This is a genomic window from Arthrobacter sp. P4_F11 (assembly GCF_056401395.1).
This window is the reverse complement of record NZ_JBFUJK010000002.1, coordinates 1-227,765: the sequence shown is the minus strand read 5'-3', so window position 1 is coordinate 227,765 and position 227,765 is coordinate 1. Positions and strand designations below refer to the sequence as shown.

General features: G+C 67.8%; 194 protein-coding genes, 5 tRNA genes and 1 riboswitch. Of the genes, 103 read left to right on the top strand and 96 right to left on the bottom strand.

The window, feature by feature from the left end:
- Positions 1 to 116: 116 nt before the first annotated feature.
- The 4 genes from AC1DRO_RS04035 (at position 117) to AC1DRO_RS04020 (ending at position 4,882) form a co-directional block, all read left to right on the top strand.
- Entirely contained in the window at positions 117 to 1,640 is a 1,524-nt protein-coding gene (locus AC1DRO_RS04035; protein ID WP_476949923.1) for a M23 family metallopeptidase, read from the top strand.
- A gap of 137 nt (positions 1,641 to 1,777) precedes the next feature.
- Positions 1,778 to 2,263 carry a glutathione peroxidase gene (locus tag AC1DRO_RS04030; RefSeq protein ID WP_476949922.1) on the top strand — a complete coding sequence of 162 codons (486 nt, stop codon included), beginning with the start codon at positions 1,778 to 1,780 and terminating at the stop codon, positions 2,261 to 2,263.
- 222 nt (positions 2,264 to 2,485) lie between these two features.
- Positions 2,486 to 3,697: a formaldehyde dehydrogenase, glutathione-independent gene (fdhA, locus tag AC1DRO_RS04025; protein ID WP_476949921.1), complete on the top strand. Its 1,212-nt coding sequence runs from the start codon at positions 2,486 to 2,488 to the stop codon at positions 3,695 to 3,697.
- Positions 3,698 to 3,940: 243 nt separating this feature from the next.
- Complete coding sequence (locus tag AC1DRO_RS04020) at positions 3,941 to 4,882, top strand: phosphodiesterase (protein WP_476949920.1); 942 nt, start codon at positions 3,941 to 3,943, stop codon at positions 4,880 to 4,882.
- 43 nt (positions 4,883 to 4,925) lie between these two features.
- Here the strand turns inward: AC1DRO_RS04020 and AC1DRO_RS04015 are convergent, their stop codons facing one another.
- Together AC1DRO_RS04015 and AC1DRO_RS04010 are read right to left on the bottom strand one after the other, a co-directional pair.
- The gene (locus AC1DRO_RS04015; protein WP_476949919.1) at positions 4,926 to 6,464 is read right to left on the bottom strand and encodes a stealth family protein; all 1,539 of its coding nucleotides are present in this window, start codon (positions 6,462 to 6,464) and stop codon (positions 4,926 to 4,928) included.
- Between the two features lie 202 nt (positions 6,465 to 6,666).
- Positions 6,667 to 7,581: a Cof-type HAD-IIB family hydrolase gene (locus AC1DRO_RS04010; RefSeq protein WP_476949918.1), complete on the bottom strand. Its 915-nt coding sequence runs from the start codon at positions 7,579 to 7,581 to the stop codon at positions 6,667 to 6,669.
- A gap of 195 nt (positions 7,582 to 7,776) precedes the next feature.
- Here AC1DRO_RS04010 and AC1DRO_RS04005 point away from each other — a divergent pair, with 195 nt between their 5' ends.
- Together AC1DRO_RS04005 and AC1DRO_RS04000 are read left to right on the top strand one after the other, a co-directional pair.
- Entirely contained in the window at positions 7,777 to 8,076 is a 300-nt protein-coding gene (locus AC1DRO_RS04005) for a type II toxin-antitoxin system VapB family antitoxin (protein WP_026266597.1), read from the top strand.
- Entirely contained in the window at positions 8,069 to 8,746 is a 678-nt protein-coding gene (locus AC1DRO_RS04000) for a LytR C-terminal domain-containing protein (protein WP_476949917.1), read from the top strand. Before AC1DRO_RS04005 ends, AC1DRO_RS04000 begins: the two co-directional genes overlap by 8 nt.
- A 33-nt stretch (positions 8,747 to 8,779) precedes the next feature.
- Here the strand turns inward: AC1DRO_RS04000 and AC1DRO_RS03995 are convergent, their stop codons facing one another.
- Entirely contained in the window at positions 8,780 to 9,418 is a 639-nt protein-coding gene (locus tag AC1DRO_RS03995) for a TetR/AcrR family transcriptional regulator (RefSeq protein ID WP_476949916.1), read from the bottom strand.
- Between the two features lie 170 nt (positions 9,419 to 9,588).
- Between AC1DRO_RS03995 and AC1DRO_RS03990 the strand changes: the two genes are divergently transcribed.
- The 3 genes from AC1DRO_RS03990 (at position 9,589) to AC1DRO_RS03980 (ending at position 12,567) form a co-directional block, all read left to right on the top strand.
- A complete protein-coding gene (locus tag AC1DRO_RS03990; RefSeq protein ID WP_476949915.1) occupies positions 9,589 to 10,557 on the top strand; it encodes a helix-turn-helix transcriptional regulator in 969 nt (322 codons plus the stop codon).
- The gene (locus AC1DRO_RS03985; protein WP_476949914.1) at positions 10,550 to 11,413 is read left to right on the top strand and encodes an SDR family oxidoreductase; all 864 of its coding nucleotides are present in this window, start codon (positions 10,550 to 10,552) and stop codon (positions 11,411 to 11,413) included. The genes AC1DRO_RS03990 and AC1DRO_RS03985 overlap by 8 nt, the downstream gene beginning before the upstream one ends.
- A 173-nt stretch (positions 11,414 to 11,586) precedes the next feature.
- The gene (locus AC1DRO_RS03980) at positions 11,587 to 12,567 is read left to right on the top strand and encodes an aldo/keto reductase (RefSeq protein WP_028278019.1); all 981 of its coding nucleotides are present in this window, start codon (positions 11,587 to 11,589) and stop codon (positions 12,565 to 12,567) included.
- A 57-nt stretch (positions 12,568 to 12,624) separates the two neighbouring features.
- Here AC1DRO_RS03980 and AC1DRO_RS03975 read toward each other — a convergent pair whose 3' ends face one another.
- Positions 12,625 to 13,875, bottom strand: coding sequence for an MFS transporter (locus AC1DRO_RS03975; protein WP_476949913.1), 1,251 nt, complete (start codon positions 13,873 to 13,875; stop codon positions 12,625 to 12,627).
- 74 nt (positions 13,876 to 13,949) lie between these two features.
- Between AC1DRO_RS03975 and AC1DRO_RS03970 the strand changes: the two genes are divergently transcribed.
- On the top strand, positions 13,950 to 14,492 hold the full coding sequence (locus tag AC1DRO_RS03970; RefSeq protein WP_476949912.1) for an ArsR/SmtB family transcription factor: 543 nt from the start codon (positions 13,950 to 13,952) through the stop codon (positions 14,490 to 14,492).
- Between the two features lie 51 nt (positions 14,493 to 14,543).
- On the opposite strand, the gene AC1DRO_RS03965 is transcribed toward AC1DRO_RS03970, so the two are convergent.
- From AC1DRO_RS03965 to AC1DRO_RS03935, 7 genes are all read right to left on the bottom strand, one after another.
- On the bottom strand, positions 14,544 to 15,866 hold the full coding sequence (locus AC1DRO_RS03965; protein WP_476949911.1) for a nicotinate phosphoribosyltransferase: 1,323 nt from the start codon (positions 15,864 to 15,866) through the stop codon (positions 14,544 to 14,546).
- A gap of 130 nt (positions 15,867 to 15,996) precedes the next feature.
- Entirely contained in the window at positions 15,997 to 16,734 is a 738-nt protein-coding gene (locus tag AC1DRO_RS03960) for a DsbA family oxidoreductase (RefSeq protein WP_476949910.1), read from the bottom strand.
- Between the two features lie 107 nt (positions 16,735 to 16,841).
- Positions 16,842 to 17,378 (bottom strand): N-acetyltransferase family protein, encoded by a 537-nt coding sequence (locus AC1DRO_RS03955; RefSeq protein WP_476949909.1) that lies wholly within the window; start codon positions 17,376 to 17,378, stop codon positions 16,842 to 16,844.
- 241 nt (positions 17,379 to 17,619) lie between these two features.
- Positions 17,620 to 18,615 carry a sugar phosphate isomerase/epimerase family protein gene (locus tag AC1DRO_RS03950; RefSeq protein WP_476949908.1) on the bottom strand — a complete coding sequence of 332 codons (996 nt, stop codon included), beginning with the start codon at positions 18,613 to 18,615 and terminating at the stop codon, positions 17,620 to 17,622.
- Between the two features lies 1 nt (position 18,616).
- Entirely contained in the window at positions 18,617 to 19,810 is a 1,194-nt protein-coding gene (locus AC1DRO_RS03945; RefSeq protein WP_476949907.1) for a Gfo/Idh/MocA family protein, read from the bottom strand.
- 9 nt (positions 19,811 to 19,819) lie between these two features.
- Positions 19,820 to 20,962 carry a Gfo/Idh/MocA family protein gene (locus tag AC1DRO_RS03940; RefSeq protein WP_476949906.1) on the bottom strand — a complete coding sequence of 381 codons (1,143 nt, stop codon included), beginning with the start codon at positions 20,960 to 20,962 and terminating at the stop codon, positions 19,820 to 19,822.
- Entirely contained in the window at positions 20,959 to 21,714 is a 756-nt protein-coding gene (locus tag AC1DRO_RS03935) for a sugar phosphate isomerase/epimerase family protein (protein WP_476949905.1), read from the bottom strand. The genes AC1DRO_RS03940 and AC1DRO_RS03935 overlap by 4 nt, the downstream gene beginning before the upstream one ends.
- A gap of 256 nt (positions 21,715 to 21,970) precedes the next feature.
- On the opposite strand from AC1DRO_RS03935, the gene AC1DRO_RS03930 reads away from it, so the two are divergent.
- On the top strand, positions 21,971 to 23,182 hold the full coding sequence (locus tag AC1DRO_RS03930; RefSeq protein WP_476949904.1) for an ROK family protein: 1,212 nt from the start codon (positions 21,971 to 21,973) through the stop codon (positions 23,180 to 23,182).
- Positions 23,183 to 23,388: 206 nt separating this feature from the next.
- Positions 23,389 to 24,534: an MFS transporter gene (locus tag AC1DRO_RS03925; protein WP_476949993.1), complete on the top strand. Its 1,146-nt coding sequence runs from the start codon at positions 23,389 to 23,391 to the stop codon at positions 24,532 to 24,534.
- A 219-nt stretch (positions 24,535 to 24,753) separates the two neighbouring features.
- Here the strand turns inward: AC1DRO_RS03925 and aceB are convergent, their stop codons facing one another.
- Positions 24,754 to 26,418 (bottom strand): malate synthase A, encoded by a 1,665-nt coding sequence (gene aceB, locus AC1DRO_RS03920; RefSeq protein WP_476949903.1) that lies wholly within the window; start codon positions 26,416 to 26,418, stop codon positions 24,754 to 24,756.
- 216 nt (positions 26,419 to 26,634) lie between these two features.
- The gene (gene aceA, locus AC1DRO_RS03915; RefSeq protein WP_476949902.1) at positions 26,635 to 27,966 is read right to left on the bottom strand and encodes an isocitrate lyase; all 1,332 of its coding nucleotides are present in this window, start codon (positions 27,964 to 27,966) and stop codon (positions 26,635 to 26,637) included.
- A gap of 143 nt (positions 27,967 to 28,109) precedes the next feature.
- Between aceA and AC1DRO_RS03910 the strand changes: the two genes are divergently transcribed.
- From AC1DRO_RS03910 to AC1DRO_RS03900, 3 genes are all read left to right on the top strand, one after another.
- Positions 28,110 to 29,621, top strand: a complete 1,512-nt coding sequence (locus AC1DRO_RS03910) for a helix-turn-helix domain-containing protein (RefSeq protein ID WP_476949901.1) — start codon at positions 28,110 to 28,112, stop codon at positions 29,619 to 29,621.
- A gap of 237 nt (positions 29,622 to 29,858) precedes the next feature.
- Positions 29,859 to 31,607: a pyruvate dehydrogenase gene (locus AC1DRO_RS03905; RefSeq protein WP_476949900.1), complete on the top strand. Its 1,749-nt coding sequence runs from the start codon at positions 29,859 to 29,861 to the stop codon at positions 31,605 to 31,607.
- 107 nt (positions 31,608 to 31,714) lie between these two features.
- On the top strand, positions 31,715 to 32,986 hold the full coding sequence (locus tag AC1DRO_RS03900) for a serpin family protein (protein ID WP_476949899.1): 1,272 nt from the start codon (positions 31,715 to 31,717) through the stop codon (positions 32,984 to 32,986).
- Positions 32,987 to 33,077: 91 nt separating this feature from the next.
- Here the strand turns inward: AC1DRO_RS03900 and AC1DRO_RS03895 are convergent, their stop codons facing one another.
- Complete coding sequence (locus AC1DRO_RS03895) at positions 33,078 to 33,440, bottom strand: iron chaperone (protein WP_476857834.1); 363 nt, start codon at positions 33,438 to 33,440, stop codon at positions 33,078 to 33,080.
- 31 nt (positions 33,441 to 33,471) lie between these two features.
- Positions 33,472 to 34,368: a hydroxymethylpyrimidine/phosphomethylpyrimidine kinase gene (locus AC1DRO_RS03890; RefSeq protein ID WP_476857835.1), complete on the bottom strand. Its 897-nt coding sequence runs from the start codon at positions 34,366 to 34,368 to the stop codon at positions 33,472 to 33,474.
- Between the two features lie 157 nt (positions 34,369 to 34,525).
- Here AC1DRO_RS03890 and AC1DRO_RS03885 point away from each other — a divergent pair, with 157 nt between their 5' ends.
- Positions 34,526 to 35,977: an MFS transporter gene (locus tag AC1DRO_RS03885; protein WP_476949898.1), complete on the top strand. Its 1,452-nt coding sequence runs from the start codon at positions 34,526 to 34,528 to the stop codon at positions 35,975 to 35,977.
- Between the two features lie 138 nt (positions 35,978 to 36,115).
- On the opposite strand, the gene AC1DRO_RS03880 is transcribed toward AC1DRO_RS03885, so the two are convergent.
- Positions 36,116 to 36,898 (bottom strand): ABC transporter permease, encoded by a 783-nt coding sequence (locus AC1DRO_RS03880; RefSeq protein ID WP_476949897.1) that lies wholly within the window; start codon positions 36,896 to 36,898, stop codon positions 36,116 to 36,118.
- Positions 36,898 to 37,722 (bottom strand): ABC transporter ATP-binding protein, encoded by an 825-nt coding sequence (locus AC1DRO_RS03875; protein WP_476949896.1) that lies wholly within the window; start codon positions 37,720 to 37,722, stop codon positions 36,898 to 36,900. The genes AC1DRO_RS03880 and AC1DRO_RS03875 overlap by 1 nt, the downstream gene beginning before the upstream one ends.
- Positions 37,723 to 37,937: 215 nt before the next feature.
- Here AC1DRO_RS03875 and AC1DRO_RS03870 point away from each other — a divergent pair, with 215 nt between their 5' ends.
- Positions 37,938 to 38,633 (top strand): queuosine precursor transporter, encoded by a 696-nt coding sequence (locus tag AC1DRO_RS03870; RefSeq protein ID WP_476949895.1) that lies wholly within the window; start codon positions 37,938 to 37,940, stop codon positions 38,631 to 38,633.
- Between the two features lie 192 nt (positions 38,634 to 38,825).
- On the opposite strand, the gene AC1DRO_RS03865 is transcribed toward AC1DRO_RS03870, so the two are convergent.
- Positions 38,826 to 39,767, bottom strand: a complete 942-nt coding sequence (locus tag AC1DRO_RS03865; RefSeq protein ID WP_476949894.1) for a type IV toxin-antitoxin system AbiEi family antitoxin domain-containing protein — start codon at positions 39,765 to 39,767, stop codon at positions 38,826 to 38,828.
- Positions 39,768 to 39,960: 193 nt separating this feature from the next.
- Complete coding sequence (locus AC1DRO_RS03860) at positions 39,961 to 40,974, bottom strand: LacI family DNA-binding transcriptional regulator (RefSeq protein WP_476949893.1); 1,014 nt, start codon at positions 40,972 to 40,974, stop codon at positions 39,961 to 39,963.
- A gap of 153 nt (positions 40,975 to 41,127) precedes the next feature.
- On the opposite strand from AC1DRO_RS03860, the gene AC1DRO_RS03855 reads away from it, so the two are divergent.
- Both AC1DRO_RS03855 and AC1DRO_RS03850 read left to right on the top strand, forming a co-directional pair.
- The gene (locus tag AC1DRO_RS03855; RefSeq protein ID WP_476949892.1) at positions 41,128 to 42,306 is read left to right on the top strand and encodes a Gfo/Idh/MocA family protein; all 1,179 of its coding nucleotides are present in this window, start codon (positions 41,128 to 41,130) and stop codon (positions 42,304 to 42,306) included.
- On the top strand, positions 42,303 to 43,322 hold the full coding sequence (locus AC1DRO_RS03850) for a sugar phosphate isomerase/epimerase family protein (RefSeq protein WP_476949891.1): 1,020 nt from the start codon (positions 42,303 to 42,305) through the stop codon (positions 43,320 to 43,322). Before AC1DRO_RS03855 ends, AC1DRO_RS03850 begins: the two co-directional genes overlap by 4 nt.
- A 145-nt stretch (positions 43,323 to 43,467) precedes the next feature.
- Here AC1DRO_RS03850 and tgt read toward each other — a convergent pair whose 3' ends face one another.
- The 5 genes from tgt to AC1DRO_RS03825 form a co-directional block, all read right to left on the bottom strand.
- Positions 43,468 to 44,766, bottom strand: coding sequence for a tRNA guanosine(34) transglycosylase Tgt (gene tgt, locus AC1DRO_RS03845; protein ID WP_476949890.1), 1,299 nt, complete (start codon positions 44,764 to 44,766; stop codon positions 43,468 to 43,470).
- Between the two features lie 33 nt (positions 44,767 to 44,799).
- Positions 44,800 to 45,525 carry an SRPBCC family protein gene (locus AC1DRO_RS03840; protein ID WP_476949889.1) on the bottom strand — a complete coding sequence of 242 codons (726 nt, stop codon included), beginning with the start codon at positions 45,523 to 45,525 and terminating at the stop codon, positions 44,800 to 44,802.
- A 52-nt stretch (positions 45,526 to 45,577) separates the two neighbouring features.
- Positions 45,578 to 46,693, bottom strand: coding sequence for a DUF6707 family protein (locus AC1DRO_RS03835; RefSeq protein WP_476949888.1), 1,116 nt, complete (start codon positions 46,691 to 46,693; stop codon positions 45,578 to 45,580).
- 120 nt (positions 46,694 to 46,813) lie between these two features.
- Entirely contained in the window at positions 46,814 to 47,353 is a 540-nt protein-coding gene (locus tag AC1DRO_RS03830) for an NUDIX hydrolase family protein (protein WP_079551800.1), read from the bottom strand.
- Positions 47,354 to 47,388: 35 nt separating this feature from the next.
- Positions 47,389 to 48,582: a PucR family transcriptional regulator gene (locus AC1DRO_RS03825; RefSeq protein ID WP_476949887.1), complete on the bottom strand. Its 1,194-nt coding sequence runs from the start codon at positions 48,580 to 48,582 to the stop codon at positions 47,389 to 47,391.
- Positions 48,583 to 48,735: 153 nt separating this feature from the next.
- On the opposite strand from AC1DRO_RS03825, the gene AC1DRO_RS03820 reads away from it, so the two are divergent.
- Genes AC1DRO_RS03820 through AC1DRO_RS03800 form a run of 5 tightly spaced genes read left to right on the top strand, consistent with a single transcriptional unit; the run spans position 48,736 to position 56,181 of the window.
- Positions 48,736 to 50,073, top strand: coding sequence for an MFS transporter (locus tag AC1DRO_RS03820; RefSeq protein WP_476857846.1), 1,338 nt, complete (start codon positions 48,736 to 48,738; stop codon positions 50,071 to 50,073).
- On the top strand, positions 50,070 to 51,695 hold the full coding sequence (locus tag AC1DRO_RS03815) for a thiamine pyrophosphate-dependent enzyme (RefSeq protein WP_476949886.1): 1,626 nt from the start codon (positions 50,070 to 50,072) through the stop codon (positions 51,693 to 51,695). Before AC1DRO_RS03820 ends, AC1DRO_RS03815 begins: the two co-directional genes overlap by 4 nt.
- Before the next feature lie 12 nt (positions 51,696 to 51,707).
- Positions 51,708 to 53,135 carry a gamma-aminobutyraldehyde dehydrogenase gene (locus AC1DRO_RS03810; RefSeq protein WP_476949885.1) on the top strand — a complete coding sequence of 476 codons (1,428 nt, stop codon included), beginning with the start codon at positions 51,708 to 51,710 and terminating at the stop codon, positions 53,133 to 53,135.
- A gap of 19 nt (positions 53,136 to 53,154) precedes the next feature.
- Positions 53,155 to 54,909: an amidohydrolase gene (locus tag AC1DRO_RS03805; protein WP_476949884.1), complete on the top strand. Its 1,755-nt coding sequence runs from the start codon at positions 53,155 to 53,157 to the stop codon at positions 54,907 to 54,909.
- A 9-nt stretch (positions 54,910 to 54,918) separates the two neighbouring features.
- Entirely contained in the window at positions 54,919 to 56,181 is a 1,263-nt protein-coding gene (locus tag AC1DRO_RS03800; RefSeq protein ID WP_476949883.1) for a M20 family metallo-hydrolase, read from the top strand.
- Positions 56,182 to 56,258: 77 nt separating this feature from the next.
- On the opposite strand, the gene AC1DRO_RS03795 is transcribed toward AC1DRO_RS03800, so the two are convergent.
- Positions 56,259 to 57,035 (bottom strand): VOC family protein, encoded by a 777-nt coding sequence (locus AC1DRO_RS03795; protein WP_476949882.1) that lies wholly within the window; start codon positions 57,033 to 57,035, stop codon positions 56,259 to 56,261.
- 92 nt (positions 57,036 to 57,127) lie between these two features.
- On the opposite strand from AC1DRO_RS03795, the gene AC1DRO_RS03790 reads away from it, so the two are divergent.
- Both AC1DRO_RS03790 and AC1DRO_RS03785 read left to right on the top strand, forming a co-directional pair.
- A complete protein-coding gene (locus tag AC1DRO_RS03790) occupies positions 57,128 to 57,727 on the top strand; it encodes a YdeI/OmpD-associated family protein (protein WP_476949881.1) in 600 nt (199 codons plus the stop codon).
- Between the two features lie 79 nt (positions 57,728 to 57,806).
- Entirely contained in the window at positions 57,807 to 58,589 is a 783-nt protein-coding gene (locus AC1DRO_RS03785) for a phosphatase PAP2 family protein (RefSeq protein WP_476949880.1), read from the top strand.
- Here the strand turns inward: AC1DRO_RS03785 and AC1DRO_RS03780 are convergent.
- From AC1DRO_RS03780 to AC1DRO_RS03755, 6 genes are all read right to left on the bottom strand, one after another.
- Positions 58,542 to 60,494, bottom strand: a complete 1,953-nt coding sequence (locus AC1DRO_RS03780) for a glycogen debranching N-terminal domain-containing protein (protein WP_476949879.1) — start codon at positions 60,492 to 60,494, stop codon at positions 58,542 to 58,544. The genes AC1DRO_RS03785 and AC1DRO_RS03780 overlap by 48 nt on opposite strands.
- 9 nt (positions 60,495 to 60,503) lie before the next feature.
- The gene (locus AC1DRO_RS03775; RefSeq protein ID WP_476949878.1) at positions 60,504 to 60,824 is read right to left on the bottom strand and encodes a hypothetical protein; all 321 of its coding nucleotides are present in this window, start codon (positions 60,822 to 60,824) and stop codon (positions 60,504 to 60,506) included.
- Positions 60,821 to 61,900, bottom strand: a complete 1,080-nt coding sequence (locus AC1DRO_RS03770) for a tartrate dehydrogenase (RefSeq protein WP_476949877.1) — start codon at positions 61,898 to 61,900, stop codon at positions 60,821 to 60,823. Before AC1DRO_RS03770 ends, AC1DRO_RS03775 begins: the two co-directional genes overlap by 4 nt.
- 35 nt (positions 61,901 to 61,935) lie before the next feature.
- Positions 61,936 to 62,883 carry a phosphoglycerate dehydrogenase gene (locus AC1DRO_RS03765; protein WP_476949876.1) on the bottom strand — a complete coding sequence of 316 codons (948 nt, stop codon included), beginning with the start codon at positions 62,881 to 62,883 and terminating at the stop codon, positions 61,936 to 61,938.
- Between the two features lie 118 nt (positions 62,884 to 63,001).
- Positions 63,002 to 64,378: a cation:dicarboxylate symporter family transporter gene (locus tag AC1DRO_RS03760; protein ID WP_243181511.1), complete on the bottom strand. Its 1,377-nt coding sequence runs from the start codon at positions 64,376 to 64,378 to the stop codon at positions 63,002 to 63,004.
- Between the two features lie 93 nt (positions 64,379 to 64,471).
- On the bottom strand, positions 64,472 to 65,638 hold the full coding sequence (locus AC1DRO_RS03755) for a mandelate racemase/muconate lactonizing enzyme family protein (RefSeq protein ID WP_476949875.1): 1,167 nt from the start codon (positions 65,636 to 65,638) through the stop codon (positions 64,472 to 64,474).
- A 237-nt stretch (positions 65,639 to 65,875) separates the two neighbouring features.
- Here AC1DRO_RS03755 and AC1DRO_RS03750 point away from each other — a divergent pair, with 237 nt between their 5' ends.
- Positions 65,876 to 66,577, top strand: coding sequence for a GntR family transcriptional regulator (locus AC1DRO_RS03750; protein ID WP_243181513.1), 702 nt, complete (start codon positions 65,876 to 65,878; stop codon positions 66,575 to 66,577).
- A gap of 84 nt (positions 66,578 to 66,661) precedes the next feature.
- Here the strand turns inward: AC1DRO_RS03750 and AC1DRO_RS03745 are convergent, their stop codons facing one another.
- From AC1DRO_RS03745 to AC1DRO_RS03720, 6 genes are all read right to left on the bottom strand, one after another.
- Complete coding sequence (locus tag AC1DRO_RS03745; protein ID WP_476949874.1) at positions 66,662 to 66,943, bottom strand: DNA gyrase subunit A; 282 nt, start codon at positions 66,941 to 66,943, stop codon at positions 66,662 to 66,664.
- Between the two features lie 162 nt (positions 66,944 to 67,105).
- Positions 67,106 to 68,245 carry an aminopeptidase P family protein gene (locus AC1DRO_RS03740; RefSeq protein ID WP_476949873.1) on the bottom strand — a complete coding sequence of 380 codons (1,140 nt, stop codon included), beginning with the start codon at positions 68,243 to 68,245 and terminating at the stop codon, positions 67,106 to 67,108.
- 130 nt (positions 68,246 to 68,375) lie between these two features.
- Positions 68,376 to 69,560, bottom strand: coding sequence for an ABC transporter ATP-binding protein (locus AC1DRO_RS03735; protein WP_028278067.1), 1,185 nt, complete (start codon positions 69,558 to 69,560; stop codon positions 68,376 to 68,378).
- Positions 69,557 to 71,056 (bottom strand): ABC transporter permease, encoded by a 1,500-nt coding sequence (locus tag AC1DRO_RS03730; RefSeq protein ID WP_476949872.1) that lies wholly within the window; start codon positions 71,054 to 71,056, stop codon positions 69,557 to 69,559. Before AC1DRO_RS03730 ends, AC1DRO_RS03735 begins: the two co-directional genes overlap by 4 nt.
- 110 nt (positions 71,057 to 71,166) lie before the next feature.
- The gene (locus tag AC1DRO_RS03725) at positions 71,167 to 72,222 is read right to left on the bottom strand and encodes an iron ABC transporter substrate-binding protein (protein WP_476949871.1); all 1,056 of its coding nucleotides are present in this window, start codon (positions 72,220 to 72,222) and stop codon (positions 71,167 to 71,169) included.
- A gap of 180 nt (positions 72,223 to 72,402) precedes the next feature.
- Complete coding sequence (locus tag AC1DRO_RS03720) at positions 72,403 to 73,593, bottom strand: glycoside hydrolase family 76 protein (RefSeq protein ID WP_476949870.1); 1,191 nt, start codon at positions 73,591 to 73,593, stop codon at positions 72,403 to 72,405.
- Between the two features lie 193 nt (positions 73,594 to 73,786).
- On the opposite strand from AC1DRO_RS03720, the gene AC1DRO_RS03715 reads away from it, so the two are divergent.
- Positions 73,787 to 74,629, top strand: a complete 843-nt coding sequence (locus AC1DRO_RS03715; protein ID WP_476949869.1) for an SDR family NAD(P)-dependent oxidoreductase — start codon at positions 73,787 to 73,789, stop codon at positions 74,627 to 74,629.
- 11 nt (positions 74,630 to 74,640) lie between these two features.
- A complete protein-coding gene (locus tag AC1DRO_RS03710; protein WP_476949992.1) occupies positions 74,641 to 75,867 on the top strand; it encodes an acyl-CoA dehydrogenase family protein in 1,227 nt (408 codons plus the stop codon).
- A gap of 36 nt (positions 75,868 to 75,903) precedes the next feature.
- Here AC1DRO_RS03710 and AC1DRO_RS03705 read toward each other — a convergent pair whose 3' ends face one another.
- The 4 genes from AC1DRO_RS03705 to AC1DRO_RS03690 form a co-directional block, all read right to left on the bottom strand.
- A complete protein-coding gene (locus tag AC1DRO_RS03705; protein ID WP_476946059.1) occupies positions 75,904 to 76,782 on the bottom strand; it encodes a DUF1684 domain-containing protein in 879 nt (292 codons plus the stop codon).
- Between the two features lie 19 nt (positions 76,783 to 76,801).
- A complete protein-coding gene (locus AC1DRO_RS03700; RefSeq protein WP_476949868.1) occupies positions 76,802 to 77,422 on the bottom strand; it encodes a TetR/AcrR family transcriptional regulator in 621 nt (206 codons plus the stop codon).
- A gap of 100 nt (positions 77,423 to 77,522) precedes the next feature.
- Positions 77,523 to 78,116, bottom strand: a complete 594-nt coding sequence (locus AC1DRO_RS03695) for a TetR/AcrR family transcriptional regulator (protein WP_476949867.1) — start codon at positions 78,114 to 78,116, stop codon at positions 77,523 to 77,525.
- Positions 78,113 to 79,129 (bottom strand): aldo/keto reductase, encoded by a 1,017-nt coding sequence (locus tag AC1DRO_RS03690; RefSeq protein ID WP_476949866.1) that lies wholly within the window; start codon positions 79,127 to 79,129, stop codon positions 78,113 to 78,115. Before AC1DRO_RS03690 ends, AC1DRO_RS03695 begins: the two co-directional genes overlap by 4 nt.
- A gap of 165 nt (positions 79,130 to 79,294) precedes the next feature.
- Here AC1DRO_RS03690 and AC1DRO_RS03685 point away from each other — a divergent pair, with 165 nt between their 5' ends.
- From AC1DRO_RS03685 to AC1DRO_RS03675, 3 genes are all read left to right on the top strand, one after another.
- Positions 79,295 to 79,975, top strand: coding sequence for an NADPH-dependent F420 reductase (locus tag AC1DRO_RS03685; RefSeq protein WP_476949865.1), 681 nt, complete (start codon positions 79,295 to 79,297; stop codon positions 79,973 to 79,975).
- A gap of 250 nt (positions 79,976 to 80,225) precedes the next feature.
- The gene (ppc, locus tag AC1DRO_RS03680; RefSeq protein WP_476949864.1) at positions 80,226 to 83,039 is read left to right on the top strand and encodes a phosphoenolpyruvate carboxylase; all 2,814 of its coding nucleotides are present in this window, start codon (positions 80,226 to 80,228) and stop codon (positions 83,037 to 83,039) included.
- 156 nt (positions 83,040 to 83,195) lie between these two features.
- Positions 83,196 to 83,501 carry a hypothetical protein gene (locus AC1DRO_RS03675; protein ID WP_223914453.1) on the top strand — a complete coding sequence of 102 codons (306 nt, stop codon included), beginning with the start codon at positions 83,196 to 83,198 and terminating at the stop codon, positions 83,499 to 83,501.
- Here AC1DRO_RS03675 and AC1DRO_RS03670 read toward each other — a convergent pair.
- Together AC1DRO_RS03670 and AC1DRO_RS03665 are read right to left on the bottom strand one after the other, a co-directional pair.
- Positions 83,498 to 84,133 (bottom strand): DedA family protein, encoded by a 636-nt coding sequence (locus AC1DRO_RS03670; RefSeq protein WP_476949863.1) that lies wholly within the window; start codon positions 84,131 to 84,133, stop codon positions 83,498 to 83,500. The two genes, AC1DRO_RS03675 and AC1DRO_RS03670, sit on opposite strands and share 4 nt — an antisense overlap.
- A gap of 27 nt (positions 84,134 to 84,160) precedes the next feature.
- Positions 84,161 to 85,111, bottom strand: a complete 951-nt coding sequence (locus AC1DRO_RS03665; RefSeq protein ID WP_476949991.1) for an RluA family pseudouridine synthase — start codon at positions 85,109 to 85,111, stop codon at positions 84,161 to 84,163.
- Positions 85,112 to 85,740: 629 nt separating this feature from the next.
- Between AC1DRO_RS03665 and AC1DRO_RS03660 the strand changes: the two genes are divergently transcribed.
- Positions 85,741 to 86,472 carry a helix-turn-helix domain-containing protein gene (locus tag AC1DRO_RS03660; protein WP_476949862.1) on the top strand — a complete coding sequence of 244 codons (732 nt, stop codon included), beginning with the start codon at positions 85,741 to 85,743 and terminating at the stop codon, positions 86,470 to 86,472.
- Positions 86,465 to 87,157: an SRPBCC family protein gene (locus AC1DRO_RS03655; RefSeq protein ID WP_476949861.1), complete on the top strand. Its 693-nt coding sequence runs from the start codon at positions 86,465 to 86,467 to the stop codon at positions 87,155 to 87,157. The genes AC1DRO_RS03660 and AC1DRO_RS03655 overlap by 8 nt, the downstream gene beginning before the upstream one ends.
- A 161-nt stretch (positions 87,158 to 87,318) precedes the next feature.
- On the opposite strand, the gene yczR is transcribed toward AC1DRO_RS03655, so the two are convergent.
- Positions 87,319 to 88,899: a MocR-like transcription factor YczR gene (gene yczR / locus AC1DRO_RS03650; protein ID WP_476949860.1), complete on the bottom strand. Its 1,581-nt coding sequence runs from the start codon at positions 88,897 to 88,899 to the stop codon at positions 87,319 to 87,321.
- Positions 88,900 to 88,960: 61 nt separating this feature from the next.
- Between yczR and yczE the strand changes: the two genes are divergently transcribed.
- Positions 88,961 to 89,671 carry a membrane protein YczE gene (gene yczE / locus AC1DRO_RS03645; protein WP_476949859.1) on the top strand — a complete coding sequence of 237 codons (711 nt, stop codon included), beginning with the start codon at positions 88,961 to 88,963 and terminating at the stop codon, positions 89,669 to 89,671.
- A gap of 43 nt (positions 89,672 to 89,714) precedes the next feature.
- Here yczE and AC1DRO_RS03640 read toward each other — a convergent pair whose 3' ends face one another.
- The 7 genes from AC1DRO_RS03640 to AC1DRO_RS03610 form a co-directional block, all read right to left on the bottom strand.
- Positions 89,715 to 90,581 carry a DNA-formamidopyrimidine glycosylase family protein gene (locus AC1DRO_RS03640; protein WP_476949858.1) on the bottom strand — a complete coding sequence of 289 codons (867 nt, stop codon included), beginning with the start codon at positions 90,579 to 90,581 and terminating at the stop codon, positions 89,715 to 89,717.
- Entirely contained in the window at positions 90,574 to 95,784 is a 5,211-nt protein-coding gene (locus tag AC1DRO_RS03635) for an Lhr family helicase (protein ID WP_476949857.1), read from the bottom strand. The genes AC1DRO_RS03640 and AC1DRO_RS03635 overlap by 8 nt, the downstream gene beginning before the upstream one ends.
- A gap of 155 nt (positions 95,785 to 95,939) precedes the next feature.
- Positions 95,940 to 96,557 carry a DUF4232 domain-containing protein gene (locus AC1DRO_RS03630; RefSeq protein ID WP_476949856.1) on the bottom strand — a complete coding sequence of 206 codons (618 nt, stop codon included), beginning with the start codon at positions 96,555 to 96,557 and terminating at the stop codon, positions 95,940 to 95,942.
- Between the two features lie 157 nt (positions 96,558 to 96,714).
- On the bottom strand, positions 96,715 to 96,849 hold the full coding sequence (locus AC1DRO_RS03625; protein ID WP_476949855.1) for a hypothetical protein: 135 nt from the start codon (positions 96,847 to 96,849) through the stop codon (positions 96,715 to 96,717).
- The gene (locus AC1DRO_RS03620) at positions 96,836 to 97,081 is read right to left on the bottom strand and encodes a hypothetical protein (RefSeq protein WP_476949854.1); all 246 of its coding nucleotides are present in this window, start codon (positions 97,079 to 97,081) and stop codon (positions 96,836 to 96,838) included. The genes AC1DRO_RS03625 and AC1DRO_RS03620 overlap by 14 nt, the downstream gene beginning before the upstream one ends.
- A gap of 201 nt (positions 97,082 to 97,282) precedes the next feature.
- On the bottom strand, positions 97,283 to 97,840 hold the full coding sequence (locus AC1DRO_RS03615) for an SRPBCC family protein (protein WP_476949853.1): 558 nt from the start codon (positions 97,838 to 97,840) through the stop codon (positions 97,283 to 97,285).
- Between the two features lie 12 nt (positions 97,841 to 97,852).
- Entirely contained in the window at positions 97,853 to 98,863 is a 1,011-nt protein-coding gene (locus AC1DRO_RS03610; protein ID WP_476949852.1) for a LacI family DNA-binding transcriptional regulator, read from the bottom strand.
- 259 nt (positions 98,864 to 99,122) lie between these two features.
- Here AC1DRO_RS03610 and AC1DRO_RS03605 point away from each other — a divergent pair, with 259 nt between their 5' ends.
- From AC1DRO_RS03605 to AC1DRO_RS03540, 14 genes are all read left to right on the top strand, one after another.
- Positions 99,123 to 100,667 (top strand): sugar ABC transporter ATP-binding protein, encoded by a 1,545-nt coding sequence (locus AC1DRO_RS03605; RefSeq protein ID WP_476949851.1) that lies wholly within the window; start codon positions 99,123 to 99,125, stop codon positions 100,665 to 100,667.
- On the top strand, positions 100,664 to 101,710 hold the full coding sequence (locus AC1DRO_RS03600; protein WP_476857786.1) for an ABC transporter permease: 1,047 nt from the start codon (positions 100,664 to 100,666) through the stop codon (positions 101,708 to 101,710). Before AC1DRO_RS03605 ends, AC1DRO_RS03600 begins: the two co-directional genes overlap by 4 nt.
- Complete coding sequence (locus AC1DRO_RS03595; protein WP_476860444.1) at positions 101,703 to 102,785, top strand: ABC transporter permease; 1,083 nt, start codon at positions 101,703 to 101,705, stop codon at positions 102,783 to 102,785. Before AC1DRO_RS03600 ends, AC1DRO_RS03595 begins: the two co-directional genes overlap by 8 nt.
- Positions 102,786 to 102,859: 74 nt before the next feature.
- Entirely contained in the window at positions 102,860 to 103,927 is a 1,068-nt protein-coding gene (gene rhaS / locus AC1DRO_RS03590; RefSeq protein WP_476949850.1) for a rhamnose ABC transporter substrate-binding protein, read from the top strand.
- A 192-nt stretch (positions 103,928 to 104,119) separates the two neighbouring features.
- Positions 104,120 to 105,568: an arabinose isomerase gene (locus tag AC1DRO_RS03585; protein WP_476949849.1), complete on the top strand. Its 1,449-nt coding sequence runs from the start codon at positions 104,120 to 104,122 to the stop codon at positions 105,566 to 105,568.
- Positions 105,565 to 105,948, top strand: a complete 384-nt coding sequence (locus AC1DRO_RS03580; RefSeq protein WP_476949848.1) for an L-rhamnose mutarotase — start codon at positions 105,565 to 105,567, stop codon at positions 105,946 to 105,948. Before AC1DRO_RS03585 ends, AC1DRO_RS03580 begins: the two co-directional genes overlap by 4 nt.
- The gene (gene rhaI, locus AC1DRO_RS03575) at positions 105,945 to 107,123 is read left to right on the top strand and encodes an L-rhamnose isomerase (RefSeq protein WP_476949847.1); all 1,179 of its coding nucleotides are present in this window, start codon (positions 105,945 to 105,947) and stop codon (positions 107,121 to 107,123) included. The genes AC1DRO_RS03580 and rhaI overlap by 4 nt, the downstream gene beginning before the upstream one ends.
- Before the next feature lie 3 nt (positions 107,124 to 107,126).
- Complete coding sequence (locus AC1DRO_RS03570; RefSeq protein WP_476949846.1) at positions 107,127 to 109,163, top strand: bifunctional aldolase/short-chain dehydrogenase; 2,037 nt, start codon at positions 107,127 to 107,129, stop codon at positions 109,161 to 109,163.
- An 11-nt stretch (positions 109,164 to 109,174) separates the two neighbouring features.
- Positions 109,175 to 110,752: a rhamnulokinase gene (locus AC1DRO_RS03565; protein ID WP_476949845.1), complete on the top strand. Its 1,578-nt coding sequence runs from the start codon at positions 109,175 to 109,177 to the stop codon at positions 110,750 to 110,752.
- Entirely contained in the window at positions 110,749 to 111,552 is an 804-nt protein-coding gene (locus AC1DRO_RS03560) for a (Fe-S)-binding protein (protein ID WP_476949844.1), read from the top strand. Before AC1DRO_RS03565 ends, AC1DRO_RS03560 begins: the two co-directional genes overlap by 4 nt.
- Positions 111,549 to 113,129 (top strand): LutB/LldF family L-lactate oxidation iron-sulfur protein, encoded by a 1,581-nt coding sequence (locus AC1DRO_RS03555; protein WP_476949843.1) that lies wholly within the window; start codon positions 111,549 to 111,551, stop codon positions 113,127 to 113,129. Before AC1DRO_RS03560 ends, AC1DRO_RS03555 begins: the two co-directional genes overlap by 4 nt.
- Entirely contained in the window at positions 113,126 to 113,767 is a 642-nt protein-coding gene (locus tag AC1DRO_RS03550; RefSeq protein WP_476949842.1) for a LutC/YkgG family protein, read from the top strand. Before AC1DRO_RS03555 ends, AC1DRO_RS03550 begins: the two co-directional genes overlap by 4 nt.
- 144 nt (positions 113,768 to 113,911) lie before the next feature.
- On the top strand, positions 113,912 to 114,190 hold the full coding sequence (locus AC1DRO_RS03545) for a hypothetical protein (protein ID WP_476949841.1): 279 nt from the start codon (positions 113,912 to 113,914) through the stop codon (positions 114,188 to 114,190).
- Positions 114,191 to 114,318: 128 nt separating this feature from the next.
- Positions 114,319 to 114,504: a hypothetical protein gene (locus AC1DRO_RS03540; RefSeq protein ID WP_476949840.1), complete on the top strand. Its 186-nt coding sequence runs from the start codon at positions 114,319 to 114,321 to the stop codon at positions 114,502 to 114,504.
- Positions 114,505 to 114,537: 33 nt separating this feature from the next.
- Here AC1DRO_RS03540 and AC1DRO_RS03535 read toward each other — a convergent pair whose 3' ends face one another.
- Positions 114,538 to 114,906 carry a hypothetical protein gene (locus AC1DRO_RS03535; protein ID WP_476949839.1) on the bottom strand — a complete coding sequence of 123 codons (369 nt, stop codon included), beginning with the start codon at positions 114,904 to 114,906 and terminating at the stop codon, positions 114,538 to 114,540.
- A gap of 131 nt (positions 114,907 to 115,037) precedes the next feature.
- Here AC1DRO_RS03535 and AC1DRO_RS03530 point away from each other — a divergent pair, with 131 nt between their 5' ends.
- Positions 115,038 to 115,814 (top strand): type 1 glutamine amidotransferase domain-containing protein, encoded by a 777-nt coding sequence (locus AC1DRO_RS03530; protein ID WP_476850637.1) that lies wholly within the window; start codon positions 115,038 to 115,040, stop codon positions 115,812 to 115,814.
- Positions 115,815 to 115,900: 86 nt separating this feature from the next.
- Here the strand turns inward: AC1DRO_RS03530 and AC1DRO_RS03525 are convergent, their stop codons facing one another.
- Positions 115,901 to 116,338: a hypothetical protein gene (locus AC1DRO_RS03525; RefSeq protein ID WP_243182171.1), complete on the bottom strand. Its 438-nt coding sequence runs from the start codon at positions 116,336 to 116,338 to the stop codon at positions 115,901 to 115,903.
- 493 nt (positions 116,339 to 116,831) lie between these two features.
- Complete coding sequence (locus tag AC1DRO_RS03520) at positions 116,832 to 117,083, bottom strand: hypothetical protein (RefSeq protein WP_090582464.1); 252 nt, start codon at positions 117,081 to 117,083, stop codon at positions 116,832 to 116,834.
- Positions 117,084 to 117,807: 724 nt separating this feature from the next.
- Here AC1DRO_RS03520 and AC1DRO_RS03515 point away from each other — a divergent pair.
- Both AC1DRO_RS03515 and AC1DRO_RS03510 read left to right on the top strand, forming a co-directional pair.
- A complete protein-coding gene (locus AC1DRO_RS03515; RefSeq protein WP_476949838.1) occupies positions 117,808 to 118,305 on the top strand; it encodes a Helicase associated domain protein in 498 nt (165 codons plus the stop codon).
- A 969-nt stretch (positions 118,306 to 119,274) separates the two neighbouring features.
- Positions 119,275 to 120,495: a hypothetical protein gene (locus AC1DRO_RS03510; protein WP_476949837.1), complete on the top strand. Its 1,221-nt coding sequence runs from the start codon at positions 119,275 to 119,277 to the stop codon at positions 120,493 to 120,495.
- 789 nt (positions 120,496 to 121,284) lie between these two features.
- On the opposite strand, the gene AC1DRO_RS03505 is transcribed toward AC1DRO_RS03510, so the two are convergent.
- Both AC1DRO_RS03505 and AC1DRO_RS03500 read right to left on the bottom strand, forming a co-directional pair.
- Positions 121,285 to 122,013, bottom strand: a complete 729-nt coding sequence (locus tag AC1DRO_RS03505; protein ID WP_476949836.1) for a glycosyl hydrolase family 28-related protein — start codon at positions 122,011 to 122,013, stop codon at positions 121,285 to 121,287.
- Between the two features lie 84 nt (positions 122,014 to 122,097).
- Positions 122,098 to 122,184: transfer RNA gene (locus tag AC1DRO_RS03500), tRNA-Ser, on the bottom strand.
- Between the two features lie 127 nt (positions 122,185 to 122,311).
- On the opposite strand from AC1DRO_RS03500, the gene AC1DRO_RS03495 reads away from it, so the two are divergent.
- From AC1DRO_RS03495 to AC1DRO_RS03480, 4 genes are read left to right on the top strand one after another with little or no spacing between them, the layout of a single operon-like run.
- A complete protein-coding gene (locus tag AC1DRO_RS03495; protein WP_476949835.1) occupies positions 122,312 to 123,373 on the top strand; it encodes a zinc-dependent alcohol dehydrogenase in 1,062 nt (353 codons plus the stop codon).
- 3 nt (positions 123,374 to 123,376) lie between these two features.
- Positions 123,377 to 123,775: a 6-pyruvoyl trahydropterin synthase family protein gene (locus tag AC1DRO_RS03490; RefSeq protein WP_243182173.1), complete on the top strand. Its 399-nt coding sequence runs from the start codon at positions 123,377 to 123,379 to the stop codon at positions 123,773 to 123,775.
- A gap of 9 nt (positions 123,776 to 123,784) precedes the next feature.
- Positions 123,785 to 125,023: a glycosyltransferase gene (locus AC1DRO_RS03485; protein ID WP_476949834.1), complete on the top strand. Its 1,239-nt coding sequence runs from the start codon at positions 123,785 to 123,787 to the stop codon at positions 125,021 to 125,023.
- A gap of 35 nt (positions 125,024 to 125,058) precedes the next feature.
- Positions 125,059 to 126,387, top strand: a complete 1,329-nt coding sequence (locus AC1DRO_RS03480) for a DNA glycosylase AlkZ-like family protein (protein ID WP_476949833.1) — start codon at positions 125,059 to 125,061, stop codon at positions 126,385 to 126,387.
- A gap of 10 nt (positions 126,388 to 126,397) precedes the next feature.
- Here the strand turns inward: AC1DRO_RS03480 and AC1DRO_RS03475 are convergent, their stop codons facing one another.
- Positions 126,398 to 126,898 (bottom strand): nucleoside deaminase, encoded by a 501-nt coding sequence (locus tag AC1DRO_RS03475; protein WP_028277768.1) that lies wholly within the window; start codon positions 126,896 to 126,898, stop codon positions 126,398 to 126,400.
- 90 nt (positions 126,899 to 126,988) lie between these two features.
- On the opposite strand from AC1DRO_RS03475, the gene AC1DRO_RS03470 reads away from it, so the two are divergent.
- The 4 genes from AC1DRO_RS03470 (at position 126,989) to AC1DRO_RS03455 (ending at position 129,688) form a co-directional block, all read left to right on the top strand.
- Positions 126,989 to 127,855 carry a phosphatase PAP2 family protein gene (locus AC1DRO_RS03470; RefSeq protein WP_476949832.1) on the top strand — a complete coding sequence of 289 codons (867 nt, stop codon included), beginning with the start codon at positions 126,989 to 126,991 and terminating at the stop codon, positions 127,853 to 127,855.
- 12 nt (positions 127,856 to 127,867) lie between these two features.
- Positions 127,868 to 128,503, top strand: a complete 636-nt coding sequence (gene upp / locus AC1DRO_RS03465; RefSeq protein WP_018774274.1) for a uracil phosphoribosyltransferase — start codon at positions 127,868 to 127,870, stop codon at positions 128,501 to 128,503.
- A gap of 71 nt (positions 128,504 to 128,574) precedes the next feature.
- Entirely contained in the window at positions 128,575 to 128,952 is a 378-nt protein-coding gene (locus tag AC1DRO_RS03460) for a glyoxalase superfamily protein (RefSeq protein ID WP_026266579.1), read from the top strand.
- A 55-nt stretch (positions 128,953 to 129,007) separates the two neighbouring features.
- Complete coding sequence (locus AC1DRO_RS03455) at positions 129,008 to 129,688, top strand: HAD-IA family hydrolase (protein WP_476949831.1); 681 nt, start codon at positions 129,008 to 129,010, stop codon at positions 129,686 to 129,688.
- A gap of 54 nt (positions 129,689 to 129,742) precedes the next feature.
- On the opposite strand, the gene AC1DRO_RS03450 is transcribed toward AC1DRO_RS03455, so the two are convergent.
- From AC1DRO_RS03450 to AC1DRO_RS03425, 6 genes are all read right to left on the bottom strand, one after another.
- Positions 129,743 to 131,812, bottom strand: coding sequence for an ArnT family glycosyltransferase (locus AC1DRO_RS03450; RefSeq protein WP_476949830.1), 2,070 nt, complete (start codon positions 131,810 to 131,812; stop codon positions 129,743 to 129,745).
- 6 nt (positions 131,813 to 131,818) lie between these two features.
- A complete protein-coding gene (locus AC1DRO_RS03445) occupies positions 131,819 to 133,879 on the bottom strand; it encodes a glycosyltransferase family 39 protein (protein ID WP_476949829.1) in 2,061 nt (686 codons plus the stop codon).
- A complete protein-coding gene (locus tag AC1DRO_RS03440; protein WP_476949828.1) occupies positions 133,876 to 135,306 on the bottom strand; it encodes a bifunctional glycosyltransferase family 2/GtrA family protein in 1,431 nt (476 codons plus the stop codon). Before AC1DRO_RS03440 ends, AC1DRO_RS03445 begins: the two co-directional genes overlap by 4 nt.
- Before the next feature lie 159 nt (positions 135,307 to 135,465).
- On the bottom strand, positions 135,466 to 136,305 hold the full coding sequence (locus tag AC1DRO_RS03435; RefSeq protein WP_476949827.1) for an aggregation-promoting factor C-terminal-like domain-containing protein: 840 nt from the start codon (positions 136,303 to 136,305) through the stop codon (positions 135,466 to 135,468).
- Positions 136,305 to 136,464, bottom strand: a riboswitch (cyclic di-AMP (ydaO/yuaA leader). It overlaps the preceding gene by 1 nt.
- 184 nt (positions 136,465 to 136,648) lie before the next feature.
- On the bottom strand, positions 136,649 to 138,259 hold the full coding sequence (locus tag AC1DRO_RS03430; RefSeq protein ID WP_476949990.1) for a sensor histidine kinase: 1,611 nt from the start codon (positions 138,257 to 138,259) through the stop codon (positions 136,649 to 136,651).
- Positions 138,260 to 138,280: 21 nt separating this feature from the next.
- Entirely contained in the window at positions 138,281 to 139,021 is a 741-nt protein-coding gene (locus AC1DRO_RS03425; RefSeq protein ID WP_476949826.1) for a response regulator transcription factor, read from the bottom strand.
- 242 nt (positions 139,022 to 139,263) lie between these two features.
- Here AC1DRO_RS03425 and AC1DRO_RS03420 point away from each other — a divergent pair, with 242 nt between their 5' ends.
- The 5 genes from AC1DRO_RS03420 (at position 139,264) to AC1DRO_RS03400 (ending at position 143,395) form a co-directional block, all read left to right on the top strand.
- Positions 139,264 to 140,235 (top strand): hypothetical protein, encoded by a 972-nt coding sequence (locus AC1DRO_RS03420; RefSeq protein WP_476949825.1) that lies wholly within the window; start codon positions 139,264 to 139,266, stop codon positions 140,233 to 140,235.
- 547 nt (positions 140,236 to 140,782) lie between these two features.
- On the top strand, positions 140,783 to 141,646 hold the full coding sequence (locus AC1DRO_RS03415) for a winged helix-turn-helix domain-containing protein (protein ID WP_243181814.1): 864 nt from the start codon (positions 140,783 to 140,785) through the stop codon (positions 141,644 to 141,646).
- Positions 141,647 to 141,871: 225 nt separating this feature from the next.
- Positions 141,872 to 142,075 (top strand): dodecin family protein, encoded by a 204-nt coding sequence (locus AC1DRO_RS03410; RefSeq protein ID WP_018774263.1) that lies wholly within the window; start codon positions 141,872 to 141,874, stop codon positions 142,073 to 142,075.
- Between the two features lie 55 nt (positions 142,076 to 142,130).
- Complete coding sequence (locus tag AC1DRO_RS03405) at positions 142,131 to 142,658, top strand: SixA phosphatase family protein (RefSeq protein ID WP_018774262.1); 528 nt, start codon at positions 142,131 to 142,133, stop codon at positions 142,656 to 142,658.
- 137 nt (positions 142,659 to 142,795) lie between these two features.
- Positions 142,796 to 143,395 carry a hypothetical protein gene (locus AC1DRO_RS03400; protein WP_476949824.1) on the top strand — a complete coding sequence of 200 codons (600 nt, stop codon included), beginning with the start codon at positions 142,796 to 142,798 and terminating at the stop codon, positions 143,393 to 143,395.
- Positions 143,396 to 143,486: 91 nt separating this feature from the next.
- Here AC1DRO_RS03400 and AC1DRO_RS03395 read toward each other — a convergent pair whose 3' ends face one another.
- The 5 genes from AC1DRO_RS03395 to AC1DRO_RS03375 form a co-directional block, all read right to left on the bottom strand.
- Complete coding sequence (locus AC1DRO_RS03395; RefSeq protein WP_476949823.1) at positions 143,487 to 144,167, bottom strand: hypothetical protein; 681 nt, start codon at positions 144,165 to 144,167, stop codon at positions 143,487 to 143,489.
- Between the two features lie 8 nt (positions 144,168 to 144,175).
- Positions 144,176 to 144,811 (bottom strand): TetR/AcrR family transcriptional regulator, encoded by a 636-nt coding sequence (locus AC1DRO_RS03390; protein WP_476949822.1) that lies wholly within the window; start codon positions 144,809 to 144,811, stop codon positions 144,176 to 144,178.
- Positions 144,808 to 146,844: a YhgE/Pip family protein gene (locus AC1DRO_RS03385; RefSeq protein WP_476949821.1), complete on the bottom strand. Its 2,037-nt coding sequence runs from the start codon at positions 146,842 to 146,844 to the stop codon at positions 144,808 to 144,810. Before AC1DRO_RS03385 ends, AC1DRO_RS03390 begins: the two co-directional genes overlap by 4 nt.
- Positions 146,841 to 147,599: an ABC transporter ATP-binding protein gene (locus tag AC1DRO_RS03380; RefSeq protein ID WP_476949820.1), complete on the bottom strand. Its 759-nt coding sequence runs from the start codon at positions 147,597 to 147,599 to the stop codon at positions 146,841 to 146,843. The genes AC1DRO_RS03385 and AC1DRO_RS03380 overlap by 4 nt, the downstream gene beginning before the upstream one ends.
- A gap of 87 nt (positions 147,600 to 147,686) precedes the next feature.
- Complete coding sequence (locus AC1DRO_RS03375; protein WP_476949819.1) at positions 147,687 to 149,210, bottom strand: dihydrolipoyl dehydrogenase family protein; 1,524 nt, start codon at positions 149,208 to 149,210, stop codon at positions 147,687 to 147,689.
- A 165-nt stretch (positions 149,211 to 149,375) separates the two neighbouring features.
- Here AC1DRO_RS03375 and AC1DRO_RS03370 point away from each other — a divergent pair, with 165 nt between their 5' ends.
- The gene (locus tag AC1DRO_RS03370; RefSeq protein WP_028275178.1) at positions 149,376 to 150,104 is read left to right on the top strand and encodes a FadR/GntR family transcriptional regulator; all 729 of its coding nucleotides are present in this window, start codon (positions 149,376 to 149,378) and stop codon (positions 150,102 to 150,104) included.
- Positions 150,105 to 150,252: 148 nt separating this feature from the next.
- Here AC1DRO_RS03370 and AC1DRO_RS03365 read toward each other — a convergent pair.
- Positions 150,253 to 150,326, bottom strand: a tRNA-Arg gene (locus AC1DRO_RS03365).
- A 277-nt stretch (positions 150,327 to 150,603) separates the two neighbouring features.
- On the opposite strand from AC1DRO_RS03365, the gene AC1DRO_RS03360 reads away from it, so the two are divergent.
- The gene (locus AC1DRO_RS03360) at positions 150,604 to 152,439 is read left to right on the top strand and encodes a phosphoenolpyruvate carboxykinase (GTP) (protein WP_476949818.1); all 1,836 of its coding nucleotides are present in this window, start codon (positions 150,604 to 150,606) and stop codon (positions 152,437 to 152,439) included.
- Positions 152,440 to 152,697: 258 nt separating this feature from the next.
- Entirely contained in the window at positions 152,698 to 154,095 is a 1,398-nt protein-coding gene (locus AC1DRO_RS03355; RefSeq protein WP_476949817.1) for an FAD-binding oxidoreductase, read from the top strand.
- Positions 154,096 to 154,184: 89 nt separating this feature from the next.
- On the opposite strand, the gene AC1DRO_RS03350 is transcribed toward AC1DRO_RS03355, so the two are convergent.
- From AC1DRO_RS03350 to AC1DRO_RS03335, 4 genes are all read right to left on the bottom strand, one after another.
- Complete coding sequence (locus AC1DRO_RS03350) at positions 154,185 to 155,345, bottom strand: globin domain-containing protein (protein WP_476949816.1); 1,161 nt, start codon at positions 155,343 to 155,345, stop codon at positions 154,185 to 154,187.
- Positions 155,346 to 155,592: 247 nt separating this feature from the next.
- On the bottom strand, positions 155,593 to 156,042 hold the full coding sequence (locus AC1DRO_RS03345) for an RrF2 family transcriptional regulator (protein WP_476949815.1): 450 nt from the start codon (positions 156,040 to 156,042) through the stop codon (positions 155,593 to 155,595).
- A 20-nt stretch (positions 156,043 to 156,062) separates the two neighbouring features.
- Positions 156,063 to 156,548 carry a hypothetical protein gene (locus tag AC1DRO_RS03340; RefSeq protein ID WP_028278122.1) on the bottom strand — a complete coding sequence of 162 codons (486 nt, stop codon included), beginning with the start codon at positions 156,546 to 156,548 and terminating at the stop codon, positions 156,063 to 156,065.
- A gap of 2 nt (positions 156,549 to 156,550) precedes the next feature.
- Positions 156,551 to 157,969: a phosphomannomutase/phosphoglucomutase gene (locus AC1DRO_RS03335; protein ID WP_476949814.1), complete on the bottom strand. Its 1,419-nt coding sequence runs from the start codon at positions 157,967 to 157,969 to the stop codon at positions 156,551 to 156,553.
- Positions 157,970 to 158,093: 124 nt separating this feature from the next.
- Between AC1DRO_RS03335 and AC1DRO_RS03330 the strand changes: the two genes are divergently transcribed.
- On the top strand, positions 158,094 to 160,274 hold the full coding sequence (locus AC1DRO_RS03330) for a RecQ family ATP-dependent DNA helicase (protein ID WP_476949813.1): 2,181 nt from the start codon (positions 158,094 to 158,096) through the stop codon (positions 160,272 to 160,274).
- Here AC1DRO_RS03330 and AC1DRO_RS03325 read toward each other — a convergent pair.
- The 4 genes from AC1DRO_RS03325 to AC1DRO_RS03310 form a co-directional block, all read right to left on the bottom strand.
- A complete protein-coding gene (locus tag AC1DRO_RS03325; RefSeq protein ID WP_476949812.1) occupies positions 160,219 to 161,688 on the bottom strand; it encodes an MFS transporter in 1,470 nt (489 codons plus the stop codon). The genes AC1DRO_RS03330 and AC1DRO_RS03325 overlap by 56 nt on opposite strands.
- A gap of 73 nt (positions 161,689 to 161,761) precedes the next feature.
- On the bottom strand, positions 161,762 to 163,393 hold the full coding sequence (locus AC1DRO_RS03320) for a phytoene desaturase family protein (protein WP_476949811.1): 1,632 nt from the start codon (positions 163,391 to 163,393) through the stop codon (positions 161,762 to 161,764).
- 173 nt (positions 163,394 to 163,566) lie between these two features.
- Positions 163,567 to 163,654 (bottom strand) — tRNA-Ser (locus AC1DRO_RS03315).
- Positions 163,655 to 163,800: 146 nt separating this feature from the next.
- Positions 163,801 to 166,089, bottom strand: a complete 2,289-nt coding sequence (locus tag AC1DRO_RS03310) for a prolyl oligopeptidase family serine peptidase (protein WP_476949810.1) — start codon at positions 166,087 to 166,089, stop codon at positions 163,801 to 163,803.
- Positions 166,090 to 166,173: 84 nt separating this feature from the next.
- On the opposite strand from AC1DRO_RS03310, the gene AC1DRO_RS03305 reads away from it, so the two are divergent.
- The gene (locus AC1DRO_RS03305) at positions 166,174 to 168,402 is read left to right on the top strand and encodes an FAD/NAD(P)-binding protein (protein WP_476949809.1); all 2,229 of its coding nucleotides are present in this window, start codon (positions 166,174 to 166,176) and stop codon (positions 168,400 to 168,402) included.
- Positions 168,403 to 168,641: 239 nt separating this feature from the next.
- Here AC1DRO_RS03305 and AC1DRO_RS03300 read toward each other — a convergent pair whose 3' ends face one another.
- From AC1DRO_RS03300 to AC1DRO_RS03290, 3 genes are all read right to left on the bottom strand, one after another.
- Entirely contained in the window at positions 168,642 to 173,207 is a 4,566-nt protein-coding gene (locus AC1DRO_RS03300) for an ExeM/NucH family extracellular endonuclease (RefSeq protein ID WP_476949808.1), read from the bottom strand.
- 374 nt (positions 173,208 to 173,581) lie between these two features.
- On the bottom strand, positions 173,582 to 174,385 hold the full coding sequence (locus AC1DRO_RS03295) for a VOC family protein (RefSeq protein WP_230009777.1): 804 nt from the start codon (positions 174,383 to 174,385) through the stop codon (positions 173,582 to 173,584).
- 125 nt (positions 174,386 to 174,510) lie between these two features.
- Entirely contained in the window at positions 174,511 to 175,770 is a 1,260-nt protein-coding gene (locus tag AC1DRO_RS03290; RefSeq protein WP_476949807.1) for an MFS transporter, read from the bottom strand.
- A 232-nt stretch (positions 175,771 to 176,002) separates the two neighbouring features.
- Here AC1DRO_RS03290 and AC1DRO_RS03285 point away from each other — a divergent pair, with 232 nt between their 5' ends.
- Positions 176,003 to 176,890 carry a helix-turn-helix transcriptional regulator gene (locus AC1DRO_RS03285; RefSeq protein WP_476949806.1) on the top strand — a complete coding sequence of 296 codons (888 nt, stop codon included), beginning with the start codon at positions 176,003 to 176,005 and terminating at the stop codon, positions 176,888 to 176,890.
- Positions 176,891 to 177,122: 232 nt separating this feature from the next.
- Here the strand turns inward: AC1DRO_RS03285 and AC1DRO_RS03280 are convergent.
- Positions 177,123 to 177,210: transfer RNA gene (locus AC1DRO_RS03280), tRNA-Ser, on the bottom strand.
- Positions 177,211 to 177,373: 163 nt separating this feature from the next.
- Between AC1DRO_RS03280 and AC1DRO_RS03275 the strand changes: the two genes are divergently transcribed.
- The 7 genes from AC1DRO_RS03275 to AC1DRO_RS03245 all read left to right on the top strand — a co-directional run bounded on the left by AC1DRO_RS03275 (position 177,374) and on the right by AC1DRO_RS03245 (position 184,063).
- Complete coding sequence (locus tag AC1DRO_RS03275; RefSeq protein WP_476949805.1) at positions 177,374 to 178,357, top strand: NAD(P)H-quinone oxidoreductase; 984 nt, start codon at positions 177,374 to 177,376, stop codon at positions 178,355 to 178,357.
- A 178-nt stretch (positions 178,358 to 178,535) separates the two neighbouring features.
- Positions 178,536 to 179,072, top strand: coding sequence for a PadR family transcriptional regulator (locus AC1DRO_RS03270; RefSeq protein WP_476949804.1), 537 nt, complete (start codon positions 178,536 to 178,538; stop codon positions 179,070 to 179,072).
- A gap of 134 nt (positions 179,073 to 179,206) precedes the next feature.
- Positions 179,207 to 181,546: a carbon starvation CstA family protein gene (locus AC1DRO_RS03265; RefSeq protein WP_476949803.1), complete on the top strand. Its 2,340-nt coding sequence runs from the start codon at positions 179,207 to 179,209 to the stop codon at positions 181,544 to 181,546.
- A 13-nt stretch (positions 181,547 to 181,559) separates the two neighbouring features.
- Complete coding sequence (locus tag AC1DRO_RS03260) at positions 181,560 to 181,751, top strand: YbdD/YjiX family protein (protein ID WP_476949802.1); 192 nt, start codon at positions 181,560 to 181,562, stop codon at positions 181,749 to 181,751.
- A gap of 160 nt (positions 181,752 to 181,911) precedes the next feature.
- Positions 181,912 to 182,589 (top strand): bacterial proteasome activator family protein, encoded by a 678-nt coding sequence (locus AC1DRO_RS03255; protein WP_476949801.1) that lies wholly within the window; start codon positions 181,912 to 181,914, stop codon positions 182,587 to 182,589.
- A 7-nt stretch (positions 182,590 to 182,596) separates the two neighbouring features.
- A complete protein-coding gene (locus tag AC1DRO_RS03250; protein ID WP_476949989.1) occupies positions 182,597 to 183,064 on the top strand; it encodes a hypothetical protein in 468 nt (155 codons plus the stop codon).
- A gap of 153 nt (positions 183,065 to 183,217) precedes the next feature.
- Positions 183,218 to 184,063: an aldo/keto reductase gene (locus tag AC1DRO_RS03245; RefSeq protein WP_476949800.1), complete on the top strand. Its 846-nt coding sequence runs from the start codon at positions 183,218 to 183,220 to the stop codon at positions 184,061 to 184,063.
- A 219-nt stretch (positions 184,064 to 184,282) separates the two neighbouring features.
- Here the strand turns inward: AC1DRO_RS03245 and AC1DRO_RS03240 are convergent, their stop codons facing one another.
- Entirely contained in the window at positions 184,283 to 184,540 is a 258-nt protein-coding gene (locus AC1DRO_RS03240) for a hypothetical protein (protein WP_279294440.1), read from the bottom strand.
- A gap of 36 nt (positions 184,541 to 184,576) precedes the next feature.
- Entirely contained in the window at positions 184,577 to 185,614 is a 1,038-nt protein-coding gene (locus tag AC1DRO_RS03235) for a hypothetical protein (protein ID WP_476949799.1), read from the bottom strand.
- A gap of 86 nt (positions 185,615 to 185,700) precedes the next feature.
- On the opposite strand from AC1DRO_RS03235, the gene AC1DRO_RS03230 reads away from it, so the two are divergent.
- The gene (locus tag AC1DRO_RS03230; RefSeq protein ID WP_243181844.1) at positions 185,701 to 186,174 is read left to right on the top strand and encodes a DUF2231 domain-containing protein; all 474 of its coding nucleotides are present in this window, start codon (positions 185,701 to 185,703) and stop codon (positions 186,172 to 186,174) included.
- Here the strand turns inward: AC1DRO_RS03230 and AC1DRO_RS03225 are convergent.
- On the bottom strand, positions 186,171 to 187,487 hold the full coding sequence (locus AC1DRO_RS03225; protein WP_476949798.1) for an MFS transporter: 1,317 nt from the start codon (positions 187,485 to 187,487) through the stop codon (positions 186,171 to 186,173). The genes AC1DRO_RS03230 and AC1DRO_RS03225 overlap by 4 nt on opposite strands.
- A 214-nt stretch (positions 187,488 to 187,701) precedes the next feature.
- Here AC1DRO_RS03225 and AC1DRO_RS03220 point away from each other — a divergent pair, with 214 nt between their 5' ends.
- The 7 genes from AC1DRO_RS03220 (at position 187,702) to AC1DRO_RS03190 (ending at position 192,011) form a co-directional block, all read left to right on the top strand.
- Positions 187,702 to 188,148 carry a cellulase family glycosylhydrolase gene (locus tag AC1DRO_RS03220; RefSeq protein ID WP_476949797.1) on the top strand — a complete coding sequence of 149 codons (447 nt, stop codon included), beginning with the start codon at positions 187,702 to 187,704 and terminating at the stop codon, positions 188,146 to 188,148.
- Entirely contained in the window at positions 188,114 to 189,058 is a 945-nt protein-coding gene (locus AC1DRO_RS03215; RefSeq protein WP_476949796.1) for a cellulase family glycosylhydrolase, read from the top strand. Before AC1DRO_RS03220 ends, AC1DRO_RS03215 begins: the two co-directional genes overlap by 35 nt.
- A gap of 246 nt (positions 189,059 to 189,304) precedes the next feature.
- Positions 189,305 to 189,673 (top strand): hypothetical protein, encoded by a 369-nt coding sequence (locus tag AC1DRO_RS03210; RefSeq protein WP_476949795.1) that lies wholly within the window; start codon positions 189,305 to 189,307, stop codon positions 189,671 to 189,673.
- A 285-nt stretch (positions 189,674 to 189,958) separates the two neighbouring features.
- Positions 189,959 to 190,699: an HNH endonuclease family protein gene (locus AC1DRO_RS03205; protein WP_476931289.1), complete on the top strand. Its 741-nt coding sequence runs from the start codon at positions 189,959 to 189,961 to the stop codon at positions 190,697 to 190,699.
- 232 nt (positions 190,700 to 190,931) lie between these two features.
- Entirely contained in the window at positions 190,932 to 191,108 is a 177-nt protein-coding gene (locus AC1DRO_RS03200) for a hypothetical protein (protein ID WP_476949794.1), read from the top strand.
- Positions 191,109 to 191,149: 41 nt separating this feature from the next.
- On the top strand, positions 191,150 to 191,713 hold the full coding sequence (locus AC1DRO_RS03195) for a DUF805 domain-containing protein (protein WP_476949793.1): 564 nt from the start codon (positions 191,150 to 191,152) through the stop codon (positions 191,711 to 191,713).
- A 130-nt stretch (positions 191,714 to 191,843) separates the two neighbouring features.
- Positions 191,844 to 192,011, top strand: coding sequence for a hypothetical protein (locus tag AC1DRO_RS03190; protein ID WP_476949792.1), 168 nt, complete (start codon positions 191,844 to 191,846; stop codon positions 192,009 to 192,011).
- 87 nt (positions 192,012 to 192,098) lie between these two features.
- Here AC1DRO_RS03190 and AC1DRO_RS03185 read toward each other — a convergent pair whose 3' ends face one another.
- Positions 192,099 to 194,450, bottom strand: coding sequence for a PxKF domain-containing protein (locus AC1DRO_RS03185; protein WP_476949791.1), 2,352 nt, complete (start codon positions 194,448 to 194,450; stop codon positions 192,099 to 192,101).
- A gap of 169 nt (positions 194,451 to 194,619) precedes the next feature.
- Positions 194,620 to 195,072 carry a hypothetical protein gene (locus AC1DRO_RS03180; RefSeq protein ID WP_476949790.1) on the bottom strand — a complete coding sequence of 151 codons (453 nt, stop codon included), beginning with the start codon at positions 195,070 to 195,072 and terminating at the stop codon, positions 194,620 to 194,622.
- Between the two features lie 489 nt (positions 195,073 to 195,561).
- Between AC1DRO_RS03180 and AC1DRO_RS03175 the strand changes: the two genes are divergently transcribed.
- Positions 195,562 to 195,714 carry a hypothetical protein gene (locus tag AC1DRO_RS03175; protein WP_476949789.1) on the top strand — a complete coding sequence of 51 codons (153 nt, stop codon included), beginning with the start codon at positions 195,562 to 195,564 and terminating at the stop codon, positions 195,712 to 195,714.
- Positions 195,715 to 195,810: 96 nt separating this feature from the next.
- On the opposite strand, the gene AC1DRO_RS03170 is transcribed toward AC1DRO_RS03175, so the two are convergent.
- From AC1DRO_RS03170 to tmk, 5 genes are all read right to left on the bottom strand, one after another.
- Positions 195,811 to 196,704: a helix-turn-helix transcriptional regulator gene (locus AC1DRO_RS03170; RefSeq protein ID WP_476949788.1), complete on the bottom strand. Its 894-nt coding sequence runs from the start codon at positions 196,702 to 196,704 to the stop codon at positions 195,811 to 195,813.
- Positions 196,705 to 196,779: 75 nt separating this feature from the next.
- Positions 196,780 to 196,852 (bottom strand) — tRNA-Thr (locus tag AC1DRO_RS03165).
- Positions 196,853 to 196,966: 114 nt separating this feature from the next.
- A complete protein-coding gene (locus AC1DRO_RS03160) occupies positions 196,967 to 198,550 on the bottom strand; it encodes an alpha/beta hydrolase (protein ID WP_476949787.1) in 1,584 nt (527 codons plus the stop codon).
- Positions 198,551 to 198,610: 60 nt separating this feature from the next.
- Entirely contained in the window at positions 198,611 to 199,753 is a 1,143-nt protein-coding gene (locus AC1DRO_RS03155; protein WP_243181851.1) for a DNA polymerase III subunit delta', read from the bottom strand.
- Entirely contained in the window at positions 199,750 to 200,406 is a 657-nt protein-coding gene (tmk, locus tag AC1DRO_RS03150) for a dTMP kinase (RefSeq protein ID WP_028276354.1), read from the bottom strand. The genes AC1DRO_RS03155 and tmk overlap by 4 nt, the downstream gene beginning before the upstream one ends.
- A 134-nt stretch (positions 200,407 to 200,540) precedes the next feature.
- On the opposite strand from tmk, the gene AC1DRO_RS03145 reads away from it, so the two are divergent.
- Together AC1DRO_RS03145 and AC1DRO_RS03140 are read left to right on the top strand one after the other, a co-directional pair.
- Complete coding sequence (locus tag AC1DRO_RS03145; protein ID WP_476949786.1) at positions 200,541 to 201,737, top strand: trans-sulfuration enzyme family protein; 1,197 nt, start codon at positions 200,541 to 200,543, stop codon at positions 201,735 to 201,737.
- 9 nt (positions 201,738 to 201,746) lie between these two features.
- Positions 201,747 to 202,106 (top strand): DUF2516 family protein, encoded by a 360-nt coding sequence (locus AC1DRO_RS03140; RefSeq protein WP_028276353.1) that lies wholly within the window; start codon positions 201,747 to 201,749, stop codon positions 202,104 to 202,106.
- A 13-nt stretch (positions 202,107 to 202,119) separates the two neighbouring features.
- Here the strand turns inward: AC1DRO_RS03140 and AC1DRO_RS03135 are convergent, their stop codons facing one another.
- A complete protein-coding gene (locus AC1DRO_RS03135; protein WP_476949785.1) occupies positions 202,120 to 202,968 on the bottom strand; it encodes a class I SAM-dependent methyltransferase in 849 nt (282 codons plus the stop codon).
- A gap of 178 nt (positions 202,969 to 203,146) precedes the next feature.
- On the opposite strand from AC1DRO_RS03135, the gene AC1DRO_RS03130 reads away from it, so the two are divergent.
- The gene (locus tag AC1DRO_RS03130) at positions 203,147 to 203,893 is read left to right on the top strand and encodes a phosphoglyceromutase (protein ID WP_476949784.1); all 747 of its coding nucleotides are present in this window, start codon (positions 203,147 to 203,149) and stop codon (positions 203,891 to 203,893) included.
- Positions 203,894 to 204,059: 166 nt separating this feature from the next.
- Here the strand turns inward: AC1DRO_RS03130 and phoU are convergent, their stop codons facing one another.
- Positions 204,060 to 204,722, bottom strand: a complete 663-nt coding sequence (phoU, locus tag AC1DRO_RS03125; RefSeq protein WP_079552056.1) for a phosphate signaling complex protein PhoU — start codon at positions 204,720 to 204,722, stop codon at positions 204,060 to 204,062.
- 207 nt (positions 204,723 to 204,929) lie between these two features.
- Between phoU and AC1DRO_RS03120 the strand changes: the two genes are divergently transcribed.
- Positions 204,930 to 206,162 carry a sensor histidine kinase gene (locus AC1DRO_RS03120; RefSeq protein ID WP_223915308.1) on the top strand — a complete coding sequence of 411 codons (1,233 nt, stop codon included), beginning with the start codon at positions 204,930 to 204,932 and terminating at the stop codon, positions 206,160 to 206,162.
- Positions 206,159 to 206,839 carry a response regulator transcription factor gene (locus AC1DRO_RS03115; protein ID WP_028276348.1) on the top strand — a complete coding sequence of 227 codons (681 nt, stop codon included), beginning with the start codon at positions 206,159 to 206,161 and terminating at the stop codon, positions 206,837 to 206,839. Before AC1DRO_RS03120 ends, AC1DRO_RS03115 begins: the two co-directional genes overlap by 4 nt.
- A gap of 150 nt (positions 206,840 to 206,989) precedes the next feature.
- On the opposite strand, the gene AC1DRO_RS03110 is transcribed toward AC1DRO_RS03115, so the two are convergent.
- Complete coding sequence (locus tag AC1DRO_RS03110; RefSeq protein WP_459385949.1) at positions 206,990 to 207,559, bottom strand: hypothetical protein; 570 nt, start codon at positions 207,557 to 207,559, stop codon at positions 206,990 to 206,992.
- Between the two features lie 326 nt (positions 207,560 to 207,885).
- Here AC1DRO_RS03110 and AC1DRO_RS03105 point away from each other — a divergent pair, with 326 nt between their 5' ends.
- The 6 genes from AC1DRO_RS03105 (at position 207,886) to rlmB (ending at position 213,155) form a co-directional block, all read left to right on the top strand.
- On the top strand, positions 207,886 to 208,368 hold the full coding sequence (locus tag AC1DRO_RS03105) for a CarD family transcriptional regulator (RefSeq protein ID WP_026266570.1): 483 nt from the start codon (positions 207,886 to 207,888) through the stop codon (positions 208,366 to 208,368).
- Between the two features lie 196 nt (positions 208,369 to 208,564).
- Positions 208,565 to 209,431 carry an IspD/TarI family cytidylyltransferase gene (locus AC1DRO_RS03100; RefSeq protein WP_476949783.1) on the top strand — a complete coding sequence of 289 codons (867 nt, stop codon included), beginning with the start codon at positions 208,565 to 208,567 and terminating at the stop codon, positions 209,429 to 209,431.
- Positions 209,428 to 209,946 (top strand): 2-C-methyl-D-erythritol 2,4-cyclodiphosphate synthase, encoded by a 519-nt coding sequence (gene ispF / locus AC1DRO_RS03095; RefSeq protein ID WP_476949782.1) that lies wholly within the window; start codon positions 209,428 to 209,430, stop codon positions 209,944 to 209,946. Before AC1DRO_RS03100 ends, ispF begins: the two co-directional genes overlap by 4 nt.
- A gap of 148 nt (positions 209,947 to 210,094) precedes the next feature.
- Positions 210,095 to 210,454: a hypothetical protein gene (locus tag AC1DRO_RS03090; RefSeq protein WP_079552067.1), complete on the top strand. Its 360-nt coding sequence runs from the start codon at positions 210,095 to 210,097 to the stop codon at positions 210,452 to 210,454.
- 116 nt (positions 210,455 to 210,570) lie between these two features.
- Positions 210,571 to 212,019, top strand: a complete 1,449-nt coding sequence (cysS, locus tag AC1DRO_RS03085; RefSeq protein WP_476949781.1) for a cysteine--tRNA ligase — start codon at positions 210,571 to 210,573, stop codon at positions 212,017 to 212,019.
- A 134-nt stretch (positions 212,020 to 212,153) separates the two neighbouring features.
- Positions 212,154 to 213,155, top strand: coding sequence for a 23S rRNA (guanosine(2251)-2'-O)-methyltransferase RlmB (gene rlmB / locus AC1DRO_RS03080; RefSeq protein ID WP_476949780.1), 1,002 nt, complete (start codon positions 212,154 to 212,156; stop codon positions 213,153 to 213,155).
- Between the two features lie 321 nt (positions 213,156 to 213,476).
- Here rlmB and AC1DRO_RS03075 read toward each other — a convergent pair whose 3' ends face one another.
- On the bottom strand, positions 213,477 to 214,280 hold the full coding sequence (locus AC1DRO_RS03075; RefSeq protein ID WP_476949779.1) for a carbon-nitrogen hydrolase family protein: 804 nt from the start codon (positions 214,278 to 214,280) through the stop codon (positions 213,477 to 213,479).
- A 115-nt stretch (positions 214,281 to 214,395) separates the two neighbouring features.
- Here AC1DRO_RS03075 and glgX point away from each other — a divergent pair, with 115 nt between their 5' ends.
- Both glgX and AC1DRO_RS03065 read left to right on the top strand, forming a co-directional pair.
- A complete protein-coding gene (gene glgX / locus AC1DRO_RS03070) occupies positions 214,396 to 216,510 on the top strand; it encodes a glycogen debranching protein GlgX (protein WP_476949778.1) in 2,115 nt (704 codons plus the stop codon).
- A 22-nt stretch (positions 216,511 to 216,532) separates the two neighbouring features.
- Positions 216,533 to 216,889 (top strand): barstar family protein, encoded by a 357-nt coding sequence (locus AC1DRO_RS03065; RefSeq protein ID WP_079552073.1) that lies wholly within the window; start codon positions 216,533 to 216,535, stop codon positions 216,887 to 216,889.
- A gap of 44 nt (positions 216,890 to 216,933) precedes the next feature.
- Here the strand turns inward: AC1DRO_RS03065 and glgP are convergent, their stop codons facing one another.
- The gene (glgP, locus tag AC1DRO_RS03060) at positions 216,934 to 219,552 is read right to left on the bottom strand and encodes an alpha-glucan family phosphorylase (RefSeq protein ID WP_476949777.1); all 2,619 of its coding nucleotides are present in this window, start codon (positions 219,550 to 219,552) and stop codon (positions 216,934 to 216,936) included.
- Positions 219,553 to 219,703: 151 nt separating this feature from the next.
- Here glgP and AC1DRO_RS03055 point away from each other — a divergent pair, with 151 nt between their 5' ends.
- The 3 genes from AC1DRO_RS03055 to AC1DRO_RS03045 are packed head-to-tail and all read left to right on the top strand — an operon-like array spanning position 219,704 to position 227,305.
- Positions 219,704 to 221,776 (top strand): alpha-1,4-glucan--maltose-1-phosphate maltosyltransferase, encoded by a 2,073-nt coding sequence (locus AC1DRO_RS03055; protein WP_476949776.1) that lies wholly within the window; start codon positions 219,704 to 219,706, stop codon positions 221,774 to 221,776.
- Between the two features lie 5 nt (positions 221,777 to 221,781).
- Positions 221,782 to 223,578: a maltose alpha-D-glucosyltransferase gene (gene treS, locus AC1DRO_RS03050; RefSeq protein WP_476949775.1), complete on the top strand. Its 1,797-nt coding sequence runs from the start codon at positions 221,782 to 221,784 to the stop codon at positions 223,576 to 223,578.
- Position 223,579: 1 nt separating this feature from the next.
- Positions 223,580 to 227,305, top strand: a complete 3,726-nt coding sequence (locus AC1DRO_RS03045; protein WP_476949774.1) for a 1,4-alpha-glucan branching enzyme — start codon at positions 223,580 to 223,582, stop codon at positions 227,303 to 227,305.
- Positions 227,306 to 227,765 lie beyond the last annotated feature (460 nt).

The following is a 227,765-nucleotide window of genomic DNA, read 5'->3' as shown; positions in this document are numbered from 1 at the left end:
AGTCCGTGAAGATTGGGGTCTGGCGGACATATTGCGGGAGTCATTTCGTGGGAAAACACTGGGGAAACTCATCGAATGAGCAGTCAGCGAGGGCACGGACCATTGCCGTGCGCTGCGTGTCCGGAGGTCTGTGCCTGTCCCTGGCCGTGCTGGCATTCGGCGGCTTTCAGGGCCTGAGCGCCTTTGCGACCTACGGCGCGCCCACCGCCGTCCCGACGGCCGCCATGCCTGCCTCCGGCGACGTGGGACCGGAAGCCCTGGACCCGCTGGCCCATTCCGCCGCGACCGCGCCCGCGGGGACTCCCGGCACCGGCGCTGTCACCGCCGACGCCCAGGCGCTCGTGGCCTTCAGCCGGAGCACGGTGGACACCGCCACCCGGGCAGGGGTGCGTGGAGAGCTCAATGTGGCCTCGGCGTCCCTGCGCCGGCCCGCGGCGGGCTTCCTCATGGCCCCGCTGGAATCACTGGTGCCTTCCTCCCCGTTCGGGCTGCGCACCAGCCCCCTGACAGGATTCGCGGGCGAATTCCACTGGGGCCAGGACTTCGCGGCCCCCTGCGGCACCCGGGTCTACTCCGCCGACGCCGGTGTGGTGCGGGCCGTCGGGTGGCACCCGTGGGGCGGCGGAAACCGGGTGGAAATCGACCACGGCAACGGTCTCATCACCACGTACAACCATCTGGAGGCGATCGCGGTCAAGAAGGGCGACTCCGTGCGGGTGGGGGAAATTATTGCCCGGGTAGGTACCACCGGATCCTCTACGGGCTGCCATCTTCACTTCGAGACCATCCTCAACGGCTCCCACACTGATCCGCGCGATTGGACATTTCTCCCCATCAAGCAGGTGGATCAACTCGGCCCGATCGACATGACCAGTTACGCACCCGACGCCGGTAAGGCAACCAATGCGGGGATTGGCTGGGCGATTCCTGTCCGGGAGGACCTGACCCATGTGGTGGCCGGCGGCGTTCAGGAGCAGCCTGCCGCGGTGGCCGCCAAGCCGTCGGCGAGTGCCTCACCTGCGGCTACTGAAGCCGCCGCCGACAAACCGTCCCCAACGCCTTCCGCCACCTCTAAGCCGTCGCCCACGGGCACTGCCTCCGCGACCCCGACGCCGACCGGCACTGCCTCCGCGACCCCGACAGCCACGGGCACTGCCTCCGCGACCCCGACAGCCACGGGCACTGCCTCCGCGACCCCGACGCCGACCGGCACTGCCTCCGCGACCCCGACACCCACGGGCACTGCCTCCGCGACGCCGACGCCGACCGGCACTGCCACGACGACCACACCTGACGCGCCCACCCCGCGGCCGTCGGCAACGGCGACCCCGACCCCGTCGGCGACCGCCACCCCAACGCCGGCGCCAACCCAGACGGGAACAGCCTCCGCCAAGCCATCAGCACCGTTATCGGTCCCGCCGCCGGTGGCACCGCCGTCCTCCGCGCCTGCGTCAGCCTCCGCAACCGCGACGGAGGCTGCCGCCAAGACGGCCACCCCGGTGCCGGCCCCGCTCACTGTGGAGCCGGACCCGGTCACCGCGCCGGCCGATACGCCGAAGCCACGGGCGGTCACGCAGTCGGCCACCACGGCAGTGACAACAAAACCCTCAGCGACGCCCTCTGCGACGCCCGGCGGCTAGCCCCCGCCGCGCCGCAGGGCATTGTTCCGGCGTCATGTCCGGGGGTACACCCATACCCGCGGGCCCCGGTGCCGAATAATGGAGTGACCAGTTCAGATTCCCTGCTCCGGACCATCGACATCGCAAGGACGCGCCCCATGACAGCTCTGCACTCCATTCCCCTGACCCTCATCGACGGGACCGAGACCGATTTTGGCCGATTCAAGGGCGACGTGGTTCTGGTGGTCAACGTGGCATCCCAGTGCGGTTTCACGCCCCAGTACGCTGGACTCGAGGCGCTGCACAACAAGTTCCGGGGCCAGGGCTTCCAGGTCCTCGGCGTCCCCTGCAACCAGTTCGCCGGGCAGGAGCCCGGCGGCGACGCCGAGATCGCCGAGTTCTGCCAGCGCAATTTCGGGGTGACCTTCCCGCTGACAGTCAAGGCCAACGTCCGGGGAAAGAACCAGCACCCGCTCTACGCCGAGCTCACCAAATTCAAGACGGGAATCCTGCCCGGCCTGGTGAAGTGGAACTTCGAGAAGTTCCTCGTGAACCGCGACGGCGAGGTCATCGCCCGCTTTGCGCCCACCGTTGAGCCTGACGCGCCGGAGATCATCGAGGCTGTTCAGTCCGCACTGGGCTAAACCGGCCCGCCCGGCTTTCCGATCCCGCAGCCTCTACCCCTAAGCATGCCTACGGCCTAGACTGACCGAACCCTCCAGCATTCCGGGAACACCCGGCGCAGTCTTCCCTGACGGCCGCCGTGCGGCAGTGCGGCCGCGGTGTCCCTGCGGAGGGCGCATCAAGAAACTTCGTCAATCACAGCAGGGCTTCCGTCTGGGGTCCGTGAACGCAGGAGGAATGAGATGACAGGGAACAAAGCCGTTGCCTACAAGGGGCCGGGAAAAGTCGAACTGATCGACATCGACTACCCCACCTTCGAACTCAAGGACGGTCCGGGGGTCAACCCCGCCAACGTGGGCCGGCAGGTGCGCCACGGCGTAATCCTCAAAACCGTGGCCACCAACATCTGCGGCTCGGACCAGCACATGGTCCGCGGGCGCACCACGGCCCCCACTGACCTGGTGCTCGGGCACGAGATCACCGGAGAAGTGGTGGAAGTGGGTCCGGATGTTGAATTCATCAAAGTGGGGGACATCTGTTCTGTCCCGTTCAATATCGCCTGCGGGCGCTGCCGGAACTGCAAGGAACGCAAGACGGGCATCTGCCTCAACGTCAACCCCGACCGCCCGGGCAGCGCCTACGGCTACGTGGATATGGGCGGCTGGGTAGGCGGCCAGGCCAACTACGTCCTGGTGCCGTATGCCGATTGGAACCTGTTGAAGTTCCCGGACAAAGATCAGGCCCTCGAAAAGATGCTGGACCTGACGATGCTCTCGGACATCTTCCCGACCGGATTCCATGGTGCGGTCACCGCAGGCGTCGGCGTCGGGTCCACCGTCTACGTGGCGGGCGCAGGGCCCGTGGGCCTGGCCGCGGCGACCAGTGCCCAGCTCCTGGGTGCCGCCGTCGTGATTGTGGGCGACATGAACGCGGACCGCCTGGCGCAGGCGCGGAGCTTCGGCTGCGAGACCATCGACCTGAGTAAGGGCGGCCCGGCCGAGCAGATTGAGCAACTCCTGGGCGTCCCGGAAGTCGACTGCGGCGTGGATGCCGTGGGATTTGAGGCCAAGGGGCACGGGGCCGGAGCCCACGAGGCCCCCGCCACCGTCCTGAACTCGCTGATGGAGGTAACAGCCGCCGGCGGTGCCCTGGGCATCCCCGGGCTCTACGTCACCGGGGACCCGGGCGGCGTGGACGAGGCCGCGAAGAAAGGTTCGCTCTCGCTCAGCCTCGGAACGGGCTGGGCAAAGTCACTCAGCTTCACCACGGGACAGTGTCCGGTCATGAAATACAACCGGCAGCTGATGATGGCCATCCTGCATGACAGGGTGCATATCGCCAAGAACGTCAACGCGAAGGCGATTACCCTGGAGGACGCGCCGAAGGGCTACGCGGAATTCGACGCCGGCGCGGCGACGAAGTTCGTGCTTAACCCGAACGGCTACCTGAGCTAGCGGAAACCGTGAACCCGGCGGCACTGTCCGTCCCGCCCCGAAGCCCCGGGGTTTCGGGAGTGCCGCCGGGCGTCCCCGCCCCGTATATGCCGGAAAGGGCATGTGAGGGCACGCCACCTGTTAACGCCAATTTTTCCAATATGCCTGTCCCAGTCTTTACATTGTTTGCCCAATCTCTGGTTGGATAGTTCTTACTGAGAGGGACCCTGGAAGCACCGCTTCCACCCAACCAAGAAGGCAGCAATGGAGCGCATCGAGGCCGAACACCCCCGGCCACGTCATTTCCTACTTCACCTGAGCGACCCCCACCTGCTGGGGGGTCCGCAACCCTTGCACGGCGTCGTGGACAGCGAAGCCCTGCTCAGGCAACTCTTCGAAGAGGTCCACGCCTCCGGAGCCCGCCCCGAAGCCGTAATCTTCACGGGCGACCTGGCTGACCGGGGCGAACCCGAGGCGTATGCCAAGCTCCGCGCCATCGTTGATCCGGCGTGCGAGGCCCTGGGGGCCGAGGTCATCTGGGCGATGGGCAACCACGACAACCGGGCCAATTTCCGGGCCGGTCTCCTGGACCAGGACGACAATGACGCGCCCGTGGACCACAGCTACTTCGTCAACGGGCTGCGCATCATCACTTTGGACACCTCCGTGCCCGGCTTCCACCATGGTGAATTGAGCCACGACCAGCTGGACTGGCTCGCTGCTGAACTGGCCACCCCGGCCCCGGACGGGACCATCCTTGCCCTGCACCACCCGCCGGTACCGTCCGTGCTGGACCTTGCCGTGCTCGTGGAGCTCCGGGGCCAGCCGGCGCTTGCCGGCGTCCTGCGCAACTCCGATGTCCGCGCCATCCTGGGCGGCCACCTGCACTACTCGACCACCGCAACGTTCGCGGGCATCCCTGTGTCCGTGGCTTCAGCCACCTGCTACACGCAGGATCTGAACGTTCCGGTCGGCGGCACCCGAGGCCGCGACGGAGGGCAGGCGTTCAACCTGGTCCACGTCTACGAACACACGATCGTGCACTCCGTGGTGCTGCTCGGCGACACCCCTGCGGTGGGGGAGCTGGTCTCTCCGGAGGAAGCCCAGCGCCGGCTCGCGGCCGCAGGGATCCATGTCCCTGAGAAGGCCAAGCTCGAGGCCCCGTCCCGGACGTCGGCGAACCGCAGGTACACCACCCTGAACTGATTCACTCCCCGGCCGACGCGGCGCCCGTTTTGGTCACGGTCCGTTACTTCTCCCAGGGCGCCTTGATGGGGTAGTACTTCTCCAGGAAGTCCGTGACCAGTTCGGCCCGCTCTTCCGCCGGGACCTCGGGGAAGCTGCCGTCGTTGAGGCAGAAGAAGTCCATGTTCCGCTTGGCCAGGAGCTTGGGCAGGTAATTCAGGCCGGCCCGCGCCGTGGTGTCCACATATCTCACCTTGGCAGCTGTCTGGGTTACGGCCCGGCCCGTGAGCAGCGCGTAGTAGTGGTAGAACGAGTTGGTCACGGAGATGTTGTCCGCTGCCCGGAAGGTACTCGCGGCGGTCTTGGCAAACTCGGCCGGGAACTCCTGCTCCATCTGCTCGACCACGCTGCGCCGCAACGGGGCCGCCGTGTGCTCCAGGTGCCGGGTGGTGATGCGGCCGAAGCGGTTCCAGAGCAGCTTGCGGTTCACTCGGGCGGCGTTCTCAAAGCCGCTGCGTTCGGCGTCGTTGTCGCCCAGGCCGATCCGGGTTTCGGCCTCGATGAACTTCGTGATGCCGCCCGGAGTGAAGAACATGTCCGGGCCCAAGGCGCGGCCGAAGAACATGTCGTCGTTCGAATACAGGAAGTGCTCGGAGAGCCCCTCGATGTGGTGCAGCTGACACTCCACGGCCTGCGAATTGTGAGTGGGCAGAACCGACGTGTCGGCGAAAAACTCTTCGCTCCGGACGATCGTCACACTCGGGTGGTCGGCCAGCCATGACGGCGCGGGGGAGTCCGTGGCGATGAAGATCCGGCGGATCCACGGCGCAAACATGTACACCGAGCGAAGGGCGTACTTGAGCTCATCGATCTGGCGGAAGCGGGCCTCGTGGTCATCGCCCTCGCCCACCACCACGCCGGCCATGCGGGCGCGGCGGGCAGCGATGTACTCGGGGGAGCTGCCGTCAACCCATGAGAAGACCAGGTCGACGTCGAAGCTGATGTCGCTGGCGTGGTCCGCGAACATGTTCTCGATGGTGGGCCACGTGTGGCCGTAGCGTTCCACCGTGCCGCGCACTGCATCCTGGGCCAGCATGGTGCGGCGCGTCAGGGAGTTCTCGATCGGCAGGATCAGCTGATCGCCTTCGAAGCTCCACAGCTCCAGCTGGACGCCGGCGGAAGCCCCGAATTCAAAACCGCCCTCGGGTTCGACCCTGGGCCGGTAAAGCCGGAAGATCCGGGCCTGGCGGTTCGGCGACAGCTCGCCGTCGGCCACCAGCACGGACGACTTCTTCTTTGCGTCCACGCTCATGGAATACATCGGATCGTCGCGGCACGCCTCCACGAGGGCGTCGCGGAGTTCCTTGCGATCCTTCCAGTCGACGGCGACCACAGGGCGATGGTTGTTGCCGCGGACCAGCAGGTAGCCGATACCGGCGCCGGCCAGGACGGAACGCAGGAACATCAGGTCCTCGACCATGGCCTGGTACGGCGTGCGGTTTTCGTTGATCAGCGCGTAGCGGCCGCGGTGGCGGACAACATCGGAGCGGGTCCGGAATCTGGCGACTGCGGCCGCCGACGTGACCTCGGCGTGGGCGTCCACAGATGCCTGGCTGCCATAGTAAATCTCGTCTTGGATCGCTGCTTCGGTAATGTCTGAGCTCCCGCTTCTTTGAGTGCGTTGGTGTCTACTTGCATGATAACGCGGGCCTCAAAATTGCCGCGGAAAACCGGCCGCCGCGCGGCGTGCGTGACGACGAAATGTGACCGACCGTAACGGTGGAACGTAACGGCGGAGCGGGGCCTCAGCCGGTGACGACGGCCAGCCAGTGGTGCAGGAAGGCGGCACCGGCGTCGTCGTGGATCACGTCCTCGCCGAGCCCCAGATCGGCGGCGGTGAGAACCTCGTAAGGTTTGACGGGGATGCCGTCCGCGGGCCGGACGTCGACGTGCTTCACGGTGTGGTCGTTGTGGTGCAGCCAGTCGGCCATGGCGTAGTCCGTGCGGGAATCGCCCACCGTGCGCCACGCCTGCGGCGTGATCCCCTGCGCGGCCAGGAACTCCACGGCCCGGCTCGCGCCCAGGTCCTTGCCCAGCCGGACCGATTCGATATCGGTGGAGATGATGGTCGGATCGACGCGGAAGTCGACCTGGTCATCCGAATCGGGGACGTGGTGGTCCAGCCGCACCACACCGAGCCCGTGCCGGGCCATGATGCCCATGGCGTCGGCGTCGAAGAGTTCCTGCTCGGCCCGGTAGTCGGGGTTGGGGACGGCAATGTGCTGCTCCACGGAGACCATGGCCCGCTTGGTTTCGTCGTAGAACATGTGGGCGGAGTAGTCCTCGGCCACCAGGCGGCGCACGTCATCGCCGAAGGCCTGCGGAATGGCGAGCTCGTGGTCCACGTGGACCGGGCCGGGGCCCTCCGCCGTGTAGCTGAACCAGACGGCGCCCTTCTCGCAAATGGCGTGGATGAGGGTGCCGGCGGGCATCCCGGCGGCGATCATCGGTTCCATGACCTGCTCGCGGATGAACGCGTCCGACCGGCCGGTGTTGAAGATGACCGGCACGCCGGCGGCGGCCAGGGCCACCAGGTCGGCGATGATGCCGGGCTGCACCTCGCGGGTGACCGGGCTCGCGACCGGACCGTCGACGTCGAGCAGCAGCGCCAGCACGGGGGCCGACGACGACGGAACAGGGGCAGTCTCGGGTGAAGTCATACGGCCATTCTGTCAGCCGCACGGGACGTTTGGGTGAACCGCCCAGCAGATCGACGGCCCTGCGCTGGATGTGACAGGCGGCAGGCGCTGGTCGTGTCAACGCGTCGTGTGACAAATGGTTACCGTTTGGCCACAACCTCACGCCGCCGGGGGACATTCGTTCCTTCGGGCGTCGAAGTTCCCTAGGCTGGCAAGGTGATATTCAAAGCTGTGGGCGAGGGCCGCCCGTACCCCGACCATGGTTACACCACGCCCAAGGACTGGGCGGCCCTGCCCCCGCGTCCTGTCCGGCTTGATGAGCTGGTGACCACGAAGCGCACACTGGATCTTGAAGCCCTGCTGGCCGAGGACTCCACGTTTTTCGGCGACCTCTTTCCGCACGTCGTGGAATACCGCGGCGTCCTCTACCTTGAAGACGGCCTGCACCGGGCAGTCCGCACCGCGCTGCACCAGCGCACCGCAATTCATGCGCGGGTCCTCGTGATAAATGGCTAGGAAGCCGCCAGACGTCAGAGTCCTGCACGGGCACCGCGTCATCAGTGGCTCCGAGCTGAGGGCCACGTTCGTGGAGCAGGACGATACGGCAAAGAACCCCCACCGGCTGCGGCGCAGGATCCTGCACGGCGTTGTCCTGATGATGCTTGTCGGCCTCATCGTGGCCGCGATCGTGGTGGCCCTCGCCATCATGAACGGCCAGATCAAGATCCCCGGGGCGGAGCGGAGCAGGGCGGCAGTGTCGGTGTGCCCGGCGGCCACCTACGACTACGCGCCGCCGCAGAAGGTCCACGTCAACATCTACAACTCCACGAGCCGGCCGGGCTTGGCCCGGAGCGTGGCCGACCAGCTCGCCGCCCGGAAGTTCCTGGTGGGTACCGTGGGGAACACGACGTCGAGCTACCGCGGCGTGGCGCTGGTGGTCTCCGGTGCCGCGGGCCAGTCGGCCGCCTTCAGCGTCCAGCGCCACGTGCCCGGCTCGGACTATGTCCAGGACGGCCGCGCGGACGCGAGCGTGGACGTGATCATTACCAGCGACTTCAAGGAACTGGCCAAGCCGGAACTCGTGGACCAGACGCCGGGCCAGCTCAGCTGCCCCCGCGAGAACCGGCGCATCGTGGATGAGGCCACGTTGCCCGCCGTACCCACGGCGACGCCCGGCACGGGCTAAAGGCACAGCTTTCCGGCCTTCCCGGCGCGGGGCCTAGCGGATGGTGCGGACCGGCCGGCCGGCGTCGTCAAACCTGGCCCCGGCCCCTAGCTGGACAAACCGCACCGTCCGGGCGAGCCGTGCCTCGGCCTCGGCGTCCTGGCCCGCCCCGTCGCCCCGCGCAGCGCTTGAGGAGAGCGTGCCGTGGATGAGCTGGGCCAGTTGGGCAATGTCCGACTCGGGCAGGTACCCCTGGGCCATGCCGTCGCGCAGGATGCCCCGCAGGAGCACGCTGAGCTCACCCACGTGGTCGGCCAGTTTGGCGAACGACGACGGCGAGAGCACCGCCCCCATGGCCGGGCCCGGCGGCAGGTGGCGCCGGCTCAGGTCCTCCACCTGGGCGCGGACGTAGACAGCCAGGCGCTCCACCGGGTTCTCCAGTGCATCGAGGGATTCGCGCAGATCGAGCAGGAACCGCTCGGTCTCATCCAAGGCGTAGGCGATGAGGAGCTCTTCGATGTCCGCGTAGTAGTTGTAGACGGCGGTCCGGCCGATCTGGGCATGGCGCGCGACGTCCGTCATGGTCAGGCCGGGGAGCCCGTGGGTGAAGAGGAGTTCCCCGAACGCGGTCAGGATGCGGCGCTGGGTCTCGGCACGTTGGGCGGCGTTGCTCGCGGCCGAAATCCTAGGCATACGCACACTTTAGCGCGATCTGTCACCAAAGCAGCCGGGCAGCGGACTGTGACACGGCCGGGCTATGAACATCGACCGGTTCTGAGGGGCCACACCTGGATCCGCCGCCTCAAGTGGGGGTGTCTGATAGACACTGCCACCGCCCGTCCGGCCTGCGTAGCGTGGTGGATGTGGACAGAAAAGACGAAATCCGAGACTTCCTGATCTCGCGCCGGGCGAAGATCACCCCGGATCGGGCCGGCCTCCCCGACTATGGCGAGCTGCGCCGCGTGCCGGGGCTGCGTCGGGAGGAAGTGGCCCAGCTCGCCGGGGTAAGCACGGACTATTACACGCGGCTGGAACGCGGCAGCATCCGCGGCGTCTCGGACTCGGTCCTCGACGCTGTGGCCTCCGCCCTTCAGCTGGATGAGGCAGAGCGGACGCATCTGATGGACTTGGCCACGACGGCCAACACGCCGTCCTCCCGGCGGCCGGCGCGCCGGCCACCGCAGCAGAGGGTCCGTCCCGGGGTAATGCGTTTGCTGGACGGGATGACCGGAGCTGTCGCCCTGGTGCAGAACGGACGCTCGGACGTGCTGGCCGCCAACCCCTTGGGGCGCGCGCTGTACGGACCGGTGTTCGAGTCCACAGCAGCCGCTGGTCCGGAGGATCCGGGCCAGCTGCCGAACCAGGCACGATACCTCTTCCTCGATGCGAGCGCCGGGGACTTCTACCCCGATTGGTCCGCAATCGCCGCCACCACGGTAGCGATGCTCCGATCGGAAGCGGGACGGAATCCCCATGACCGCGCTTTGAACGAACTGGTCGGCGAGCTGACCACACGCAGCGGGCACTTCGCCGCATTGTGGGCCGGCCATGACGTGCGGATCCACACCACGGGAACCAAGCGCTTCCACCATCCGGTCGCAGGCGACGTGTCGCTGCAGTTCGAGACGCTCGACCTTCCCGGCGATGAGGGACAAACCCTGTACACCTTCACTGCAGAGCCGGGGTCCGCATCCGAAAACGCGCTGGCGTTCCTTGCCAGCTGGGCGGCATCGCCCCCCGCGAAAACCACAACCGGCGACCCTTCCATCCCGGATCTGCGCTCCCACGCGCGGCCCGGAACACTTAACCCAGGAAAGACAGAACATGACTGAGCAAAACGAGGCCAAGACCGGGCAGAAAGTCTGGTTCATCACCGGGGCAGGCCGCGGTATGGGCATTGACATCGCCAAGGCCGCCCTGGCCGCCGGCCACGCAGTCGTTGCCACCGGCCGCAACCCCGGCAAGGTCGCCCGGGCCGTCGGCGAGAACGACAACCTGCTGGCCGTAAAACTCGACGTCACCAACCCCGCCGACGCCACCGCCGCCATCGCCGCCGCCGTGGACCGGTTCGGCCGGATCGACGTGCTGGTAAACAATGCCGGCAACTTCTACGCCGGGTTCTTCGAGGAGATCAGCCCGGAGGACTTCCGGGCCCAGATCGAAACCACCATGTTCGGACCCATAAACGTCACCCGCGCGGCCCTGCCCGTCCTGCGGGCCCAGCGCTCGGGCCTGCTGGTCACAATCTCCTCGACCGCCGGCATCGCCGGCGGGGAGTTCCTTTCCGCATATGCCGCCTCGAAGTTCGGTGTCGAGGGCTGGGCCGAATCCCTGGCCCCCGAAGTCGCCCCGTTCGGCATCCGCACCATGATCGTTGAGCCGGGATTCTTCCGCACCGAGCTCCTTACCCCGGAATCCACCAGCTACGCGGCATCCACTATCGGGGACTATTCCGAGCGGACCGAGCAGACAGTCACCGCGTGGAAAGGCATGAACGGACTTCAGGGCGGGGACCCGGCCAAGCTCGCCGTCGCCCTCATCCAACTGGCGGAGCTGGATGAACCTCCGCTGCGCTTCGCCGCCGGAGCGGACGCCGTTGCAGTCTTTGAGGCCCGGGCCAAGGAACTCCAGGTCCAGGCCGACGCCCACCGCGAGCTCCCCAGCAACCTGGCCCACGACGACGCCTGACACAGACGCCTGACACCGACGCAAACTGACGACGTCGGGAGCCTCCCGCCGTCGTCCACCCAGTCTCGACATACCCGCTGGACGCCAACGGCTACCGGCTGCCCAAACCCTCGCCACGCTGTGGGTCATGCCCACATTCCAGGCCGGGGAACCACACCCAAAGGAAATACACCATGAAGAACGCACGCCTCGGAAGCCTGGAAGTCTCCCGCATCGGACTCGGCGCCATGACCATGGCCGGCACCTACACCAGCGAGGGCGCCCTGGATAACGCGGAGTCGATCCGGACGATCCACCGCGCCCTTGACCTCGGGGTCACCCACATCGACACCGCGGAGATCTACGGGCCGTTCCTGAGCGAGGAGATCGTCGGCCAAGCCGTCAAGGGACGCCGCGATCAGGTCAGGATTGCAACGAAGTTCGGCCTGGTCTCCCATTCCGGGGGCGGCCCCGGCGTGGTCGACAGCAGCGCGGCGAACGTGAAGGCCGCCGTCGAGGGCTCCCTCAAGCGCCTGGGCACCGACCACATCGACCTGTACTACCAGCACCGGATCGACCGGAACACCCCGATCGAGGAGACGGCCGGCGCGGTTGCTGACCTGATCACCGAGGGCAAGGTGCTGCACTTCGGGCTGTCCGAGGCCTCCCCGGAGACCATCCGCCGGGCACACGCCGTGCAGCCGGTCTCGGCATTGCAGACGGAGTACTCGCTGTGGACCCGGGACGTGGAGGCGGAGATCCTGCCGCTGCTGCGCGGCCTCGGAATTGGGTTCGTTCCGTATTCGCCGCTCGGACACGGGCTGCTGACGGGCCAGATCCGCTCCGTCGATGACTTCGCCGACGACGACTGGCGCAAGACCAACCCCCGGTTCACGGGTGGGAACTTCCGCCGCAACCTCGCGATCGTCGACGAGGTGAAGGCCATCGGCGCCGAGATCGGTGCGACCCCCGCGCAGACCGCCCTCGCGTGGCTGCTGACCCGCGGGATCGACATCGCCCCGATCCCCGGCACCCGCCGGGTCTCCCGGGTCGAGGAAAACACCGCGGCCGACGGGATCGCACTCACCCGTGACCAGCTGGAGCGGCTGAACGCGCTCCGGCCCGCCGCGGGGGAACGCCACGACGAGGCCAACATGGCCTCGATCGACAGCTGACAGCCACCAGCACCATACAAGGGGCGCGGATGCCCGATCCGCGCCCCTGGCAGCAACTTAGGATTCGACGTCGGCCGCGGCCATTGCCTTGTTCGTGAGGACGGGCATCATCCCCAGTAGCGCGAGCGTCAGCACTCCCATGATGCCGAACATGACCTGCAGGCCCAGCCATTGGGCCAGCAGACCGCCGGCTGCTGCACCAAGCGGCATGGTGCCCCACGCCAGCAGGCGGTAGGCGCTGTTGACTCTGCCCAGCAAGCGGTTGGGCGTAATGCGCTGGCGCAGGGATACGGTGATGACATTCCAAAGCACGATCAGCATGCCGCCCACAAAGAAGATTGGGCCAAGAACATAGGGGTTGTCGGTCAGGGCGGGCGCGCCCACGAACAGCGCGGCCCCGAAGATCGTCAGCATCAGAGACGTCGACCGGCCGAGCCTGGCCTCCAGCCGCTCGGACATGAACGAGCCAACGAAGGCGCCGAGAGCGGAGGTGGTCAAAAGCAGGCCGAACCCCACTTCGGACAGCCCCATCTGTGAAGCCGGGCCCACGGCAAACAGCACCAAGACCGCGAAGGCCGCGCTGGATGCGAAGTTGAACACCCCGGTCATCACCGCGAGTGTGCGCAGGATCTTCTGGTTCCAGAGGAACCGCAGCCCCTCAGCAATGTCGAATCTCAGTGTCGTCTTCTGCTCACGTTCTGTGCGAAAAGCCCCCGGGACCAGGAGCAGGCCGCCGACGGCCGCAAGCCACAGGGCCGCCGGCACGGCAACGCCCGCAACCAGGCCCATGGCCACCAGCAGCCCGCCCAGCGGGGGACCGATGAACTGGTTGGTGGTGAGCTCGACGGCGTAGAGCCGGCCGTTGGCGCCCGAGAGCTGATCCCTGTGCACCAGCTGGGGCATGATCGACTGCGCGGAGGTGTCGTAGAGCGTCTCAGCCACGCCCACCATCAGTGCGACAACGTACAGAGCCCAAATGGAGCCCACATCCAGCAAAACGACGGCGACCAGCAGGGCCGGCAGCACCGCCCGGCTGAGGTTGGCCCACAATATGAGCTTGCGTCGGTCCAGCCGGTCGGCCAGCGCGCCGGCAGTGAGGGCGAAGAGGAGCCAGGGAAGCGTCGCTGCGACGCTCAGTCCGGCAACCAGGGTGGGTGACTGGGTGAACTGAATGGCCAGCAGCGGCAGCGCGATCTTGAAGACGCCGTCCGCGAGGTTGGAGAGCCCGGAGGAGGTCCACAGCTTCCAGTAGGACGCACCCAGCGGCGCACGATGCCGTTCCTTCACCTGCGCGGCGTGACTAGTCATAGGTGGACCATTCCACAGTGATTGAGAAAATTCAAGGTGATTGAATCCAGTACATCGGATTGTAGGATTGGGACATGACGGACGCAGAGCAGCCGAGCGCGGACCAAAAAAGACCAGTCGCGAGCGCCCGGGAAATTAAGGCATTGGCCCATCCGCTGCGCCTGAGGATCCTGCGCCTGTGCGGGCTCCACGAACTGACCAACAAACAGCTCGCCGACCGGCTGGGCCAGGATCCGGGAACGGTGCTTTATCACGTGCGGCAGTTGCTCTCAACGGGGTTCCTTGAACCCGCCGGGGTCCGCACGGGCGAGAGTGGCGCGCTGGAGAAGCCGTATCGTTCCACGGGGCGGTCCTGGAAGCTGGACACCGCACTGAGTGAAGCCGGTCCCGCCGGTCCGCTGGCCCCGCTCGAGGCGTTCCGGGAAGAGCTGACAGAAGCAGGACCGGAAGCGCTCGCCAGCCTCTCACGCTTCGTTCTGCACCTCTCCGAGGAAGATGCTGAGGACCTCACCACCCGCATCCACGCTGTGCTGAGTGAATACACCGACAGCGACCGGCAGCGCTTGGACCAGCCCGCCTACGGCGGCATCTTTGTCCTGCACCGGACGTCAGACTAGGTCGCCGTCCTCCCAGAACGGACTTTGGGTCTTGCGTCGCCTTAGCGGGCTTTATTCGTAGATAGTGGGGATGGCCGGCTCGCCGGGCTGCAGCCTGTCCACCACCCGGGGCAGCTCCGCCATGGAAGCCGTGTGCCGGTCCCGGGCCCGCCCCACCGCGTCCGGGCCGGTCCAGCCGGGCTGGATTTCGCCGTCTTTCATGAACTGCTGCAGGAGGGGGCGTCCGTTTCTTCCGGCGCCCGGTGGGTGGTCCACACCGAGGACCTCGTGGGTGGCGGTGCCGCGGTCGTCGAGGCGGCGCACGGCGAATTTGCGCCCGCCCATGTTGATCTTGTCCTTCGAGGTCTTCGCCACGGCAGCCAGCTCACCGGAGTCACCAGCCCGGCTCACCAGCTTGTAGACCATCCCGGCCGTTGGCGCCCCGGATCCGGTTACCAGGGACGTGCCGATGCCATAGGAATCGGCCGGGGCGGAGCGGAGCGCGGCGACGGCGAATTCGTCCAGGTCCGAGGTCACCACGATCCTGGTGTGCACGTTGCCGAGGCTGTCCAGGAGTTCGCGGACCCACCGTGCCTGGGCCACGAGGTCTCCGGAGTCCAGCCGGATGGCCCCAAGTTTGTCTCCGGCGAGGTCGACGGCGGTGCGGACGGCCGCTTCGACGTCGTACGTGTCCACGAGCAGCGTGGTGCCGGACCCGAGCGAGGCAAGCTGCGCCGCGAAGGCGTCGCGCTCGGAGTCGTGGAGCAGGGTGAAGGAGTGGGCCGCGGTGCCGATGGTCCGCAGGCCGTAACGCCGCCCGGCGGCCAGGTTGGACGTGCCGGAAAAGCCGGCGATGACAGCAGCGCGGGCCGCCGCGGCGGCCGCTTCCTCGTGCGTGCGGCGGGAGCCCATCTCAATGCAGGGCCTGCCGCCGGCGGCGCTGGTCATCCGGGATGCGGCCGAGGCGATGGCGCTGTCATGGTTCAGCACTGACAGGACGTAGGTCTCCAGGACGCAGGCCTCGGCGAACGTCGATTCGACGATCAGGACGGGGGAGTGCGGGAAGTAGGCCTCGCCCTCCGGATAGCCCCAGATGTCGCCGGAGAACCGGAAGGCGGCCAGGTGCTCCAGGGTGTCCTTGTGGACCACGCCGGTGGCGGCCAGGAAGGCGAGGTCGTCCTCGTCGAAGCGGAAGTTCGCGATTCCCTCGAGGAGCCGGCCGGTGCCGGCCACGATGCCGTACCGGCGCCCGGCCGGCAGTCCGCGGGCGAAGGCCTGGAAGACAGACCGGCGGTGCGCGGCCCCGGAGTGGAGGGCCGCCTGGAACATGGTCAGCTCATAGTGGTCGGTAAACAGCGAGGTCCGGGGTCCGTCCGGTCCGGCCGAAGTGTCCATGATCCACTCTAGGCCGGGCCGCCCGAAGCCGCAGGATGCCGCCAGGTCCGGGAGGTCGCCGGAAACGCCCCGAACCGCCGGAAACTTCCGGCGAGTCCGGGAGTTTCCGGCGACTTCGACGATGCCGGGCTCAGACGGGGCAGCCGTCCGGGCCGCAGGCGCCGGATTCCGCGGCACTTCCTGCGCCTGTGGCGTCCGCAGCCTCCGCGCCGGCGCCCACCATGACCAGCGGGTGGCTGTCCTGCCACGCCTGCTCGAGGGCGGCGGTGAAGGTTTCGGCGGGCTGGGCGCCGGAGAGTCCGAACTTCCGGTCAATCACGAAGAACGGGACACCGCTGATGCCCAGGGCGCGGGCCTCGGTGAAGTCGCTGCGGACGGCGTCCGCGTAGGTGTCCGTGCTGAACAGTTCGGCCAGGTCGCCGGCGTCGAGTCCGAGGTCAAGGCCCAGAGCGGTCAGGTACTCCTGGCTGCCGATGTCTTTGCCGTGCTCGAAGTGGTCGCTGAGCAGGCGTTCCTTCGCAGCGTCCTGCTGGCCGCGGGCGGCGGCGAGGTGGATCAGCCGGTGGGCCGTGAAACTGTTGGCGACCACGACGGCGTCGAACCGGTAGTTCAGCCCTTCGCCCTTGGCCTGAGCCGCAACGTGCTCGAACATCTGCGATACCTGCGCCGGAGCCATGCCCTTGCGCGTGCTGAGGTAGTCCAGCTCAGTGCCGTCGTAGTGCTCCGGGAGCGTGGGGTCCAGCTGGTAGCTGCGCCACTGCACCTCCACGGAATCGCGGTGCGGGAAGGCCGCGAGGGCGGTTTCGAAACGGCGTTTGCCGATGTAGCACCAGGGGCAGGCGACGTCGGACCAGATCTCAATCTTCATGCCCGCAACAACCGCGCCACCGCCGGGTCCATTCCCCGGCGGCCTGTCGGCTTCGTCACGGGCGGGTCAGGGTCCTCCCGGCTGAGGGCCGGCCGGCGCTCGCGGCCTCACGGCGCAACCGGGCGCTCCATCACGAAGTCGTGTTCCACGGTGGTGCCCAGCTGGAAGGACTTGGTGCCGACCTTGCGGAAGCCGGACTTCTCGTAGAACCGGATGGCCCGGGCGTTCTGGCTGTTCACGCCGAGCCAGAGCCCGCGGGCGCCGGCTGCCGCGGCCGCGCCGATGCTGGCGTGCATCAGTTCGGCCGCGGCGCCGAGTCCGTGGTGGTCCGGGTGGACGTAGCACTTGCTCAGTTCGGTGCACGGCAGCTCGCTCAGGACCGCGGCCACCTCCGGATCCCCGGTGGGGCGGGCCACCAGCAGGCTGTAGCCGCGGAGGTCGCCGTCGGCGTCGATCACTAGCACCGTGACCGCCGGATCCGCCAGATAGGCCCGGAAACTGGCCTCGCTCAGCGTCTTGGCCACGTGCGCCGCGATGTCCTCCGGCCGGGACTCCGGCGGGCACGCCAGCGGGAAGGCGACGGCCGCAAGCGCCGCCAGCCTCCCGGCGTCGTCCGCGGTTGCTGTCCGGAGTATGTGGGTCATAGCTAAACCCTAGCCCCCGCCCCGGAACTGGCTATCCGGCATGGCAAGGCTCCTGACTGTGACAGCTGCGGACTGTGAGGATTCGGCCTTGTTTCCGCTACGGAATCGGGCCAGAGCCACGAAACCGGTCCGGTGCAGCGGGGATCCACGGTGCGCCGGACCGGTTTCGTCGCAGGTGTCCGGAAACATAGCGGACCTGCCGGTGCCGCCTGCCGGTGCCGGGTCCTTAACGTTGAACTGGCTACTGCTTGAACGCGGCGTCGAAGGAGGTGCTCGAGGCCGGGAAGTCGAACTTTTTGAGGGCGGCGAGGGCTTCAGGGGCGCCGTGGAGCCGGTCCATGCCCGCGTCCTCCCATTCGATCGAGATGGGGCCGTCGTAGCCGATCGCGGTCAGGGCGCGGAAGGACGATTCCCAGGGCACGTCCCCGCGGCCTGCGGAGACGAAGTCCCAGCCGCGGCGCGGGTCCCCCCAGGGCAGGTGCGAGCCCAGAACGGTGTTCCGGCCGGTGGGCCGCAGCTTCGTGTCCTTGCAGTCCACGTGGTAGATCCGGTCCTTGAAGTCCCAGATGAAGGAGACCGGGTCGATGCCCTGCCACATGAAGTGGGACGGGTCCCAGTTCAGGCCGAAAGCCTCGCGGTGCCCGATCGCCTCGAGGGTGCGGACCGTGGTCCAGTAGTCGTAGGCGATCTCGGAGGGGTGGACCTCGTGCGCGAAGCGGACACCGTTTTCGTCGAAGACGTCCAGGATGGGGTTCCAGCGGTCCGCGAAGTCCTGGTAGCCGGCCTCGATGACCTTCTCCGGCACGGGCGGGAACATCGCGACGTACTGCCAGATCGAGGATCCGGTGAACCCGACCACGGTGTCGACGCCGAGGGCCTTGGCTAGCCGGGCGGTGTGCTGCATTTCCTCGGCCGCGCGTTGGCGGACGCCTTCGGGGTCGCCGTCGCCCCAGACTCTGGCCCCGACGATCGCCTCGTGCCGGAAGTCGATCGGGTCATCGCACACGGCCTGGCCCTTGAGGTGGTTGGAGATGGCCCAAACCTTGAGGTTGTACTTCTGAAGCACGGCGAGTTTGGACTCGACGTAGCCGGGCTCGTCCCAGCGCCAGGCGTCCAGGTGGTCGCCGGACACGGCGATTTCCAGGCCGTCGTAGCCCCAGCCGGAGGCCAGGCGCGCGACTTCCTCGAAGGGCAGGTCGGCCCACTGGCCGGTGAACAGGGTGTACGGGCGGGGCATGTCAGGCTCCTTCGGTAGTCGTCTGCGTGGTCGGTGCGAACGGGGTGAGCTGGATGAGCGAGCTTCTGGCCGCGGCGCTTTTCTCCACGGCTGTGAGGATCCGTTGGACGGCCAAGCCGTCCTCGAACGACGGCGACGGCGGGGTTCCGCTGCCCACCGCGACGAGGAAGTCGCGGATCTCGTGCGTGAATGTGTGTTCCCAGCCGATCACGTGGCCCTGCGGCCACCATGCTTCAAGGTACGGGTGCTCGGGTTCGTTGACGAGGATCCGGCGGAAGCCCTGTTCGCGGACCGGCAGTGTGGCGTCCAGGAAGCCGAGCTCGTTCAGGTCCTCCAGATCGAAGAGCAGGGCTCCCTTGTCGCCATAGATCTCCAGCGTGAGCGAGTTTTTCCGCCCGGTGGCCACCCGGGAGACCTCCACCGAGGCGATGGCCCCGGAGGCGAGGGTCAGCGTGGCCCAGGCGGCGTCGTCGACCGTCACGTCCTCGAGCCCGACGGCGCCCGGGCGCCGCGGGATGAAGGTGTGCAGCCGGCCGGAGACCTCGGTGACCGGCTCGCCCAGGAGGAACAGCACCTGGTCGATCGCGTGGCTGGCGATGTCGCCCAGCGCCCCGGATCCGGCGGTGTCCTTGTTCAGCCGCCACGTCATGGGCGACTCCGGGTCCACGAGCCAGTCCTGCAGGTAGGCGGCGCGGACGTGCCGGACCGTGCCGAGGCGGCCCTCGACGATCAGTTCCCGGGCCAGCGCCAGGGCCGGGACCCGGCGGTAGTTGAAGCCGATCATGGACTGCACGCCTTCCTCCCGCGCGGTCCGGGCCGCCTCCGCCATGGCCTCGGCCTCGGCGAGGGTGTTGGCCAGCGGCTTCTCGATCAGGACGTGCTTGCCGGCGGCCAGCGCGGCGATGGCGATTTCCGCGTGCATGAAGCCCGGCGCGCAGATATCGACGATGTGGATGTCATCCCGGGCGATCACTGCGCGCCAGTCCGTGGCGGACGCGGCCCAGCCATACTTTGCGGCCGCCTCGGCGACCCCGTCCCGGTCGCGGCCGACCAGGACGCGTCGTTCGAACGCCGGGACGTCGAAGTAGCTGGCAACATTCCGCCAGGCGTTCGAGTGGGCCTTGCCCATGAACGCGTACCCGATCATGGCCACTCCCAAGGGTGCGGGGCCGGGGGTGGTTTCGTGGGGATTCATTGCTGGTCCCTAGAGTGTGGAAGCGGTGGGGTCCCAGTCCTCGGGGAGGGCTGCGGAGGTGGGGGCGGAGCTTTCCACATCGATGAACGTGCCGGAATCGACCGACTCGGAGATCGAGACCATGGTGTCCAGGACGTGGTAGGCGAGATTGCCGGTGGCGCGGTGCGGGACGCCGGCGCGGATGGAGCGGGCCATGTCCAGCACGCCCATGCCGCGGCCCTGGCTGGGGCCGGTGGCCGGAATAACGGTCCATTCCTCGTCGCCGGCGCGCCAAAGCCTGATGTCGCCGTCGAAGTAGTTTGGATCGGGCATCGAGATGGTGGCCTCGGTCCCGGTGATCTCCACGAAGCCCATCCGCAGCCGCGGGGACTCGAAGCTGAACACGCTGTGGGAGGACGCGCCGGACTCGAACTGGGCCATGGCGGAGACGTGGGTGGGGACCTCGACCGTGAATTCCTCACCGGCCTTGGGCCCGGAACCGATGACCCGGACCTCCTTGGCCTTGGAACCGGTCGCGGCCACGCGGCGCACGGAGCCGAACGTCTGCACCAGGGCCGTGAGGTAGTACGGGCCCATGTCGAACAGCGGCCCGGCGCCGTGCTGGAAGAGGAACGCGGGGTTGGGGTGCCACGATTCCGGCCCGGGCGTCTGGAACGTGGTCATGGCCGTCAGCGGGGTGCCGATGTCGCCGCGTTCGATCAGCCGCCGGGCAGTCTGCAGCCCGGCGCCCAGGAACGTGTCCGGGGCGCAGCCCAGCCGCAGCCCCGCGGCGTCGGCCAATTTCAGCAGGCCCAGGCCGGAGTCGCGGTCCAGCGAGAACGGCTTTTCCGTCCAGACGTGTTTGCCGGCATTGACGGCTGCCGTGGCCACTTCCACGTGCGCGGCCGGGATGGTCAGGTTGACGATGATTTCGACGTCGGGGTGGTCCAGGGCGGCGTCCACCCCGCCCCACTCCGGGATGCCGTATTCCTTGGCCCGCGCCTCGGCCGCCTCTTCGAAGAGATCGGCGATCACGTGGACCTTAAGGTCGGGGAAGACGGTCAGGTTGTCCAGGTACTGCTTGCTGATGTTGCCGGCGCCGATGACGGCGACGCCCACCGGGCCGCGGCCGGTGGCACGGTTCGCTGCTACACGGTTCGCTGCGGCGCTCATGCGTTCACGCCCTGCGCGCCGGCGGAACCGCTTTGCAGGTAGCCCAGGCTCTGGGCGATGCCGTCGAAGATGTCGCCGGAGTAGTCGTCAAATTCCACGACGCCGACTTCCAGGGACTCCGCCGCGGCGATGACGTCCCACACGGCGATCTTGCCCTGCCCGGCCGGCTGCTGCGCCTTGGTGTCCGTGGAGACGGGGCCGTCCTTGATGTGGATAAACTTCACCCGGTCGCCGAGGCGCTGCAGAAGCGCGACGGGGTCCTGGCCGCCGACGGCTGCCCAGTAGGTGTCCACTTCCAGGACGAGTTCCGGGTCCAGGAGTCCCTCGAAGTACTCCAGGGCGGTCTGGCCCTCGATGCTGGACTCCAGCTCCCAGGCGTGGTTGTGGTAGCCGACGCGGATGCCGTACCCGGCGCCCTTCTTGGCGGCGGCGTTGAGCTTCGCTGCGGTGGCCTGGATGTCCTCGGCGGACTGCCAGTGCTCGGCCGGGAGGTAGGGATCGATCACCGTGGTGATGCCGAGTTCCTTGGCCGCGGCGAAGATTTCGTCCTGGTCCTGGCTCAGCAGCGGGGCGTGGCCGGACGGCGCGGTCAGGCCGTTCTCCTTCAGGGCCGCGCCGAGCTCGGCGGCCGTGGCGACGAAGTTGTAGGGCTCAACCTGGGTGAAACCGAGCTGGGCGACCTTTTTGATGGTGCCGGGCAGGTCTTCCTGGAGGGCGTTGCGGAGGGTGTAGAGCTGGATTGAGTAGGACACGGGATTCCTTTGCACGAGTTCGGCTTCGAAGGTGTGAGGGGCAGCCCTGACGGCGGGAAGGGGCGTCCATTCCGTTTGATTCTGTGCGAAGTAGGACTGCAACGCCCAGGGGCAGCGAGGTGATTTGTCTGGAGCGGAGGAACACGATGGCTCTAAACTAGGGAGACTTTTGCCGGGCGTCAAGCAAAAGTTGGAAACTACGTGTCAATCTTTGTGAAGCGTGACATGCAGAAGATCTTCGTGCTATCACTTACTCATGAGTACGCCCACCGGCACCGAGCCCGCAACCCCCGAGGCCGGCGTCAGCCTGTCCCGCGCCGGAGACCTCTTCCAGCTCCTGCGCGACGGCAAGGCCCGGACCCGCGCCGAGCTGGCCCTGACCACAGGGCTCGCCCGGTCCACTGTCGCTTCCCGCATCGACGCGCTGATGATCTCCGGGCTCGTCGGCCCCGCCGGGGAGGCGAGCTCCAGCGGCGGCCGCCCGCCGTCGCGCTTTGCCTTCAACCCGGCCGCCCGCGTCGTCCTGGCGGTGGATGTCGGGGCTACGCACGTGATCATCGCCGTCACGGACCTCAGCGGGCAGGTGCTCGCGGAGCGCCGGCTGGCGCAGGATGTCGCCGACGGCCCGGTTGTTGTCCTGGACCGTGTGATCGATGAAGGGCTGCGGCTGCTCGGCGAGGCCGGCCGGGGCGCCGCGGATCTGGCCGGCGCCGGGATCGGGCTCCCGGGGCCCGTGGAACACGCCACCGGCATGCCTGTGAAGCCGCCGATCATGCCCGGCTGGGACGGGTTCGACGTCGTCCGCCATGTCCAGCGGTCCCTTCCGGTGCCGGTCCTGGTGGACAACGACGTGAACATCATGGCGCTGGGGGAGCGCACGGCGCACTGGCCTGACGACGAAAACTTCCTGTTCATCAAGGTGGCCACAGGCATCGGGGCGGGCATCATCAGCAGCGGCCAGCTCCAGCGCGGAGCCAACGGGACGGCCGGCGACCTCGGACACGTCCGGGTTCCGCGTGGCGATGACGTGCTGTGCCGTTGCGGGAACTACGGGTGCCTCGAAGCCCTGGCGTCCGGGCCCGCTGTCGCCAAGGCGCTGACGCGGCAGGGCCTGCCGGCGCACGACGGCGGCGATGTGCTGCGCCTGGTCGCCGAGGGGAACCTGCAGGCCATCCAGGCGCTGCGGCAGGCCGGCAGGGATCTCGGCGACGTCCTCTCCACGGTCGTGAACCTGCTGAACCCCTCGGTGATTGTGATCGGCGGAAGCCTCGGCCAGGCCGGGGAACATCTGATGGCCGGGGTCCGCGAGGTGGTCTACCGGCGCTCGCTGCCGCTGGCCACGACGCACCTGCGGATCGGCGTGTCCCGGGCCGGCGACCAGGCCGCGATCCTCGGCGCCAGCCAGATGGTCACGCAGCACGTGCTCTCACCCGCGGTCATTGAGGCGACCCTGCAGGCCACGGGCTAGGGATGTCCTGGGAAGCGGCGCGCCCGGCCGGGGTGTCCCGGCAAGCGTCGCGCCCGGCCGGGGTGTCCCGGGAAGCGTCACATTCCGCGGCCGCGGCAGGCGCCCGTGATAGCAATGGGACTGATGAAATCATATTTCAGCCTGCCCGCCCGGCGACGGCCCACCCCGTGAGTGGGGTGGCCCGGGCGCCGCGCGGCTGGCTCCTCATGCTCGCGATCGGGCTCATCGCGCTGAACATGCGCGGCCCGTTGGTGGCGGTTGCCCCGGTGATCGCCCAGTTGGAGGACGATCTCGGGTTCACCCCGGTGGAATTGGGATTCCTGACCGGGATCCCGGTGCTGTGCTTTGCCCTGGCCGCGCCCCTGGCCTCGCTGGCCGGGCGCAAGCTGGGGCCCGAATTCGCCATCACCCTGACCCTGCTCGGCGTGCTCTTCGGCGTCGTGGTCCGCTCGGCCGGCGGGGGTGCCCTGGTCATGCTGGGCACGGTGATCCTCGGCGTCGCCATCACGATCGGCAACATCGTGGTCCCGCTGATCATCCGGCGGGACTTCACCCCGGCCCGGCAGGGCGCGGCGATGGGCACCTACACCGCGGCGCTCAATATCGGTTCCTTCCTCACCTCCGTGGTGTCCGCGCCGCTGGCCGAGCTGCTGGGCTGGCGGCCCGCGATTGCCGCGAGTGGCCTCTTCGCGGTGGCGGCCGGCGCGGTCTGGGTGATCGCGGTTGGCCGGCGGGCCTTCATTCCGGCCGCCGTCGCCGCGGCGGACCCGCGGCGGCCCGGCAAGCTCACGTCCCGGTGGATCACGGCAGCGCTGACCTTCGGGTTCGCCGGGCAGGCGTTCTCCTACTACGGAGTGACCGCCTGGCTGCCGAGCCTGCTCTCGGACGAACTCGGCATGGCGCCCGCAGCCGCCGGGGCAGGGTCCTCGCTCTTCCAGATCCTAGCCATTGTGGGCGGACTGGGCGTGCCGCTGGCGGCCCGGTTCGCCAGTACGACGGCGGTGGGCCTCGCCCTGGGGCTGCTGTGGCTCACCGTACCCGTGGGCCTGCTGCTCGCACCGGAGCTGTGGTGGCTGTGGTGTTCGTTCGGCGGTGTGGCCCAGGGCGGCGGCATCACGCTGATCTTCCTGGCCATTATCCGGCTGGCGCGGGACCAGGCCTCGGCGGCCCGGATGTCCGCCGTCGTCCAGGGGACGGGATACTCCTTCGGGGCAGTGGCGCCGACCCTGCTGGGCTATGTCCACGGGACCACCGGCGCCTGGACCGGACCGCTGCTGATGATCCTGTGCTCGGTGGCCGCGTTCATCCTGGGCACCTCGCTGTCACTGCGGCGGGTGCCGAAGCCCCACTGATTCGCTGTCGCGCGCCGGGGTGATGTCAATCGAGACGACAGATAAGGCCCATGTTCGCGGGGGACATGGGCCTTACCTGTCGTCTCGACGCCGTTGTCGAGTACGGGGGGATTTTCCGTTGCTGGACTGCCACCCGGATTTCGGGGTGCCTGTTGCGAAGGGCCTGGCAGCCCAGTCAACGGAAATCTGTGCGGACCCGGTTGCCCGGGACGCGGAGTCCTACGCCGGAACCAGTGCGGGGTCCCCGCTGGCGACGTCGGCGCCGTCGCGCGCTTCATGCAGGAAGCGGTCGTAGGCCGGCAGCGTCAGGAAGGCCGGGAACTCGCTGCTGAGGGTGACTTCCTCGAAGATGTCCCGCGCGTCGGCGAAACGGTCTCCTTCGAAGCGCTCCAGCTTGGCGAATTCCTCGTCCAGCATCTCCTCCACCCACTCCCGGGTGATCACGTCGGCGTGGTCGGTGATGGCGCGGGCGAAGATCCACTGCCACAACTGCGAGCGGGAGATTTCCGCGGTGGCGGCGTCCTCCATCAGGTTGTGGATGGCTACGGCGCCGTTGCCGCGGAGCCAGGACTCGATGTAGCGGATCCCCACTTCGATGTTGTTCCGGATGCCCTGTTCGGTGATGGTTCCGGTGGTCGTGGAGATGTCCAGGAGCGCGCGGTCGTCCGCGGTGACGTCCTCGCGGAGGCGTTCGAGCTGGTTCGGACGGTCGCCGAGGACGGCGTCGAACACCTCGCGGCAGACCGGCACCAGGTCCGGGTGCGCCACCCAGGAGCCGTCGAAGCCGTCGCCGGCCTCGCGGGTCTTGTCCGCGCGGACCTTCTCGAAGGCGATCGCGTTGGCATCCTGGTCCTTGCGGTTGGGGACAGCCGCGGCCATGCCGCCGATCGCCATGGCGCCGCGCTTGTGGCAGGCCCGGACGAGCTGTTCCGTGTAGGCGCGCATGAACGGCTGGGTCATGGTGACCTGGCCGCGGTCCGGGAGCACGAAGCGGGGGCCGCGGGTGCGGAAGTTCTTGATCAGGGAGAAGATGTAGTCCCAGCGGCCGGCGTTCAGGCCCGCCGCGTGGTCCCGGAGTTCGTAGAGGATCTCCTCCATTTCGAACGCCGCGGTGATGGTCTCGATCAGCACGGTCGCGCGGATGTTGCCCTGCGGGATGCCCAGCAGGTCCTGCGCCATGATGAAGATGTCGTTCCACAGCCGGGCCTCGAGGTGGTTCTCGATCTTCGGCAGGTAGAAGTACGGGCCTTTGCCCTGGGCGATCAGGCGGCGGGCGTTGTGGAAGAAGTACAGGCCAAAGTCCACGATCCCGCCGGCAATAGGCGTGCCATTGATGAGCATGTGCTTTTCCGGCAGGTGCCAGCCGCGGGGGCGGACCACGACTGTGGGCAGTTCCCCGGCCGGGCGCAGCTTGTACTCTTTCCCCTCCGGCGAGGTGAAGTCGATCCGGCGCTCCAGGGCGTCGGTGAGGTTCAGCTGGCCCTGGATCACGTTGCGCCAGGACGGCGTGGAGGAGTCCTCCATGTCCGCGAGCCACACCTTGGCGCCGGAGTTCAGCGCGTTGATCGTCATCTTCTTATCGACCGGCCCGGTGATTTCCACGCGGCGGTCCTCCAGGCCCGGAGCCGGGGGAGCGACGCGCCAGTTCGGGTCGTTGCGGACGGACTCGGTCTCGCGCAGGAACCGCGGGTCCTGGCCCTTGGAGATCTGCTGGCGGCGTTCCTGCCGTGCCTGCAGCAGCTCCCGACGGGGCCCTGCCGTGGCCTTGTGCAGCTTGGCAACAAACGCCAGCGCGTCCGGCGTGAGGACCTCGCTCTGCCGGCAAATCGGCTGCGCGGTCAACGTGATCCCGTTGATAGTGAAGTTGTCAGTGAAGCTGTTCATTTCAAATCTCCTTAGAGAAGAAGCAAGTTCGACGGCGGGCCGTGCAACAGGTGCGGTGCCCCCGAGGCCGAAGGTGCCGGTATTGCGGCAGCCTGCGTAAAAGGGGCCCCGTGCCCGCCCCCGACCGAGTTCTACGAGGTCATGGGGCGGACACGGGGAATAGCAGGCAGAGCAATGCCGGACCGAAGGCCGGAGGCAAGCGCCGCCGTCGGGTGTCTAGTGGAACTGGCCTTCTTCGGTAGATCCCACCAGGGCCAGGGTGGATGCGTTCGGGTTGAGCGCGGTGGCGATGTCGTCGAAGTAGCCGGTGCCGACTTCGCGCTGGTGCTTGGTGGCGGTGTAGCCGCGGGACTCGGAGGCGAATTCCTTCTCCTGCAACTCGACGTACGCGCTCATGCCTTCCCGGGCGTAACCGTGGGCGAGGTCGAACATCGAGTAGTTCAGGGCGTGGAAGCCGGCCAGGGTGATGAACTGGAAGGTGAAGCCCATGGCGCCGAGTTCGCGCTGGAACTTCGCGATCGTGGCGTCATCGAGGTGCTTGCGCCAGTTGAACGACGGCGAGCAGTTGTAGGAGAGCATCTGGTCCGGGAACTCGGCCTTGACGGATTCGGCGAACTTGCGGGCCAGTTCCAGGTCCGGGGTGCCCGTCTCCATCCAGATGAGGTCAGAGTACGGGGCGTAGGCCTTGGCGCGGGCGATGCAGGGTTCGATCCCGTTGCGGACCTTGTAGAAGCCCTCCGGGGTGCGGACCGGCTGACCGCCTTCGCGGAGGATGAATTCCTGGTCACGCTCGTCGACGTCGGAGGTGATCAGGGTGGCCGCCTCGGCGTCGGTGCGGGCGATGATGACCGACGGGGTACCGGCGACGTCGGCGGCGAGCCGGGCCGCGTTCAGCGTCCGGACGTGCTGCTGGGTGGGGATCAGGACCTTGCCGCCGAGGTGGCCGCACTTCTTTTCCGAGGCGAGCTGGTCTTCCCAGTGCACGCCCGCGGCGCCGGCCTGGATCATGGACTTCATGAGCTCGTAGGCGTTCAGCGGGCCGCCGAAGCCTGCCTCGGCGTCGGCCACGATCGGGACCATCCAGTCCTCGACGGTCTGGATGCCCTCGGAGAACTCGATCTGGTCCGCGCGGAGCAGGGCGTTGTTGATGCGCCGGACCACCGTGGGAACGGAATTGGCGGGGTAGAGCGACTGGTCCGGGTAGGTGTGGCCGGAGTTGTTGGCGTCCGCGGCGACCTGCCAGCCGGAGAGGTAGATGGCGCGGAGGCCGGCCTTGACCTGCTGCACGGCCTGGTTGCCGGTCAGGGCGCCGAGGGCGTTGGTGTAGCCGCCGGTCTTGTGCTCTTCGGTGAGCTGCTTCCACAGCTTTTCGGAGCCGCGCCGGGCGAGGGTGTGTTCTTCGGAGACGCGGCCGCGGAGGCGGACGACGTCGGAGGCCTTGTAGTCACGGGTCACACCTTCCCAGCGCGGGTTGGCGGCCCACTCGAGCTCCAGTGCGGAGGCCTGCTGTTCGGGCGTCTGCTGGGTGGGCTCAAATGCTGCAGTCATCTTTGTCTCCTTGGTGGGGTCCGGGGCCGGCCAGTCTGCGTCTCTGCAGAGCCTGGCTGGTTGTTCCCGGATAGTGAATCTTTCCGTGAGTTCTACTTTTCTGCACTTTCCAAGGGGTTTCTAGACCAAAGCTATGGAAAGAAATGCACTTCTTCGCGTATTCTCAAGAAATGCACTCAACCAGCTGGAACCGCCAAGCCCTTGCGTCGTCCGCGCCCGCAGCGCCGGAGGTGGATGTCATCAGCCTGGGCCGGCGCGTCCGGCATCTGCGCAAGGCGGCAGGGCTAACGCTCGACGACCTGAGTGCCGCCGTCGGGACGGCCCCCAGCCAGCTGAGCCTGATGGAAAACGGCAAACGCGAGCCCAAGCTTGGTCTGCTCCAGCAGCTTGCAGCGGCACTCGGGGTGAGCATCGACGAACTGCTCGGCGCGGAGCCGCCCAACCGGCGTGCGGCGCTGGAGATCGAGCTGGAACGGTACCAGCGCAGCCCCATCTATGAGTCCCTGAATCTGCCCAAGATCCGCATCAGTTCGCGGCTTCCGATGGATGTGCTGGAGTCCATGGTGGGCCTGCAGCATGAGCTTGAACGCCGGCTCAATGAGCAGGTGGCGACGCCGGAGGAGGCCCGCCGCGCGAACGGTGAACTGCGTGCGATGATGCGCGAGAGGAACAACTATTTCCCCGAGTATGAGGCCGAGGCGCAGAAGGTACTGGCCTCGGTGGGCCACACCAGCGGTCCGCTGTCCCACCACGTCATTTCGGACATCGCCGGGCATCTCGGATTCAGCCTCCACCATGTGGGTGATCTCCCTCATTCCACGCGTTCGGTGACTGATCTTAAGAACCGCCGAATTTATCTCACGCAGAACGCCCGCAGCGATCACGACCCCCGTTCGGTGCTGCTGCAGGCGCTGGGCCATTACGTCCTGGGCCACCAGACGCCGAACAACTACGGCGATTTCCTGATGCAGCGCGTGGCCACGAACTACTTCGCCGCCGCGCTGCTGCTGCCCGAGCAGGCTACCGTGGCATTCCTGCAGGAGGCCAAGCAGGCCAAGGAAATCGCGGTCGAGGACATCCGGGATGCCTTCGCGGTGTCCTACGAGACCGCCGCGCACCGCTTCACAAACCTGGCCACCCAGCACCTGGGCATCCGCACGCACTTCCAGAAGACGCACAAGAGCGGCATCATCTACAAGGCCTACGAGAACGACGGCGTGACGTTCCCGCAGGACCACACCGGCGCCATCGAGGGCCAGCCCTCATGCAAGAACTGGACGTCCCGGGTAGTGTTCGACGTCCCGGACAAGTTCAGCGCCTACAACCAGTACACTGACACCCCGGCCGGGACGTACTGGTGCACGGCCCGGACGGAACGCTCCGCGAACGGGGAGTTCTCCCTGTCCGTGGGTGTCCCGTATGCGCACGTGAAGTGGTTCCGCGGCCGCGACACCACCGAGCGGTCCAAGTCCACCTGCCCGGACGAAAGCTGCTGCCGCCGCCCGCCGGCGTCGCTGACCGCCGAGTGGGCCGGGAACGCCTGGCCCTCGGCGCGGGCCCACTCCCACCTGCTGGCGGCCATGCCGCCGGGCGCCTTCCCGGGCGTGGACGAGACCGAGGTCTACTCCTTCCTGCAGGCGCACTCCGGGAGCTGACCCTCCCTCAGTTCCTGCGGGTTCCTCCTGGACCCTCCCTCAGATCCTGCCCGTTACTGCTCGTCGCTCCCTCATTTCCTGCGGCTTTCGGTGCGTCGCTCCCGCACATCAGGTGAGGGAGCGTCCGGGAGTTTGCTGCAGAAGGTGAGGGAGCGTCCCCTTGGGCGTGGCTGACAGCAAGGCGGACTATATTGGCCTGTGTCAGCTCATCGATCCATCTCACGGGAGCGTGCGCCCATGGCCAAGGAACTTGCCACCCAGCTCATCGAACAACTCCAGGCTGCCGGCGTGCAGCGGATCTACGGGATTGTGGGCGACAGCCTCAACCCGATTGTCGACGCCGTCCGCAAGACCGGCGGCTCGCAACAGGGCGGTATTGACTGGATCCATGTCCGCCATGAGGAGGCGGCCGCCTTCGCCGCGGCGGCCGAAGCCCAGCTGACCGGCCGCCTCGCGGTGTGCGCCGGCTCCTGCGGGCCCGGCAACCTGCACCTGATCAACGGCCTGTATGACGCCAACCGTTCCGGGGCGCCGGTGCTGGCCATTGCCTCGCACATTCCCAGCAAGCAGATCGGCAGCAGTTTCTTCCAGGAAACCCACCCCGACCGGCTCTTCAACGAGTGCTCGGTCTACTCCGAGCTGATCAGCACCGCGGAGCAGGCGCCCCGCGTCATGCACAGCGCCATCCAGCACGCCGTCGGCCTCAGGGGCGTCGCCGTCGTGACCCTTCCCGGTGACATCGCCGGCCTGGAGGCGACGGCCGAAACGCCGGCCCCGGCGACCTTCCGGCCGGCGACGCTGATGCCGGACCCCGCGAGTGTGCAGGAACTGGCCGACGCCATCAACGCCGCCGGCAAGGTGGCCATCTTTGCCGGTGCCGGCGTCGAGGGCGCGCACGACGAGGTGATTGCGCTCGCCGGGCTGATCGCGGCGCCGATCGGCCACAGCCTCCGCGGCAAAGACTTCATGCAGTACGACAACGCCTATGACATCGGCATGACCGGGCTGCTGGGTTACGGCGCCGCGGCCGAGGGCATCGAGGACGCGGACCTGCTGATCCTGCTGGGCACGGACTTCCCGTACGACCAGTTCCTTCCCGGAACCCGGACGGCGCAGGTGGACCGGGCCGCGCACAAACTGGGGCGGCGGACCGACGTCGACGTCGCAGTGCACGGCGACGTCCTCCCCACCCTTGCCGCCCTCATGCCGTTGGTCACGGCCAAGAAGAGCCGCCGTTTCCTGGATGCGATGCTGAAGAAGCACGACCGGCTCATGAACAAGGCCGTGGGGGCGTATACCCGCAACGTCGGGACGAAACAGCCGATCCACCCGGAATATGCGGCCTCGCTGCTGGACCAGGTGGCGGCGAGGGATGCGATTTTCACGGCGGACACCGGCATGTGCAATGTCTGGACCGCCCGGTACATCAACCCGCTGGGAACCCGCCGGCTGATCGGCTCGTACCTGCACGGGTCCATGGCCAACGCGCTGCCGCACGCGATCGGCGCCCAGCTGGCCTACCCCGGCCGGCAGGTGGTTTCGGTCTCCGGCGACGGCGGCCTGTCGATGCTGCTGGGCGAGCTCATCACGGTCGCAGCGCACCGGCTGCCCGTGAACGTGGTGGTCTTCAACAACTCCACCCTGGGCATGGTGAAACTCGAAATGCTGGTGGACGGGCTCCCGGACTTCGGCGTCGACGTCCCGGACGCCAACTACGCGGACGTTGCCCGTGCCCTGGGCTTCCACGCCGAGCGGGTCACGGATCCGGCCCGCATCGAGGCCGCGTACCGGGAAGCGTTCGCCCACCCCGGCCCGTCGCTGGTGGAGCTCATCACGGACCCCAAGGCCTTGTCCCTCCCGCCGAAGATCAAGGGAGCGCAGGTCCTGGGCTTCGCCACGGCCATGTCCAAAGTGGTCCTGAACCGGGGCGCCGGCGAGGCCGTCAGCATGGCACGGAGCAACCTGCGGAACGTCCCGCGGCGCTAGGGGCGGGCCCGGCGAGTTCGCCGGAAGCTGCCCGGTTCGCCGGACATTTCCGGCGAACCGGAGACATTCCGGCGAACTGCGCACCCATCGAGGCGAAAGGTGTGGCCATGAAAGATCACCGCGTGGCGAAAATTGTGGCGGCGGGAACCCTCGCGGTGCTCACGGCTTGTGCGCCCCCGGTACCAGGGCTTGTGAAGGCCGACGGCGTCGAACGGGTTCCGGTGGACCGCGCCGCGTACGCTGCCGAATTTCAGGCATTCCGGGCCTCCGCCCTGACGTTGGGAGCCGCGCTGCTGGCCGACGGCGGTGAAGGGGCCGAAGGGAACGTGGTGTCGTCCCCCGGCAGCCTGCTGATCGCGCTCGCCATGCTGCGGGCAGGGGCGTCCGGGGAGACCGCCGTCGAAATGGACCAGATGCTGGGGCTCCCGGACGGCAACCGGGATGAGGCCATGAACGCCCTGCTCGAGTCCCTGGCTGCGTACGACGGTGATCCCGGCTCGGTGGACGAAAAGGACCCGCCCCGGACGCCGGTCATGCATGCGGCCAACGGTCTGTTTGTGGACAAGGACGTACCAACCGGAAAGAACTACCTGGAAACCCTTGCCCGGCACTACGGCACCGGGGTGTACCCCGTGGACTTCCGGGATGAGGCCGCCACGGGGCCGGCCCTGGATGCCTGGGTGGACCGGAACACGGGCGGCCGGATCAAGAAAGCACCCGCGGAGTACGATCGCGACAACACCTTCAGCCTCCTCAATGCCCTGTACTTCGCCGCGGCATGGCAGTCGCCTTTCGACCCGAACGACACCTCGGACAGCCCCTTCACGACCTCAGGTGGCGAGGAAATCAGCGTGCCGACCATGCACGACTCGCTGCAGCTGGCCTATGCGGAGGGCCCTGGCTGGCGGGCGGTCGAGCTGCCGTACGCAGAAGGTTTTGCCATGCGGCTGGTGCTGCCCGGTCCTGGCGTTGGGCCGGAGAGCCTCACGGCGGCCAAGCTGACGGCAATTGCGGCGGCCCTGGACACGGCCCCGGAGGTCTCCGCACTGACCTCCCTGCCCAAGTGGGACCACAAGAGCACCTTCGACCTGCGGAAGGTATTTGAAGCGCTGGGGCTGGCCAGGACCCTGGTCACCACCGAAGACTTCGACGCCATCCAGCCGAAGCTGACGCTCACGCAGGCCGCCCAGGCCGCCAACATCACCGTTGCCGAGAAGGGAACGGTGGCCGCCGCCGTGACGCAGATCAACGGCGCCGTGACCGGTGTGCCGCCCCTTCCGGACCAAACCATCGACTTCGACCGGCCGTTCCTCTACCAGGTCGTGCACACCGAAACCGGGCTCCCGATCTTCATGGGGAAGGTCGCGGACCCGCGCTGAGGGGCGGCCTACCGGGACCCACATCGCCGGAAGCCCTCCAGTTCGCCGCAAACTTCCGGCGAACTGGAGGGACTCCGGCGAACTCGACGGCTTAGGGCGTCCCGCTCCGGCGCTCTTGTGCCAGGGCCGCCGCCACTTTTCCAATCAGCTCGTACGGGACAGGCTTCCGCAACGGGAACTTCAGGGTGCCCTTCGCGGCGCGGTAGGGGGCGAGTTCCGTGCTTAGCGATTCGTCGCCGTCGGGCACGGGGTAGACGGAGATGTGGTGCGCCCAGCCCGCGAAATATACGACGTATCTGCCCCCGAGCGTGATCGTCGGGATGCCGTAACTGATCTTCTCCCCTGATCCGGGTACCGCCGCATGGCAGCATCGCCGGATCTCCTGCAGCGCCTCCTGCACGTCAGCAGGAAACGAGGCGATGTATTCCTCCACGGACTCAAAGTGCTGTGCCATTGCCGTTCCCTCCTACGATCCCAGCAACGAGTTAGCGTGGGCCGCCCTGCCACAAGGCATCGAACGGGGCGCCCGAGGCTACGCGGTTCCGGATGCCGGCGGTCACAAACGCCTTCGCCGTCCGGGCGGCGGCCAGCGGCGTCGCACCCTTGGCGAGTTCGGCCGTCACCGCCGCGGCCAATGAGCACCCGGCGCCGGAGACTGCCACCTCACCCACCTTCGGGGCGGACAGGACTTCCAGGGTTTCGCCGTCGTAGTAGACGTCGACGGCGTCGGGGCCTTCGAGCCGCACGCCGCCCTTGGCGAGCACCGCGGCGCCGCTGAGCTCATGGATGCGGACGGCGGCGGCCTTGAGGGATTCGACGTCGGTGATCTCCAGCCCGGAGAGCGACTCGGCCTCGAAATGGTTGGGCGTGACGAAGGTGGCCAGCGGCAGGATGTGGGATTTGAGCGCCTGGTCGGTGTCCAGGGCGTGGCCCGGCTCCTGGCCCTTGCAGATCAGCACCGGATCCAGCACCACGTTGGCGAACTGCCCGGCCGCCAGCGCCGCGGCCACGGTCGAAATCGTCGCCGGGCTGCCCAGCATGCCGATCTTGACAGTGTCCAGCACGGCCGGTGCGCCGGACGCGGCACCGTAAGCCGCCGTCGTCGCTTCCAGCTGGTCCGCGATGACCTGCTGGTCCACCGGGACAAAGCGGTGGTTCCAGTTGTCCTTGGGGTCGAAGGACACGATGCAGGTCAGGTTCGCGATCCCGAAGACGCCGAGTTCCTGGAATGTCTTCAGGTCCGCCTGCGCGCCGGCGCCGCCGGTCGCTTCGGAGCCTGCGATGGTCAGCGCGACGGCGGGGGAGGAGGCGGGCTCGGTAGCTGTATCGGAAGCAGCAGCGCCATCCGCCAGGGCGGTGGAATCGAATGCGGTAGAAGTCATGGTCCCATCCTGCCATCCCGCCAAAACCGCCAGCATTGTGCTCATGAACAAACATTCCATGAACAGTATGAACAAAACCTGAGTGTTCCGGATCACGCGAACTAGGGTGGCGGACGGTGTTGCTTACCGGCGGCGCCGGATCCAGGAAGGTTCATTGATGAGCACCCAACTGACCGAAGCGGCCCAGACCCGGAAAGCCGTCGGCAACATCCTCAAAGGCTCGGCCGGCAACCTTGTCGAGTGGTACGACCTCTACGTCTACACCGTGTTCGCGGCCTACTTCCAGGCGCATTTCTTCAACTCCAAGGACGAGCTCCAGGCCGGCCTCGAGGCGATGGCCGTCTTCTCGACGTCGTTCCTGATGCGCCCGATCGGTGCCTGGTTCTTTGGCCGGTACGCCGACCGCAAGGGCCGCAAAGCCGCGCTGACACTGAGCGTGACCATGATGTCCGCGGGCTCTTTCGCGATCGCGGTGCTGCCCACCCAGGACGTGATCGGCCTGTGGGCCCTGATCCTGCTGGTCCTCATCCGCGTGATCCAGGGCTTCTCCGTGGGCGGTGAGTACGGCACCAGCGCAACGTACATGTCCGAGGCTGCCACGTCCAAGCGCCGCGGCTTCTTCTCCAGCTTCCAGTACGTCACCCTGGTCGGCGGCCAGATGCTGGCGCTGCTGGTCCTTGTGGTCCTGCAAAATGCCATGCCCAAGGCCGAGCTGACCGAGTGGGGCTGGCGCATTCCGTTCGCGGTGGGCGGCGTGGCCGCGCTGGTGGTCCTCTGGCTGCGGCGCTCCATGGAGGAAACCGTCTCGGCCGAACAGCTCGAGGCCGCAACGGCCCCTGCCGTGGGAGGCCAGGCGCAGCCCGGGACCATGAAGCTGCTGTTCACCAGCTACTGGAAACCGCTCATGATCTGCATCGGAATCACCCTTGGCGGCACGGTGGCGTTCTACACGTACACCAACTTCATCCTGAAGTTCATGAACGATACCTCCGGCATCGCCAAGACGGACACGTCGGTCATCAACTTCTGGGCACTGTTCATCTTCATGCTGCTCCAGCCGGTCTACGGCATCATCTCGGACAAGGTCGGCCGCAAACCGCTGCTGCTGTGGTTCGGCATCACCGGCGTCCTGTTCACCTGGCCGCTCCTGTCCGCGCTCGCCGGAACCAAGGATCCGATCACCGCGTTCCTGCTCATGATGGGCGGCCTGCTGATCGTAGGCGGCTACACCTCCATCAACGCCCTGGTGAAGGCCGAGCTCTTCCCCGCGTCCATCCGCGCCCTCGGGGTGGGCCTGGGCTACGCGATCGCCAACTCTCTCTTCGGCGGCACCGTCCCGCTCATCGGCGCTGCACTGCAGAAGACCGGACAGGAAGAGCTGTTCTTCACCTACGTCACCGTGGCCATCGGCATCTCCCTGCTGGTCTACATCTTCGCCCTGAAGAACAAGAAGTCCACGCACCTGGACCACGAACAGGGCCACGCCTGGGCGGCTACTGGTCCGGGCGCGGCTGCGGGGGCGGCTGCTGGTCCGGACGCGGCTGCTGGTGGTCCGGGCGAGGGCGGCAGGGACGAGGACAAGGACCTCATCGACGCCTCGCGCCGCTAGGGCAGGCCGCAGGCCGTCCTCGAATTCGCCGGAAGCGCGCCGGGTCGCCGTATGTTTACGGCGACTTGGCGCGTATCCGGCGAACTCGCGGCCTAAGGAGCGAAGGGACGGCGACAACGACGGCGGCCCGGGCCCACGCTATTGGGCGTTGTCTGCGAACCGCAGCTGCAGGATCGTTGCGGCGGTGCCCGCCACGAACATTCCCGCGAGCACAACATAGCTGCCTGGCGGGAGCGAGCCGACAGGATCGGCCACCATGCCGATCAGCAGCGGGACGATCGAATAAGGGAACCACTCCGCCCAGCCGGTCTTGCCGAACAGATTGCCCAGGGCCAGCATAACGAGCGAGAAAGCGATGGGGGCCACTTCGCCTCGGCTCCACACAGCGATCCAGGCGACCACGGGCGCGAGCAGGAATGAGATCGTCGCAGCGAGGAGCACGTGTGCGATTCCCGCCGCGGCCAACTCTGCCGAGAACCCCGGCAGCCCCAACACCAGTCCGATCGCCATGGCCTCGACGAGGACTATGACGATGAGCGCCATCCACCACACGGCCGCGACCGCCAGCTTGGCGACGGCGAACCAATGACGGGCCACGGGCAGCGCGAGCATGTTCTTGGCGGTGGCATCACCGTACTCCCGGCCAAACAGGTAGGCGATGATGAAGGTCAGCAGCAGCATCCCGCCGACACCGAAGACCAGCGTGAGCATGTAGAAGTATTGGAGCCACGTCGCCTCAAGCCCGGCAAGGCTCGCTTTGGTACCCAGAAGCCCCAGCTGGGCCGCCCGCCCCGGTTCGCGCACGATCCACATGAAAAGCGCAATACCGAGCGGCATGATCGCGAGCACCGCCAGCGTGGCCCACGTCGCCTTGGCACGGTGGAGCTTCATGAACTCGGTGCCAAGAACCTGACCGAACATCAAACCGCGCCGCCCTCGGACGAAGCGCCGGTCCTCCGGCCATCGGCACCGCGCGCATCGCCCGTCCGCGCCAGGAAGTAGCGCTCCAGATCCAGTGTGAGCAGCGCCTGCTCGCGCTCTTCCGGGGTGTAGGCGTCGGTCGCGAACGCGCGCGCCTTCGCGGCGAGTTCGTCGCGCGACGACTCCTCGATGAGACGGCCGTCGTGGACGATACCGATGCGGTCGGCCAGGTGAGCGACCTCGGCGAGGATGTGGCTCGACATGAAGACGGTGGCGCCGCGCTTGTCGGCGAGCGAACGGAGCAGCTCGCGGATCTCGACTATGCCGGCAGGATCAAGGCCGTTGGCGGGCTCGTCGAGCACGAGCAGTTCGGGGGAGTGCAGCAGTGCGCGGGCGAGGGCTAGACGCTGTTTGTTGCCGAGCGAGAGCTGCCCGGCACGCCGATCGGCATAAGGATCCAAGCGCAGCAGCGTGATCGAGTCGGCGACCGACCGCGGCGGCGAGCCGGTGAGCCGGCGCTGGATGTCCAGATTCTCGCGCACGGTGAGGTTGGGGTAGGCGGTCGCGGTCTCGACGATGAAGCCAACGCGGGCGAATACAGCGGTCTCGCCAGGGATGATGCGCTTGCCTAGGACGGTCACCTCCCCGCTGCTCGGCCGGATCAGGCCGAGCATCATGCGGATGGTGGTCGTTTTGCCCGCCCCGTTCCTGCCGAGGAACCCGTAGATCTCGCCCCGGCGGACGTCGAGGTTGAGCGAGTCGACGGCGGTGACGTCGCGGTACCGCTTGACGAGGGCGCGCGTGGAAACTGCGGTGTCAGGCATGGGGCTCCTCCTTGGCCCCATCCTGCCACCACGCCCGGAGCGTTCACAGGGTGAAGCTCCGGCTGCATCAGGCTCCCGCACCGTCGGGTGCGAGAATGGAGGCGGTTCCGGCTGCTTGTGTTACCGGGACCGTCCAGTGCTAATACAGCCGGCCGCCCAGCGTGTTCCCTTTGCGGGTGTGGGCCGCCGAGCGAACCACTACGAATGGAATGCCCATGACCTCCGCCAAGACCTTCCCGGCGTCAGCCACACCAAGGTTCGCCTCGATCGGCTCCCCACATTTCGGCATCATGCTCGCTGTCATGGCCGTGGTGCTGATCCTGTCCAACATCGGGGCGTCCAAGGGCGTGGCGATCGGCCCCGTCATCACCGACGGCGGCTTCTTCCTCTTCCCGCTGGCGTACATCCTGGGCGATGTCATCAGCGAGGTCTACGGCTTCAAAGTGGCGCGCAAGGCCATCATCACCAGCTTTGCGCTGTCCGTCTTCGCGTCGCTCTGCTACTGGGTCATCATCGCCCTTCCGGGGTTCGACGACGAGTACGGTTCCTCCAAACAGGCAGCCTTGGAAGGCGCACTGGGGCCGGTCCCGCAGATTGTGCTGGCATCCCTGCTGGCCTTCCTCGCCGGCCAGACCATCAACTCCTGGATCTTGGTGAAGATGAAGGCGCGGACCGGGGAAAGGTCCCTGTGGGCGCGCATCATGGGCTCCTCCGTGGCGGGTGAGTTCGTGGACACCCTGATTTTCTGCAGCATCGCCGCATCCGTGATCGGAATTACCGACGCAGCGATGTTCGTGAACTACGTCCTCGTGGGCTTCCTCTACAAGACGCTCGTGGAGTTCGCCTTCGTCCCGCTGACCTCGCTCGCCATCGGCTGGGTCAAGAAGCGCGAACCGAGCTACGGCGCCTAGGACTCCGCCGCCGTCCGCGGGCCAGTTCGGAGCCAGCAGGTTCGGAGCCAGCAGCCGCCCAATTCGCCGGAAACCCGCGGTGTCGCCGTAAGTTTCCGACGACATGGCGCGCTACCGGCGAATTCGAGTCTTTGGGGTGCGGGCTGCGGGGTGCGGGGTGCGGGGTGCCGGGCGCCGCAACGCATTCGACGCTCAGGGGCACCGGCGGCCGGCCAGCGCACGAAGCAGACGGTGCTTGAATTCCTGCTCGCGAAAGAGGTCCTTCCACTCCACGCGGACGAACCGCCAGCCCTCTTCAACCAAGGCCTTCTCCCGGCGCCGTTCCTCGAAGAGCACCTCGGCCGTGGGACTGTAGTCGAAGTACTTGATTTTGCCGTCGAACTCGAGGGCGACCTTTTCCTCCTTCCATGCAAAGTCCAGGCGATGGCGCCCGGCGCGGCTCGACACTTCCAGCTGCGGCTCAGGTGGCCGGATCCGCAGCCGCAGGATCAGGTCGCGGGTCAGGGTCTCGCCGGGAGATTCGGAGCGAGGATCGGCCGCGGCCAGGACGCGGCGGAAAGTCCGAATGCCCCGGCGGCCGTCCAGATCATCTGCCATGCCCTGCAGGGCGCCCGGGTCCGCGCCGAGTCTAAGCGCGTGGTCGGTGAGGATCAACGCCTGCCTGTAGGGCAGCAGCATGGCGCAGTCGGCCGTCGTGCGCTCCAGGGAAGTGGTCCGGAGGCCGTTCACCACGGCGACGTCATGGTCGGCGAAGGGGCGCGTGTGGCAGCGGACGTCCCTGCCGTGACGCTCGTTCGAGGGCCGTACTTTCTGGAGGACATGGATCACGTCATCCACTTCCCACAGGTGGAGGAGGCGGAGGCGCGCTGCGGAAGTGTGGCTGTAGTGGAAGGCGCCTGTCGACGTCGTACGCGTTCCGTGGGCATGCGCGTAGATGAGCTGCCGGCTCCGGACAGTAGGCGACTGGGCGTTCCAGAGGCTGGCGCGGATGTAGCAGCCGTGCCGGAGCCGGACGAGGGTGCCTAAATCGAGGAGCGAGCGGACGGTGCGCGAGCTGAAGCCGAGATCCAGGAGCTGTTCGGTGCGCCAGAGGTTACCGGTCGGCGGCAGCTCCAGCACGGGGTTATGCGTCATGCCACCAGCCTCGGCCGCCGCAGGAGCGGGCGGGAGGCCGCGCCGTCGCTATGTGGATAACACGAGGGCGCCGCACCTTGGCTTCTTTGGGGGACGGCTGTTTGGGACGCCGCCCAATTCGCCGGAACGCGGCGAAGGCGCCGCAAAGTTACGGCGAACTCGGTGGTCTCCCACGAATTCGGTGGCGGCCCCGTCAGCCGGGAACGCGGGCAGTGGTGCCGCGGACGATGAGGTCCGGCTCGATCAGCTGGCGCTCAGGCTCGAGGGCGGGGTCCTGGATCCGTGCCAGCAGGGCGCTTGCGACGCCGGACCCGACAATGTCGCTCCGGTTGTCCACCGAGGTCAGGTCCAGATACCGCGACTTGGCCAGCGGGGAGTTGTCGTAGCCGATCACGGAGAGCTCTTCCGGGATGGACAGGCCACGGGCCTTGGCTGCGGCGAAGGCGCCCAGGGCCATGGTGTCATTGGCGGCGAACAGGGCGGTGGTGTCGGGGTGGTGGTCAAGGACCCAGCAGGCGGCCGCATAGCCGTCCTCCTCAGAGGTGCCGCGGGATTCACCGGCGATCCTGACCTCGATGCCCGCTTCCAGGATGCGGCGGCGGAAGCCTTCCCGCCGGTGGGCCGCGGCGCCGCCGGAACCAGAGAGGTGTCCGATGCGCGTGTGGCCGAGCCCGATCAGGTGCTCCGCCGCCATGCGGCCGCCGCCGTCGTCGTCGTTGGTGATGAGCCCGGCGCCGGCCGGAACGCCGTTCCGCCAGCCGGCGACGACGGCGGGAACCCAAGTGCCGGCCATCATGGACTCGCTTGGCTCGGCGGCGATGACGAGGCCCTCCACGTGCATGGACAGCAGGCCGTCCACGGCCTCCGTGATGCGGTTCTCGCCCGGGCGGGAATCCGCGAGGGTGACCTGGTAGCCGTGGGGGGAGAACACGGATTCCATGCCGCGCAGGAGGTCCACGAACCAGGGGTTCCGGAAGTCGTCAATGACCAGCCCGATGCTTTTCGTCTGGCTGCTGGCGAGCGTGGTCGCCGCCCGGCTGGGGCGATAGCCGAGCTCCGACATTGCCGCCCGGACGGCCTCCCGACGCTTCTCGCTGACCTTTGACGGGTTTTGGAGCACGAGCGAGACCAATGACGGGGAGACGCCGGCGCTCTTGGCGACGTCGTAGATCGTAGGGCGGCGGGTTCTGGGGGTATTCAACGACATCTGCAGGGCCTTTCACGTCTCATCCGAGGATATCCGGTCAACCATTGACAGGACATATGCACATAGCTACGCTTTTGTTCAGCGCCAGATTTTGTAGCGCTCCAATTTCTATCGTCGGGCCGTCGGTCTGACCGAATTTCAAAGGAGAAATCGATGGCTGACAGTTTGGGAGTTGCCGTAATCGGCGCCGGAATGGCAGGAAAAGCGCATGCGGCCGCGTACCGCACGGCGTCGGCGCTCTACAGCCCGGTTCTTCCTCCTATCCGGCTGGTCTCCATCGGCGACGTCAACGCCGAGTTCGGTTCCCTGGCCGCGAACCGTTTCGGCTACGAACGCCATGACACCTCGTGGCAGGCGATCGCCGAGGCCGATGACATCGACGTCGTGAGCGTCGTGATCGCGAACTCCCTCCACCGCGAAGTCGTGGAAGGCCTGCTGGCCGCCGGCAAGCATGTGCTGTGCGAGAAGCCGCTGAGCGACTCCATTGAGGACGCCCGCGCCATGGCCGAGGCGGCCCGCAGCGCCAGTTCGATTGCCCGCACCGGGTTCACCTTCCGCCGCACGCCGGGCATCGCCTACATCCGGGACCTCATCCGCGCCGGCGTGCTGGGGAACGTCCTGCACTTCAGCGGCCGCTACTGGACCGACTACGGGTTCAGCCCGTCGGCGCCCATGAGCTGGCGCTACAAAGGCGGCCCGGGTTCCGGGGCGCTGGCCGACGTCGGCAGCCACCTGACGTACGTCGCTGAGTTCCTCTGCGGCGACATCAAGTCCATCAGCGGCGGACGCCTCAGCACCGTGATCGACAAGCGGCCGCTGCCGCTGGGCGCCGTCATGGGCCACGACCACTCCGCGGTCAGCGACACGTTCGAGCCGGTCGAGAACGACGACTACGCGGTGTTTTCCGCCGAATTCGAGAACGGTGCAGGCGGCTTCGAGGTCTCCCGGGTCGCCGCAGGGCACGCCAACAGCCTCATCTTCGAGGTCTTCTGCGAGAGCGGCGCCGCCCGGTTCGACCAGCGCCGCCCCGCGGAGATCGAGCTGTTCCTCAACGACGGCCCGGCCAACGAAAACGGCTACCGCCAGGTGATCCTCGGCCCCGGTCACCCCTACATCGCGGGCGGGCTGGCCATGGACGCGCCCAGCGTCGGCTTCGGCCAGAACGACGCTTTCGGCTACCAGGCCCGGGCCTTCCTCGAGGAGGTCGCCGGCCTCAGTGAGGCGGACTCCCTGCCCCGCTGCGCCACGTTCGACGAGGGCGTGCGCAACATGGAGCTGCTCGGCGCAGTCACCGAATCCGCCCTCAACAACGGAAAGAAAATCACGCTATGAAACTCGGCGTCTACAACGCAATCCTGCACGACCGGCCCCTTCCCGAGGCCCTCAAGGTCATCGCCAACCTCGGACTGACCGGCGTCGAAATCAACACGGGCGGGTTCCTGCCGGCCGTCCACGTCCCCACCATGGACCAGATCCTGGAAAGCGATGCGGCCCGCGATGACTACCTCGCGATTTTCGAGGGCACCGGCGTCTCGATTGCCGGCCTGAACTGCAATGGCAACCCGCTGCACCCCAAGCGTGAAATCAGCGCGAAGCACGCCGAGGACATCCGCCGCTCCATCCGCCTGGCGCAGCGGCTGGGGCAGGACCGTGTGGTGACCATGTCCGGCCTGCCCGGCGGCGAACCCGGGGCCACCACGGTCAACTGGGTGGTCAACGCCTGGAACTCGGCGGCCCTGGACGTGCTCGACTACCAGTGGGGCATCGCGGCCGACTTCTGGAAGGAAACCGACCGCCTGGCCGCCGACCATGGCGTGAAGGTGGCCCTCGAGCTGCACCCGCAGAACATCGTGTTCAACACCGCCGATGTCCACAAGCTCATCGAGCTCACCAACGCGACCCACGTCGGCGTCGAGCTTGATGCCTCGCACCTGTTCTGGCAGCAGATGGATCCGGTCGCGGTGGTCCGCGAACTCGGCCCGCTGGTCTTCCAGGCGGCGGCGAAGGACGTCCGCATCAATGCCGCCAACGCAGCGCTCTACGGCGTCCTCGACAACAGCTTCCGGCGGCTCTCCCCGGACGAAAACCGCACCAACCTCGGCGGCGACGAGTGGGCCAACGAATGGCCCAAGGACTCCGCCTGGGACTTCGTTGCCCTGGGCCGCGGGCACGACACGGCCTACTGGACCGAGTTCCTGCGCGCGCTCTACGAGGTGGACCCGGACATGCTGGTCAACATCGAGCACGAGGACGTCTCCCTGGGCCGGATCGAGGGCCTCCAAGTGGCGGCCAAGGTCCTTCGGGACGCCGACTCGGCACTCGCGGCGTCGCTGCACCTCACCAACTGACGGCCTGACGGCCCGGCACCCGAGTAGCGGGCCGCCGTCGTACTCTGGAAAACCTCGAGGTCGCCGGAACGTTGCGGGGTCGCCGGAAACTTCCGGCGACCTCGCACGGTTCCGGCGATTTCGACGCCGTGGACGCCGGGACGCCCTAGGAGTAGTAGTTCGCCAGGGTCTCGGCCTTGAACTCGAAGAAGTTGCCGGCCTCAATGGCGAGCCGGGCGTCGTCGACCATCTTCACCACGAAGCGTTCGTTGTGGATCGAGATCAGGGTGGCCGAGACCATCTCCTTGGCCTTGAACAGGTGGTGGATGTAGGCCCGCGAATAGTTCAGGCAGGCGTAGCAGTCGCAGCCTTCCTGCAGCGGGCCGAAGTCGCGTTTGTACTTCGCGCCGGAGAGGTTGTACCGGCCGGTGGGGTGGTAGAATGCCGAGTTGCGGGCCACCCGGGTGGGGGAGACGCAGTCGAAGGTGTCCGCTCCGTTTTCAATGGCCGTGAAGATGTCGTCCGGTTCGGAGATGCCCAGCAGGTGCCGCGGCTTGTTCTCCGGCAGCTCCTCGTTGCACCAGCGCACGATCGTGCCGAGGTTCTCTTTCTCCAGCGCCCCGCCGATCCCGAAGCCGTCGAAGTTCATGGCGCCGAGGTCGCGGCAGGCCTTGCGGCGCAGGTCCTCGTACTGGGCGCCCTGGATCACCCCGAACAGGGCCTGGTAGGGCTTGCCGGCGCGCTCGTCCGTGAGCCGGAAGTGCTCGGTAATGCACCGTTCGGCCCAGCGCCGGGTCCGCTCCAGGGACTCCTCCTGGTAACCGCGGGAGTTCTGCAGCGTGGTGAGCTCGTCGAACGCGAACATGATGTCCGCGCCGATCTGGTGCTGGACGTTCATGGAGATCTCGGGGCTGAAGCGGTGCCGGTCGCCGTTGAGATGGCTCTTGAACCACACGCCTTCCTCGTCCACGTGGGCCAGGCGTTCTTTCCCGGGGGCGACGGCGTCGTCGGGCCCTGAATTGTCCACCGACTTCATGTCGATGACCTTCTTGAACCCCGAGCCCAGGCTCATCACCTGGAAACCGCCGGAATCGGTGAACGTGGGACCGCGCCAGTTCATGAACGCGCCCAGGCCTCCGGCCTCGTCCAGGATGTCCGCGCCCGGCTGCAGGTACAGGTGGTAGGCGTTGGCCAGCACCGCCTGCGCGCCGAGTTCGGCAATGGATTCCGGCAGCACGGACTTGACTGTGGCCTTGGTGCCGACGGCGATGAACGCCGGGGTCTGGATCTCCCCGTGCGGGGTGGCGATGGTGCCGGTCCGGCCCAGGAACTCACCGCCGTTGGCGGCAACCTGCCCGGCCGACGGCGGGCACGCCTCGCTCAGGCGTTTGCCCACGCGGAAGGAGAACTCGGACTGCCGGGCGGGCGCGGGGGACGAAGACGCGAAGTCGGGATTGGCTGGCACGGTTCAAGTGTGCCAGCTAACGCAGCTCAGGACTCAGTGGACGGGATCCGATGTGGGGTAGTTCTCAGCCCGCCACTTGTCCCAGTAGTCGCGGACCGCCTCCAGCTGGTGGGCCCCGAGGTCGTAGGTGGAGACGATTGCGAGGGATCCGCCGTCGGGCCGGATGTCGGCGATGGCGGGCTGGTCCGCCACGATCAGCAGGCCGTCCCCGTGCTCGGCATAGTTGTGGACGGTCAGTCCCACCTGGTGGTTGCTGCGGAACCACACTTTGCCGGAGATTTTCTCGCCCGTGGGCAAGGTGAGCGAATACGGGTCCCCCGGCGACGGGACATCGCTGAGCCCCAGTTTCTCTATCGCGGACCCGCCGGAGCCGGGCACGGAGAAGAAGAAGGTCCGGCGCTTGCCGTGCGGGTGCCGTTCCAGGGCGAAGCGCAACTGGTGGAGGAATGTCAGCCAGCCCTGGGTGATGTCCTCGTCCCAGGCCGCCCACTCGGAATTGTGGTCGATTGCCGCCCGGGTGACGCTGACCTCCGTGCCCGTGGGGACAGGTTTCAGGGTGAAAACGTCGCCGCCGTCGACCACCAGGGAGGTGTGGTCGGCGCCTTCGACCACATTGGGGCCGAAGTAGATTTCGTTGATTTCGGCCTCTTGGTCATCGGCCACCCAGCCGTGCCATTGGGCGATCTTGGCGGGTTCGCGCAGCATGGTCCAAACTTGCTGCGCGTCGGAATTGATCACAACGCTCAGATTGTTCGTCATGGGGTGAATCTACAACTCCGTGCCCGCCACGGGTAGGGCCCAACGCTAGACCTCAGGCGCGGACCGATTCGAGCTCGTTGGCGATCCGGCGTTCCAGCTCAACGGTGCCGATCGTTTCGGAGCCGCCGTGCGCGCGCAGGAACAGGAGCGCCTCGAGCCGCAGCAGGCGCCAGTCGCGTTCCGCGTCCGGGTTCGCATTGTCGATCGAGCGGAAGATTTCCTTGTCGTACAGGTTGGGCTCGTTGAGCGAGCGCTGGCGCACCTTGGCGTTGATTCGGGCCTTGAACGGGTCCGTTTCCATGGCCTCCGGCGCGCGGAGCAGTGTCTCGTAGATCCCGGCGCGCTGGTCCTGACCCAGCTGGCGGCAGATGTAGCTGGAGAGCGCCAGCGATGACTCCACGGAGGCCCAGCGGTCGGGGTTGCCGTCGAATGGCAGGACGTTGAGCAGGTCCGCGACCCCCAGGGCGTTGTCGGGGTCCTTGAGGGTGACGAAGAGCTCGTGCGCGAGGTCGCTGAGATCCTTCAGGCAGCTCCCGGACTTGGTGTTGATGCCCTTGGCGAGCCGTTCACTGAGCAGGAGCACCCCGACGGCGCCCGGATGGGCCTCGGCCGCGGCCTCCACGACAGACTCCGGCGTGCCGTCGGGGGCCGGGATGAGCGCCAGGTCCGCCTCGCTGGGTCCGCTCACGGCGGGCGGCGCAACAGGCTGGGGAGGGACGACGACGGCGGCGGCGGCGGCCGTATTGTCGGGCCCGGCAGCGTCGGATTCAGTTGTGCCAGGCCCAGCTGCGTCGGAACCAGGTGTGTCGGAACCAGGTGTGTCGGACGCAGTTGCGGCTGGCCCGGCTGCGACCGGCTCAGCCTCGTCCGGCGCGGGGGCGCCACCATCGGAAGGAGTCGGCGTGCCGGTCGCGCCGCCGTCGGACGCCGTTGTGCCGGCCCCGGCGTCGTCCGTGACGCGGACCAGTGACCCCGCCGCGATCCGCAGCACACCGCCACCGCTGAGGGTCGCCAACACCATGGCGGGAGAACCAAAATCGTCGGTTTCGACATCCACGCGATGGATCTCGGCGGAGCGGTTTCCGCCGGGCAGAATCAGGTGGTCACCGGCCCGCAGAGATCCAGCCTGCTGTTCACTGTAGTTCCGGGAGGCTGGGGGGTGGGTCATCGGGAGTCCTTAAAGTTCTCTTGCGGTCCGCCCAACAGTCTACAAAATCGGCCGCGTGAAGTCGGGGACGCAGGGGAGCCCCCGAGAGTCCCCGGCCGGCGCCGGGCCCAAGGGAACCGGCTAGTTGCCGACTCCCGCGAACGCCAGGGCCTGCCGGATCAGGGCCCCCCGGCCGCCGCTGAATTCGAGCTGCACGTCCGTGCCCATGACCTCCTGCGGGGTCATCCAGGTCAGCTCAAGGGCGTCCTGCCGCGGGGAGCATTCGCCGGTCACAGGAATGATGTACGCCAGGGCAACGGCGTGCTGGCGGTCGTCCGTGAAGCCGGTATGGGACGGGGACGGGAAGTACTCGGCCACGGTGAACGGCACCGGGCTGACCGGAAGCTGCGGGAAGGCGAGGGGGCCCAGGTCCTTCTCCATGTGGCGGAGCAGGGCGGCGCGGATGGTCTCGCGGTAGAGAACGCGGCCGGACACCAGGGACCGGACCATGGTGCCGTCCTCGTCGGCCTGCAGGAGGGTGCCGACCTCGTTCACGAACCCGAGGGGGTCCAGCCGGACCGGAACGGCCTCGACGTAGACCATCGGCAGCCTGCCCCGCGCTTCGAACAGGTCGTCGTCGGAGAGCCAGCCGGGATTCGGGTCAGGGGTGCGCACATTCATGGTTAAGTTCTACCCCATCCCTGACCCGCCGGGCGTCACGCCCAAGCGACGACGAGCCGGGCCGTCTGCGCCGGGACCGCCAGGTCCACGCCTGTCAGATCCTGAAAGCGGCTGATCCGGTTGAGGATGGTGTTGCGGTGGCAGAAGAGCTGCTGCGCTGTCGCCGTAATGCTCCCTGTTTCCAAGTAATGCTGGACGGTTTCTTTCAGCCGCTCCCGTTCGCCGCCGCGGCACCCCGACAGGCCGGCCTCAAGGTCGGCCAGCAGGTCCAGGCCGACGTCGAGCATTTGCTGCTTGGCCAGCCGGGCCCAGGCGGCCTCCGCTGACAGGGGCCCGGAATCGGAAGGCCGCAGCAGGGAGGCGAGGCTTCCGGCCGTGCGGGCGTCCGCGGGCAGCGCCCGCAGCCCGGCGACGCCCGGAACATAACCGCATGGGATGTCGGTCAACGCGGCGGGAACAGAGTGCCGGGCGACGTCCCGGTATGGCGGGAGCGGCCAGAACGCGTAGGTGTTCCCGCCGAATTCGTGGACGAAGATCCGGCTGCGTGTCTGTTGCCCGGAGCCCAGGCTGGTCGCGGCCGTTCGGAGACTCACTGCGGCGTCGCCACTGGCCGCCACGAGTCCGAAGCGGGCGGTCGAGTCCACGCCGAGGGCGGCGGCGACCTGGCTGACGGTCTCCGCGGTGGGGCTAGCCTGGTTGAAGAGCCGGGCAATGAATTCGCGGCGGATGCTGGACTCCTCCTGGGCCATCCGCACGCGTTCGGTCAGATAGCTCGTGTGGGTCCGCGTGGCGAATTGGTCCACGACACGCCAGACCCTGTCCACACTGGATGCCAGCAGCGCGGCGTCCTCGGCATCGGCGATCTGCAGCAGGCCTTCCCAGATGATGCTGAAGTCCAGCCGGACGGCTGAGATGAGCGCCTCCGGCGGGATGCCGGCCCGGGCGCGTTTGGCGCCCAGATCGGCAGCAAATTCGAGGAGCGACTCCATCGCCGGACCAAGGGTGGACTGCTGCCGGAGTTCCTGTCCGCGCAGCCCGTCCACCAAGCGCCTGAATGTTTCGCGCGCAGTCACTTCGAGATCGCCGGAGCCCACCTGTTTTTCGGCATACTCGGGGATGTCACGGACCCTCGCCGTAAATGTTTCGGCCAGCGTGTCCAGCCGCCCGTGGAGCAGCTCCACCAGTTCGGCCCAGCGCAGGGAATCACCCGGCGAATGAAAATTGTGCATTCACACATTTTAGGCATGGAAATGCGTGATGCAATGCTAGTTTTTTGGACGAAATGTACTGGCAGAATGGGACAAGAGAAAGCGGGTGAGCGCAGTCACACCCCGTCGGCCTTATCGGCCGGTTCCATCCCTTCCGCATTATTTGGAGTAATCATGGCAAGCAGCGCAAGCAACGCCACCACCACCGCCGGCCCGCAGTTGCCAGGGGTTGTCGATGAGAGCGTGGCCAAGAAAGTCGCCCTCGCGGCCCTCGTCGGCACAGCGCTGGAGTGGTACGACTTCTTCCTGTTCACCACGGCCGCAGCGCTGGTGTTCAACGCGCAGTACTTCGTGTCCCAGGACCCCTTCGTCTCGGCCATGAGCTCCTTTGCCACCCTGGCCGTGGGCTTCGTGGCCCGCCCGATCGGGGGCTTCATCTTCGGCGCCCTGGGGGACAAGGTGGGGCGCAAGAAGATCCTGATGGTCACCATCGTGGGCATCGGCCTCGTGACCGGGCTCATCGGCCTGCTCCCGAACTACATGACGATCGGCGTCGCGGCCCCCATCCTGCTGGTTGCCCTGCGCATCCTGCAGGGCCTCGCCGTCGGCGGCGAGTGGAGCGGCGCGGTGATCATCGCAGTCGAAAACGCCCCGGTTGCCAAGCGCGCCCGCTACGCTGCCCTCCCGCAGCTCGGCTCGCCTATCGGCACCATCCTGTCCTCCGGCGGCTTCTTCGGAATGCTCTACCTGGTGGGCCAAGCCAACTTCGATGCCTGGGGCTGGCGCATCCCGTTCATCGCGGCGATCCCGCTGCTGGCCATCTCGATGTGGATCCGCAGCAAGCTCAGCGAGTCCCCGGAATTCGAAGCCCTCATGGAGTCCGGCGAGACCGAGCACGCCCCCATCCGCGGCGTCCTGACGAAGAGCTGGCGCCAGATCCTGGTGGGCATGTGCTCGGCGCTGCTGGGCATCGGCGGCTTCTACCTCATCACCAGCTTCGTAGTCTTCTACGGCACCAAGGTGCTCAAGATGCCCTACGAAACCTTGCTTCTCGGCTCGCTCCTCGCCGCCGTCTTCGAAATCTTCGCCCTGATCTGGGCCGGCCGCATGGGCGAGAAATACGGCGCCAGCAAGGTCATCCTCTGGGGCGGCATCGCCTCCGCCGTCATCGCCGTGCCGGTCTTCCTGGCCATCGACACCGCCAACCCCGCCCTGGTCATCATCGCCATGATCATCGGCGTGTGCACCCTGTCCATCCCTTACGCGGTGTCCGGAACGGCCCTGACCGCACTCTTCGCCACGAAGGTCCGGTACACCGGCGTCGCCATCACCTCCAACAGCGCCGGCGTCATCTCCGGCTTCGTGCCGCTGATCGCCACCGCCCTCGTGGCCGCCAATGGCAACTCGTTCTGGCCCGGCGCCATCATCTTGCTGGTGGTGTCCGTATTGACCGCGCTGTCCGGCATTTTCCTCCCCGCACTGAGTATCGAAGAAAAGGGAATGAAGCATTGAGCACAACAACCACCGCCGGGCACCTGATTGTTGCCCAGCTGGAACGAGCCGGTATCCGGCGCGTGTACGGCGTCCCCGGGGAGAGCTTCCTGGACGTGCTGGACGGCCTGCACGGATCCTCCATTGAAACGGTGGTGACCCGCCACGAGGGCGGCGCCGGATTCATGGCCCTCGCCGAAGGCCGGCTCACGGAGCTTCCGGGCGTGGCCATGGTGACCCGTGGTCCGGGCGCGGCCAACGCCTTCATCGCCATCCACACCGCACACCAGGACGCCACCCCGATGATCTTGTTCGTGGGCCTCATCCCGGTCGCGGACCGCGGCCGGGAGTCGTTCCAGGAATTCGACATCAACGCCTGGTTCGGCAGCACCGCCAAGAAAGTCGTGACGCTCGACGACGCCGCCTCCGCCGCCCGCGTGGTGGACGACGCCATCTTCACAGCACTCAGCGGCCGGCCGGGACCCGTGGTGATCGGCCTGCCCGAAGACGTGCTGGTCCACGCGATCGAATCGGCCACGGTGGAGCCCCGGACCGTCGCCCGGACGGAACCTGCAGCAGCCGATCTCGCCGGCCTCGAGACGCGCCTGGCCGCGTCCAGGAAGCCCCTGATCGTGGTGGGCGGCGAAGGCTGGGACCAGGCATCCTCCGACGCGCTGGCCGGCTGGGCCGCCCGCCACGGCGTCCCGGTGCTCGCTGACTTCCGCGCCTACGACGCCGTCCCGCACAACAGTGACGCCTACGCCGGCTACCTCGGCTACGCCCGCAGCGACGCCAACGCCCGCCGCCTCGACGAGGCCGACCTGCTGGTCTTCGTCGGCTGCGTCCGCGCCGACGTGCTCTCCGACGGCTACAAGCGCGGACTGGGTGCCGTCACCGTCGTCGTCCACCCCGGCGCCGATCTGCTGGGCCACTTCGGCCGGCTGGACCAGCACATTCCGGCCCACGTCGCGTCCTTCGCCACGGCATTCGCCGCCACGGATTCCGCGGCGGCTCCCGAGGCGGGCTGGCTGGCCGGGGCCCGCGCCGACTACGAAAAATTCTCCTCGGCGCAGCCGGATGGAGGCACGGGGGTGGACCTCGCCGTCGTCATGGAAATCCTCAAGCAGGAAATGGACGACGACGCCGTCATCACCTACGGGGCGGGGAACCACTCGCTGTGGCCGGCCCGCTACCTGAAGCACAACACCGCGAACTCACTCGCCGCACCCCGCAACGGGGCCATGGGCATGGGGATCCCGGCGGCGGTGGCTGCCTCCCTGGCCTACCCCGGCCGCCAGGTGATTTCCGTGGCCGGTGACGGCTGCTTCATGATGAACGGTCAGGAAATGGCCACGGCCATGGGCCACGGCGGGAAGTTCATCGCCCTCGTGGTGGACAACGGCATCTTCGCCACGATCCGTGAGCACCAGGAAGGCCACTACCCGGGCCGGCCCTCGGGCACACACATGACCAACCCGGACTTCGCCGCACTGGCCCGGTCCTACGGCGGCTACGGCGAACGGGTCGAGAAGGCAGAGGACTTCGGCGCCGCTTTCCGCCGTGCCGTCGACTCCGGGCTGCCGGCAGTCCTGCACCTCCCGCAGGACCCCACCACCCGCTCGCCCAAGACCGCCAGCAACTGACCGGAGCCTGTCATGATCACCCTGCACAACATCATCAACGGTGAGATCGTCCCCGGCAGTGCCGGCGACGGTTCGGACGCGGCCACCCTGCCGTTCTTCGACCCCGCCACCGGAGTCCAGCTCGGCACCGCCCCGGACAGCGACGCCGCCACCGTGGACCGCGCCTTCCAGGCCGCCCACACCGCCTTCCAGAGCTACAAGCGGACCACCCCGGCCGAACGCCAGGCCATGATGCTCAAACTCGCCGACCTCATCGAGGCCAACGTCGACAGGCTCCTGGACGCCGAGGTCGCCTGCACCGGCAAGCCGCGCCAGATCACCCGCGAGATCGAGATCCTCCGCGGCGCCGACCAGCTGCGCTTCTTCGCCGGCGCCTGCCGCGTGGTGTCCGGGACCGCCCAGACCGAATACGTCCGCGGCTTTTCCTCCACCGTCCGGCGCGAACCCCTCGGCGTGGTCGCCCAGATCACCCCGTGGAACTACCCGTTCATGATGGCCATCTGGAAGATCGGACCGGCGCTCGCCGCCGGCAACACGCTGGTCCTGAAACCGGCCGACACCACGCCCTGGTCCACCCTGGTGCTGGGCGAACTGGCGCAGGAGGCCTACCCCGCCGGCGTCGTCAACGTCATCTGCGGCGGCCGGGGGACCGGTGCCGCCATGGTGGATCACGAGATCCCGGAAATGGTGTCCATCACCGGCTCCACCCGGGCCGGGGCTCAGGTGATGTCCGCGGCGTCGAAGACCCTCAAGGACGTCCACCTGGAACTCGGCGGCAAGGCACCGGCGATCGTCTTTGCCGACACCGACATTGACGTGGCGGCCAGGGAGATCGCGCTCGGTGCGTTCTTCAACGCCGGGCAGGACTGCACCGCCGTGACCCGCGTGCTCGTCGAGGACTCCATCCACCAGGAGTTCGGCGCCGCGCTCGCCGCGGCAGCCGCAGGGCTGCAGGTCGGCGGCGACGCCGCGGACCTGGGCCCGCTGAACAGCGCCGCCCAGCTTGACCGGGTGGAAGGCTTCATGTCCCGGCTGCCCGCGAACGCCAGGGTCCTGGCCGGAGGCAAGCGGACGGGCGCCGGCTTCCACTTCGAACCCACCGTCATCGACGGGGTGTTCCAGGCCGACGAGGTGGTCTGCGAGGAAATCTTCGGACCCGTCGTCACCATCCAGCCCTTCCGGGACGAGGCCGAAGCCTTGGACCTGGCCAACGGGACCAAGTACGCGCTGGCCTCCAGCGTCTGGTCCAACAACCACGGAGTGGTCACCCGGGTCTCCAATCAGCTGGACTTCGGCGCCGTCTGGATCAACTGCCACCAGGTGATCCCGGCCGAGGCACCGCACGGCGGTTTCAAGCACTCCGGGACCGGCAAGGACCTCTCCGTCTTTGGCCTGGAGGACTACACCCGCATCAAGTCAGTCACCACCTCCCACCGCTAAAGAACCACGTAGGTAACCCTTGAAACTCGATCTGCTGCTGCGCAACGCGGACATCATCACCATGGATGAGCGCCGCCCGCATGCCACCTCGCTGGGAGTCTGGCAGGGCCGGATTGTGGGCCTCGACGACGACCTGGCCGGCCTGGACGCGGCCGAAGTCCTGGACCTCGGCGGCGCCACCGTGACCCCCGGCTTCATCGACGCCCACTGCCACACGACCTGGTTCGGGCTCGGCCTGGGCGAACTGGACGTCTCCGCCGCGCGCGGCCTGACGCAGCTCTACGCCCTGCTGGAGGCCGGCATGGCGGCAGACAGCGCGCGGCCGGAGGCAGGGCCGGAGCCCGGGACCGGACCGGCGCCGGACTGGCTGCTGGCCACCGGCTTCAGCCAGCAGCAGCACGGCGGCGAGTTCCCGGACATCACCGTCTTGGACCGGATCACGGGAAACCGGCCGCTGTTCATGCGGCACAACTCCGGGCACATGGCCGTAGTCAACACGGCCGCGCTCCGGCTGGCCGGCGCCGAACCGGCGTCGTTTCCGGACCCCGACGGCGGCGTCATTGTCCGCGACGCCGACGGCCGCCCCACCGGGCTGGTCCAGGAAACCGCGCAGCAGCTGATCCAGCAGCTGATCCTGCCGTACTCGTCCGAGGCGATCGAAGCCGCACTGGACCGGGCCACCACCTACTACGCCGCGGAGGGCATCACGAGCTTCACCGAGGCCGGGATCGGCGGCGGCTGGATCGGCCACAGCCCCGTGGAGCTGGCCGCCTACCAGCGGGCGGCCTCCGCGGGCAGGCTCCACGCCCGGGCGCAGCTGATGCCCGTTATGGATGTGCTCCACCCGCTCGGCGGGCAGCACCCGCCGGGCACCACGCCGGCCGGACTGGATCTGGGCATCGCCAGCGGCTTCGGCGGCGACTTCCTGTCCCTGGGCCCGGCGAAGGTGTTCCTGGACGGGTCGCTGCTCGGCGAAACGGCCGCGGTCAGCCATGACTACTGCAGCCACGGCGGGACGGACAACACCGGCAACACCGGCTACTTCCAGGCCGAACCGGACGCGCTCCGGGCAAAGATCGAGGCCGCCTACGCGGCCGGCTGGTCGATCGCGGCGCACGCCATCGGCGACCGCGCCGTTGACCTCGCGATCGACATCATCACCGGCTGCGCCGCCAAATACGGCCCCCGGACCGTGCCCAACAGGATCGAACACGCCTCGATGACCCGGCCGGAACAGCTGCAACGGCTGGCCGCCGCGGACATCGCCGTCACCCCGCAGGCGAGCTTCTTCGCCGACGGCGGGGACGGCATGACGCTGTCCCTCGGCCCGGAACGGCTCGGTTGGGCCTACCGGGCGGCGTCGTTCCTGTCCGCCGGTGTGACACTCGCCGGCAGTTCCGACCGCCCCGTGGCCGACGGAAACGTGCTCCGCGGCATGCAGGCGTTCGTGGACCGGCGCACCGCCTCCGGGGCCGTTTTCGGGAACCCGGACGAACGGCTCAGCCCGTTCCAGGCCCTGGCGGCCTACACCACCGGAGCCGCCGCAGCCACCGGCGCCTCCGGCGTCAAAGGCTCACTGACGGCCGGGAAGCTGGCCGACTTCACCGTCCTGTCGGGGTCCCCGCTTACCGCGGACAGCATCGCCGAACTCCAGGTGCTGGCCACCGCCGTCGGGGGGAACTTCACGTTCCGGAGCCCCGGCCTCACGTCCCCGGTTGCGGTCGATTCGGCCGCAACCGGTCCATTCTTCAGCACAGCCACCAACCGTTCCTAGGGGAAAACCGTGACCACTCAGACCTCTTTCAGCACCCGCGACGCCGCGTTCGTGCGGGACTTCCACATCATGAGCGAATTCGGCGCCACCGAGAACGGCGGCGTGGAACGCCAGGCCGCCAGCGTGCCGGACGGCCAGCAGCGGCAATGGCTCACCGGCCTGCTGGAGGCCAACGGCTTCACCGTCCGGTTCGACCGGGCCGGCAACCAGTGGGGCCTGTACGAGGCCGTCCCGGGCGCCCCCTTCGTGGTGGTGGGTTCCCACATGGATTCCCAGCCGACGGCGGGACGCTACGACGGCGCGTACGGCGTGCTCGCCGCGGCCCATGCGGCGTTCCGGCTCGTGGACCAGTGGGCCGCGGCCGGGGACGCCGGGCAGCCCCGGTTCAACATCGCGGTGGTCAACTGGTTCAACGAGGAGGGCTCCCGCTTCAAGCCGTCCATGATGGGCTCCTCCGTCTACACCGGAAAGCTCGAACTCGAAACCGCGCTGGCCACCACGGACGCGGCCGGAGTCACGGTCCGCGAGGCCCTGGACGCGATCGGCTGCCGGGGCAGCTACGAGGGCCCCGAAGCCGCGTACTGCGCCGAAATCCACATTGAACAGGGCCGGAGCATGGAACGCGAAGGGATCACCATCGGCCTGGTGAACTCCAACTGGGCGGCCAACAAATACGAGTTCGTGGTCCACGGCGAGCAGGCCCACACCGGCTCCACCGTGATCGCGGACCGGAAGGACGCGCTGCTGGGTGCGTCCATGATGGTGGTCGCCGCGCGGGAACTCGCCGACACCTTCCCCGGCGTGCTGCACACCTCCGTGGGACAACTGAACGTCTACCCCAACTCGCCCGTGGTGGTGCCGTCCCGGGTGAGCCTGCTGCTGGACCTGCGCAGCGCCGACGAGGCTGTCCTTGCCGAGGCCGACGCCCTGCTGGACGAGCGGATCGCCGGGATCGAACGGCTGGCGAATGTCACGGTGGAGCGCAACCACGCCCACACCTGGCCTGTGACCCCCTACCAGCCCGAAGGCGTGGAACTCGCAGCCAAGGTGGCGGCGGACCTGGGCCTGGCGAGCAAGCAGGTCATGAGCCTGGCCGGGCACGATTCGACCAACATGAAGGACCTGGTCCCGACGGTGATGCTGTTTGTGCCCAGTGTGGACGGGATCTCCCACAACGAGCACGAATACACCACGGACGAGGACATCGTTGCCGGCCTGGCGATGCTCACCGAGGTAGTGAACCGGCTCTGCAACGGGGCGCTGGAGGACTGACCGCGGCCACCAAGGGCTGAACTCCACAGGTCCTCCACGGCCGCCCCGGAACCCCCAGGCGCCTGGCCAGTGCCTTCTCAGGCGCCGTCGGGCTTCTGCGAGATCCAGAGCATCGCCCCGTTGGGGTTCTCCGGCAGGTCAGCCGCGTCAGGGTTGGCCACGTGCAGGGTCCGCCCGAAGGCCTCTTCCGTCAGGCTGACCCGGTGGCCGGCGGCCGCGAGGCGGTCCCGCAGGCCGGCGAGGTCGCCGGTGTATTCAAACCCCAGGCCGGTCCGGGCGGCGCCGCTGGCGGGCCGGACCATCAGCACACCGCCGTTCTTCGCCGTGAAATCCGCGGTTTCGTCGTCGTCCGGGGCCGGCCGCAGCCGGGCGCCCACGTTCCGCAGGGTTTGCGCGGCGGCGGCCGCGTCCGGCGTGAACCAGACTTCGACGACGGCCAGGGCCGGATCGGCGTCCGCGCACTGCGCGCCGTGGGCGGCCTTGTCCGCGAAGAAGCCGAACCCGTCCTCGCCCGTGATGCGGCAGGTATCGCCGTGGCGGGCGCTGACCAGCTCGGCCGGGGTGGTCCCGTCCTCCGCGCCGGCCAGATTGGTGCGGCGCGCGAACTCCGCCAGATCCCCGACCTCGACGCCGAAGTCAGTCTTTCCATCCAGTACCATTCCGGCACCGGCACCGTCCCCGGCTTCAGCCCCGGCGGCACCCGCCGCTACCCGGTGCAGTGCGAGGCGGCCCGAGCCGGCGTCGAACTCCTGCCAGTCGCCGTCGTCGACCGTCCGGACCATGCCGAGGGCGGACAGCAAGCCCTCCCACTGGTCCATGCGGGAGGTGTAGTGGATCGGGCGGACGCGCAGCATGGGATCTCCTTGCGAGGGACGGTTTTTGGCTCCTCCTGACATGGTGCCACCAAAGCACCCCTCCGGTCAGCACAGCAGGGCACAATGGGGCCATGGCTGCTGAACTTGAGGAACTGCTGGTGAAGGACGCCGCCGAGTGGCGCGCCTGGCTGGAGCAGCACCATGCGCAGAGTCCCGGCGTGTGGCTCGTGCTGCACAAAAAGGGCGGATCGGTGACGGAGCTGGACTACGAGGCCGCGCTGCAGGAGGCGCTGTGTTTCGGTTGGATCGACGGGCAGGGGCGGCGCCGGGACGAGGAAAGCTCATTCCAGCGGATGACCCGGCGGGGACCCAAGAGCGTGTGGTCGGCCCGGAACGTGGAGCGAATTGACCGCCTGGAGGCGGCGGGGCGGATGGCCCCCGCCGGGCAGGCGGCCGTCGCCGCCGCCAAGGCGGACGGGCGCTGGGAGGCCGCCTATTCGGGCGCGGCGACGGCGGAGGTCCCGGATGACCTCGCCGCCGCCATCGCGGCGGACCCGCGGGCGCAGGCGATGTTCGAGGTCCTGACGTCCGTAAACCGGTATGCCCTGATCTACCGCACCAACTCGGTCAAGCAGGCCGCCACCCGGGAGAGGAAGATCGCCGGGTTCGTGGAGATGCTGGCCAGGTTCGACACGCCGTACCCGCAGACCAGGCGGCCCCCGGAACCGTAGCGCTCGCCCGCCGCGCATCCCAGAGAATTCCCAGCGGCCTTGCTGGCTGCAGGGAGTTGCCTCTGGCAGGATTGGGCGAATGCTCCTTGCCCAGCGTGCCCCGCGACCCCCTGCCCGCCTGCCGCTGCCGTCCCAACAACGGCTCTTCTTCGTGGCAGCGGGCCTGTTAATTGCGGGTGAGACGATCTTCTGGACCGTGCTCGCCGCCGTGCAGTCGAACAGCGGCGTGGCTGACCTGGACGGGCCCGTGCACGACGGAATCGTGGCGTCCCGGACCCCCTTGGCCACCGCCATCCTGGCGGCCGTGACCACGGTGACGTCGCCGCTGTGGATGACGGTGATCGGCTGCGCCGTGGCACTGGCCTGGGCGGTCTTCAAGCGTGAAGTCTGGCGTCCAGCCCTGCTGGTCGGCGCTATGGCGGCCACCTTCGCGGTGTCCACGCTGGTGAAGCACGACGTCGGCCGGAGCCGGCCCGCCGCCAGCGGCTTCATGCTGGGACCGGACGACGCCCTGTCCTTTCCCTCCGGCCATACCTTCGGGGCCGGCGTCTTCCTGTGCGTCCTCAGTTACCTGCTGCTGGCGGCCCGCGGCACGCGGACGGGCAAACGGACGACGTCGGTGCTCGGCTTCGCGGCAGCGGCTGCCGGGACACTGGTGGTTGCCTTCAGCCGCCTGTACCTGGGGTATCACTGGCTGACGGACGTGCTCGCCTCCATGGGCCTGGCGCTCGCCGTTACCGGGATCGTTATCCTGGCCGACGGGCTGCGCGCCGCCGCGGCCCCTTCCGGGCAACACCCAGCGGCAGCGGGGCCGTCAGAGTCCGACGCCCATCGCCTGGGCGATCACCACCGCCGAGGCTGAGGACCACGCCTGCGGGTGGCACGACGCCGGATACGGTACCGCGACGGCCGAGTCCTCGGCCCGCACCCCGGCGAACACCTCCGGCAACCGGTGCCCGAAGGAGGCCGCCGCCGCGATCAGGCCGTCGGCGAGGGTGCGTGCCTCTGCGACGAAACCGTCGGCCAGGAGGCCGCGGATCGCGATGGCGGTGTCGTGGCTCCAGACCGAGCCGCAGTGGTAGCTGAAGGGCCAAAACCCTGCGGCCCGCCGCGAAATCGTGTGCACGCCGTAGCCGGAGAACAGCTCGGGGCTCACCAGCCGGTCCGCGACGATCCGGGCTTCGGCCGCGTCCAGGATGCCCGTGCCCAGCAGATGTCCCATGTTTGAGCCCGGGATGTCCAGGGGGACCCCGTGCCCGTCCAGGGCCATGGCCGGGAACGGCCCGCCGTCGTCCTCAACCCAGAAGCGCTCCCGGAACCTGAGCCGGAGGGCCGCGGCGAAGTCGCGCAGCGCCTGAGCGCCCGGTTCCCCGAACGCGTCGAACAGTTCCGCCGTCTCCATGGCTGCCTGGTACGCGTAGCCCTGCACCTCTGACAGGGCGATAGGCCCCTCGGCCTGCCGGCCGTCGCGGAACTGCATGGCGTCCCGGGAATCCTTCCAGCCCTGGTTGCTCAGGCCGTGGCCCGTGGAGTCACGGTAGCTGAGGAACCCGCCGTTGCCGGCTGCGCCGTCCGTTGAATCGTCCGCTGCGCCGTCCGTTCCGGTGGCGCCGGCGGACAGCAGCCACTCCGCGGCGCGTGCCGCGTTCGGCAGCAGCGACCGGACGGCGTCCTCGTCCCGGCCGGTGCGCCAGAGTTCACCGAGCAGGCAAAGCCACAACGGGGTGGAATCCACCGCCCCGAAGTACACCGGCGGCAGGCGCAGGTTCTGGCTCTCCAGCACCAGTTCCTTGGACCGCAGTTCGTGCAGGATCTTGCCGGGTTCCTCGGCGGCCGCCGCGTCCGTCCGGGTGCCCTGGAACGCCGCCAGCGCGCGCAGGGTGCCCGCCGCCAGCCCGTTGTCCGTGCCGGTGTCCAGAGGCAGCAGCAGCCGCGCAGCCCACAGCGAATCCCGTCCGAACAGCGTGAAATACCAGGGCGCCCCGGCGGCGATGAACGGGGCGTCCGGCAGCTGGCGGGTGGCCAGGCGGAGCCCGGCCACGTCATCGAGGGAGTTATCCAGGAGCAGGCCCAGGGCCCCGGCCGGTCCGGTCCGCGGCGGCCGGGCACCGGGCGGGCGGGCAGCCACCACGGCGTCGTCATGGTCGGTGAGGACGGCCTGCCATTCGGCCTCGAACGGCCGGCCCCGGCCCAGGGTTCCGCGCCAGGCGAGGTGGCCTTCCGGGGTGACGGCGCCGGGGGCCGCGACCGCCAGGGTCTTGCCACCCTCCTGCCAGCGCAGCGTGGACTCATCGGCAGAGACCGGCGCGGACGGGTCACGGAAGCGGCTGAGGCGGATCTGGGCCATGTCGGTGAAGTCGGCCGCGAGGGCTACGTCGATTTCGACGTCGAGGGAATCCAGCGAGGTGCGCAGCTGCAGGGTGTGCCGCACCACGCCCGGCGTCACCGTCCAAGTCTGGAGGAGCTCGACGGCGGGATCCTCCGTGGGTCCAGGGATGCCCCGGACCAGGCCCCGGACGCGCAGGACGCCGCCGGGCTCCGTCTCGACGGTGGCCGGTTCGGGTTCCAGGCCGTTGACGCGCACCAGCGCCCGGCAGAGCATCCGGGTATCGCCGTGGAGCAGCCCGGTGAACCCGGCCGGATCAGCGGAGTCACCGGCTCCGGGCGCTTTGACCTCACCGGCCAGGCGGCCGTCAGGGTCGAGCCACAGCTGGGTGGGGGCGGCAACGGAGCAGTGCTGGCGGTGCAGGCCTGGCTGAACAGTCATCCGCCTACCCTATGCCGGGCACTGGGCGGTCTCAATGCGCCACAGCCCGCTGCCGACCGCCGAAGCGGTCGTGGCGTCGGCCGCCGGAAGGTCCGCCGGCTGCCCAAGCGCGGCTTCGTACATGGTGCGTGGTTGGGTGGCGTCGCCTGCGATCCAGAGCGCGGTGGAGTCTGCCATGGCATCATCGACGGTTCCGGTGCGGATGATTTGGCCGTGCTGGCGGATCTCGACGCTCTCTCCGATAAGCCGGCGCCAATGGATGTACTGGCGGAGCATGATCCGCTCTCCGAAGGATGCCTGCCGGGTGCCGGGTCCGGTTGACGGGGTCATGGTGCGGTCAGGGCTGATGCCACCGCTGTGCCCAGTTCTTCTGTGGTGGCGTTGCCGCCCATGTCGGGTGTGAGGGCTTGTTGCCCGCGGGCGAGCACGGTTTCCATAGCGGTGGTGATGGCGGCCGCAGCTTCGGGTTCTCCCAGGTGTTCGAGCATCATGGCGGCGCACCAGATTTGCCCGATGGGGTTGGCGATGCCTTTGCCGGCGATATCCGGGGCGGAGCCGTGGACGGGCTCGAAGAGGCTGGGGAACTTGCGTTCGGGATTGATGTTGCCGCTGGGGGCGATGCCGATGGTTCCGGTGCAGGCCGGTCCGAGGTCGGAGAGGATATCGCCGAAGAGGTTGCTGGCGACGACGACGTCGAACCAGTCGGGGTGCATGACAAAGTTAGCGGCCAGGATGTCGATGTGGTATTTGTCCACCTTGATCCCTGGGTACGCGGCGGACATGGCCTGCACCCGTTCGTCCCAGTAGGGCATGGTAATGGAGATGCCGTTGCTCTTCGTGGCGGAAGTGAGGTGCTTCTTGGGCCGGCTCTGGGACAGATCGAAGGCGTACTTCAGGATCCGGTCCACGCCGGTGCGGGTCATGACGGTTTCCTGGACCACCGTTTCGCGGTCGGTGCCTTCGAAGATCTTCCCGCCGATGCTGGAATATTCGCCTTCGGTATTTTCGCGCACGACGTAGAAGTCAACATCGCCCGGAACCCTCCCGGCCAAAGGGCTGGGCACGCCGGGCAGAAGTTTGACTGGACGGAGGCTGACGTACTGATCGAAGTGGCGGCGGAACTGCAGGAGGCTGCCCCACAATGAAACGTGGTCGGGGACGACGTCAGGCCACCCGACAGCGCCGAAGAAGATGGAATCGAACTGGTTCAGTTCCTCGAACCATCCGTCGGGCAGCATTTTCCCGTGCCGGGTGTAGTAGTCAGCCGAGGCGTAGTCGAAGTGTTCGTAGGTGAGGTTCAGGTCGAACGCTGAGCCGGCGGCGTCCAATACCCGAAGTCCTTCGGGCACGACTTCGGTGCCGATTCCGTCGCCTGGAATGACTGCGATGCGGTGGTGTTTCGACATCAGGATCCTTCTTCGTCGTTGTTAGGTGTTCGGGGTTAGCGGTCCACCGGGTGTGCCGGTTCGCGGTTTTCGAGGACGTCAATGACGGCGTGCGCGGCTGCCAGCCCGGCCCGTGTCCGTGCCTCGATCGTTTGTCCGGCGAGGTGGGAGGTGATGAGCACGTTGTTCAGGCCCCGAAGGGGGCTGTCGCCGTTCAGGGGTTCGCTCTCGAGCACGTCCAGCGCGGCACCGGCGATGGTGCCGTCGTAAAGTGCCTTGGCCAGGGCCTCTTCATCCACGAGTGAGCCGCGGGCCGTGTTGATGAGGACGGCGGTGGGTTTCATCGCCTGCAACCGGGGCGCGTCGATGAGTTTGCCTGTGCTCTGGCCTCCGCGGGTGTGCAGGGAGAGGTAGTCGGCGTCGCGGATGAGGGCGTCGAGATCGGTGAACTGGACCGCGGTGTTATCGCGGTCGGGGTGGGCGGTGCTGACCAGGACGGTCATGCCGAGGGCGACAGCAAGGTTCGCGGTGGCGCGACCGCCGGGGCCGTAGCCGATGATGCCCAGGGTGGAACCGTGCAGTTCGTGGCCGGCTTCCCGTGGCCAGTGGCCTTGGCGTACAGCGGCGGTGACCTCCACGAGGCGGCGTGCGGCCATGATGATCAGCCCGATGGTCAGTTCGGCGACCGAGTGGTGGTTTGTTCCGGGGGCGTTGCAGACCCTGATCCCTCGCGCCGCGGCGGCTTCGACGTCGATTGAGTCGTACCCCACGCCGCTGCGCGCGATGACTTGCAGAGCGCCAGCGCCGGTGAGCATGTCGGCCGTGACCGTTTCGCTGGCGAGGATCGCGCCGGACATGCCATCGAACAACGAGCGGCGTTCCTCAAGGGTCCGCGGCCCCCGGGCTGGCGAGTAGACCGGTTCCAGACCGCGTTCCCGGAGGAGCTGGTCAACGGTGTCTCCGGGGTGGAGGTAGTCGGTGGTGATCAGGATGCGTGGAGCCATGGTGCCGGTGGGTCCTCTCTTTGCTCGATCGGATGCGCGGCCGTCGGTGGCGGTGGCTTCCGGTCTACGCGGGCCAGGGCCGCCGCGGCTTGTGCGGCGGCCCTGGGGATCTTTGGTGTTAGTGGACCTCGATCTTTTCTGCTTCCACTTCGGTCGGTGTGTTTGACTCGATCTCGTTCTTTTTCTGGCCTGAGGCGTGCAGGGCTTTGCGGGCTTGTTCCGGGTCGAAGTCCTTTTCCCATTTGCCGACGACCACTGCTGCCATCGCGTTGCCGAGGACGTTGATGAAGACGCGCCCTTCGTTCAGGAGCCGGTCGATGCCGACGATGAGTGCGAGGGCGGCCAGCGGGATGCCGCCCACGGAGCTTAAGGTGCTGGCCAGGACGATGAATGCGCCGCCGGCGATGCCCGCAGTGCCTTTGCTGGTGAGCATCATGACGCCGACCATGACGAGCTGCTGTTCCCAGGACAGGTCCATGCCGACAGCCTGGGCCAGGAACACGGAGGCCATGGTCAGGTAGACGGCGGATCCGTCGAGGTTGAAGGAGAACCCGGACGGGATCACGATGCCCACAGTCGACTTGCCGACGCCCATATTTTCGAGCTTCTTGATCAGCTGCGGGAGGACTGCTTCGCTGGAGCAGGTACTCAGGGCGATCAGCAGTTCGGCCTTGAGGTAGCGCATCACCGTGAAGATGTTCAGTCCGCAGGCACGGGCGATAGCGCCCAGGACCACGACGACGTACACGATGCAGGTTCCGGTGAACAGCAGGACGAGGTAGCCCAGCTGCTGGAGGCTGGCTGTGCCGTAGTTGGCCACGACGGCCGCGAGTGCGCCGAACGTGCCGATGGGGGCAAGGCGCATGACCCAGCTGACGATTTTGAAGATAACAACGGACAGGGCCTGGATGCCCTTGGTGAGGAACGCGCCGGATTCTCCGGAGACGTTCAGGGCGGCACCGAACACGATGGAGACCATCAGCGCGGCGATGATGGTGTGGCCGGTCAGGGCCCCGAACAGTGATTCCGGGATGATGTTGCTGACGAATTCGAGACCATCGAAGCCTTTGTTGGCGGCCGCCGGCACTTTGCTTGCGTCCAGTTTGGACGGATCGATGTTCATGCCCGTGCCGGGGTGGAAGACGTTGGCGACCATCAGGCCGATCAGCATCGACACTAGTGACAGGGCGATGAAGTAGCCCAGGGCCTTGACGCCGATGCGGCCGGCTTTGCGCAGGCTGTCCATCGAGGCGATGCCCAAGGACACCACGCAGAACACCACAGGTATGACGATCATCTTCACCAGGGCGATGAACCAGTCACTGAGCGGGGTGAGCTGTTTGCCGACGGACGGCAGGAGCAGGCCGACGGCGATGCCCAGGACGGCGCCCAGGACGACTTGGAACCAGAGCTCGCGCAGCAGCCGGCCGAACCGGGATCGCTGCTTGGGCGGTTGGGCTGAGTGTTGCGGGTTCTGCATGGTGTGGGACGACATCGTGGGTGCTCCTTTGCACGTCAGACTGAGAAAATTGGGGAGGTGCGGTCCCGGGCAGTGGTGCTGCCCGGGACCGGGGCACTGCCGGATGGTTTAGTTGTGCAGTGCGCTCAGGACCTTGTAGAACTCAGCCTTGCCTTCGAGCCCGATGCCCGGCAGATCGCCCGGGGCCACGCGGCTGTTGACGATGACAGCATCGTCAGTGAAGCCGCCGGTGGGCTGGAACTCGCCCGGGTAGGATTCGTTGCCGCCGAGCTTGAGGGCTGCGGCAATATGCAGGGAGAACTGGTGTCCGCCGTGAGGGATGCAGCGGCGTGAGGACCAGCCGTGCTGGGCGAGCATGTCCTGGATCCGGCGGTATTCGGTCAGGCCGTAGCTCAGGGCCGGGTCGACCTGGATGAAGTCGCGGTCCGGGCGCATCCCGCCGTAGCGGACCAGGTTCCGTGCGTCCTGGAGGGAGAACAGGTTCTCTCCGGTGGCGATCGGGTTTTTGTAGTGCTCGGAGAGGGTGGCGTTCAGGGCGTAGTCCAGCGGGTCGCCGACTTCCTCGTACCAGAACAGCCCGTACTGGTCGATGGCTTTGCCGTATTCCAGCGCGGTCTCGAGGTCGAACTTGCCGTTGACGTCCACCATGAGGCGGGAAGCGTCGCCGTCGAGGACCTCGATCACGGCTTCGATGCGGCGAAGGTCTTCGGCGAGGTCGGCGCCGCCGATCTTCATCTTGACCACGTTGTAGCCCTTGGCGAGGAACCCGCGCATTTCGTTCTGCAGGTCCTCGAGGCTCTTGCCGGGTGCGTAGTAGCCGCCGGCTGCGTAGACGAAGACGTCCTTGTCCGGGTTTCCGTCGCCGTAGTGGTCTGAGATCCACCGGTAGAGCGGGACGCCAGCGGTCTTCGCGGCGAGGTCGTGCAGGGCCATATCTGCGACGCCGACGGCGACTGAGCGTTCGCCGTGTCCGCCGGGCTTTTCGTTGGACATCATCAGGTCCCACGCCTTTTCCGGCGAGAGCTGGCCGTCCTCATCGAGAAGGTCTTCGGACGGGGCATCCATGATGCGCGGAAGAATGCGGTCTTTCAGGATGCCCGTCGCGTTGTAGCGGCCGTTGGAGTTGAAGCCATAGCCAACCAGGGGCTTGCCGTCGACGAAGACATCGGAGACGAGGGCGATGATCGTGCAGTCCATCTTGGTGAAGTCAATGAAGGCGTTCCGTATCGAGGAACTGATGGGAATGGTGCCGACGTGGGCGGAAACGATTTTCATCTTTGAATCTCTCCTGAGTGGGTATCTTATTTCTTATAAGACTTGGATCGAGACTGACCCCGAGCGATGAGGGGCATCAACCCCTCGAGCGAATATCTTATAAGACCTTGGATCAAAGGCTAGCCCAGGGGTGACGGGGGGCACAAGCTTTCCCATGGAATTTCTTATAAGATGTTTCCAAGGAACTACACTGTGAGCAACGGGGGCCATACCTCGGTAAGAGATTCGGAGCGGCAGATGAGCACCACGAACGTCTTTTCCAGTAAGGGCAGTCTCGCGTACAACGAACTCCGCCAGCTGATCCTCTCCGGTGGCCTCGCCCCGGGCTCGCGCATCTCCCAGTACGAGCTGGCCGACAACATGCAAATGAGCATCACCCCCCTGCGAGAAGCGATCCGCCGGCTCTCAAGTGAGGGCCTGATCATCATGGACACCCACCGGGATTCCAGGGTGGCAACCATGAGCGCCTCCGAGGCACGGGAACTCCTTGAGGTCCGTCTCTCACTCGAACCATCGGCAACAGAACTGGCCGCCTCCCGACGGACTGACGCCGATATAGCAGCAATGCGCGCAGCCGCCGGGAAGCTCCTGCCTGTCACGCGGGTCTGGGGCGAGGAAGCGATCACAGTTCACCGGGAATTCCACCGGGCCGTCTACGCCGCCTCGCACAACGACGTCATGATCAAGCTCCTTGATGACCTGTGGGACAAATCCGACCGCTACCGCCGCATCGGTCTCGAACTCCCCTCCGGGGATGAGCCCCGCACGATCGACCTGAACCAGCACCACCAGATCCTTGAGCTCGTCATTGCCGGGGATGGCGCCGGTGCGGCCGAACTCGCCCGCACCCACATCGCCAACAGCCTGACAGCCTCAGTAACCGGAGCCCTGGAGGAACGCGAGAACGTCCAATCGACGCCCCTGGAGAAAACCGCCTAGTATCCGCCGGCTTCCCCTCCGATCATCAGGAGCCGTCCGCTGGCGGGTCATATGGGAAGCAGAGAGCCCCTGCATAACGGCTTTCTATGGCTCCCCGCCAGACGACAGGCTCGCTCTGATTTCTTCCGCGTGAGCAGCAATAATCCGGCGCCGTTCGCGAGTGAACCCTTTGACTTGCATGTCCAGGATTACCCGGCAGGCCAATTCATCCAGCTCCAACAGTTCCATCAGACGACGGATCGCTTCGTCTGGGTCCTCTGAATCCTCGACCACGTGGAAGACATCCCCCCGCCGACCCATCGCCGTCACGAGGGCGTCCACGACTCTCAGGGTGTCCTCAGCACGCCTCCGCTGCTCCGCATTCATGGTGCGATTCTTCCATGCACGACTATTGCCGGAGGAGGGGACCGCCGAGGGCGGCGCCGCGCACATGATGTGCATGGGAAACGCCGTCATCTACTTCGCAATCACCGCAGGTGAAGCGATCTCGTTCCGAGGCCACGTCAGATCGTGGACCAGGTCGGCTAACTAGTGGACGATCCTCATCTCGTGCGAGGTCTGATTGAGTCGCCGTCCGCCGTCGGGAACGACCGTCACAATGTCCTCGATCCGTACGCCGAACCTGCCCGGCAGGTAGATTCCGGGTTCGATCGAGAAGCACATGCCGGGCTGGAGGATCTGGGTTTCGCCCTCCACCATGTACGGCGGCTCGTGCGTCGTCAGCCCGATTCCGTGCCCGACGCGGTGAATGAAGTACTCGCCGTAGCCGGCTTCAGTGATCACCGCCCGGGCCACGCGATCGATCTCCTGGCACTCGACGCCTGGCCGCACGGCCTCGAACCCGGCCTGCTGCGCGTGCCGGACGACGTCGTGAACCTCGCGCTCCTCGGCGGTGGGCTCGCCGACGTGCACGGTCCGCGTCGTGTCCGATCCGTAGCCGTGTTTGAGGCCGCCGAAGTCGAGCACCACCATGTCTCCGTCCTCGATGATCCGCGGGCCGATCTCGTGGTGCGGGTTGGCTCCGTTCGGCCCCGAACCGACGACGGTGAAGTCCACCTGCGAATGACCGAACTGGCGAAGCAGGTCGGCGAGATCAGAACCGACGTCGGTCTCGCTGCGCCCAGCGAACCGCACGGTGACGATCTCCTCGTACGCCTGGTCTGCGGCCGCGCCGGCCGCCGCCAGCCGCTCGATCTCGTCGTCATCCTTGATCGCCCGAAGCATCGGCAGGGCGGTCGTCATCGAGACGTAGGACGACTTGGGCAGTCGATCCTGCAGGCCGAGGAGGTGCATGGCCCAGGCCGAGTCAGAGACGGCATAACGTCCGGTGCCGGCCATCAGCGTCGCAGATTCCGTGTACGGGTCGCTCCCGTCGGTCCAGTCGGTGATCCGCAGATTCGAGGCGCCGGCGGCCGCTTCCGCGTCGGGCCTCTCGAGCCTCGGAACGATCATGGCGGGCTCCGCGTCGACGGGGATCACGAGCATGGTGATGCGTTCAGTGATGGCCACGGGTGCATACCCGGTGAGGTACAGCAGGTCCGGTCCGGGAGTGACCAGGATGCCGTCGAGCCCGGCATCCTGGGCGGCGTGGGCTGCTCGCCGCAACCGCTCGGCGAAGTCATCGGCGGTGAATGGAGCCGGCTCGGAAAGGCCGCGATGATCACTCATGGTTCGCATTCTCGTGCGCGGGGCATCACCGGTCAACCCATCGCCCGGACAGCCGCTGCTGTAACTCTGGAATCAGCCGTCGCGGGTGAGCATTCGGGGCACAGCGGCTTCAGGATGCCGAATCTCGACGTTACGGCTGCTCATCCATCGGAAAGGCGACGGCCTCGCCCACCACGCGAAGCCGCAGCTCCGTGCCGGGGCGGGCGATCGAGGCGTTCCAGTGCCGGATCGTGATGATTTCCCCGCCGCCGGGGTAGCGGTGGTCCGGGATGGCGCCGGCGGCAAGGACCGGCGGGACGGGGAGTTGGAGCCGCACCGTGGTTTCGGGGCCGAAGTAGTCCGTGTCCACCACCGTGCCGCGGATGGGGCCGTCCTCGGAAATGCGGATCTGCTCGGGCCGCAGCATCAGCTGGACCCGGCCCTGGGCCGGCGGGCGGCGCACGGGGATCCCGCCGAGCGAACACGTGGCCAGGGAGCCTTCCATCCAGGCATCCAGGATCACGGCGTCGCCCAGGAACTCGGCGGTGGCGCGGTCAGCCGGGCGCGTGTAGACCACGAACGGGTTGCCGATCTGGGCCAGCTTGCCGCCGCGCATCACGGCCACCTGGTCGGCGAAGGACAGCGCCTCGGCCTGGTCATGCGTGACGAGGATCGTGGTGACGCCGGCGTCCTTCAGGACCTGGGCCACGGCGCGGCGGGTGGCCACCCGCAGGCCGGCGTCCAGGGCGGAAAAGGGCTCGTCCAGCAGCATGAGCGCGGGCTTGCGGGCCAGCGCCCGGGCCAGGGCAACCCGCTGCTGTTGGCCGCCGGAGAGCTGGTGCGGGCGGCGCTTGGCCATGGCCGGGTCCAGTGAGACCATTTCCAGCAGCTCGCCCACCCGCGCCTTGACGCCGCGGCGCCCGCCGGGCAGCTGGGTGGCGTCCAGGCCGAAGGAGATGTTCTGCCCGACCGTCAGGTGCGGGAACAGGGCGCCGTCCTGGGCGACGTAGCCGACGTGCCGCTTGTGCGCGGGGACCCAGGCGTTCTCCCCGGCCACCTTGCTCCCGTTGAGCGAGATGCTGCCGGTGTCCGGGTGCTCGAAGCCGGCAATCAGGCGCAGGAGCGTGGTCTTGCCGGAGCCGGAGGGTCCCACGATCGCCGTCGTTCCGCCCTTGGCGACGGAGAGGTTGACGCCCTTGAGGACGGCCTGGGGCCCAAAGTTCTTGGTGACCGCGTCGATTTCCAGGTGGCTGTTGGTGCTGGTGGCCACGGAAGCCGCGACCCGCGGCTCGGGGAGGCGCGAGGGTGCCTCACGCGACGGGTAAACATCGGTCACTGTCCGGCTACTTTCTTGGACTGCTGGAAGAGGAGATAGGTCATTGGCGCCGAGATCAGGATCATCAGCAGCGCATAGGGGGCGGCGCCAGCGTAGTCGATCTCGCTGCTCTTGCTCCAGAACTCGGTGGCGAGGGTGCGGGTCCCGTTGGGCGAGAGCAGGAGGGTGGCGGTGAGCTCGTTGACAATCCCCAGGAACACCAGGGCGGCGCCGCCGGCCGCGGCGGGGGCCGTGAGCCGCAGCGTCACGCGCAGGAAGGCCAGCAGCGGCGGCTTGCCGAGCACCTGGGCGGCCTCGTCGAGTTCCTTCGGTGCCTGGGACAGCCCCGAGCGGATGTTCACGAGGGCCCGGGGGAGGAACAGCAGCACGTAGGCCGCGATGAGCAGCGCTGAGGTCTGGTACATGCTGGGAACCATCCGGATGCCCACGGTCACGAAGGCCAGGCCCACCACGATCCCGGGCATGGAGCTGGTGATGTAGTTGGACAGCTCCAGGGACTTGCTGAACCAGCCGGGACGCCGCACGGCCAGGTAAGCCATGGGGAACGCGACCACGGTGGTGGCGACGGCCGCCGCGAGGCCGTAGGCCAAGGTCTGCAGGAGGGCCGGCATGAATTCTTCGGCAGCCCAGATTTCCGGCCCGCCGGCGACGATCCAGCGCAGCACAAACGTCAGCGGCAGCCCGAACGCCAGCCCGGTGAGGGCGATCAGGGACAGCTGGGCGGGGAGCTGGTAGGCGTGCAGGGGCAGGCGCAAGGCGCGCGCCTGGGCCCCGGAGCCGATCCTGGCGTACCGGGCGCTGCCGCGGCTGCGGACCTCCACGAGCAGCAGGATCAGGCAGAGGAACACCAGCACGCTGGCCAGCATGTTCCCGGCGGTGCCGTTGAACGTGGACTGGTACTGGACCATGATCGCGGTGGTGAAGGTGTCGAAGCGGATCATCGCGAAGGCCCCGTATTCGGCCAGCAGGTGCAGCGCGACCAGCAGCCCGCCGCCGGTCATGGCGATGCGCAGCTGCGGGAGCACCACGCGGAAGAACGCGCGCCAGGCGCCGAGGCCGAGGGAGGCGGCGGACTGTTCGATCGCCGGGTCCAGGCGGCTGAGCGTCGCGGCCGCCGGGATATACACGAGCGGGAAATAGGACAGGGTGGCGATCAGGACCCCGGACCACAGCCCGCCAAGGGACGGCACCGCGGAAACCCACGCGTAGCTGTTGACGAAGGCGGGGATGGCCAGCGGGGCGGCGAGCAGCACGGCCCACCACTTGCGGCCAACAAGGCTGGTGCGTTCGACGAGCCACGCGCCGCCGACGCCCAGGACGAGGCACAGCGGCACCGTCACCACGGTCAGCAGCACCGTGTTCAGCAGGAGTTCGCCCACGCGCGGGCGGAAGATCAGGGCCATTGCGGTGTCCCAGCCGGTGGAGGCTGTCATGAAGACCACGTAGGCCAGGGGCACCAGGGAAAACAGGGCGATGAGGACCGCGATGATGGACACGACAGAGACGCCGAAAGGCGGGCGGGGGCGTTTACCCCTGCCCGCCGTCGGCGTGTCAGTCGTCAAATCCCCAGAGGGACCGGGGACCGCCAGCTTGTTAGTCACTGCGGCTACAGCAGTCCTGCCTGGGTCATCAGCTCGGTGACCTTGGCGGAATTGAGTTTGGCGGGATCCACGGTGGGGGCCTGCAACTCCTTGAGCGGAACCAGCTTGTCGTTGGACGGGACGTCCGAGCCGACAGCGTATTCGAAGGAGGTGCCCTTCTGGAGCACTTCCTGGCCCTTCTTGCCGGTGATGAACTTCAGGAAGGACTGGGCCGCTGCGGCGTTCTTGGAAGACTTCAGCACGCCGCCGCCGGAGATGGAGACGAAGGCGCCCGGGTCCTGGTTCTTGAAGTAGAACGGCGTGACGTTGTTGGAGTTCTCGCCGGTCTTGGCCTGATCGCCGTAGTAGTAGTAGTGGTAGATGAGGGCGGCGTCGACTTCGCCGGCGTTGACGGCCTTCATGGCCGTGCTGTTGCCCTTGTACGGCTTGGAGTTTTCCTTCATGCCCTTGAGCCAGGCCTCAGTGGCGGCTTCGCCCTTGAGTTCCAGGAGGGCCGAGACGATCGCCTGGAAATCGGCGCCCGACGGCGAGGCGGCCCACTTGCCCTTCCACTCGGGGTTGGCCAGGTCCAGCATGGACTTGGGCAGCTTGTCGGCGCTGATCTTGTTCTTGTCGTAGACCAGCACGGTGGAGCGGGCCGCGATGCCGGTCCACTTGTTGGTGGAGGGGCGGAATTCGGCGGGGACCTGGTCCACGGTGGCCTTGTCCACATCCGCGAAGAGGCCGGCGTTTTCCACCTGGGCCATGGCCGGGGAGTTCTCGGTGAGGAAGACGTCCGCCGGTGAAGCCTGGCCTTCCTGCACGATCTGGTTGGACATCTCGGTGTCGTCGCCCTGGCGCACGGTCACCTTAATGCCGGTCTCGGCGGTGAAGGCGTCGATCCACTCTTTGGTCAGGGATTCGTGCTGGGCGTTATAGACCGTGATCTCACCGGCGGAGGAGCCGTTGGCGGCGGCGCTGCTGCCGGCCGTGGCGGAGGAACCGGAGCCGCAGGCGGCCAGGCCCAGGGCGGCAGTGGCGGCCAGGGCGATTCCCGCCAGCACGTTGGTGCGGATCTTCATGGGGCTACTTTCTACAAGGAAGTCGTCGTAGTGCCCTGCCCCCCGTGAGCGGGGAAGTTAGGGCATGCTCACTAAGAAAGACTGTAGGTTAGCCAAACCTAAGCGACCAACCTGAGGCTGGTTTAAGTGATGAGGATCACATCAATTACGATACTATTGCGTGACGTAATTGTCGCCGGGTTATGGGGCGGGCGCCTGCGCGATCGAGGCGGCCGCCTCCAGCACCATCCAGGCCTGCAGCTGCGTGGAGAGCTCGACGGCGGCGCCTTCCGGGTAGCTGCGGCGTGCCGGCGCGTCGGTGCGGTCGGAGAAGACCAGATGGCTACCGCGGCTCGCGAGGCGGTCGTGCGGAGGGAGGATCCGGCGGCCCTCCCAGAGGGCCTCGGCCGTATCGTTCACGAGCGCCGCCGCCGCGGCCCGGGTTTCGGCTGGGAGGCGTTCGTCGACGGCGGCGAGGGCCAGGTAGCGGACGAGGATCCCGGTGAAGAGCCCGCCGTCGCCCGTCCCCTCGCAGCGCAGCACCGCGGAGGTGCGGCCCAGCAGCGGGGCCGGCTGCGTGAGGTTGGCCGCCACGGCGTCCACCAATGCGGCCGCACGCCCGAGGTTGGGCTCGCCCCCGAGTTCCAGCAGGGCGCCGAGGACGGGCCCCTGGTTGTAGGTGTAGATCGTCTCTACCAGCACCGCCTCGCCCGTCCCGGAAATGCGGAGGCCGTCGCGGTACAGGCCCTGTCCGGGCTCGTACAGCCTGGCATCCAGCCAGTCCAGCAGGGACTGCGCCTTGGTCCGGTTGCCGGTCCGCGCGTAGTAGAGGGCCACGGGGGCGGTGGCCGGGGTGTTCTTGAAGTCGCGCTTCGTGCTCCAGAATGTACCGCCGCCGAGGTCGTCCGTGGAAGCGGAGTCGAACTGCAGGGTCAGGCTTTGCAGAACCTGGGCGTTGCGCTCCCGGCCGGTATGTTTGCGGGTGTCCTCGGCGAGCTTGTCCAGCCGGAGCGTGGCAAGGGCCAGCCAGGCCATGTCGTCGTAATAGTTGTTGACCACCGTGAGGAAATTGCGCAGCCGGATGCCCGTGACGAGCCGGGAGGCGAGCCGGCCGGCGCTGGGCCGGTTCCCGCCGTCGAACTTGGCTCCCGGATTCCCAGGGGACCCCAGTTCCCGGCGGCCGGCGTCCACGAGGCAGTCCAGGTAGTGTGCCTGCCACCAGTAGTGCCAGGGCCGGGACAGGTTCTTCAGCCGGCCCGAGGGCCGGAGGATCGCGGCGATGTGGGTCCCTGGGAGGAAAAAGAGCCGCTGCCCGAAGAGCCTGGTCACTGAGCGGGCGGCCTCGTCCGCGCGGAAGGACCAGTTGGGGGCGGAGGCGTCGGCTCGGGTCATGGCTCAAGCGTAATCGCGGGAGCCCGTCCGGACCGCGACTGTGACCGCGCCCTCGGCGTGTGCGGCCAAAGGTGCGCATTGGCCGCATTCCAGTTAACATTCACTAACTAATGTTCCCCGCGGGCCGCCTCTGCAGGCGCCGCCCGCGTCGAGGCTTCGCCGCCGGGGTTCGGTTCCACATCAAGGAGGATGGATGGACATCAAGGGTACTGTCGCGCTGATCACGGGCGGGGCCTCCGGTCTCGGAGCGGCCACGGCCAGGCGCCTGTTCGACGCCGGCGCGTCGGTGGTCCTCGTGGACCTGCCGGGTTCCGCCGGGGACGCCTTTGCCGCCGAACTGACCGCGTCCGCCGCTGCCGGCGCTGGAGAGGCTGCTGTCGGAGGCGGAGAAGCTGCTGCCGGAGGCGGCCGCAGGGCCGTCTTTGTCCCGGCCGACGTCACGGACGAGGCGCAGGTGCAGACCGCCGTCGACGCCGCTGCCGCCCTTGGTCCGCTGCGCATCGTGGTCAACTGCGCGGGGATCGCCACCCCCGGCAAGGTCCTGGGCCGCGACGGCGTCCTCCCGCTGGAGGCCTTCAACCGCGTCATCCAGATCAACCTCGTGGGCACCTTCAATGTGATCCGCCTCGCCGCAGCCGCCATGGCAGCCACCGAGCCCGCCGCCACGGAACTCGGCGGCCCCGAACGCGGCGTCATCATCAACACCGCCTCCGTTGCCGCGTTCGACGGGCAGATCGGCCAGCCCGCCTACGCCGCCTCCAAGGGTGCCGTCGCCGCCATGACGCTGCCGATTGCCCGCGAACTCGCGCGCTCGCTGATCCGGGTGGTCACCATCGCGCCGGGCATCTTCGAGACTCCCATGATGGCCGGCCTGCCCCAGGAGGCGCAGGACTCCCTGGGCCAGCAGGTGCCGCACCCCTCGCGGCTGGGCCGGCCGGCCGAATATGCGAACCTCGCCGCGCACATTGCGGAGAACGCCATGCTCAACGGCGAGACAATCCGCCTCGACGGTGCCATCCGCATGGGCCCGAAATGACCGGGTCTGAGATGGTCGCTGCCGAAGTGACCGAGACAGGGCCGGCCGCCCCGTCTGTGGCGGGGCTGCCCACGGCGGACTTCTTCGACTACGAGGCCCTGCTCAGCACGGCGGAGCGGGCCAAGCTGGCGCAGCTGCGTGAGTTCCTGGCCGCCGAGGTCGCCCCGTTCGCCACGGGCTGGTGGAACAAGGCCGAATTCCCGGCCCACATCCTGCCCAAGCTGGCCGCCCTGGAGCTCAGCGCCCCGGCCCAGCGCGGCTACAGCAACCTGTTCGCCGGGATCGTCATCGCCGAGATGACCCGGGTGGACACCTCGCTCGCCACCTTCTTCCTGGTCCACCACGACCTCTTCGTGGAGTCGCTCTACGGCTTCGGCTCCGAGGAGCAGAAGGCGCGCCTGCTCGAGGACGCGGCAAGCCTGCGCACCACCGGTGCCTTTGCCCTCACCGAACCGGACCACGGCTCGGACGTTGCCGGCGGCATGGAAACCCGGGCCCGCCGGGTCCCGGGCGGCGCGGCCGGCGGCGGCGACGCCTGGGTGCTCAATGGCGCCAAGCGCTGGATCGGCAACGGGACGTTTTGCGACTACATGCTGGTCTGGGCCCGGGACGAGGCCGACGGCGGCATCCGCGGCTTCATCGTCGACGCCACCTTGCCAGGCGTGAGCCGGAGCCGGATCGAAAACAAGATTGCCCTGCGCACGGTGCAGAACGCGGACATCGTCTTCACCGACGTCCGGGTGGCCGAAACGGACCGCTTCGCCGGGATCAGCAGCTTCGAGGACACCAATGAGCTCCTGCGCGGTTCCCGGATCATGGTGGCCTGGCAGGGGGTGGGGCAGCAGCTCGCGGCGTTCGACGTCGCCCGGCAGTACGCCGTCGAACGCCAGCAGTTCGGCCGCCCGCTGGCGAAGTTCCAGCTGGTCCAGCAGCAGCTGGTCACCATGCTCGGCAACGCCGTGGCCAGCATGGGCATGATGGTCCGGATCGCCCAGTTGCAGGACGCCGGCGCCGCGGACATGCCGCAGGTGGCCCTCGCCAAGTCCTATGTCAGCGCCCGGATGCGCGAAACCGTCGCGATGGGCCGGTCCCTGCTGGGCGGCAACGGGATCGTCACCGACTACCGGATGGCCAAGATCTTCTCCGACGCCGAGGCGATCTACACCTACGAGGGCTCGTTCGAGATCAACACCCTGATCACGGGACGCGCCATCACCGGGGTGTCCGCGATCGTCTAGAAGACGGCTTTGACCGTTTAGACCGTTTAGACCCGTTTAGAAGAGGCCGGGTTCCTTCTCGCCGGCCTCAATCTTCACATCGAGGCTGTTGTTCCGCACCGGCATGGGGCAGGTGCCGTACGGGGTGAAGGCGCTGGGGTAGTTGATGGCCCGGTTAAAGTCCAGGACCACCGACCTATTTCCCAAGGAGTCGACGCGGGGCCTCGCGGTGGAGACCTTCCGCCACTCGTCAGTACTTTCCCCGTTGGTCTCGTCGTGGAACGTCACCGTCAGGGCGCCGAGCTTCTCCTCCTCGGCCTGCAGGTGGAACTCGTGGTCCGCGCCGGGAAGCCGGAAGACCAGCTCGCCGACCGAGCGGTGGACCCCGTCCACGAGCGGGTTGGCCGTGCCGATCGGGACATCCACAGGCTCGGGATAGGGCACGAACCTGGCCTCGATGACCAGGTCCGGGCGGAAGTCGAAAGTGGGCACGCCGTCGAACTCCGTGAACGCCGGCGACTGCGAGTCGCGCGTGCGGATGGCGTACTTGTCCGCCCGCATGGCGAGCTCCACCACCACCTGGCGGCCGTCGTCGCCGCCGTACTGGACCCACATCAGTGATTCCTCGTCGGCGAGCACGGCGCTGATGGTCCCGTCCACGGGTTCGCCGGTTTCGACGAGGGTCAGACCGTCGGACGCGGCGGCGGTGAGGAACGCCGCGGTGCCGTCTGTGGACCAGAGGCCGGGGGCGAGCTCGACGGCGGCCGGCTCGCCTTCCAGCCACTGGAAGGAGGTCAGCGTGAGCCAGCCGTGCTCGCTGGCGAGGGCCGTGTTGCGGCTGTTCCGGAAGCGTTGCCAGCGGGCCAGCTGCGGGTTCTGCACTGCATCAGGCGTGGGCTTCGAGCCAGTCCCGGTTTCAGGGTCAGGGGTGGTCATGGGCACCTCCAAGGGGGTTTCAGCTGGTGGCGGGTGGGGTTTTGAGGCTGGCCGCCACGAGTTGGGCCGCGGTGGTTCCGGCTGCGGCGGCCGCGGCCGGGTCGCCGTCGAGCACCCCGCTTGCCAGGCCGCCGTCGAGTACCAGGGTCAGGCTGCGGGCGAGCTGGTCCGGGTCCCCGGCGCCGGCGCGTGCGGCGAGGTCCCGGATCCAGGCGCGGATCTGCCGCTTGTGGGCCACGGTCCGGTCGTGGACGCGGGTGCCGGCGGCCGACTCGGCGGCCGCGTTGATGAAGGCGCAGCCGCGGTAGCCGTCGCGCCGGCAGGCGGCTGTCAGGGCATCGAACAGGCCCACGAGCTGCGCGGCCGGGTCCTCGCCGGCGGCCTCGGCGGCGGCGTGCAGCTGCCCGGTCCAGACGCCGTCCACCTTCTCCAGGTAGGCCAGCATGAGGTCGTCCTTGGCCGGAAAGTACTTATAGAACGTGGCTTTCGCGACGCCGGACTCGGCGATGATGGTGTCGATGCCGGCGGCCCGGAAACCCTGCGCGTAGAAGAGCCGGAAGGCCGTGGCCAGGATCTTCTCCCTGGCATGCCCGGCAGGGGTGCGGGCAGCCGGGGCGGCGGTGGCTGCTGGCGAGGTCATGGCTCAATCGTACACAGACAAGTCTGTCTACGCCGCAGTGTCATTCGCCCTGTGGCTCGTCAACGACGGACCGCCGGCCCGCCTCCGCCTGATCCGGCGGCTACGGGCGGGCGGCCAGACCCCGCACGAGCAGCCGCCAGACCTCGCGCAGCTCGGCCCCGATGGCCGGGTCCGACCATTCCGAAGCGTGCAGCGGGTGGTGGAACCGCGCCGTGGCGTGCAGGACGGCACGGCCGGCCGGCACCGGATCCGGGACGGCGAATTCGCCGCTGCGGACGCCGTCGGCAATGATCTCGGTCAGCGCTGCGGCCAGGTGGTCAACGTGGGCCGCCACCACTTCCCGCGCCTCGGCGGTCAGCTGGCCGAACGTGGCAAACAGCTCCGGATCGTTCAGCGCCATGCCCTGCTTGATGGCCGCGAGGCGTTCGAGCCAGCGGAGCAGGCGTTCCGCGGCAGGGCCCTCCGTATCGCGGGCAGGATCCAGCGGCTCCGCGAGGCGGTCCAGCCAGCGCCGGGCCACCGCGTCCCGCAGCGCCACCTTTGTGGGAAAGTGCCGGTAGACGCTGCCGTGGCTGACACCCAGGGCCTTCGCGACGTCCACCACCGTGGCCTTGGCCGGTCCGAAGCGCCGCAGCACGTCTTCGGCGGCGTCGAGGATGCGCTCCTGGGTCAGGACGGCGGCCACAGGGGTCACCGGCGTTCGCTGTCGAGCATGGCCATCTGGCCGGCGTCGTAGCGGGTGCCCGCGGCCGAGTCGGCGGGGACGGCGGCCTCGATCGCTGCCAGGTCCTCGGCGGAGAGGAGCAGATCGACCGCGCCCAGCGATTCGGAAAGCCGTTCCCGACGGCGGGCGCCAACGAGGGGGACGATGTCCTCGCCGCGGGACAGGACCCAGGCGATGGCGAGCTGGGCGACGGTCGCGCCCTTGCGGTCGGCGATTTCGCGGAGCCGTTCGACGAGCTCGAGGTTCCGCTGCAGGTTCTCGCCGGAGAACCGGGGCAGGTGGGCCCGGAAGTCGCGCCGGTTCCCGGTTCCGGCGGCCGGCCAGTGGCCGGAAACCAGGCCGCGGGACAGCACGCCGTATGCCGTGATGCCGATGCCCAGCTCGCGGGCCACCGGCAGGATGTCCTGCTCGATGCCACGGGAGAGGAGGGAGTACTCGATCTGGAGGTCCGAGACCGGGTGGACGGCGTTGGCGCGGCGCAGGGTGTCGGCGCCGACCTCCGAGAGGCCGATGTGGCGGATCAGACCCTGCTGCACGAGCTCGGCCAGTGCTCCCACGGTTTCTTCCACCGGAATGGACGGATCCAGGCGGGCCGGCCGGTAGATGTCCACGTAGTCGGTGCCGAGGCGCCGGAGGGTGTAGGCCAGGAAGTTCTTGATGGCCACCGGACGGGTGTCCACGCCGTTCCATCCGCCCCGGGCATCGCGCAGGACGCCGAACTTCACGCTGATCTGGGCGCTCTCGCGCCGTCGGCCGCGGATCGCGTCGCACAGCAGCATTTCGTTGTGGCCCATGCCGTAGAAGTCGCCGGTGTCCAGCAGGGTCACGCCGGCGTCGAGGGCGGCCTGGATCGTGGCGACGCTCTCGGCGTCGTCGGCGGGGCCGTAAAGATCGGACATGCCCATCAGGCCGAGGCCGATGGCGGCGGTGCTGGGGCCGGTGGAGCCCAGGGTGCGGGGGGTGCCGAGAGTAGAAGTTGTCATGCCGTGACCATACAACAATCATCTGACAGATTTCAAACTTTGTCAGCTGAGATGAGACGGGCGGGGCGTCGGCGTGCGCTTATTGCCGTAGACAGGTCTGTCTGATAGCGTCATGCCCACACGTAGACGAACCTGTCTACTCCACGACTTCAGAATGAGGACGCCATGAAGATTGCAGTACTGGGAACCGGCATGGTTGGGCGCACGATTGCCGGCGCACTGGCGGGGCTGGGGCACGACGTCGTGATCGGCACCCGCGACCCGCAGGCGACGCTCGCCCGGACCGAACCGGACATGATGGGCACCGCGCCGTTCGCCGAGTGGCACGCCGCAAACGCCGGAGTCGACGTCGCCGGCTTTGCTGACGCGGCGTCCGGCGCCGAGCTGATCGTCAATGCCACCAACGGTGCCGGCTCGCTGGCCGCGCTGGCCGCAGCGGGGACCCCGAACCTGGCCGGCAAGATCATCATGGACATCGCCAACCCGCTGGACTTCTCGCAGGGCATGCCGCCGTCGCTGAACCCGGTGAACACGGACAGCCTCGGCGAAGAGATCCAGCGGTCCTTCCCGGAGGCCAAGGTGGTGAAGACGCTGAACACCATGACCGCGTCCGTGATGGTCAATCCGGCCCGGGTGGCCGGCGGTGACCACACGGTGTTCGTCTCCGGGGACGACGCCGGCGCCAAGGCGGCCGTAACGGAACTCCTCAAGGGCTTCGGCCACCGCGACGTGATCGACCTCGGCGACATCACGAGTGCCCGCGGTGCGGAAATGATCCTGCCGATCTGGCTGCGGATCTGGGGCGCGCTGGGCACCGGCGAGTTCAACTTCAAGATCGCGCGCTAACCCCTTCACCCGCCAAGCCCGCAGCAGGGGCCGTTCCGGGAGCTCAGAACGGCCCCTGTTGCGAACTGGTTGGGGTCCCGGGGGGTCCGTGGGGGAGGGGCGTCGGGCCGGCGCGGCGGGGCGTGACACTATCTGAGACGGAATTCCAGCAGGGAGTGCCTGCGGGTAACATCCCATGGGAAGAAGTAATCGGGCTCACAGTATCCAGCGCAGTGTACGAGCCAAGTCGAACCCTCGAAAGATAGTTTCCATGGCAGACACTGCAATGCATTCCGACACCGATCTTGCCGCCGAACTCCGGGCTGATGTCCGCCGGGTCTCCACCCTCCTCGGCGAATCCCTGGTCCGCCAACACGGCCCCGAACTGCTGGATCTGGTGGAGCAGGTGCGCCTGCTGACCAAGGAATCCAAGGAAGCCGCCCGCGGCGGCGCTGACGCTACCGGGCCGTGGAGCTCGTACGACGTCGTCGCCCAGGTCCGCGAACTGCTCGGTTCCCTGCCGCTGGAGCAGGCCACCGACCTGGTCCGCGCCTTCGCGTTCTATTTCCACCTGGCGAACGCCGCCGAGCAGGTCCACCGGGTCCGCGGGCTGCGCACCCGGCAGGAGAAGGACGGCTGGCTCGCCAAAGCCGTGGAGGAGATCGCGGACCAGGCGGGCAACTCCGTGCTGCAGGAAGTCGTCAACGAACTCGACGTCCGCCCCATCTTCACCGCACACCCCACCGAGGCCTCCCGCCGCTCCGTGCTGGACAAAATCCGCCGGCTCTCGGACATCCTGTCCGAATCCACGGCGGAGGGCACCTCCGCGCGCCGCCGCCAGGACCGCCACCTGTCCGAAGTGATCGACCAGATGTGGCAGACGGACGAGCTCCGTCAGGTCCGGCCCACCCCCGTGGACGAGGCCCGGAACGCCATCTATTACCTCACCGGCATCCTCAGCGACGCCATGCCGGAAATGCTCTCGGACCTCTCCGAGCTGCTTGCCGAGCACGGAGTCACGCTGCCGCCACAGAAGGCCCCGATCCGCTTCGGCTCCTGGATCGGCGGGGACCGCGACGGAAATCCCAACGTCACGGCCGCCGTCACCCGCGAAATCCTCCAGATCCAGAACCAGCACGCCGTGCGGATCAGCATCGGCCTGATCGACGGGCTCATCTCCATCCTGTCCAACTCGACCGCGCTGGCCGGGGCGGACCAGGAGCTCCTGGACTCGATCGACGTCGACCTGGGGAACCTGCCTGGCCTGGACCGCCGCGTGCTCGAGCTGAACGCTCAGGAGCCCTACCGGCTCAAACTCACCTGCATCAAGGCCAAGCTGATCAACACCGGCCGCCGGGTCGCGGCCGGATCCGCGCACGAGCCCGGCCGCGACTACACCGCCACCGCGGAGCTCCTCGCCGAGCTCGGCCTGCTCGAACGGTCGCTGCGGAACCACCACGCGGCCCTCGCCGCCGACGGCGCCCTGTCCCGGGTCCGCCGCGCCATCGCCTCCTTCGGCCTGCACCTGGCCACCCTCGACATCCGCGAGCACGCCGACCACCACCATGACGCCGTCGGGCAGCTCATGGACCGCCTTGGCGGGCCCGGTGTCCGGTACGCGGAACTCAGCCGCGCCGAGCGGCTCGAGGTACTGGGCTCCGAACTTGCGTCCCGGCGCCCGCTCTCCGGCCACCCGATCAAGCTCGACGGCGTCGCCGACGGCACCTACGACGTCTTCCGGGAGATCCGCCGCGCCCTGCGCACGTACGGCCCCGACGTGATCGAGACGTACATCATCTCCATGACCCGCGGCGCAGACGACGTCCTGGCCGCCGCCGTGCTGGCCCGCGAGGCCGGCCTGGTCAGCCTGTTCGGCGAGGCGCCCTACGCCAAGATCGGCTTCGCGCCGCTGCTGGAGACCGTCGACGAACTCCGCGCCTCGGCCGAAATCGTGGACCGGCTGCTCTCCGATTCGTCCTACCGCGAACTCGTCCGGCTCCGCGGCGACGTGCAGGAAATCATGCTCGGCTACTCGGACTCCAACAAGGAATCCGGCGTCATGACGAGCCAGTGGGAAATCTACAAGACCCAGCGCAAGCTCCGCGACGTGGCCGCCAAGCACGGCGTCCGCGTGCGCCTTTTCCACGGCCGCGGCGGCTCGGTGGGCCGCGGCGGCGGGCCGACCTATGATGCCATCATGGCCCAGCCCAACGGCGTGCTCGAGGGCGAGATCAAGTTCACCGAGCAGGGCGAGGTCATCTCGGACAAGTACTCCCTGCCGGAGCTGGCCCGCGAAAACCTCGAGCTCTCCCTGGCCGCGGTGCTGCAGGGCTCGGCCCTGCACCGCACCCCGCGCACCTCGGAGGACCAGCGTGTGCGCTACGGCCACGTCATGGAAACCGTCTCCGACGCCGCGTTTGCGCGCTACCGCACGCTGATTGATGACCCCGATCTGCCCGCCTACTTCATGGCCTCCACCCCGGTGGAGCAGCTGGGATCCCTCAACATCGGATCCCGTCCGTCCAAGCGCCCCGACTCCGGCGCCGGGCTGGAGGGTCTCCGCGCCATCCCGTGGGTGTTCGGCTGGACACAGTCGCGGCAGATCGTGCCGGGCTGGTTCGGTGTGGGCTCCGGCCTCAAAGCCGCCCGCGAGGCCGGTAACTCGGCCCAGCTCAAGGAGATGATCGAGGGCTGGCACTTCTTCCGCTCGGTGCTCTCCAATGTTGAGATGACCCTGGCGAAGACGGACATGGACATTGCCGGCTACTACGTCTCCACCCTGGTGCCGGCGGAACTGCACCACCTGTTCCGTGCCATCCGGGCCGAATATGATCTCACGGTCGAGGAGATCCAGAACCTTACCGGCGAGCACGTGATTCTCGATGCCCAGCCCACCCTGAAGCGCTCCCTCGAGATCCGGGACCAGTACCTCGACCCCATCAGCTACCTGCAGGTGGAACTGCTGCGCCGCGTCCGGGCCGAGGCCGCGGAGGGCATGACCGGGGCCGAGATCGACGAACGGCTCCAGCGGGCCATGCTGATCACGGTCAACGGAGTCGCCGCCGGGCTGCGCAACACCGGGTAGCCCCCTCCCGACGCTCCCTCAGGTCCTGCGGTTATTCCCTGGACGCTCCCTCAGGTCCTGCGGTTATTCCCTGGACGCTCCCTCTCCCGGTGAGGGAGCGTTGGGGTTTTGGGTGCGGAAGGTGAGGGAGCGTGGCGGCGCGGCTAGGGTTGTTCCATGCCGTCGTTCCAGACCAGACTGAAGATCACCGGGCTCAAGCCGGGCACCGCTCCCGAAGCCGTCATGGCCGCGGCCATCGAGGCGCTTGGGACGCGGCACCACGTCGAATCGCACCAGCTTGAGCTCGCCGGCGGCGTACCGCAGCTGAACCTGCGCTTCCTGGTCGAAGCCACCGCCTACAGCGCCGAAAACAGCCAGGCGCTGGAGTCGGCAGCCATGATGCGCGACGCCGTCGAACGCGTTGCGCTCACCGGCGCGCTGACCGTGCTGCGCCGCAGCCGCGGCCGCTGGGCGCCCGTCTAAAAGTCCAGTTCCTCGTCCGGGTCAACCACGGCGGACTCCACGGGGGAGGGGCTGCCCCGGCGCCGCGTCACAATCACGCCCACGACCGCTCCGACCAGCAGCCCGACGCCGACGCCGATCAGGGAGCTCGCCCAGAAGGGCAGCCCGGTGGCGGAGCCCATGAAATAGCCCAGTGCCACGGACCAGGCTGCCCAGAGCAGGCCGCCGAGGGCCGCGCAGAGGCTGAACCCGCGGGTGGAGACGTTGGCGATGCCCGCCGCGGCCGTCGTGGCCAGCCGCCCGCCGGGGATGAAGCGGAGGCCGATGATCGCGCCGTAGGTGGAGGACCGGCCGGCTTTCGCGATCGCCGCGTGGACGGCCGCGTGGAACCGGAGACCCCATTTCCAGCGGTCGAGCACGTGGCTTAGCCGCCGTTTGAACAGCTGGAAGACGAGAAGGTCACCAAGCCATGAGGACACCGCGGCGAGGAGCACCACGAGGAACGCGTTGATGTGGCCCTCCGCGGACAGCGCGCCGCCGGTGATGACCAGCATTTCCGAGGGGACGGGCGGGAAAATCGCATCGCCGATCACGAAGGGGAAGATCCAGAAATAGATCGCGGCGCCCCAGCTGTCCGCATTTCCGAAGTCCATGGGCACAAGGTACCGCACTTCCAGCCGCTAGCGTGCCTCGCTGAGTTCCAGTCTGCTGCGGTATTCCACCGGGCTCCCGGAGATGGGGTCCACGAAGCGGATCCCGCGGGCCAGGAGCTGCAGCGGCTTGGCGTAATTGTCCGGAGCCTTGTCCAGCAGTTGCGGGTAGAACGCATCGTTGACGATCCCGAGGCCCAATGAGGCCATGTGCACGCGGAGCTGGTGGGTCTTCCCGGAGTGCGGCTCCAGCCGGTACAGTGTGCGGCGGTGCGGGCCGCCGTCGGCGTCGGGTGCGCCGGAAGCGTCAAACGTGCGCAGCCGCTCGATCCGGGTTTCCGCATTGGGTTCGCCGTCGACAACCTCGGCCAGCAGGTAGCTGCGGGACTTGGTCATCCGGTTCCGCACCACCACAGGGAAGTCCACTGCGGGATGGCCCGGTGCGGGCTCCGCGGCGGACACACACTCGTATTCCTTCTGGACCTGGCGCTTTTCGAAGAGCACCTGGTATTTGCCCCGGGTCTCGGGGTTCGTGGAGAGCAGCAGGATGCCGGCGGTCATGCGGTCCAGGCGGTGCATGGGAATCAGGTCCGGGAGGCCGAGCTGGTTCCGGAGCCGGACCAGGGCCGATTCCTGGATGTACGTCCCGCCGGGGGTGGTGGGCAGAAAGTGCGGCTTGTCCACCACCAGCAGGTGATCGTCCTGGTGCAGAATGTTCAGCTCCACCGGGATCCGGGTCTCCGGCGGCAGGGTCCGGTAGTACCAGATGAACGTGTGGTCCTGCATCGGCGTGCTGCGGTCCAGGGCGATCCCCGCCTCGCCGACGATCTCGCCCGCGTCGAACCGGTCCTCGATGCCCTGCGGATCGATGTGCCCCCAGCGGTGCATCATGTAGTCCATCGCGGTCTCCCAGGGACCCTCGTCCGGAAGGCGCAGACGCGTCGCGTTGACGCCGTCGCGCACGGGAAGGGGGGATTGCATCACCCGACCATTCTACGGGCCCGGCCTACCGCGCCCCCGCGCGGTGCTAGCCCCCCCGCGGCCGCGACCCAGTACCGCTGCCCCGCCCGGGCCGGCCCCAGTTCGTCCGAGCCCCGCCGCCGCGACCGGGTCTGCGCCGCCCCGCGAGTTCCAGTTCGCCGGATACCTACGAGGTCGCCGGAAACATACGGCGACCTCGTACGCTTCCGGCGAACTCGCGATGCGCCGCCGAGTTGTGCCCGTCACGCCCCGCGCGCTGCCGCCGTCCGTGTCCCTCGCCTACCCGCCGTCCTCTCCCGCGGGGCCCGTGCTCCAGTTCGCCGAACCCGTGCCAGGTCGCCGGAAACACACCGCGACCTCGGACGCTTCCGGCGAACTCGCGATGCGCCGCCGCCCTGTGCCCGTCACGCCCTGCGCGCTGCCGCGTCCATGTCCCTCGCCTCCCCGCCCGCCGTCCTCTCCCGCCGGGCGCCCTAAGCTCCAGTTCGCCGGACCAGGGCCAGGTCGCCGGAAAGGTCCGGCGACCTCGGACGCTTCCGGCGACCTCGCCATGCGCCGCTGCCCGCACACGAGCGCCGACGAGAAAAAAGTTCTTGACAAATAAAATTGTCGGGGGGCAGACTGGAAGCATGTTGGACATCGGAGTAATTGAGGATCCGGCCGCGGCGGAGGCCTCGCTGGACCCGATCCGGACGCGGATCCTGCGCGAGCTGGCCGAGCCCGGATCTGCGACGCAGCTCGCCGCGAAGGTGGGCCTGCCGCGGCAGAAGGTGAACTACCACCTCAAGGCGCTCGAGCGGCATGGGCTCGTCGAGCTCGTCGAGGAGCGGCGGCGCGGCAACGTGACCGAACGCATCCTGCGGGCGACGGCGGCGTCGTACCTGATTTCGCCGGCGGCGCTGGCCTCGGTGGCGCCGGACCCGCACCGGTTCTCGGACCGCTTTTCCGCCTTCTGGCTGCTGGCACTCGCTGCCCGCATGGTCCAGGAGATGGGGCAGCTGATCGCCGGGGCGGCCGCGGCCCGGCAGAAACTCGCCACCTTTGCCATCGACGGCGAGATCACCTTCCGTTCGGCGGCGGACCGGGCGGCCTTCGCCGAGGAGCTCGGCGTCGCCGTGACCCGGCTCGTGGACAAGTACCACGACGGCGGTGACCTCCCCTCAGGTTCCCCGGCAGATCCGCGGGCAGGTTCCCAGGCAGGTCGCCGGCCGGAGGGACGCAAGCACCGGCTGGTTGTCGCGCTGCACCCGGCGCTCAAGTCGCCGCAGCCGAAGGCAGCGCACGCAGACCCACAAAAAGCAACCCCACAAACAGCAACCCCACAAACAAACCCACAAGCCAAGGAGCAGGACAATGACTGACCAACGGAAATTCGAAATCGTCTACGACACCGAACTGCCCGGTACCCCTGAGCGGGTGTGGGAGGCCGTCACCAAGGACACCCCGGCATGGATGTTCCCCACAGACCAATGGCCGGCGGTCCGGACCGTGGACGAATACCCCTCCCATCTGGTGTCCCGGATGGACGGTCCGGATGGCTGGTTCAACCAGCTGGAGCACGTCCTGGAACCGCTCGACGGTGGCCAGACCCGGCTGCACTACGTGCACAGCGGCATCTTTGCGGACAACTGGGATGAGCAGTATGACGGCGCCAGCAAGCACACGGCGTTCTATCTGCACACCCTGGGCCAGTACCTGAAGTACTTCGACGGCAAGCCCGTGGTCTTCACAGACATCCAGGCACCCGCCGCGTCGCAGACCCCGGACGGCTTCGACCGGCTCAAGCGGGCCCTCGGCGTCGACACTGCCGCTCCGGGGGAGACGGTGGAACTGGAGCTCGACGGCGTAGGGCCGCTGGCCGGCGAGATCGACTTCGCCAACGAGAACTTCCTCGGCCTGCGGACCGCGGATACGATGTACCGCTTCTTCGGGCGCAACGCGTTCGGCGCGCCGGTGGGCATGACCGTGCACGACTTCAGCGGCAGCGGGGACGCCGGGGCGACGGCCCAAGCCTGGACCGGGTTCCTGGCGAAGGTCTACGCCTGATCCCGCGACGCGCATCCTGCCTGGCGATGCCCTGAACGTTCGAGTTCGCCGGGAACGGGCCGAAGTCGCCGGAATGGTCCGGCGACTTCGGTCGTTTCCGGCGACCTCGAGGCGCGGGAAAGAACGGGCGTCGCAGGACAGGCCTGCAAGCGCCCCAGAATTCAGGCGATGGCCGCGGCCGGCGGGGACGACAGGTTGCGCCGCAGCTGCGGGGAGGCCTCCAGCCGGTCCTGCGCCGAACGCAATGCCAGCACGGCCGTCTCCAGCTGCTCCGGTGGCAGCGTGAACGGCAACCGCAAGTACTGCTCAAACGCGCCGCCGACGCCGAACCGGGGTCCGGCGGCGAGCCGGATTCCGACGTCGGGGGCCAGAACCGCCAGTGCCGTGCTGATCGGCGCCGGGAGTCGGCACCAGACGGACAGGCCGCCGTCGGGCCATTCGGGCTCCCAGCCCGGCAGGTGCTCCCGAATCAGTTCCACCAGTGTGTCCCGGTTCTCGCGCAGCGCGGAAAGCCTGTCGGGGAGCGGCTCTGTCATGGCGTTGACCAGATGCGCCCCGGCGAGCTGCTCCACCACCGGCCCGCCCAGGTCCAGGGTGGTGCGGGCGGCGGCGAAGCGCTGGATGAGGGGCTCGCTGGCGCGGATCCAGCCGGTGCGCAGCCCTGCCCAGTGCGACTTGCTGAGGGAACCGAGGGAGACCACCGCCGGGCTGAAAGCGGCCATGGGGGTCGAGGCGGCGCCGTCGAGGTTCAACTCCCGCAGCGTCTCGTCCACCACCAGCACAGTGCCCGACGCCGCGGCCGCCTTCACGAGCCGGCGCCGCTGGGAATCGGGCATCAGCCGGCCGGTGGGGTTGTGGAAGTCCGGCACCACGTACGCCATCGCGGGCCGCTGCTGGAGCAGCGCCGTTTCCATGGCCTCGATGTCCCAGCCGCCTGCGCCGATCGGGGCAAGACCGTTGTGGGCAAGGCCGTTGCCGCCTGCGCTGTGGACCCGGCCGCCGTGGACTCTGCCGCTGGGGCGTGCGCCGCCGGGGGCCGCGGCAGGCAGGGCCACCGGGACCGGGCGGCAGCCCGCAGCCCGGATCGCGTCGAGGGCGTTCGGGTAGCTCGGATGCTCCACCAGCACCTTGGTCCCGGACCGCCCGGCCAATGTGCGGAGCACAATGTTCAGCGCGTGCTGGGCGCCGGAGGTGACCAGGACCTGCGCGGCCGTTGTCGGGACCCCGGCGGCGGTGTACCGGGCCGCAATGGCTTCCCGGAGCGGGCCCACGCCCAGGGCGTCATAGCCGAAGCCTGGCAGCAGGGCCGGCAATTCGGTCAGGGCCGCGGCAAAGGCCCGGTGCACCACTTCGCCGCTGGCGGGCAGGGAGGCGTAAGCCAGGTCCAGGATCCCGTCCGGCACCGCCAGGCCGGGCGCGCCACTCAGCCGCAGGGCTCCGTCGTGGCCGCCGGCATGCAAGGGCCCCTGGCTCGGGATGCAGCTCCTGCTCCGGCTGCCCTGGCCGCTGCTGAGGAAACCCTGCTCTCGCAGCAGGGCGTAGGCCGCCGTCACCGTGGTGCGGCTGATGCCAAGGGCCGCTGCCAGCGAGCGCTCGCTCGGCAGGGCGACGTCCAGGGCGACGCGGCCGTCGAGGATGAGCAGGCGGACGACGTCGGCCAGCTCGCGGTAAGCGGGGGCGGCGCCGACGTTCCACTCGCCCAGCAGGCGGGCCAGCGACCCCGGAGTCAAAGAGACGGACATAGAGCCAGTATTTCAAACTGGCTATGGATTGCAAGGCCAGTTTTCGTGGAGGATGGAGACCATGTTGACCCGCAGACTCCTCCAGCTCCTGATCGGCCTCGCTCTTTACGGCATTTCCCTCGCCATGGTCATTCGCGCCAGCCTCGGCACGGCGCCGTGGGACGTGCTCCACCAGGGGCTGGCGGCCAGGTCCGGGCTCAGCCTTGGGACGGTGGTGGTTGTTGTCAGCTTCCTGGTGCTGCTGCTGTGGATCCCGCTCCGGCAATGGCCCGGCGTCGGAACCCTGTGCAACGCGGTGCTGGTGGGGGTCTTCGCGGACATCGGGCTGGCCCTGATTCCACAGTTTTCGCATCTGGGCGGCCAGATCTGCCTGCTCGTCGGGGCCGTGCTGCTCAACGGCGTCGCCTCCGCCTGCTACATCGGCGCCCGCCTGGGCCCGGGCGCACGGGACGGGCTCATGACGGGCCTCGCCCGGCGGACGGGCTGGCCGGTCCGGGTGTGCCGCACCGGCATTGAAGTGCTGGTTCTTGGCGCGGGCTGGCTGCTGGGCGGCTCGGTTGGTGTGGGCACGGTGCTGTACGCGCTGGCCATTGGCCCCCTGGTGCAGTTGCTGCTGCCGCGGTTCACCGTTCCGGAAGCGCGTCCGGTCCCGGCGGCAGGAACTGAAGCGGCCGGAACTGAAGCGGAAGCCGCCGTAGCCGGGACGGCAGTTCCTGCGGCGGCGGTACCTGTGGCGGTCCCGGTGGCGGCGGGCAGCGGCCCGGCCGATTGATTCCCGCCGATGGATTCACGCGGGTTAGTTCCCGTGGGCCCCGTCAGCCGGCGCCTTCTGATCCGGTGCCCGGCAGGGGCTGGCAGGTGGGGCAGTAGTAGATGTCCCGTTCCTCGGTGACAGTGCCGGCGCCGTTCTCCTTGCCCAGGACGCCGCGGCGGATCGGAGTGCCGCATTTGAGGCACGGCTGGTGCTCGCGCCGGTAAACCCAGTAGCCGGGACGCCCGGCGGTGCGGCCCACCGGCACGCCGCGGGCGTTCAGGACGGTGGTCCGCCGGCCCGGCCCGAGGTTGGCGGAGAGCAGGACCTGGGCATCGGTGATGATGGCGGGAAGGTCCGGCACTGCCGAGACGGGCGCCGCCGGGTGGACGCCCGCGAGGAAGCAGGCCTCGCACCGGTAGATGTTTCCGATCCCCGCCAGCTTGCTCTGGTCCAGCAGGGCGACGCCGATCGGTACGTCCGGGGCTGCGAGCAGCCGGTGTTCGGCCTCGGCCGCGTCCCAGTCCGGGCCCAGCAGGTCCGGGCCGAGGTGCCCCACGATGGTGTCCTCCTGGTCGGTCCGGACCACCTCAAGGATGCCCAGGGAGAACCCGACGGCGTCGGCCGTGGCGGTCCGCAGTACGCAGCGGGCCGTGAAGCCGGGCTTCCGCCAGCGGCCCCCGGGCGGGTAGACCTGCCAGCTGCCCTCCATCTTCAGGTGCGAATGGATGGTGAGCCGGTCTCTGGGCGTCGGGCCCTGGACACGCATCAGCAGGTGCTTGCCTCGGGGCACCACCTCGGCCACGGTCCAGCCGCCGAGCTTGAGAGTGGCGAAGCGCGGGACCCGGAAGTCGGAGGAGACCAGTTCCTTCCCGGCCAGGGCAGCGTGCAGCTGTGCGGCGGCGCGGAAGACCGAATCGCCCTCAGGCACGGATCCTCAGTCCCTTGGGGGTGGAATAGGCCCCGGCGTGGCCGAGTGCGGCCGCCACCGGGGTGTCCAGGATGCCGTGGCCGTTGACCTTTTCCATGATCAGCTTGTCCACCGCGCCTCGGGTCACCACACCCACCAGCGCCGTGCCGGCCGCGGCCAGGACGTCGGGGTCGTCGCTGAACGCGAGCAGGGTCTTGCCGCCGCGCTCGACATACAGCGCCAGGGCGCCGTCGACCAGGACCACGAGGGCGCCGGCCTTCCGGCCCGGGCGGTGGCCGGTGCCGGCGTCGACGTTGAGCGCGGGCCACGGCAGCGCGGCGCCGTACGGGTTGGCGGGGTCGGTCGCGGCGAGGGCCAGGGCCACCGGTTCTGCCTTGTGCAACTCGGCGTCCTCGACGTAGGACCGCAGCCGGTCCACCGTGGCCGGGACGGCGAACTGCGCCGCACCGAGGTGTTCGATGAAGTAGCCGCGGCGGCAGCGTCCGGCTTCCTCGAGCCGGGCAAGGACCTTGTACATGAGGCCGAAGCCGCCGAGGATGTTTTCTGCCATGACCGAGCCGCGGGTGACCACGCCGTAGCGGTCCAGCAGGAGCTCCGCGGTGGCGCGCGCATGGATGGTGGGATCGAGCTCGGGGGAGGGCAGCGCGGACCAGCGTCCCGCGGCGAGCGGGGGAGCGGGCGCGGTGCCGGTCACGGATCCGTACCGGCCGCCGGTGAGTCCCGGTGATCCGAGCAGGCCGGTGCCGTGGGCCCGTCCGAGCCGGCTGAGCCGCGGCGCGCGGGCCCGCGGGGCGCGCCCCACCTGCCGGTGCGCGGTGTGGCCGCCGGCGATCAGGGCCCTGACGGGGGCGAACGTGTCGCCGGTAATCCGGCCCGCCCAGGCGAGATCCCAGAGCGCGGCCACCACGTCCTGGTCGCTGAGCACCGAATCCATGCCGCCGGCAACCTCGGTCAGCTGCCGGAAGAAGTAGCCGCCGCCGTTGTTCTGCAGGTGCTCGAGGAGCCGTCGCTGCGCGTCGCCGGGTTCGAAGTCGATGGACGGGTTCAGCGTCAGTTCGGCCGAATCGGCGAGGTGCAGGCTCACCCAGCCGTCGTTGCCCGGCAGCGAGCCGGCACCGGACCAGAGGACCTCGCCGGCGGCCATGAGCTCGTCCAGCATGGCCGGCTGGTAGTTGGAGACGCGGCTGGCCAGGACAAGCGGCTCCCATGCCGAGGCCGGAATGGGCACGCCGGAGAGCTGGTCGATGGCCGTGATAATGCCGTCCAGGCCGCGGAGCGCCGACTGCCCGCGGCCGCCCGGGGTGCGCACGTTCTGCCAGGCGGGCAGGAACCGGCCGTAGGCGGCGGCGTCCACCGGCTCGACTTCGGCGCGGAGCGCGGCGAGGGAACGGCGGCGCAGCTTGCGGAGGACCTCGGCGTCGCACCATTCGCTCACATTGGCCGGAGGCAAAAGGAGAGGCAAAACAGTGGGCTGGAACGCCTCCTCGCCGGATCCCTCCACGCCGGAACCCTCAACCCCGGATTCTTCACCGCCGGCTGCCGTGCTGGCCGAGGTGACCGCCGGAGGCGCAGCGTGCGGGCGGAACTCTCCTTCCACCACGCGCCCGTCCGCGGCCAGCCGCTTCAGCGCCGTGCCGACGACGGCGACGCCCAGTCCCAGCCGCGCCGCGGCCTCGGCGGCGGTGAAGGGCCCGTGCGTGCGGGCATAGCGCGATACGAGGTCGCCGAGAGGGTCAGCGACCGGCTCGATGAAGGCCAGCGGCACGCCCATGGGCAGCGGCACGCCGAGGGCATCCCGGAGCCGGGCGGCATCCTCGACCGCCGCAAAGCGCTCGACTCCGCCGATGTTGACCTTGATGGCTCGGTTGGCACGCTGCAGGGCCGTGAGGTGGGCGGCGGCGTCGGCCTCCGTCGCCGGGCTTTCGGCTGGCAGCACCTCCGGGGTTTCGGCTAGCTCAGCCGGCAGGCCTTCGACAGGCAGGCCCCCTTGGCCGGTCCCGGCGGTCCCGGCAGCCTCGCTTCCCGGGGCTGGGCCCGCCACCGGCTCCAGTCGGGCGGCGACCTCGTCCGGCGAGAGCGGACCGAGGAGGCGCAGGAGGTCCGCGACGCCCTCCAGCCCGCGCACCTGGCGGTCACGGGCCAGCCGCTGCAGTTCGCGCTCGGTGGCCTCGATGACCTTCGCATCCAGCAGTTCGCGCAGCTCCACGCGGCCCATGAGCTCATTGAGCAGGGTGGAATCGAGGGCCAGGGCTGCGGCCCGGCGCTCCGCCAGCGGGGAGTCGCCTTCGTAGAGGAACTGGGCCACGTAGCCAAAGAGCAAGGACTTCGCGAACGGGGAGGGCTGCTGGGTGGTGGTCTGGACGATCCTGAGCTCGCGGCGCTCGACCGAGGCGGCGATGTCCTTCAGCGCCGGAAGGTCGTAGACATCCTGCAGGCACTCGCGGACCGTCTCGAGGACAATCGGGAACGTCGGGTACTTCCGGGCAACATCCAGCAGCTGCGCCGAACGCTGCCGCTGCTGCCACAAGGGCTGCCGCTTGCCGGGATTCTGCCGGGGCAGGAGCAACGCGCGGGCTGCGCACTCGCGGAACCGGGAGGCGAAGAGGGCGCTGCCGCCGACCTCCGCCGTCACGATCTGCTCGATTTCCTCCGGGTCAAACAGGAACAACTCGGCGCCCGGCGGCTCATCCTCCATCATGGGCACGCGCAGCACGATGCCGTCGTCGGCGGCCATGGCCGAGCCGTCCATCCCGTAGCGCTGCTGCAGGCGCTGGCCCACGGCCAGGGCCCACGGTGCGTGCACGGGCATGCCGAAGGGGCTGTGCAGCACCACGCGCCAGTCGCCGAGCTCGTCGTGGAAGCGCTCGACCACGAGGGTCGTGTCGCTGGGGACCACCTCGGTGGCGAGCCGTTGTTCGGCGAGGTACTGGATCAGGTTGTTCGCGGCGTAATCGTCCAGTCCGCTGGCCTTGCACCGCTCGGTGGCCGGCCCGACGTCGGACGCCGCCAGTTCGCGCATGAACGCGCCGAGGGCGCGGCCCAGGTCCACCGGCCGGCCCAGGGAGTCGCCCTTCCAGAAGGGGAGCTTGCCGGGCTGGCCGAACGCCGGCGAGACCAGGACACGGTCGTGCGTGATGTCCTCGATCTTCCAGCTGGTGGCGCCGAGCGCGAAGATGTCGCCAACCCGGGATTCATAGACCATTTCCTCATCGAGTTCGCCCACCCGGCGCCCGCCCTTGGCCGCAGCGGCGGCCGGACTGGCTGCCCTGCCGTCCGCACTGGCGCCGCCGGAGGAGCCGCCTCCGCCGGTGCCCTCGACTTCGGTGCCGATGATGTAGACGCCGAACAGCCCGCGGTCCGGGATGGTGCCGCCGGAAGTGACGGCGAGCCGCTGCGCGCCGGGCCTGCCCTCGATGGTCCCGGCGTTCCGGTCCCAGATCACCCGGGGGCGCAGTTCGGCGAATTCGTCCGAGGGGTAGCGCCCGGCAAGGAGGTCCAGGGTGGCCTCGAACGCGGAGCGGGGGAGCGAGGCGAACGGCGCCGACCGCCGGACCGTGTTGAACCAGTCCTCCACGTCGATGGCGCCGAGGGCCGTGGCGGCGACCGTCTGCTGGGCCAGGATGTCCAGCGGGTTGGCCGGTACGCTCAGCCGCTCGATCTTGCCCGCGAGCATCCGCTCCACGGTGATGGCCGTGTGGACCAGGTCTGCCCGGTGCTTCGGGAACAGGACGCCTTGGGAGACTTCGCCGACCTGGTGGCCGGCGCGGCCCACCCGCTGCAGGCCGCTGGCCACGGAGGGCGGCGACTCGACCTGCACCACCAGGTCCACGGCACCCATGTCGATGCCGAGTTCGAGTGAGGACGTGGCCACGACGCAGCGCAGCCGACCGGATTTCAAGTCATCCTCGATCAGGGCGCGCTGGTCCTTGGACACGGAGCCGTGGTGGGCGCGGGCCAGCACGGGATCGGCGCCGGCGGTGCTTCCGGCCTGGGCCATCATGTGGGCCGGTGTGGCGGTGGATGTTGGCTGCGTGGCGGCGCCGCCGGACGGCACGCCCACGCCGCCGGACGGCACTGGATTCGGCACGGCATGCGGCACGTCATTCGGTCCGGCGTCGAAGTCCGGGGCGCCGGCACCAAAGTCCGTCCAGCCGCCGCCGGCTGCCAGGAGCTGGCGCTCGGCGTAGATTTCGTTGAGCCGGGCGGTCAGCCGTTCGGCGAGGCGGCGGGAGTTCGCAAACACGATGGTGGACTGGTTGGCGAGCACCAGGTCCACGATCTTTTCCTCCACATGCGGCCAGATGGAGGCCTGGGGCTGCAGCCCGGAGGCCGGACCGGAGTCGAAGGCTCCGGCGGCGCCCTGGAGATCAGACATGTCCTCCACCGGGACGGAGACGGTCAGGTCCCAGTTCTTCCGTGACGGAGGGGCGACAATTTCCACCGGCGCCGAGCCGGCGAGGAACTGAGCCACCAGCTCTTTGGGTTCCACGGTGGCCGACAGCCCGATCCGCTGGGCGGGCTTGGGCAGCAGCGCGTCCAGCCGTTCCAGCGACACCGCCAGATGCGCCCCGCGCTTGGTGCCGGCGACGGCGTGGACCTCGTCGACAATGATCGTGTCCACCTCGCTGAGGGTTTCGCGGGCCTTGGACGTCAGCATCAGGAAGAGCGATTCCGGGGTGGTGATGAGGATATCGGGCGGGTGGCTGAGCAGCGAGCGGCGGTCCGACGCCGTCGTATCCCCGGACCGGACACCCACGGTAATGAGCGGGGCCGGCAGGTCCAGGCGTTTGGCGGTCTGCGTGATGCCGATCAGCGGCGCGCGGAGGTTGCGTTCGACGTCGACGCCGAGAGCCTTGAGCGGGGAAATATACAGCACGCGGGTCTTGCGCTGGGGCGCCTTGCCTTGAGCAGGCTTCCGGCGCCCGCCCTTGGCCGCCGGGTCCAGGCCGGGCAGGGCGTCGGGCTCTGCGGGCGCGGAGACGAGCAACCGGTCCAGCGCCCAGAGGAACGCGGCGAGCGTCTTGCCGGAGCCGGTGGGTGCGACGACGAGGGCGTGCGCACCGGAGGAGATGGCATTCCAGGCGCCGTTCTGGGCCGGGGTGGGCGCGGAAAAAGCGCCCAGGAACCAGTCCCGGGTCGGCCGGCTGAACCGGTCCATGGCGTCGGCCGCGAGTGTGCCGCCGGCGAGCTCCTGCCCCTTCATTCCTCCATCATGCCCTAACCCGCCGACACTATTGGCCGGGCCCCATCATGGGGCGGCGGGCCCCATCGTGGCGCCCGCCGGGTCCCGCGGGGGCCCGATGCTCCCGGACGGGCGGGAGCGCCGGCACGCTGGAGCAGAGACGCGGGGGACGGGTGTTACTTGGGCTGGAAGGCACCGATGGTCAGCAGGTTGATCTCCGTGTTGGCGCAGGCGTCCAGTTGCTGCGGGATGAACAGCGACGCGGTGTCGTTGGGCGGGTAGACCCGGAATCCTGCCGCCGGTGTCTTGGTGCAGTCCGGGTAGTTGGCGGCCTGGGTGTAGCGCAGGGTGGCTGTGCCGGCCTTGCCCGGGGCAAGCGTGACGTCGGTAACCGGGCCCGAGTCGTCGCGGGTGGCGGCGGCGCCGATCGGCTCACCGTCGGCCCCAGCTGTGAGGGAGACGCCCGCGAAGCCCTTCAGCAGGCACGGTTCGGTGCCGGAGTTGGTCAGGATCAGCTGCATGTAGATGCTGCCGGCCGCGCCGCCGCCCGTGGCGTCGGTGGTGCCGGTCAGGCTTGCGGCCTTGCACAGCTCGGGGCCGGCCTTGGCGGTGGACGGTGCGGCGGCCGCAGAGGATTCCGGCGCGGCGGGAGACGTCGCCGGCGGCTGGCTTGTTTCCGTGGCAGACGGGCTGGGCGGGGACGTGGCCGACTGGGCCTGCGTCGAGCTGCCCCCGCAGCCGCTGAGAAGGAGGGCCGCCGCGGCAGCCATTGTCACAACCAGTGCGTGCTTCATTCGCTGAGACCTCATGGCTCAACCATTATCCCCGCCGTTGCCTTAGTCAACGATGCCACTGCGACGGAGCCCGATTGATGTCCGGATTGTGATTTCCCGGCATCGGCCGAGGTCAACTGCGCCGCGTGCTCTTTCCCGGAGCCGGCGAGCAGCTGCCCTAGTCGGTCTCGGGCCCCGAGCAGTAGTGGCAGTCGTCGGGGCAGGAAGCGGCCCAGGGGTCCGTCCCGGCCGCGGACCCCGACAGGATTTCCGGCTGCCATGCCAGGGCCGTTGGCCGGTCAGTTGCCAGCATGGCCAGCTCCTTCGGGGTCTGCCACGCTCAGTTCAAAGCCGTCGGCAACGTGGAACAGCTGCCGGTGCCCGCCGTCGGAGAGCACCCATACGACGTCGCCGTCGGGCGTGCGGTTATCGACCAGGCCCGCGTGCTCAAGGCGGCCGCCACGGTGGAGGTGGACGGCGTCGCCGATCTCGACGTCGTCCCAATGGGCGGCGCTGCTGGAAGGCCGGTTTTTCTGCAAGGTCATGAGGAGTCCTGAACGGTCACGGGGAAACGAGGATGTGACCCAGCTAACCGTGGAATGACCTCCCGCCTCAATGGTCATGTGAATGAGACACTGACTTACTGTTGTGCACAAGTCCAGGGCGGAAGTCCAAGGGCAGAGGTCCCGGGCAGAAGTCCGGACGCTAGGCAGCCGTCTACGTGTCCGTGCGGGCTGCGCGGCGGGTCAGCCAGGCAAAGGTGGGCGGAGGGGGCGGCGGGACAGCCGCTGACCCGGCCGCCGTGCGCCCCGAGGCGCCCCCGCCGTGGCCCTGCGCCGGCGCAGTTCCAGGGCGAGGCTCTCCTGGCCGCGGGCCATCGCCCAGCGGTGGTTGGCGGCGAAGGCCGGCTTCAGCAGCCAGCTCAGCCGCCGCAGCAGGGGCTTGGCGGCGCTGACGCGCCAGTCGTAGGTGATGACCGTTTCCGGCCCGTCCGGCTCGAAGGTCCAGCGGCCGGTGCCGTTCAGATCGCCTGCCGCGGTGAGGGCGAAGCCGCGGCCGGTGATTGGCTCCGTAACCGTGAGGGTCCAGCGGAGCGTATAGGGCAGCCAGCCCTTCGTGTGCAGACGCGTGGGGCGCGGAATGCCGGGCCCGGGCTCCGGGCCGCCGGCCACGGACTCGACGCTGAGATAGACGGAAGGCCACCACAGGGGCAGGGCTGTGGCATCGCCCAGGACGGCCGCGACCTCCTCCGGCGTACCCGCCACCCGCCAGACGGTCCGGAACTCATAATCTGTGCTGCCCATCGGGGTCTCCTTTCAGCCCTGCGTGGATGCCCTCACTATCAATTCGGGCGGAAAGACCACCTGGGTGGGTGCAAAGCCGTCCTCCCCTGCCGCCTCCCGGAGCAACAGTTCCAGTGCGGTGGAGCCGATGAGGGCGCTGGGCTGCCGGATGGAGGACAGCGGCACGACGGCGGCGGCGGCGAACTCTATGTCGTCGTAGCCGACCAGGGCTATCTCCTGCGGCACCTTAACGCCGCCCATGAGCATCAGGCCCTGCAGGGCACCCACGGCAAGCAGGTCGTTGGCTGCAAAGATCGCGTCCGGGCGTTCGGCTTCGGGCCGGGACCGGATGGACTCGCCGGCCGCCCTGCCCGAAAGTACGGTCAGGGATTCCGTGGCGATGACCTCGAGCGTTGCACCCGCCACGGCGTCGATGGCCTTCCGCGCCCCTGCCAAACGGTCCGCTACCTGCCGGATGCTTGCCGGGCCGCCGATAAACGCGATCCGCCGTCTGCCCAGCGACAACAGGTGGGCCGCAGCCATCTCCCCGCCCGCCAGGTCGTCCACGGCCACCGAGGAGAAGCTCGTGTTCTCTGTCTGCCGGTCCACGAGCACTGTCGGGATGCCCCGGCGCCGGAGCTGCTCCAACCGGGGAATCACATTTCCTACCGGGGACAGCAGCACGCCCCGCACGCGCTGCTGCTCAAAGAGGTCAAGATACGCGGATTCCCGGCCCTCGTCCTCGTTGCTGTTGCCGACGAGGACGGTGAAGTTCTCCGCGGCGGCGCGGTCCTCCGCGCCCCGGGCCAGATCCGAGAAGAAGGGGTTGGCAGCGTCCAGGACCACCAGGCCGATGCTGTGGCTCATGCCCGCGCGCAACTGGCGCGCGGCGTCGTTCCGGACGAAGCCGAGCTTGTCGATGGCGGACTGGACCCTCAGGGTAACTTCCGCGGAAACCTTCTGCGGCCGGTTCAGCACATTGGAGACCGTCCCCACCGAGACGCCGGCCAGTGCCGCGACGTCCTTGACGCTCGCTGAAACCATTTCCTGTGCTCCTGAAGGTGGACGCCGCAGCCCTTGGGGCCAGGCGGCGCGTACGCAAAATAGTCACTTCAGGATACCCGTCCGGGGTCCACTTTGAACCCTTTCATTGAAACGAATCAAAAGCCGCGTCGCGAATGCCTGACGTCAGTTGACGTGTTGATTTGAAGACCTTATGATTCAAATCACAACTCGTTATGAAACGATTCATTGCGTGTTCACTAGGCACAGTTCACTAAGCCCCAAAGGTGCGGTCAATTTTATGCAGCAGACACACAGTTCCCGGTCCGGCCCCGCTGAGGGGGAGCAGGTTCCGGTCCTCTCGCTCTCCCACGCAGCCAAGACCTTCGGCCCGGTGGTCGCCCTGGCCGACGGCACCATCCACATCGAGGCTGGCGAAATCCACGCACTCGTCGGCGAGAACGGCGCCGGCAAGTCCACGCTGGTGAAAATCCTCGCAGGCCTGCACCACCCCGATTCCGGCGACTTCCAGGTGGCGGGCCAGAGCGTCCAGTTCCGCAATGTTGCCGAGAGCAAGGACGCCGGAATCTCGGTCATCTACCAGGAACCCACGCTCTTCCCGGACCTGAGCGTCGCGGAGAACATTTTCATCGGCCGCCAGCCCAAGGGCCGCTTCGGGCTCATCAGCAAAGCGACCATGGTCAGGGAGGCGCGCAAGCTGTTCGAGCGCCTTGGCGTTCCGATCGACCCGACCCGCATCGCCGAAGGCCTGTCCATCGCGGACCAGCAGATCATTGAAATCGCCAAGGCCATTTCGCTGGATGCCAAAGTCCTGGTGATGGACGAGCCCACGGCAGCCCTCAGCGGCGTCGAGGTGGAACGGCTGTTCGCCGTGGCCCGGAGCCTCCGGGACCGCGGGACCGGCATCCTCTTCATTTCGCACCGTTTCGACGAGGTCTTTGACCTGTGCGACCGCATCACCGTGATGCGGGACGGCCGGTACATCTCCACCCACCGCACGGCCGACGTCACCGTCGAGCAGATCGTTCGCGAGATGGTGGGCCGCGACATTGGCGCCCTGTTCCCCAAGACCCCTGCCGAGATCGGCGACGTGGTCCTGAAAGTGGACGGCCTCAGCCGCGCCGGGGTGTTCCGCGATATCAGCTTCGTGGTCCGCGCCGGGGAAATCGTTGCCTTGGCCGGCCTCGTCGGCGCCGGCCGCACCGAGGTGGCCCGTGCCGTATTCGGCATCGACCCCTACGACGCCGGCGATATCACCTTCGACGGACGCAAGCTCAGGCCGAGGAATCCCCAGGTGGCCATCACCGCCGGCATGGGCTTCGTGCCGGAGGACCGCCGCAAGCAGGGCCTCGTGATGGACCTGTCCGTGGCCCGGAACGTCACGCTCACGCTGCGCAACAAGTACACGACGGCGGGCCTGATCAACGGGGGCGCGGAGCGGCGCGCGGCCCAGGAATGGAGCAAACGGCTCCAGGTCAAGACCGGCTCGCAGGAGTACGCCGTCTCCACGCTCTCCGGCGGCAACCAGCAAAAGGTGGTGCTCGCCAAGTGGCTGGCCACGGACCCGCGGCTGCTGATCATCGACGAGCCCACCCGCGGCATCGACGTCGGCACCAAGAGCGAGGTCCACCGGCTCATATCGGACCTCGCCGGGCGCGGGATCGCGATCCTGATGATCTCCTCGGAACTGCCCGAGGTCCTCGGCATGGCGGACCGCGTCCTGGTCATGCGCGAAGGCCGGATCACCGCCGAACTCGACCGTGCCGATGCGAACCCCGAATCGGTCATGCACGCCGCCACGTCTTCCGCAGGAGGAACCCTGTGAGCTCAGCTCTGGACCACAAGAACGCAACGACGCCGGCACCCGACGCCGGAGCCCGGGGCGCCGTCGCCTCGCTGCTGCGGATGCGCGAACTCCCCGTGCTGGTCGCGCTGGCACTGCTGGTACTCGTCACCTACCTGATCAACCCGCTGTTCCTCACCGCGCAGGGCGTGAAGGACCTGCTGCTCAACGCCACGATCATCATGATTCTGGCGGTGGGGCAGACCCTGCTGATCATCACCAGGAACATCGACCTTTCCGTCGGCTCAATGCTGGGGCTGGTCGCCTTCGGCACCGGCTCCCTTTTCTCGGCCATGCCCGACGTGCCGATCATCGCAGTCTTTGTGATCGGCATGGCCTTCGGGGCGCTGCTGGGCGCCGTCAACGGCGCACTGGTCACCCTCGCCAAAGTACCCGCCCTGGTCATCACCCTCGGGACGCTCTACGTGTACCGCGGCCTGAACAACGCCTGGGCCGGCGGCAAGCAGTACTTCGCCGGCGACCGTCCGGAGGAGTTCGGCGCCCTCTCGGTGAACACCTTTCTGGGGTTCCCCGTCATCACGCTGCTGGCCATCGTCGTCGTGATCGCCGTCGCCATCTACATGTCCGGCACCCGCCCGGGCCGTGACCTGTACGCCATCGGCTCGGACCCGGACGCGGCCACCGCCTTCGGCATCAAGGTCTCCAAGCGCGTGTTCCTCGCGTTCCTGGCCAACGGCGCGCTCGCCGGCCTGGCCGGTGTGCTTTACGCCAGCCGCTTCAACTCCGTCGGCGCCACCACCGGCACCGGGATGGAACTGACCGTAGTGGCGGCCGCCGTCGTCGGTGGTGTGGCCATCTTCGGCGGCAGCGGATCGGTGACCGGGGCCGCGCTCGGCGCCGTGCTCCTGACCACCATCACCAGCTCCCTGACCGCCCTGCGGGTGGACAAGTTCTGGCAGCAGGCGATCGTCGGCGTGCTGATCCTCACCGCCATCATCATCGACCGCGTGGCCAGCCTGCGCACAGCCAAGAAACTGCGGATTAGCGAGGCTCGCAATGTCTGAAACCACGTCCACCACCAGCACGGCGCCGGCTCCCGTGGCTGACAACACCAAGCCGCTGGCCAGCGAACCGAAGGGCCGGACCGGGGCCGCGCGGATCCTAATGGGCCGTGACGCGGTCACCATCTACGCCCTGATTGCTTTCCTGATCTACGCCGCCATCGCCATCCCGCGCTTCGCCTCGCCGGTCACCACCGGCTTCCTGCTCCTGGACGTGATCCCGGTCCTGCTGATTGCCATGCCGATGACGCTGATCATCATCACGGGCGAAATCGACTTGTCCGTGGCCAGCACCGCCGGCCTGACCAGCGCCCTGATGGGCGTCCTCTGGGCCGGCGGGACGGACATCTGGCTGGCCCTGGCAATCAGCCTGCTGGCAGGAATTGCCGCCGGCATGTTCAACGGCTTCCTGATCGCGGTCCTCGGACTGCCCTCCCTGGCGGTCACCATCGGCACCCTGGCGTTGTTCCGCGGCCTGGCCCTGGTCATCATCGGCGACAACGCCGTGGCCAACTTCCCCAAGGCGCTGACCGCCTTCTTCACCTCCAAAATCGGCGGCACCGGCATCCCCACGGTGATGATCGGCGTCGTCGTGGTGATGGTCTTCTTCGGCGTGCTGCTGCACTTCACGCCGTTCGGACGCGGCCTCTATGCGATGGGCTACAGCAAGGAAGCCGCCAGCTTCGTGGGGATCAACGTCGCCCGCAGCAAGTTCTGGCTCTACGTCGGGTCCGGCGCCGTTTCGGCTCTCGCCGGCATCTACTGGACGCTGCGCTACACAAGCGCCCGCAGCGACAACGCCTCCGGCCTGGAACTGGCCGTCATCGCCGCCGTCCTGCTTGGCGGCGTGTCGATCTTCGGCGGCAAGGGCTCCATCCCCGGCGTCATCGCCGGCGTCCTGCTGATCGGCACGCTCAACTACGCCCTCCGCCTGGCCCGGGTGTCCGACGTCGTCCTCATCACGGTGACCGGACTGCTGCTGATCCTCTCAGTGGTGGCGCCGAGCATCGGCTCCGCCATCAGGCAATGGCGGCACACCCGCCGCGTCCGCCGAAGTTTCACCCGCAAGGCCACCTGAAATCTGCACACCACAACAAACCGCGCCCGCCTGGGACCGGCTGTACCGACCGCACGAAGGAAAAGGGAAGAACAATGATGTTGAACCGCAAGAACAAGGGCCGGACCGGCCGACTGGGAAGCATGGTGGCCATCACCGCCGTGGCCGCACTGGCGCTGACAGCCTGCAACAGCGGCTCTGCATCCTCAACCGATACCAGCAGCCCATCGGCAGGCGGCGGGGACCAGAAGATCACCTTCATCCCCAAGCAGCTGAACAACCCGTACACGGACGTTGTTCTGGGCGGCGGCAAGAAGGGCGCCACCGAGGCAGGATTCGCTTCCTCGCAGGTCGTCGGACCGCTGGAAGCCTCCGCCTCCAGCCAGGTTTCGTTCATCAACGCCGAGACTCAGGCCGGCACGAACGTCATCGCGATTGCCGCCAATGACCCCGACGCCGTCTGCACGGCCCTCGGCGAAGCCCGTTCCGCCGGCGCCAAGATCGTCGCGTTCGACTCGGATACCAATCCCGACTGCCGCGACATCTTCATCAGCCAGGTCGTCGCCAAGGACGTTGCCCTGATCCAGACCAAGCTGATTTCCGAGCAGATCGGCGGCACCGGCGAGATCGCCATCCTGTCCGCCACCGCCAACGCCACCAACCAGAACGAGTGGATCAAGTACATGGAGGAGGAGCTCGCCTCCAACCCCGCGTACAAGGACATCAAGCTGGTGGCCAAGGTCTACGGCGATGACAACGACACCAAGTCCTTCCAGGAAGCCCAGGGCCTCATGCAGGCCCACCCGAACCTGAAGGGCATCATCTCGCCCACCACCGTGGGCATCGCCGCTACCGCCCGGTACCTCTCAACGTCCGCCTACAAGGGCAAGGTTGCCCTCACCGGGCTCGGACTGCCGAATGAAATGCGGCCCTTCGTGAAGGACGGCACCGTCAAGGAGTTCGCCCTCTGGGATCCGGCACAGCTCGGCTACGTGGCGGCGTTCGCCGGCAAGGCCCTCAAGGACGGCAAGATCACCGGCGCCGAAGGGGATACCTTCACCGCCGGCGAACTGGGCGAACGCAAGGTCGAAAAGGGCGGCCTGGTGATCGTCGGCCCGCCGACGGTCTTCAACGCCGAGAACATCGACAAGTACAACTTCTAATCCTTACCTGACCCATCCCGAGCGGCCGGGCGGGCCGCCGACAGCCCGCCCGGCACCTCGTCTCTTCCACCCACTCCGTTCCGCTTCACCGGTGCCGCAGCACCGGATCCACGGCGCCTGCCCCACAGCCGTGCCCGGAAACCACATTTCCGGGGCCCCAGATCCCCCTTTTCATGCCGGAAGGCCCCCCACATGAACCAGAAACAGCCGGCAGACCGGCTGCTGCAACCGCATCGGCGCCGCCCCACCCGCATCGGGCTGGTCTCCGGCGGCCTCGGCGCCTACTGGCCCCAGTTCCCCGAGCTGCTGCCGCAGCTGCGGGAGTCCGTCCGCTACGTCACCGGCCGCTTCCAGGAACTCGACGCCGACGTCATCGACACCGGCTTCATCTCCGACGCGCACGAGGCCGCCGCGGCCGGCGAAAAACTCCGCGTCGCCGACTGCGACCTCATCGTCATCTTCCTCACCACGTACCTGACGTCCTCCATGGTCCTGCCCATCGCCCAGCGCGCGAAAACCCCCGTCCTGGTGATCGACCTGCAGCCAACCGAAGCGATGGACCACGCCAACTTTGACACCGGCAAGTGGCTGGCCTACTGCGGCCAGTGCCCGGTGCCGGAGGTCGCCAACGTCTTCCGCCGGGCCGGAATCGACTTCCGCTCAGTCTCGGGGCACCTTAAGCAGGAGTCCGCCTGGGAGCGGATCACGGCGTGGGTCCACGCCGCCGGCGTCCGCGCCCGGCTCCGCAATGCCCGGCACGGACTCATGGGCCATCTCTATCCGGGCATGCTCGATGTCGCCACCGACCTCACCACCGTGTCCACCACCTTCGGCTCCCATGTGGAGGTGCTGGAATTCGATGACCTCCGCGAACGGGTCAACGCGGTCACGGAGGCGGAGGTGACCGAACGGCTCGGGCTCGCACGCGAACTTTTCGTTGTGGATGACTCCGTGAACGACGACGACTTCGCGTGGGGTGCGAAGGTGTCCGTCGGCCTGGACCGCCTTGTGGAGGACTTTGACCTGGACTCCGTGGCCTACTATCACCGCGGACTGGCCGGCGAACAGCACGAACGGCTCGGCGCCGGGATGATCCTGGGCTCCTCCATCCTGACGGCCCGGGGCATCCCGATGGCCGGCGAGTTCGAGCTGCGGACCTCCATCGCCATGCTGGCGGCCCAGGCGATCGGCGCCGGGGGTTCATTTACCGAGATCCAGGCGCTGAACTTCCTCGACAACGTGGTCGAAATGGGACACGACGGCCCGGCCCACCTGGCCGTGTCCGCCCAGGACCCGCTCCTGCGCGGGCTAGGGATCTACCACGGCAAACGCGGCTGGGGCGTCTCGGTCGAATTCGATGTGCGCCACGGTCCCGTCACCACCTTCGGCCTCGGCCAGGACCCGGACGGAAGCTACGTGTTCGTCACCTCCGAGGGCGAGGTGGTTCCCGGCCCGCTCCTGCAGATCGGCAACACGACCTCCCGGGTGGACTTCGGCGGGGATCCCGGGCTCTGGGTGGACGTCTGGAGCCAGACCGGAATCGGTCACCACTGGGCCCTGTGCGTCGGCCACCGCGCCGCCGACATCAAGGCCGCCGCATCCCTGCTGGGTATCGAACACCGCCATGTGGTGCTCTCATGAGCACGCAACGCGTCTGCTTCCAGCTTCAGGTCAGGCCCGCGCTGATCGGGGAATACACCCGCCGGCACGCGGCCGTCTGGCCGGAGATGCTCCGGGCCCTGAAGGCCTCGGGCTGGAACAACTACTCACTCTTCCTCCGGCCCGACGGGCTACTGATCGGCTACTTCGAAACGGACAGCCTGACCGAAGCCCAGGCCCGGATGGCAGCCACTGACGTCAACGCCCACTGGCAGGCCGAGATGGCCGGCTTCTTCGACGACCTCGCCGGAGCGCCGGACCAAGGCTTCCTCCAGCTCACCGAAATCTTCAATCTCGAGGACCAGTTGTCCGCGGCCAACGCCGCCGGGGACAACCACCAACCGCAGAAGGAACAACCATGAACACCACAGAAACGGCCCTGGGCCGCCTACGGGAACTCGCCATCGAGGTCCCGTCCTGGGCCTACGGCAACTCCGGCACCCGCTTCAAGGTGTTCGGCACTCCCGGGACCCCGCGCACGGTCCACGAGAAGCTGGCCGACGCCGCGAAGGTCCACGAACTCACCGGCCTCGCGCCCACCGTGGCGCTGCACATCCCCTGGGACAAGGTGGATGATTACGCGGCCCTGAAGGCGTTCGCGGCGGAGCTCGGCGTGGGACTCGGCACCATTAACTCCAACACCTTCCAGGACGACGAGTACAAGTTTGGTTCCCTGACCTCCTCGAACCCTGCGGTCCGCCGCCGCGCGATCGACCACCACCTCGAGTGCCTTGAGATCATGAACGCCACGGGCTCGCGGGATCTGAAGATCTGGCTCGCGGACGGCACCAACTACCCGGGCCAGGACGACATGCGCGGCCGGCAGGACCGCCTGGCCGAGTCGCTGCAGGAAATCTACGCGGCCCTGGGCGACGAGCAGCGCCTGGTGCTGGAGTACAAGTTCTTCGAGCCGGCTTTCTACCACACCGACGTTCCGGACTGGGGTACCTCCTACGCCCAGACCCTGGCCCTGGGCGAGAAAGCCTTTGTCTGCCTCGACACCGGCCACCACGCCCCCGGCACCAACATCGAGTTCATCGTCATGCAGCTGCTGCGCCTGGGCAAGCTCGGCTCCTTCGACTTCAACTCCCGCTTCTACGCGGACGATGACCTGATCGTCGGTGCGGCGGATCCCTTCCAGCTCTTCCGCATCATGCACGAGGTCATCCGCGGCGGCGGGTTCGGCAAGTCCGCAGGAGAGAATTCAGCCGTCGCCCTGATGCTGGACCAGTGCCACAACCTGGAGGAAAAGATCCCGGGCCAGATCCGGTCCGTGCTCAATGTCCAGGAAATGACCGCCCGCGCCCTGCTGATCGACACCGATGCGCTGGCCGAGGCCCAGCGCAGCGGCGACGTCCTGGCCGCCAACGGCATCTTCAACGATGCCTTTTACACCGATGTCCGCCCCGCGCTGGCGCAGTGGCGTGAATCCCGCGGCCTGCCCGCGGACCCGATGGCCGCCTTCAAGGCCAGCGGTTACCAGAAGAAGATCAACGAGGACCGCGTCGGCGGCCACCAGGCCGGATGGGGCGCTTAAATAATGACCAATAAGACTGTTGAAGAACTGATCTCCCGTTCCAACCGCCTCGGCGCGGACAAGCGGAACACCAACTTCGCCGGCGGCAACACCTCCGCCAAGGGCACCGAAAAGGACCCCGTGACCGGCGAGGACGTCGAGCTCCTGTGGGTCAAGGGCTCCGGCGGGGACCTGGGCACGCTGAAGGCCGAGGGCCTTGCCGTGCTGCGGCTGGACCGGCTGCAGGCGCTCAAGAACGTGTACCCCGGCGTCGAGCGTGAAGACGAAATGGTGGCCGCGTTCGATTACTGCCTGCACGGCAAAGGCGGCGCCGCGCCGTCGATCGATACCGCCATGCATGGCCTGGTCGACGCCGCCCACGTGGACCACCTGCACCCGGACTCCGGTATCGCCATTGCCACGGCCGCCGACGGCGAGGCCCTGACCAAGGAGATCTTCGGCGAGAAGGTGGCGTGGGTGCCGTGGCGTCGCCCCGGCTTCCAGCTGGGCCTGGACATCGCCGCGATCAAGGACGCCAACCCGCAGGCCGTCGGCACCATCCTGGGCGGGCACGGCATCACCGCCTGGGGCGCCACCAGCGAGGAAGCCGAAGCCAACTCGCTGTGGATCATCGAGCAGGCCGAGGAGTACATCAAGGACCACGGCAAGAACGAACCGTTCGGTCCCAAGCTGCCCGGCTACGCCGCCCTCCCGGAAACCGAGCGCCGCGCGAAGGCCGCCGCCCTCGCGCCCGTGATCCGCGGACTCGCCTCCACCGACAAGCCGCAACTGGGGCACTTCAGCGACGACCCCGCCGTCCTGGCGTTCCTGGAAAGCGCCGAACATCCGCGGCTCGGGGCCCTGGGCACGTCCTGCCCGGACCACTTCCTGCGCACCAAGGTCAAGCCGCTGGTCCTGGACCTGCCCGCCGACGCCCCGATTGAGGACTCCGTGGCCCGGCTGAAGGAACTCCACGCCGCCTACCGCGAGGACTACCTGGGGTATTACGACCGGCACGCGACCCCGGACAGCCCCGCCCTGCGCGGCGCGGACCCGGCGATTGTGCTGGTGCCCGGCGTGGGCATGTTCTCCTTCGGCGCGAACAAGCAGACCGCCCGGGTGGCGGGGGAGTTCTACCTCAACGCCGTCAACGTCATGCGCGGCGCCGAGGCGGTCTCCACCTATGCCCCGATCGAGGAAGCCGAGAAGTTCCGGATCGAATACTGGGCCCTGGAAGAGGCCAAACTGGCCCGGATGCCCAAGCCGAAATCCCATGTTGGCCGGATCGCCCTGGTGACCGGTGCGGCGTCGGGCATCGGCAAGGCGATCGCCACCCGCTTCGCCGCCGACGGCGCGTGCGTGGTCATCGCTGACCTGAACCTGGACAACGCCCGGGCCGTGGCCGCGGAACTCGGCGGCGCCGACGTCGCGATCGGGGTCCAGGCCGACGTCACCGACGAAGCCCAGATCGCCGCCGCCATCCAGGAAGCCGTCCTGGCCTTCGGCGGCCTGGACCTGGTGGTCAACAACGCCGGGCTCTCCATCTCCAAGCCGCTGCTGGAAACCACGGAAAAGGACTGGGACCTGCAGCACAACGTCATGGCCAAGGGCTCGTTCCTGGTGGCGAAGGCGGCCGCGCAGGTGATGATCGGCCAGGAGATGGGCGGGGACATCATCTACATCTCCTCCAAGAACTCCGTGTTCGCCGGCCCGAACAACATCGCCTACTCCGCCACCAAGGCAGACCAGGCCCACCAGGTCAGGCTCCTCGCCGCGGAACTGGGCGAGTACGGGATCCGGGTCAACGGCATCAACCCCGACGGCGTGGTCCGCGGCTCCGGGATCTTCGCCGGCGGCTGGGGCGCCAAGCGCGCCGCCGTCTACGGCGTGCAGGAAGAGGAACTGGGCAAGTACTACGCCCAGCGCACCCTGCTCAAGCGCGAAGTGCTGCCCGAAAACGTGGCCAACGCCGCCGCCGTGCTCACCGGCAGCGAGCTCTCCCACACCACGGGGCTCCACATCCCCGTGGACGCCGGCGTGGCCGCGGCCTTCCTGCGATGAGCCTTCCTGGGATGAACCTTCCTGCGCTGAACACGGCGCCACCAGCGGATACCGCACCCAGCGGCGGCCTGTACGCCGGGAATGTCGTTGCCGGCAGGGCTTTTGCCGCAATCGACATCGGTGCGTCCTCGGGCCGGGTCATCCTGGGCCGGGTCGCGGGCAGCCCCGGCGGGGTGAGGGCCGAGCTGGAGACCGTGCACCGGTTCCCCAACGGGGTCAAGGAGCTCGACGGCGGCCTCCGCTGGGACTTCGACGCGCTGTTCGCCGAGGTCCTCGCCGGGCTCGCGGCCGCCGCCCGCGCGGCCGCGGCCCGCGGCGAGAGCATCGCCAGCATCGGGATCGACACCTGGGCCGTGGACTACGGGCTGGTCAACGACGCCGGTGACCTGGTCGCGGCGCCGTTCAGCTACCGCGACGACCGGTCCCGTGCCGCCATCTCCCGGGTCCACGAAAAACTCGATCCGGCCCGGCTCTACGCCACCACCGGGCTGCAGTTCCTGCCGTTCAACACGATCTACCAGCTCGCCACGGAGCCGGCGCTGGAGGGGCTGCAGGCGCTGCTCATCCCGGACCTCATCGGGTTCCTGCTCACCGGCCAGCGCCGCACCGAGGCCACCAACGCCTCCACCACCGGGCTCTTCGATGCCGTCGCGGGGGAGTGGGCCACGGAGTTCCTCACCGCGCTGGACCTCCCCACGAACCTGTTTCCGCCGCTGATCCAGCCCGGCGAGACCGTCGGGACCCTCACCAAGGACGTCGCGGCACGCCTGGGACTTCCCGAAACCACCGCGGTGGTAGCCGTCGGCTCGCACGACACCGCCTCGGCCGTCGCCGCCGTACCGGCGGACGCCGGAGGTGCTGGCGCGGGAGGTGCTACCGGGAATTTCGCCTACGTTTCCTCCGGCACGTGGTCCCTGGTCGGCGTCGAACTGTCCCACCCGGTCCTGACCGAGGCCAGCCGGACCGCGAACTTCACCAACGAACGCGGCGTGGACGGCACCATCCGCTACCTGCGCAACGTCGGCGGCCTCTGGCTGCTCAGCGAATGCCAGCGCACCTGGGCCGCCGAAGGCTACCGGCCGGAACTGGTGGAACTGCTCGACGCGGCCGCGACTCTTCCGCCCGGCGGCCCGGTCATCAACGCCGACGACCCCTATTTCATCGCCCCGGACAACATGCCCGAACGGATCCGGGCCGCGGTCCGCAACACCGGCGCTGTCTTACCGGAGCATCCCGCGCACATCGTGCGGTGCATCCTGGACAGCCTTGCCGCCGGCTACGCCCGGACCATCGCCGACGCCGAACGGCTCGCGGACGTCCGGGCCGGCGTCGTGCACATTGTGGGCGGCGGATCCCAGAACCGGCTCCTATGCCAGCTCACCGCCGACGCCACCGGCAAACGCGTGATCGCCGGACCCGTGGAAGCCACGGCCCTGGGCAACGTCCTGGTCCAGGCCCGCGCCGCCGGCGTGCTCAGCGGCGGGCTGGGGGAGCTGCGCGCCGTGGTGCGTGCCTCCCAGCACCCGGCGGGGTACGTGCCCTCAGCCCGGGCCGCCGCCAGCCCCGTCACCAGCGGAGGCACCCAGTGAGGATCGCGCTTTTCGCCACGTGCATCGTTGACGCCATGTACCCGGCCACGGCCCGCGCCACGGTGTCCATCCTGGAACGCCTCGGCCATGAGGTCATTTTCCCGGCCGGCCAGGCCTGCTGCGGGCAGATGCACGTCAACAGCGGCTACCTCAAGGAGGCGCTGCCCGTCGTCGCCAACCATGTGAAGGCGTTCGAAGGAGATGAGTACGACGTCGCCGTCGCACCGTCCGGCTCCTGCGTCGCCTCCGTGAAGCACCAGCACCCCATGGTCGCCCGCCGCTGCGGGGACGCCGGGCTGGAAGCCCGGGCCGCCGCCGTCGGAGCCAAAACCTACGAGCTCTCCCAGCTCCTGGTGGATGTCCTGGGCGTCACCGACGCAGCGGCACAGCTGGGCTCGTTCTTCCCGCACCGGATCACCTACCACCCCAGCTGCCACGGCATGCGCCTGCTCCGGCTCGGCGACCGCCAACTGGACCTGCTGCGCTCGGTCGGCGGCATCGAACTGGCCGAACTGCCCGAGGCGGACCAGTGCTGCGGCTTCGGCGGCACCTTCTCGATGAAGAACGCGGACGTGTCCTCGGCGATGCTGGCGGACAAGACCGCCAACATCTGCGGCACGGGCGCCGACCTTTGCGCCGGCGGCGACGCGTCCTGCCTGATGCACATCGGCGGCGGACTGTCCCGGCAGGGCAGCGGCGTCACCACGATGCACTTCGCCGAGATCCTGGCCAGCACCCTCGAGAATCCCGCCGCCGTCTCCGGCGACGTCCGCCTCACCACCGGAAGGACCGCACGATGAGCGGCACATTCCTGGGGATGCCGTCCCTGCCGGTCTTCGGCATCGGCAACCTGCACGAACACGAGCCCTTCCCGAAAGCCGCCCGCCGCGAGCTCGGCAACCCCCAGCTGCGGGTCAACCTCGGCCACGCCACCCGGACCATCCGGGACAAGCGGCTGGCCGTCGTGTCCGAACTCCCCGACTGGGAGGAGCTGCGCGAGGCGGGCCGGGCGATCAAGGAATCCGTCATGGCCCGGCTGCCGGAACTGCTCGAAGAGTTCGAGGCGAACTTCACCGCCCGCGGCGGGACCATCCACTGGGCCCGCGACGCCGGCGAAGCCAACAGCATTGTCGCCGCCCTCATCCGGGACCAGGGCGCCACCGAGGTAGTCAAGGTCAAGTCCATGGCCACCCAGGAGATCGGCCTCAACGAATACCTCGAAGAACAGGGCATCGCGGCTTACGAGACCGACCTCGCCGAGCTCATCGTCCAGCTGGACCACGACAAGCCCAGCCACATCCTGGTCCCGGCCATCCACAAGAACCGCAGCCAGGTCCGGGACATTTTCCTGCGCGAAATGGAGGGGGTGGATCCGGAGCTCACCAACGAGCCGGCCCGCCTCGCCGCGGCCGCCCGGGCGCACCTGCGCCGCAAGTTCCTCAGCGCCAAGGTGGCCGTGTCTGGCGCGAACTTCGCCCTTGCGGACGCCGGGACCCTCGCCGTCGTCGAATCCGAAGGCAACGGGCGCATGTGCCTGACGCTGCCGGAAACGCTCATCACCGTCATGGGCGTCGAAAAACTGCTGCCGGGCTGGGAGGACCTCGAAGTGTTCATGCAGCTGCTCCCGCGGTCCTCCACCGGCGAGCGGATGAACCCCTACACCTCGCTGTGGACCGGCGTCACGCCCGACGACGGGCCGCAGAACGTCCACCTGGTCCTGCTGGACAACGGACGCAGCGCCGCCCTGGCCGACGAGATGGGCCGCTCCGCGCTGCACTGCATCCGCTGCAGCGCCTGCATGAACGTCTGCCCCGTCTACGAACGCACCGGCGGGCACGCCTACGGATCCACCTACCCGGGACCGATCGGCGCGATCCTGTCGCCGCTGCTGACCGGGATCACGGCGGAGGAGAACAATTCCCTGCCCTACGCCTCGTCCCTGTGTGGCGCCTGCTACGACGCCTGCCCGGTGAAGATCAACATTCCGGACATCCTGGTGCACCTGCGCGGCGAGGACGTGGACAGCAAGCGCGGCAAGAACCGCAGGAAGAGGGCGATGCCTAGCCAGATGGACCTCGGCATGAAGGCGGCCTCCTGGGGGCTGTCCTCCGGAAAGAACCTGGGCCTCATGGAGAAGGCGCTGCCGCTGGGCCGGCTCGCCGCTGGGCCGGACCGGAAAATCACCAAACTGCCGGGCATCGCCGCCGGCTGGACCCAGAGCCGGGACATCCCGGCACCGCCGGGGCAGTCCTTCCGGCAATGGTGGAACAAGGAACACCGGGCCGCCGGACCCGATGCAGCCCCGGCGGCCGGCGCTGACGCCCCCGGCCCGGAGTCCGCCGGCCCAGGATCAGCCGGTACAGAGGAGACCCCGTGAACGCGCGCGCAGAAATACTCGACCGGATCCGCTCGGCCCTTCGGGACGCCCCGGCGGTACCGGAGGTGCCCCGCGACTACCGGCGCTCCTCCGGGCTGGGCGGGGAAGAGCTCATCGAACTGCTGACGGACCGGCTCCTCGACTACAAGGCGAACGTCTTCATCGAGGAAGCCGCCGCGGTGCCGCAGCGGCTCGCCGCCCTCCTCGAGGGCACCGGCCGCTACGCCGCGCCGCACGGCCTCGCGGAGTCCCTGTTTGTGGAGGCGGACGCTCGCGACGGCGGCTCCGGCCGCCGCGTCACCGACGCCCCCGGGCAGCGGCTCAGCGTCGAGGAGCTCGACGGGATCGACGCCGTCGTCACCGGCAGCGCCGTCGCCGTCGCCGAAACCGGCACCATCATCCTCGATGCCGCACCGGACCAGGGGCGCCGGGTCATCAGCCTCGTCCCGGACCGGCACATCTGCATCGTCCGGGCCGGGGACATTACCGCCATCCTGCCGGAGGCCCTCCGCCGGCTCGACGGCACCCGCCCGCAGACTTGGATCAGCGGCCCGAGCGCCACCAGCGACATCGAACTCGAACGCGTCGAAGGCGTCCACGGCCCCCGGACCCTGGACGTCGTGATCGTCCGCGGGTAGAGGCGGGAGGCCGGGGCCTGCTTACCCTACCGGCGCGAGGAAGCGGGGCCTCCAGGGTGGCGGTGACGGCCCCGGAAAGTCGATTGTCCCGATCACTCAGAGGAAACTCATGTTCTTCTCAGCAGGGAGATGAACCATGGAAGCATGTACTTAGTCGACCCCAGAGCCTATGCGCATCGCCTCATGCACCCTGGCGCCTGGTTCCGCGCGACAATCCGCCGGCACGTCCCGGCAAGCGACCACGCCCGCGACCAGCAGCCCACGCACTCCAGGTTCGACTATCTTGAGGCTGGCCTCACGGGAACACTGAGCACGGCCCATTCACGGCGCAGGGCCAAGGAACTCGAGCGGGCATTCCGGAACGGCGACGTTTCCTACGAGGACGCGTGCCTGGAGATGGAGCAACTCGAGGGGGAGCTGTGAACGGCTGGCAGCGCTCGACGGAACCGCGCGTTTCTGGGGGAGCCAGGACGAGGTCCGCTACGATGACGCTATGAGCACGCGGCTACGCTAGCCCCAGTCGGGGGCCGGCGACAATGGAAAGGCATTCCATGATGAAGCGCGCTCTGCCACATGCACTGTTCTATGTCTTCGGACACCGTGTCTGCTGTGGCGCCATTCCTGACTGGACCGCTCACGTCGGCCAGAAGTGGGACACCTTTGATGTCGCACCCTACAACCTCTACAACGTCATCTGGCGCGCTCAGAACTGGGTCCTGCAGAACTGCGACGACTAGTCCGTTTTGGCTTCGGGTGCCAGTGCCTGCGTTTTAGGAGCAGGTGGTGAGGAAACCTGTGGCGCCGGGGCGGGCATGGAAGGTCACCGTGTGGCCGGCGTCATCGCGGAAGATGGCCTTTGGGCCGGTCACTGTGATGGCGCCGGGCTGGTAGGGGTTCATCCAGCCTTCAGGCGGGTTGCCGTGGCCGTCGTCCAGCGCCTCGTCTGCGACGAAATAGGTGCCCTGCACGAGCGCTTCATGGATGCCGCAGTGAGTGTAGAGACTGTACGGCGAGCCTGAGGCGGCCATCGTTGTTGGCTTGGCCGGGGTCCCACTTGCCGGATCCCCCTGCATCGCGCACCCGCACAGGAGCGCCAACCCTGCAGCGGCTGCGAGGCCCAAGTGGTATCGAGTTCTCATGCCCCAAGGCTCTAGGGCGTTGCCTCAATGGTCAAGAGCCAGGCAGGCCTGCCGGCAGGCAAAAGACGGCGGGGAAGGAGGGCCCGAAATGGGCTGGGCGTAGGGTGGAAGTTGGACGAAAGGAGCACTTCATGAAGAAAATCCTCATGGTACTGACCAGCGTTTCCGAGATCGGCGATACCGGAGAAAAGACCGGCTACAACGTGGCCGAGGCTGCACATCCCTGGAAGGTCTTCAAGGATTCCGGGCATTTCGTCGACTTCGCCTCCATCCAGGGCGGCCAGCCCCCGCGCGACGAGGTGGACTCAGAAGATCCCATCCAGGTCGCCTTCACGGAGGACGAGACCACGCGCGCCGGACTCTACAACACTGCCCGCGTCGACGTCGTTGACCCCGACCAGTACGACGCCGTCTACCTCGTGGGCGGCCACGGCACTATGTGGGACTTCCCGGACAGCGAAGGCTTGCAGAATCTGGTGGCCAGCGTCTATAACGCCGGCGGCTTGGTCGGCGCGGTCTGCCACGGACCGGCCGGCCTGCTGAACGTGGAATTGAAGAACGGACTTCGCCTCGTCGAGGGCCGGAAGGTGGCGGCCTTCACCAACGACGAGGAGGTTGCCGCGGGGAAGGACAAGGTCATCCCGTTCTTCTTGGCCGACCGGCTTGAGGAACAAGGCGCCACCCACGTCTCCGCTGACGTCTTCGAGGAGAAGGTCGTAGTTGACGACCGGCTGGTGACCGGCCAGAACCCGGCCTCAGCCGCCGGCGTGGCCAAGGAGATGGAGAAGCTCTTCGCAGCGGTCATCCACCAGGAAAAAGCCGAGGAACAGCACGACGCGGAGGCCCTGCGCGCCGAGAAGGACGCCGAGAAAGACGCCAAGAAGGCTGCCGCAGAAGCGGAGCACTAACGCCCACAGCGCACTGAAACTGGCGGCTGCCCCGGCAACGGGGTGGCCGCCTCCGGTATGCGGCAACCGCGAACACAAAACAAGGATCAGTAGCCGTACTTGTTGACCACGACCTGCACAATGTTGGTGTCGTCGTCCCGACCGTAGTCACTGATCGTGATGCGTACGTTCCAGCCGTCAATGACTCCAACACCCCGGCAGTCCAGTCCGCCCGCATTGATCCTCTGTTCCCGTACGCATGGCTTGTACTCCTGGGGCGTCAAACCCACCTGCTGAACGTACCGCTCCAGGTCACCCTCCAGGTACTTCCGGTGAGTGTCCCAACGGTATGCGTACTGGGAGCAAGGTCCATCGAGCGGGATGCACAGCGCACTGCCCACCGGATTCTGTGTTCTCAAGGGTTCCCATCCCGGCTCTGGTTGGAGGCGGTCGGCAATCGTCTTGAGCTCAGCGACGATCTGATCGCTCTTCCACGATGACCAGAGGAAGAGTGCGGTGACAAAGGCAACCGTTACTGCCAGCACACCGAGCCATATTTTGCGGCCTCTGCTCATTCTCGTCCCGCTCCCCACGGCGTACCTCTCTGGTTGTGAGACCTGGAGTCCACCCCGCCACCGCGCTGGGCTGGTCCACCGACCGTCTCGCCTTCGCCACCTACCGCCCCGAGCCGGGTGAATGACCGTCCTGCCGAGCGGTGGCCGGCAGCGCCCACGGACCTAACTGGCGCGGCGATAGCGGATGTGCGTGGCCAGCGGTGAGTGGAGCACCTCGGCCGGTTCGCCGCACCAATATTTCCATTTATAAGGAGTTCTATGGGGTTCTAGGGAATACCCTATAACGCCCTATAACTCCGTATAAGTGGGGGGTGAACCTGGTGGAACCCCTACAACTCCGGCCAGGTGAAAATGGCAGTTTGATTCAGGACCGGTGTGACGGCTGAAATGACCGATGCCACCCCTGCGTCCGGACCAAGACCAGTTAACGCGACATTAGATCCGAAGGACACCTCCTGTCGGGCTACTGTAGATCGTCCGGGACGCCGAACCGCCTTCCAATGAGTACGCGAATGGCCGCGAGTAGAGGCTGATCTTCCAGCGCAATGCCCTCGCCCCCGTAATGCACACCCGTTTCGTCACCCACTGCTTCTATGTCAAAAAGGTTGAGGACCTCGGCCACGCGAACCTGATACTCGGTGGCGGTCATTTGGCGAGACACACGAACTGGAATTGTGCTGAGTTTGCGCGCGACCTTAGCAGCGGATTCATTCATGGGCGCACTCTTGCATTGCGTTCCGCCATTGCACAAGGGGGGCGCTTCGGACCTAGTCCGGGAGTATAAGGCGACGTTAGGCTCGCGGGATCTGGGCCCATCCTCTGCTGGCCGCTTCTTCGCCCGAGAGTGCGCAGTCAATCCACAACATAATGACCGTTATGTTGTGGGCGTTGATGTCGGGCCTACAGCGACCGTTGGCCTCCGTCTGCTCAGAACGGGTCCATCGTCCGCCTCGGTGACGCGAAGCCCTTGGCTGTTGTGGACCTCTCGGAGATGATGAATGCAACGGACTGAGAGGGCGGGAAGCTCCGGAGGGATCCGGCGTCACGGAGAGAAATGGCCCTGCATGTGCGCAGCAACATTCTCGCCGCGCAGTTGAAGGTGGCCTTGGAAGGAACGGGGCCGGGTGACTCCCGACGCCGTGACGAGGCTGGCCCAGATGGAGCTTCCATCTCTGAGGTGAAGGATCTTGGCGCCGCCGCCGGGACCGTGGCCACGGCTCATGCGCGTGCATTGGCATCCCGTCGCGGCCGCAATTCCTCGAAATATGCACCAAAAATGCACCACGAAGGTTCTGAGAATGCTGAAAACCCCCGGTTTCCCGGGGGTTTTCATTGGCGGTGACGGTGGGATTTGAAACCTCTCCCGCGCCAGTGCTGGCAAGGAAAACCGCTAGATTCCGGGGAATTTCATCACGTCACATCACATATTCTCACGGCAGATGTGCCCAAAATGTGCCCAGAATGTGCCCGCTACTCGGGCTTGCCTGGCGTACTGGCAGTTGAGCGCCGAAGTGCTGTCCCAAATACGAGCAGCAGAAGGACGCTACCCCACTTCAAGCGATCCAGACCCCGAACGGCGCCGTCTCGCATCTTGGTTGTCGGTCCAAAGACGAACTAACGCAGCCGGCACGCTGTCGCAAGACAAACTGGACGCGCTCCGGATGCTTCCAAATTGGGACAAGAATCAGCGTAAGGAACTGGGACGCCAGCATTGGAACGCCCGGATGAACGAACTCAAGGTCTTCAAAGCGCAGCACGACAGATGGCCGAGGCATCGTAACGCTCTCTCCGAAGCGGAACGGGTGCTCGGCGTGTGGCTTCACGGGCAGAGGCAAAGCGCATCAAGACGGCGGTTGGCGCCGAGTAAGCTGCGGGCTTTGGACAGCGTCGTGCCTGGGTGGAATACACGGGCCAAGAGCAGGGTGCGCAGTCGGTGATCGTACAACCCTAGATGGGCAGGAATCCGGGCTGACGGTTTCCCCAGCGGATCACGCACGGATCGGCCACTTCCGGGTTGTGTCCGGAATCCCTTTTTTGGCGAACCATAATTCGCCGAAGCGTGTAGGGTTTGCACATTCGCACCAGGGGGAAATCATTCTATGAAAAGCTCTACTCAACGCCGTCGTTCCGCTGCATTTGTCCTCGCAGCCGTGCTGACATTCATAATCTCTGCCTCGGCACCAGCTATAGCCGCAGACACCAGCGAGCCGCCATCACTAACGTCCATCAAAATGCTTTCGCCTGCTGTCAGGTATGTGGCCTTTGAGCAGTTACCGGGCGATTACGTGGTCCAAGACTCAACAGTCTCGGTCCGGATGGGCGTAAGCAACGCCTACGACGGCGACCTCGTCTACCGAGACAGCGTGGGCACCACACATGACGTCTGCTTACCTTGGTGCGGGTCGGGGTATGACAACGTGGCAGTTGCCGAGCTATATGGATGGCACCCGGGTCCCATAGTGCTGTCTCATATCGAGTTGAAGTCGACGTCCGGTGGACGCGTCGTGTACTGGCGGGACGGGAAAGTCGAGAAATTCCCCTCAGACATGAAGGATCCAACCCCAATTGCGATCGATTGGGCAAGCTTTGATTTCGTGTTGGAACCTCTTCGCAAGTATTCCAATTCCCCGAAACCCACGGTCCTGGGTCCACCCTCCGTAGGGCATACGCTCCAGATGGAACTCCCAACCCTAGACCCAACGCCAGACCCAAAGCCCTATTACGTCGAGTACAGATGGATGCACGAGGACGCCCTCGAAAAACCGATCGGTTACAGTCCTAGTTATATTCCTACGACCGCTGACGTAGGGCACAGGATAGTGGCCCGTGTGCGGGTGTACGCCTATGGCTACGTCCCCTTGGAAAGTTTCAGCGCGCCTACACAACTTGTGGCCAGCCCGGTGCAGGTGAAACCGGCCCCGGTCGTTTTTACGGATAACGACGGCACGGCAAACGATACGTATTTAATCCCGGCCACGACCGGCATCGACTACCTCATCGGCGGCAAGGTAGTGGCTGAAGGTAAGTATCCGGCCATCGGCTCGGTCTATTCGTACGCGCGCGCGAAGCCCGATTACATCCTGGCTCCTGGCGCCTTGGCATCATGGTCGACGACGTTCAAGGCCACGCCATATCTGGTCGCCCCCGCAGCCGTCACGTTCACGGACAAGGACGGCACGAACGAGGATACCTACACCGTTCCAGCCACGACCGGCATCGACTACCTCGTCGGCGGCAAGGTCGTGGCCGCGGGTAAGTATCCGGCCATAGGCAAGGTCACGGCAACAGCGCGGGCGAAAACCGATTACGTCCTGGCTCCTGGTGCCTTGGCATCATGGTCGACGACGTTTAAGGCGACCCCGTTCCTGGTCTCTCCCGCGGCAGTGACTTTCACTGACAAGGTCGGGACTAAGGACGACACCTACACGGTTCCCGCCACGACCGGTGTCGAGTACCTTGTGGACGGGCAGGTCGTGGCTGCGGGTACGTATCCCGGGACCTGGGTCGTCATCGTGAGCGCGCGGGCGAAGAAAGACTATGTCTTGACCCCAGGCGCGCCGGCCCTATGGGTGGCAGCCTTCAAGGGTTCCCTTTCGGGGGCGGTCCCTACCATCACTGGCACAGCGAAGGTCGGTTCGACCCTTACCGCCGTCCCCGGAACCTGGGGTCCGGCACCGGTGAGCCTGGCCTACCAGTGGAAGGCCGGCGGCGTCGTCATCCTCGGAGCCACAAGCAGCACCTATAAGCCGACCAGTGCCCACGTCGGAAAGACGCTGACAGTGATCGCGACCGGATCGAAGGCCGGTTTCGCCAATATGGCCAAGACCTCCGCCGCGACAGCAGCGGTGGTCAAGGGCTCCTTGGTCGGCCCGACGCCGAAGATCACTGGCACAGCGAAGGTCGGGTCTACCCTCACCGCCAACCTCGGTACCTGGTCACCGTCCACGATCAGTCCCCGCTACCAGTGGTACCGCTCCGGCGCGGCGATCATCGGTGCGACCGCCGTAACCTACAAACCCACCAGCGCCGACGTCGGCAAGGCCWTGACGGTCAAGGTCACAGCGTACAAGACCGGCTACACCACCGCGGTGAAGACCTCCGCMGCGACAGCRGCGGTGGTTAAGTAACGGACTTACCTGCCAAAATAGAGCCCGGCTCTGGTACGAAAAGGAATCCTCGCAGCGTGGTTAGCTGATGGGATTTGTGTTTGGCACCCTGCAGGTCGCAAGCGGGCAGGGGGCCTGTAGATCCGTGAAAGTATCTGTCTATATAGACAGATGTCATGCAAGTTGAACTTGTCGGGCAGCCGTGGTGGGAGAATCTGCTGCCGGTTGCAGCCATACTCATCCGCCTCTATCTGGTACACTTGGCGGGCCAGACGGACGGACCAGGCCAGCCTAGAGGTCAGCGCTATCCCCTTTGAGACGCACACAGGGGACACCAGGAGTGGAACATAGGCATCTCGGCCACCAACAAAGGCTTCACGGCGGCCTACCATTGTCGCGTGTGAGCCGAAAGGGTTTGCTGCCGGGTAGGTTGTGCCGCCGATGGTGAGCGGCAACCATCTGTTGTTCTCTACTAGGATGTCGCGCGAGGGCAGACCGTCATAGCGGGTGAGGTCCGGCTCGGGGTAGGACGCGCCGATTCTTGCGGAGAAATCGGCCTGGATGTCTTCGGCGTACAACTCGCCATAGGACGTGTCGAATCCCCGGAAGACGTTGTCCCGGATGGTGACGTAGCGGCACCCTTGCAGATCGAACCTATGCCCGGTCCCTGACGCCTCATCGAACGTGCAGTTGTGCACGAGGACGTTGTCAGAGTGGTGAAGCGACATCGCGCACACGGCTCGCTTATTGGCGCCGAACTTTCCCCGGAATGCCAGCCCGCGCATGGTGACGTTGGACGGTCCCGCACCATTACCCCTGCCCGCCGTCCGATAGGCCGACGAACACCACGCCCGTTGTGCTGCTGGCGTTCTTGGTCAGCGTTGCACGGTCCCCGGCGATGGTGAGGTTGCCGCAGATAGGAACGGCGGAAATCGTGAAGTAATCTCCCTGTGGGAAGAATAAAGTTCCCCTGCCTTTGGCTTTGATGGCGTTGACCGCTGCCTGGATCGCCGCGGTGTCATCCGTTACGCCGTCACCCTTGGCGCCGTAGTCCTTGACGCTGGCAAGGAGCTCGCCTTTGCCGACGAAGATGGTCCGCAGGTAGGTCATGAACGTCGCCCACCAAGAGGACCCGGGGTTGTTCGCCTGCGCCTGGAAGTCAGCCGACGTCGCTGCCGCAGCCGCAGCGGACCCGGCAGATGCCGACGCGGAGCCTGCCGCCGAGGTTGCGTAAGACCCGGCAGACGCCGCCGACGCAGATGCGTCCTCTGCCGACTTGAGCGCCGCGGCCCGGATAACAGTCACCTGATCCAGGCCAACACCTGACGAGCCGGGGACCTTCACCGCGGAGTTAAGGTCAACGGTGCCGCCCGAGGGGACGAGGATGTCATGCGGCGGGACCTGCGGCAGGGCTACCTTGTTGAGCGGGAGGAAGCTATACGAAACCTTCCACGTCCACCCGGTGACGGACAGGTCCGACGACTTGGACGCTGTGGCGGACGCACTAGATAACGCAGTCTCACGGTCTGATGTTGTCAAAATGTGCCCACCGGCTTAGTCCGGGCAAAGCAAAGGCCCCTGCTTCCCTTCTAAACAAAGGGAAGCAGGGGCCTTTCTTATCCGCGGTGACGGTGGGATTTGAACCCACGTTGGCTTTTACACCAAACAACATTTCGAGTGTTGCACCTTCGGCCGCTCGGACACGTCACCAACCTGACTAGGGTACCGGAGCAAGGCGCCCATCCACAAAACGGGCCCCAACAGCACCCGCACACCGACTCGCCGGAACCCGCCACCCTTCCCCGCGAACAGCCCGGGCACTAGATTCGTAAGCACAATGACGACTTCTGAACAGCACGCCACGGCCACCGCCTATTGGACCGTCGGCCCGGAACAAGGCGAGCTCCGCAGCGAGGACCTGCCTGCCCCCGGCCCCGGGGAGGCATTGGTCCGGACCCTGTATTCGGGCATCAGCAAGGGCACCGAGCTGGTGGTCCACCGCGCGAGTGTACCGGAGTGCGTCGCCAACGCGATGGCCGCCCCCAACCAGGAGGGGGACTTCCCGTACCCGGTGAAGTTCGGCTACCTCACCGTGGGCGTGGTCGAGGACGGACCGGAGGGCTGGGCCGGGAGGACCGTCTTCTGCCTCTACCCGCATCAGGACCGCTTCATCGTCCCGGTCGAATCACTCACCATGATCCCCGACGGCGTCCCCGCCCGCCGCGCGGTGCTCACCGGCACCGTGGAAACCGCGATCAACGGCCTCTGGGAGGCCGGACCTCGCTTGGGCGACAGGGTTGCCGTGATTGGGGCCGGACTGGTCGGCGGTATGGTGGCCAAGCTCCTGGCCGGTTTTCCGCTCGCGCGGCTGCAACTGATCGACGTCGACCCCGCCAAAAGAGCGTTCGCGGACGCACTCGGCGTCGACTTCAGCCACCCCGACGACGCCCTCCCGGACTGCGACATCGTGATCCACTGCTCGGCCTCGCAGGAAGGGCTGCAACGAAGCCTGCAGCTGGTGGGCGACGACGGCGACATCATCGAAATGTCCTGGTACGCCGACCGGAAAATCTCCCTCCCACTGGGGGAGGACTTCCACGCCCGCCGCCTATCCATCCGCGCCAGCCAGGTGGGGATGGTGGCCCGCGCCCGCCGGCACCGCCGCACCAACGCCGAGCGCCTCGCGCTCGCCGTGTCCCTGCTGCAGGATCCGGTCTTCGATGTCTTCCTGACCGGCTCCTCGACGTTCGCAGAGCTCCCCGGCGTCGTCCAGCGCCTCGCCGACGGCAACCTGGACGCCCTGTGCCACGTCATCGAATACCCGTCCTGGGACGCTCAATCCGCCGACCAGCCCACAGAGTTCAAATCCACCGACCAGCCCACCGAAGCCACGAGGTAGCCCGTGTTTAGTCTGACCGTCCGCCGCAACTTCATGATCGCCCACAGCCTTCCGCGCGAAGTCTTCGGCCCGGCCCAGGGCCTGCACGGGGCCACCTTCGTCACGGAGGTGACCTTCCGCCGTCGTGAGCTCAATGACGACGCGATCGTGCTGGACATCGGCGCGGCAGGGGACGCGGTGGACGAGATCCTGGACGAGCTGAACTACAAGAACCTCGACGAGCACCCGGACTTCTCCGGCAAGCTGAGCACCACCGAAGCCCTCGCCCGGTACATCGCCGACGCCGTCGCCACCCAGATCCGCGTCGGCAACGACGGGCGCGACCTCGCCGGGCTGGACGTCACCCTGCGCGAGACCCCCGATGCCTGGGCCAGCTACTCGCTGGACTTCGACGCCAGCTAGGCGGCGCAGATGCCGCCGGCCAGCCCTCGTGTCCGTCTTGTGGTGCCCGGCAACGTCCGGCACAACTCCGGCGGCAACGTCTACAACGCGGCGCTCGCCGCCGAACTGGCGGCCCTCGGTGCCGCGGTGGAAACCTGCCCGCTCGACGGCGACTGGCCGGGAGGCAGCGCGGGGGACCGGCGGCGCCTGGCTACGCTGCTGCATGCGGGGCCCGACGGCGGTCCGGCCGGGGGCGGCGGCCCCGCAACTGCCGGTGCCGCAACCTCGGGCACAGTGACGGTGGTCGACAGCCTCCTCGCCTGCGGTGCGCCCGAGGAGCTGGAAGCGGCCGCTGCGGCCGGGGTCCGGGTCTGGATCCTGCTGCACATGCCCCTGCCGGACCACCCGGAGCGCGAACGCAGGGCCCTGCGGGCGGCTGCCGGCGTCATCTGCACGAGCGGTTCGGCCGCGGCGGGCATCCGCGCCCGCCACGGCCTCGACGGCCTCCGGGTGGCCCTGCCCGGGACCGCCCCCGCGCCGCTCGCGGCCGGCAGCCTGTCCGCCGGCGCGCCGCACGTCATCGCCGTGGCGGCCCTGCTGCCGAACAAGGACCAGTCGCTCCTGCTGGACGCGCTCGCCCGGCTCGCGGCTGTGCCCTGGACGGCGTCCCTCATCGGCTCTGACACCGCCGATCCGGCCTACGCCGCGCAGCTCCGGACCTCCGTGGAACGCCTGGGCCTGGCCGGGAGGGTCCGCATCCCGGGCGAGCTCCGGGGCCCGGCACTGGATGCTGAATGGGATGCGGCCGATCTGAGCCTGCTGATTTCCCGGGCCGAAACCTACGGCCTGGTGGTCACCGAATCGCTGGCCCGCGGCATTCCCGTGGTGGTGCGCGAGGGCACCGGAGCCGTCGAGGCGCTCGCCGCCGGCACCCTGCCCGGGCCGCCGGCGGCCTTTCCGGTGCCGGACACTCCGCCCGGGACTCCGGTGCCCGGGTTGCCGGGCGCCGCCGTCGGGCTCGGAACGGACCCCGCCCCGCTGGCGGACCTGCTCCGCCGCTGGCTGGAGGACCCCGGCCTCAGGGACCGCTGGCGGGAGGCGGCAGCGGCCGCCCGGGGCTGGCTGCCCGGCTGGGACGCCACCGCCCGGACCGTTCTGGGCTTCCTGTCGACGGAACCGACGGAACCGACAGCACCCACGGACCCCGCGGAACCCGGTGAAACGGGACGGCTCAGAAACCAGACGGCGGGGGTTGATACGGCTTCTTGATACCGCTGACAGAGAAGCTGTTGGAGAATGAGCCCATGAGCACCCACCCTGTCGCCACACAATCGCCGTCGGTAGAAAAGCCCGTCAACCTGCCGGAGCCGCAGAGCTTGACCCCGGAGCGGCTCCGGGCATGGTCCTGGCACCGGCAGGGCCTGGACGGCTGGTTGGCCGGCTGCACGGCGGAGCAGGTCCTCGCCCGGGCAGGCTGGGCCCGGTCCGTGGGCGGCGCCAACCCCTACCTCACGCTCTTTGCCCGCGCCGGCATCCGCCGCGAACAGGTGGACGCCGACGTCCTCGCCCACCGGATCCTGGAACTCCCGGTCGCCCGCGGCTGCACCTACGTCCTGGGCCGGGAAGACTTCGCCTGGGCGCTTCAGCTGGGCCGGGACGCGGCCGAGTCCGCGTTCAAGGTGGTCGGCCGGCTCGGCGTGGACCGCGGCGAGATCACGCTTCTGGAAGAGCAGGTGCTACACACGCTCGCCGAGGCGGAGGGGCCCATGGATCCCCGGCAGCTCAAGGACGAGCTCGGCGATTCAGTGCGGAACCTTGGCGAGGAAGGCAAGAAAAAGGGCGCCACCACCACTCTGCCCACCGCCCTGGGGATCCTGCAGTCCGACGGCAGGATCCGCCGGGTCCCGGCGAACGGGCGCCTGGACCAGCAGCGCTACGCCTACCAGCCCTGGGGCCTGCCGCCCAGCGATCTTGACGACGAGGATGCGCGCACCGAACTGATCCGCCGCTACCTGGGCTGGACCGGCGGAGCCACCTTCAAACAATCGCAATGGTTCACGGGGTTCACCGTGGCGCAAAGCAAGGCGGCGCTCGCCGCCGCCGGGGCCGTCGAGGTGCCCACCGCCCTGTCCACAGCACCGGCCGGGCCACACGCTGCCGGCGGGGACCCACTGTGGATGCTGCCCGAGGACCTCGGCGGCCTCGCCGCCTTCGAGGAGCCGGCGGGGGAACAGATCCAGCTGCTGGCAGGAACGGATTCCCTGTTCCTGCTGCGCCGCAATGCGGCGGACCTGCTGGCCGAGGAGGACCTGCACAAGCCGGCGCTGGGGTCGCTCGCGCTGCAGGCGGATCTCCCGGACCACCCGATCCTGGACCGCGGCCGGATCATCGGACTCTGGCAGTACGATCCGGCCCAGGAACGGATCGTGCCCTGGCTGTTCCACGGCCCCACGCCCGCGGTGACGCAGCGGATCGCCGAGGTGGAAGCCTGGATCCGCGAGGACCTCGGTGATTTCCGGGCCTTCAGCCTGGACTCTCCGGCCTCCCGGCAGAAGCGGATCGATGGGCTCGCGGCTTCCGCTGTAGCCTCAGCCTCACCGGCCGCCGCGTCATCTGCCGGCGGCGCCGGCTAGCCGGAACGGATCAGGCGCGGTGCCCGGCGAAGAAGTCCCGCAGCAGTGCTGCGCACTCCTGCTCACGGACGCCCGCAACCACTTCCACCCAGTGGTTGAGCCGGCGCTCGCGAAGGATGTCGAACACGGAACCCGCGGCGCCGGCCTTCTCGTCCCAGGCACCGAACACCACCCGCGGAATCCTGGCGAGGACGATCGCTCCAGCGCACATCGCGCAGGGTTCCAGGGTCACCACCAGAGTGCAGTCCTCAAGCCGCCATCCGTCGTCGCCCTTGCCCTCCAGTGCCCGGTGCGCCCGCAACCTCGCGGCGGCCTCCCGGATGGCGACCATCTCGGCGTGGGCCGTCGGGTCCCCCAGGGCCTCCCGTTCGTTTCGCCCGGCGCCCAGCACGGAACCGTCCGGTCCGATCACGACGGCGCCGATCGGCACGTCCGCGGTGGCCAGGGCATTCCGGGCCTCCGCCAGGGCAAGGCTCATCCATTGGGCATGGCGGGGCTCCGGGGCAGTCATGGGTCAATGATAGTTTCGACCCTAAGCATGCTGTGCAGCTCGGCTGTGCGGCCCATGTAATTAACGTTGTCAAGTAGTCGGGAGACGGCCGTGACCACCGGAACAGAGAACTGGCTGGCGCACCGCTGGGGCAAATGGGTGGTGCCCTACGCGGCCCTGTGGATCACCATGCTGATCGGCGGCGTGGTGGTGGTGATCCTGGCCCTGGTGAGCGCAGAAGTCTACGACAACGTGGTGGACGACGCCGGCCTCGCGAACCTGGACAAACCGACGCTGGCGTTCATGGAGCAGTTGCGCAGCCCCGGCCTCGACGCCTTTGTCACGGGGTTCACCAACATCGGCGGCGGCATCGGGATGCCCATCCTGGCAAGCATCCTCACGGCAGTGCTCATCTACACCTCCCGGACCTGGCGGCCGCTGATCCTGATCGGCGGTGCCGCCGCCGTCTCGGTCACGGCCACGTCCGTGGGCAAGAAACTGATCGGCCGTACCCGCCCCGACCATGCCGACGCTGTGCCGCCCTACGAGAACTCGCCGTCCTTCCCGAGCGGCCACACGCTGAACACCACGGTGGTGATCGCACTCGTGGTGTACCTGGCCTGCCTGCAGATCAAGCGGACCAGCGCCCGGATCGGCCTGATCACCGCGGGTGTGATCTTCATCGTCGCGATGGGCCTCAGCCGGGTCTACCTGGGCCATCACTGGATGACCGACGTGATCATCGGGTGGGTCATCGGGCTGGCCTGGGTGGGGATCGTGATCCTGGCCCACCGGCTCTTCCACGTGCTCCGGCACCGGGAACACGCCGGCGCCGCGCCGACCTTCGACCACCCCGCCCACCTTCATGACGGCACCGCCGACGGCAGTGCCGGCGGCAATGCCGTCGGCACTAAAACGGCCGATACGAAGGACGCCGATACTCCGGGCACCGCGGGACGGTCCTCAGCATCCGGGTGATAGTTTTGACCCATGCGCACTCTCGTTGTGGACCACCCGCTGGTCGCCCATAAGCTCACCGTTCTGCGGGACAAGAACACCCCGTCCCCGGTCTTCCGCCAGCTCACCGAGGAGCTTGTCACGCTCCTCGCGTACGAAGCCACGCGTGACGTCCGCACCGAACCGGTGACCATCGAGACGCCCGTCAGCACCACCGTCGGCACCGCCTTCACCAAGCCGACCCCGCTGGTGGTCCCGATCCTCCGGGCCGGGCTGGGCATGCTCGAGGGCATGACCAAGCTGGTCCCCACGGCCGAGGTCGGCTTCCTGGGCATGGCCCGCGACGAAGAGACCCTGGACATCATCACCTACGCCGAGCGCCTCCCCGAGGACCTCACGGACCGGCAGATCTTCGTCCTCGATCCCATGCTGGCCACCGGCGGGACCCTGCGCGAGGCCATCAAGTTCCTCTTCAAGCGCGGCGCCTCCGACGTCACCTGCATCTGCCTGCTTGCCGCCCCGGAGGGCCTGGCCAAGCTGGAGGAAGAGCTGTCAGAGGCCAACGTGACGATCGTGCTGGCCTCGATCGACGAGAAGCTCAACGAGAAGTCCTACATCGTGCCCGGCCTGGGCGACGCCGGAGACCGCCTGTACGGCATCGCCGGCTAGGAGCGGCGCCGCCGAGGCGCAACACGGAGGGTCCCTTCCGCGCAGCCGCGGACCGCGCTAGCCTGTGCGGCATGGATTGGAAACTTGAACTCGTGTTTGTGCCGGTGTCCGATGTGGACCGGGCCAAGGATTTCTACGTCAACAAGGTGGGCTTCAACGCCGACTACGACGAACGGCCCATGGAGGGCCTCCGGTTCGTCCAGCTGACGCCACCGGGCTCCGGCTGCTCGATTGCCATCGGCGAGGGCCTCAACGACGCCCCGCCCGGTACCGCGCCCAGCCTGCAGCTTGTGGTCAGCGACATCCAGGCCGCGCACAAGCAGCTCAAGGACAACGGCGTGGACGTCAGCGACGTCGACGTCCAGGACTGGGGGCACTTTGTCCACTTCGCCGACCCCGACGGCAACAAGTGGGCGGTGCAGTACATCCCGCACCGGCCCAACGGCTGATCCCGGCAGGCTCCGCGCGGCCGGCTGACCCTGGGCCATGCGGCAGGATGGAGGCATGAGCTCTCCATCCCGTTCCGGCACCACCACCCTGACCGCCCGTGCCGTCCTGTTCGACATGGACGGCACGCTGGTGGATTCCACCAGCATCGTGGAGCAGGTGTGGACCACGTTTGCGGCCCGCTACGGCCTGGACATCGGCGAGATCCTGCGCTCCTCCCATGGCGTCCAGGCCATGGACACGGTCCGCAGGTTTGCCCCGGCCGGCTCCGACATCCGGGCCCTCGCGGCCGAGCTCGGCCGGATGGAGCTGGCCGAGACCCTGGGCATTGTTCCGGTGCCCGGTGCGCCGGAGCTGCTGTCGAGCCTGCCGCCGGATGCCGTGGCGCTGGTGACGAGCGCGTCACGGGACCTGGCCGGGGTCCGGATGGCAGCCGCGGGGATCGGCGTCCCGGCCGTCTCAGTCACATCGGAGGACATCATGCGGGGCAAGCCCCACCCTGAGGGATACCTCCGGGCGGCGTCCCTGCTGGGTGTCGTCCCGGCCGATGCGGTGGTGTTCGAGGACGCCCCGGCAGGCATTGCCGCGGGCATCGCCGCCGGCGCCCGGACCGTGGCGGTAGGGCCCAATACCGGCGAACTGCCGGACGGTGTGCTGCACATTCCCGACTACTCCGGGGTGGCCGTGACCACCCACGTCACCGGCGCCGGCCTGCGCACCCTGTCCTTCACCTTCTAGCCCCCACCTTTTAGCCCCGCCGCCGCCCGGCCCGGACCCGACGGCGTCGCCCGCCTACCCGGCCAGCAGGTACACGCTGGTCCCGCCCACGGTCCGGGCGGTGAAGTTGTCCTGCACCCACGCGGCAATCTGCGCGGCGTCGTTGGCTCCGCTTTCGCCCTGCATCATGCGCCCGGCAATGAAGTAGTGGATCTTGCCGTCGGCCACGTATTGCTGGAACTGCGCCAGGGTCGGTGCGGGGTCCGTGCCGTTGAACCCGCCCACGGCCATCACCGGGAGCCGCGTCGCCAGCTGGTAGCCGGCGGCGTTGTTGGATCCGACGACGGCGGCGGCCCACGTGTAGGTCCCGGCATCTGTCTGCAGCGCGGCCACGAGCGCCGCCGACGGCGTGCTGGCCCCGAGCAGGCCGCCCATTCCGCCCGCCCCTTGTCCGCGGCCCGTCCCGGCGCCTGTGCCTGTGCCGTTCGCCATCGTGGCACCGCCGAAGCCGCCTTCTGCCGCGCCGCCGAGGGCCGGCGGTATCCCGGCCCCGCCCCGTCCGGACACGGCCGGGCCGGCGCCGACAATCGAGCCGCTGTAGGCCGTGGCCGCGGTGGACAGCGAGTAGGCCAGCGGACCGGCGAGGGCCGCGGCGACGGCGAGCGCCGCCGTCGTCCGCGCCACCGTCCTGGACGCCACCATCCCCGTCCCCTTTACCCCCGGCGCCGCGGCGGCCAGCACCAGGCCGGCGGCGGCGAGCGCACCCAGGAGCGTCACCCAGCGCAGCCACGGCATGTACGCCGCGGTGCGGACCAGCAGTTCGGCGGCCATGGCCCCGGCCGCCACGATCGCCACCGCGAGGACGGCGGCGGCCACGGGCTGGTTCCGCCGCTGCCAGAGCAGGACGCCGCCGAGCCCGGCGAGCCCGGCGATCCCGGGCGCCAGCGCCACCATGTAGTACGGGTGGATGATCCCGGCCATGAAGCTGAACGTCAGCCCGGTAACGGCAACCCAGGAACCCCAGATGATCACCGAGGCCCGTACCGGGTCGGTGCGCGGCGCGCGGCGGCCCAGCCAGAACAGCCCCGCTCCGAGCAGCAGCACCGAGGGCAGCAGCCAGGCGATCTGGCCGCCGAACTCGCTGTTGAAGAGCCGGAACAGCCCGGGCGTGCCCCAGCCGTTGCTGCCGCCCACACTCCCGGTTTCATCCCCGTTCAGCCGGCCCAGGCCGTTGTAGCCCAGGGTCAGTTCCATGATGGAGTTGTTCTGCGAGCCGCCGATGTACGGGCGGTCCGCCGCCGGAATGAGTTCGACCGCGGCCAGCCACCAGCCGGCGGCGACAGCCATCGCCGCGCCCGCACCGAGCAGGTGAAGAATGCGCCTGCCCGCCGCTGCCGGCGCCGCGAGCAGGTAGGCCACGGCGAAACCGGGGACAACCAGCAGGACCTGGAGCTGCTTGGTGAGGAACCCGAAGCCCAGCAGCACCCCGGCGAACAGCAGCCAGCGCACGCGCGCGTCCTGGATGGAGCGCAAGACGGCGTAGGCGGCCGCGGTCATCAATAACACCAGCAGGGCGTCGGGGTTGTTGAACCGGAACATCAGGACGGCCACCGGTGTCAGCGCCATGACCGCACCAGCGAGTAGCCCCGCGCGGTGGGCCAGGCCGACGTCGGCCGTGGCGGGGGCCGCGGCCCGGCGGACGGCCAGATAGACCAGCCAGACCGTGCCGACCCCCATGAGCGCCTGCGGCACCAGGACGCTCCAGGAGCTCAGCCCGAAGATCCGCACCGACAAGCCCATCACCCACAGCGACGCCGGCGGCTTGTCCACGGTGATGGCGTTGGCGGCGTCGGAGGAGCCAAAGAACCAGGCCGCCCAATCCTGCGACCCGGCCTGGGCCGCCGCGGAGTAGAACGCGTTTGCCCAGCCGGAGGCGCCGAGGTTCCACAGGTACAGCACGGCCGTGGCCAGCAGCAGCCCTGCCAGTTCCAGCCGCATCCGCAGGGCCCGGGCGCCACGGAGGGCGCGCGTGCCGCCAGCAGCCGGGGGCTCCAGTCGCCGACGGCGGTCCCGGGCTTGCGGCCGCGGCCGCCCCGGCGTGCGGGCCGGCGCCGTGTCGGAGTGGGGGCTCAGGGTGTCAGTCATGGCGGTCTACGCTCCCAGTTTGTAGACGGTGGCGTTGCCCACGGTCTGGGCCTGGTAGTTTGCCGCGACCCAGGTGGCGACCTCGGAGTTGCCTCCGCGGCCCCCGCCCATGCCGCCCATGCCGCCGGAAATGAAGTAGCCGATCTCGCCGCGGTCCACCATCGCCTGGAACTGTGCGAGCGTCGGGTAGGGGTCGCCGCCGTTCCAGCCGCCGAGCGCGATCACGCTGGTGCCGGTGGCGAGTTCCAGGCCCGCGGCCTGGGTGGCGCCGGAGACAATCGCGGACCACTTGGCGCCGGAGGACTTCAGCAGCGCGGTCAACTCCGCCGAGGACGTTTCCCCGCCCGGGCCGCCGCCCATGCCGTCACCGCCGCCCATGCCGTCACTGCCTGTCCTGCCTGCCGCCCCGAAGCCGCCGCCCATCGCGGACGCGGTGGGGCCGGACATGGGGATCGAACCGGAATGCGGCTGGGCGACGGTCGCCAGTGTCCACGCGGTGCTTCCGAGCCCGCCGGCAAGCAGGCAGAGGACCACGACGCCAGCCGTGGCGGCCTTGCGGAACCGCGCCGGGAGAGCCGCCATACCGTCCGCCCGCAGGAGCAGGGCCGCGGCGGCGAGCACGCCCAGGACCACGATGATCACCCGGAGCCCCGGAAGCCAGGACGGGTCGCGGCCCAGGAGCACGGCGGACCAGACCGAGGTGGCCAGCACCGTCACGGCCAGGACAACCCGGGCCGGCAAGTAGGCCCGGCCCCGCCACAGTTCCAGGGAACCGATGCCCGCCAGCGCGGCGATGGCGGGGGCCAGCGCCACGGCGTAGTACGGATGCACGGTGCCGCTCATGAAGCTGAAGATTCCCGCCGTGATGACCAGCCAGCCGCCCCACAGCAGGAGCGCCGCACGGGTTTTCGAGGTCCTGGCCTCGCGCCGGGTGAACCACAGGCCGGCGGCCAGCAGGATCAGGGCCGCCGGCAGCAGCCAGGACACCTCGCCGCCGAAGCTGGTCCCGAACATCCGGGTGATCCCGGCCGCGCCGCCGAAGCCGACGTTTCCGTTGCCTCCCGGGCCGCCGGGGTTGCCTCCCAGGTTTCCTCCGGCGGGCATGCCCCCGCCTGACCCGGTGATCCGGCCCAGGCCGTTGTAGCCGAACGTGAGTTCCAGGAAGCTGTTGGTCTCCGACCCTGCCATGTACGGCCGGACCGAGGCCGGGGTCAGCTGGAACAGGACAACGTAGCTTCCGGCCACGACGGCGATCCCGGCGGCGGCGGCCAGCAGGTGCAGGAGCCGGCGGCCGAGGGTGGCGGGCGCCGCCCACAGGTAGGCCAGGGCCAGCCCGGGAACGATCAGGAAGCCCTGCAGCATCTTGCTCAGAAAGGCCAGGCCGATGACCGCGCCGGCCGCGGCGAGCCACTTCCAGCCGGCCTTCTCGATGGCGCGGGTGGTGAGGTAGGCCGCCAGCAGCAGGCACAGGGTGAGCATCGCGTCCGGGTTGTTGAACCGGAACATGAGGGCGGCTACCGGGGTCAGCGCCAGGGCGCCGCCGGCGAGCAGGCCCGCGGCCGGCCCGGACACCCGCTTGATGGTCAGGTAGAGAAGCCCGACGGCGGCCACTCCCATGAGCGCCTGGGGGATGAGCATGCTCAGGGCCGAGAAACCAAAGATCCGTCCCGCGAGGGCGGGGATCCAGAGTGCGGCCGGGGGTTTGTCCACCGTGATGGCATTGCCGGCGTCGAGGGAGCCGAAGAGCAGCGCGGTCCAGTCCTTGGTCCCGGCCTGGATCGCCGCGGCATAGAAGGAGTTGGCGTAGCCGGTGGCCTCCAGATTCCATAGGTACAACGCCGCGGTGATCACCAGGAGCAGCGCTGCCGAGGGCCGCACCCAGCGGGGCTGCGGTCCGAACAGCAGCCGGCCCCGGCGGCCTTGGGCGGCCGGCGCCGGGGACGCGGGCAGATGGGTCGCGGTCCCGCCGTCTCCGGGAACCGGGTGTTGCTGTTCCTCGGCGGCCGGCGGCCTGCCGGCCGGGGAACCGCCCTGGGCTCCGGCGGTGGGGCTGATGGTTGCCGTCATTTACTTGGCCTTTTCTGTGCGGGGGAGGGAAGGATCGGGGGCGCCGGAACGGCAGCGGCGGGCCTGTGGCGGAAAACAACCAGCCGGAAGAGCAAGAACTTCACGGCCGTGGCGGCCAGGTTGGCGGCGGTGACCGTGAGCAGTTCAAGCCAGCGGTCCGGTGCCGCTCCCGATGCGGCGTGAACGAGGGCGAGTGCGCCCGAGGTCAGGGCCAGCCCGATGCCGAAGACCAGCAGCCCCTCAAAATGGTGGCGAGCCGCCTGGCTGCTGCCCTGGATGCCGAACGTGAAGCGCCGGTTGGCCGCAGTGTTGGCCACGGCGGTGGTGAGCAACGCGAGGAAGTTTGCCAGCTGCGGGTCCACGAACCCGCGGCAGAGCAGGAAGATCGCCAGGTAGGCCAGGGTGGAGGCCACCCCGATGCTGCCGAAGCGGACGAGCTGTCCGAAGAGGCTTCCGCCGGGGCTTTGTTCCTGGGCCCGCGAGGCGGCCGGCAGCGGTCCACGGGCCAGGGCCGCGCGCAGGTCGGGAACCGGGATCCGGCCCGAGACCAGGTCCCGGCTCAACCGTGCCATGCCGCGCAAGTCCGCGAGGGCCGTCTGGACGATGTCCACGCTGGAATCCGGGTCGTCGGTCCAGTCCACCGGGACTTCGTGGACGCGCAGGCCGCACTTTTCTGCCAGGACCAGCAGCTCGGTGTCGAAGAACCAGGCGTTGTCCAGCGTGTGGGGAAGCAGCTGCCGGGCCACGTCCGCCCGGATCGCCTTGAAGCCGCACTGCGCGTCACTGAATTGGGCGCCCATGAGGGCCTGGAGCAGTAAGTTGTAGCTGCGCGAGATGAATTCCCGTTTGGGTCCGCGGACCACGCGGGAGTTGCGGGTCAGCCGCGTCCCGATCGCCAGGTCGGAGTGCCCGGAAATGAGCGGGGCTAGGAGCGGGCCGAGGGCCGCCAGATCAGTGGAAAGATCCACATCCATGTACGCCAGGACCGGCGACGGCGAGGCCAGCCACACCCTGCGAAGTGCGTTTCCGCGGCCCTTTTCCGCCATATGGACCACCGTCACTTCGCGCAGCTCGCGGGCTACCCGTTCCGCGGCCTTGAGCGTTCCATCGGTGCTGGCGTTGTCCGCCACGGTGATCCGGAAGGAATGCGGGAAGGCGCCGAGCAGGTACGCGTGGAGCCGGCGCAGGCAGGCCTCGAGGTCCCGTTCCTCGTTGAAGACCGGGATGGTGACGTCCAGCAGGGGCGTGCTGGCGCGCGTATCAATGGCCGTGCGCCGGCCGCCGGTGCCGGTCAGCGCCCCGGCGATCGGGCCCGGGACCGGTGCGTCGGCCAGCGCAAGCCCCGAGGGTGCCTCGGGGGTCGCCGGGCCAGCCGGCGTCGCCGTGGAGCGGGGCAGGGTTCCTGTGGCCTGGTCTGTGAATGTCATGGCTCAACTTTCCCGGCGGCCCATATGAGGGCTTTAGGGTCAAGCTGTGCGGGGACTGTGGAATTCTGGCCCGCCGGGCCGGTCCCGCAGTGGAGACGCAAGGAGGCCCCGGATCCATGCGGATCCGGGGCCTCCTTGGCGGGGGCGGCTAGTGCCGGTTTAGTACCAGTTGTGTGCGTAGTGGAAGTTCAGGGCACCGCAGGGGGAACCGTAGCGCGACTTGACGTAGTTCAGGCCCCAGTTGATCTGGGTCCGGTAGTTAGTCATGTAATCGGCGCCGGCGCTCGCCATCTTCGAGGCGGGCAGGGACTGGACCACGCCGTAGGCGCCGCTGCTGGCGTTCGTGGCGGTGGTCTTCCAGTCGGACTCCTTGGTCCACAGCTTGTGCAGGCACTGCATCTGGCCAGGTGCCCAGCCATAGCGGCCCAGCTGGGACGCGGCGTAGGCCTGCGCGCCGGCGGGGTCGTCGATTGCGACCGGTGCGGGGGCCGGAGCGGCTGCCGGTGCCGGAGCGGGTGCCGGAGCGGGAGCTGCCGCGGGAACCCGAGCAGGTGCGGGGGCTGCCGCGGGGGCCGGAGCAGGTGCTGCCGAGGCTGCCGGCGCGGCAGCAGCGGGGGCGTGGATCAGCGCTTCGGCTGCCTTAACCTCCGAGATCTGGGGAGCCACGTTCTTTTCCGCTGGAGCGCCCGGGCCAGCCACCTGGACCCGCTCGAAGTTGAGCTTGGCCAGCGGGTCGGCGATCGTGGCCGTCTGGCTCGCAACATTCGCCGTGTGGGCGCCGGGCTCTGCCGCTTGGCTGGCGGCACCGCCACCCAGTAGCAGTGCGCACGCGGCGGTGACGACGGCGGCACGGCGGCCGGTTACACCGAGCCCGGCGGCGAACCGCGACAGGGCGGATGCCTGCTTGACCGGTTCGGCGCGGTGGCGCGACTTGGCTGCGCCAACTGAGCGGGAATGCGAACCGCCGTCAGGGCGTGTTTGTACCTGGAATTCAGTCATGGTGGCCTCTCAACGCCGGCGGAGTTAGCTGTCGGGTTCGGATGAGGTCATCCGGCCGCACGGAACATCACGTGTCGGCTTCACCCCGAGGGCGCATGAAAGCAGAATGCCCGGGAACTCTGGGTCCCCCGCCTCTGCCTGGTCCAGCGGAATCCGGGAAGCGGCAGAGTTTGGCGTCCGTCCGGATATGCGGCACCGATGGCGGCGCACGCTAACGACGCTACAGGACCTGGCCGCTTAAGTCACATTTTGGTAACAGGAGTCACAGTGCCGGGGTGTCGGGTTGCGCCGGGTTCGCGGGCCGGCCGGTCCGGGCCGTTTGCGCCGACGGCGGCCGTTCCGGTTAAGCCGGCGGCGGCGCGGCGGGCAGCCGCACGGCGAACTCCGTGCGGCCCGGCCGGGACGTGACCTCGACTGTTCCTCCGTGGGCCTCCACGATCGACTGGACGATGGACAGGCCCAACCCGCTGGTGCCCTCGGACGTCGGCGCGGCGGTCGCCGTGCCGTGACCTCCGCGGCTGCCGGAAACGGCGCCGGAGGACGAGCGTGCGGGGGCCCCGGACCCTACCCTCGCCGTCGCGACGGCAGAATCGGCGGGGACGGCTGCGGGATTCGACGCCGGATTGGTGCGCGAGGCGTCGGCCCGGGCGAAGCGGGCGAAGACCCGGCCGATAAATTCCGGGGCGATGCCGCTGCCGTTGTCTGTCACGGTGACCACGGCACTGCCGTCAGCCGAGCGCATAACGCCCGTGACCACCTTGGTCCCGGGTTCAGTGTGCTTGCGCGCATTGGATAGCAGGTTGGCGAGGACCTGGTGAAGCTGGGTCGCATCACCGCGCACCACCACGGGCTCGTCCGGAAGTTCCAGCTGCCAGATGCGGTCCGGGGCCATGACTTTCTCATCGCTGACCGTCTCGATGGCCAGTTGGGTGAGGTCGACGTCGGAGATCTTGAGCGGCTGCCCCTCGTCCAGGCGCGCCAGCAGCAGCAGGTCCTCCACGAGCGTGGTCATCCGCTCGGACTGGCTTTGCACACGGGCGAGGGACCTCTCGCCGTCGGGGGTGAAATGCTCGGTCATCCGCATCAGCTCTGTGTAGCCGCGGATGGCCGTCAGCGGGGTGCGGAGTTCGTGCGAGGCGTCGGCGACGAACTGCCGGACCTTCATCTCGCTCTCCTGCCGCGCCTCGAGAGCGTTGGAGACGTTGTCCAGCATCTTGTTCAGCGCGTAGCCCACGCTGCCCACTTCCGTTCCGGGATGGGCCGCCGACGTCGGGACGCGGACCCCGAGCGCCACCTCGCCGGCGTCCAGCGGGAGACGGGAGACCTTGGTGGCGACCTCGGAGAGCTGTTCCAGCGGCTTCATGGTCCGCCGGATCAGGGCCGTGCCGGCGAGCCCGATCAGCACGAGTCCCCCTGCGGACACCACCACCATGGTCCAGACCAGGGAGGCCAGGGTGTTTTGTTTTTCTGCCAGCGGGAGTCCGGTCACGATCACGTCGCCGTACGGTGTGCGCGCGGCTGTGAGCCGGTAGGCGCCGGCCGAAAGGTTGCGGTCCACGGACACGCCGCTCGGGGTGAGGGCCAGGAGAACGTTGTTGTCGGCGGGGGAGAGGCTCTTGACCGCGCCGTCCCCGGCCAGGAATCCGGCCCTGCTGACTTCGCCGTCCACTATCCGTGCGTTCAGCGTCCCGACGCCCTGTCCCCGGGCTTCGAGGGGGTCGGGACGCCTGCCCGAATCGTCCGAGGAGGGCCGGCCGAATTCGCTCGAACGGTGCGAGGCCTGGTCCAGCTGGGTGTCGAGTTGCCGGGTGAGGAAGAGGTCCATGGAGGCGTAGCTGAACAAGCCCACAGCGCCGCAGATGGCCACGAGCAGCGCCATGGCTACCAGGACCAGCCGGGTGCGCAAATGCCACGTGGACGGGTTGCGCCAGTCGCGTCCGGGGACGCGGGTCATGCCGGAAAGTGAGGGCACGGATCAGTCCGCCGGTTTCAGGACGTACCCGGCTCCGCGCACCGTGTGGATCATGGGAGCGTGGTTGGCGTCGACCTTCTTGCGGAGGTAGGAAATGTACAGTTCCACGATGTTCGCCTGCCCGCCGAAGTCGTAGTCCCAGACACGGTCCAGGATCTGGGCCTTGCTGATGACCCGTTTCGGGTTTTCCATGAGGTAGCGCAGCAGCTCGAACTGCGTGGCGGTCAGGTGCATTTCCTCACCGGCCCGGGTGACTTCGCGGGTGTCGACGTTGAGCACGAGGTCTCCCACCACGAGTTCGGCGGTGTCCATGGCGGCCACTCCGGAGCGCTGGACCAGCCGGTGCAGGCGCAGCAGCACCTCTTCCATGCTGAACGGCTTGGTGACGTAGTCATCGCCGCCGGCCGCCAGTCCGGTGATGCGGTCCTGGACGGCATCCTTGGCGGTGAGGAACAGCGCCGGCACCTCCGGCGCGAACGCGCGGATCCTGTTCAGCAGTTCGACGCCGTCGAACCCGGGCAACATCACGTCTAGCACCAGCACGTCGGGGCGGAAATCCTTGGCCAGCCGGACGGCTCCAGGCCCGTCCTCGGCCACGGCCACGGACCAGCCGGCCATCCGCAGTCCCATGCTCATGAGCTCGGAGAGGCTGGGCTCGTCATCCACCACGAGGGCGCGGATGGGGGAGCCGTCCGGATGCGTGAGCTGGGGAAGGTTGTTGGTCATGGAGTGCGAAGTGGCCATGGGGACAACTCTCCGATCTGCCGGTTAGGCGGGGCTTTGGGGACCCTGTGCGGCACCTGTGAATCCCAGCCTAGCGAGCTGGATGCCGTTGCGGGACCTTGTTGGCCGCACCGGCCATGTTCAAACCCCTTTCCCGTCCGGCGCCAACGTCACAGGCCGGGCTGTCGGCCCGCACAGCCCAAGCACAGGATCGCTCACCACGCTGGGGTGAACACCGATCCGCACCCTAAAGGAGAAACACCATGAGCGGTCAGCATCCCGGAGCCGGTTCCGGACCAGCCCCCGAGTCAGCCCCTGTACCCGCCCCCACGCCCACCACCGGCGCGCCAATGGCGCCCGCGCCCGTAGCCACACCCCGTACTGCCTGGCAGTACAGCGCCGGACACACCGACGGCGGAACAGACCACACCGGACACGCCGGCGCCGGGCACGCCGACGGCGGGCGGCCTGAAGCAGGCGCTGCCGGCGGCTGGGGCGCGCCTCCGGTTTGGAAGGTTCCGGCCTCGGAACCTGCCTGGGGCATGCCCCGGCAGGAACCTGTCCCCGCCGCAGCCACAGGCTGGGGCGCGCCGGGAACTTCCGCCAAGACGGCCTCGGCGGCGAAGCCCTGGACCCTCAAGCGGGGGCTCGCCGTCGCCGGGGCCGCCGCAGTCCTGGCCGTCGGCGCCGGGGCCGGCGTCTATGCCCTCACCTCAAGCGCAACGGCAGCCACCGGTGCGCCCGGCGGGGCGGCAGCCGGCGGACCCGGCGGCCAGGGTGTCGCCCCGGGCGTGCCCGGTTCAGCGCAAGACGGTTCCGCGCAAGGTGGTTTCGCGGGCGGCGGCATGCCGGGGCCGGGCGGTCCCGGCGACTTCGCTGCCGGTGGCATGGGCAGCGGGCTTTCCGCGGCAGTGCACGCCGAATACGTGGTGCTGCAAGGAAGCGCGTACACCACGATGGCCGAGCAGTTGGGCACAGTGAGCGAGGTCAGCTCGTCCTCCGTGACGGTCAAGAGCAGCGACGGTTTCACGCGCAGCTATGCGCTGGGCAGCGACGTGGTGGTGAGTAATCTGCAACAGCGGCGCCAGCAGGCCGGCGGCACGGGCACGCAGCTGAGCGTCGCGGACATTGTCGCTGGCGGGACGGTGCGGATCGTGGCGGCCAAGGACGGTTCCGGCTACACGGCGGCCTCCGTCATGCTGGTCGCGGCGACGGCCACCGGCCAGTTGAACTGAGCCGCCGCGGCCGGCATCGCCACCGTGCCTGGCCGGCGGCGATTCCGGCTGCCCACTCCGTGGACCGCCTCGCAGGCAGCGGTGCGCAGGCGCGGTTTGGCCCAACTTGCCGTGCTGTGAACGATTTGCCTGATGTAGCCGCCGTGGACCGAATAATATTCGAGAAAGGGTACCTGCTGACCTTCCGGTCAGTAAAACACTTGTTATTTTATTGCCGCTACAGAATTGTGACTTGCGCTACAAATCCTCGATCTGTCTCACTATGTGGAACCTGGGGTCCATTGTTACTTGCACGTTTACATTGTTACGTTGCACACTTCAATTGTGAACAAGAACTCAACAGCACCTGCAGCCGCAGCTTCCTGGATCAGCACACCCGCTGGTACCGAGATGCGCTGTTGTCGAATGCACGCCTAACTTTTACACCCCTAAAGGTTTCTAGGCATTCGCCCCCAAGCCCAGAGTCGGGCGCCCCTCCCCAATTTCATTGCGGGGAAAGAAGCATTCGAGCCGCGATGACGGCCATTCACATTGAGGTAAGCATTCCATGTCAGTTGCATCCGGATACGTCCACATCTCCGTCCGTAACGCCAGCAAGGCCGGCCAGGCCTCAGGGATCCGCCAGGGCTTCGGCGGGCGCTCCGCGTTCGCCCCCGCCGGATCCGCGGGCAGCTTCCCCGCCCCCGGATATGCAGCGCAGGGCTACAACCCTGACTCCTACGGCCAGCTCCGTGCCGTCCCCCCCGCCCCCGCCACGGCACCCACCCCGGTGATCGCCCCGGGTGCCGGCAGCCCGGTCCGTCCGGCCCCCAGCGACAACGTCGCCCGCGGCTTCGTGCTGTACATGGGCATCGACGAGGAAACCGCGGCTGCAGCCGGCACATCCATCGCCAAGCTTGCCCAGGAAATCCGGGCCTACGCACAGTCGCTCGTGGCCGGTGCCGAAAGCTATGCCGCCGTCGCCGTCGCGCCGGCCAGTGCCCCGGGTTCCGCCCTCGACGTCGTCCGCTCGACCTTCGGTGACCCCACCGCGGGGGCCCGCCAGCGCACCGAGACCGCCCGCCTGCAGCAGCCGCAGGATCCGCGGCCTTCCGGGGTGCTGATCGACCTCGCCCGCCGTGAAGTGCACCTCGACGGCGAATCCCTGAACCTCACGTTCAAGGAATTCGAACTCCTGAACTACCTCGTGGAGAACGGCACCCGCACCGTTGGCCGCGACGAGCTCCTCGAAGGCCTGTGGCGGAACGCCGAAGAGGTCCCGAACGAGCGGACCATCGACGTCCACATCCGCCGCCTGCGTTCCAAGCTCGGCCGCCTCGCCAACACCGTGCGCACCGTGCGCGGCCAGGGTTACCGGTTCTACGAGCACCCCGAAGTGGTTGTCTGGGCCGCTCCGGAATACTCGATCTAGCCTCAGCTTTACGCAAAGCGCCCGTCCCTGCTTAGGGGGCGGGCGCTTTCGCGTTTCCGGAAGCTTCAGTGGCTTTCCGCCGGCAGCCACATTCCCCGACGGGCGCATTGGGTGGGCTGGCTGACGGGCCTTCGCCGCCGCTGCTGGTGGTTTTGGTTGGACTCTGTTGCCTTTCGGGGGTCCGGCGTAGTCTCGGACCGTTGAGCCGACTATTGGGAGGAAGACATGTCTGTTGCACGGATTACTACCCTGAGCGCGAACTCCAAGACCTCGTTCGATGCCGCCATCAAGGAGGGCATCGACCGGGCCAATAAGACGCTTCGCAATGTCACGGGGGCATGGGTGAAGGAACAGAAGGTCGAAATCAGCGACGGCGCCGTCGTTGCCTGGCACGTCGTGCTGGAAGTGACCTTTGTCCTTGAAGACTGAGCGGACGCTGGTGGGATGCGCGCCCGTGGGCCAGCCGCCGCACTAGGATTGGGGCATGAGCGCGCATCACATCAAACGGCTGGTGATCATGCGGCACGCCAAGTCCGATTGGCCCGGCGGGGTTGCCGACCACGAAAGGCCGCTCGAAGAACGCGGCCACAAGGACGCCCCAGTCGCCGGAAAGTGGCTGCTCAAGCACGGCGTGGTCCCCGATTTCATCCTCTGCTCCAGCGCTTTGCGGACCCGCCAGACCTGCACGTGGGTGTGCCACGCCCTCGGAGACAAGGCGCCAACGCCCAAGCTCGAGGATGGGCTGTACGCCGCCTCCGCCTTGCGCATGCTGGCCGTCATCAACCACGTCCCTGACACCGTCACCACCCTCATGGTGATTTCCCACATGCCCGGGGTGCAGGACCTTGCGATGCATCTGGCGTCGCGCGACTCCGACCACGATGCCTACATGGACGCTGCCACACGCTATCCGACCAGCGGGCTGACCATCCTGGAAACGGAAAAGTCGTGGGCCGAACTGGACGGGCAGGACGCCAAGCTGACCCACTTCAAGGTCCCCCGCGCTAAATAGCCGCAGGTCCGCCCGGTGAGGGCTGCGGAATCCATAGCAACCGGCGCCGATCTGCGGTTTACTGATGCTGTTTAGTCATGTGGTTTTTTCCAGTGGTTTTGGGGCATCTGTTGCAACCCGGAGAAAAGGTGATCAACGTGGATTCAGGGCAGCTCATAGGAATTATTGTCGGCATCGTCGTGGTGCTCGCGATCGTAGCGGTGGCGGTCATGGTCAGCCGCAAACGCAAGGTGGCCGCGGACCGGAACCGTGCGGCCGAGATGCGTGAACAGGCCAAGGCCGACGAATTCGCTGCGCGGGAACGCGACGCCAAGGCGGCCCGTGCCGAGGCCGACGCGCAGGAGGCCGACCTCGAGGCCGAGCGATTGCGGCAGGAAGCCCGCAAGCGCCAGGAAGAGGCCGAAAGCGTCCGCTCCGGCGCGCAGGAGCAACTGCGCAAAGCCGACGAAGTGGACCCTGACGTAGTCACATCTGAACGCGGCGGCGAGAGCGGGCAGATGCCGACCCGCGGGGATTTGCGCGCCGAGAGGGCCGCCGCCGAACCCGCAACGGGCAGCCAGGTCCCCGGCCAGCAAACGTCCGGCCAGCAAGTGTCTTCCGGCGAACAAGCGTCCGGCGAGCCAGCGTCCGGCCAGCAAGTGCCAGCCGACCAGCGCAGCCGCGAGGACGTAACCCGGACCGACACGGACCCGGGCCCGGATGCCACCCCACGGGAAGACAAGCCTCGAAACCTCTGAGCGGAACTCCTGAGCTGGCTCCAGGCGGAAGATCCTGTGCTGAACCTCTCCGCCTGTGCTGAGCCTTTCGCCGGGTGGTGATGCGCGGGACTCAGCGGCGGGCCGAGGCCCGGGCTGGTGATTTGGGGGCAGGCGACTTGGCCGGGGTCTTCGTTGCTGGCTTGACCGGTGTCTTCGCCGGTGACTTGGCCGCGGGACGGGCAGTGGCCCGCGGAGCAGCCGCCCGCGGAGCAGCCGCCCGCGGAGCCGCCGGGCGCGCGGCGGTTCCTCTCGGCGTCGGCCGCGGTGCGGAAGGCCTCGGATTCGCAGACCTGGCCCCCGCTCCCCGCGCGGCGGGCGACGGGCGGCGTCGCGGAGCACGGCCCGGGGAACGCCGGCCGTGGCTCCTGCCGGGCAGGACGGTGCCGGCGAACAGCAACAGTAAGGTGACGGCTCCGGCGGCCATGGCCAGATAGAAGTACAAATCCGGATGCTCGGAATCGACGCGCGTGGACAGGGCCTCGGGATCGGGGTTGAAGGCCAGCCCCCACTGACGCAGGAAAGCGACCCCGAACGCGATGAAGAGGATGCTGCCGACCCCGCTCGCGGCCAAAGTCTTGTGCCGGCGCCGGACCACCACCTCCGCCACGCAGGCCACATAGGCCGTCGCGGCAGCCCCGACGAACCACACCAGCACCCACTCTTGCAGGGTGATTCCGGTCAGGACCAGAAGTGCCAGGGCAGTGAGAAACGCTCCGATGGCGACTTTCCCGTTGGTACCCATGTGACGCATGTGAACAATCATGCCCGAGCTGGCGGCTGCTTCACGACGTAGCCGCGCATGGAGGCCATGATTGCGGCCACACTCTGCTCCCTGGTGCGCTCCGGGTTGTACGTCTGGCGGTCCAGGCCCACCACGAAGCAGGCCCCAAAGATTGCCGTTTCCAGGCTGCCCCGGGAAACGGCGGAATCCACGGGGTAGACGGCGGCGACGCCGTCGATGGCAGAGCCGATCACCGCGAGCAGGCGCCCGCGGAGCTCGGCGAAGGTGTCCTGCCATTCGCTGGGGGTGCGCCAGCTTTCGCTGACCCAAAGCCGCGCGAAGGACGGGTACTCGGCCATGAAGTCCATGGCCTGGCCGATCATCTCCTCCATGGCGGCGAGGGGGTCGGCGGAGCCGTCGCGGACACTCAGCAACCGCGCCAGCAGGATGTCCACGCCGTGGCGCAGCAGCTGGGCGATCAGGTCCGACTTGCTGCCAAAGTTGTAATACACCGTGCCCTTGGACACCCCGGCTGCCGTGGCGATCTCGTCCACCGTCACGCCCGCCGCGCCGCGCTCCCCGATCAGTTCCATGGACGCCTCGAACAGTTTCTGCTTCGTGGCGTTCGTGCGGGCGGGACGGAGCTTCTTCTCTCCGGTCCCCACTGTGCTCATACGGCGATCTCCGGTTTTAGGGACTTCAGGGTCCAGAACTTGTGCTTGTGAACGGCCAGCGTGGAAAGCGCCGCCCCGAGCACAGTGTACCCAAGGAGGCCAACCACCGTGGGCACGATCAAGGAAAGGTCTGCGCCGTAGATCAGGTGCCGCATGCCGGCCACCACATAACCCATAGGCAGCGCCTCGTGGACAAAGTGCAGCGGCTGCGGGGTGGTTTGCCACGGGAAGGTTCCGCCGGAGGAAACCAGCTGCAGGACCAGCAGGATAAGCACCACGAATTTCCCGGGAGTTCCCAACAGGGCCACGACGCCCTGGATGATGGCACTGAAGGCCATGGCGGCCGCCAACATGAACAACCACATCAGCACCGGGTGGGCAGGCTTGAGGCCCAGGCCCAGGTCCACCACGAGGGTGAGCAGCGTGGCCTGGATGACTGAAACGGCAAAGAACGGCAGCCAGCCGCCGACGGCGATCTTCCATGACGGGGCGTTGGACGCCAGCGCGCGTTGCGTGATGGGCCGCATGGCCTGGACCAGCATGAATACGCCGATCCACAGGGCCAGGGTCAGGAAGAATGGCGCCAGGCCGGCACCGTACGACGCTGCCTTGGCCTGAGAGACGTCGCTGACGGCAACAGGGTCCGCGATCACCTTTGACAGGCTGTTCTTCTGGGCGTCATCGGGATTGGGGATCTTCCCGGCACCCTTGTCCAGCTCTGAGGCCAGGGTGGCGGCGCCATCCGAGGCCGTGCGGGCGCCATCCTCCAGCTGGCCCGCCCCGTCGTCGAGCTGACGGGCGCCATCTGCGAGCCTGGCAGTGCCGTCGACAGCGCTTTGCTCGCCCGCGGCCAGCGCGGCCGAGCCAGCTGAGAGCTGGGTGGCGCCGGCTGAAGCCTTTGAGATGGCATCAGTCAGGGCCGGCGTTGCTCCCGCAAGTTTGGCCGCCCCGGAACTTACGGCGGCGGACCCGTCGGCAAGCTGCTGGATCTGGGCTGCATCCGTTTGGATTCTGGACTTCGCATCGGCCACCGGGCTTGAGGCTGCGGCGGTATCGAAATCGGCCAGGATTTTGCCGGCCTGGTCGGGGGTGATGATCCCGGCGGCAATCAGACGGCTGTTGGATTGCACCACACGGTCCCGGAGGCCCTTGTCAGCAGCACTGAGTTGCCCGACGACGTCCTGGACTTTCGTGTTCAATGCCGCGTTTCCCGCCGCGACTTGCGCGGCGCCGTCCGCGAGTTTCTGCGAGTCGGCAGGGAGTGTGGCCGTCCTGTCCTTCAGCTGCGTCAGGCCGGCGCTGAGCTGGCCGGCGCCGGAATTGAGCTGGTTGGCGCCATCGCGCAGCTTCATTTGACCGGCGGCGAGTTCTGCGACTCCGCCGTTCAGCTGGCTCGTTCCGGAATGCAAACTGACTGCCCCGTCCCGGAGTCTTGCAATGCCGTCGGAGAGTTTTCCGGCCCCGTCGGCGGCCTGGACTATCTGAGTATGGATTGTGCCGAAGCCCGTCAGGAGCTGGTTCGCTGTCTCCTCGCCCACCTCCTTGGCAACCGTCGAATGCACGGCAGCGGTCAGCTTGTCCACGATGTTGCTGAGGACGTAGTTGTTGGCATCGTTGGTGGTGACATTCAGCATGGCTTGGTTCGCGGCGTCAAAGCTGCCCGGGGAGACCAGGTTGGCCGAGAAGTCCTTGGGAATCTTGAGCGCGAACGCGTACTTGCCGCTGCTCACGCCCTGGTCCGCTTCCGCGGCGGTGGTGACTTTCTGCCAGTTGAAGACGTGGCCGTCCACGAGGCTGTCGGCGACCTTTTTCCCGGCCTCGAGCCGGGTCCCGTTGCTGGCGGACGCGCCGGTGTCCTCGACTACCAAGGCGGCGTCGATCTGGTCCAGGTTCCCGTACGGATCCCAGTTGGCGTAGAGGTACACCGCGCCGTACAGCAAAGGCACCATGGTCAGCGCCAGGATGGTCAGTTTGGGCAGGAGCCCGCCAGTCATGCGCTTGAGCTCGGAGCGGGCCAGCCGCAGAACAGTCACTTTAAGGCCTCGGTTTCGAACGGGATGGGTTCAGGGTTCCGGTGTTTCGCGGGATGGCCTTCTGTCGTCTGCGCATCAGGCTGGGAGGGGTCCGCGGATGCGTCAACGATGGAAACCGTTGCGGCGGCAGCCTCAACGGCGTTCCCGATTGCGGCGGAGGGCCCGGTCCAGCCGTCCGGCAGTGCCGCGACGGTGGCGACGACGGCGAGCGGCCGGCCGCCGTCGTGCGCCAGATCTTCCAGCCTGGGAAGCCAGTCCGCGGGATCTGCGCTGTGCCTGTCCGGAGAATCGACCACCAGCAGATCTGTTCCGGGGTTGGCCAGGGCAAGGGCGGTGAGCAGTTCGACGCGTCGCCGGGCCGGAATCTGTTCGGTCCAGAGGCCGGCAATGTCCTCGAAGCGGTTGACCTTGAGCCAGGGTTTGCTCAGCAGAGCACCGCGATAGCGCCGGGGGATGAGCGCGAGGTCCTCGGTGACGAGGTCGCCCACGCTGAGATGCTGTTCGGGCTCGTTGACACCGGGGGAGTCCACGAGTGCGCTGGCCAACCGGAGGCGCTTAATCTTGGAATTTCCGTCCCAGCTGAGCACTCCCCCGGAGGGCTTCATCCGGCCGCTGAGTGTGAGGGCGAGGGCTGTTCGCTGGTCCTGGCCGTCGCCTTCAACCAAGAGCAGCTCCCCGGCACGTACCTCAAGGGACGTGGGTGGGAGCAGGTCATTCCGGCGCCCGTTCACACGGAGCTGTTGCACGGAGAGCATGTAAGCCTTTCGCAGGGTCTAGTCTGCTTCAAGGCTAACCGAACTGACTGGTCAGTTCAAATAGACTAGCCGCTTGTGATCAACGGATCACAGGCCATAGCTTTCGAGCAGGCGAAGCCAGACTTCGCTGATGGTTGGATAGGAGGGCACGGCGTGCCACAGCCGGTCCAGCGGGACTTCCCCCACCACCGCAATGGTGGCTGCGTGCAGGAGTTCAGCGACATCCGGGCCGGCGAACGTGGCGCCCAGCAGCACCTTGCGGTCCTCGTCGATGACCAGCTGCGCCCACCCTTCATAGTGTTCGGCGTGCAGCGAGGAGCCGGCCACCTGGATGGGGAGTTCCACGGCGGAGGCCCGGAAGCCGTCCTTCTCCGCCTGCGCCATGGTCCGGCCGACGTTCGCCAGTTCCGGATCGGTAAACACCACGTTCGGCACCGCATGCTCGGAGGCCGTCTGGGCAAAGCGGCTCCACGGTGCCGGCTCGCCGGTGAGTTCGCCCTTGGCCCGGGCGGCAATGGCGTCTCCGGTGGCCCGGGCACCGTACTTGCCCTGGTGCGTCAGCATGGCCCGTCCGGCGGCGTCGCCGGCCGCGTAGAGCCACGGGTTGCCGGACGCATCGTTCTCGGTGGCGTGGTGGACTAGTCCGGTGGAATCGGTGGTGAGCCGCAGGGTCCCGCCCTCGGGTGCCGGGAGGCCGACGCTGTCCAGGCCGAGTCCTTCAAGGGCGGGGTGCCGGCCGGTGGAGACGAGCAGCTTGTCCGCCGTGATCGTGGCGCCATGGGCCGTGCCGTCAGCGGGACCGGCGCCCGGGCCGTCCTTGGGGCTGCTCTTGGGGCCGCCGTCGAGCATTACGGTAAGGGAGCCGTCGTCGTTCTCATGCACGCTCCGCGTACCGGTGTGCAGGCGGAGGTCCACGCCATCGGCGCGCAGGCCGGCAGCGACCAGGTCTGCGGCCTGCTCCGGGAAAACGCCCAGGAGCCCGCCGCGGGCCACGAGCGTCACGGACGAACCAAGGCGGGCATAGGCCTGGGCGAGTTCGACGCCGGCAACGCCGCCGCCGAGGACCGCAAGCCGCGGGGGAACCGCGCGGGCTGAGGTCGCCTCCCTGGTGGTCCAGTACTCGACGTCGTGAAGCCCCTCGACCGGCGGCTGGTTCGGGGCGGAGCCCGTGGCGACCACCACGGCGTGCCGGGCCGTGAGTGCGTAGCTGTTGCCGTCCAGCCCGGCCACCTCGACGTGCCGCGGGGCGGTGATCCAGCCGTGGCCGCGGATCAGTTCGATGCCTGTGTCCTCCACCCACTTGACCTGGCTGTCGTCCTGCCAGTTAGAGGTGAAGTAATCCCGGCGCTTCAGCACGGCTGCCGGATCCAGGGTGCGGGTGACCGCTTCCTGGGCGCCGGGGACCGTCTGCGCGCCATGCAGCGCAGTGCCCGGCCGCAGGAGCGCCTTCGAAGGCATGCAGGCCCAGTACGAGCACTCGCCGCCGACCAGCTCCGCCTCGATGAGCACTGCTGTCAGGCCGCCGCGGACCACACGGTCCGCCACATTCTCGCCCACGGCCCCGGCGCCGATCACAATGACATCGAATTCCCGCTCAATCTGTGCCGTCATGGCACCAGCCTACGCCGGGGCCATGGCCGGATCCGGGGGAGCTCCGGGCTCCGGCGATGCGGGCTTCCGGCGTAATGTGCCGGGCCGAACCCTTTGCAGGACGGGGGACGGTCGATACTGTTGGGACCATACTTGGGGGAGGAGGCGGCCATGGCCGCACGCAACATGACAACAGGCCCGGCCATACCGCTGGCAAGGTTCAGCGCCCAGGCCCGGCTCCGGGCGCTCCAGTCGGACATCCTGGAGCTGATCCTGGAACGCGACCTGGTTCCCGGCGACCCGCTGCCGACCGAAAACGAGCTGACGGCGGCACTCGGCGTCGGCCGCAACACCCTGCGGGAGTCCTTGAAGGCGCTCCAGGCGCTGGGCGTCATTGAGATCCGCCACGGATTCGGCATGTTCGTGGCGCCGAGCAATTTCGAGGCCCTGACCGATGGGCTCACTTTCCGCGCCCGGCTGTCGCTGCGCCATCAGGGCGAGGAAGCCCTGCAGCTCGTGGAGGTCCGGCAAGCACTCGAATCCGGCCTGGTCGGCGCCGCCATGGACCGGATCAGCGCAGAACAGCTGGCCGCCGTGGAGGAGTCCGTGAACCGCATGGAAGCGCTGGCCGACGCGGGGGAGCCCTTCATCGAGGCCGACGCGGAGTTCCACCGCAGGCTTTTCGAGCCGCTGAACAACGACCTGCTGATCAGCCTGATGGACGTCTTCTGGAAGGTCTACCGCCGGATCCACCTCGAACTCGGCGGACCGTACGCCGTCGACCTGCAGGCAACGGCCGCAGTGCACCGGGGGATCTATGAGGCGGTCGCAACGGCGGACAAGGCCCTCGCCTCCGAGCGGCTCAGCACGCATTTCGACGACATCCGCACCATCATCGTCCGGACCACGGCCTGAGCCCTGCGGCCGGGCCGCTCCGGCCCAACGGCTGCCGCCGGCGCCCAGCCCGCCGCCTAAGGCAGCCGGCCCGGCGCCCTGGCGCCTAGGGCAGTAGGCGGTTAAAGCAAAAGATCCGCCCCGGCGAACCGGGGCGGATCTTCATCTGTGCGCCCAAAGGGATTCGAACCCCTGACCTTCTGTTCCGTAGACAGACGCTCTATCCAGCTGAGCTATGGGCGCATTCTCGGCTCTTGGAGAACTTCTCGCTCCCCGAACCTCGAATTACTTTACGCGAGCCCGGGCCCAGTTACAAATCGAAACGGGTGTAATCTAGCCGACTAGACCGGTCTACGTGACCTTAGTCACAAAAAGGAGGGATGATGGCCGGCCAGTTCCTTGAATTTCCGCGGTTTTTGAATTGCTCCGCCCCGGTCATCCCACGTCCGGGCCCGAAATGGGCCCCCTGCCGAGCCCTAGCATTTAGGACACACCACTGAACCCGAGGAAGGGAACCGTAATGGGAGATCTGGCGCGACTGCCGTTGCTTGAAAAAGCACCCACCACACATGCCGGTCTACTGGCATGGGTAGAAGAGGTAGCTCAACTGACCCAGCCGGACCGGATCTACTGGGTTGACGGGTCGGAAGCGGAAAACACCCGGCTGACGGACGAGCTCGTTGCCGCCGGCACCCTGACCCGCCTCAACGAGGACCTCTTCCCCAAGTCGTTCGCGGCCTTCTCCGACCCCGCCGACGTGGCCCGGGTCGAAGAGCAGACCTTCATCTGCTCCGAGAAGGAGCACGACGCCGGCTTCACCAACAACTGGATGGCCCCGGCGCAGATGAAGGAAAAGCTGCGCGGCCTGTTCGCCGGCTCCATGCGCGGCCGCACCATGTACGTGATCCCCTTCGTGATGGGCCACCTGGACGCCGAGGACCCCAAGTTCGGCGTCGAAATCACCGACAGTGCCTACGTTGTGGCCTCCATGCGCATTATGGCCACCATCGGCACCAAGGTCCTGGACAAGATCACCGCTACCAACGCGTTCTTCGTCCCCGCACTGCACTCCCTGGGCGCCCCGCTGGCCCCCGGCCAGGCCGATGTCCCGTGGCCCTGCAACCCGGACAAGTGGATTGTCCACTTCCCGGAGGAGCGCTCCATCTGGTCCTTCGGCTCCGGCTACGGCGGCAACGCCCTGCTCGGCAAGAAGTGCTACGCCCTGCGCATCGCCTCGGTGATGGCCCGCGACGAAGGCTGGCTTGCCGAGCACATGCTCATCCTCAAGCTGACCTCGCCGGAGCAGAAGAACTACTACATCTCCGCCGCCTTCCCGTCGGCCTGCGGCAAGACCAACCTCGCCCTGCTGGATCCGACCATCGAAGGCTGGAAGGTCGAAACCCTCGGGGACGACATCACCTGGATGCGGTTCGGCAAGGAAGGCGAGCTCCGCGCCGTCAACCCCGAGGCCGGCCTGTTCGGCGTGGCTCCGGGCACCGGCTGGGGCACCAACCCCAACGCGATGCGCGCCATCGCCAAGGGCCACAGCATCTTCACCAACGTCGCCCTGACGGACGACGGCGGTGTGTGGTGGGAGGGCATGACCGACGAGGTGCCCGCGCACCTGACCGACTGGCAGGGCAACTCCTGGACCCCGGATTCGGACAAGCCCGCCGCCCACCCGAACTCCCGCTTCTGCACGCCGATCGACCAGATCGACATGCTGGCCGAGGAGTACTACAACCCGGACGGCGTGGAGCTTTCCGCGATCCTGTTCGGCGGCCGCCGCAAGACCACCATCCCGCTGGTCACCGAGGCGCGCAGCTGGTCCAACGGCATCTTCATGGGCTCCACCCTGTCCTCGGAGACCACCGCCGCGGCAGCCGGTGCCGTCGGCGTTGTCCGCCGGGATCCGATGGCCATGCTGCCCTTCATCGGCTACGACGCAGGCGATTACCTGAACCACTGGGTCAACCTGTCCGCGAAGGCTAACCCGGAGCGGCTGCCCAAGATCTTCCTGGTCAACTGGTTCCGCCGCAATTCCGAGGGCGGATTCGCCTGGCCCGGATTCGGTGACAACGCCCGGGTCCTGAAGTGGGCCATCGAACGCCTCGAGGGCAAGGCCGACGCCGTGGAGACCCCCATCGGGTTCGTCCCCACCGCTGACGCGATCGACCTCAAGGGCCTGGACATGACCCCGGCCCAGGTTGAAGAGGCCGTCCGTGTCGACCCCGCGGAGTGGACCACCGAGCTGGCCTCGATCGAGGAGTGGTTCGCCAACTTCGGCAGCTCGCTGCCCGAGGCGCTGCGCGCCGAACTCGCAGGACTGAAGGAGCGCATGGCTGCCGAGCAGTAGCAGCCAGCACAACAGCACCTATAACAGTGCAATAGCGACGGCGGCCCCGCATCTTCCCGGAAGATGCGGGGCCGCCGTTTTCGTTGGGTGCGTGACGCCGGGACTTAGGTCCCTAGGCCGCGTCAGGCCGGATCCCTAGGCTTGTCCGCATTCCATCAGCCGGGCCGGCCGCCGATTGGAGCGTGCGCTGGGGGCATTCCGGGCGGGTGCGGCCGCGCCCCCGACCTGCTCGCGGTAAGCGAGATTCAGGAGTTCCTCATGCTTGTCAACGACGACATCGATGCTTTGTCCAGCGCTGTCAGCGGCCCGGTCGCGTTGCCGGACAGCCCCGAATTCGCGGAGGAGACGTTCGCCTTCAACGTCGCAACAGTGCACCGGCCCGACGTCGTTCTGGGGGCCGCAGATGCCCTTGACGTCGTGGCCGCGGTTAAATGGGCGGCCGAGCGCAGGCTTCCCGTGTCCGTCCAGTCCACCGGGCACGGCGCCGAATCGGCGATCGATGGCGGCCTGCTCATCAACACACGCCGGCTGCAGGACCTGCAGATCGATCCGGATGAACGCACCGCACGCGTCGGCGCCGGGGTGAAGTGGCGCACCCTCTTGGAGGCCAGCGTGCCGCACGGGCTCGTCGGATTGCACGGCTCCAGCACCGACGTCGGCGTCGTCGGCTACACGCTCGGCGGCGGGCTGCCCGTGCTCGGCCGCGCCCACGGCTTCGCGGCGGACCATGTCCGCAGCATGGAAATTGTTACGGCCGACGGCGCGCTGCGGCGGATCGACGCCGACGCCGAGGCCGAGCTGTTTGCACTGATGCGCGGCGGCAAGGGCAACCTGGGGATCGTGACCGCCCTCGAGTTCAGTCTCTTTCCGTTCAGTGACTTCTACGGCGGCGGCATCATCTATCCCGGGGCGGATGCGGCCAACGTCCTGGCTGCCTTCCGCCACTGGCTGCCCACGCTGCCCGAAGATGCCTCACCCTCGATCTCGCTGCTGCGGCTTCCGGATATGGACTTCGTTCCCGAGCCGCTGCGGAACCAGTTCGTCGTGCACCTGCGCTTTGCCTTCCTGGGCAAGCGCGAGGCCGGCGACGCGCTGCTGGCCCCGATGCGGGCGGTCTCGACCCCGTTGATGGACACGGCCGGGCCCATGAGCTACCTCGACGTTGACCAGATCCACATGGACCCGGCGGACCCGCTGCCCTTCATGGACGGCGGCGCGCTCCTGAAGGATTTCGGCGACGATGCCGTGGCTGACCTGCTCGAGCTCACCGGGGACGGTTCGGACTGCCCGCTGCTGCTGGTGGAGGTCCGGCCGCTCGGTGGCGCGCTGGCGCGGACTGCTGCAGTGCCGGATGCGTTGCCGGACGCCGTGTCGGGGCGGGACGCGGCCTTCCTGCTGTTCCTCGTCGGGTTCAAGATACCGCCCCTTGCCGAGGCCGTATCGGCCTCCATCAGCGGGATCCTGGCCGCGATGGCTCCGCACTCCACCGGGTACACGCTGGTCAATTTCCATGGCGAGCCGGGCGACGAGGCCGACCGGGCCCGGGCGTGGTCTCCTGAGGTCTATGAGCGGATGCGGTCCGCGAAGTCCACGTACGACCCCGGCAACCTCCTGCGCTTCGGCCACGCGATCACCGGGGTGCCGTCGGCGGGCTGACGCGCTCTGTGCGGGCTCCGCGGGCACCGCTTCACGACGGCGGCCCCCCACCTTCACGAAGAAGTGCGGGGCCGCCGTCGATGAGTGCTTTAGCTGGCGAGCCAGATGTCCGGGCCGAAGACCTCGTAGTGGATCTTCGTGGCCGGGATGCCGGCGTTGATGGCCTCGTTGCGGATGTTCTTCATGAACGGCAGCGGGCCACACAGGTAGAGCGAGGCGTTGGCCGGGAGGTCCACCTCGCGCAGGGACATAAAGCCTGCGTTGGAACCGGCTTCGGGCTGCTCGAGCCAGAGCTGCAGGTCGGCGCCGTCCAGGCGTTCGACGTCGTCCGTCATCTGGGAGCGCAGCGCCCAGCTGTCCAGGGTGCTTTCGGCGTGCAGGACCAGGACCTGGCGGTCCGAGCCGGACTCGGCCAGGGAGCGCAGAATGGACGCCGTGGGCGTGCAGCCGATGCCGGCCGAGGCCAGGACCACGGGGCCGTCGCCCTCCGCGAGCGTGATTTCGCCGTAGGGGTTGGAGATTTCGATGACGTCGCCCACGGCCACGTTGTTGTGCAGCACGGGGGAAACCTCGCCGCCGTCGTCGAGCTTGGTGGTGAAGCTGCGGCTGGTGCCGGCGTCGCCGGAGAGGGAGTACTGGCGGACCTGGCGGAGCCCGTCCGGAAGCGTGACCTTGACGCTGACGTACTGGCCCGGCAGCGCCGCGGTGATGGGGGTGTCGTCTGCCGGTTCCAGGGTGAAGGTCATGGAGCCGGTGCCGGCCGGAGTCTTGGCGGCAACCTTCCAGGGGGTCCACATCTTGGCGTTGGCCTGGGCGGCGTAGAGGCCCTTCTCGAGCTTGATGAGGGCGTCCGCCATGAGCCAGTAGACCTCGGTCCAGGCTTCGGCGATTTCGGGGGTGATGACCTCGGCGAGGTCCTCGGCGATGGCGGCGAAGAGGTGCTCGTAGACCACCTGGTACTGCGGTTCGGTGATGCCGAGGGAAGCGTGACGGTGCGCGATCCGGGACAGCACGGTCTCCGGCAGGGTGTCCGGGTTGTTCACCAGGTGGCTGGCGAAGGCGGCGATGCTTCCGGCCAGGGCCTGCTGCTGATTGCCTGAGCGCTGGTTGGAGCGGCTGAACAGGCCGTCCAGCAGTTCGGGGTGGGCGGCGAAGAGGCGGGCGTAGAACTTGGGGGTGATGTCCCCGATCCGGGAACCGACCAGCGGCAGGGTGGCCTCGATGACGGGGAAGGACTTGTCCGAGAGCATGTTGACTCCTGAGGTAGTGGCCCGGCGTCGTCAGCCGGGTCCGCGGCGATACTTGCATTTCAAATGCAAATATCTATGCCTAAGTTCTACACTGCGTAGAAATCTATTCCAAATCGACGGGATTCCGGGCGTGGCGGCGGCGGGAATGGGCGGGTGTCAGTGGCAAGTGTCGCTGCCGGGGAAGGAACCGGTGGTGCCCACGTTCGTAAACGCCATGCCGGACGGCGGCCCGAACCTGCCGGGCCGCTTAAAGCCCCGGGCGCAGCCCGATCGCCGCAAAGACGGGCGCCATCTGCCGGGAGGTCGGCAGCGACGCGATCACGATCCCGTCGAGTTCGCCATAGAAGGCTTCGCGGGCCCGGGCCAGCGCGGCCCGGAGCCGGCATTCGGTGATGAGCGGGCACGTCCCGCCCGTGGCGACGCAGTCGGCCGGGTCCAGGCGGGTGTCGAGTTGGCGCAGCAGCTGGCCGACCGTTGCGGTCCGGCCGGCGCTGCTCAGCCGGGATCCGCCGTTGCGGCCGCGTTCGACCTCGATCAGCCCCAGTGCGCGCAGCTTCGCCATCGCCTTGCTCACGTGGTTGTACGGCGTGCCGACAGCGTCGGCGATGCTCTGGGTGGTCAGGAGCCCGCCGTCCGGAACGGCCGCGAGCACCAGCAAAGCGCGAAGGCTCACATCGGCGAACGCATTGATCTTCATATCCCCAGCCTAAGGGCGGTCTAGTCCACCCAGACGGCGGGCTCGTTGGTATCGGCGGCCAGCTGGCCGAATTCGAGTTCGTGCGTCCCGGCGTTCGCGGCGTAGGGCAGTACGGCGGCGAACAGGGAGCCGTCCTGGTGCTCTGCCGCGACGTGGATGGCGTCCGAGTCTTCCTCGAGCAGCGTGATGTCGCAGACGACGGCGGCGGCCCGGAACTCCTCCCGGTGCTGCCGGAGCAACTCGTGGAGGTCCCGGATCATGGCGTCCGCGTCGAAGTCGGCGTCCGATCCGTCGCTCGCGTCGGCGGGTGTGACTGCCACCAGCCGGACTTCGCCGTCGTTCTGCACCACCAGGGCGAAGGGCAGGAAGCCGCCGTTGCGTTCCAGCTGCTCCTGCGCGGCACCGACGCCGGTGCCGAGCAGGTTCTCCAGGTCCGTGGCGCTGGCGTCCGGCACGGATTCGCGCCAGGATCCGGTGTTGGCGGATTCTTCCGGGTGTACTGCCACCGCTAGCCCCGGACCAGCGCCAGGACGCGGTCGCGGACGCGTTCCATGGTGGCGGCGTCCGTGGCTTCAACGTTGAGGCGCAGGAACGGTTCGGTGTTGGACGGGCGCAGGTTGAACCAGTAGCTGCCGTCGGTGGCGATGAAGGTGCTGCCGTCGAGGTAGTCGACCTCGACGTCCTCGTCGTGGAAGTCCTCGCGGACCCGCTCGACCGCGGCGGCCTTGTCCTCGATTTCCGAGTTGATCTCACCGGATGACCGGTACGGCTCGTATTCGCGGCCGAGTTCGGAGAGCGGGCCCTCCTGTTCGCCCAGGGCGGCGAGGACGTGCATGGCGGCCAGCATGCCGGTGTCCGCATTCCAGAAGTCGCGGAAGTAGAAGTGGGCCGAGTGTTCCCCGCCGAAGATGGCCCCTTCCGCGGCCATGACGGCCTTGATGAAGGAGTGCCCCACGCGGGTGCGGACGGGCCGGCCGCCGTGGCGTTCGACGAGTTCGGGAACCGCGCGGGAGGTCAGCAGGTTGTGGATGACGGTGGGCGTGTCTTCACCGAGGCCCTGGGCGCGGGCGATTTCGCGGCGGGCCACCATACCGGTGATGGCCGACGGCGAGACAGGCGCGCCCTTCTCGTCGATCACGAAGCAGCGGTCGGCGTCGCCGTCGAAGGCCAGGCCGATGTCCGCGCCGTGCTCGACGACGGCGGCCTGCAGGTCGCGCAGATTTTCCGGCTCCAGCGGGTTGGCCGGGTGGTTCGGGAAGGATCCGTCGAGCTCGAAGTACAGCGGCACGATCTCCAGCGGAAGCTTGGGCAGCAGGGCATCGCCAAGCACGGCGGGGGTGGTGAGGCCGGCCATGCCGTTGCCGGCATCCACCACAACCTTCAGCGGCCGGGAACCGCGCAGGTCCACCAGGGACCGCAGGTACTCCGCGTAGCCCTTGAGGACGTCCTGCACGCCAATCAGGCCAGTGCTGCCGGCCGCGGGGATGGCGCCGGCGTTGAGGTATTCCTCGGCGCGGGCCTGGATTTCCATGAGCCCGGTTTCGGAGGAGATCGGCACGGCGCCGGCCTTGGCCATCTTGATGCCGTTGTATTCGGCCGGGTTGTGGCTCGCGGTGAACGTGGCGCCGGCGGCGTTGAGGGCCCCGCACGCGTAGTAGAGCTCGTCGGTGGAGATCAGGTCCAGCAGCTGGACGTTGGCGCCGCGGGTGGCTGCGCCGTTCGCGAAGGCTTTGGCGAACTCGGGGGAGGAAGGGCGCATGTCCCCGCCCACCAGCACGGTCTGCCCTGTGAGTTCCAGGACGTCGACGAAGGCGGCACCGACGGCTTCGACGATCTCCGCGGTGATGGATTGCCCCACGATTCCGCGCACGTCGTAGGCCTTGAACGAGGTCGAGAGGTCAAAAGTCTTTGTCTTATCCGTAGTCACGCGTCTTATCTTACGTTGCGGCCCTGACGCGCCGGCCTGTCCGCACCGTTGTCTACACGCCTGGTTTGTGCACATAGCAGGTACCGGCTTCGTGGCTGTCGGAGGGGGCTGGGATACTGAAGCAATGGCCAGTAACCAGAACGCCCTTTCCAGCACTGCCCTCGCCGACCCCACGGCCTCGACCCGGGAACAGGCCCAGAACGTACTGCGGGAGCTCGTGGGCCATCCTGAAGCCGAGTTCCATGACGGCCAGTTCGAGGCCATTGAGGCCCTGGTCGACGGCGGCAGGCGGGCCCTGGTGGTGCAGCGCACCGGCTGGGGGAAGTCGGCCGTGTACTTTGTCGCCTCCCTGCTGCTGCGCCGCCGCGGCGCCGGGCCCACCCTGATCGTGTCCCCGCTCCTGGCCCTCATGCGGGACCAGGTCGCGGCCGCGGCGCGGGCCGGGGTGCGGGCGGTGGCGATCAACTCCGCAAACCAGCTGGACTGGGACACTGTCCGCGAGCAGCTCGCCGCCGATGAAGTGGACGTCCTGCTGGTCTCGCCGGAACGACTCACCAACCCGTCCTTCCGGGAAAACCAGCTGCCCGAGCTCGTCCGCCGGACCGGGCTGCTGGTGATTGACGAGGCCCACTGCATCTCGGACTGGGGCCACGACTTCCGCCCCGACTACCGGCGCATCGCGGACCTCATCACGCAGCTCCCGGACACGGTCCCGGTGCTCGCCACCACCGCCACGGCCAACTCCCGGGTGGTGCATGACATCGAGGAACAGCTCGGCAAGGACGTGCTCACCATCCGTGGCGCCCTGGGCCGGGATTCGCTCCGGCTCGGTGTCCTGACCCTGCCCGATTCCCGCGAACGCCTCGGCTGGCTGCTGACCCACCTGCAAGATCTGCAGGGCAGCGGCATCATCTACACCCTCACCGTGTCCGCCGCCGAGGACACCGCCCGCCTGCTGGCCGAGGCGGGGCACGAGGTCCTCGCCTACACCGGCCGCACGGACCCCGCGGACCGGGAACGCGCCGAGCAGCTCCTGAAGGACAACCAGGTCAAGGCGCTCGTGGCCACCTCCGCCCTCGGCATGGGTTTCGACAAGCCGGACCTCGGCTTCGTCGTGCACCTGGGCGCGCCGTCGTCGCCGGTGGCGTACTACCAGCAGGTGGGCCGCGCCGGCCGTGGCGCGGCGAACGCCGACGTCCTGCTGCTGCCGGGATCCGAGGACCGCGACATCTGGCAGTACTTCGCCACGGCGTCCATGCCGTCCGAGGAGAAGGCTGCCGCGGTCCTGACGGCCCTCGCCGAGGCAGGCACGGCGGTGTCCACGGTGGCGCTCGAGGCCCGGGTGGACCTGCGCCGCACCCCGCTGGAGCTGCTGCTGAAAGTCCTGGCCGTGGACGGCGCCGTCGAACGCGTCGGCGGCGGCTGGCGTTCCACGGGACAGCCGTGGAACTACGACGCCGAGCGGTACGGCCGGATCGCCGAGGCCCGGGTGGATGAACAGGACTCGATGGTCATCTACCAGGACACGGCCGGCTGCCGGATGGAATACATCACCTCGGTGCTGGACGACGAAACGGCCCGCGCCTGCGGCCGCTGCGACAACTGCGCGGGCCGCTGGTTCCGCGCCGACATCGCCGAGGACGCCACGGAGACCGCCGGGCAGACCCTGCGCCGGGCCGGCGTCGCCCTGGAACCGCGGCTGCAGTGGCCCAGCGGCATGGACCGTCTGGGCGTGCCGGTCAAGGGCAAGATCAAGCCGGATGAGGCCCTCGCGGACGGCCGGGTGCTGGCGCGCCTGACGGACCTTGGCTGGGGCGGGGCCCTGCGGGAGGCCTTCGCCGCCGGTGCGCCCGACCGGCCCGTGGACCCGGGCATGCTGCAGGCCTGCGTCCAGGTGCTCCGGGAGTGGGGCACCGGAGATGCCCGGACCGCTGGCTGGAGCGGGGCCGGCCGGCCTGCCGCGATCATCAGCCTGCCCTCCCGCGGGAAGCCGTTGCTGGTGGATTCCCTGGCCCGCGGGATCTCCGAGATCGGCCGCATCCCGTATCTGGGCCAAATGCAGCTCAACCACGGCGGACCCACCGGCGGCCGTGGCGGGAACAGCGCCTACCGGCTCGCCGGCGTCTGGGACCGCCTGGTGGTGGGACCGGAGCTGGAGGAGGCTTTGGCCGGAATCCGTGGCCAGAGCGTCATGTTGGTGGACGACCTCGTGGACAGCCGCTGGACCCTGACCGTCTCCGGCCGGGCCCTCAGGCTCGCGGGCGCCGGCGCCGTTCTGCCGCTGGTGCTGGGCCAAGCCGGCTGACCTCAGCACCGGCGTGGCGGGGGAGGGCCAGGCTGTCCAGGGTGCTCAGGAGCATCAGGACCGCGATGGCCAGGAACGCCGCCCGGTACGGCGCCGCCGGATCACCGGCGACCCCGGTGGATCCCGCGCGGCTGCCTGCCTCGAAGACCCGCAGCAGGAGTGCCCCGACCGCGATCCCGGCCGCGGTGGCGAGCTGCACGAGCGTCGCGGAGACTGCGTTGGCGGACGGCAGCTGGGCCGGGACGACGTCGGCGTACTGCACGGACGCGTACGCCGAGAATCCGATCGAGCGGAACGCCCCGCTGGCCACGAGCACCGCGACAATCAGCGGTTCCGGCGTGCCGGCGTCGAGCAGCGCGCACAGCGCAAAAGTGGCCGCGGAGGCCAGAGACGCGAACGCCAGGACGGGCTTGAACCCGAAACGCCGGATCAGGGGCGTCGTGGCGGGCTTGATCCCGATGTTCCCCACGAACACGGCCGACACCATCGCCCCGGCGCGCAGCGGGTCCCAGCCGAAACCGACCTGGAACATCAGCGGCAGCAGGAACGGCACCGCGCTGATGGTCAGGCGGTACACGAAGCCTCCCGTCGCCGTCGCGCGGAACGTCCGCGTGCCGAAGACGGACAGATTGAACAGCGGCGTGCTGGTCCGCCGCATCCAGGCCGCGGCGGCGGCCAGGAACAGCAGGCCCGCAGCGATCCCCGCGGCCGCCAGCAGTCCGGCGTCCCGGCCGCCCATCAATTCCAGGCCGACCAGCAGGGATCCCACCCCGAGCGTGGTCAGGACCAGTCCGAGCCAGTCCAGGCGCCGCGTGCTGTCGCCGCGTGCTGGGGGGACCAGGCGCAGCGCGGCCAGGAAGGCTGCCAAGCCAAGGGGGAGGTTGACCAGGAAGATCCAGTGCCAGGACAGGTAGGTCGTCAGCGCTCCGCCCACCAGCGGGGCGAGGACCGGGGCCAGCAGCCCGGGCCACACGAGGAAGGCCGTCGCGCGCAGCAGATCCTTCTTCGGGGTGCCGCGGAGCACCACCAGCGTGCCCACCGGGACCATCATGGCGCCGCCGGCACCCTGCAGGACACGGCTCAGCGTGAGCATGGTCAGGTCCTGGCTGAGCGCGCAGAGCAGTGACGCGGCTGTGAAGCTGGCGATGGCGAGGCAGAACACCCGGCGGGCACCGAGCCGCTCCGCGAGCCAGCCGCTGAGCGGGATGCCCATCGCCACCGTCATCAGGTACGCGGTCATGGTGATGTTCACGTCGGCGGCCGGCACCGCGAAATCGGCGGCGATACTGGGTATGGCGGTCGTAAGGACGGTCCCGTCGAGGAATTCCATGAAGAACGTCGCGGCCACCAGCAGGGCCAGTCGCGGGCTCCAGCTGCCCCCGGCAGGGTCCGCGCCGCGCGGGGAGGCGTTCATGCGCGTGTCCCCACGGTCCGGTTCACCCATAGCGCCGGCTCATCCATTGCACTGGTTCACCCATTGCACTGGTTCACGCATGGTGCAGGGGTGGTTCCGATTCCAGCACGGCCATGGCGGCGTTGTGTCCGCCGATCGCACTGACGGCGCCGCCGCGGCGGGCGCCGGAGCCGCAGAGCAGGATCTGCGGATCGTCCGTGGCCACGCCCCAGCGGCGCGCCGGGGTGTCCAGCGGTTCGCCGTCCTCCACGAACGGCCAGTCGAGGCCGCCGTGGAAGATGTTGCCGCGGGGCATCCCGACGGCGCGTTCAATGTCCAGGGTGGTCTTGGTTTCGATGCAGGGCCGCCCGTCCGGACCGGTCAGGAGCAGATCCTCGACGGGCTCGGCCAGGACGCAGTTCAGGGAGGCCAGGACGGCCGCCTGCAGTTCGGCGCGGCGGTCCTCGTTGTTCTCCGCCGTGACCAGCCGGTCCGGGACGTGCAGGCCAAAGACGGTCAGCGTCTGGGCGCCGGCGGCCTGCAGTTCCGGGGACAGGATGGTGGGGTCGGTCAGCGAGTGGCAGTAGATTTCGCACGGCAGCGGCGAGGGCACGGATCCGGCGGCGGCGGTGCTGTAGGCGGCGTCGAGCTGGGACCAGGTCTCGTTGATGTGGAACGTTCCGCCGAACGCGGCCTCGGGGCTGACGGATCCGTCCAGCAGCTCCGGGAGGCGTTTGAGCAGGAGGTTGACCTTGACCTGCGCGCCCTCGCGGTGATGGTTCGGGTTGGGGCCGGCAGCGGCGCCGGCTGACAGGCCGGCGGCAGGCCGGCCGCGCAGCCGGTCGAGGACCACCGGCGCCACATTGGACAACACCCACCGGGCGGAAGACGAATGGTCCTGCCCGCCGTGGCGGTAGTCCACGGCGCCGCCGGGCCGGACGGCGGTGACGTCCGCGGAGGTCAGGATGGTCGCACCGGCGTCGCGCGCGGCCCGCTCCAGCTCGCCGGAGACCGCGCCCATGCCGCCGACCGGCACGTCCCAGTCCCCCGTCCCGCCGCCGATCAGGTGGTAGAGGAAGCAGATGTTCTGCTGCAGGTCCTCGTCGTCAGCCCGGGCGAAGGTACCGATCAGCGCATCCGTCAGGACCACACCACGGACCAGGTCGCTGCCCAGCTCCCGGCTGATCGCCTGTCCGATGGGATGTTCGATCATGGCCTCCCACGCCGCGTCGGCCCCGGCCCGGGCGGCGAGGGCCCGCGCGTCGGACCGCGCCAGCAGCGGCGCGGTCATGGTGGGCCAGAGAGCCTCCGTGAGCTGCCGGCACGCGGCGTAGAACGCGGTGAAGGCGCCGAACTCGCCGTCGGGAGCGCCGACGGCGGCGAACGACGCGGCCGTGGCGGCCTCGTCCCCGTTATCCACCAGCAGGGCCCGGCTGCCGTCCGCGGGGTCCGGGGTGTAGGAGGAATAGCGCCGCCGCGCCAGCGTGATGCGCAGGCCGAGGTCGTCGATGATCTGCTGCGGCAGGAGGCTGACGAGATACGAGTAGCGCGAGAGGCGGGCGTCGACGCCGTCGAACGCGTGCGCGGAAACCGCTGCGCCGCCGGCGTGTTCCAGCTTTTCCAGGACCAGGACGTCCCGCCCGGCCTTGGCCAGGTACGCGGCCGCGGCCAGTCCGTTGTGGCCGCCGCCGACGATGATGGCGTCAAATTCCGTGTTGCTCGACATGGGCCTATCCTGCCATCCGGATCCGCCAGCGGGCGTGAGGCGTCCGGCCACCGGACGGTCCGGGCCGGGGGGACGTGACTGCCGGGGGCAGACCAGCGCGAATGAACGGCGTCGATCCGCCCTGATCTGCCCGGGAACGCAAAAGGCCCCGGTCCGAGGACCGGGGCCAAACGCGGAGACGGGGGGATTTGAACCCCCGGTGGAGTTGTGCCCCACACTTCATTAGCAGTGAAGCCCATTCGGCCGCTCTGGCACGTCTCCAATTGCTAATAACTAGCCAACCAAGGATACGCAGAAGGTGCCACGCAGTGCAAAACGGCCCGCTCCAGGGCAACGCGGGGTGAGATCCGGCCCATGCGGGCCTCCGGATGGGGGCTAAGTGACTCCGCGTTGCTTGGGTGTGGGCCTTATGCCTCGGTGCCGGCGAGGGCCCGCCACAGGAAGTGCTGGCTGCGGCTTTGCAGGGCCGCCGCCTGCCGGTTGTCCGAAGCCCCCGCGTGGCCGCCCTCGAGCGCCTCGTGGAACCAGACATTGGGGATGCCCATGGCCTGCATGCGGGCCGCCATCTTCCGGGCCTGGACCGGCCCCACCCGGTCATCCGAAGTCGCCGTCCAAATAAACGTCTCCGGATAGTCCACGCCGTCCTTGAGCAGGTGGTACGGCGAAAACGTCTTCAGGAACTCCCACTGCTCGGGCACGTCAGGGTCGCCGTATTCGCCGATCCAGGAATAGCCCGCGGACAGTTTGGTGTACCGGCGCATGTCCAGGAGCGGGACCCCGCAGGACACGGCGCCAAACAGCTCCGGGTACTGGGTGAGCATGTTGCCCACCAGCAGTCCGCCGTTGGAGCCGCCCACGCAGCCGAGCCGCTGACGGGACGTGACGCCGCGGGAGATCAGGTCCTTCGCGACGGCGGCGAAGTCCTCGTACGCCCGGTGGCGGTTGCCCTGCAGCGCGGCGCGGTGCCAGTCCGGCCCGTACTCGCCGCCGCCGCGGATGTTCGCCACCACGTAGACGCCGCCGCGGCGGTGTGTGCCCTCGCCCTCTACGCCGCTGGACTCCGCCGTGCGCCGCTCCAGCCACGCCCGGCCGATCGCGCCGCTGTACGCCGGCGTCCGCGAAATCTCGAAGCCGCCGTAGCCGGAAAGCTGGGTCGGGTTCTGGCCGTCCAGCACCAGGTCCTTGGCGGCCACCTGGAAGTACGGAACCTTCGTGCCGTCGCTGGAGGCCGCGAAGTGCTGCTGGACCTCGTAGCCGGCCTCGTCGAAGAACGACGGCGCGGTCCTTATCACCTCGTGCGTGCTGGTCACGCCTTCGGCAGCCCCGCAGTCACTGTCGCGGGCGAGTGTCCCGCGGGTCAGGGTGGTCGGCGTCGTGAAGCCGGTGGCCACCAGCCAGAAGTCGTTCCCTGGCGCCTCGGCTTCGGCAACCGAGGCGGCGCCGCCGGTACCGTCGTCGTCCGAGCCTTCGGCGTCGTCCTCGTCATCCACCGCGAAGGCATTGACGTCGTGCAGGGGCGGGCAGGCGTCCAGCACAGTGGCCGCCCAGGCGGCGTCCGTGCCGGGGCGCCGCGGATCCAGGACGTGGATCTCCGAGGACACGTCCCGGAGCAGGTTCAGCAGCAGGAAGTCCCGCGTCCAGCTCCAGGACTGCAGGGAGGTGTGCGGATCGGGCGTGAAGAGCACGGCGAGGTCCCGGGAGCCGGCGAGGAAGTCCTCGAAGCCGGCCGCGAGCAGGGAGCCCGCCGGGTGGGTGGTGCCGTTGACGGTCCAGTCACGCTGCGGGCGGAACAGCAGCCATTCACGGTGCGAGCTCAGGTTCACGTCCGCCGGCACGTCGATCTGCACCCAACCACCATCGCGCAGCACCGAGGTGTTCTTCTCGAAAAAGCTGATCCAGTCGACGGCAAACGTGCGTTCGAAGCCCGGTGTGGAGTCGTGGGCCACGATCGTCATCATGTGGTCCTCGGGAATGTCGAACAGCTGCTCGGCCTGGGACAGGGACTCGCCGCGGCGCAGCTTAACCCCGGTGCGGGCATAGGACGAGGTGGTCCGCGGCAGATCGTTGGCGGTGGTGGCGACCAGCAGGGTGTCCCCGTCCAGCCAGGAGGCATTGCCCTTGCCGGTCGGGAGGTCGAAGCCGCCGTCGGCCGGGTCCACGAAGCCGCGGGCCTCGACGTCGAACTCCCGGTGGCGGTTGGCGTCCCCGCCGTCGGGGGAGAACGCCAGCAGGGCCCGCCGGTGGGGTTTACCCGGGGCCGGGCGGAGGAAGTTGGCGCCGTGGAAGACCCAGTCCTGGCCCTCGGCGGCGGCGAGGGCGTCGACATCCAGCAGGACATCCCACTCGGGGGTCCCGGCCCGGTAGCTGTCCCAGCTGGTGCGCCGCCACAGGCCCCGGGGGTTGTCCCGGTCCTTCCAGAAGTTGTAGTACCACTCGCCATGCTTGCCCACCATGGGGATCCGGTCGGTGGAGTCGAGGACCTCCAGGATCCGGTCTTCCAGATCGGCGTAGTCGGCGTCCTCGAGGAGCTGCTCGGTGCGGGCGTTCTGTTCACGGACCCACGCCAGCTGCTCCTGGCCGTAGATGTCCTCCAGCCAGATGTTCTCGTCGACGGGTTCGGGGGAAGTCCCTCCAGCCGGGAGGGCGCCGGTGGCCTCGCCGGACGCGGACGGGTGGTCAGCTTCTGTGGTGGTCATTTTCCCATCCAAGAACATCGGTGCGGCAGTGGCAAGTCACACGGAGGTCAAGCCGGCGGCCGGGTTGCCGATACGCTGGATGCCGTGGGCATATCTCGAAGCATCCGGACGGCAGTGATAGGCGCCGGTCCCCGGGGCACGAGCGTGCTGGAACGGCTCCTCGCCAACTGGGCCTCCGCCGGCTCCGCGGACACCCTGCACATCGACGTGGTCGACCCTTACCCGGCAGGCCCGGGGCACGTCTGGCAGCCCGGACAGTCACGGCTGTACCTGATGAACACGCAGTCCTTCTATCCCACCGTGGTCCCCGAAGACCCGGGACTCGTGCCGCCCCTGGCCGGGCGCACATTCGACCAGTGGCGCGAACTCCAGCACGCCCACCCGCACCCTTCGCTCACTGACGACGAACGTGCCGAGCTCTCCCGGCTCGGCGAGGCGGACTTCCCCAGCCGGGCCCTCTACGGCCGTTACCTGCGGTCCACCCTCGAGGAACTGCTCACCGTGCTGCCGGGCGGCGTCAGCGTGGACTTCCACGCGGCGGCGGCGACGTCCGTCCGCCACGCCGCCGCGGAGGCCGCCGCGGCGCCGGGCCCGGACCTGGCCGCCTCCGGGCCGGCCGGCGCGGAGGACGCTGCGGTGCGGTTCGACGTCGTGCTCGACGACGGCACCATACTTACCGTCGACTCCGTGGTGCTGGCCGTGGGCCACCTCGACGCGCGGTTGAACCCTGAACAGCGGGAGCTGCTTTCCGCGGCGGAGGAACTTGGTCTCCTGTACGTGCCGCCGGCGGCGCCCGCCGACGTCGACTGGTCCCGGGTGCCGGGAGGCAAACCTGTCCTGGTGCGCGGCATGGGCCTGAACTTCTTTGACGTGATGGGACAGCTGACGGAAGGGCGCGGCGGCCGGTTCGTTGCCGGGGAGGGCACCGCTGAACTGAGGTATCTGCCGTCCGGCCGCGAACCGCTCATCATCGCCGCCTCACGCCGCGGCACCCCCTACCGGGCGAAGGCGACACTCGCCGGCTACTACCCCGGAACGGTCCGGCTGCGCTACTGCACTGAGGGCGCGATCGCGAAGTTCGCCGACTCCGGAATCCGGCCCTCCTTTGACTACGACCTCTGGCCGCTCCTGCACCGGGACGCGGTCTGGGCCTACTACTCCACGCTCGCGCGCTCGCAGCCCGATGCCATCCTGACCGGCCCGGCCGAGTTCCTGCGCGCCCTGGACGAGTCTTTGCGGCCGCACGCCCACTCGACCGCCAAGTGGGAGCACACCGCGGAATCGGTGATTGCCGTCCATGTCCGGGCATCCCACCGACTGGACCTGCTCGGCCTCGCGGCGCCCCTGGCCGGGCGCTCGTTTGACTCCAGAGCCGAACTGGACGCCGCCGTCGTCGACTACCTGCTCGACGACGCCCGGCGCTCGGCCCTTGGCGAGGACGATCCGGTGAAGATGGCGATCGGCGCGCTGCACCACGGCCGGGCGGTGCTCAAGACCGCTGTGGCCGACAGCGGCATCACGGACGAATCCTGGGTCGCGGGCCTCCGGGGCTGGTTCGAATCATTCGTGGAAGGCCTGGCGAGCGGCCCGCCGGCTCTGCGCTCCGCGCAGCTCGCGGCGCTGGCCCGGGCGGGAATCGTGCGTTTCGTGGGCCCTGACCCCAAGTTCGGCGTGGACCGGCGGGCCCGCATGTTCACCGCGGCGTCACCGTGGGTGGGCGGCGGAATGGATGAAAGCGCCGACGGCGCGGCGGAAGGTGCCGCGATGGAGCCTGCCGGCGTCGGTGGTGCTGCCACGGGCGGTGCTGGGGTCCGCGGTTTTGTGGGCAGTGCCGGCGTGATCGGTGCTGCTTCTGGGACGGCGCAGCCCGGTGCGGTAAGGGACAGGACGGAGAACGCTGTGTCCGGTTCCGGGGCGGCCGCCGTGTCCGGTTCAGGGGCGGGGGCCGTGTCCGCGGTGGCGATGATCGAGGCGCTGGCCCCGGCCAACCGGGTGGCTGTTAACTCTTCGCCCTTGTTGGAGCAGTTGCTCGCCGAGGGGCTGGTGCGGCCGCGCCTCATGATGAGCGTGGAGGGGATCCCGGTGCAGACTTCCGGGTTGGACGTCGTCCCGCATCCGTACCGGCCGCTGGGTGCCAACGGGTCCGTGACGCCGGGGCTTTACGTGCTCGGGCTTCAGCTCTCCGCCACGCAATGGGGCACGGCCATCGCCGCCGAGGCCCGGCCGAAGACCGGCCCGGTCTACCGCAGCGGCCAGCGCACCCTGCGCGACGCCGACGAGATCGCCCGCGACATCCTGGCCCCTAGCCCCTAGCCCCTAGCCCCTAGCCCCTAGCCCCTAGCCCCTAGCCCCTAGCCCCTAGCCCCTTGCACGCACCCGCCCGCCGCTCAGGAGCCGCTCAAAAGTGGGCATGTCCCCCGGCGCGCCTGCCTCCAAGAATGGGCATGCCCTCCCCTGGGGCCGGGCAGTGGACAGTTGGTGCTTATGTCCAGTGCTGCGGGCCAGGGGAGGGCATGTGCCGTGGTGGGGGACCTGAAATCCGGGCTAAGGCATCAGCCCTTGAGGCACTTCCGGTAGGCGGCCATGGCTGTCCCGTAGTTCACCTGGCCCACGAGATCCCCGGGCCTGGCCGGCTTGGCCGGCGGCGTGCACTTCGGCGGGACGGGGACGCTGGCCGCGACCTTCACCGCCGTTTTCACCACAGTGCCGGATTCGACGGCGGTAAGCACCAGGGTGCCCGTGCCGGCGGCGGCTCCGGCCGGAACCTTCACGTCCACCTGAGCGGCGCCGGCGGTCACCGGTACCGTGCCCAGGGCCGTCACGGTGCCGGCAGCGTCCGTGAACTCGGCGCGCAGCGAGGCATTCACCGGGCTGCCCAGCGAGGTGAGGTCCAGCTTCGAAACCGCCAGTGTGATGGATTCGCCGTCCTTGACCTCGGCCGCCGTCGTGTTCACGACCGCCACGGAGCGGCGGGCGAAGTCCGGCGAGACCGGGTTGTGGGCCTGCAGGTACTTGATCCAGGCATCGCGGTCCACGAGCCCGGAGTCCTTGGTGCCCGCGCCTTCCTTGAAGATGCGGAAGTTGTCGCCGCCGGTGGCCAGGAAGTTGAACGTCCCGATCCGGTAGGACTTCGCCGGGTCGATCAGTGCACCGTTGACCCGGATCGAGGTGATCCGGTCACCGGCGGCGCGGGCGGCGTCGTAGGTGTAGTTCACGTTTTTGGACAGGCCCAGCTGCTGGTAGGCGCGGCTGGGAACCGTGCCGTCAGGGTTGGTCTGCCACTGCTGCTCCAGCAGGGTCTTGAACTGCGCACCGGTCAGGGACGTGGTCCACAGATTGTTCACGAACGGCAGCACCGCGTTGGCCTCGGCGTACGTGATGGTGCCGTCGGGCGCGTAGTACAGCTCGTTGCGCAGGCCGCCAGGGTTGACGACGCCGATTTCGGCGGCGCCCAGTTCCGGCGCCTTCAGCGCATCGACAAGGGAGTCCGCCACCAGGTTGCCGAGGGTGGACTCGCTGGCACGGTCATCGCGGACAGCCGGGGAACCGGCGAACGCCGTCGTGATATCCGCCGTGACCTTGCCGACAGGCTGGTTGCCGACCACCGCGGCTTCGGCCAGGGCCTTGTCCACGATGGCCTTGACGGCCGCGACGCGCGGGTACTGCGCCACAAGATCGGCTGCCGGCTGCGCGGCGCTGGTGGTGCGCTGGACGTTGCCGGCCTTGTACCCGGTCACCGACATGGTCTTGGTGTCGATGGTCAGCTGGATCTGGCCGATGAACTCGCCGTAGTTTCCGGTCTGGACGATCGGGCGGGTCTTGCCCGTGGGCTGGCCCGCCGCATCCAGGACCGGGGCGTCCCAGGCGTACTGCTTGTGGGTGTGGCCGTTGAAGATCGCCGCCACATCCGGGGTGACCTTCTGGACCATCTTGGCGAAGGGGCCACCGGCGGCGATTTCCTGCTCCAAAGTGGCGCCCTCGGGCGCGCCGGACCCGGCGCCGTCGTGGTTCTCCACGATGATGATGTCTGCGAGCTTGTCCGCCTTGATCTTCGCCGCGACCCGGTTGATCGCGTCGACGGGGTCACCGAATTCAAGGTCCGCGATGCCTGACGGCGTGACCAGGGACGGCACTTCCTGCGTTACCGTGCCGATCACGGCGACCTTCACGCCGTTCATGTCCAGGACCGTGAATTCCGGCAGGACCGGGGTGGTGGTGCCCTTTGCGTAGACGTTGGCGCCCAGGTACGGGAACTTGGCGTTGTTCCCGCCGGCGGTGACGCGGTCGCGCAGGTCAGCCCAGCCGCCGTCGAACTCGTGGTTGCCCACCGCGGAGGTGCGCAGCTCCAGGGCGTTCAGCACGTCGATGGTCGGCTGGTCCTTGGCGATCGCCGAGGCGAACAGCGAGGCGCCGATGTTGTCGCCGGCCGAAATGAACGCCGTGGCGCCCGGGGCGGCGGCGGCGCGCAGCTTCTCGATGGTCCCGGCGAAGAACACGGTGTTGGAATCGATGCGGCCATGGAAGTCGTTGATGCCCAGGAAGTTCAGCTCCACGCTGGCCGGGGTGACGGGCAAGTTCAGGCCCACCACCACGGGATCGTGGTCGCTCGCCCGGAACTGGTCCGGAGCGTAGTAGTCGGTGACGTTGTTGTTGTAGCGGCTGTACTCCAGCGCCACGGATTCCACGGAGTTGATGTTCCAGATGTCCGCGCCGGTGACGGCGGCGTTGGCCGCCGGGGAGGCGAGGATGTGGTCCAGCGAGCCCACGAGGCCGCCGAACAGGTAGGAGTGCTTGGCGGAACCGTCGGCGTTCTTGGCCTTCTCATCCTGGTTGACGTACCCGGCGCCCGTGAGGACGTTGATCGGATCCTCCTTGGCGTAGGAGTTGAAGTCACCGATCAGGAAGACCTTGTCGGTGCCCTTGGACTTCTGCAGTTCGTCGGCGAATGCCAGCAGGGACTTGGCCTGGGCGGTGCGGGCCAGGTTCGAGGCGCCCTGGCCCTTGTCGGTGTCCTCCGGTGTCGCGGCGGAGCCCTTGGACTTGAAGTGGTTGGCGATCGCGATGAACTTCTTGTCATCGGCGGCGCCGACCGGCTTGAAGACCTGGGCCATCGGCTTGCGGGCGCTGGCGAACGCGACCGTGTCGTTGTGGATGTTGGATTCGCCGATCGGTTCGGCGGCGGCCAACTTGTAGATGAACGCGGTGCGGATCATGTCCTCGTCCGCCAGCGGGGGTGCGTTGGCCGGCGTGCGGACATAGTCCCAGATCCCCGGCGTGGCGATGTTCAGCGCATCCACCAGCTTGGCGAGCGCGTCGTCCCGGGTCTTGCCGAACTGGGCCGAGTTCTCGACCTCCATGAGCGTGACGACGTCGGCCCCGGACTTGGAGATCGCCGCTACGATCTTGTCCTGCTGCCGCTTGAAGTTCTCCGCGTTCGCCGCGCCGCGGACGTCGCAGCCGCCCTTGACCGTTATGGGGTTGCCGTCCCGGTCCGGGTAGAACGTACAGCCGGAGATCTGGTCGCCGGTGGTGGGGAAGTAGTTCAGCACGTTGAAGGAGGCAAGCTTGAGATTGCCTCCCACGGCGGCCGGGGTCCCGGCCCGGGTGGCGCCGAAGCTGGCCGGCTGCACGGTGTCCGCGTTGGCGGCCGTCAGCTGGGTCAGGGGCTGGAACTTCCAGGCGCTGTTCGCGTAGCTGAGCACCACGTTGGTTTTGAACGTCACCGGCGCGCCGACCCGGACGGGATCGGCCGTGGTCAGGTACGGGAGCACCTGGGCCTTGGTGGCGGCGTCCTTGAGGAAGTTCGTGGTGGCGCCGTCGTCGAGCTTGATGCCGCGGGCGGCGTTCGCCGCGGCCGTGGCGGTGTACTCCGGAGAACCGAAGGACGCGACGGCGGTGGGCTGCTCCAGCGCGGTGGTGCCGCCGGCCAGGCCGATCTCGCCGTACTGGTTCAGCGAGAAGTTGTCCGCCACGGTGACGGGGCCCTGTGGGGTGAGCAGCATGCCTTCGAGGGATTCACGGAAGGCCTCGTCGGCGGGGAGCGCGAAGCCGGTGGCCTTGACCTCGGGGGCGGCCTCGGTGAGCTTCTTCAGATCGGCCGCCGCGGCGACGTTCAACTGCGTCATGCCGAAGAATTCGCTGACAGCGCCGGTGAGTTCGACGTAGTCGCCGATCCTGACGGAGTCGACCGTGGACGGGGAGTAGACGAACACCGCGTCCGACGCCGCGTGGTTGGCCGGGGTGAGATCGCCGCCCGTGCCGGGGGTCTGGACGTAGTAGCCGGCGGATCCGCCGGTGGGGAACGTCGCGGTGACCCGGCCCCGCGTAGTGACCGAGGATCCTGCCAGCGGGCTTGCGGCGCCGGTGCCCTGGATTTCGGCAATGGTCTTGGCGGCCGGGGGAGTGCCCGGGTCCACGGGCGGATCCACGGGCGGGTCCACGGGGCCGGCAGCGCCACTGGCCGCCGTCGGCGTGATGGCGGCGTTCAGTGCGAAGTCGGCGGCGTTGTTGTTGGTGTCCCCGCCGTTGCTGCGGTTCATGCTCTTGACGTCGGTGTTTCCCGACGGCGCCGTGGCCGCCTGGGCCTCGAAGGTGTTGGAGGTGCCGTAGCCGAGGAGGTCCGCGACGTTGGCCGGTTCGATGACCGAGCCTGTCGGCAGCGGGTTGAGTGCTGTGGCCTGTCTGGCCAGCACGATCGTGCCGCCGCCACCGGCCGGGTTGAAGCCGGTGGCGGTGGCGTCCGCGGCGGGCAGGTCGGCGCCGGCCGTGCCGTTGCTGCCGCCCTTGAGCAGGTAGTAGCCCTTGGCGGGAATGCTGCCAGCCAGGGCTGCCACCGAGCTCGGCGCACCGGTGCCCGGGGCTGAGCGGTACTGGAGGCTCCAGCCCTCCAGTGAGACCGGCGCGTCGGAGCCGTTGTACAGCTCGACAAACTTGTTCTTGAAGGCCGCGCCGGCGCTGCCGCCGCTGAGATAGGCCTCGTTGATGACCACCGGCGAGGTTCCGGTTGCTGCCGGCAAGGGTTCGGTGGCGTTAGCCGGCACGGCCGCCGCCAGTGGAGCTGCAATCAGCGCCGCCGACAGTGCTGAGCCCAGCGCTGTTTTCCAGGGTGTTAGTTTCATCCGCTCTAACTCTCACTAGGGTGCCCCGGGTAAAGGGCAGGGTGCAGTGCGTCCGCAGGGTGCAGCGGACAGTGGCCGGCCAGAACTCCTGGTCAAGTCGTGCCGGGCCCATCCAAACAGGGGTGAATGAACAACGTATGGACTAAACGTGCATTCGGCGGGACGCCCCCCAGCGGGACGCGCCGCAGCCTTCCCGGAGCGGCTCGAAAGCCCCGGGCAATGGTGACTGGTGATACGGGTGAGCGGTGTCCGGGTGCCTCCACCGGACGCTCCACAGCAGAATACCGGCCAGTAGCCCTCGGGGAAGGCTCTGGCCGGTATTTCCTACAACAATTTTTGTAATTAGGTGGGAAAAGCTCTGGCGTCCTGGCCTATTAGGCGTCCGTGGCGGACTGCCCGCCCTGTCCGGTGTCAGCCACGATCTTGAACATCGCGCCCGTGGGGTCGGTCAGTGTGGCGAGCCTGCCGAACGGGGTGTTGTCCGGCCCGTCGATGACCTTGGCGCCGAGGGATACTGCCGTCTCGATGGAGGCGTCGGCGTCTTCCACGGCGAAGTAAACCTGCCAGTTGGACGGGACCTCGGCGGGAAGGTAGGCAGACGCGTCCATGATCCCGGCCTTGGCCGCCGGGCCCGCGCCCAGGGTGGTGTAGCGGAACTCCGGGGTGTCGCTCATGACGTCGGTGTCCCAGCCGAACACGTCCTGGTAGAACTTGACGGCGGCGGCGTAGTCCTTGGCGTGGAGCTCGTGCCACGCCGGGGCACCGGGCTCGGCCGCCAGTTCATAGCCCTTCATCTCAGCCGGCTGCCACACGCCGACCGACGCACCCGTGGCGTCGGCGATCATCGCCATGCTGCCCTGTTCGGGGACGTCCATGGGCGGCATGTAGACCTGGCCGCCGTGTTCCGTTGCAGCCTTGACGGTGGCGGCGGCGTCCTCCGAGCGCAGGTACGTGGACCACATGTCCGGCCAGGCGGCCTGATCCTCCTGCTTCTGCATCAGGCCGGCGACGGACTTGCCGTCCTTCCACGCGGTGATGTAGCCGCCATATTTTGCTTCGTCGCCGGTCTGGTACGTCCAACCGAACAGCGCACCGTAGAACGACTTGGCCTTCTCGGCATCGGATGTCATGAGGTCGATCCAACATGGTGCGCCGTTGGAGTGCTCGGGTGTGGGCATGGAAGCTCCTGCTCTCTGTGGCGGCCGTTGACGTGCGGCCGCCGGACTCTGGTTTGTGTGGAGATGGGGTGGTGGAGACACAGAGAGACTATGACGGGGCACGGACAGTTTCAATGCATAGCCAGTCAGAGCCGGCGCGGGAATGCCGAGCGTCGGCCGTACAGGGTGAGCAGCAGGGCGGTGATGCCGAGGGCGATCATGACGACCGGGAGCGCCAGCCCGTCGAATGGGGTCAGGAGGAGCGCGCCGAGAATGCCCGCGCCGAAGATAGCCAGGTTGAAGGCGACCGGGAGGAATGCATTGGCGACGTCGGCGTTGTCGCCTCCGGCGGTGGTGAGTGGTCCCTGGACTTGGGCTGATGCGCCGCCGAAGGTGAGGCCCCAGAGCGCGGCGGCGATCAGGATGGCGACTACCGATGCATGTCCGATCAGCAGAATGAGTCCGGAAGCGACGAACACGGTGACGCTGAGGTGAAGGAGGGGCCTCGGGTGGCGGTCCAGCAGCGCACCGGTGACGGCGACCCCGACAACGGACGCAATGCCGTAGACCAGCAGGACCAGGCTGGCGGAGAGGCCGGTGCCGGTGGCCCGGAGGTAGGGGGCGATGTAGGTGTAGATGGTGCTGTGGGCGAGCATCCAGGCGACGATGACGGCCAGGATGACTGCGACGCCGGGGATTTTGAACACCCGGCCCAGGGGGAGCCGTGACGCTCGCGGTTGGCCGGCGGCGTCGGGGACGCATCCGAGGATCAGCGCAGCCACGATGACCCCCAGGGCGGACAGGGCACCGAATGACCAGCGCCAATCGAAAGCTGTTCCGATCCAGGCGCCGAGTGGGGTGCCGAACGCGAATCCGAGGGGCGCCCCGGTGGACACGATGGCCAAGGACAACCCTGCGTGCCGGGGCGGGCTGATGCGGCGCCCGTAGGCGGCGAGCATTCCCCAGATGATTCCCGAGAACGCGCCCGCAAAGAATCGTGACACGAGTGACAACGTCACATCGGGGGAGACTGCGGTGACCGTGGTGGCAAGCACGAGGCCGGCGATACCGCCGAGCAGGAGCGGCTTTCGTCGCATGCCACGCGTCAGCATGATCGCGGGGATGGTGACGATGACCGTTCCGAGGGCGTACGCGCTGACCAGCAGACCCACCGTACCTTCGCCGGTGTGGAGGCCGGCGGCAATGACAGGAAGCAGGCCGGCGGGCATCGTCTCGGTGGCGACGAGGATAAATCCCATGGCGGCCAGGACCACCAGTGCGGTCAGGGGCAGTCTTTGCTGTGCGCTGTTTTCTTGTGCGCTGTTTTCTTGTTCGCTGCCCTCTGGTGTGCCGTCGACAAATGCAATAGCTTCCTGTGCCGGTGTCCGGGTGGGGGCGGTCGTCATGCGGTTCCTTCCGTGCGTGGCGGTAATGCCTCAGCGTTGGGGTTGGTCAAGCGTGGCTGCGTAGCCACAGGAAGCGGCGCCTCGCCCGACGTCGGTCAACCGTTCCGCAGGCCCGAAGCACCGCTCAACCCTCCGGCCAGTCAATCCCGATTTCCGCGGGCGGGGGAGTCCCCGGTGAGACGTGTACCGGGAGGGAACCCCTTGTTCGGCCGCAGCGATTTACCCTTGATGCATGGATAACCGGGGTGAAGTGCGTGAGTTCCTGATGTCGCGCCGTGCACGACTTACGCCGGAAGAAGCGGGCCTTGCGGCAGGCTCGAACCGACGGGTGGCCGGATTGAGGCGCAGCGAGGTTGCGGTCCTCGCCGACGTCAGCGTGGAGTATTACGCCAAGCTGGAGCGCGGTTCGATCGCCGGTGCGTCCTCGTCCGTGCTCGAATCCATCTCCCGTGCCCTCCGGCTCGATGACACCGAGCGTGCCCACTTGTTCGATCTGGCCCGCGCCGCAGACGGCATCCCGACCTCGGGACGGTCGCGCAAGCGCGCGACCGTCCCGGCCGGGGCGCGTCTGAGCCTGCAGTGGGCGCTGGAAGCGATCACCGAGGGCGTCGCATTCGTTCGCGACCCGTACCAGAACCTGCTCGCGACGAACGCGTTGGGCCGGGCGTTCTACTCTCCGGTGATCGGAGACGGTGGCCGAACCCCGAACTTGGCGCGGTTCCAGTTCCTCGACCCCGCCTCGCGCGACTTCTACCCGGATTGGGACTTGTTCGGTGAAATGTGCGTCGGCATCATGCGCGCTGAAGCCGGCCGCGACCCCCACGACCGGACCATGCAGGACCTGGTCGGCGAACTGTCGACCCGCAGTGAGACGTTTCGGACTCTGTGGGGCGCCCATAACGTGCGGACCCACGGGTCCGGCACGAAACGCTTTCACCACCCCGTGGCCGGCGAACTCACGCTGGCCTACGAGGAACTAGCCATCACCGCGGAGCCAGGCCTGGTCCTCATGGTCTACACCGCCGAGCCGGGCTCGCCCTCAGCGGAACGGCTGCACCTCCTCGCCAGCTGGAGTGCCAGCGAAGACGCCACGATCGAACGGCGCCGGGCAACCAGCTGACGGGCACCCTCAGTATCAGGTACAGGGCCGGAAGTTATTGTCAGGTCTGCAAGACGGTGCAGAACCGTTACCTTGGGCTGCCAGTTGGCCGCCAACACGGCCAACATTCACAGCTGACGTTTCTTGGGCCGGTCGGGAGTTTCACTCCGGGGCGGAGACGAGTAAGGCCGGCCGGAACGATCTTTCGATCGCCCCGAGCCGGCCTTTGAACCGCGCATGATCTGCGCTCCCGCGGAAGGTAAGAGATTCGAACTCTTGGTACGGGGTCACCGCACACTGGTTTTCAAGACCAGCTCCATCGGCCGCTCGGACAACCTTCCCTAACGAGTAGTCTTTCATAGGCAGTCGGCTGCAACAAAAACCAAAAACACGGTGCGCTTGCGGACGCGTGCAGCTCCCCGCCATATTCTGGGGAGTGATGTTGATCGGACCTGGCGATCGCGGCGAACGTGCGCGGAGCCAGTTAGGAATCGGGAGTGCTCCATGAAGGCTGTCTATATCTCAGAGCCCGGCGGACCCGAGGTCCTGGAAGTCCGTGAGGTTCAGGCCCCGGTGGCCGGCCCCGGCGAGGTGCTGATCGACGTCGTGGCCGCGGGCCTTAACCGTGCCGATGTCCAGCAGCGCAAGGGCTTCTACCCGCCGCCCCCGGGCGCCTCCGAGGTCCCCGGGCTGGAGGTCTCCGGCCGGATCGCAGGGTTCGGTCCGGGCGTGACCAAGGCGTTTTCCGTGGGGGACAAAGTGGTGGCGCTGCTCGCCGGCGGCGGCTACGCCCAGCAGGTGGCCGTGCCCGCGGGGCAGGTCCTGAGGGTCCCCGACGGCGTGGATCTGGTCACGGCGGCATCGCTGCCCGAAGTCGCGGCGACGGTCTATTCCAACCTGATCATGACGGCGCAGCTGCAGCCGGGCGAAACTGTCCTCATCCACGGAGCCACAGGCGGTATCGGCACCATGGCCATCCAGCTGGCCAAGGCCGTTGGCGCCCGCGTGGCCACGACGGCCGGGAACGCCGAAAAAGTCGGCACAGCCAAGGCCTTCCTCGGGGCGGACATCGCCATCAACTACGCGGAGGAAAACTTCCCGGCGAGCCTGCGCGCGCAAAACGGCGGCAAAGGCGCGGACGTCATCCTCGACGTCGTCGGGGCCAAATACCTCGAGCAGAACATCGATGCGCTCGCCGACTACGGACGCCTCGTGGTGATCGGGCTGCAGGGCGGCGCGAAGGCGGAACTGGACCTTGGCCAGCTGCTGCAGAAACGGGCCGCCATCATCGCCACCGCGCTGCGTCCCCGCCCGGTGGAGGAAAAGACCGTGATCATGAACGCCGTCCGCGACGCCGTGTGGCCGATGCTGACCGACGGCAGGATCCGGCCGCTCGTGGCCAAGAGCTTCCCGCTGGACCAGGTCGCCGCCGCGCACACCTACTTCGACTCCGGCGACCACGTGGGCAAGGTCCTGCTGGTCATGTAGCGGGGCGCCGGATCCGGCCTGAAACCGCAGGTCCGGGCAGACATATTCCGTGCGGGGCATGCGCTGTTTTGCGGCAAGGACACCAAAGACGATAGCGTGGTTCCATACGCGGTATACACGCGTCTTGGGGCGCGTGTATGCTGTGTGATTTCGTGACTTAGCGATTCCGGGGGGCGCCATGTCGATCCGTCACAGTCTCCTCGCCCTCTTGCAGGACCGCCCGCGCTACGGGTACCAGCTCAGGACCGAATTCGAGGACCGCACCGGGTCCTCCTGGCCGCTGAACATCGGACAGGTCTACACCACCCTGGACCGGCTGGAACGCGACGGGCTGGTCCGCAACGACGGCGGCGACGGCGACGGGCACGTCATTTACAGCATCACCACGGCCGGCCGGACCGAAGTCGGCGCCTGGTTCACGGCCCCGGTATCCCGCGCGAATCCGCCCCGGAATGAACTGGCCATCAAGCTCGCCCTAGGCCTCACGATTCCCGGGACAGACGTCGGCGCCATCATCCAGGCCCAGCGGACGGTCTCCATCCGCGCGCTGCAGGACTACACCAAGTCCCGCCGCGACACGGCCGCGCTTCAGCGACCGGCCGATACCGCCCGGCTCCTGGTGCTGGATTCCCTCATCTTCCAGACCGAAGCCGAGGTGCGCTGGCTGGACCTCTGCGAGGCCCGCCTCATGCAGCTCAGCAACCTCCCGGCGTAGCCGGGCCGACCGCTCGTCGCGCAATCCACACCGCCGGGCGCAGGGCCCCGGCCGGGACCCGCCCGCATTGGTAGGGTGCCGGAGGGCAGTTCTGTACCGGTGGACTGCCCAGCTGGGTTTCTCAAGGAGGAGACATGGGCACAATGCCAGATGGCACACAACGCGAAAGCACAAACAACCTCACGCAGGGCAGCGCGCGTGGCACCGCGCAACTCGACGACGGGGTCGTTCCGGACCCGTCCCTCCCGCCGACGTCGGTGGATGAGTCGGTTCGCGACGCCGCGGACCGCGCCTGGACGCCCGCCAAGATCGCGCTGTGGGCGGCCATTGCGCTGCTGGGCGGGATCGCCTGGTTCATGCTCGCCATCATCCGCGGCGAGACCGTCAATGCCATCTGGTTTGTGTTCGCCTCCGTCTGCACCTACCTGATCGGCTACCGCTTCTACTCCAAGGTCATTGAGCGTTACCTGACCAAGCCCAACGACCGCCGTGCCACCCCGGCCGAATACAAGGCCGACGGCAAGGACTACGTCCGGACGGACCGCAACGTCCTCTTCGGCCACCACTTCGCGGCCATCGCCGGCGCCGGCCCACTGGTGGGCCCGGTCATCGCGGCCCAGATGGGCTACCTGCCCGGCACGATCTGGATCATCATCGGCGTCGTCCTTGCCGGCGCCGTCCAGGACTACCTCGTCCTGTTCTTCTCCATGCGCCGCGGGGGCCGGTCCCTGGGCCAGATGGCCCGCGAGGAACTCGGCGTCATCGGCGGGACGGCCGCCCTCATCGCAACCCTGCTCATCATGGTGATCATCGTCGCCATCCTCGCCCTCGTGGTTGTCAACGCCCTCGGCGAGAGCCCCTGGGGCGTCTTCTCGGTGGGCATGACCATCCCGATCGCCCTCTTCATGGGCGTGTACCTGCGCTTCATCCGGCCGGGCAAGGTCATGGAGGTGTCCCTGATCGGTTTCGTGCTGCTCATGGCCGCCATCATCGGCGGCGGCGCCGTGGCGGGCACCGAATGGGGTGCCGCGTTCTTCCACCTGGACAAGGTCACCATCGCCTGGGGCCTCATCATCTACGGCTTCATCGCAGCCATCCTGCCCGTCTGGCTCCTCCTGGCCCCCCGCGACTACCTCTCCACGTTCATGAAGATCGGCGTGATTGTGATGCTGGCGCTGGCCATCATCGTGGTCCGCCCCGAAATCACCGTGCCGGCCTTCAGCGAATTCGCCGGCCGGGACAACGGTCCGGTGTTCTCCGGCGCCCTCTTCCCGTTCCTGTTCGTCACGATCGCCTGCGGCGCGCTGTCCGGGTTCCACGCGCTGATCGCCTCCGGCACCACACCGAAGCTGATCGAGAAGGAGCGCCAGACGCGCCTGATCGGCTACGGCGGCATGCTCATGGAATCCTTCGTGGCCATCATGGCCCTGGTGGCCGCAATCTCCATTGACCGCGGCATCTACTTCGCCATGAACGCCCCCGCGGCGCTGACCGGCGGGACCGTCGAGACCGCGGCCGCGTGGGTCAACAGCCTGGGCCTGTCCGGCGTCAACATCACGGCCGGTGATCTCGCGCAGACGGCCAAGGACGTGGGGGAGCAAAGCATCGTGTCGCGTTCGGGCGGCGCGCCCACCCTCGCCGTCGGCCTTGCCCACATCATGCAGCAGTTCATCGGCGGCACGGCGATGATGGCGTTCTGGTACCACTTCGCCATCATGTTTGAGGCCCTCTTCATCCTCACGGCCGTCGACGCCGGCACCCGCGTTGCCCGCTTCATGCTCCAGGACTCGATCGGCAACTTCGTCCCGAAGTTCAAGGAACACTCCTGGCGCCCGGGCGCCTGGCTCTGCACCGCCATCATGGTGGCCGCCTGGGGCGCGGTCCTGCTGATGGGCGTCACCGACCCGCTGGGCGGCATCAACACCCTGTTCCCGCTGTTCGGGATCGCCAACCAGCTGCTCGCGGCCATCGCACTCTCGGTCTGCCTGGCCATTACCGCCAAGCGCACCGTCCCGAAGTTCCTGTGGATCGTGGCGGCGCCGCTGGCGTTGGCCGCCGTCGTGACCATCACGGCGAGCTTCTACAAGATCTTCTCGCCCGTTCCGGCAGTGGGCTACTTCGCCAACAACGCAGCCTTCGCCAAGGCTCTGGCGGACGGCAAGACCTCCTTTGGGACCGCAAAGACCCAGGCCGCCATGGAGGCCGTGGTCCGCAACACGATGATCCAGGGATGGCTCTCGATCATCTTCGTGGTGCTGAGCATCGTCGTCATCATCACGGCAGTGATGGCAAGCATCAAGGCCCTGCGGAACACGGCCGCGGGGCTGCCCAACGCCGAGCACGAAGACCCCGCACAGGCTTCCCGAGTCTTCGCCCCGGCAGGGTTTGTCCCCACGGCGGCGGAGCGTGACCTCGTGGCCGAGTGGAACCAGCTCCCGGCCGGGGACCGGCTCGAAAAGTCCGGGCACCACTGATGCGGGGCCGGGCGTGAACGCGGTCCTCGCGGGGTTCCGCGGGTTTGCCGGGTACCTCGGCGGTGTGCTGGGCGCCGATGCCTACAAGAAGTACCTGGAGCACCATGAGGCCTCCGGGCACACCAGCCGTCCCCTCACCGAGCGGGAGTTCTGGCGTGACCGGACCGACCGGCAGGACACCAGTCCGCAGGGGCGGTGCTGCTGAGCGGTGTTGTTGAGCCGGTGTTGCTAAGCGGGTGCTGCTGAAAGGCTGGCCCGGCCGGGCCGGGGGAGGGGCGGCGTGGGGCACAACGGTGTCCGACGCCGCCCCTCCGCTTCCGGCGGACGCCGGGTCCGGGCGGCCCGGCGCGTGAGAGTATGAAGCCATGAGCGATCAGCACGACACTCAGCCCCGTGCCCAAACTGCCGACGACGTGCCCGTCGAAGGCACACCCGTGGATGACGCCCTGCCCGGGACGCCGCTGGCGCCACCGGCTGCAGTGCCGCCTGGCCGCGCCGGTGGATCCGGTGCCGGGCCCAGGCCGCCCCGGGGCAGCGAACTTCAGGACCTCGTGGACCAGCCCGCGAAGGTCATGCGGATCGGCACGATGGTCAAGCAGTTGCTGGACGAGGTGAAGACCGCGCCCCTGGACGACGCGGCCCGCGTCCGGCTGGCTGAAATCCACGACCGTTCGATCAAGGAACTCGAGGACGGACTTGCCCCGGAGCTCGTTGAGGAGCTCGAACGGCTCAACCTTCCCTTTCCAGAGAACGCCACCCCCTCCGACGCGGAACTGAGGATAGCCCAGGCCCAGCTGGTCGGCTGGCTCGAGGGACTCTTCCACGGCATCCAGACGGCCATCGCGGCGCAGCACGCCGCCAGGGAGCACGCCTACGCCCAAATGCAGCTGCGCCAGCTGCCGCCCGGAACCGTGATTGCACCGGGCGTCATCATCGGGGAAAACGGCGAACCGGTCCGCGCCGCCGCGCCGCGTCACGGCGCTGACTCCTCCGAGCCGTCCGAACCCGCGGACCCGGACCATGGCCCGGGCCAGTACCTTTAGCGCGACCTTGGGCTTCTTCAGCGCAGCACGGCAAGGCCGGAGGGACGACGCAGAACTTGGCAAGGGGCTCTGGCGGCGCGCCCACGACCGGTTCAACCGCGGACTTGACCGCTACCACCAGGTCCTTGAGGGGGTCGAAGACGAGGCCCTGTACGGCGAGCTCGTCGAGATCGCCAATCAGCTCTCCGCGCTCGCGCCCCGGGTCCGGCAGGTTTGCGTGGAGGCCCAGCGGCGCTTTCCCAGCAATGGATTGGACATCCCGGGGCCGCTGGCGGGGGTCCACCGCGCCCTGTCGACGGCGGGCAACTCCCTGGCCATGACGGCTGAGGCGGCCGCGATGCTCCGGCTCGCCGTGGGGCCGGTCCCGGCGGGTGCCGCGTCGGTGCGGCGGCGCGCCGATTCCGTGCTGGAACAGGTTCACGACGCCGAGCGGCGGCTTGTGGAAGCCGACGGCGGCGGGCCGACGCCAGCCTGAGCCGCTGCGCGAATTGGTCTTTGCACAGGCCCGCCCCGGCATGGCCGGCGTTCCCGATATTTCCCGGGTATTCCCGGGTATTCCCGGTTACGCGCCTAGCTTAGCGGCGCCCTCTCGCTGGCCGGAGGGCGCCGACGTTGGCAGGATACTTATATGACTTTTTCACCGGAACTGACTTTCAATGACGGCAACACCATCCCCCAACTTGGCTACGGCGTGTGGCAGGTTGAAGATGACGTGGCCGAAAAGGTGGTTGTCCAGGCGTTCGAGGCCGGCTTCCGCCACATCGACACGGCAAAGATCTACGGCAACGAAGCAGGCGTAGGCCGCGCCATCGAGCGTTCCGGCCTCAAGCCCGAGGAAATTTTCATCACCACCAAGCTGTGGAACGCCGACCAGGGCTACGAGTCCACCCTGAAGGCGTTCGAGGAATCCATGGAGCGGCTCGGCCTCGAGACCCTGGACCTGTACCTGATCCACTGGATGCAGCCCAAGCAGAACAAATACGTTGACACCTGGAAGGCCCTCATCGAGCTCCAGAAGCAGGGCAGAGTCAAGACCATCGGCGTCTCCAACTTCACCAAGGAGGGCCTGCAGCGCCTGATCGATGAGACCGGCGTTGTTCCGGCCATCAACCAGGTCGAACTGCACCCGTTCTTCAGCCAGGCCGACCTGCGCGAGTTCAACGCGTCCAAGGGCATCCTCACTCAGGCATGGTCGCCGCTGGGCCAGGGCGGCGAGCTCCTCGAGAGCCCCGTCATTGCCCAGATTGCCGCCAAGCACGGCGCCACCCCGGCCCAGGTTGTCATCGCCTGGCACTTGGCCATCGGCAACGTGGTCATCCCGAAGTCGGTGACCGAGTCCCGGATCCGCGAGAACTACGCGGCCCTGGACGTCAGCCTCGACGAGACCGACATCCAGGCCATCAACGGGCTGGATCGTTCCGCCGAAGATGCCGGCCGGATCGGACCGGATCCGGCCGTCTCCGACTTCGCCTAAGCACCTCCCATGACGCCGGCAGCCAGCCGGCGATCACACAGGGCCTTCACCCGGCACGGGGTGGAGGCCCTTCGGGCGTCCGGCACCTTCCCGCCGTCCGGCCCGTTCCGGCCGTCCGCGACCGGCACCTTCCCGCCGTCCGCGACCGTGACCGGCCAATCCCACGCGCTCGGAGAAAGACGGCCCGGACACAGGCTCCGGTCCCGAAAGTCTCCGGAGTCAGGCGGCGGCCCGGCGCTCTTTCGCCGGGATTGCATCGACCACGGCCCAGCCGTCTTCGCCCGCAACGCAGCGGCTGGCGAAGCGGTCTGCGGAGGCAGCGTCATCGAAGCTCTCGGTGCGGATCCGGCCGCAGTCGGTGTCCAGGTAGGTGACCACGAAATGCAGTGCGCCATCCTGTGCGTCGTTGAAATCCGCCTCAAAATCTGACTCGATATCATGGCGGAAACCCTGCTGGAAATTCTGGTTGTTCTCCATGATTCCAGTGTGCGACTGACCACCGACACTAAGACTTCACTCTTCCGGCGTGTTGCCGAGCCGCAGCACCCGTTCCCGCGCCAGGACTTCCTTGCGACGCTGCCGGTCGGCGGCCCGTGCCGTCTGCTGCGCCAGAGCCGACGCCAGCTCGTGATCCTTCCGGGCCGTTTTGAGCCCGGCTTCTGCCGCGTCCAGACGCCGCCTGAGCTCGCGCACCTCGTCGGCCAGTCGGCTGGTTTCCGCCGTCGCCTCCGCCAGCTCCGCGGCCGCGCGGCCTGCCTCCTCGTCGGCTTCCGCGGCGGCCACTTCGGCCGCCTCCAGGGCGGTCCGCGCCCGTTCCACCGCCGACGGCGTGGGCGTCATCCGTGCCGTCCCGACGGTCCGGAGGCGGGGCTGTTCCGTTGTCGGCTTTCCACCGGCAGTTCCGCCGCGCTGTGCGGTCCGGTCCGCCGGTTCTGTCCCGCCGGCGGCGGTCGCTGGTTCTGACCGGTGGACGCTGGCCGTTCCAGGCGCGGCTCCAGTGCCGGGCACCGACGCCGCATGGCTCCCCTCGACAGCCACTGCGCCGGCGAGGTCGACGACGTCGACCCCGTCCGCCGAGAGCGCCCGGAGGAGACAGCCGCTTTGCACGGCGGCGGCGGCCCCGGGATCGGCGGTGGCGGCCCGCAGGGTCTGTTCCACTTCCGTCGCGACGGCGGCGCTGATGGCCCGTCCGTGCCGGGCCGCCAAGGCCTGCGCCGCCTTCACCGTGCTGGCGAGGAGCTGGCGCCGCTGCTGGGCGAGGCGACGGAGGTCCGCTGCATCCAAGGCATCCTGTGCGGCCTGCATCGACGTCCCCAGTGCAGCCAGCTCCCGCAGGATTTCGGGGCTGTGCGCCGCCAGCATGTTCACCGCCCACGCCGCGACCGACGGCTTGGGCAGGGCACGGACTGCGGCCGCCAGGGCACGCTGCTCGGCGGCGGTGACACCCGCGGAACTGACGTCTTTGGCCGCCGCCGTTCTAGCAGCCACGAACTCCCCGTAGGGCAATGCATAGAGCGGCCCGGCAATGCCCGCTAGTTCCCGCGATCCCATGCAAGAATCATAGGAGTCTGGCCCCGCCGCGAGTTCGCTGCCCCGTCATCAGACCCGGTGCCGTCACGTTCTGGAGGAGATTTCAATTGATCGAAATTGGTGGGCTCCCGGCCCATGTCCTGCTCGTCCACGCCGTAGTGGTATTAGCGCCCATTGCAGGTCTTGGCGCCATCGTTTATGCCGTGGCACGGCGCTGGTGGGGCTACCTGGCGTGGCCCCTGGGCGTGTTGTCACTGGGGCTGGTGCCAGTAACACTCCTGACCGCGCAGGCAGGCGAGCAGCTGGAGAAAGTCCGTCCGGCGTCGGCGGTGGTCCACGAGCACGCCCAGGAAGGTGACGTACTCAAAGTGCTTTCCGTGATCTTTTTCGTCCTGGTCGCGGCAATGTTGATGGTCACCTACGAGCCCTTTGGCCGGCGCCTGGCGTTCCTTGGCGGCCTTCGGAGCAACCGGATTGTCCGGGGAGCCGTCCTGATTGCCGGCGCCCTCGCGGGGGCCTTCTTCATTTACCAGAGCATCATCACGGGACATTCCGGCGCGGCCTCGGTCTGGGCGCGCTAAGTCAGCCCATCCGCGGGCCCTTGGCCAGGTGATGCGTGCCGGGCCCGGTGCAGCGTGACGAGCAGCAGGACAAGGGCCGTTGCCTGCAGTGCGGCCACGGCAGCGATGAGCGCCGGCCGTGCGCCGTAAAGTGACCCGTACAGGGCGCCGCCGGCCAAGGCGCCGGCGCCCTCGAACGCCGCGAACACCCCGTACGCCGTGCCCTGCCGGGGTTGGGGCACCAGATCGGCAACCAGCGCCTTGACCGTGGAGTCCTGGATGCCCGTGGCGGCCCCCCAGACCAGGACGCCGGCGAGCACGAGCCCGGCGCTCGGCGCCAGGGCCAGCACGGGCACCCCCATAATCAGCACGGGCAGCGCCAGAAGCACGGCCGCCCCGGCGCGGTCGTAAAGGACGCCACTGGCGAGGGCCCCGACGGCGGCGGCCCCCATGGCGCCGGCGTACAACAGCGGAACCACCGAAACGGGGACGGCCACGTCGGCCGTCAGGTGATAGGAGATGACGCCGAAGGCGACCAGTCCGGCGCTCCAGAAGAACCCGGCCAACGCGAACAAGATGAAGACGCTGGAGAGCGCCGACGGCGGCCGCCCGGCGGGCTTCCCACGGGGCGGCTCCGGCAAGCCGGAGGGGTCGGCCACGGGCCTGTCCGCGCCGGGATCCCGGACGCGGCGACGCAGCCAAACGAGAATCACCAGCGCCGCCGCCGCCGGAATGATGAGCACCGCAAAGGCTGCCGGCAGTGAGCCGGTGGCAACCAGCACCGCAGAGACGAGCAGCGGGCCCAGGAGCGCCCCGGCCAGATCGAGGGACTTGTGGACGGCGAAGCCGCGGCCCCGGCCAACCGGCCCGGCGACGGCGGCGAGCAGCACGGTCTTCGCCGGGCTGCGGACGGCTTTGCCGACCCTGTCCCCGATGATGAGCGCGGCCGCCAGGGCCATCCCGGCGGTCCCGGCGAACGGCGTCAACGCCAGCAGCGGGACGCACACCGCCGTCAGCACATAGCCGGCCATCGTGAAAGTCCAGTACTTCCCGGTGCGGTCCGCCCAGGGGCCGAACACCAGCCGGAGTCCCTGGGACGCGGCTTCCGCGGCGCCGGTCACGAGGCCGACGAACAGCGCGGACGCACCGAGCTGGGCCAGCAGGGGACCGCCCAGCGGGCGGGCGCCGTCGGACACCATGTCCGCGGCGAGGCTGACCAGGCCGAAGCCGACAACCGGGCCCCACAGCCGGTGCCGCCAATTCCCGGTTTGGCTTCCGGACCGCGACGGCGGGTATTGCCGGCCGGCTGGCATCCTGCGCCCGGGCCGTTCCATTTCCTAAGGCTGACGGACCGCCCGGAAAAAGACAATACGCAGGTCAGGGGCCCGTGGCCGCGTTGAGGTGCAGAAGAAAATATTGGCCAAAGGGGTTCTTTCTGGGCGGCAGCTTGGTACTTTTCGAGAGCCGATCCGTATTGTGCGGGCCGGGGGGACCCAAATGACGGACTGAAAGGCAACACACCCATGAGCTCGGACGGGACCCACCGCTGTGGCTGCCGGGCTGGCCCTCACCGGCGTCGCCGCGGCCTCGCTTACCCTGGCCTCTGCCGCCACAACGCCGCCGCCCACCGGCTGGCTGCACACCTCTGGCGGGAGGATCCTGGACTCGAACAACGCCCCGTATACGATTAAGGCCGCGTCCTGGTTCGGCATGGAAACCACCGACTGCATGCCGCACGGGCTCTGCGGAACCCTGACCACCGACGAGGCCCTGGCCAACATCAAATCGATGGGATTCAACACCGTCCGCCTGCCGTTCTCCAACGAGTGCCTGGCAGCGGCATCCATCAAGGGCAACCTGAACTACTGGGCCAACCGCGCCTACGCGCTGGAGGGCAAGACGCCCCTGGTCCTGATGGACACGGTGATCGCCCGCGCGAAGGCCAACGGCCAACGCCGTCTTGGCCTCCAACCCCAACCTGCTGATCATCGTTGAGGGCATCGAGAACCAGGGCAACGGCACTTCCACTTGGTGGGGCGGGGGCCTGGCCGACGTCAAGAACAGGCCGGTGACCCTGGCCACGCCCAACCGCGTGGTCTATTCCCCGCACGACTACCCGGCGTCGCTGTTTGCGCGGAAGTGGTTTAGCGACCCCAGCTACCCCAACAACCTGCCGGCCGTGTGGGATGCCAACTGGGGTTACATCCAGAAGCAGGGCATCGCCCCGGTTCTGCTCGGGGAGTTCGGGACCGCGCTGCAAACCATGTCGGACAAGCAGTGGATGGAGAAGATCGTCTCCTACCTCGGGACCAATTCCATGAGCTTCGCGTATGGGGCGTTCAACCCGAACAGCGGCATCACCGGAGGCCTTGTCCAGGCGGACTGGCGCACCCCGGAGGCCGCCAAACTGGCCGCGCTCGCGCCCATCCTGAACGGCACGCCGACGCCGACCGTCACCGCGACGCCGACGGTATCGCCGACCGCCACGCCGTCGCCCACGGCGACGCCGACCGCCACGCCGACGCCCTCGCCGTCTCCCACCCCTACATCCGGCGCGCCGATCAGCGCGGTCTGGAAACTCGGCAGTTCGTGGACCGGCGGCTACGTGGCCAATATCGAGGTCACCGGCCTCCGGGCGGCGGCCGGTTGGAGCGTGAGCTGGCCCGACCCGAACGTCACCCGGGTGGCCAACTCCTGGGGCATCAGCTGCACGCTGCTCCCCAAGGTGTCGGTGACCTGCAGCGGTTCGGACTGGGGCATCAGCTGCACGCTGCTCCCCAAGGTGTCGGTGACCTGCAGCGGTTCGGACTGGGCCACCAAAATCGCCGCCGGCCAGAAACTGTCCGTGGGCCTGCAGGTGGATTCCCTGAAGGCTCCCGTCAACCCGGTGCTCACCTTGAGGTAGCCGGCCGCAAGGGCGCGGGCGTCCTTCGATCAGGCGCCTGTTAGGGGGCAGCCGACTGCAAATGGAGCATGCGGAACCCGGGACCAGGATCCGGACCCCGCCGGGGTCAATGAAGAACCTCCGGATAGCGTTGATTCCGGGGGTTCTTCTCAGGCTTCGTGCGACCGGGCTCCCGGGAGTCAGAGCGGCTCCCGACGAGGACAACACCGGAGTAGCCTGACAGCAGAAGCGAGAAAGGCATGGACCATGCGCATTCTTCAGACATCCACCGACGCCCTCAACGTCACACGGATCGACAGGATAGCCTATCTCAACGCTGAAGAGCGGACATTTCTGACCACAACAACCGGCCGGCCGGACTTTGCCACCCCCGGTCAAGGGGAAGTCATCGCCGACATGGGGCGGGCCGTTCCCGTCACCTTGGCCTATATCGATGACCAGCTCGAAGGGAGCCTCATCGTCGCGCGACTCACGGATCTGATGGCAAACTACGACTGGCCTGTCATCAGATTCGCCGACGTTCGAGAGGAGGCCCGGAAAGAGGTCGCCGAAATCCGGTACAGGGAATCCGAGTACGCCGCCGAGCCGGACCGTACCGACCCGCACGAAGACTAATCCGGGCAGCAGCCGCAGTCGCAGGCGCTTGTGGGTTGACCCGAGCCGCGGGCGAAGATGTCATCACGGGACCGGCCTGACTTCAAGAGTGAATTTGTCCGGTTCGCTTTGGGGGCTTACTACCTCTATGAATTAGTCATAGTCACCGTCAGTCCCCGTCCCGATGCAGACGCCAAGTCCGTCATCCGCGCACGGGGCGGCAGATAGCGACGTGAGCGACTCCATGCTCCGGCCTGCGCGGGCGCGGAACGGGGTGCGGGTAATCTGGTCATTTTCGCCGCACTCATGATTGGCATGAACATCTCCCGCTCCGCCGCCACCAAATCCCTGACCGTCCTTGCCGGCCTGCTTCTCGCAGGCTCTCTCGCCGGCTGTGACGCCGCAGCCCACGTTGGCGCCAAAGTCGCAGACGCCGTGCACAGCGCGGCCGCGTCTCAGGCTCCCGGCACCGGCACCGCGCACCCGGGCGAGGCCGCCGCGGCCGTAGCCCAGCTGGCGTCCATCCCGGTGAAGGGCAAGGCCCCAAAGACCGGGTACAGCCGCGGGCAGTTCGGTCCCGCCTGGTCCGATGTGGACCACAACGGCTGCGACACGCGCAACGACATGCTCCGCCGTGACCTCACCGACGTGACGACCAAACCCGGGACCAGGGATTGCGTCATCGCCTCCGGCAAGCTTGCCGACAAATACACCGGCAAGACCATCACCTTCACCCGCGGTGAGAACTCGGCGGACGTCCAGATCGACCACATTATTCCCCTGTCGCTGGCCTGGCAGACCGGCGCCCAGCAGATCAGCGCCGGCCAGCGCCTCCAGCTCGCCAACGATCCGCTGAACCTGATGTCCGCCGACGGCCCCGCGAACCAGCAGAAGTCAGACTCCTCGGCCGATGCTTGGCTGCCAGCCAACAAGGCGTTCCGGTGCGAATACGTCGCCCGCCAGACTGCTGTGAAGGCCAAGTACAAGCTGTGGATGACCCGTCCCGAGCACGACGCCATCGCCGGGATTCTCGCCACCTGCAAATAGCGGCACCGCATCCCTGAGGGGTACCTTCGTCTGCGCCGCCTAAACCGCCCAAACCGCGCCCAAACGTCCGTCTCGTCGAGTAGGTTCCGTCCCTGAGGACGGCTCGCCAAGGTTTCGGCCTTTCTGCTCCCTGACCTGCGGAAACATTCCGGGATGCCATAGTGCCCACGGGACGAAAACGCCGGTAGCATGACAGCCGGGGCCCGCTGGGGTGCCTGGTATTGGGGGAATCATGGCACAACCGCGCCGGCTACTCGGCAGCAGTCCAAGCTCCGTCATCGCGGGCCGTCACCGCCTCGAGGTCCACAACGCGCAACGCCGCGGAGCCGAGCGTGCCCAGGCCTATGTCCAGCCCCCGCCGAGCCAGGCGCCACACTTCAGCGATTCCGCCGCGGCCGACGTCCCCTGACCCTCCCGGATCCACCCGCCACACCAGTGAAGGAGCATCACATGTCAGATCCTCATCATCCTCAGCAAGGCACCGGCCGGCAGATGTGGCCCAGCGAGCAGCCCCGGCAGAACCCGGGGTGGGCGCCGAACCCGTACGCCGCTGCGGGGTACCCGGCCCAAGGATCCGGGCCCGTGCCACTCTGGGCACCGCTCTACGGCGCTTCCCTGCCAGAGGCCGCGTCGCGGTTCTTCAAGAAGTACGGGACGTTCTCCGGCCGCGCCAGCCGGAGCGAATACTGGTGGTGGGTGCTCGTCTCCGGCCTCGTCTCGATCGTCTTGAACGTCATCATGCTTGCCGGTGGGGCGGCCGGCGCAAAACTGGGCCCCAATGGCGCCAGCGTCCCCGGCCCCGCCTATATGATCGGGCTGATCCTGGCAGCCGTCTGGTTCCTGGCAGTCATTGTCCCGTCCTTGGCCCTGACGGTCCGTCGCCTCCACGACTCGAACTTCAGCGGCTGGATGTACCTCATCATCCTCATCCCGTTTATCGGGGGCATCATTCTCCTCGTCTTCACGCTGCTGGAATCAAAACCCGAGGGCCAGCGGTTCGACGTCCCCGCATAAGCATCCGGTCGCACCCACTGACCCCGCACGAACCAGAAGAAGGCCCTGCCGCCCCTGTGGGCTGCGGGCCTTCTCCTTGGTCGGGGTTCCCGGCCGGGGGCATGTTGGGGCCGCCTCACCCGCCACAGGTGTGCCCTGGCAAAAGAGCGGCTCCTCAGCCGACGCGTGGCTGCCGTCGAACAAGGCGTTCCGGTGCGAATACGTCGCCCGCCAGACGGCCGTGAAGGCCAAGTACAAGCTCTGGATGACCCAGCCTGAGCACGACGCCATCGCCGGCATCCTCGCCACCTGCAAGTAGGAGCCCAAGCCGTGGCCTGCTGAGTCCCCAGATGATAAAAGAAGCGCCCCGCACGAGATGTACGGGGCGCTTCTTTGTGACGGGTCGTCAGCTGCGGAACTTGAACGACGCCGTGTGCGTGCTGCCGTCGTCCAGTTTCAGCTGGAACGTCCGGCAGGTGCCAGCCCAGGCTTTGTCGGTCTTCCAGACATAGGTGTAAATGTCGTCGCCGGCGCTGTAGGAGAGGCTGCTGGCGCCCGCCGTCGATGTGGTTTCCACTTCGCTGAGCGCTGCGCCGGTGTCACATGTGACCTTCGCCGACGTCGGGGAGCCAGCGGGGAGAATCCCAAGCCCGTGGTCGCCGGCGATGCTGAACTTCATCGGCACCGCCCGGCCGGCCTGCATGGCATTCACGGCAGGTGCAGGATCGACCGGTGCCATGAACCCACTGAAGTTGTAGCTCGAGCTCGCCGCCAGGAGGGTGACCGATCCCGTGTCTCCCATCGCCTGGTCCGAAGTGAATCCGACGACGCCGATTTCGGCGGTCTTCGCCCGGGAGACGTCGGTGATCGTTGCAGTCCGTTTCGCAGCGTCGACGACCCCTGCCGGGATGCCATCCACGCTGAGGCCCCAGACGCCCACCCGGGGGTCGCTGGATTCCCAGGTCACCTGGATGGTGCTCGTGGTGCCGGTCGTGGAGGTTGCCACGGTCTTCACGTTCAGCGGTGCAGCGGGGAGGTTGTCGCGGGGCCCGGATCCGACGTGGACGGCGGCCGAGGCGTTGGCGACAAGCCCGCCGGCATCTGTCATGCGGACCTGCATTACTCCGTCCGACTTGGCCTGGTAGGTGTGCTTGGCCACCGGCGTCGTGGTTGATTCCTCGTAGGTGCCGTCACCGTTGTAATCCCAGTCGTACTTCGCGATCGAGGAATGCGGCGAGTAGGAGGCTGAGGCGTCAAAGGTGAACTCCTGGCCGGTCGGGCCCCAGTATTCAGGGTGCTCGAGGAGTGCCACGGGGCGTTCCTGCAGCCGGGTCAGCGCGGTGGTGAGAGCTGCTTTGGTGTCGCCGCCGTCGACGATGACCTGGCCCGTTGTGGCCTGGGCCAGCGCGGTGTAGAAGCTGCTGAAGTAGGAGGGGACGACCGGGTAGACGTTCACCGGGTCGATCTCCAGGGCGCGCTTGGCGACCGAGGCGAGGGTGCTTCCGTCCACCAGGTCAGGATCGTGGTAGTCGGCGTCGGTCAGAACCACGGCCGCCTTGGTTGCGCCGTCCCGCCACGTGAGCCCGTTGAAGGCCGTCATGAGTGCGTGCAGGGCCGCCTCTGGCCGGTCCCCGCCGCCGTCAGCGGACAAGGTGGAGAGCTTGGTGCTGAACTCGGTGGTGTCTTCCTGGAAGCCGCTGAGGATTTGTGCCGTGACCGAGTCCCCGGCGTCTTTGTATTCAACGAGGGCGACCCGGCCGCGGTTGGCCTTGATGGTGTCGGCCATGTCCGCTGCGAAGGCCTTAGTCGCCTCGATCCGGCCGTACATGGAGCCCGTCGTATCGATCAGGAAGACCACGTCCAGGCCGGAGGTTCCGGCACCCGGGAGGGTGACTGTGTCGTCGACTGTTCCGGCGGGGAACAGTGGCTTGAGGCGCTTGGTGATTTCGACCGCGGCACGGTCAATGCTGTGGCCGGGGTCATCGTAGGTCCCGTGGCCGGCGGTGTCCCACGGGTAGGGGCTTGAGCCGCACACGAAGTCGTGGGTGGCGCAGGATAGCCCGGTGCTGGAAGTGAAGCCTGCCGGGAGGTAGGGGACGCGGGCGCCCAGGGAGCCGCGGCCGACGCCGCAGTCCGGAACATCGAACCGCCACTCGGACCGCTGCGGGAGTCCCAGGCACGCCGGCGGGACGAGGCCGTCCCCTTCCGGGAGCCAGAGCCGGGGGTCGCCGAACAGCGCCTGGTAGACGACATGCTTCTTCACGTCGTCGCTGAGCTTTAGGTTGTACGCCTCGCCGGCGACCTGTGCACCCTGGGAGAAGCCGCCCATGACGAAGTAGGACGAAGGGCATTTCGCTGAGCGGGCGTTGAGGTAGGACGCCATTTCCTCCACGCCGTTGTCGACGCTGGTGCCGTACCAGAGGGCTCCGCCGCCGGACGCGGCCGCTCCGGCACTGTTCAGCCTGGCCTGCCAGGTCTCCACGCCAACGGGGACCGCGGCGTACTGGTACCCGTTGACGAGCTGGGTTCCGAGCTCATAGTGGTTCGTGGTCAGGGTGTCGTTAATTCGGTCATCGATCTGGCTCTGGAAGCGTGTCACCTGATCTTCACCGAGGATCTGGCCCGAACCGCGGGCGAAGACCGTTTCGACGTTCGCGCAGTCACGGATCAAGGCGTCGGCGACGACAGTGTCGGCAGCCGTCGCCGGCGGCGTGAGCATGAAGGCGGACAAGGCAGCGGTTAGGACGGCCGCGGTCATGCGTAACGGAGATTTTGGACGCACAGCAATTACCCCCAAGTGGTTACTGAACTGGAAAAATGCCGCCCCAGCGGCGGCTCAAGGCCACGGATGCGGCCCGAATGGTCTCAGGGTACCTGCGGGTTTATCTACTGACTAGAGAAACCAGTGGCCGAGTTTTCCTGAGGCGTCAGCTGTGCGGTTCGACCAGGAGGACCACGAAGTTCGTCAAGTCGTCTTTGTCCGGGCTGGTCACATTGAACTTGTAGTCGTACTCCCCGTCGGTTCCCGAGGTGCTGCAGACCGTCGTTGTCCCGCCGACGTTAGGCCTCCGGGTGCAGGTGCCCTCGATGGTCATGGGGACACCGGCTGTGGAGCTCACGGCCTTCAAATCATCGATGGTGAGTTTTTTGCCGGCATCCCAGCGTTTGGCGATGCTCGGGCACGGGTTGGTTGACATGCAGAGGAACATCTCCCGACGAACGACGTTGTCCTCCACCTTCCAATCCGCGGGAATTGCGAACCGCTCGGCCCGGGAGACCATGTCGGCGGTGACCTTGTCTTCCGCGGACCGGACAAAAAAGAATGCGACGGCGCCAATGACCAGCACCGCCGCAAGGATGATCCATGTTCGACGCTTCACTGTGCTCCCCCAAAACGGTCAGTGACAACACGCTGGACCCCGGGACGCCCGGGAGGTGTGTGACTGCATCGTATCCTCAACCAGAATCTTTGTCTGCGGAAATGTCAGTGCCCACCTCTATCATCTGCATCGACTGGAACCCCACCAGTTGCCGGCGGTGGAAAGGGTGCGACATGAGCGAGTACAGCTATCCTGAGTCGACCTTCCCACCGCCGGCCACAGCTGGCATCTGACATCCAAGAAGCTAACTGGCAAGTTGCCACGGTGGGAGTGGCGACTTTCGTTGACGGATGGTTGATCGCCCGGCTCGCCGCTACCTCCAGGACACGCCTGCGAGCTCCACGAGACTGCCAGTGCCCGGGAGCGCCATGGAGCGAGGACGCCGCCAACAGTGGAGGCGGCCATCCATGAACTGATGGATCTCGCTTGGAATGGTGTCTACGACGGCGGGGCTTGCTCGGCGATGGGCTGGAAGTGGGGGATTACACCGTGATCCTTCCCTGGGTGGAGGACCTGACCCGGTACGCGGTGGTTCACTCCCGGCCGGTGGACGCCATCGCCTTACACCACGACTTCCGGGCCGCCAACGACCCGAAGAGCTTCTTCAGCGTTCCCCGCTACGGCTTCCGCGTCCTTGTTTGAGGTCCTCTTGTCCCCAAGAATTTGCGTCGGGCTTCGGCGACCCCTTCGGGAGAGTGCAGCTCAGCCCATGTCTCCCTGCGGTCCGTCTGGAGCTCCTCAGGAACAGTTGGCCGCTGATAATGAGTTCGGACCACCGGCTCGGCGGCCGGCTGCCGCTGTTTCTGGGGCTTTCCCCGGCGAGGATCTGCAGCGGGAGTGGGCTCTGCTTTCCCGGGTAGGACCGTCTTTTTCAGTAGCGGTGCGCCGATCAGGGACCACTTTTCGGGCCTGACGCAGGAGATGAACATCTGCCGGAGTAGAGGAGTACTGCTGGCCAGGCCTGTCTGACGCGGCATTCCACAGCAGCATGGGAAATTCGCAATTCCAGCACTGGCTGAGGGTTGCGGAAATATTCTGTTCGGGATGATCGTGGAAATTGACAGGTGTCGGTGTCAAGAGACCCAGTTCGTGTGCCGTTTGCACTGCCATCAGGCGGTCGCATACATCCAGCTTTCGGTAGATGTGCTCCAAGTGCTTTCCCACGGTGCGTGGGGAAATGCTCAGTCGTCTGGCCAGACCTTCCGCGGTCAGCCCCTGGCTCAGGAGGGTCAGGATCGTCATTTCTCGAGACGTCAGATCGTGGGCGGAGCCGTCGAGGTTCGCCGCGCTATTCGACTGGGCAATCCCAAAGTGGAGGGCAATCCCCGTCAGAATTGGTTGCAACAGCCTGGCCAGAGCAAGCTCTTGGTCGGTGAAGTCACGGTCAGGTCGGTGGATAAGGAAGGCGTTGTGGTCGCCGCCGCGTATGTCCAGCGGTATGGACAGGTGATGAACAATTCCCCACGGACGGGCCAATTCCTCCCAAGCGCGTTTTTGGCTGCTGCTGGCCAGAGCATCAGGAACCCGCCCGTAGGACTGGGGTCCCGTCTGGCCGGAAAACGCATACCAACGCAGCAGCGGTTGTTGTCTGAAGTCATAGCCGCCAGGTGGTTCGTTGGGTGCCCTGGCCACATACGGCCATCCCGCCGCCATCAACAAAAAACCCCGTATCCCCGTTGAGTCAACGGTGATACGGGGTTCTTCCCGAGCTTCCTGCCAGAATCGAACTGGCGACCTTCTCATTACGAGTGAGACGCTCTACCAACTGAGCTAAGGAAGCAACCACATGAATGCCCGGCGAACCGGGCGGATCATGCAAGAGACAACTGTAATAGAGTCCCGGCGTCCGGGTCAAAATGAGCGACCGAAGCCAGTATGCGGCCCTGTCGCGGACCTAGCAGACGGTGTTGTCCGCCGGGGCCTTTCCGTCCACCAGGTAGTCATCGACAGCGTTGCCGATGCAGCTGTTGGAACGGCCATACGCCGTGTGGCCCTCACCCTTCCAGGTCAGCAGCGAGGCGTTCCCAAGCTGCTTGCGCAGGGAACTGGCCCATTGCACGGGCGTAGCCGGGTCGCCGGTGGTTCCAACTACGACAATCGGGGCCGAGCCCTTGTAATCGACCGGGGCAGGGGTCCGGACGTTCTTGTACGGCCAGTCCTTGCAGTTGCTGCCGCCATAGGCGAAGTAGTAGCCAAACGTGGGCGACAGCTGGCGCAGCTTCTGGTCCTCGGCCCGCATGGACGCGGTGTCGGACACCATCGGGTAGTCCAGGCAGTTGATGGCGTTGAAGGCGAAGGTGCTGTTTGACGTGTAGGTGCCGCTGGGATCGCGGTCGGCGCCGAAGTCGGCCAGCTGCAACATGCCCGTGCCGTCGCCGGCCAGGGCGGTGGCGAGCGCCCGGGTGAGGATCGGCCAGTTGTCATTGTTGTAGAGCGGGATGATGAGGCCGCTGACAAACGTGGAGCCCGAGACCTTCCGTCCGTCCTTCGCCGGCAGCGGGTTCGCCTCGGCCGCGCTGATGGCGTTGCGGATCTGCTGGACACCTTCCTCGGTGCTTCCCGCGAGGGGGCATCCGGACGTCTGCTGGCACTTGGCGACATAGGCGTGGAGGGCCTTTTCGAAGGCCACGGCCTGGTCGCGGGTCAGTTCCTCGTTGCTCAGCGACGGGTCCATGGCGCCGTCGAGGACCAACCGGCCCACATTGTCCGGAAACAGCGACGCATAGGTGGAGCCCAGCAGGGTCCCGTAGGAGTAACCGAGGTAGTTCAGCTTTGAGTCGTTGGCCACCCCGCGCAGGATGTCGAGGTCCTTCGCGGCGCTGACGGTGTCGATGTGGGCCAGCACCGGCCCGGTTTTCTCCACGCACTTGGCAGCGATGGCCTTGTTGTCGGCCAAGGCCTCGTCCAGTCCGGCGTCGGTGTCCAGGGCGTAGGTCTTGGCGCGGGACGCGTCGCGTTCCTTGTCCGTGAGGCACGTGACCGGGGCGGAGCGCTCCACGCCGCGGGGGTCGAAGCCCACGATGTCGTAGGCGGACCGGACTTTGTCCGAAATGTGGGTGTTAGCCGCATCCCTGACGAAGTCGTACCCCGAGCCGCCCGGGCCGCCCGGATTGACCATCAGGGTGCCCTTCTTGTCGCCTGTCGTGGCGAGCTTGATGGCGGCAAGCTCGATGCGTTCGCCGTCGGGCTTGCTGTAGTCCAGCGGAACCTTGATCTTGGCGCACTGGAAGTTGCCTTCACACGGTTTCCAGTCGACCTGCTGGGAGTAGTAGCTGCGCAGTTCGGCCGGCGCGGCCGCCACGATTGACGGGTCCGCCTGCCCCGCTGCCCCCGATGCCGGCGCACTGGACCCGTTGCCGCCCCCGCCGCCGAAAAGGGTGCACGAGGCCAGCGTGAGGGCCAGGGCCACGGCGCCGACGGCCCGCATGCCGATCGTCAGGGATCGGGATCTTGCGGACTGGGGTCGAGCAGGCTTCATGCGGTTCTCCTTGGAGGCTAGGAACGAAAGCGAAGATGATCGTTGGAGCGGCCGGAACCGTCAAATAAGGCTGGAAGCCATGGACTCGATCGTCAGCAGCGGGGCCACGTTGGTGGTGGTGATCCGCGTGCGGGCCTTGTTGATGGCGTCCATTCGGGCAAGGGTCACTTCGGCGGTGGAACGGGAGGCGAAATCTTCGAGTTCGCTTCTGAGTTCAACGTTGACGAGTTCCACTGCGTTCCCCATCTGGATGATCAGGACATCCCGGTAAAAGGACAACAGGTCCGTCAGGGTGCGGTCAAGGGAATCGGTGACGGAACGCTTGGCGCGTCGCTTCTGGTCGTCCTCGAGCTGCTTGACCTGGCTCCGCATGGCTGGCGGCAGCGTGCCGCTTTCGGGCGCCCCGAGGGTGGCCAGAAGCGCGGTCTTCTCGGCGGCGTCGCGCTCGTCGTTGGAGCTGTTGGCTTCCTCGGTGGCGATCTTGACCAGTTTCTCGGCCATCATGACCGCCGCCGTGACGCCGCGAAGGGACAGCGGAAACCGCACCGTCTCGAGCCGGCGCTCCCGGGCCTCCGGGTCCCGGGCCAGGCGGCGGGCGATCCCGACGTGGCTCTGCGCCGCGCGGGCGGCCCGCTCGGCGACCGCCGGGTCCACGCCGTCGCGCTTGACCAGCAGGGCAGCGACGGCGGCGGCCGGCGGAAGCCGCAGTGCCACCGGCCGGCAGCGGGAGCGGATGGTCACCAGGACATCGGCGGGGGAGGGGGCGCAGAGCATCCAGACGGTGCGGGGCGTGGGTTCCTCGATGGCCTTGAGCAGCACGTTGGTGGTCCGCTCGGCCATCCGGTCCGCGTCCTCCACCACGATGATCCGCCACCGGCCCGACGAGGGCCGGTTCCCGGCGGTGGACACGAGCTCACGCGCCTCGTCGATGGTGATGGTGACCTTCTCCGTCCGCACGAACGAGACGTCGGAATGGGTTTCGCCGAGGATGGTCAGGCACGCCGGGCATTCGCCGCAGCCGCGCAGGCTGACGTCCTCCTGGTCGCAGTTCAGGGCCGCGGCGAACGCCTTCGCGGCGTTGGAACGGCCGGAGCCGGGCGGTCCGGTGAAAAGCCACGCGTGCGTGAGCCCTTCGTTCTGGGCCGCCTGGCGCAACTGGGCCACGACGGCGTCCTGGCCCTGGAGGTCGTCCCAGACCGTCATGCTGTGCTGCTTTGGGTGACGGCCAGCAGGGATTCGACGCGCTCGAGGATCCGGGCGGCGAGTTCGGCGACGGGCAGCCGGGCGGGCAGCACCAGATACGCCTCCGGCCGGGCCGAGGCGAGGTCCAGGAAGGCCGCCCGGATCTTGGCATGGAATTCGTCGGCCTCGGACTCGAGGCGGTCTTCGGCAGCCTCGCCGGCGGTGCGCCGCTGCCGGCCAACGGCGGGCTCGACGTCGAGGAGTACCGTCAGGTCCGGCTGCAGGTCCGATGTGGCCCAGGCATTGATGTCCCGGACCGCCTGCGTTCCGAGGCCTCGGCCGGCGCCCTGGTACGCGACCGAGGAATCGATGTACCGGTCCGTGAGGACGATCTCGCCGCGTTCCAGGGCGGGGCGGATGACCTGGCTCGCGTGCGCCGCCCGGGACGCCGCGAAAATCAGGGCCTCGGTATGGGCATCGATGTGGCCGTGGCCGTGATCCAGCACGAGGGACCGAAGCTTCTCACCGATCGCCGTGCCGCCCGGTTCCCGGGTCCGCAGCACGGTAAAACCATCCGATTCCAGGGCTTTGGCGAGTTCAGCCGCCTGCGTGGACTTGCCGGCGCCGTCTCCGCCCTCGAAGGCAATAAACAGTCCGGGCAACAGGCCGGTCAACTTTCGGCCGGACGCTCCGGGGCTCTGGGTAGTCACCGTTCAAGAGTACCGACAATCACCGACACTCTAGTCTGCGCAAAGTCTGCGGCGTAACGGCTTGGGTACCCTGCCGGGCGCCCACGTACCCTGTCCTCATGAGTCTTACTGAAGAACAGGCCGCCTCGCTTTCGCCGGATTCCCTGGTCGTCGCGGCAGGGCGCCCGCCGCGCACCCGAGACGAACCGGTCAACCCGCCGCTGGTGCTGTCCTCGACCTACTTCGGTACGGGACCGCTGGGCGACGGCGACCGCGGCTACGGCCGGTATTCCAACCCCACGTGGGACCCCTTTGAAGAGGCGCTGGGCCAGTTGGAGGGCGCGGAACTGCCGGGCCTGCTCTACGCCTCGGGACTCGCCGCCGTGAGTTCGGCCCTGTCCCTGGTGCCCGCCCAGGGCGTGCTTGTCATGCCGTCGCACAGCTACGCGGGATCGGTCACCATGGCCACCGAACTGGCGGCCAAAGGGTTCCTCGAGCTGCGGACGGTGGACATCGCGGACACCGACGCTGTACTTGCGGCGCTTGCCCCGGCCGGCGGGCGCGCCGCCAGCATGCTCTGGCTGGAGAGCCCCACGAACCCCATGCTCGGCGTCGCGGACATGCGGGCCCTGACCGCCGCGGCGCATGAGGCCGGCGCCATCGTCGTCACGGACAACACCTTTTCCACGCCCCTGGTGCAGCAGCCCCTGAGCCTGGGCTCCGACGTCGTGCTGCATTCGGTGACCAAGTACCTCTCCGGCCACTCCGACGTCGTACTCGGTGCCCTGGTGACGTCCGACGCCGGTCTCCGCGCCGCCCTGCTGCACCACCGCACCATCCACGGCGGAATCGCCGGACCATTCGAGGCGTGGCTGGCGCTGCGCGGGCTCCGCACCCTGGCGCTGCGGATCGAGCGTTCGCAGGCGTCGGCCCAAATCCTGGCCGAGCGGCTCGACGGTCATCCGAAGGTGGCCGGCGTCCGCTTCCCCGGGCTGGCCTCGGACCCCGGCCACACGCGGGCCAAGGAACAGATGAAGGGTTTCGGTTCCGTCCTGTGCATCGAGGTGGCACCGGTGGGTGGGCAAGGCAGCGGCCTCAGCGGCGCGGACGCCGCGGACCGCATGATCCGCGCCCTGCAGCTTTGGCTCCCCGCGACCTCCCTGGGTGGGGTGGAATCCCTGATCGAACGCCGGCGCCGGCACGCCGCCGAGCCGGAGAGCGTGCCGGACAACCTGGTCCGGATGAGCGTGGGCATTGAGAACGTGGAAGACCTTTGGGCCGATTTGGAGCAGGCATTGGGCACTCTGGACGGCTAGGCTGGGGGAGTGGACGGACGCATACTCATTTACTTTGTCGAATCCGGGGTTTACCTGGTCCTGGCTGTCGTGGCCTTTGTCCTTGAGGCATGGGCGTTTTTCGATTGCCTCCGGCACAAGGCCAACGCGTTCGAGGCCGTATCGAAGCGAACCAAGACCTTCTGGCTGGCCCTGACCGGCGGCGCGTTCGCCGTGGGACTGTTTTCCCTGCTCTCGCAGCTGGGCAGCGGTGGCGGCGCCAGTTCGCTAGGCATTTTCGGCCTTGCGGCGGTGACGGCTGCGTCCGTGTACCTCGCCGACGTCCGCCCCGCCGTCAAGGACGCCGGCCGCGGCCGCGGCAGCAACATGGGCCCCTACGGCCCCTGGTGACCACCGGGGGCACCTAAGCTCCCGGGGCCACGGCTTCCCAGCCGACCGTCACTTCGCCCAGCCGCCAGCGGGACGGGCCGTCCTGGATCGGCCAACCGGCGTCGAGCAGTGCGCGGCACATCGCCCCGAAGCGCTGCCGGTTTCCGAAGGCCGCCAGCGGCGCCGCTTCCAGCCAGGCTTGGTCCATCGCCTGCAGGTAGGCGTGGATCTTCTCGCCGGGCACATTGCGGTGGATCAGGGCCTTCGGGAGCCTTTCGGCAACGTCGGAGGGCAGCACGAAGGCACCGAACCGCATGGACAGGCTCAGGCTCAGCGGCCGCTCGACGTCCAGCGCCACCCAGGCGGCGCGCCGCCCGATCTCATCGCACGTGCCGTCGATGAACAGCCCGCCCGGGGCCAGCCGGTCCTGCACCAGCCGCCAGATGCCCGCCACGTCGGCCTCCTCGTACTGCCGCAGCACGTTGAAGGCGCGGACCAGCACGGGCTCTCCGGTCATGGGCAGTTCGAAGCCGCCCAGCTGGAACCTTAGGCCGGGCCGTTCAAGGGCTTGGGCCTGCCGGACGCGCTCCGGTTCGATTTCGATCCCCACCATTTGTACGTCCCCGCGGACCGCGGCAAGGCGTTCGAAGAGTTCGACGGCGGTGGCCGGTGAGGCGCCGTACCCAAGGTCGACGGTGAGAGGATGGGCCGCGGCCCGCAGCCGCCATGCCTGCGGCCCGGTCAGCCAGCGGTCCACGCGGCGCATCCGGTTGGGGTTCGTGGTTCCGCGGGTCACGTTACCCACGGGCCTGCCGCCGCGCGCGCTGCCCCTCGTTCCGCCCTTGTTCCGGGGGGCCAGCACCCGTTCAGCCTTCTGCACCACCGCCCAAGCCTATCCTCCAACGCGGGGTCACCTCACTTCCGTGGTGGCCGCTGGATGGACCGGCAGCGACCCCGCGTTGCCCTGAAGCGGGCGGTGAAGCAGGAAGTGAGGCACGCTCTGAAACGCGCGCTGTGTAACGCTCGGCACCGCCGCCAACCGCTCGGCTAGGATGAAAACCATGACTTACAAGCTGATTCTGCTGCGCCACGGCCACAGCGACTGGAATGCCAAGAACCTGTTCACCGGCTGGGTGGACGTTGACCTCAATGACCAGGGCCGTGCCGAGGCGGTGCGCGGCGGCGAGCTGCTCGTGGAGAACAACATCCTCCCCGACATCCTCTACACCTCGCGGTTGAAGCGGGCCATCAACACGGCAAACATGGCCCTGGAAAAAGCCGACCGCGGCTGGATCGACGTCAAGCGCGACTGGCGGCTCAACGAGCGCCACTACGGCGCGCTGCAGGGCAAGGACAAGGCCCAGACCCTCGCCGAATTCGGTGAGGAGCAGTTCATGCTGTGGCGCCGGTCCTACGACACCCCGCCGCCGCCCCTGGCTGACGATTCCGAGTTCTCCCAGGTGGGGGACCCGCGCTACGCGGACCTCGGCGACGCCATCCCGCGCACCGAATGCCTCAAGGATGTCCTGATCCGGCTCATGCCGTACTGGGAATCAGACATCAAGGAAGACCTCAGGGCCGGTAAGACCGTCCTGGTCACCGCCCACGGCAACTCGCTCCGTGCACTCGTCAAGCACCTTGACGGGATCAGCGACGAGGACATCGCCAGCCTGAACATCCCCACCGGCATCCCGCTGGTCTACGAACTGGATGACGACTTCAAGCCGCTGAACCCGGGCGGCACCTACCTCGATCCCGAGGCCGCCGCCGAGGCCATCAAGGCAGTCGCCAACCAGGGCAAGAAGTAACCGGCCCCCGCCCGGCCAAGCACTAAGCAAGGCACAGAGCACAAACGACGGCGTCCGGCCACCCCCAAGGTGACCGGACGCCGTCGTTCGTATCAGCGCGGTGCTATCAGCGCCGTTGTACCGGCGCCGTTGTACCTGCGGTTGAGTCAGCCGCAGTCGGCCGGAGTCAGTTGTGCTCGATCGTGCTCGGCTGCCACGCGCCCGTCACCAGGTACGTGACCTTCTGGGCCACGGAGACGCCGTGATCCGCGAAGCGCTCGAAGTAGCGGCTGGCCAGGGCAACGTCCACCGTGGTGGCCGGCGACTCCTGCCAGTCGCTGCGGGCGATCGCCTGGAAAACGCTCAGGTGAAGGTCGTTGACGGCGCCATTGGCCTTCATGATCTCCCGGGCCACGCCGAGGTCGCGGGTTGCCAGCAGCTCCGTGAGCTTCTGGGCGATCAGCAGGTCCTGTTCCGCGAAAGCCTTGAAGGTCTCCCGCAGCTGGTCCGGGACCACTGACGCCGGATAGCGCAGACGCGCCAGCTGGGCCAGGTGCCGGGCGAGGTCGCCCATGCGTTCGAGCGAGGCGCTCATCCGGAGCGAACCAACCAGCATGCGCAGATCGCTCGCCACCGGGCCCTGGAGGGCGAGGATGTCGATGGCCCGCTCGTCGAGGCTGTTCTGCAGGAAGTCGATGCGGGCATCGGCGGCAATCACGTCCTCGGCGAGGTCGATATCGGCGCCCTGGAAAGCTGTCGTGGCCTTGTCGATGGCCTCTGTGACCAGCGCTGAGATCTCGACGAGCTGTTCCCTTACCTGGGCGAGCTCCTCCTGAAAAACCTTACGCACGTGTGCGTCCTTTCCTCGGAAATATTGCCTGCAATCGAAGTGGCGGGCCTATTTCGGTTCACCTACCGGCGCTCCAACTGTCAACTCTTTCAGTGTCCGGTGAACTGTTACGCCCCAATAGGTGAACGTTAGCTGAACCGCTGCCCGAATCGCAGGAGATTTCGGTTTCGGTCACGTGGCAGAGCATAAGCTGGAGCCGTGGATCCAATGCTCATCGGCGTGATCGCCGGCCTGATCGGCCTCTCGTTTGGCATGTTCGGCGTACTCGCGTTCCGGGTCAGTGAGCAGCAGCGGCATATTGTCGACGTCGACGTCGATGACCCTTCGCTGCCCGAGGGGGCCGCGGAAGTGCTCGCCGTCCTCGGCCGCGCGTTCGTGGTGGTGGATGCGATCGACGGCGTGGTCCGCGCCAGCCCGGCCGCCTACGCCTACGGCCTGGTCCGCGGGCACACGGTGGTCCACCAGCAGCTGCTGGAACTGACGGCCAAGGTGCGGCGGGACGGCGTCATCCTCGAACAGCAGCTGGAACTGCCGCGCGGCCCGCTCGGCCAGGGCACGATAGTTGTCCAGGTCCGGGCCGCCGTCATCACGGAGGAATATGTCCTCCTGCTGGCCGATGACCGGACTGAATTCACCCGCACCGAGGAAGTCCGCAACGACTTCGTCGCGAACGTCTCCCACGAACTGAAGACACCGGTCGGGGCGATCTCGCTCCTGGCTGAGGCACTCGAGTCGTCCGCTGACGACCCCGAGGCGGTGAAGCGGTTCGCCAAGCGCATGCACAAGGAGTCGACACGGCTTGCGGCGCTTGTCCAGGACATCATTGAACTCTCCCGGCTCCAGGGCGCCAACGTCGCGCAGCAGGGCCGCCCGGTGGACATCAACCTTGTGGTCAGCGAGGCCGTGGACCGCTCCGTGCTGCCGGCCGAGAGCAAGAACATCCAGCTGGTGGTCGGCGGGCACGCCGATGCCCTGGTCTACGGCGACCAGGACCTGCTCGTGACCGCCCTGCGCAACCTGATCGATAACGCCATCCGCTACTCGCCGGAGAACACCAAGGTGGGCGTGGGCATCCGGGCCAAGGACGGTCTCGTGGCGGTCTCGGTGACGGACCAGGGCGATGGGCTCAGCGCCGAGGACCAGGAGCGCGTCTTTGAGCGCTTCTACCGTGTGGATGCTGCCCGCTCGCGGCAGACCGGCGGCACCGGGCTTGGCCTGAGCATCGTCAAGCACGTCATTTCCAACCACGGCGGCGAGGTGACCCTGTGGTCCCGGCTCGGCCAGGGTTCTACGTTCACCATTCGACTTCCCGAGATAGAAGGGCAGGACGACGGGGACGCCCCCGAGGCGGGCAAGCCCGCTGCCCAAACTTCCAGTCGGGACCCCAGACCGCAACGACGTGACGCCGCAGGCGTCCATGAGCAAGGAGCTACCGCTTGAGCAGGATTCTGATTGTCGAGGACGAGGAGTCCTTCAGCGACCCCCTGTCCTACCTGTTGGGTAAAGAAGGCTTCGAAGTGGAGGTGGTGGACAACGGACTGGACGCCATCACCGAATTCGACCGCAACGGTGCCGACCTCGTGCTCCTGGACCTGCAGCTGCCTGGCCAGTCCGGCACGGAGGTCTGCCGCCAACTCCGGCAGCGCTCCGGGGTGCCCGTGATCATGCTGACGGCCAAGGACTCGGAAATCGATAAGGTGGTGGGGCTCGAGCTGGGTGCCGACGACTATGTCACCAAGCCCTACTCCTCGCGGGAACTCGTGGCCCGGGTCCGGGCAGTCCTGCGGCGCCAGAGCGAGCCGGAGGAACTTGTCTCCACCACGGTGCAGGCCGGTCCCGTTCGGATGGACATTGAACGCCACGTGGTCAGCGTCGGGGGTGAGCAGGTCGCCTTGCCGCTCAAGGAGTTCGAGCTGCTGGAAATGCTGCTGCGGAACTCCGGCCGGGTCCTGACCCGCGGGCAGCTGATCGACAGGGTCTGGGGCTCCGACTACGTGGGGGACACCAAGACCCTCGACGTCCACGTCAAGCGGCTGCGCAGCAAGATCGAGCCGGATGCGTCCGCGCCGCGGTACCTGATCACCGTCCGGGGGCTGGGCTACAAGTTCGAGCCCTAAAGGTCGGACGAGGCAGCCCGGCGGCCGCTACTGCCCTGACGCCGGGCTGCCGGGCCGCTGGAAGTCCGGCGCAGTTGAACATCAGCGGACACGCAAAAGGAGGGGCACCTACAGGTGCCCCTCCTTTTGCAATAGGTCCAGCCGTTGAAGCTAGTGGCCGGCCGTGCTGCTCGGCGTCGGCGTGGCCGTCTCGGTCGGCGTAGCCGTCTCCGTCGACGTGGCCGTGCCGGACTCGGTGGGCGCCGGCGTCGGCAGGTACGACTTGTAGTCGACGATCGTGCCGTCCATGACCGGAACCGTGAACTTGGCTTCCTTGTTGGTGCCGTTCTCGGAGATGGTGACCTCGAGGACGGCGCCCGGCTTGGCGCCGGCCGGGGTCAGGATCGCGGCGTCGGTGGAGTCGTTGAGCATGGTGTAGGAGTTCTTCTTGACCGGAACCTGGGTCTGCGAGCCCTCCGCACCCTTGATGGTCAGCACCACGTCGTTGGATGAGGTGTTGTACACGGCGCCGATCACACGGCCCGGCTTGTCCTCGCCATCGGAGACGATGATGAAGTTGCGCAGCTGCAGCGCACCGAGATCCGTCCGGGTTCCGTCCGAGGCCGCGTACTGCTCCGTGGTCTGCTGGGCGTTGATGTAGCCGCAGCCGGTCAGGGACAACAGGCCGATGCCAAGTGCAGCCGTTGCCATTGCCAGCTTGCCGCGCTGGCCCCGGTTCATCGCAGTGAAACGCACGTCACGCACTCCTTGAGAGTCTTGAAACATTATTCAGCCATAGCCTAGCCGCAATCGGCCGCAAACAAGGATTCGGCGACTACACACAAGCGCGGTCAAGTGTGCTCCTCCGGCGACGGGACCCGGCTCGGCGGGGGACGGAAACCTCTTGGCAGTTAGGGCCGCAGGCACTATTATCCGCATTCGTCAAGGGGTTTGAGGGGGCGGATTGAGGCCATTTTCCCCGGATTCATGCGGTTCCAGGCACCTTTTGATGCCAGTTGTATGCCTTAATCGTGATAAACTGGTCTGCGGGAAAGGGGAATGTCCACATGGTTTTTGAGGTCGGCGAGACAGTAGTTTACCCTCACCACGGTGCAGCCAAAATTGAAGAAATCAAGATGCGCACCGTCAAGGGCGAAGAGAAGATGTATCTCAAGCTCAAGGTGGCTCAGGGTGATCTGACCATTGAAGTTCCAGCAGAAAACGTTGACCTGGTAGGGGTTCGGGACGTAGTGGGCAAGGAAGGCTTGGAGCACGTGTTCGATGTGCTGCGGGCCGAGTTCACTGAAGAACCCACCAACTGGTCGCGTCGCTACAAGGCAAACCTGGAAAAGCTTGCTTCCGGTGACGTCATCAAGGTAGCCGAGGTCGTCCGTGACCTCTGGCGCCGTGATCACGACCGGGGTCTCTCCGCGGGAGAGAAGCGCATGCTGGCCAAGGCCCGTCAGATCCTGATTTCGGAACTGGCACTGGCTGAGAAGACTGATGAAGAGAAGGCTGCAAGCGTTCTCGACGAGGTCCTGGCTTCCTAGCACAAGGCCGGCCCAACAGGGCCGGCGCAGATTAAGAATCGAACCCCGGTGGCGTCAGCCGCCGGGGCTTCTTTTTGCCCTTTTCAGCGGCCGCCCCCTCCGTTGCGCTATCAGTTGAGGTCCCTTTGAGCGCTCCAGGGCAGCCACAACCAGGGCAACGGGATGGTCCGAGGCGCGGGGACGTAGTCTTGTGCCCATGGATACTGCACCGACGAATACGTCACAGGCGAATACGTCACAGCCCGGTCCCGCCACGGCGGTCATAGTTGTAGCCGCCGGCTCCGGCCAGCGCCTGGGCTACGGCATGCCGAAAGCAAAAGTGCCTCTCGGCGGGGACACCATCCTCACCCACGCCCTTCGCGGTGTGGCGGCTGCCGGGATCGCACAGCAGATCTGCATTGCGCTCCCCCCGGGCGACACTGAGTTGCGGGCGCTGTGCGAGGCCTTCACGCAGGAGCTTGCGGCCGGACACTCCGGCGCGGCGTCGGGGCAAGCCGGAGCAGCGTCGGGCAACGGCGTCGGGGTTCCCCTTGTGACGGTCGTCGACGGCGGTGCGAACCGCGCCGATTCCGTCCGCGCCGCGATGGCGGCCCTCCTGCCCGATACGGAATCAGTGCTGGTCCATGACGCCGCCCGGGCACTGACGCCTGAAGCCGTCTTTCACCGCGTGGCAGCGGCGCTCGGCGCCGGCGCCTCGGCCGTCATTCCCGTGATACCGGTCGTCGACACCGTCAAGACCGTTGAACCGACCACCGGCGACGGCGCCGCGGTGGCCCCCGAGCTGGTCACCGGGACGGCGCCCCGGGAGTCGCTCCGCGCCGTGCAGACACCGCAGGGATTCGCCCTGAGCACCCTCAAGCGCGCCCACGAAGCTGCCTCCGGGTTCGACGCCGTCCAGGCCGCCCTCGTCACGGACGACGCGATGCTTGTGGAGCTCATCGGGGTCCCTGTCCACGCGGTACGCGGCGCCAGCCAGTCCCTGAAGATCACCACGCCCCTGGACCTGATCCTGGCAGAAGGCCTTCTCGAAGGACCCCTGGGCTTGCGCTGGGTGGAGGGATGAGCATGTCCACCAACCCGCCAGTCATTCCCCCGGTCATTCCCCGGACCGGGATCGGCATCGATGTCCATGCCTTTGCCGCCGAGGACGAGCCGCAGCCGCTGTGGCTCGGCGGCCTCTTCTGGGAGGGAGAGCGGGGTCTGTCCGGCCACTCAGACGGCGACCCCGTGGCCCATGCCGCCGCCGACGCACTTTTCTCGGCCTGCGGGATCGGGGATCTGGGCACGCACTTCGGTACGGACCGGCCCGAATATGCCGGAGCATCCGGCGTGACCCTGCTGGCCGAGGCCGCCCGGATTGTTCGCGCCCACGGATTCGAAATCGGCAACATCGCCGTTCAGTTCGTGGCGAACCGGCCAAAGTTCGGCCCGCGGCGGGAGGAATCCCAGCAGGTCCTCAGCGCCGCTGCCGCGGCGCCGGTGAGCGTCACGGCCACCACGAGCGACGGGCTCGGGTTCACCGGCCGCGGCGAGGGGATCTCAGCCGTGGCAACAGCGCTCGTGTATCCGGCAGGCTAAGCACCGCAGGCTAATCACCGCCGGTTGGGCGCCGCTGGTTAAGCACCGCAGGTTGGGCGCCGCTGGTTAAGCACCGCGGGCCCCGGTCCCCTACGCTTGAGGGAAGACCCAAGCGAGACACCCGTTCCGAACTGCCAGGAGACCTGCCGTGAAGAAGCTGCTGACCGCCGTCGTACTCGTGGCAGGGACCATGCTGAGCGGCTGTGCCGCCTCCACGACAACGCCCCAAACGCCCAGCGCCACTCCGAAGCTCAGTGTCGAGGAAAGCTGTAAGTTCCTCAACACCGACACCTTCGTGCCCTCCGGGAGCGCGAAGGAGCAGGCAGGGCAGATTGGCCAGCACTACCAGGAGGTTGCGGACAAGGTAGCGCCGGAGGTGGGCGCCCCGATCCAGCAGATGGCCGAGATCATGAAGCAGGTTGCGGCGAGCCCTACGGGAACCAAGACGGATCAACAGACGGCCCAGCTCACGGAGCAGATCAACAAGATCGGCCAATACTGCAAGTAGGCCACTGCACCGGCCGTCTCCGGCGGCTGGCCTGCCGGCCTGCGCCGTGCCGGTCTGCGCCGTGCCGGCAAAGCCGCGGGTCAGGGCCCCGGAACCCCATCGGCTAATCTGGAGCGGTGACCCTGCGCTTTTACGACACTGCATCCGCCGAAGTCCGCGACTTCGTCCCCCTGGTACCTGGCAAGGTGAGCCTGTACTACTGCGGAGCCACCGTCCAGGGCATGCCACACGTCGGCCACATCCGCTCGGCCATCGCGTTCGACCAGCTAACCCGCTGGTTGCAGTACCGCGGTTTCCGGGTGACGGCAGTCCGCAACGTCACCGACATCGACGACAAGATCCTTGCCAAGTCGGCCGCCTCCTTCGGCGCCGACTTTGACGACGAGCCCGGAGCCCTCCGCAACGAGGAATGGTGGGCCCTGGCCTACCGCTACGAGCAGGAATTCCTCAAGGCCTATGACACCCTGGGCGTCTCCCGCCCCACCTATGAGCCCCGCGCTACCGGCCACATCCCGGAAATGCACGCCCTCATCCAGCAGCTGATCGACCGCGGCCACGCCTACCCGGCCCTGGACGACTCCGGCGACGTCTACTTCGACGTGCGTTCCTGGTCCAAGTACGGCTCGCTGACGCGGCAGAAACTCGACGACATGCAAGGCGCCCCGGACGCGGACCCCCGCGGCAAGAAGGACCCCCGCGACTTCGCGCTGTGGAAAGGCTACAAGGACGGTGAGCCGACGACGGCGAGCTGGTCTTCCCCGTGGGGCGCCGGCCGCCCGGGCTGGCACCTCGAATGCTCCGCGATGGTCACCAAATACCTCGGCACCGAGTTCGACATCCACGGCGGCGGCCTGGACCTGCGCTTCCCGCACCACGAAAACGAAATGGCGCAGTCACAGGCGGCAGGCCACGGCTTCGCCAACTTCTGGATGCACAACGGGATGGTCACCTACGCCGGCGAGAAAATGTCCAAGTCCATCGGCAACACCGTCAGCCCGACGGAAATGCTCGAGATCGCTCCGCCGCGCGTTGTCCGGTACTACCTCGGGCAGGCGCAGTACCGCTCGGTCCTGGACTACCAGCCGACGTCCCTGCAGGAAGCCGCTGCCGCCGTCGAACGGATTGACGGCTTCCTCAGCCGCGCAAGCAGGGTCCTGCCCGACCCGGGACCGGACGCGTCCGCTGGTTCTGTTCCGGAAGCTTTTGGGGTGGCCATGGACGATGACCTCAACGTCCCGCAGGCACTGGCGGTGCTCCACGAGACCGTCCGGGCCGGCAACACGGCTCTCACCGACGGCGACCTCGACGCCGCGGGTCAGGCGCTGGCCGGCGTCACCGCCATGCTGGACGTCCTCGGCCTCAACGCCACCGCAACGCCGGCGGCCGACGAGCAAGCCAACACCGCCCTTGGCGTCCTGGTCGAGGCTCAGCTGGAGGCGCGCGCCCACGCCCGGGCCGCCAAGGACTGGGCCGCTTCGGACGCGATCCGGGACACCCTGGCGGCTGCCGGCGTCGTCGTCGAGGACGGCCCGGACGGGGCGAGCTGGAGCCTGAAGCGCGGCTGAGCCCCGTTGCCGGCAGCCGGTGAAGGGGGCCGCCGTCGTACCTTCCGGGCCACCCCGAAATCGTGGATTTTACTCGAGTCAGTAGACTGGAGGTCAGACTTATCAACGAATCGCGTATTTAAAGGGTGAAACTCATGGCCAACAACGGTCGCCGCTCGGTCAAATTGAAGAAGGGCCCCTCCGTCGGTACCGGCGGTCACGGCCGCAAGGCACTTGAGGGCAAGGGCCCCACGCCGAAGGCGGAGGACCGCCCCTACCACAAGGCATACAAGAACAAGCAGCTCGCCGAACGCTCCGAGGCCAAGCGCGCCAGCGGAAGCCGCACTACCAGCGCCGCCGCCCGCACCGGCCGCTCCGGTCCCAAGGGCCGCGCCACCGAAGAGGTCGTCACCGGGCGCAACTCGGTGGTCGAAGCCCTGCGCGCCGGCATCCCGGCCAAGGCCCTGCACGTCGCCGTCCGCATCGAAATGGACGACCGCGTCAAGGAATCCCTGAAGCTGGCCGCCGAACGCGGCATCCCGCTGATGGAAACCGGCAAGCCCGAGCTCGACCGGATGACCGACGACGCCATCCACCAGGGCCTCGTGCTGCAGATCCCGCCGTACGAATACCAGGACGCGTACGAGCTCGCCGAAGAAACCCTCGAGGCCTGGAAGAAGGGCCACGTAGCCAACGCCCCGCTCTTCGTCGCACTCGACGGCATCACCGATCCCCGAAACCTCGGCGCGATCATCCGCTCCGTCTCGGCTTTCAGCGGCCACGGCGTCGTCGTCCCGGAGCGCCGCTCCGTGGGCGTCACCGCCTCGGCCTGGAAGACCAGCGCCGGTGCAGCCGTCCGCGTCCCCGTCGCCCGCGCGGCCAACCTGAACAACACGCTCAAGGCGTTCAAGAACATGGGGATCTACGTCCTGGGTCTCGACGGCGACGGCGACGTCTCGCTGCCCGAGCTCACTCTGGCCACCGAACCGGTGTGCATCGTCGTCGGGTCCGAGGGCAAGGGCCTGAGCCGCCTGGTCCGCGAAAACTGCGACCAGATCGTCTCCATCCCGATCGACTCCGCCATGGAATCCCTCAACGCCTCCATGGCCGTCGGCATCTCCCTCTACGAAATCTCCCGCCAGCGCGCCGCAAAGTAGTCCTGCGTTCGGGGCCGGCTTCGCCGGAACCGAAGTTTTGCCGTCGCTTAGACACCTCCCGTCGACGCTTTCGGCCGCGGGCGGCCTTCACCGTCTCTGGTCGGCGATGCGCTCCTTAGCAAAACTCCGGTCCCGTCTCCGACGCTCCCTCACCTTTGGTCGTAAAACGTCAAACGCTCCCTCACCTTTCGCGGTAAACGGCTAAGCGCTCCCTCACTTCTTGTGGGGGAGCGCTTCGGTTAAACGTGCGAAACGTGGTGGAGCGTTTCCGTTTAACGTGCCTTAACGTGCCAAAAGTGAGGGAACTTGGCCGATAGTGACTTAGAACTTGTGGCGGTTGGCCAGGACCGGGAGTTTGGTGCGGGCTTCCTGGACGACGGCGGTGTCCAGGTCGGCGAACAGCAGTCCGGGGGCGCCGTCGAGCTCTTCGAGGACGTCGCCCATGGGGGAGACCACCACGGAGTGCCCGACGCCGGTGGGGGCGGAACCCTTGGCCGGGTGACCCACGCTGGCGGGGTCGCCCTGGCCGCAGGCGAGGATCAGGGTGGTGGAGTCCAGGGCGCGGGCGCGGGCCAGGAGCTTCCACTGCTCGGCCTTGCCGGGGCCCGAGCCCCAGGAGGCGCACACAATGTTGACGTCGGCGCCGAGGTCCGCGTTTTCCGTGAACAGGTCCGGGAATCGGACGTCGTAGCACGTGGCGAGGCCGAACGTCACGCCGTCGAGCTCGAAGGTGACGGGGGCGGTGCCGGCGTCAACCGTGTCCGACTCGGCGAAACCGAAGGCATCGAACAGATGGATTTTGTCGTAGCTGGCCTCGAGGCCGCGCCCGGTGACCAGCAGGGTGTTGCGCACCTTGGCGCCGTTGCCGGCGGTGCCGGGAGTGAACATGCCGGCGACGATCACCAGGCCGAGCTCTGCGGCGAGGTCACGGACGCGGGATGCCCACGGGCCGTCCAGCGGCTCGGCGATATCGAGGAGCGAATTGCCGAAGGCCCGCATGGTTGCTTCCGGGAACACCACGAGGTCCGCGCCGCCGGCCTTGGCCTGGCGCGCGTAGGCGTCCACGAGGTCCAGGTTTGCGGCCACGTCACGGCCGGTAATGATTTGGGCTAGTGCAACGCGCACAATTACCTCCAACTCGGCGCTCCATTACAGTATGCAGTGCGGCGGTCCGTACACTGCAAAACGTCATGAAAACGAAAACGGGGGCCATTTGTCTGGCCCGGCTAAGCTTTAAGCAATGGTTATGTCTTACATAGATACCGCTTCCACCGTAGACGCTTCGCGGGCGTTTCCGCTGGGGATCAGCGTTCCACATACCGGGTCGCCGGCAGTGGACGATCCCCGGGGCGCGTTCGCCAACGTGGCCGTCTACGCGCCCGGCGTAACCACGCTGGAGATCGAATATCAGGCGCCCGGGGGAACCTGGCAGGTGAAGACCCTGCCCAACGTCACCGACGGCGTCCACCACGGAATTGTTGAGGGCATTCCCGCCGGCTCGCGCTATGGCTTCCGGTCCTCCCCGGAACACGAGGCCCTCCCGCTGTCCATGCCCGCCACGGATTTCGATGCCGCCGGCGAGCAGCCGCTGCTGATGGACCCCTACGGCCGGGCCGTCGACGAACGCGATGAGCTGATCACCAGCGTCCGGGTCGGTAACGACTTTGACTGGGGTCTGGACCGCAGCCCGCGGGTCCCGTGGCGCAACACGATCGTTTACGAGGCCCACGTCCGCGGCCAGACGAAGCTGCACCCGGATATTCCGGAGGACCTGCAGGGGACGTACGCCGGGATGGCCCACCCGGCCATGATCGAGCACCTGATCTCGCTGGGCGTCACGGCCGTCCAGCTCCTGCCCGTGCATTTCCACGTGGACGAGCCGCACCTGCAGCAGCTCGGGCTGACGAACTACTGGGGCTACAACACGGCGGCGTTCTTCGCCCCGCATCCCGGCTACGCCACCGAGGCCGCCCAGGCCGCCGGCGCCCACGCGGTCCAGGACGAGTTCAAGGGCATGGTCAAGCTGCTGCATGCCGCCGGGCTCGAAGTCATCCTCGACGTCGTGTACAACCACACCGCCGAGGGCGGCACGGACGGTCCCACCCTGAGCTTCCGCGGCCTGGGCGAGATGCAGTACTACCGCAACGACGGCCACGGCAGGTACGTGGACACCACGGGCTGCGGCAACAGCCTGAACTTTGGCGAACCCCGCGTGGTGCAGCTGGTGCTGGATTCCCTGCGCTACTGGGTGAGCGAGTTCCACATCGACGGGTTCCGCTTCGACCTCGCCGTCACGCTGTGCCGCAACAGCTCCAACGAATTCGATCCGCGGCACCCCTTCCTCGTCGCCGTCGGAGCCGATCCGGTCCTGTCCGGCGTCAAGCTGATTTCCGAACCCTGGGACGTGGGCTACGGCGGCTGGCAGACCGGCCGGTTTCCCGCCGGGTGGGTGGACTGGAACGATCATTTCCGCGACGCCGTCCGCAGCTTCTGGCTCGCCGACCGCGCCGCGATCGACGGCGGTGGCAGCGGCGGCCCGGTGGCCCGCCTCGCGGACGCCCTCTCCGGTTCCGCCCGGCTGTTCGAGTCCTCGGGCCGGTCCCGGCTTGCCTCGCTGAACCTGATCACGGCCCACGATGGCTTCACCCTGGCCGACCTGACGGCCTACGACCGCAAGCACAACGAGGCCAACGGCGAGCAGAACCGGGACGGCCACGGCGATAACCGCAGCTACAACCACGGCTTCGAGGGCCCCACTGAAGACGGCGACATCCTCGCCCGGCGCGCCCAAAGCAGGCGGAACCTGATGGCCTGCCTAATGATTTCCCAGGGCGTACCCATGATCACCGCCGGGGACGAGATCTGCCGGACCCAGCAGGGGAACAACAACGCCTACTGCCAGGACAATGCACTGACCTGGATCGACTGGACCAGCACCACGGAATCCCATGCGATGCTGCGCACCACCAAGCGCGTCATCCGGCTGCGCAAGGAGTTTCTGGCCAGCCAGCCGCATGATTACCCGGCGCGTGACAACCAGTCCTACTTCCACTGGTTCGATGTGGACGGCCAGCCTATGTCCGCCGACACGTGGCATGACCCCGGCCACCGTGTGATCCAGCTCCTGCTCGGATCCGACGACGGGCACGTCGACGGCCTCGTGGTGGTCAACGGCGGCGCCGACGACGTCAAGGTCACCTTGCCTCGGCTGAGCAATGAGGACGGCACCGGGCACCGGCTCTTCGAACTCCGCGTGACGACGTCCGAACTCCATGACCGGCGTCAGGGGGCCCGCGTCGCCTCCGGTGAGCGCGACCTCGTCCAAGCCAACACGATCAATATCTACCGCACCTAAACAATTCGAAATTAAGGCCCCCATGAAGATTTACTCGGCAGAGACCTGGACCATCGAAGAACTCACGGCGCAAATCGGCGACGCCGGCCGGCGCGCCCTGGTGGTCCCCGCCGCCGACACCAAGCAGGCGGTCCTGGACACGTTCGGCGAGCTCCTGGACGTCCCGGAGGACTACGGCACGGACCTGGATGCCCTGCACGATTCGCTGCACGACGTCGCGGATGCCGTGACGGACGACGGCGAGGCGCCCGTCACGTTCATCTGGCAGGTGCCCGCCGCGCTCCGCGCGGACCGCTCCTTCGGCGTCATCTGCGAAACGCTGCAGGACGCCGAAGGCTACGCCGGCAAGAGCCTGGACGTCATCGCCGTCTGCCTCTAAAAGAGCTAGCACGCCACGCGGTGACGGTCAGGCCGCGGTGACAGTCAGGCGTTGACGATCAGGCCCAGCTCCGCTTTTGAGGCCAGGCCGTCGTTCTTGGGGAGCACACGCACGGTGTAGCCGAAGGACCCCGAACGGTCAATCACCAGCGTGCCGCTGAAGAGGTGCCGGCCCTTGCCGAGGTCTTCGGCGGCCTTGAGCTCCGCGACCGTGATGTCCGTCAGCTCATCGGTGTCCTCTGCCCGGCCGTAGGCCACCTCAACATAGACGTCGTCCGGTGAAAGCTCACGCAGCGCCACGTACGCATTTACCTGCAGCAGATCGCCGATCTGCGGGTCCTCGGAGACCCCCACCGAGTCGACGTGTTCAACCTGGATGTGCGGCCATGCGGCCCGGACCCGTGAGCTCCATGCCGCCAGGGCCTTGGCCTGGGCGTAGTTGTCCGCCACGGCATGGCGCCCTGCGATCGCGGCGGGCCGGTACAGGACGTTGACGTAGTCCCGGAGCATCCGTTCCGCGGAAACCGCCGGGCCCAGGTGGGACATGGTGTGCTTGATCATCGAAACCCAGTGCGTAGGAACGGCCTGCAGGCCGGGCTGGGACGGTCCGGCAGCGCCCGCGGCGTCGGACACGGTCAGCCCGTAGAACCGCGGCGCCACCTGCTTTTCGAGCAACTCGTACAGTGCCGCCGCCTCGATGTCGTCGCGTTCCTCCGGGGAGGCGTCGTTGTTGGCGGTCGGGATCGCCCAGCCGTTCTCGCCGTCGTACATCTCATCCCACCAGCCGTCCATGACCGAGAGGTTCAGCGAACCGTTCAGGGCAGCCTTCATGCCGGAGGTACCGCAGGCCTCCAGCGGGCGCAGCGGGTTGTTCAGCCACACATCGCAGCCGGGGAACAGGGTCCGGGCCATGGCGATGTCGTAGTTGGGCAGGAACGCGATCCGGTGCCGCACGGCGGGGTCGTCGGTGAACCGGACGAGGTCCTGGATCATCTTCTTGCCGGCGTCGTCCGCCGGGTGGGACTTCCCGGCGATGACCAGCTGAATGGGGTGCGTCTTGTGCAGCAGCAGCGCCTTAAGCCGTTCCGGGTCGCGCAGCATCAGGGTCAGCCGCTTGTAGGTCGGCACGCGGCGGGCAAAGCCGATGGTCAGGACGTCCGGATCCAGGACGGAGTCCGTCCACGCCAGCTCGGCGTCGGCCGCGCCGCGCTTCTTCCACGCGGCCCGGAGCCGGCGCCGGACATCCTCCACCAGGGACACCCGCATCTCGCGCCGCAACGCCCAGAGGTCCTCGTCGGTGACGTTGTAGGCCAGGTCCCACCGGCCCTGCGCCTCCGCCTCGGCACCGAACTGGTCCCGCGCCAGCGCGGCGATGCGGGGGTCCACCCAGGTGGGGACGTGCACGCCGTTGGTGACGGAGGTGATGGGGATTTCGGAGTGATCGAAGCCCGGCCAGAGGGCGGAGAACATCCCGCGCGAGACCACGCCGTGCAGTTTGGCCACACCGTTGGCCCGCTGGGCCAGCCGCAGCCCCATCACGGCCATGTTGAACACGAACGGGTTGCCGTCGGCGAAGTCCTCGCGGCCCAGGTCCAGGATCTTGGCCACCGGGACGTCCGGGGCGAGGCCGGCTTCGAAGAAGTGCTGAATCTGGGAGATTTCGAAGCGGTCGATTCCCGCCGGCACCGGCGTGTGGGTGGTGAACACCGTGGACGCGCGCCCGGCGGCCAGGGCCTCCTCCCAGCTCAGCGGCGCCGCGCCGGACATCAATTCCTGGATCCGCTCGACGCCGAGGAACCCGGCGTGGCCCTCGTTGGTGTGGAAGACCTCCGGCGCGGGGACGCCCGTGAGCCGCTGGAACTCCCGCAGCGCCTTGACCCCGCCCATGCCCAGCAGCAGCTCCTGCTGCAGCCGGTGGTCTCCGCCGCCGCCGTACAGGCGGTCGGTGATGCCGCGGGCGGCCTCGTCGTTGCCCGGAACGTTGGAATCCAGCAGCAGCAGCGGCACACGTCCGACGTCGGCCCGCCACACGTGCGCCAGCAGGCGCCGGCCCTGGGGAAGCGGCAGGGAGATCTGGACCGGTTTGCCGTTGCCGTCCGGGGAGGCCTCGCGCAGGAGCGTCAGGGGCAGCCCGTCGGGGTCGAGGACCGGGTACGTTTCCTGCTGCCAGGCGTCCCGGGAGAGCGACTGCTTAAAGTAGCCGGCCTGGTACAGGAGGCCGACGCCGATCAGCGGCACGCCAAGGTCCGAGGCCGCTTTCAGGTGGTCCCCGGCCAGGATGCCAAGGCCGCCGGAGTACTGGGGCAGGACCTCGGTGATGCCGAACTCCGGCGAGAAGTAGGCGATGCATGCCGGCGCGCCGTCGCCCAGGCTCTGGTACCAGCGCGGCTGTTCCAGGTACCGGTCGAGGTCATCGGCCGCGGCGTGGACGCGCCGCACCACGTCCTGGTCCGCGGCGAGGCGCTGCAGCTCTTCCCGGCTCACCAGGCCCAGAAAAGTCACGGGGTCGTGGGCGCTCTCCGCCCAGATCCCGGGGTTGAGCCCCTCGAAAAGCTCCCGGGTGGGCCGGTGCCAGGACCACCGGAGATTGGTGGCGAGCCGGGCCAGCGGCCGGATCGACTCCGGGAGTACGGTTCGGACGGTAAATCTGCGGATTGCCTTCACCTGCGAAACACTAACGGACAAGTCGGTGCCCCGGAACTGCTTTAAGATTCTTTCCCGTAAATGACGGATATCACTCCGACCAGAACCGGAAACCTCCGGAAAACGTTCGAGGCCTTAGCATTCTGGCCGTTTTGTAGATAACGTCGAGGCTGTGACGAATAACTCGCGAACCAGCGCCGTGTCCAAGCAAAAGCCCAAGGCCCTGATCACGGATGGCCTTCGATTTGGCCGCTTTCCGATCACCGCCGTGCAACCTTCGGTGGAGGGCGGAAAGTTTCCCGCCAAAGCCGTCGAGGGCCAAACCATTGTCGTGGGAGCCACCGCGTTCCGGGAGGGACACGACCAGCTCGGGGTCAGCGCGGTCCTGCTCGACCCCCGCGGCAAAGAGCGGCAGCGGGTCCGTCTCGCCCCGCCGCGCGGACCCCGCGGAATGGGCACGGACCGCTGGGAAGGCCTCCTGACCCCGCCCGCCACTGGCAACTGGTCCTTCGTCATCGAGGCCTGGCACGACCGCTACGGCACATGGCACCACAACGCCGAGGTCAAGGTGGAGGCCGGCATCGACGTCGAGCTCATGCTGTCCGAAGGTGCCGCCCTGCTGGCCGAAGCCTCCGAAGACGCCTCCCGCCCCTCCGGTGACCGCAGAACGCTGCGGATGGCCGTCGTCGTCCTCTCAGACACGTCCCGGACACCCGAGGAACGCCTCGCCGCCGGCTTCGGCGCCGACGTCGCCGCCGTCGTCGAACGCCAGCCCATCCGCGAACTTGTGACGGTTTCCGAGCCTTACCCGCTGCTGGTGGAGCGAAAGCTTGCCGGAGCCGGCGCCTGGTACGAATTCTTCCCCCGCTCCGAAGGTGCCGTGCGCAACCACGACACGGGTGAATGGACCTCCGGCAACTTCCGCACGGCTGCGCAACGCCTCGACGCCGTCGCCGCCATGGGCTTTGACATCATCTACATGCCGCCGATCCACCCGATCGGCGTCCAGCACCGCAAGGGGCCGAACAACACCCTGATCGCCGGACCGCACGATCCCGGTTCGCCGTGGGCCATCGGATCCCACGAGGGCGGCCACGACGCCATCCACCCGGATCTGGGCACCTTCGAGGACTTCGACGCCTTCGTAGCGCGGGCCGGTGAGTTGGGACTCGAGGTGGCCCTGGACCTTGCCCTGCAGGCCGCGCCGGACCACCCGTGGGTGCAAAGCCACCCGGAATGGTTCACCACGCGCGTCGACGGCACTATTGCCTACGCGGAGAATCCGCCAAAGAAATACCAGGACATTTTCCCGCTGAATTTCGACAACGACCCCGCAGGGCTGTCCAACGAAATTCTAAGGATTGTGATGCTCTGGGTCAGCCACGGCGTCAAAGTGTTCCGGGTGGACAATCCGCATACCAAACCCGTCTGGTTCTGGGAATGGCTGATCGGCAAGGTCAATAAGAAGCACCCCGACGTCGTCTTCCTCGCCGAGGCGTTCACCCGCCCGGCCATGATGCACGCGCTTGGCCGGGCCGGCTTCCAGCAGTCCTACACCTACTTCACCTGGCGGAACACCAAGGAAGAACTGGAGACATACTTCCAGGAGGTCAGCCACGAGTCGGCGGCCTACTTCCGGCCGAACTTTTTCGTCAACACCCCGGACATCCTCACCGAGTACCTGCAGTTCGGCGGCCCGGCGGCCTTCAAGATCCGTGCCGCCCTGGCCGCGACGGCAAGCCCCATCTGGGGCGTGTACGCCGGCTTTGAGCTCTACGAACACGTGGCCCGTCCCGGCGCCGAGGAGTACATCGACAACGAGAAGTTTGAGTACAAGGCCCGCGACTGGGACACGGCGGCAGAATCGGGGCGCACCCTGGCCCCATACCTGACCCGGCTCAACGGGATCCGGCGCGCACACCCGGCCTTGGGGGATCTGCAGAACCTGACGGTGCACCAGAGCTCGGACAGCTCCACCGTGGTGTACTCCAAGCACAAGACCCTCGCGGACGGGACCAAGGACACCCTGATCATCGTCGTCAACGTGGACCCGCACGGCACCCGGGAGAGCACGGTGTCCCTGGACCTGCCGGCGCTGGAACTGGACCCGGAGAACTTCACGCACAACGGCCGTTTCATGGTTGATGACCTGCTGACCGGCGAGAGTTGGGAATGGGGGGAGTACAACTACGTCCGCCTGGACCCGCACGCCGAGCCCGTTCACATTCTTAGCATCCGGAGGTAGTGCCAGTGAGTTTTAGCCCGCAGAACCCGAGCCAGCACTTCAGCCCGAGGGGGAGCTTTGAATTGAATGCCCCGGGCCTCCAGCACGATCCCCTCTGGTACCGCAAGGCGGTCTTTTACGAGGTGCTCGTGCGGGGCTTCGCCGACGGCAACGGAGACGGCTCGGGCGACTTCCACGGCCTGATCGAGAAACTGGACTACCTGCAGTGGCTCGGGGTGGACTGCCTGTGGCTCCCGCCGTTCTTCCAGTCACCGCTGCGCGACGGCGGCTACGACATCTCGGACTACAACTCCGTGCTGGACGAGTTCGGCACCATCAGCGACTTCAAACGGCTCGTGGCCGAGGCCCATGCCCGGGGCGTCCGGGTCATCATCGACCTTCCGCTGAACCACACCTCCGACCAGCACCCGTGGTTCCAGGAGTCGCGGAAAGACCCCGACGGTCCGTTCGGCGACTTCTACGTCTGGAGCGACACAGACGAGAAGTACGAAGACGCCCGCATTATCTTCGTGGACACGGAGGAATCCAACTGGACCTTCGATCCCATCCGCCGGCAGTTCTTCTGGCACCGGTTCTTCAGCCACCAGCCCGACCTGAACTTCGAGAACCCCAAGGTCATTGACGCGCTCTTCGACGTCGTGCGGTTCTGGCTGGACCAGGGCATCGACGGCTTCCGGGCCGACGCCATCCCGTACCTGTTCGAGGAGGAGGGCACTAACTGCGAGAACCTGCCGCAGACCCACGAATTCCTCCGCCAGCTCCGCCGGATGGTCGATGAAAGCTACCCGGGCCGCGTGATCATTGCCGAGGCCAACCAGCCGCCCGCCGAAGTGGTGGAGTACTTCGGCACCGAAGAGGAACCGGAATGCCACATGGCGTTCCACTTCCCGATCATGCCGCGGCTGTACTACGCGCTGCGGGACCAGAAGGCGGCCCCCATCATCGAGACGATGAAGGACACGCCGGACATTCCCGAAGGCGCCCAGTGGGGCACGTTCCTGCGCAACCACGACGAACTGACGCTGGAAATGGTCACTTCAGACGAACGCGCCGCGATGCTCGGCTGGTACGCGCCGGATCCACGCATGCGCGCCAACATCGGCATCCGGCGCCGGCTGGCCCCGCTGCTGGATAACTCCCGCTCCGAGATCGAGCTCATCAACGCCCTGCTGCTGTCCCTGCCCGGCAGCCCGTTCCTGTACTACGGGGACGAGATCGGCATGGGGGACAACATCTGGCTCGAGGACCGTGACGCGGTCCGCACCCCGATGCAATGGAACCCGGACCGGAACGCCGGGTTCTCCCACGCCGACCCCGGCAAGCTGTACCTGCCGGTGATCCAGTCGCTGGTCTACAACTACAGCATGGCGAACGTGGAGGCCGAGGCCGCCCATTCGGGGTCCCTGTTGCGCTGGACCAGGCAGATCCTGAGCGTCCGCAAGAACCACCCCGCCTTCGGACTCGGCGGGTTCAAGCACGTGGAGGCTGACCACGACGTCGTCCTGGCCTATCTGCGTGAACTCCCCGAAGGCAACGCTGCCGGCGCGGACGCCGAGACCATCCTGTGCGCCTTCAACCTCTCCCAGCACCCCGTGGCGACGAAACTGCGCGTGCCCGGCTTCGCCGGAAGGGGCCTCCGGGACGTCTTCGGCGGCCAGGCGTTCCCGGGCATCGGCGAGGACGGAACCCTGACGCTGACCCTGGGCAGCCACGATTTCTTCTGGTTGCGGATCCGTTCCGCCGCCTCCAACCCGGCATCCCCGTTCACACAGGCGATGCCCGTACTGTCCATCGAGGGTTGAGATGACGCGAACAGCCCTTGCCCCGGCCTTGAGCGGACTGCTTGGCGCCTGGCTGCCGCGCCAGCGATGGTTCCCTGTCAAGACCGCCGAGTTCACCTTCGAACCGGCGGGCGGCCTGCGCCTGGAGGCCGGCGCCGGCGGGGCCACGTTCGAGGTGTTGCTGGTCGCGGTGTCCTACCCCACGCCCGGCGGCAGCCGCACCGACGTCGTCCAGGTGCCGCTCAGTTTCCGGCCAGAACCCCTTCCGGGGGCAGAACGCGCGCTGATCGGCGAACTTCCCGGCACCCGCGCTGATGCCGCCCACCAGTGGGTGTACGACGGCGTCCACGACGCCTCCTTCGTCGCCGCCTGGCTGGAGCTCATGCGGCACGGCGCAACGACGCCGTCGGGCAACGCCACCGGCCACCTGGTGGAGTCCGGCTACAGCCTTCCGTTCGCAACAGGCAAGGTCAAGGTCCTGGCGGGCGAGCAATCGAACAGCTCGGTTATCGTCGACGACGAGGACGGCGGCACAGTCGCCATCGTGAAGTTCTTCCGAGTGCTGTCCGAGGGCCAGAATCCCGAGGTTGAAATCGGTGCGGCGCTGACTGCGGGGCACAGCGCGGAGGTCCCGGCAACCCTTGGCTGGGTGGCCGGAGAGTGGGAGGTGCCGGCGGCCGCAGCCGGGGCGGAGCCATCAGGTGCCCACCGTCCTGCCACTGTCCGTCCCGCCTCCGGCGAGCTTGCTGTGGCGCACGAATTCCTCGCCGGCGGACTCGATGCGTGGCGGCTCGCCGTGGACGCGGCCAGCCGGGGGATCGGGTTCGCTGCCGAAGCCCACGCGCTGGGCGCGGCGACAGCCACCGTACACCGCAGGCTCGCCGAGGCCCTGGGCACAGCCGCCGAATCTGCGCCGGGGCAGGACATCGCGCCGGGAGTGGCCGAGCGCGTCCGTCAGTCCTGGGCCCAGGCCGGCCAGGCCGTCGGGCCATACGAAGAAGCCCTGGACCGTCTCCTCGGCCGGCTCGAGGGTACCAGCGCTGGCCCGCTCCAGCGTATCCACGGCGACCTCCATCTCGGGCAGATCCTGCAGGTGCCCGGCAGCATGGTCCCGGGCGAGCCGGGGGCCCCACCGCGCTGGGCCATCCTCGACTTCGAGGGCGAGCCCCTGCGCCCCATCTCCGAGCGCAACTTCCCGGACGTCGCTCTTCGCGACGTTGTCGGCATGCTGCGGTCCTTCGACTACGCCGCCGGCGCCGCCGTCCGCGAAAACCCCGGAGCCGTGGTGCCCGGGACCTGGGTGGATGACTGCGCTGAGGCGTTCCTGGCCGGCTACGCCGACGTCATTCCCGGCAGCATCGACCGCGACTCGCCGCTCTTTGTGGCGCTCTGGCTCGACAAGGCCCTCTACGAAGTCATCTACGAACTAAGGAACAGGCCGGACTGGCTCTCCATCCCGGTGAACGCATCGCGTCGTCTCCTCGGCAGTACAGGTTCCGGCGTCGCCGCCGAAGCCGCAGCGGAAGGTATAAAAATGACAGGATCAGCACGTATCGATCGGCCCGGCACGCCACTGCCCGTGGATGGCGAGACCCTTGCGAGGGTCTCCAGCGGCGAACACCACGCGCCCCACTCGGTCCTCGGCGCCCACCTCGATGACCATGGCCATGTCACCATCCGGACGGTCAAGCACTTGGCGGAAGCGGTCTCGGTCGTGACGTCGGCAGGTTCGACGCCTATGACGCACGAATCGAGCGGCGTATGGGTGGCCGTGATGGAGCCGCTCGAGCGCGGCCATGTGCCGGATTACCGGCTCGAGGTGACCTACAAGGACCACGAGCCGCAGGTCATGGACGACCCCTACCGTTACCTGCCGACCGTCGGCGAAGTGGACCTGCACCTGATCGGTGAGGGCCGGCACGAGCGTCTGTGGGATGTCCTCGGCGCGCATGTGCAGCACTACAAGTCCTCGCTTGGCGACGTCGACGGCGTGTCCTTCGCCGTCTGGGCCCCGAACGCCCAGGCAGTGCGAGTCAAGGGTGACTTCAACGGCTGGGACGGCCGCGAACACTCCATGCGCTCCCTCGGTTCCACCGGTGTGTGGGAGGTCTTCATTCCCGGGGTTGTAGCAGGGGCGTGCTACAAATTTGAACTCAGGACCCGGCACGGATACTGGGTGGAAAAAGCGGACCCGCTGGCCTTCGGCACCGAGGTCCCGCCGCTGACGGCATCCCGGGTGGTGGAGCCCTCTTACGTCTTCAAGGATGCCGAGTGGATGCAGGCCCGCGCCGCCCGCGATCCGCACAACTCGGCCATGAGCGTCTACGAGGTCCACCTCGGTTCCTGGAAGGTGGGGCTGGGCTACCGCGAACTGGCCAAGGAACTCGTGGAATACGTCAAATGGCTCGGCTTCACCCACGTGGAGTTCATGCCCGTGGCCGAGCACCCCTTCGGCGGCTCGTGGGGCTACCAGGTCACCTCGTACTTCGCGCCGACCTCGCGCTTCGGGCACCCGGACGAATTCCGCCACCTCGTTGACGAACTCCACCAAGCCGGCATCGGCGTCCTCCTCGACTGGGTCCCGGCGCACTTCCCCAAGGACGAGTGGGCCCTGGCCCGGTTCGACGGCGAAGCGCTATACGAGCACGCCGATCCGAACCTGGGCGAGCACCCGGACTGGGGAACGCTGATCTTCGACTTTGGCCGCAGGGAGGTGCGCAACTTCCTGGTGGCCAACGCCCTGTACTGGCTCGATGAGTTCCACATCGACGGGCTCCGCGTGGACGCCGTTGCCTCGATGCTCTACCTCGACTACTCCCGGGAAGAGGGTCAGTGGCAGCCAAACCGTTTCGGCGGCCGCGAAAACCTGGAAGCGATCTCCTTCCTCCAGGAGGTCAACGCCACGGTCTACAAAACCCACCCCGGCGCGGTCATGATTGCCGAGGAATCCACCGCATTCCCGGGCGTCACGGCACCCACGAGCGGCGGCGGACTGGGCTTCGGCCTCAAATGGAACATGGGTTGGATGCACGACTCGCTCAAATACATGGCCGAGGACCCGTACAACCGCCGGTGGCACCACGGCACCATCACGTTCTCGATGGTCTACGCCTTCACGGAAAACTTCCTGCTGCCCATCAGCCACGATGAAGTTGTGCACGGCAAGGGCTCCATGCTGCGCAAGATGCCCGGTGACCGGTGGCAGCAGTTGGCAAACCTGCGCGCATTCCTGGGATATCAGTGGGCCCACCCGGGCAAGCAGCTGATCTTCATGGGCACCGAATTCGGCCAGGAAGCGGAGTGGTCGGAGCAGTACGGCCTGGACTGGTGGCTCGCGGACATCCCGGCACACAACGGCATGCAGCTCCTGACCAAGGACCTCAACGAGCTCTACCGTTCCACGCCGGCGCTGTACGAGCGGGACAACCAGCCCGAAGGGTTCCAGTGGATCAACGGGGGAGACTCGGACCGCAATGTGCTGACGTTCATCCGCCGCGACGCCGACGGCAACCCGCTGGTCTGCGCCGTGAACTTCTCCGGCGGCCCGCACACGGACTACCTACTCGGCGTCCCGACCGCCGGCGAGTGGCAGGAAGTGCTCAACACCGACGCCGCCAGCTATGGCGGTTCCGGGGTGGAGAACACTGGAACCCTGACCGCGACGAAGGACGGTCTGGACGGACAACCGGCCATGCTCACCGTCACCCTGCCTCCGCTAGGGGCCGCGTACTTCAAGCCGCTGGGCTAGGCGCTAGGAGCTAGGCGCAGCGCCCGGGCAGCAGGTCTGGCGCGCGTAGGGAAGTGTTTGCGAGAGGCCCGGAATCCCCGTGATTCCGGGCTTTTCTGCACCGTCTTCTGTGCCGCTTTGTCAGCCGGTCCAAGTGGTGGTAGAGTTTATTTCCGCGCTGCTCCCCGGAGTTGAACGGCCACCAAGACCCAGAAGCCTATGGCAAGAATGAGTCTGGATCGCCGATTTGACTAGGGTGAAGCGGCCGGGTAAGTTTGAAAAGTTGCTCCGGAGCGATCCGCGACTGAWTGTTGGTTGTGGTGGTGCCGGGTGTGTCTGTTGTTTGAGAACTCAATAGTGTGCCAAGTTTGTTGATACCAATTTATTGTATTGAATTGGTTGAATTTGCCGGGCCCGCCACCCCGTGGTGTGGTCTGGTGTTTTTAGCTGGTTTCAAATTTGTGCAGCGTGTGCATCCCCC

What these genes read in the sequence shown, in the direction of transcription:
- AC1DRO_RS04030 (WP_476949922.1), top strand. Translation starts at nt 1,778, where the DNA reads ATGACAGCTCTGCACTCCATTCCCCTGACCCTCATCGACGGGACCGAG.
- fdhA (WP_476949921.1), top strand. Translation starts at nt 2,486, where the DNA reads ATGACAGGGAACAAAGCCGTTGCCTACAAGGGGCCGGGAAAAGTCGAA.
- AC1DRO_RS04020 (WP_476949920.1), top strand. Translation starts at nt 3,941, where the DNA reads ATGGAGCGCATCGAGGCCGAACACCCCCGGCCACGTCATTTCCTACTT.
- AC1DRO_RS04010 (WP_476949918.1), bottom strand. Translation starts at nt 7,581, where the DNA reads ATGACTTCACCCGAGACTGCCCCTGTTCCGTCGTCGTCGGCCCCCGTG.
- AC1DRO_RS04000 (WP_476949917.1), top strand. Translation starts at nt 8,069, where the DNA reads ATGGCTAGGAAGCCGCCAGACGTCAGAGTCCTGCACGGGCACCGCGTC.
- AC1DRO_RS03995 (WP_476949916.1), bottom strand. Translation starts at nt 9,418, where the DNA reads ATGCCTAGGATTTCGGCCGCGAGCAACGCCGCCCAACGTGCCGAGACC.
- AC1DRO_RS03985 (WP_476949914.1), top strand. Translation starts at nt 10,550, where the DNA reads ATGACTGAGCAAAACGAGGCCAAGACCGGGCAGAAAGTCTGGTTCATC.
- AC1DRO_RS03980 (WP_028278019.1), top strand. Translation starts at nt 11,587, where the DNA reads ATGAAGAACGCACGCCTCGGAAGCCTGGAAGTCTCCCGCATCGGACTC.
- AC1DRO_RS03975 (WP_476949913.1), bottom strand. Translation starts at nt 13,875, where the DNA reads ATGACTAGTCACGCCGCGCAGGTGAAGGAACGGCATCGTGCGCCGCTG.
- AC1DRO_RS03970 (WP_476949912.1), top strand. Translation starts at nt 13,950, where the DNA reads ATGACGGACGCAGAGCAGCCGAGCGCGGACCAAAAAAGACCAGTCGCG.
- AC1DRO_RS03965 (WP_476949911.1), bottom strand. Translation starts at nt 15,866, where the DNA reads ATGGACACTTCGGCCGGACCGGACGGACCCCGGACCTCGCTGTTTACC.
- AC1DRO_RS03960 (WP_476949910.1), bottom strand. Translation starts at nt 16,734, where the DNA reads ATGAAGATTGAGATCTGGTCCGACGTCGCCTGCCCCTGGTGCTACATC.
- AC1DRO_RS03955 (WP_476949909.1), bottom strand. Translation starts at nt 17,378, where the DNA reads ATGACCCACATACTCCGGACAGCAACCGCGGACGACGCCGGGAGGCTG.
- AC1DRO_RS03950 (WP_476949908.1), bottom strand. Translation starts at nt 18,615, where the DNA reads ATGCCCCGCCCGTACACCCTGTTCACCGGCCAGTGGGCCGACCTGCCC.
- AC1DRO_RS03945 (WP_476949907.1), bottom strand. Translation starts at nt 19,810, where the DNA reads ATGAATCCCCACGAAACCACCCCCGGCCCCGCACCCTTGGGAGTGGCC.
- AC1DRO_RS03940 (WP_476949906.1), bottom strand. Translation starts at nt 20,962, where the DNA reads ATGAGCGCCGCAGCGAACCGTGTAGCAGCGAACCGTGCCACCGGCCGC.
- AC1DRO_RS03930 (WP_476949904.1), top strand. Translation starts at nt 21,971, where the DNA reads ATGAGTACGCCCACCGGCACCGAGCCCGCAACCCCCGAGGCCGGCGTC.
- AC1DRO_RS03925 (WP_476949993.1), top strand. Translation starts at nt 23,389, where the DNA reads ATGCTCGCGATCGGGCTCATCGCGCTGAACATGCGCGGCCCGTTGGTG.
- aceB (WP_476949903.1), bottom strand. Translation starts at nt 26,418, where the DNA reads ATGAACAGCTTCACTGACAACTTCACTATCAACGGGATCACGTTGACC.
- aceA (WP_476949902.1), bottom strand. Translation starts at nt 27,966, where the DNA reads ATGACTGCAGCATTTGAGCCCACCCAGCAGACGCCCGAACAGCAGGCC.
- AC1DRO_RS03910 (WP_476949901.1), top strand. Translation starts at nt 28,110, where the DNA reads ATGCACTTCTTCGCGTATTCTCAAGAAATGCACTCAACCAGCTGGAAC.
- AC1DRO_RS03905 (WP_476949900.1), top strand. Translation starts at nt 29,859, where the DNA reads ATGGCCAAGGAACTTGCCACCCAGCTCATCGAACAACTCCAGGCTGCC.
- AC1DRO_RS03900 (WP_476949899.1), top strand. Translation starts at nt 31,715, where the DNA reads ATGAAAGATCACCGCGTGGCGAAAATTGTGGCGGCGGGAACCCTCGCG.
- AC1DRO_RS03895 (WP_476857834.1), bottom strand. Translation starts at nt 33,440, where the DNA reads ATGGCACAGCACTTTGAGTCCGTGGAGGAATACATCGCCTCGTTTCCT.
- AC1DRO_RS03890 (WP_476857835.1), bottom strand. Translation starts at nt 34,368, where the DNA reads ATGACTTCTACCGCATTCGATTCCACCGCCCTGGCGGATGGCGCTGCT.
- AC1DRO_RS03885 (WP_476949898.1), top strand. Translation starts at nt 34,526, where the DNA reads ATGAGCACCCAACTGACCGAAGCGGCCCAGACCCGGAAAGCCGTCGGC.
- AC1DRO_RS03880 (WP_476949897.1), bottom strand. Translation starts at nt 36,898, where the DNA reads ATGTTCGGTCAGGTTCTTGGCACCGAGTTCATGAAGCTCCACCGTGCC.
- AC1DRO_RS03875 (WP_476949896.1), bottom strand. Translation starts at nt 37,722, where the DNA reads ATGCCTGACACCGCAGTTTCCACGCGCGCCCTCGTCAAGCGGTACCGC.
- AC1DRO_RS03870 (WP_476949895.1), top strand. Translation starts at nt 37,938, where the DNA reads ATGACCTCCGCCAAGACCTTCCCGGCGTCAGCCACACCAAGGTTCGCC.
- AC1DRO_RS03865 (WP_476949894.1), bottom strand. Translation starts at nt 39,767, where the DNA reads ATGACGCATAACCCCGTGCTGGAGCTGCCGCCGACCGGTAACCTCTGG.
- AC1DRO_RS03860 (WP_476949893.1), bottom strand. Translation starts at nt 40,974, where the DNA reads ATGTCGTTGAATACCCCCAGAACCCGCCGCCCTACGATCTACGACGTC.
- AC1DRO_RS03855 (WP_476949892.1), top strand. Translation starts at nt 41,128, where the DNA reads ATGGCTGACAGTTTGGGAGTTGCCGTAATCGGCGCCGGAATGGCAGGA.
- AC1DRO_RS03850 (WP_476949891.1), top strand. Translation starts at nt 42,303, where the DNA reads ATGAAACTCGGCGTCTACAACGCAATCCTGCACGACCGGCCCCTTCCC.
- AC1DRO_RS03840 (WP_476949889.1), bottom strand. Translation starts at nt 45,525, where the DNA reads ATGACGAACAATCTGAGCGTTGTGATCAATTCCGACGCGCAGCAAGTT.
- AC1DRO_RS03835 (WP_476949888.1), bottom strand. Translation starts at nt 46,693, where the DNA reads ATGACCCACCCCCCAGCCTCCCGGAACTACAGTGAACAGCAGGCTGGA.
- AC1DRO_RS03830 (WP_079551800.1), bottom strand. Translation starts at nt 47,353, where the DNA reads ATGAATGTGCGCACCCCTGACCCGAATCCCGGCTGGCTCTCCGACGAC.
- AC1DRO_RS03825 (WP_476949887.1), bottom strand. Translation starts at nt 48,582, where the DNA reads ATGCACAATTTTCATTCGCCGGGTGATTCCCTGCGCTGGGCCGAACTG.
- AC1DRO_RS03820 (WP_476857846.1), top strand. Translation starts at nt 48,736, where the DNA reads ATGGCAAGCAGCGCAAGCAACGCCACCACCACCGCCGGCCCGCAGTTG.
- AC1DRO_RS03810 (WP_476949885.1), top strand. Translation starts at nt 51,708, where the DNA reads ATGATCACCCTGCACAACATCATCAACGGTGAGATCGTCCCCGGCAGT.
- AC1DRO_RS03795 (WP_476949882.1), bottom strand. Translation starts at nt 57,035, where the DNA reads ATGCTGCGCGTCCGCCCGATCCACTACACCTCCCGCATGGACCAGTGG.
- AC1DRO_RS03790 (WP_476949881.1), top strand. Translation starts at nt 57,128, where the DNA reads ATGGCTGCTGAACTTGAGGAACTGCTGGTGAAGGACGCCGCCGAGTGG.
- AC1DRO_RS03785 (WP_476949880.1), top strand. Translation starts at nt 57,807, where the DNA reads ATGCTCCTTGCCCAGCGTGCCCCGCGACCCCCTGCCCGCCTGCCGCTG.
- AC1DRO_RS03780 (WP_476949879.1), bottom strand. Translation starts at nt 60,494, where the DNA reads ATGACTGTTCAGCCAGGCCTGCACCGCCAGCACTGCTCCGTTGCCGCC.
- AC1DRO_RS03775 (WP_476949878.1), bottom strand. Translation starts at nt 60,824, where the DNA reads ATGACCCCGTCAACCGGACCCGGCACCCGGCAGGCATCCTTCGGAGAG.
- AC1DRO_RS03770 (WP_476949877.1), bottom strand. Translation starts at nt 61,900, where the DNA reads ATGTCGAAACACCACCGCATCGCAGTCATTCCAGGCGACGGAATCGGC.
- AC1DRO_RS03765 (WP_476949876.1), bottom strand. Translation starts at nt 62,883, where the DNA reads ATGGCTCCACGCATCCTGATCACCACCGACTACCTCCACCCCGGAGAC.
- AC1DRO_RS03760 (WP_243181511.1), bottom strand. Translation starts at nt 64,378, where the DNA reads ATGTCGTCCCACACCATGCAGAACCCGCAACACTCAGCCCAACCGCCC.
- AC1DRO_RS03755 (WP_476949875.1), bottom strand. Translation starts at nt 65,638, where the DNA reads ATGAAAATCGTTTCCGCCCACGTCGGCACCATTCCCATCAGTTCCTCG.
- AC1DRO_RS03750 (WP_243181513.1), top strand. Translation starts at nt 65,876, where the DNA reads ATGAGCACCACGAACGTCTTTTCCAGTAAGGGCAGTCTCGCGTACAAC.
- AC1DRO_RS03745 (WP_476949874.1), bottom strand. Translation starts at nt 66,943, where the DNA reads ATGAATGCGGAGCAGCGGAGGCGTGCTGAGGACACCCTGAGAGTCGTG.
- AC1DRO_RS03740 (WP_476949873.1), bottom strand. Translation starts at nt 68,245, where the DNA reads ATGAGTGATCATCGCGGCCTTTCCGAGCCGGCTCCATTCACCGCCGAT.
- AC1DRO_RS03725 (WP_476949871.1), bottom strand. Translation starts at nt 72,222, where the DNA reads ATGAAGATCCGCACCAACGTGCTGGCGGGAATCGCCCTGGCCGCCACT.
- AC1DRO_RS03720 (WP_476949870.1), bottom strand. Translation starts at nt 73,593, where the DNA reads ATGACCCGAGCCGACGCCTCCGCCCCCAACTGGTCCTTCCGCGCGGAC.
- AC1DRO_RS03715 (WP_476949869.1), top strand. Translation starts at nt 73,787, where the DNA reads ATGGACATCAAGGGTACTGTCGCGCTGATCACGGGCGGGGCCTCCGGT.
- AC1DRO_RS03710 (WP_476949992.1), top strand. Translation starts at nt 74,641, where the DNA reads ATGGTCGCTGCCGAAGTGACCGAGACAGGGCCGGCCGCCCCGTCTGTG.
- AC1DRO_RS03705 (WP_476946059.1), bottom strand. Translation starts at nt 76,782, where the DNA reads ATGACCACCCCTGACCCTGAAACCGGGACTGGCTCGAAGCCCACGCCT.
- AC1DRO_RS03700 (WP_476949868.1), bottom strand. Translation starts at nt 77,422, where the DNA reads ATGACCTCGCCAGCAGCCACCGCCGCCCCGGCTGCCCGCACCCCTGCC.
- AC1DRO_RS03690 (WP_476949866.1), bottom strand. Translation starts at nt 79,129, where the DNA reads ATGACAACTTCTACTCTCGGCACCCCCCGCACCCTGGGCTCCACCGGC.
- AC1DRO_RS03685 (WP_476949865.1), top strand. Translation starts at nt 79,295, where the DNA reads ATGAAGATTGCAGTACTGGGAACCGGCATGGTTGGGCGCACGATTGCC.
- ppc (WP_476949864.1), top strand. Translation starts at nt 80,226, where the DNA reads ATGGCAGACACTGCAATGCATTCCGACACCGATCTTGCCGCCGAACTC.
- AC1DRO_RS03675 (WP_223914453.1), top strand. Translation starts at nt 83,196, where the DNA reads ATGCCGTCGTTCCAGACCAGACTGAAGATCACCGGGCTCAAGCCGGGC.
- AC1DRO_RS03670 (WP_476949863.1), bottom strand. Translation starts at nt 84,133, where the DNA reads ATGGACTTCGGAAATGCGGACAGCTGGGGCGCCGCGATCTATTTCTGG.
- AC1DRO_RS03665 (WP_476949991.1), bottom strand. Translation starts at nt 85,111, where the DNA reads ATGCAATCCCCCCTTCCCGTGCGCGACGGCGTCAACGCGACGCGTCTG.
- AC1DRO_RS03660 (WP_476949862.1), top strand. Translation starts at nt 85,741, where the DNA reads ATGTTGGACATCGGAGTAATTGAGGATCCGGCCGCGGCGGAGGCCTCG.
- AC1DRO_RS03655 (WP_476949861.1), top strand. Translation starts at nt 86,465, where the DNA reads ATGACTGACCAACGGAAATTCGAAATCGTCTACGACACCGAACTGCCC.
- yczR (WP_476949860.1), bottom strand. Translation starts at nt 88,899, where the DNA reads ATGTCCGTCTCTTTGACTCCGGGGTCGCTGGCCCGCCTGCTGGGCGAG.
- yczE (WP_476949859.1), top strand. Translation starts at nt 88,961, where the DNA reads ATGTTGACCCGCAGACTCCTCCAGCTCCTGATCGGCCTCGCTCTTTAC.
- AC1DRO_RS03635 (WP_476949857.1), bottom strand. Translation starts at nt 95,784, where the DNA reads ATGAAGGGGCAGGAGCTCGCCGGCGGCACACTCGCGGCCGACGCCATG.
- AC1DRO_RS03630 (WP_476949856.1), bottom strand. Translation starts at nt 96,557, where the DNA reads ATGAAGCACGCACTGGTTGTGACAATGGCTGCCGCGGCGGCCCTCCTT.
- AC1DRO_RS03625 (WP_476949855.1), bottom strand. Translation starts at nt 96,849, where the DNA reads ATGCTGGCAACTGACCGGCCAACGGCCCTGGCATGGCAGCCGGAAATC.
- AC1DRO_RS03620 (WP_476949854.1), bottom strand. Translation starts at nt 97,081, where the DNA reads ATGACCTTGCAGAAAAACCGGCCTTCCAGCAGCGCCGCCCATTGGGAC.
- AC1DRO_RS03615 (WP_476949853.1), bottom strand. Translation starts at nt 97,840, where the DNA reads ATGGGCAGCACAGATTATGAGTTCCGGACCGTCTGGCGGGTGGCGGGT.
- AC1DRO_RS03610 (WP_476949852.1), bottom strand. Translation starts at nt 98,863, where the DNA reads ATGGTTTCAGCGAGCGTCAAGGACGTCGCGGCACTGGCCGGCGTCTCG.
- AC1DRO_RS03605 (WP_476949851.1), top strand. Translation starts at nt 99,123, where the DNA reads ATGCAGCAGACACACAGTTCCCGGTCCGGCCCCGCTGAGGGGGAGCAG.
- AC1DRO_RS03595 (WP_476860444.1), top strand. Translation starts at nt 101,703, where the DNA reads ATGTCTGAAACCACGTCCACCACCAGCACGGCGCCGGCTCCCGTGGCT.
- rhaS (WP_476949850.1), top strand. Translation starts at nt 102,860, where the DNA reads ATGATGTTGAACCGCAAGAACAAGGGCCGGACCGGCCGACTGGGAAGC.
- AC1DRO_RS03585 (WP_476949849.1), top strand. Translation starts at nt 104,120, where the DNA reads ATGAACCAGAAACAGCCGGCAGACCGGCTGCTGCAACCGCATCGGCGC.
- AC1DRO_RS03580 (WP_476949848.1), top strand. Translation starts at nt 105,565, where the DNA reads ATGAGCACGCAACGCGTCTGCTTCCAGCTTCAGGTCAGGCCCGCGCTG.
- rhaI (WP_476949847.1), top strand. Translation starts at nt 105,945, where the DNA reads ATGAACACCACAGAAACGGCCCTGGGCCGCCTACGGGAACTCGCCATC.
- AC1DRO_RS03570 (WP_476949846.1), top strand. Translation starts at nt 107,127, where the DNA reads ATGACCAATAAGACTGTTGAAGAACTGATCTCCCGTTCCAACCGCCTC.
- AC1DRO_RS03565 (WP_476949845.1), top strand. Translation starts at nt 109,175, where the DNA reads ATGAACCTTCCTGCGCTGAACACGGCGCCACCAGCGGATACCGCACCC.
- AC1DRO_RS03555 (WP_476949843.1), top strand. Translation starts at nt 111,549, where the DNA reads ATGAGCGGCACATTCCTGGGGATGCCGTCCCTGCCGGTCTTCGGCATC.
- AC1DRO_RS03545 (WP_476949841.1), top strand. Translation starts at nt 113,912, where the DNA reads ATGTACTTAGTCGACCCCAGAGCCTATGCGCATCGCCTCATGCACCCT.
- AC1DRO_RS03540 (WP_476949840.1), top strand. Translation starts at nt 114,319, where the DNA reads ATGATGAAGCGCGCTCTGCCACATGCACTGTTCTATGTCTTCGGACAC.
- AC1DRO_RS03535 (WP_476949839.1), bottom strand. Translation starts at nt 114,906, where the DNA reads ATGAGAACTCGATACCACTTGGGCCTCGCAGCCGCTGCAGGGTTGGCG.
- AC1DRO_RS03530 (WP_476850637.1), top strand. Translation starts at nt 115,038, where the DNA reads ATGAAGAAAATCCTCATGGTACTGACCAGCGTTTCCGAGATCGGCGAT.
- AC1DRO_RS03520 (WP_090582464.1), bottom strand. Translation starts at nt 117,083, where the DNA reads ATGAATGAATCCGCTGCTAAGGTCGCGCGCAAACTCAGCACAATTCCA.
- AC1DRO_RS03515 (WP_476949838.1), top strand. Translation starts at nt 117,808, where the DNA reads ATGTGCCCAAAATGTGCCCAGAATGTGCCCGCTACTCGGGCTTGCCTG.
- AC1DRO_RS03495 (WP_476949835.1), top strand. Translation starts at nt 122,312, where the DNA reads ATGACGACTTCTGAACAGCACGCCACGGCCACCGCCTATTGGACCGTC.
- AC1DRO_RS03485 (WP_476949834.1), top strand. Translation starts at nt 123,785, where the DNA reads ATGCCGCCGGCCAGCCCTCGTGTCCGTCTTGTGGTGCCCGGCAACGTC.
- AC1DRO_RS03480 (WP_476949833.1), top strand. Translation starts at nt 125,059, where the DNA reads ATGAGCACCCACCCTGTCGCCACACAATCGCCGTCGGTAGAAAAGCCC.
- AC1DRO_RS03475 (WP_028277768.1), bottom strand. Translation starts at nt 126,898, where the DNA reads ATGACTGCCCCGGAGCCCCGCCATGCCCAATGGATGAGCCTTGCCCTG.
- upp (WP_018774274.1), top strand. Translation starts at nt 127,868, where the DNA reads ATGCGCACTCTCGTTGTGGACCACCCGCTGGTCGCCCATAAGCTCACC.
- AC1DRO_RS03460 (WP_026266579.1), top strand. Translation starts at nt 128,575, where the DNA reads ATGGATTGGAAACTTGAACTCGTGTTTGTGCCGGTGTCCGATGTGGAC.
- AC1DRO_RS03455 (WP_476949831.1), top strand. Translation starts at nt 129,008, where the DNA reads ATGAGCTCTCCATCCCGTTCCGGCACCACCACCCTGACCGCCCGTGCC.
- AC1DRO_RS03450 (WP_476949830.1), bottom strand. Translation starts at nt 131,812, where the DNA reads ATGACTGACACCCTGAGCCCCCACTCCGACACGGCGCCGGCCCGCACG.
- AC1DRO_RS03445 (WP_476949829.1), bottom strand. Translation starts at nt 133,879, where the DNA reads ATGACGGCAACCATCAGCCCCACCGCCGGAGCCCAGGGCGGTTCCCCG.
- AC1DRO_RS03440 (WP_476949828.1), bottom strand. Translation starts at nt 135,306, where the DNA reads ATGACATTCACAGACCAGGCCACAGGAACCCTGCCCCGCTCCACGGCG.
- AC1DRO_RS03435 (WP_476949827.1), bottom strand. Translation starts at nt 136,305, where the DNA reads ATGACTGAATTCCAGGTACAAACACGCCCTGACGGCGGTTCGCATTCC.
- AC1DRO_RS03430 (WP_476949990.1), bottom strand. Translation starts at nt 138,259, where the DNA reads ATGACCCGCGTCCCCGGACGCGACTGGCGCAACCCGTCCACGTGGCAT.
- AC1DRO_RS03425 (WP_476949826.1), bottom strand. Translation starts at nt 139,021, where the DNA reads ATGGCCACTTCGCACTCCATGACCAACAACCTTCCCCAGCTCACGCAT.
- AC1DRO_RS03420 (WP_476949825.1), top strand. Translation starts at nt 139,264, where the DNA reads ATGAGCGGTCAGCATCCCGGAGCCGGTTCCGGACCAGCCCCCGAGTCA.
- AC1DRO_RS03415 (WP_243181814.1), top strand. Translation starts at nt 140,783, where the DNA reads ATGTCAGTTGCATCCGGATACGTCCACATCTCCGTCCGTAACGCCAGC.
- AC1DRO_RS03410 (WP_018774263.1), top strand. Translation starts at nt 141,872, where the DNA reads ATGTCTGTTGCACGGATTACTACCCTGAGCGCGAACTCCAAGACCTCG.
- AC1DRO_RS03405 (WP_018774262.1), top strand. Translation starts at nt 142,131, where the DNA reads ATGAGCGCGCATCACATCAAACGGCTGGTGATCATGCGGCACGCCAAG.
- AC1DRO_RS03395 (WP_476949823.1), bottom strand. Translation starts at nt 144,167, where the DNA reads ATGCGTCACATGGGTACCAACGGGAAAGTCGCCATCGGAGCGTTTCTC.
- AC1DRO_RS03390 (WP_476949822.1), bottom strand. Translation starts at nt 144,811, where the DNA reads ATGAGCACAGTGGGGACCGGAGAGAAGAAGCTCCGTCCCGCCCGCACG.
- AC1DRO_RS03380 (WP_476949820.1), bottom strand. Translation starts at nt 147,599, where the DNA reads ATGCTCTCCGTGCAACAGCTCCGTGTGAACGGGCGCCGGAATGACCTG.
- AC1DRO_RS03375 (WP_476949819.1), bottom strand. Translation starts at nt 149,210, where the DNA reads ATGACGGCACAGATTGAGCGGGAATTCGATGTCATTGTGATCGGCGCC.
- AC1DRO_RS03370 (WP_028275178.1), top strand. Translation starts at nt 149,376, where the DNA reads ATGACAACAGGCCCGGCCATACCGCTGGCAAGGTTCAGCGCCCAGGCC.
- AC1DRO_RS03360 (WP_476949818.1), top strand. Translation starts at nt 150,604, where the DNA reads ATGGGAGATCTGGCGCGACTGCCGTTGCTTGAAAAAGCACCCACCACA.
- AC1DRO_RS03355 (WP_476949817.1), top strand. Translation starts at nt 152,698, where the DNA reads ATGCTTGTCAACGACGACATCGATGCTTTGTCCAGCGCTGTCAGCGGC.
- AC1DRO_RS03350 (WP_476949816.1), bottom strand. Translation starts at nt 155,345, where the DNA reads ATGCTCTCGGACAAGTCCTTCCCCGTCATCGAGGCCACCCTGCCGCTG.
- AC1DRO_RS03345 (WP_476949815.1), bottom strand. Translation starts at nt 156,042, where the DNA reads ATGAAGATCAATGCGTTCGCCGATGTGAGCCTTCGCGCTTTGCTGGTG.
- AC1DRO_RS03330 (WP_476949813.1), top strand. Translation starts at nt 158,094, where the DNA reads ATGGCCAGTAACCAGAACGCCCTTTCCAGCACTGCCCTCGCCGACCCC.
- AC1DRO_RS03325 (WP_476949812.1), bottom strand. Translation starts at nt 161,688, where the DNA reads ATGAACGCCTCCCCGCGCGGCGCGGACCCTGCCGGGGGCAGCTGGAGC.
- AC1DRO_RS03320 (WP_476949811.1), bottom strand. Translation starts at nt 163,393, where the DNA reads ATGTCGAGCAACACGGAATTTGACGCCATCATCGTCGGCGGCGGCCAC.
- AC1DRO_RS03310 (WP_476949810.1), bottom strand. Translation starts at nt 166,089, where the DNA reads ATGACCACCACAGAAGCTGACCACCCGTCCGCGTCCGGCGAGGCCACC.
- AC1DRO_RS03300 (WP_476949808.1), bottom strand. Translation starts at nt 173,207, where the DNA reads ATGAAACTAACACCCTGGAAAACAGCGCTGGGCTCAGCACTGTCGGCG.
- AC1DRO_RS03295 (WP_230009777.1), bottom strand. Translation starts at nt 174,385, where the DNA reads ATGCCCACACCCGAGCACTCCAACGGCGCACCATGTTGGATCGACCTC.
- AC1DRO_RS03290 (WP_476949807.1), bottom strand. Translation starts at nt 175,770, where the DNA reads ATGACGACCGCCCCCACCCGGACACCGGCACAGGAAGCTATTGCATTT.
- AC1DRO_RS03285 (WP_476949806.1), top strand. Translation starts at nt 176,003, where the DNA reads ATGGATAACCGGGGTGAAGTGCGTGAGTTCCTGATGTCGCGCCGTGCA.
- AC1DRO_RS03275 (WP_476949805.1), top strand. Translation starts at nt 177,374, where the DNA reads ATGAAGGCTGTCTATATCTCAGAGCCCGGCGGACCCGAGGTCCTGGAA.
- AC1DRO_RS03270 (WP_476949804.1), top strand. Translation starts at nt 178,536, where the DNA reads ATGTCGATCCGTCACAGTCTCCTCGCCCTCTTGCAGGACCGCCCGCGC.
- AC1DRO_RS03265 (WP_476949803.1), top strand. Translation starts at nt 179,207, where the DNA reads ATGGGCACAATGCCAGATGGCACACAACGCGAAAGCACAAACAACCTC.
- AC1DRO_RS03255 (WP_476949801.1), top strand. Translation starts at nt 181,912, where the DNA reads ATGAGCGATCAGCACGACACTCAGCCCCGTGCCCAAACTGCCGACGAC.
- AC1DRO_RS03245 (WP_476949800.1), top strand. Translation starts at nt 183,218, where the DNA reads ATGACTTTTTCACCGGAACTGACTTTCAATGACGGCAACACCATCCCC.
- AC1DRO_RS03240 (WP_279294440.1), bottom strand. Translation starts at nt 184,540, where the DNA reads ATGGAGAACAACCAGAATTTCCAGCAGGGTTTCCGCCATGATATCGAG.
- AC1DRO_RS03235 (WP_476949799.1), bottom strand. Translation starts at nt 185,614, where the DNA reads ATGGGATCGCGGGAACTAGCGGGCATTGCCGGGCCGCTCTATGCATTG.
- AC1DRO_RS03225 (WP_476949798.1), bottom strand. Translation starts at nt 187,487, where the DNA reads ATGGAACGGCCCGGGCGCAGGATGCCAGCCGGCCGGCAATACCCGCCG.
- AC1DRO_RS03210 (WP_476949795.1), top strand. Translation starts at nt 189,305, where the DNA reads ATGCGCATTCTTCAGACATCCACCGACGCCCTCAACGTCACACGGATC.
- AC1DRO_RS03205 (WP_476931289.1), top strand. Translation starts at nt 189,959, where the DNA reads ATGATTGGCATGAACATCTCCCGCTCCGCCGCCACCAAATCCCTGACC.
- AC1DRO_RS03200 (WP_476949794.1), top strand. Translation starts at nt 190,932, where the DNA reads ATGGCACAACCGCGCCGGCTACTCGGCAGCAGTCCAAGCTCCGTCATC.
- AC1DRO_RS03195 (WP_476949793.1), top strand. Translation starts at nt 191,150, where the DNA reads ATGTCAGATCCTCATCATCCTCAGCAAGGCACCGGCCGGCAGATGTGG.
- AC1DRO_RS03185 (WP_476949791.1), bottom strand. Translation starts at nt 194,450, where the DNA reads ATGACCGCGGCCGTCCTAACCGCTGCCTTGTCCGCCTTCATGCTCACG.
- AC1DRO_RS03160 (WP_476949787.1), bottom strand. Translation starts at nt 198,550, where the DNA reads ATGAAGCCTGCTCGACCCCAGTCCGCAAGATCCCGATCCCTGACGATC.
- AC1DRO_RS03155 (WP_243181851.1), bottom strand. Translation starts at nt 199,753, where the DNA reads ATGACGGTCTGGGACGACCTCCAGGGCCAGGACGCCGTCGTGGCCCAG.
- AC1DRO_RS03145 (WP_476949786.1), top strand. Translation starts at nt 200,541, where the DNA reads ATGAGTCTTACTGAAGAACAGGCCGCCTCGCTTTCGCCGGATTCCCTG.
- AC1DRO_RS03130 (WP_476949784.1), top strand. Translation starts at nt 203,147, where the DNA reads ATGACTTACAAGCTGATTCTGCTGCGCCACGGCCACAGCGACTGGAAT.
- AC1DRO_RS03120 (WP_223915308.1), top strand. Translation starts at nt 204,930, where the DNA reads ATGCTCATCGGCGTGATCGCCGGCCTGATCGGCCTCTCGTTTGGCATG.
- AC1DRO_RS03110 (WP_459385949.1), bottom strand. Translation starts at nt 207,559, where the DNA reads ATGAACCGGGGCCAGCGCGGCAAGCTGGCAATGGCAACGGCTGCACTT.
- AC1DRO_RS03105 (WP_026266570.1), top strand. Translation starts at nt 207,886, where the DNA reads ATGGTTTTTGAGGTCGGCGAGACAGTAGTTTACCCTCACCACGGTGCA.
- AC1DRO_RS03100 (WP_476949783.1), top strand. Translation starts at nt 208,565, where the DNA reads ATGGATACTGCACCGACGAATACGTCACAGGCGAATACGTCACAGCCC.
- ispF (WP_476949782.1), top strand. Translation starts at nt 209,428, where the DNA reads ATGAGCATGTCCACCAACCCGCCAGTCATTCCCCCGGTCATTCCCCGG.
- rlmB (WP_476949780.1), top strand. Translation starts at nt 212,154, where the DNA reads ATGGCCAACAACGGTCGCCGCTCGGTCAAATTGAAGAAGGGCCCCTCC.
- glgX (WP_476949778.1), top strand. Translation starts at nt 214,396, where the DNA reads ATGGTTATGTCTTACATAGATACCGCTTCCACCGTAGACGCTTCGCGG.
- AC1DRO_RS03065 (WP_079552073.1), top strand. Translation starts at nt 216,533, where the DNA reads ATGAAGATTTACTCGGCAGAGACCTGGACCATCGAAGAACTCACGGCG.
- AC1DRO_RS03045 (WP_476949774.1), top strand. Translation starts at nt 223,580, where the DNA reads ATGACGCGAACAGCCCTTGCCCCGGCCTTGAGCGGACTGCTTGGCGCC.